This is a genomic window from Galbibacter sp. PAP.153 (assembly GCF_037029175.1).
Lineage (GTDB): Bacteria > Bacteroidota > Bacteroidia > Flavobacteriales > Flavobacteriaceae > Galbibacter > Galbibacter pacificus.
In genome coordinates, this window is sequence record NZ_JAZEUN010000008.1 from 1 (window position 1) to 168802 (window position 168802).

Here is a 168802-nt window from a genome sequence, read left to right on the forward strand (position 1 = left end):
GATTAGTTATCAGTTAATTAAATATACGGCTATTTCTTTTTTTATATGATAAAAATCACCCTGGAATATTAATCGAACTCAGGTTAATAGGCATTAATTTACTTTGTTGGTACATAGTCAATCATAAAAATGCTGTTTTTAAAATCGGACGGGAAAAGCTATTTCAAGTGGATGCAATCAATAAAAAAATTTTATCGACATTATCGGTCAGGCTTAGTAAAATCTAAATAGAACTCTTGGGAATAGCAAAAAAGGCTTAGTATAACGAACTAAAAAATCAATCATATTTCCCTTCTGTTACTATTATTATTTCTCTTTCATTTTGTGAGGGTAACTCCCAATACTCAGAATGCAATTGTTTTTTCCTATATGCCAAAGGAGTGACACCCACATACTTTTTAAAAGCTTTTGAAAAATATGAAGAGTCGGCGAAGCTCAAATGCAAGGAAATTTCCTGGACAGACATAGCTGTCTGTTTAAGCAAGCTCTTGGCCTCTAGAAAAATGAAATCATTTATAATACATTTTACAGACTTTCCAGTTTCAGAAAGAAGAAACTCGCCCAGATATTTAGGGGTAATATTCATCTTATCGGCATAAAAACGCACCTGTTTTTCTACCCTAAAATGTTTGGCTATCAAAGATCTAAATTTCCTCACCTGCTGTTCCTTAATTGATAGATGGCATTTGCTTGCCAATACCTCTGCTTCGGACAGTTTTTTTATATAGACCAACAAAGAAAAAGTAATACCCATGACCACTTCCCTTTCCTTTTCAAAGTCCTGCATTAGTTTAAAAATTGCTTTTATTTTTTGATGCTGATCGTTCGAAATACTGATTACGTGCTGTCCTCCAGGCAGAAAGAATGGTAAAGAAGCAAGAAATTCCGGAGTTACTATCCCTTCCAATAAAGCTTCCCTGAACAATATGGTGTTAGTGGGTGTATTCGAGTCTAATATCCACTCAGAAACAATTCCCTTCCCCAATAAAATGAGCGACTTCTCCTTGGTAAAGTATTCCTCGCTAGAAATTTTAATGTGTACGTTTCCCCCTGAATCTGTCAAGGCTATGCCGTAAAAAATATTTCGTATCGGAAACTTGATATTTGCTTATCTATATACCACCCCAAGAACCAACATATAAGGCTCTTTATTATTTTCAAAAAAAATCTCTTTTAAATATCGGTATACATCAAAAGGTGTCAAGTCCATTCGCTTTTTCATTATATATATTGCGATCTAATTTTTTAAACCAAACATGTCCACCTAATATAGCGGGTAAATATTTAACGACTACAAGTTTATCTGCATCATCTATAAGTATAAATTTGGTATTATGCCTATATTAAAAATCACCACATTAGCGCTTCATGCCATTTGTACTCATCTCTATTTTAAAAATGGCATCGGAGGCGGTTATAAATAATATTGAAAAATCTTTCCCGCCAAAAGTAACATTGGAGGTCCAATCGCTATCTACAGCTATATGCCCGATTAATTTTCCCGTTTTACTTAAAATATGCACGCCATCACCGGTAAGATAAACATTGCCTTTGGTATCCATGGTCATTCCATCAGATCCCATATTGGTAAATAGCTGCTTGTTCTTTAAATCACCATTTTCGGAAATCTGATAGACATATGTTTTTTTGTCACCGATATCAGAGATATACAATATGTTATTTTTATAAGAACCTATAATGCCGTTCGGGTTCACAAATCCATCAGCTACCACTTTTAGTTCTTTTCCATTGGGCGATAGGTAATAAACGCGGCGTTCTTTCATTTCAGGTTCTGTCCGTGTCCAATAAGTACGTTGGTAATAGGGGTCGGTAAAATATACCCCGCCTTTTTCGTCAATCCATAAATCGTTTGGCCCGTTTAAATTTTTGCCTTTGTAATTGTCCAACACGACCGTTATTTCTTTATCGGGACTTATTTTCCATAATTCAAACTTTTCATCAGCACAGGCATAGAGGTTGCCTTCTTTGTCAAAATACAATCCGTTTGCCCTCCCGGCATCATCCATAAAAACGGTTACCGAATCTGTGGCTACAGTCCATTTTAAAATAGTATTATTGGGTTGGTCTGTAAAGTATACGTTCCCTTTCCTATCTGCGGCGGGGCCTTCGGTAAATTTATATCCGTTGGCCACTAATTGTAATTCTGCCCCTTTTTTTATGGTAGGATTTTCCTGTGCTTTTACTAAAAACACATTCAGCAAAAGAAAAGCTGTTCCTATAATTGTTTTTAATATCATATTAAGATTTTCAAACAAGAAAGGTAAGGATTTTATAGCTGAATTATATATGCGAAATAAGTAACTTTCTATTGGCAGTTATACTATAATGGTTCCCGGGGAATGTCTGGGCAAGGAAGCCTTAATTTTTTAATGCTATTTCTGAATGATACATCCAAAAAATCATTCTAATATTTCCAGTAACCATGCGTCCTTAAATTCGGGGTTCTTTCTTAAATCAACATATGTTGGATAACAATCTTCTATGCTTTTTCCCTCGGCCACATAAATATATTCCCAATTCTTTTTGGGGTTTACAAACGATTTTGGCTTAAGTCCCAATGTTTCTACACGCAACTTCCATTTACTGGCCAACTCATCATTAGAAAATACATTGGTAACTAAATAATATCCGGGTGAAATACCTTCAATTCTAAAAGATTCTCTAATTTTCAAACTATCAGTAAGATTAACAACGGTATCCTTTACAGCTATTTGCTTTGCAACAGAAGTTTCATTGGTATGAATTTCCTTGGCCACGCCCATAAAAAAAAGTAAAAATGCATCCCGTACAGAATTGAACTTGATCTCTAATTTTCCGCTTCCACTACTTTTATATTTGGTAATGTCCATGGTGGCCAAATCAAAACCAAGTGTATTTATACTGTTCGGGTTTCTATTGTCCACTATTTCACCAAAATAGGTAATGCTGCTGTTAAAAAAATTGTTTTGTGGCCTTACTTTTGAATATAAAGGTTTTTTTTCGGCATAATCCTGAGCCTTAATGGTTACTTCATCGGTTTTTAAGCGTTCGTCACCTTCCAATACCCCTAAAAACAATTGGACATTGTCGGTTTCTTTATTAAAGTTATCGCCAATGTCTACTTCAACCTCAAAAAAAGATTCGCTTACGGACTTAAATCCTTCATATATGTCTATTTGCCTTAATGGCTCTTCGGGATTTTCATACACCACCATTAACATCCATCCGCCAGAACTTCCGCCCAAAATATGCCCCTCTGATGCTCTCATATTTGCAACGGTATAGCTTCCCGATGTTTTTTTCGATCCATTTAAAACCTCCGTAACGTCTGCATAGCATAAATAAGGCCTTCCAATACTGTCTTTTTGATCTTCCAGTATTTTTCCGGTAATGGTTGTATAAGCGCTATCGGGGGTTTTAAACAAAATAATATTAAAATCGTCTACCCGGTCGGCTTCATTGGTATATATGTATTCATTTTCCTTTTTTTTAATATCGCCTTTGCCGTATTGGTACGTGGCGGCCCAGTATAAGCCCGCCTTAACTATTTTATTGGTCGTTTCGGGCAATTCTAGGCTGGCCGAACTGGAACTAAAGGTATTGGTATTGTCATCAATATCCACATAGACCATTGGCAGCCTGTCGTTCTTTTTTGCATGGTAGCCAATATCGTTATATGCTTCGGTTGCATTTACGCTTACAATATTATTGCCAATTATTTTACAGCCTCCTTTCAACTTATGTATTTGCACTTGACTAAAACCGGTATTTACCTGCCCCCATATAGTTATGCTGGATAAAATGAACGAAATAAAAAATGGCAGTTTCATAGAATGAAGTCTTTTTGAAATAAAATAAAGATAACATTTTTATTGGCAATTCCTTGAGTTCAATCTCCTCTGCCTTGTTTATGTTTACAAAACTTTTCCAGTATGTTTCCTTTCTGTTAAGGAAAAACCATCATGCTACCAAATGGTTAAAGCTAATGTTTTATGAGTTTTTAAATACGTGTACTCTTCTTTTTAAGTGACTTATAAATAATAACACAAAAGAATACTTAATTGAAAAAGGAAGAACTTTGGTTACTTATTGAAAAATATGCCGACGGAAAATGTAATCGGGAGGAAGAAATTTTTGTTGAAACGTATTTTGAAAACTGTCAGGAAAATAACATACAGCTTCCCGAAGAAGCTGCTATAATTAAAAGCAGAATGTATGGCCAAATAAAGAAAACCATACAAAAGAGAGCGCGTAACCTAAAACTACAGAAACAGCGAAAGGTATTTTTGAAAATTGTCGCGGCCCTGCTTTTTATTATCGGGTGCGGAACTGTGTACAAACTCCTTAACAAGCAAGAATTTTATACCGAAACTACTGCTTTGGGCGAAAAGAAAACCATTTCCCTTCCCGACGGGTCGGTGGTCTCTTTAAATTCGGCGACCGTGTTAAGCTATTCTTCTGGTTTTAATGAAAAAAACAGGGAAGTAACCTTGAGCGGGGAAGCGTATTTTGAAGTAACCCACAACAAGGAAAAACCATTTATTGTCCACACAAAACACTTAAATACCAAGGTTTTGGGTACATCCTTTAACATTAATGCCTATAACGGGAACCACAACGCAAAAGTAAGCGTGACTACTGGAAAGGTAAACGTATACAATACAGGGGCCGTTAATGAACTTCTTATAAAAAATGAACAACTGTCTTATAATATCCCCAACCAAAAATACAAAAAAGAACACCGCAATTCTGCAAACGACATTGCCTGGAAAGACAATGTAATTCTCCTGGACGACATCGATTTGGAAACGGCTTCCAAGATTCTTGAAAAATGGTTTAACGTATCTATTGCTATTGAAGGTGAAGGCCTTAAATCGAAACGGATCTTCGGAAAATATAAAAATCCTATACTTGATGATGTCTTGGAAAGCTTAGAGTTTTCCATAGGAATTAAAGCCCTGAGTACCAACAACCAAATAATCATTAAAAAGAAAAATCCCTCATGAAAAAAATCCGGAGCGAATAACAAAAGAAAAGCCTTTCCTGCTGGCACAGAAAAGGCCTAATTAATCTAAAAGTCATTATCAAACTTAATAGAAAAACTATAATGAAATCAAAAATACAAAAAAGTAGAACAGTAGTAACCCACAAATGGCACTTATGCCTTTTTATGATCTTGGCGGTTTCTTTTTTCAAGATTCACGCACACCCAAACCTATCTTTGGAAAAAGAACGGATAACACTAAATACCCAAAACGAAACATTAATTGCCGTGCTTTCGTCCATAGAAAAACAATCGGCAATTTCATTCGTTTACGGAAACGACATAAAAACACTAACCACAAAACGGTCCATTAATTATTACAATGAAGTGCTTGATGTTGTTTTAAACGACATTGCTGCTCAGTTTGATATTTCTTATAAAAAAATAAACAACACGGTGGCCATTAGTCTCAAGAAAGTGGCCGTACAACAATTAAAGGAAGTAAACGGCACCGTGACCGATGATGCCGGAGTACCATTAATGGGTGTAAATGTAATGGAAAAAGGAACCCCAAATGGCGTTACAACCGATTTTGACGGAAATTTTAGTATAAAAGTCCCCATTGGCAGCACCTTGGAATTTACCTATGTTGGAATGCAGACTTTTACCATTCCGGTAAAAGCCAGCACCGGCTCCGTTACCGTAGCCATGCAGTCCGACCAAGAAATGCTGGACGAAGTTGTGGTAATTGGTTACGGGGAAACAAGCCGGGAAACACTGGTCGATGCCGTAAATAAAGTAGACCCAAAATCTATTGAAGAAAGGCCCCTACCAAATGCCGCCAATGCACTGCAAGGGGTTAGCCCAGGGCTAAATGTTACACAGGCCAGCGGAAAACCCGGTAGCGACCCCCGTATAAACATACGTGGTTTTACCTCTATTAATGGTGGTTCCCCGCTTATAATTGTTGATGGGGTTGAAGGCGACATTAACAGTCTTAATCCAAACGATATTGAATCCATAAGTGTTTTAAAAGATGCAGGGGCTTCAGCTATTTATGGAGCCCGTGGTGCTTTTGGAGTGGTTTTGGTAACCACAAAAAGAGCCAAAAAAGGGAATATTACAGTAGATATAAGTAACACCACAGCTTTTAGCTCGCCAACAATAAATACCGATTTTGTAACGGATCCCTATCAGGCAGTCACCCTTGTCGACGAAGCTTTTAGAACAGCTGTTGGAAGGTCATATACCGGATATACTGAAAAAGATTATGCCGCTTTATTGGAAGTTTCTAAAGACCCTACTAAGGCAAGGGTGGTAACCGATATTAGAAATGGGCGCGAACAATATATCCATTATGGGGCAACCGATTGGTGGGACAGTTTTTTTAGAAAAACATACCCGTCAAACATTACCAATGTTTCCATTTCTGGAGGCTCGGAAAAGGTGAAAAGCTATTTTTCTTACAGAAATTACCAGGCAACCGGAATTTTAAAGGTTCAGGACGATCAATACAAACAATACAATTTAAGGGGGAAAATCGACGTAGAAATAAACGACTGGCTTTCTTTTTCCAATAATATGCAATACAACAGTGCCAACGACGTGGAACACGGCGGAAGCCAATATGGATGGAGAGATATCTGGGGAAGCTTAATTTGGGTACACGCATTGCCTTCTTACATACCAACCAATCCCGACGGGTCTGCTTTATGGCGAACAGAACTGAACAATTATACGGTTGGCGATGGCGTATATGCTTCTTTGCTGCACGGAAAATCCAAACAGATAACAGACGATTCGGAATTTTCAAACATTGCCACCGCAAAACTCAATCCAGTTTCCGGGCTCGATATCACGGCCAGTTATGCCATAAGAAAGGTTACTTTTAACCGTTTTCAGCGTTCTACCAGAATTCCTTATTCCATTTTTGTAGGCGAAATAGGTGCTTTGGGCAGCGATAAACTTACCGAATACAACAACCAGTCCAGCTATAATGCTTTCAATATTTTTGGAGAATATAAAAAGCAAGTCGGGCAACATTCCTTTAGTGGAATGATTGGTTTTAACCAAGAAAACTACGAAATCAAGAAAATTGAAGCCAGCAAGCAAAATAGTATTTCAGACGACCTTAATTCGCTTGGGCTGGCAACTTCCAACGCCGAGGCTACCGGAAGCGCTTCAGAATGGGCCCTACAAGGTTTATTTTACAGGTTTTCATACGACTTCATGAAAAAATACCTTATTGAATTCAACGGGCGCTACGATGGTTCTTCCAGATTCCCCGAAGAATATAGATGGGGCTTCTTCCCCTCTGTATCAGCCGGATGGATTGTAAGCAAGGAAGGTTTTTTTGAAGGAATCAACGATACTTTCAGCCTTTTAAAATTACGGGGATCTTATGGTTCCTTAGGAAATCAGAACATTGCCGATTATGCGTACATTCCAACATTGCCAAAAGATATTAATACCGGATATGCCATTGATGGTTCCACATTGGGATATATTGAATCTCCGGGGTTAAATCCAAATGAAATTACTTGGGAAGAAGTAAAAACCCTCAATCTTGGGGTAGATTTGGGCTTCTTCAACAACAGTTTAAATGCCAGCTTTGATTGGTTTCAAAGAAATACGGATGGCATGCTCACGGCAGGTGCAACTTTACCAAGTGTATTGGGGACTTCTTCCCCGCAAGAAAATGCAGCCGATTTAAGGACACGCGGGTTTGAAATATCCCTTGGATACAATAAAACATTTCAGGTAGCTAATTCGCCCTTTAATTTTTCGGTAGTAGGAATGCTCTCTGATTCTGAAACGATTATTACCCGCTTTGACAACCCGAACAATAGTCTGCTGGATTATTATAAAGGGATGACAATTGGAGAATTATGGGGGTACCATGTTGATGGCTTATTTCAAACAGAAGAAGAAATTGCCGGACATGCAGACCAAACCAGGGTTTCCAACCGAATTATGGCTGCCGGGGGGCTACAGCCCGGCGATGTAAAGTATGTAGATTTAAATGGCGATGGAGTTATCAATGAAGGCGAAAACACAGCCGACAACTCTGGGGACAGACGAATTATTGGAAATACGGCCCCACATTATCTGTATAGCTTTAAAGTAAGTACATCTTGGAAGGGGTTCGACCTTTCTGCATTTTTTCAAGGGGTCGGTGAGCAGGACTGGTACCCGAATACAGATTCAAGAACGTTCTGGGCAATGTACAACCGCCCCTACGATTCGTTTATCCGCAAGGATTTAGCAAACAATATATGGAGCCCCGAGAACCCAGATGCCTATTTCCCTAGGATGTTCGGTTACATTGCATTGTCGGACAATGATGCTTTAGGGGCCGTAAACGACCGTTATCTACAGGATATCTCTTATTTAAGGCTAAAAAACCTGACTTTTGGTTATACGTTGCCAGCTTCGGCCATAGAAAAACTTCCGTTTACCAAGTTACGCCTCTATTTCAGTGGAGAAAACCTGTTGACTTTCAGCAAGCTTACCGATTATATCGACCCGGAAGCGGCAAGTAATTCTGTTAACCTAAACTCCCCATCAACTTCAACCAACAGAAGTACCGCACAGACAGTACCATTTTCAGAAATATATTCTTTAGGGGTTTCACTTCAATTCTAAAAAAACAAAGACATGAAACATCGAATTTACATACTAACATTTCTATGCAGCCTTATACTATTTAGTTGCAGCGACGAATATTTAAATAAGGAACCGCTTTCGGACGTGACCGAAGAAAGTTTTTTCCAGAAATCCAGCGATTTAGAACTCTACACCAACGGCTTTTACCGAATGTTCCCGGAAGCCTCTGTCTATAACGGCGATGAAAGAGCAGGCGAAATTATTACCACCAATTTAAGTGAAGAAATGAGAAGCGCCCGCTTGATACCGACCAGTGGCGGCGGATGGAACTGGGATTATTTAAGGGATATTAACTACTTTTTGGAGCATTACGAAAAATGTGACGACGAGAATGCTAAAAAGCATTACAGCGGTGTTGCCCGATTTTTTAGGGCCTATTTTTATTTTGACAAGTTAAAGCGTTTTGGCGACGTTCCGTGGTACGACTATACAATAGATCCAACCGATACCGAAAGCTTGCAAAAACCAAGGGACAGCAGACAGTTTGTAACCGATAAGATTATTGAAGACCTAGATTATGCTATTGCCAATTTAAACGATGAAACCCAAGCTTACCGAATTACCAAATACAGTGCACTGGCATTAAAATCCAGAGTTGGGCTTTATGAAGGTACTTATGAAAAATACAGAAATATTGATGGGTACGAAAAGTTCTTGCAGGCGTCGGCAGATGCTTCATTGATGCTCATGGACGATTCTCCATATACCATATACAGCACTGGTGATACCATGCACGATTACATGAACCTGTTCAATGCACATGATGCCGAAACCAGTGAAATGATCTTGAGCAGGCAATTTACACAAACAGTGGCGGTAGACCATAATGTAAATTATTATACCACAACTTCATCTTATGGGCGTCCGGGAATGCCAAAAGAGTTGGTAAACAGTTATTTAATGAATGATGGTTCCCGTTTTACAGATCAGGCCAATTACAATGCAATTTTCTTTTTAGAAGAAGTAGCAAACAGAGATCCAAGGCTCTCGCAAACCATACGCACGCCCGGTTATACAAGAAAAGGCGAAACCATGGAAATTGCACCAAACCTAGGGGCTACCACAACAGGATACCAATTAACAAAATATGTTACGGAACCTGTTTATGACACCAACGACGAATCTATTACAGATTTGCCCATTTTGCGTTTTGGGGAAGTGCTTTTAAATTATGCCGAAGCAAAAGCAGAACTGGGAACCATTTCACAAACCGACCTAGATAACTCCATTCAGCAGCTAAGAAACCGTGTGGGTATGCCCGGACTTAGCATGGCAGAGGCCAATAGCAATCCCGATCCTTTTATGGCAGAGCAATACCCAACCGTTACGGGGGCAAATAAAGGCTTGATTCTGGAAATTAGACGTGAAAGGCGTATCGAACTGTATATGGAAAACCATCGTTGGGACGATATTGTTCGTTGGAAATCTGGGCAAACCATTACAAATCCACTTCGCGGCATGTATTTCCCCGGCCCAGGAAATTACGATCTTGACGGAGATGACAATACCGATGTGGTTTTATTTGAAGGAGAAGAACCGGGCGGCCAAACAGAAGGCATTCAATATATAGAATTAGGCTCGGACATCTTTTTGGATGAAAACAACCTTGTAGATCCACAACCCGATTTTAACAACAGGACTTTTGACGAGGAACGTGATTATCTATATCCTATTCCAAGAGTTGAGCTTCAATTGAATCCAAATTTAACACAAAACCCTGGTTGGGAATAAATTTTAAAAAGACATGAACAATACACTTTTAAGAACTATCACCTTTATACTATTGATAAATAGTTTTGCCATTCAAAAAACAAAAGCGCAAGAACAAACGCCAGTCAAAATAATGACAACCAATATAAGGTATGAAAACCCCAATGACGGGATTAATATTTGGGACAACAGAAAAGACTGGCTCTGCGATAATATTAACTTTATGGATATCGATATACTGGGCGGTCAAGAAGTAATATATGCACAGCTTCAAGATATGATAGAAAGGTTGCCGGCCTATGACCATATTGGAATTGGTAGAAATGGCGGCAATGAAGGCGAATTTTGCCCGGTTTTTTATAAAAAGGACAAATACGCACTTTTGGACAGCAATACCTTTTGGCTGTCTGAAACACCTGAAAAAGAAAATTCCAAAGGCTGGGATGCCGCTTTGCCACGCATTGTAACGTGGGTAAAACTGAAAGATAAACAAACAGGGAAAGTATTTTTCTTTTTCAACACACATTTTGACCATAAAGGCAAAGAAGCGCGTTTAAAAAGCGCCGAACTTATTACCAAAAAAACAAAGGAGATAGCCGGGGATATTCCATTTTTTGTGACGGGAGATTTTAATCTTCCGCCTTCTGTTAAAGCTTACAGTGTGCTTACCAAGAATAATCCGACAGGTTTTAATCTGGAAGATACCTATACGAGGGCAGAAAAAACATATGGGCCCAAATATACTTTTAACGGCTTTAAGCTAGAACCCGATCAAGACAGGGAACGCATCGACTATATCTTCTTTCATGGAAATGTAGCTGTTTTGAAGCATCAAACCATCGATGGGCAACGGGGTCCTAATTATATCTCAGACCACTTCCCCATTGCAGTGGATGCTATTGTAAAATAACCCATGTATTATCCTTACAAAGAGGATGTTTATAAAAATTTTAAACATCCTCTTTCTTTTAAATATTGAAACCTTTTCATAACATAACCATAAAATAAACTTCTCCAAATTCAGCATTTCAAGTTCTAATTTTATGGTTCGTTAATGACTAACTCGATGGCACCTCCAACAAAAAACTCACTTTTAATTAAAGCGCTCCAAAAAAGGGAACATTGGGCATTAAAACAACTTTATAATACGTATTGGAAAAAAATGTTTGTATATGCTTATAAAATTATTGCAGATCAGGCATTGTGCGAAGACATCGTGCAGGACATATTTGTTAGCATATGGGAAAAAGCACCAAACAGCGACATTCAACATTTAGAATCTTATTTGTTCAAAGCCCTTAAATACAAAATTGCCAACAGCCTTAGAGATGCCAAATACACCCGTATAAACGAAGGAGTTATAGCAAAATTACCATCGGAAAACAATACCAAGACAACCGTTGAGTTTCAAGACCTTGAAAAACAAGTATTGCAAATACTGGATACCCTTCCAAAAAAATGCAGAAATGTTTTTTATTTAAGTAGAATTGAAGATTATAATAACCTTGAAATTGCCCAAGAGCTCAATATTTCGGTAAGGACCGTAGAGACCCATATAAGTAAGGCATTAAAACATTTTAGGTTCCATTTCCCTCATTTACTTACACTTACCTTCATGCTATTAAAAATCTTCTAGAAAAAAGTTAATTATTCCTTTTAAAAACTATTGATATTTGGTTTATCTTTTTATTTTTGCTCTCACAACAAACGGGATGTGGCGCAGTCTGGTAGCGTACACGCATGGGGTGCGTGTGGTCGCTGGTTCGAATCCAGTCATCCCGACCAACCACCGTTTAGGTAAAAATAAAGCACTGTTAATTGTATGATTATCAGTGCTTTTTGTTTTTTATGTATTCATTTGATATCATCTAAATCCAAATTTTCGGTGTGCAATAAGGTGAGCACACCAATGCACAGATTGTTGTAGTTTTAAGTATGGGCAATTGAGGATTAAGGGCAGTCCGACCACTAACATTTGTTCAACTTAAACTATTACAACATGCGGACAGACAGTACTTTAGGAATTAATTTCTTCGTAAGAAAAAAACGCAATGACCCGAACATGTACGATATCTACCTGCGCATTACGGTAAAAAAAGCGCGTGCAGAGGTCAGTTTAAAAAGGTGCATAAAGGTGTGCAATTGGGACAAAAAGCGCGGAAAAGCCTTCCCAAAGAACAAAACCATGGAAGATTTGAACGCCTACCTTGACACCGTATATGGTGAAATCCTCAATGTTCATAGGGACTTGCACATGGAAAGGAAATTGATAACGGCTAAATCTATCAAGGCAAGGTACGTCGGGGAGGATGAATTGAACCATACTATTCTTGAGCTTTTTGAATACCACAATAAAAACATGGTCCATGCCCTTAAACCTGGCACCATGAAAAATTACTATTCCACCGAGAAGTACTTAAAGAGCTACATTACCACAAAACTCAAAACCAACGATGTATCGTTAGGGGAATTGAAGCACAAGTTCATTTTGGACTTTGAAAACTACATCAGGACCTTTAAACCCAAGAAAAACCGCAAGACCTGCTCCAATAACGGGACTATGAAACATCTGGAGCGTTTGATGAAAGTTACCAAACTGGGTGTACGGTTGGAATGGATGGACAAGGACCCCTTTCGTAACTTCAAATTGCGCTTCGATAAATTCGATAGAAAATACCTGACCCAAAGGGAAATCGATTTGATTGAGGATACAACTTTCACAAGTCTGGGTAAGGAACGGGTAAAGGATGTATTTCTTTTCAGTTGTTACACCGGCCTTACCTTTATGGACATCAAGCTACTTACCAGGGACAATGTAAGCAGGGGAATTGACGGAAATTATTGGATTTACACCAAAAGGATAAAGACCGATGAGCCTTTAAAGATTCCAATGTTGCCCAGAGCTGTGGAAATCATAAGGAAATATGAAGAAAGTCCAAAAAACGGTATTGGCTTGTTGCCTGTTTATAGCAATCAAAAGACCAATGCATATTTAAAGGAAATAACCAAGGCATGTGGCATACACAAGAATATTTCCTTCCATACGGCCAGACATACTTTTGCCACTACGGTGACCTTGTCCAACGGTGTTCCCATTGAGACCGTGTCTAAAATGCTGGGCCATACAAAACTTTCCACTACGCAAATCTATGCCAGGGTATTGGAACATAAGATAGGGGAGGACATGCAAGGTCTTATTGAGAAGATGAAATTTAAAGAGTATAGCATGAGTCTTGGTAACTGACTCAATTTTTTTTGATGTAGGGGGCATGCCCCCGCTATTTTCTATTTACACACTTTATGAGATAGTCCTATTTTTAGATTCTTATGATAAAGTCACATAATTTTTTATTTATCAAATTTTTATCCCAAATCTTTTCATTTTTTTTACCGCCTTCTCAACGATCTGCAGTCTTTTTAGGTCAAGGTCCTCTTTTCGTTTTAGGCGTTGTATGACGGTTTTTATGACACTTATTTCATGATAGCTTAGTACTTTTGTCTGTTCTCCCAAGGCGATGGCGTTTTTCCAGGTTTCATCAGGTACTTTGGACAGTCGATTGTAAAGTTTTGAGGGGTCAACGAGGTCTTTGTCGTTGAGTTTGCTGAGTACTTCGATTTTCTCAACCGGAATATTTTTGTTTTGCAAGAGTTGGATGATCTTTATGCCCCCCGCTATCTCCCCTTCGGTCAGTTTTCCGGATTGTTTCAGTTTCTTTCTAATTGCCATGGCCATATTGTCCTGATACTTGCTCAAGATGTTTGTCCTGATATTGTATTTGTATAGACCGTCCCAAAAACGAAGCCCCATGGAAGTGATTTTTTCAAGGTTGGCGTATTTTTCAGCTTCCTTGATGGAATCGATATCTTCCTCATATCGGGCCTTGAAATCCTCCTTGCTCACCAAGTAGGTTTTGATGACGTCCATATCCATGGGATGGTCCTTGGTCTTTTTGAACCCATCCCATGTTTTTTCGGACTTTGCCGCCTCACTGATCAGTGCAGCTCCCATGGTGGTCAAATAATGATAAGTGAACCTCAAGCCTTTTTTCAATTCATATAATAGGTCCTCGGGGATGACCTGTTTTTCCCAGAGCAATCCAAGATCTAATCTGTTCTCCGTAATATGGTGAAGATAGGACAGGGTATAGGTTACCGTATAGGACTTAATGTTCGTGTCACCTATGGGGTCTTGGTTCTTACGCCCGAAAAGTTTATCGACCGCCTTGAAAAGTATCGCGTTGGCAATAATGTCCTGCCAAAATATCCGTCCGGGCTTTTTCTTTTTGCCGAATTCGGATTCCACATCCTTTAAAAAGAAATTGTAGTTTTTTTGTCCTCCTTTCGATACATGGTGCGGGAGTTGCTTCCATATATTGAGGTATTTGGCAATCTGTGATTTCAAGATGACCTGGCTTCTCGGGTATTTCAGTTTAAATGCATTCTGCTTACTTTTTGTTGGCTCTTTGTTCAACGCCTCGCGGTATTGTCCCTTGACCCGCTCAAAGAACCATATGGTCTGTTTGTTGGAGTCCTCCGGGTCGATGGCGTAGGTGGTTCGAGATAGTTCTTCAAGTCGCTGTAAAATTGGATTATTGGATGTAAGATCGAGCTCCGATACCTTGTTCTGGCTATTGGCATAGCGCGATATATATGGCACGGTCTGATTTTTTTTGTCCTCATCCTTGATCACGGTGAGTTTCATTTGTACAAAGACCTGGTTCAGATCGGAATCCTTGAATTTCTTGTTCGTGTGAAAGAGGGATGCCGTGGTCTGCCCACCGTTGACGATCTGAAAGTCGGTCACTCCTGTTATAACCATTTGGCCATTGTCCAAAATGCTCGTTTTTACTTCTTGTGCCGTTGTGGCAAGGCCATTGTTATAGGGAAGGAACATATGGGGCTCGTTGCGGATGGTGTCACGAATGCCTTTGTTCACCTTTCCGGTCTGCTGGAGGAAGGCACGTACATTGCTTTCCAATAAACGAGTACCGTAGTTACGGTACAGTGTGGCCAATAGCTGTCCTGGCACAATGGCAAGATAGCATTCGTAAAGCTCGTTTTTAGATGGCATGGAAAGACATGGGATGGTGGCCCCCAAGGTTTCCTCAAAATCGATTACTATGGGCTCACGGTTGTATTTGGACTGGGAAAGTCGATGCAACCTTTCCGCATCCCAGACATGAAAATTGAAGGTCAGGTCCTCCACGCCTTTTAGCTTATGGTTTTTTGGTGGGTCATGGGGGATGTTTCCATTGGAGAGGATAAAAAGGTTGACACGAATAAAGTTTTTTCTGTTGTCCCTGATGATCCTAGCCAGGCCATAGGCTTCACTGGATGGCTCTATATCGTCCAAATGCCCTTTCAATGCAGCGTTCAAGAATCCCATGGGCCATTTGATCAATTTGTCGAATTCGGGTTTGCCCACGCGATAGAAACCATTGGTATCCCGATAGAAGGAGATGAAGATGTCCAAGGATTCATACCCTTCTTCAATAGCATAGCCATTGATTTTGAACTGGATGTTCTCCCATTTGTTCTCTTTCTCGTAATGACATAAACGGATTCCCTCGGTTTCACCTGCCTCGGCCAAAAGTTCCATGACAAATTCGGTAAACTTGTCCTCCTTACTGCTACCGTCCTCCTCGGCAAAGGCAAGGGAGTTTATTTCATGGTGCAGTTCCCGTAGGTATTGCCCCAGCTCGAAATCTACATTTGTCGCGGTATTGGTGTTGCTCATAATAATATGTCTAAGACGGTTGGTTCTTCTACTTCAAATGTTTTGCATTGCCCGATGTCGATCTGGTATTTGACATTGGAAATCCAATCGTTATCCATGGTTGCTCGTATAATGACTGGAAAACCCTCCCTTACGTGATAAAACCGACAGCTTCTTACCGTATAGCTGATTTCATCATATTGGTCGATGGTGTCCTTGTCCATTCCCGCTAGATCAAGTTTGAGGTGGAATTCATGGAGCAGCACCATATCTTCTTGGAGCAGTGATTGGATATCGTTGATAAGTTCGACCAAGGTTCCTTCATTGCCAGAGGATTCATTTACGAGAACCGTAGTGAGAAAGATGTGGTTCCAATTGGTGAAATCGAGCTGATGCTCATTGGATATGTTCACGGTAGGATTCCCCGCTTTTGAGGTTTTAACCTCCAAGGCATTGTTGTCAAAGGCAAAGTCTTGGTTGGCATTGCTTGAACCCACCCATCCATTGAGGACATAACGCTTGGATTCCATCTGTTCCAATAACAATCTTAGGATGTAAAGTTCTCCGAAAAGGCCCCTCTGCTTTTGCGGGGACAACATTTCCCCTGATGCCCTTGCAAACAGCTTTTTCCAATACCCCACGCGCTGGTTGATACATACCAAAGCATCCTTCTCATTTTCTACTGTATTCAATTTTTCAAGGATATCCTCAATAAACAGTGTAAATATGTCCATAAGGTCCCGATCGTTGAGTATGATTGTAAACTCGTTCACCTGTTCATCTTTTTTAGGGAGCACATGGATGTCGACACCCTTGAAGCGATGCAGGTAATTTTTGTGCACAGGGGTCGAAGCATCCAGCTCCAATTGGAACATTCTGGCTCCCGTAAACCCCACAGTGCCTACAAAACACTGCAATCTTTCTAGCGCATGGATTCTTTCCCGCATGACATGGTTGTCAGCGTAAGATTCTTGATCCCGCCATATTTTTTTTAAATCAATCTTCATTTTCTTCCGGGTCGTCATCTTCTTGGAGGTCTTCTTCAAAACTTATTTGTGGTGGTCTTGCGGCATATTCATAGGTTTCCTCCCCATCGAATTCAGGGAACATCAGGCCGAAACCAATCAAAGGTATATCTGTTTCCAGTTCATCGGATACCCTTGGGTCCAATGGGTATATGACCAATAAAGGTTGTTCTAAGTCTTTACGCTTGTCCTTTATCTCTTGTTCAGAAGGGTTGTGCTTAAAATCAAGATCGATCATTCTTGCCCGTTTGTCAAGGATGGCATTCTTGCTGCCCTTTACCCTGAGTTCATTTATACCGTCAACAAGATTTCTGGCCGGAAGACCACCAATGAAATCGGCATTCTTCCATTTAAAAAGGTGTTTTTTCACTGATTTTCCCTTTAAGTTTCCCTTTGTGGTAATCGCGCCTCCGGAATTTATGACCACAGCAACTGACCAGTGTTTTAATTTACCTTTTTGGTTTTGTCTATCGATGTATGATTTGATTACTTCGCCACGTAGATATTCTGACCTATAAGTGGCTACAAAATCCCCGATGATATCCGCATCGGTATTTTTCCATAATAAAGCATTTACCCCCCTGTTGGACTCCAACATTTCTGGATCTTCCAGTCTTGCCAATAGGTTGGTGAATGAACTGTAATTGTTGTCCACGGTACTTTGATTCTTATTAAAGACATAGGTCTGAACCAATTTTCCTGAAAATCCAACTTGGATTCGTTCATGTTCCTTCATTTTGGTAACCGAGGTGATCATGAGCATTCCCGGGTGTGTACGGACCTTTAGCTGGTAGTCCTTAGGGCTTAGGTTATTGGCTGCCATTTCATCAAAGTCTGCACGCATCTCCTCGGTAGCCATGGTGACGTGTCGGTACCAGTTCACCAATTGTTCAGATGTGTAAAGCCTGCAGAGATCTACATAGCCTGGTCGGTAACCAAACCACCTACCCATTTGCATCAAGGAATCATACATGCGCGTCGTCCTAAGGTAATAGCTGACCGAAAGGCCCTCCAATGTGATTCCCCTTGCCAGTTTGTTTCCTCCTACGGCGATCACAGAAAGACCTTTGTCGTAATCGTCGTATTTAATCTCCTCGATATTGTGATAATCCAACACCCTGGTATTCTTTCTGCCGTGTACTGCGCGCACCTCTATTTTCGTGACGGCTTGCAACAATTCCTTTTTAACCTGTTCCCAAGCATGTATTTTTATTTTTGGGTCCTTATATGGAATATTCTCCACGACCTCTAAGGTAGTAGGGCAATAATCGGTTTCGAACAAGTATTGGAGCTCCCCCAACAAAGGACCCTGCTGATGCTTGATCTGTCTTCTATAGTCCCTAACTATTTCATTTAAATGCCATGCGACACTATCGATCCAGGCCACTCGAAGAGCTACATGGACTAGCATGGAATTGTGTTTGTTACCTTGGCCCCTGAGCTGTCTGATGGCACAGGTCAGAATAAATGACTTTATTGCCTTTTTTAAAGAGGCAGGGACATCCTCAGGAAGGTCGTCCTGGTTGTCACGATTGATCTTTGCCGGTAAATAGGGCTCTCGGTCATTGACCAAACGGATGACATCAAGCCCTTCATAGGACTCACCGGTGTTCTCGTTTTCAAAGCCAAACACCTGTGCTGCCCCAATGTAATTTGAGGGGGGCGGGATATTGACGATAAAGTCCCTTGGGAAAAGGTCCTCTCCGACACGCAATGGAACCCCTTTGACCATGGTCTGTAAATCCTCGCTCCAGCTGGAAGGGATGTATAAATTCGCATAAGGTGTGGCCGTATAGCCAATAAAGGTGTTTTTGCTGAACAGATTCAGCATGGTTCGCAATAGCCTGTTGATGGTACGTACATCAAGTTCCGTTCCTGAATTCACCGAAGCATTGTCAGCCTCATCATCTATGACAAGTACGGGAACATTGTGTATTTTTTTGTTTCCTTCACCATCATCCTCTGCAAATCCGTTCAACCACAGGATAAGGTTCTCGAGTATACTTTTGTTTTTCTTGATGACCAGAACAGTGGGACTATTTCCACCAATGGGGACATTGAGGTTGGAAGCGGTATTGACCTTAAAGTCTCCTTTGCTTCCCGATGAGGTATAGGAATAAATCTCTGTATCAACTTTTATATGGCCCACCCCAATCGGTTTTTTCTTGGGAAGCCTATTGAGCACTTCGGCACTGTTCCTACCCACATAGCCCTCATCAATTCTAACTTGTGTCTGTGAACGTAGTGAATTGTGTATTCCCGCGATTACAATGATCAATTTATAACCTGCATCGGTAGCCTTGTTGATAAGACCGGTATAATTGGCTGTCTTCCCCGACTGTACATTGCCAACCACCATTCCTCTGCGGTCCCAAGCACCGGATGTTTTAGGGTCGATACATTTATCCAATATCTTATCGGTCAAATCATCCAAACTATCTACTGGGAAAGATCCATCTTTCTTTTTTAAGTAGATTTTATATCTGTTCCAAAGATCCCAAGTGATTTTAGCTTTATGTTGAAGCAGCCACGGCTTTACATCTTTTTCCACTAGTTCCTTGGCCTCACCGGAATGGACTTCCATATCCGATTCTAACTGGGATATCAGCTCATCTATGTCCACTTCAGGATACTTCTGAATTATCAAGGGATTGTTCACCACCTCGACAATTTCTTGGCGTGAAATTTTTCTATCTTGTTTTACTTCGTCCAAAAAAATGTGACATATTGTTCGTGCATTATCGAATTGGCTCATCAATCAAAATATTCTTGTAGTTGTGTAAATCTGTGAAACGGGTCTATGGTCAAAATCTGTTTTATGGCAACTTCTTTGGAGACCCCGGTAGTTCTCAACGAGTTGAAAAGTTGTTCCGCAAGTGCTATGGTCGTTTTATCCGGTTCGTTGGAACCGTCCCGAAGTTCATGGCATTCGGGTTCTTCACTATGGTATTGGACAATGGCCTCCACGGGTGTGGTTTCCCCTATGAGTTTCAATATTTTTTTGAACTCGGAACTGTCGAGATTGTCCATTTCCAGATAATGCTTTATCAATGGGTGGTCTCGATTGATAAAATAATGTCTTGCATCGTCCCTTGTCTTTCTTACTTTCCATACGGGTTGAAAGTCAAAGGATTTTATTGAATCGTCCAGTAGGATTTGGTTGCCGCGAAACCTATGGATGGCCCCGGCCGACTTTCGTGTCAATTTTCCCAATCGTACCAAATCCTTCCGTACCTTAATGGAGGGTGTTGCTGTTGCTTTTTTGATGTCTATCTTCCATTCATGGTCCAGCTTGTTGGGGATGTCCACCAGAATTCTTGCATTTTTGACATGCTCATTTTTGGGAAAAAGACCCAACCAATCACCATAGAGCAACAATCTGCTGTTTCGGTAGATATAAAATCCCTGTAGGTTGTACCATTGGTCCGTCTTGCCTTTGATTCGCTCCTCGGGGGAAAGACTTGAAATATGGGGAAGGACATAACATTTGACCTGGACTTGATCATTGTCTAGGCTTTCACTGGCAATTTTCTGTCCAGCATTGGACTCTTTCATAAAGGGATCCCATGCCTCTAGCTTGACCCCGTTGATATGGATGTTCAGTTTTTTTCTGTCCAGGTATCTGTGGAAAACAAGGCTCAAGTGGTCTTCGACCAATTCAAATTCCTCCATAAAAACGGTTCTTGCCGCTACATTCTCCACATTGGCGTTCCCAACCAAACGGTCTAATTTCTCCCAAATTACAGTGGTACCACTATCCAAATCATCCAGTGCTTTCATAAATTTAGGATTGGAGAGATAATCAAGCAGGTTCCATTTGCCCGTTTCATTCACATAATCCAGATCCCAATGTCTTTTGATAGTTTGATGATCCAGTTTTTTAGTGACCACTGTAAGGGCTTTACATTGCGAAAAAGAAGATGTCTTTAGCCCAAGACCAAACCGACCTAGGTCATGTTCTTCCCGATCATCCTTGGGATCTTTGCTTCCAGGGGTCATGGCCTCAATAAGGGTGTCTCTGTCCATTCCGATGCCATCATCCGTAATGTTGACCCAAGAGTCTTTGCCCTGCCATTGGTATTGTATCCATACATTCTCCGCTTTGGCGGAAATACTGTTGTCGATGATATCGGCTATGGCTGTTTGTAGGTTATAACCAAAGGCCCTAAAAGTGTTGATCATGGCACCGGCCTTAGGTGGGGTTTCCTCCGCTGTTAAGTTCTTTAGATGTTCAATCTTCATAGTATATTTTTGGTTATCGTTTCTAGCCATGATTCTTTTATACTATCATTCTCAACAAGCCTTAATTCATAGAGTATGTTCACTAAATCATTTCCAGAGAATAATTTGACGGGGTATCCGTCCTCTAAAACTTCTTTTTGTGTTTGCTTGGTATAATATGAGGTGGTTACAAAAAGACCAAATTGACCACGGTTCAACCGTGCGACCAGCCTCGACACATGTTTGGGTTGGACAGCATTGTTTCGTGCAAATTTTTTTGCCTCACCTAAGAATTCAATTTCATATTTAACTGGATGTGGTATGGTAAATTGACCAAAGAAATCAAACCCTCCATCTGCGGTTGGTCTAGTCCTGACTATTTTGTGATTAACGTGGGGGAGGTTTCTAAAAAGATCAACTACCACGGCTTCAAATTGTGTTGGAGTCAAATTGGTTAGGCGTTCAAGTAAAATAGCTTCTTTACTGGGTTCTGGAGGGAGCTGCTCTTCTTTAGAAGATATACTTTTTGACCAAACATCCAATTTTCGGATATTTCCTTTAACATAATCTATCCATGCCTTTGGAGCATTTGTATTTAATTTGGTAGAATCCGAACACTCCACTCGTTGATGTAACCATTTGACATCAACGGTTTCTGTATCCAGTATGGTCAATTCACATCTATAATTCTTAACGGGATTACCCTTGTCTTCAAACCAAGTTAGTTCGAGCCCAGAAAGTACACAAAGCCCATTGAACTTTACGACACCACTTTTGACTTTTGAGAAATGTAAAATAGGAGGTACTTCGGCCAATCTGTTCTCCAATACTTTGTGATAAACGTTTTTTAAATGTTTGTTGCCCCTGAATTTGTCAAAATCTTTAGTGCTGTCAAACTTGGCATCCCCCCAGTAGTGAATATAACCAGAAGAGTAATCAATAATGTCCTCCCAAGGGTTATACCATCGATGAGAAATATTACGAGTAAGTAAAACGATATAGCTAGGAATTGAGGAGTCCAGATTCAGATATTTGGCTGCTCTTACTCCTCCAGAATTTCCGATACCACTACTTTTATGCGAAAACCATGAAACAAATTGATCTTGGTCTCTGGAAACACTTAAGATGTCCTTATAATGATGTCCTATTTTGTAAATTTTCCTCATTGTTATTCCATATAGGAAATCCCTGGCCGATTTACATGACTAGAAAGATTGGCAATTATATCTAATAGAAGTTCTCTTTTTAGTCTAAACCAAATCTCTCTTTCAGCTTCCACTTCATCTGTCTCTTTTGATTTAAATAAGTGAAAATCAAATATCATATTGTACGGTTTTTCATCAATTATAACTCGGGGACGTACTGGATAAAGGTGGTCGATTTTTGATTTTGCGGTTAATTCACCTGAATATAGGACCCCCGATAACAATCTTGATTTTTTCCATTTTTTCTGTGCATAATCACAAATAGGAGAAACCTCAATCTCAATGAATTGGTACTTGTTTAAATCATTATCTATTCTGTCAAAATAGGTAGGTAAGTACTTTATTTTCTTTTCATCTGAAACGTCAATTTTGTAAACGTTTCCAGGCATTAGTTCATTAGATGGGTTTAATTCAAGATGAAGTTTTGTGTTTATTAAATTTGGAATGTTTATATAAGTATTGATAAGCCCTTCCACGATCGACTTGTCGGGCTGATTAATACCATTAGCCAGCTTATGAAAATTTTTTACACTTAGATTATCTTTTATGCTAGTACCATTTTTTGCAAGTTTAAGTTTGGGTTTTCCATCAGCTCCTTGATACCTCGATATCTCAAATTTCACATCGCCTGAATCATATCCTGAAATGATAAAAGGAGAATCTAATTTTACATAATCGGGAAACACATAATCCCGTATAGATGATTCTAACTCCTCGGAAAAAGAATAGGAGAATGTTCCAAGGGCAGCTTTAAGTGCAAGGTCATCTGAAATATCATTTTGGCCTGTCCTAGCTTTCGCCATTCGTTTTATTACATCCCTCAAGTTCCCTTCCCATAGGTCATTGGTTTCAATGGTATCTGAAATGGCTTGTACTGTACTTGAGCTGGCCTTATTTACTAGGTTTTCCCAAATTACAAAAAGATGAAAAATTCCTGCATCTTTTAATCCTTCTTCAATATGCTTTTCTATTGTTTCTAAGGCATTTTCCCTAGCCACAAATTCAGTGTTATATTCCTCCGAAAGGACATCATTCAACACCTTTTTTAAAGCAGGAATTTCTTCCGTGTCAATAGATCCTTTTATCTTATCCAGCACTTTTTCTATAACATTTTTTTTATCAATTGAAGGAATTATTTTTTCCTCAAGGCAATCACGTTTATTAAACCCGATAACACAACTGGGAAAAAGATGTTCATGTTTTTTAATTTCATCCAAAACCATGCTTTCATATTTTGATCTGTTTTTACTCCAAACGACTAAAATAAATGGCCCATTTGTTGGTGATATCACTTTGTCCAAAAGATTAGCAATGTGCTTTGAAATGTGATGCTCATCACTAGTATCTATTAGTTGTAAATCCAGAAAGATTAAACGAACATTTTGAAATTTATCTTTCGGTAAACTTGTTTTATCGTTGCCTTTATAATAAGTGACCGGAATACCTTTTCTTGCCAAGACCTGTATGATTGGCATAGCTTCTTTAGGTTCATTGTCGATAACGACAACACTTCCGTTTTTAGGTAACATCATAGATTAATTGTTTTCCATTTTAAAGGCAAGTGCAATCAATGCACCTGATTTATATTCTTCTGGGATACTGAATTGATTCGGTGATGGAAAGAGCAATTCGCCTCCATGGCTGTTCATTACTTCGTGTGCTATATGTAATCCAATTCCAATTCCACTTTCTTTATTGGAAATAAATGGTTTTATAACATCTTCAGTGGGAAGAGTAAAACCAGGTCCATTATCAGCAATGATAATCGTGCAATAACCAGGTAGTTCATCAGTGATTTCCATCCATATTTTTCTTTGTTGCACTTTACCGTAATTCAACCACCAAATGGAATTGTCAATTATGTTGATTATAGTTCCGATAATCAGGTTGTCAGAACATTTTACTTTGGTCGAAAAACTCTTTGCTTCATCCCAGGCCCTTATTACTTCTATATCATGCGCGTTCAACCTGAAGTCTATGTTCCAAAGAGCCTGTCTGACCACTTGCTTGAGATCCGATTCCCGCCTAGATCTCCTTCTGATAAGGCCACTGTAACCATCGATTAATTTGCCCATGTGCCAAGTCAAAGACTTGATTTTTTCACCATCTGCATCTGATTTCGAACTGTCTTCAACTATATAAAGCATTTCCTGAATGATCTTCTCTATTTCATGGATTACAATACTTAGGCTTAAGCCTGCACTGGCGCTTCGGATATAGACTTCACTGATGGTTTTGTAATCTTCCGAAATCTCGGAAATCATACCAAGTATATCTGTTTTTACCGCTCCGTCCGGAAGATCGGTTTTTACTTTTTCCTCAAGAATTGCCAGATTGTCTACAACGGGGGTTTTCTTTTTTGATTTACCGTAATGACTACGGATTTTATCCTTATCTATATTACGTTGAGCAACTACTTGACTAATAGTAAATCTGATTGCACTGTAAAATGTATTAAAAGCATCATTCTCAATGAATCCTTCGCGATTGGTCTTTTCAACAAGATCTTTACTTTCTAGCCGGTCAAGAGCAATTGCGCCAATAACAATGTTATTGCTTATTCTTGCTGCTGGCAAATTAACTCTTTCCAAATCCAAGCTGAGCCAATCATTGCCCGGTTCACCATAATCATAGACCCTCACTCCATCTCGATAAACTCGTATACCTCCATTATCCTTTAAGTATGCTTTAAACCCTCTTTTGTCTTGGATACCTCCCAAGGATAGAATATTGGTGTCAAGGTCAAAAATGAGCATTCGGAGTTTTACTTCACCGATATTGTGTTCTGAAAGATCAATGTCCTTCAGCATTTTTCTTTCCTCGGCATCGTCATATTCCTTCTGCATCATTTCGATATCGGTAGCGTTATATTTTCTTTCTTTAAGCCCTTTTAACGTAGCCCACGGATTGAATTCATAATTAAGATTAACGATTTTATTTTCCCTGATAATTGCCTCTGCGGTAAACAACGCACTATCCTTAATATCGTCAAATGATAGTAATCCCTCTAACCAATGAGGTTTATCCGTTTTAAAGACTACACGAAATGAGTTGTTTGATTCAAAGGGAGAATTCAGTGAATTAATTGCTCTATACAAACTACGGATTCCTCCCCTTGTCCATTTATTTCGTAGTCCCCTTATGATTATTTTGGTCCCGGTTTTACCTTCTGAAAATTCTTCAGGGTCTCTTTCAGAGAGTTCAATAGGAACTTTGTGCAACATATCGTCATTGTCAAAATCCTTCCATTTGATTTTAAGATATGCTTCTTTGGCATTTTCTTTTTTTGAAATCATCTCGATTTCTTCCCCAAGTTTGTGGGCCCCAAATCGACCTATTCCTTTTTCACCTAAAGGGACTCGATTACAAGGGTTTATAAAGTTTCCTGATTCAATCTGGTTCTTTTTATGTGTAGTACCGGGCGTTAGCCAAACGTCTTTTATCAAGCCATAATCCATTCCAAGACCATCATCCTCAATGGTAATGACTCCAAAGTTTGGACTGTCCAAGTTTTTCAGTCTTATGGTTACTTTCTTGGCGCAGGCATCATAAGAGTTTTTAATTAACTCCAGTACGGCAATGTTTTCACTGCGGATAAGTTGATCCCCAAGCTGGAGTATGATACGGGCTTTGGGATTAAATGAAATATCCTGTTGTTGACTCATATGTTGTTATATTCCTTTAAAACCTTTAACACGACCTTCGCTATTTGCATGGCCAAATATGGAGGTACAGCATTGCCTACTTGATGGTATTGAGCTGTCCTAGACCCACAAAATAAATAATTGTCAGGAAAGGTTTGTATGCGTGCGGCTTCCCGAACGGTTAAGCTTCTACATTGATCAGAATCATAATGAATAAAATAATGTCCATCTTTTGAAATATGACTTGTAACCGTTGTTGCTGGGATATTTGGCATTTGAACTCTAAACCTGTCAGAGAATTTTCCAGATTTGGCATTCTCATGATCAGGAAGGAGTTCTAAACTATGTTCTTCATATTCATCAAGACGAGGAAACCTCTTATATGTTTGGGCAAACATACTAGAGAACATGTAACGCTTTAAATCTTGGGTAAGATGGGATCTTGATTCATGATTTGGGATACCATCCAAATTTTGATCGTTATACCAATCATAAAGCGGGTTCTCGATTGACGGGGTTTCATATTCGATGTATTCGGAACCAATATTGTTAATGGGTGTATCCACCGTTGTAGAGGAAAAATCCTTGGCAAATCCATTCCATGAAATAATTTCAGACCTAAATGAATTAATAAGTTTTTTCCAGTTCTTATCGGAGTCCTCTTCTTTTTTATATAGTCTCTTTTTTTTCTTTTTACCGTTTTTAATCACAGTTTTACTTCCAATATAAGTACGGTTTAATTCACTTCTAATTTTCGGAAGATCTCCAATAATATCCTCTAGGTTTATCAGCTCGTTCTGCCTTTTAAGGATATCAGGTTCAATGGGGATGTCTTCTCTTATTCCTAACAAAATAACCCTATGTCTTTTTTGAGGCACGCCATATTCTTCAGATTTGATTAAATATTTTGAATCGTTATCGTACAGGGGTTGATCTAATTCATCAAAACCATTTGGAGAAGAGGTCAATGAATAGATTTTATAGGAATAGGGTGAATCCGGAAAAACAATTGATGGGTTCTTTAAATCGCGCTTAATTAAATCAAAAACCTTCTCCCCATCAACCGTTGATGATAGAAGTCCCTTCACATTTTCCATGACAAAAATAGCAGGACTGTGTTTAGCAATGATCCTAAGATATTCCTTGTACAGATGAACACGCTTGTCTGACTTGTCAAGATTGTCTTTCCATTGCCTTCTGGATCTACCTACTAAGGAATAGGCTTGGCATGGAGGCCCACCGATAAGCACCCAGTTTCTATTACCATTCAAGACCCTTCGAATCTTTTGGTCTACATCTTGGGGAGGTACTTCTCCAAGTGTAGCACACCAAGCTTCATGCCTTGCTGCACTGGCCTGTTTAGGATACTTTTGAAATAATTCTCTTTTTAAGGTTTCCCTATCATCAATATTGGAAGTTTTTAAGATATTATAATACTCTAGGGGTACATTTTTTGCTGCAAATTTTCGATAAAAACTACGGAGCTCTAATGTCTTGTGAGCATTTTCATCCATTTCAATGGATAATTTTATCTCAAAAGATCGTCGATTGGCTGAGGGTACATTGGAGAATCCTTCTCCAAGGCCGCCGGGGCCAGCAAATATGTCAATTACCGGAATTTTCACGTTATAGCTCTGTCTGTTTAGTTTTGATTTGGTCGTTTTTTGTTAATCCTTGGATGGGATTATCCGTGCAGTATCATTTTTTTTGGTAGCAATTAATTCGCTAGGGTCAACACCTAAAATACCAGCAATCTGGAATAGGACCTCTAATCTTGGTTGACTTCTGTTTTGAACATAGCCATTAACAATATTGTAGCTCTTTCCGAGCTTTTCTGCCAACCATATTTGCTTTAATCCCTTTTGTTCCAAAACTTCTTTTATTCGATTCATAGGGGAGGGTTAAAAATGTTTAATATAAACTTTCCATCATGAAAATACACTATTTTTCAGTGTGTTTTTATGAGTCATTTTAAGAGTATACAGCCAATTTGGTTGAATATGCCCAATTTAGTATAAAAATATAGTAGTTATTTAATAAATTTCTTGGGGGGATAATTGGCACTAAATGTAAGAATTTTCTAGAAAAGGAAAATGTGGAATTCTGTAATGGACCTAAAATTGGGAAAGGCAAACTGAATATTTAATTCCTAGTTATTTTTAGATTGAGCTGCTTTGATATTTTTATGTTTCTCTTCTATTAGAGGATATTCAGGCCAAAAGTCTTTAGGAGAACACTCCAATGCTATTGCAATTAAATTCAAGTGAATTGTATTGTATTTGGCTTTTTTAGAAGGTGCTTCTATCTGTGAGATAAAACCAATATTTTTTCCAATAGCTAGAGATAATTCTTCCTGCGTCACATCTTTGGCTTCTCGAATTTCTCTAACTCTAGATATTATATAACGTTCTATTTCATCAAGCGATTCGTGCATCCATCAAATTGAAACAAATTCTCAAAGAATTATTATGTACTATAGTACAGATTAAAAAATATTGTTATATTCGTCTAGAATTACATATTTTGCGATTCTTCGTTTAGAACATATTTGAAGCTATCGCTTTGAATCTCGGCTTGAAAACTGGTAATTTTTATGGAAACGAGATGATAAGCAGATTGGCTCACGACCCGGGCGTGAGCTCTCTTATCGTTTCCAAGGTATACCAGAACCTCAAGTCGGTAAGTTGAGTTTTCACGCCCAACTTGTTTCTTAGCGTTTGGTTTTATTTTTTTCTTTTTCGATGTGTCGCTAACCTTTTAAGGTTATGGGAAACATTTGGCAACTTTTTTCTGTAGGGTTCACACCGTGTTTTTGCTCCATTTTTGGAGCCTGTCACTCGGTATTCGATATCCTTTTCATGAAAAAGCCAAAGAATCCCGTATAACCATGGACTATAGTTATGGGTATTACGCTACTAATTTTCGGTTTACGCTACTACTTCAGACCCATAACTGACACATACATTTTTTGGGCAACCGGCCCTATCACGAAATCATAGTCTTGTTCCATTAGGAATCCCATTTCCAAGAGCGTTAAATCCTTGGACAGGATGGCCTATGCCCGAACCTAAATCCCCTAAGGTAAGTTAAGGCTTTGTCGGGACTTCGGGGGCAGTGCAAACAAAAAACCTCCGGACAGGGTAGCAATTGTCCAGAGGCACGATTCAATTAACACTAACGGTTAAAATCAAACGACTCAAAATTATGAAGATAATATGGATAAATGCGAACAGGTTTTCCCTGTTCCTGATCATTAACATGCTGCTGGCCCTTTGGCCATCACAAACCTTGGAGGCTGCCATGGCCCCACCTCCTCAAACTACCATCACCGGCACCGTCACCGACACTAACGGAAACCCTCTCGTTGGGGTAAGCATCCAGGTGGAAGGCACCCAACGGGGCACGATTACCGACCTTGATGGATCCTTTACCATTCAAGCCAATCCAAACGATACACTTTACTTTTCAATCATTGGCTTTGAACCTATGTTTGTTGGGATTAAGGGGAGGCGTGAGGTCAACGTCCAAATGGAAGAAGACATCACGCAATTGGGGGAAGTAGTTCTCAATGCGGGTTACTACAACGTATCCGAAAAGGAACGCACAGGAAATATAGCCACTATCAAGGCTGAGACCATGGAGAAACAGCCCGTGGGCAACCCTTTGGCCGCTATGCAAGGCCAGCTGTCAGGTGTCAACATCGTCCAAAACACAGGGGTTCCCGGTGGGGGATTCGAGGTCGAGGTACGAGGTAGAAACTTCATAAATGGGTTGAGCGACCCGCTCTATATCATCGATGGTGTACCCTTTGGTTCCCAGTCCCTAGGTTCCAGTAGTGTCTCTGGTGGGATTCTGGGGGGCAATATCAGTCCGCTCAATGCCATCGACCCTACGACCATTGAGAGTATCGAGGTATTGAAGGATGCCGATGCCACGGCCATCTATGGCTCGAGGGGTGCTAATGGGGTAGTCCTGATCACCACCAAGCGTGGAAAAGAGGGCAGGACAACCTTCAGCGCCAACCTTAGTACAACCTTGGGCCAGGTTTCCAATTTCTTGGAACTGATGAACAGCCAACAATATTTGGAAATCCGAAGGGAAGGGATTGTCAATGACGGTTTCGGGGACTTTTTGAACGACCCCAATTTTGATCTGTTCTTTCCGGACCTCAAAAGCTGGGACAATTCCCGCTATACCGACTGGCAGAAGGTCCTCATTGGCGGTACTTCCTATCGCAACAATGCCCAGCTTTCGGTATCAGGGGGTAATGAACGGACCAATTTTTTAATCAGTGGTAGCTACTTAAAGGAAACCACGGTATTCCCCGGGGATAGTAACTATAAAAAGGCAACGGTGCAGAGCAAGGTGAACCACCGCTCAGAGAATGACCGCTTCCAAATCGACCTGTCCACCATCTATTCCAATGAACGAAACCAATTGCCACAGCGCGATTTCACAGGATTGGCCTACACCTTGGAGCCCAATGCCCCCGAAATCTATGATGAGGAAGGACGGTTGAACTGGGAAAACAATACCTGGAACAACCCTTTTGCCGCCCTGGAGGAGGACTATGTCTCCAAGGTGAACACCCTTATCGCCAATGCCTTGGTTTCCTATAAGCTATTGCCCAATCTGGAACTAAGGACCAGTCTGGGGTACAACACCTATCGCTTGGATTCCTATAGGACCCTACCCAGCAGTGCCCGTAACCCGAGCTTGGGACTGACCCCAGAGAACTATTCCTCGATTACGACCAACGTTTCCCAACGGGACTCTTGGATCGTGGAGCCCCAATTGCAGTGGAAACAAAAGTGGGGCAGGACCGCCTTGGATGTATTGATAGGGACCACCTTCCAACAACAGACCACCGAGGGTTTTGTGCAACGGGGCAGAGGTTTTCCCAATGAGGATTTGATCTTTAACCTATCCGCTGCCGAGACCTTGGAAGTGCTGACGGATACGGAAAGCGAGTACAACTACAATGCGGTCTTCGGTCGGGTGAACCTCAATGTGAAGGGCCGTTATATTCTCAATCTGACCGGCCGTAGGGACGGTTCCTCCCGTTTTGGTCCCGGCCGGCAGTTTGGGAACTTTGGTGCCGTGGGTTTGGCTTGGCTCTTTAGCGAGGAATCCCTTTTTGGGGACAATGCGATATTGAGCTTTGGAAAATTAAGAGGCAGTTATGGAACCACGGGCAGTGACAATATCGGTGATTACCGTTTTTTGGATACCTATAGCGTAACCGGATTTGATTATGATGGGATTTCCATATTGGAGCCCACGGGCATTTTCAATCCACTTTTTGGATGGGAATCCAACCGAAAGCTGGAAGCAGCTTTGGAGCTCGGTTTTTTCAATGACCGCATATTGCTCAACACCTCATGGTACCGTAATCGCAGTTCAGATCAGTTGGTCGGCATCCCTTTGGCCGCCACCACCGGTTTTTCCGAATTGACGGGCAACTTTGATGCCACCGTGGAGAATTCCGGGGTAGAGGTGGACCTTCGCACCATCAATCTGAGAAATGGCAAATTAAAGTGGTCCACGAGGGTCAACCTTACGGTGCCGAGGAATAAATTGTTGCGCTTCGACGGCCTGGAATCTTCTCCCTTTGCCAATCGCTATGAGATCGGCAAGCCACTGACCATTGTCAAGCTCTACAACGCCCTTGGCGTGGACCCAGAGACGGGCCTCTACACCTTTGAGGACTATAATGGGGATGGCAACATCAGCAGTTTGGAGGACCGACAGTTTATCGAGGACAGGGCCCCGCGCTTCTATGGCGGGTTGGGCAATACCCTTACCTATGGCAAACTATCATTGGATGTATTCTTCCAGTTCAAAAAGCAGAAAGCTTTTGACCAATTGGCCTTTGGGGCCACCCCGGGCTTTCGTGGGAACGCCCCGGTCGAACTACTGGATCGTTGGCAACAAGCAGGGGATTTGGCGCCCATTCAAAGGGCCTCTGGGGGACTCGCCCCGGATGTGGACCGCGGGACCTTCCAGCAATTGAGCAATGCTGCCTTTTCCGATGCCTCCTTCGTCCGTTTGCGGAACATTTCCCTGAACTATGGGCTCGGCCGCCTGGATAATGGCATGCAGGTGAACGTTTACCTACAGGGACAGAACCTATGGACTTGGACAAAATATCGGGGACCGGACCCTGAACAACCTTCCAACGTTAGATTGCCACAATTGCGACAGATTACCCTTGGACTACAAGTAGACTTTTAACCATAAAAAAAATTAGATATGATACAACGAATAAACAAAACCAGGAGCGTAGGGGACCATGGTCTTCCAGCACTCATAAAACATCTCAACCTTCAAATCCTACCATTGCTCATGTGTCTGGGTATGGAAGGCTGTACGGACTTTGTGGAAGTGGCCCCGCCCAAGGACACCTTGGTCGCCGAAACGGTATTCGATGAAGCCTCCACGGTACGCTCGGCCATGGCGAACCTATTTTTCGGGATGCGGGAACAAGGTATGGTATCGGGCAGCTTCGGCCTGACCACGGCTATGGGCATCTATACGGACGAACTGGACTATTATGGATTCGAAGTGCAGAATACGGAATTCTACCAACACAATCTATTGGCCGGCAATGAATTGGTACGGCAATGGTGGGCCAATGGCTATGAGCTGATCTACGGTGCCAACGATATCATTAGAGGTGTGGAAGAATCACAGGCCCTGAGCGAGGAGGAAAAAGCCCTGTTTACCGGCCAGGCCCTATTCGTCCGCTGCTATATCCATAGTCTTTTGGCCCAATTGTTCGGGGATGTACCCTATATCACCACGGTGGACTATCAGGTGAACAATACCGTATCACGGACCCCCGAGGCCGAAGTTTTTGAAGCGATCATTACCGATTTGGAACGGTCCGTGGCCCTCTTGGAAGGTATGGAAAACCCATCGTCGGAACGCACCATACCCGACCAGTATGCAGCCAAGGCCTTATTGGCCCGGATGTACCTGTATGTACAGGATTGGTCGAATGCTGACGCTATGGCTTCTGAACTAATAGTAGCCTTTGATCTGGAAGGCGATTTGGATAGGGTCTTTCTAAAGGATTCGGGCGAGACCATTTGGCAATTGAAGCCGGGCGAGGCGCCTAGGAATACCCAAGAGGCAAACCGATTGATCATACAGGCGGTTCCCGGCCAGACCTATGCGCTGACCGAATCATTCATGGACAGTTTTGAGGAGGGCGATCTACGGGAAGCTTCTTGGACAGAAAGCATATCCAATGCCGACAATACATTGACCCTTTTCTACGCCTATAAATACAAGGCCGATTTTTCCCAGACGGAGTCTATGGAATATTCTATCGTACTTCGTTTGGCGGAACAGTACCTAATCCGGGCCGAGGCGAGGGCACAACTGGGCAATCTGTCCGATGCAGCAAGCGATATTAATGTGCTCCGCAATCGGGCAGGTTTGCCCAATGTCCCCATAGGAACACAAGGGGAGCTATTGGAAGCGGTATTGCAGGAACGACGGATGGAACTCTTCACAGAGCGGGGGCATCGTTGGTTCGATCTGAAACGCTTTGGAGGGGCCAGAGCCGTATTGGAAGGTATCAAGCCAGGATGGCAGGATACCGACCTGTTGTTGCCCATTCCGGAGACCGAGATAGAGATCAACCCCAATCTATTGCCACAGAATGCTGGCTACTGATAAATATGAACAACAAAGGATGCCAGGGCATTTCACTGGAAGCCTTGGTATCCTCAATAAAAATGACATCAATGAAAAAAATCGTAATAATACTATGGCTTTTTATGGCGGTTGGGGGATTTTCCCAAACACCGAAAACCAACGTCGCAAAAGAGGCTGAATCAGTAAATTATACAAGAGGGTCAACATTTCTGACCTCCTTTATGCAGGAGGGGGAGCTCTATCTCAATATTCCGAGAGAGGTGCTGGAGCGTCCTATGCTCTTTATCCGCTATGACTACAGAAAAGCATGTAGATATATGCAGGTGCTTTGGTCACTGGAAGGGGACAAGGTGCTATTAAAGCACCCTAGGGTAAAGTCCACTTCAGGAACCATTTTACCTGTAAAGCATCACAAAGCATTAAAGGATAATGTCTTGGCCATGTTTCCCTTGGAAAAAGATATGGGCAAACAAGGGGAATTGTGCATCAACGTCACTTCCTTGGTAATGGACAATGTCATTGAGTGGACCAAGGGCTTTACGGAAACCTTGATACCACAGATGAGCTTGTTGCAGGGCTCAAAGGATTTTCATAACGAGGTGATCATCAAAACCCGACGTGGTTTGATGTTCGAAGGCTCGAAAGTTTCCTTTCCAGTATTCTTTGGATTAGCGGCCCTTCCCGAGAAACTGATGAAAGGCCGAGACTATGACTACCGCATGGGATTCTTCAATGAGGACCGGAGTGGTATCAATCATGGTGAACCCAAAAACAGTGTGGCCAATATTGCCCGGTGGCGATTGGAGAAAAAACACAAGGACCGAAAACTGAGCGTGCCCGTTAAACCGATCATATTTGTCATACCCCCAGAGGTTCCCGAACAGTGGAGACCTTATGTGAGGGCCGGAATCGAAGAATGGCTGCCTGCCTTTGAGGCAGCAGGGTTCAAGGATGCCATAGTGGTCAAGGAAACGGATAGCCTGTCGGAATGGGAGGCCCATAGTATACATACTTCCTACGTGGACTGGGGCGATTCCAAATATTTGCGCGGCTTTGAAGAATCCGGTGGGACTGTATCACTCATAATCGATGAAAGGACAGGAGAAATCCTCAAATGCGACATTTATCTGGGAGCGTCGGTCGAAAATGTTACGGACCGTTATTTTATCCGTTGCGCGCCCTTGGATAAACGGGCCCAGTCGTTGCCTTTTCCCCAAGAACTCACCGGAAGGCTTTTCCAAGGGGTTGCCGCCCATGAAGCGGGTCACGCCTTTGGTCTTTTTGACAGTAACTATGGCGAGTTCGCCTATCCCGTCGAAAAGATGTCCGATATCCAATGGCTGAAGACCATGGGCCATACCCCTAGTATGATGAGCTATACCAGGGAAAACAATATTGCCCAGCCGGAGGACAATGTGCCCCCTGAACTGTTACTGCAAAAAGTGGGCCCGATGGACCGTCACCAGATCGAGTGGGGTTACACCGAATTTCCAGAGGAAATGTCAGAGCAGCAGGAGGAGGAAGCCCTAGAGCGTATTATAGGGGTGCAGGATTCCGTTCCTTGGTTCAGGTTCAACCAAAGCCAAGTGGAGGTTTTCGGGCCCGCAACGGCAGATGAAGTGGTGGATACCAATGATCCGGTCGAGAGCACCAAATTGGCACTGAAGAACTTGGAACGTGTCATCCAACTGATGCCGGCCGCCGTTAAGGACCAAAAGGACATTAGAAGATTGGAAAATCTATATGGAAGATTACTGGAACAGTGGAAAGATCATATGCTCCATGTGACCTCTTTGCTAGGTGGGTACGATATTCGGTACAAGCCGATCAACACCCCTGGCAAGATGTTCACGCCAATCCCTTTGGCCATGCAGAGGGAGGCCATGGACTTTTTGCATGCCAATGCCCTGAACCCACCGCAATGGTTGGTTACCCCCGAGTTCCTCCCCAAACTGGAATACTCCACCTTTCCGGACAAAATGGTCGAATTCCAACAGCGATCGGTGGACGAACTATTACGCCCCCGACGCTTGAAGCGCTTTGAATATATGGAAACGCTTGAGGGCTTTGAAGGTACGTTTGAATGGTATCTATCGGAATTGCAAGAGGGATTGTTCAGGGAACTGTATGAAGTTCCTGCCAAAGTGGGACGGATACGGCAAGAAATCCAATCCTATTATATCGACAGGGCCATTATGGCGGTACACCAAAAACCGCAACACTTTTATGCAGAAATGAAAGCTTATGATTATACCGCTTACTCCAAAGGGCTGTTGATGGAGCAGTTGGTGAAATTAAGGGGGGATATAAAGAGCAAGTTAAGAAAGGAAAAGGACAGTGATGCCAGAGGACATTGGGAGCACTGCTTGGCCCGATTGGATTCATTGTAAACAAATCAATGGATCAAAAAATCAAATAGCATAATGGAAATGTAATCCCCAATAAGGGATGGTAGTTTTCAACAACTAAAGCGTAATTTTTTGTTTTCATGTATTTTTTGAATTAGTCAAAAAGGTGCCCTGTGAGGGGGCACCTTTTCTACTACGAGTGACAAGGAACTATGGGTTCCTGCCCAATGGTGTGGACAGGGAAGGTTCAGCATATAGTTGATTGCCGAAGTACGTACAACTGATGTCGCCGTTAGGCTCACAGTCGTCCCCTATGGTCACCTCCATGACCCCGCTTGACGTTTGATAGTACGCCACTTGACTGACCGTATTGCTCTCCGTGGCAAAGGCCAGACCGACCGCCAATAGAATGGCAAAGGCCGGTAAAACAAGTTTTAAAAATCTAGTTTTCATAGTATTAAGAATTAATTATTAATGCCTACTCTTTTTCTAAGGTTTTCGGCTTCCCCTTTGACTGCACAGTGTTTTTAGATGTTGATTTTTTTCCTTTGTTTTCCCATAGCATGATACCGATCAATGCCAGTGCAATCCAACAGGCATTGAACACAAGGTGGGTTTCCCAGCCCATGGAGGATATGACACCCCCGCAGGAGCAGGGGATATGGTCGCTGAAACGGAGCATCCAAGCTATATAGCCCGTAAAAAAGGTCATTAATATAAGGGACCCGTATAGGGCAGCCAACCGATACGCTTTAATCAGTAGCAGTATGGCCAGCACAATTTCAAGCAGGGGCACCATCCAGGCAATCCACTCCGCGAAAGGACCCAAGAATTCTGAACGATTCATTTGGAGCTTAAAGTCGGATAGTCCCATGAGTTTACTGCTTGCGGTATACAGGAAAAGTATGCTATAGAGATAGCAAATGGTTTCCACTATGGCCCAACGTTTATATATGAGTATGCCCGTTTTCATTGTAAGAGTTTGATTTACAATGATAAAATTAATGGGGTCTACCGATCTCTAAGGGATTATTTAGGCTCTGAGAAGGATTATTTGGAGCGTTTCCGCAGTTGGGATGGCGTATAACCATACCTTTTTTTGAATTCCCGGGTAAAGTGGTTCCCCTTTTTGAAACCCACGGTTTTGGCTATGGCAAGGATGGTCTTATGAGTGTGTTCTATCAGAATGTGGGCCTTTCTGAGCCGTTCATGTTTTTGATATTGAAAGGCCGTCATGCCGAAAAGCTCCTTGAATCCTTTTTTGAACTTGTACTCGTTGGTATTGCAAAAATGGGCCAGCTCTCTTATGGAGGGCAGTGGCATATCCAGATTGTCCATGATATGCCGTTCGCCTTTTCTTAGGTTCTCCAGATCCACGGCGCGGAGGATATGGGTCTCTGTTTTTTCCGGTCGGGGCAATAGCCCATGGGCCTGTAATTGTTTTTTAAGTTTCTTCTGAAGGAACCCTTGATCCGTCTCCTCTTTCTTGACCAGATCAAAGCTGGTCACCATAAAAGCACCCACTTGGTTCGCGTATTCCGGAAAATAGATAATATGGAAATGGGCGGGAAGCTGGAGTCCCGATCGTTCGGAAAGGGACAACTGTAGGGTCAGTTCCCATATCTTGTCTTTTGGAACTGCCTTCAACAGTTTTTTCCACCCCTTTTGGGAGCTTTTGTCCAACAGTTGAGCAAATAGGCGGCCTTTCAAGGTCCCTTCTTTGTAGTGCAATAGGGTATCGACCGTAGGATTGGTTCTGGTAATTTGACCTAAGCTATCCAGTTCAAAGTACAATTGAACGACCATTTCATAGGAATTGGGCAATTTGATAAAGCCTTGGTGCAGAAAGGCGTCCCTGAGTTCCTCGGTGGTGGAATTGACCAAAAAGGTCAAGGCCTCCAGTGCATCGTTTTTATCCGTTCGTTCGATTTGGTAGGAGAAGTTCCCATTGGCGATATGCACCAATTGATTGTAGATATGCTCCAATCGCTTCTTGTTTTCCAGACTGTCCATAATTGTCCCCGTGTTTTAGATTCATAATCCATTGGAAACGGGACACAACACCTATCTTGGGCGCGATAGGTACCTGCGGGCCGTTTCCATGTCGGGGAACATTTGAATTGGCGCCGAACGCATTCGGGTCGAAATGTATTTGGAGAAGACCTCCTCCAGTGGGGTGACCGCAACCAGTACCAGTTCCTCGACCAGTTCGGCACCTTCTCCAGATAAAAAGTGCCAGGCTTCCTTCTCGATATGCCTGACCCCATTGATGTTGCAAAGGATGCGATAGGGTTTTCCCTGTTGCAGGAGCATGCGACGGGCCACCGTTTTTTTGGCTCCCGAAAGGTCAATGGAGATGCCCTCTTTCCAAATAAAAAAGAGGATTTCATCTTCCAACCACATGGTGGCCAATTCGGTTTCCACAATTCTTTTCATCCGTTGCGATTTCAAAAAGGGCGGTTAAAATAAAAAATTTTTGAAAATATTTTTAACAAGAAAAATCTGCTTTTTTAACAAAATGGGCTCTAAAACGTAAAAAAACTTATCTGTAAGGGATTTTTTTGACCCCATCATGTCCTTGATGCACAAAACATTATGGATTTTATTTAGTTTGAAACCGTGCGATTTGATACCAATTCGTTCAGCAATTCAAATTTGTACAACTGATTTGGTACAAAATGGACCTATTTGAAGGATATCTAGCAGAAAAGTTCCCTGAATACGAATTTGATGTAAAGTGCCCTCCCCTTGATGATATGGCTAAGGGGGGAACACCATACGTTTTTGGAGACTACTAAAGATTACCTATAATGAAATATCAAAAACTGCTATCGGAATTTGAGGGCCAGTTGGAGGCCTTGGAAAGTGGAAATGGCGACATCCTGTACAAAGCGGAGAAGGGAATTGTACTGGTGGAGAGGTGCATCCGAAAACTGCAAAAGCAGATCGTTGGCCAGGATTTTGAGACACAGGCCGACGAAATCTATTTTTTTAAGCACGTAAAGCCCCAGATCTTTAGCAAGCTCATCTATTACATCAGGCTCTTTAGCATTGAGAGCAAACGGCCACGGGGTAAGGATGTGGCCCAAGTAAAATACCTACAGCAACAGATCGATAAACTGCAAACCTTCTTCAACGACAACTTGGAATTCTATAACTATTACCGACGTGGGGCGATGTCCATGGACGAGCAGTATTTTGTCCGGGGCAACCGCGATCTGCGAATGCCCTTGGAATCCTTCCACTTTTTGATCGATGACCAGTTCTCCACCTGTCAGGACGGCACGGTGGCCACCATCATGGCCTATGACATGCTCATCGTGTACCTGAGAAAGGAAGTGGACGACCTCAATAACAATATGGAACCTACAAAGAACACACCCATGGAAAAACCATCAAAACTTTTTTGGACGGGGAGCAAGACCGATCTCATCGAGCTCCTTTATGCCCTACATACCAGCAAATGTATCAACGGCGGTACAGTGGACATCAAGGAAATGGCCTCCCATTTCGAATATTTCTACAACGTTGACCTGGGCAATTACTACCACACTTTTATCGATATCCGTTCCCGTAAGAGCAGCCGGACAAGGTTCCTGGATAGGCTCATCGAGATGCTCAACCAGCGGATGGAATCCCTGGAAGAATAGCCCTTGAATTTTTCCCAAGTTGGTACCAACTTGGGAATTTTGGTTTTCGGGGGTTTTGGCACCCCTTTTTTGCGATTTTGAAGCTTTTTTGGACCTCGCAAAAATCCAAATGGCCCTAAATCGATACAAATCTTATGATAAAAAAATCTTTCCCAAGTTGGTACCAACTTGGGAATTTTTTCCAAAAAGCTTTTTGAGTTTTGTGATCGAACCCGGATAAAAGGCTTAGGGCTGAACAGGTCCATTGTCTATCCCTAAAAACACAAGATTATGGCGGCAACGATCATTACCACGGAAGACCTGATGGAGTTCAAAGAGGAACTCTTGGAGGAGTTCAAGAAATTGATGGTGGAACACACCCATCCAAAACCCAAAAACTGGCTACGATCAAGCGATATCCGAAAACGATTTGAGATAAGTCCCAGTACCCTGCACAGTCTGCGCAGCAAGGATATCATTCCCAGCTACAAAGTAGGGGGACTTGTTTTTTACGACGCAGAGGAGATCGACCAAATTATTCTGGACAACAAGGTGGAACCCATGGACGGTACGGTATGAACTATATCAAGCACCTTAATGCGGCCTTGGTCGAAATTTATGGGGACGAGCGTTTGTGTCCCGGCCATATCAGTTTGTACCTGGCCTTGTTTTTTTATTGGAATATGTTTCGGTTTCCAGAGGAATTTCCAGTCAATCGCAAGGAATTGATGAAGATGGCCAAGATCGGTTCCAAGTCCACCTACCATCGGTTAATGAAACAATTGGATACGATGGGCTATATCGACTATTCCCCATCAAATAGCCCAACACGTTCGAGTAAGGTTGGACTGTCCCAAAATTGGGACAAGAGCGGTACGGTCATGGAACGGAGCCGTTCCATTTTTGGGACCTACTGTCCCAGCAGTGTACCGGACACCTTTTATAAGAAAACAGACCAAACGAACAAACGCTCTTTGGGAGCAAAGCCCAGAAGCCAATTGGAAGTCCTCAATTTTTTTAAGGAAAATGGATATGGCAAAGAAGAGGCCCAGCGATTCTTCAATCATTATCAAGCCATTGGATGGAAGATAGGGGGCAAGATTTCCATTGTGGATTGGAAGGCAGCGGCGCACAATTGGATGATCAAGGCTGATGAAATAAAAAATGCAATGGGCGCTTCCAAAACACAGGAAAGAAACCGCGACCATTTGATGGTCGAAACACAAAAGGACTATGGGCAACCCCTCTAAGATAACGGAAGGAGGCGTGGTCTATTCCCTGGGAGAATTCGACGGGAAGCAGGTCGAATATGACTTTTCCAAGGTACTGACCTATATGGATGCCAAAGGGAAAATGCTGTTCGGAAGAAATTTCAGGCTCTATCCCGAGGATCATGAAGTCCTGTTGAAGCTGTGCAATTACATGGTCCGGGACCAGGACAGTTGTCAAAAACTGGGCATTGATCCCGATAAGGGCATCCTTCTTTCGGGTCCCGTGGGCTGTGGCAAGACCACCCTGATGAAACTGATCAGGCATATCACCCCGCACTATAGGCCCTATGAGGTCATACCGGCCAGGAACATTGTCTTTGGGTTCAACCATGTCGGCCATCGCATCATCGAAGACTATGGCAATGGCCGGTATTTCTGTTTTGATGACATCGGGGTGGAACAGATGGGGCGACATTTCGGGAAGGATTGCAATGTCATCGGGGAAATCTTGCTGTCCCGCCATGAGCTGTTCTTGGAATCGGGCCTTCGAACGCACGCCACCACAAATCTTAACGCCGAGGAACTGGAGGAGCGCTATGGCAAGCGGGTACGGAGCCGTATGCGGGAACTGTTCAATTTGGTGGCCTTTGACCAAAATGCCCAGGACAAACGGGGTACAAAAAACACTGAAAAAAATAAAATCAAAACTCGACAATCATGAGAATAGCAACGATGAACATCCAAAACCTTTTTCACAGGGACCTCTCCTTTTTACGGCAAAATGCTTCCAAGAACCTTCAGGATTGGATGGAGGAATTTCAGTCCCTTTTGAAAAACCCCAACAAACAGCACCAAGAATTGGGGCGGATGCGCGAGTTGGCCTTTTTGATGGGTTTTAGCCCACAGGCCACCGAACCCTTTTTAACCCTACGAAGAAAAGGGGGACACCTTTACGTAAAGCCCTTGGGCGGGGAACGTCAGACCAGGGCCACGGAACGGGTCGGTTGGAACGGTTGGGTGGAGCTCCGCACCTATCCCTTGGATGAGAAACACCGAAGTTCCAAAGTGGAGTGTATTGCTGAGGCCGATCCGGATATTTTGGTATTGCAGGAAGTGGAGGATAGGGCCTCCCTATCGGATTTCAACAGGGATTATTTGGGGCCAAAATTGGGAGGTGCCTTTGAACAGTGGCTGTTCACGGAAGGTAATGACAATAGGGGACTGGGCCATGCCATTTTGACCAGAAACGGCTATCGAATCGTCGGGTTCCAACCCCATGCCCATGAACGTGACCAAGAAGGGAAGGACCTTTTTGAAATGGACTGCCCGGAATATACCGTAGTGACCCCGACCGGGGATGAGCTGACCATCATCAGTACAAGATTCTCGGAGGATAGTAGAGATGTGGACTACAGTGCGAAGCGGAAGGAACAGGCTAGTCGGCTAGACTCTTACTGCAATCGTTTATTCGATCAGGGCAAGGATAGGATTGTCATATGCGGAACCTTAGGTGAGGTTTCGTATGGAAATAGCTTAAGACCATTATTGGCGGACAGGATGGTCAGGGATATTACTGAGCATGTAGCCTTTGAAGTAACCGGTGATAAGGACTCACATAGAATGTCCAACTATGACCCACACTCGGGCTGGTTGGCCAAACATGACTATCTATTGAGCTCTTCAGTATTGTATAACAGCATAAACAACTGTGGGGTTCACTTTCCAAGGGTAGAACAGAAAGCCCATATTTCAAAGTTGGCCCCTTTCAAAATCAATGTAATGAATAAACCCATATTAGCACCTCCGCTGTTATGGGGTGACTATGATTTGGGATGAGCTAAACAGGAAATAGTTGAAAGGTCAACCTTCCCGCCGTGTTGACGAACCCACGGTTTGTATTAATTTCTGATACTAAAAAATGACATAATAGAACTTAACCAGAAAATGTCGCTTATTTACAACAAAAATGATATTATTGTCGTTAATAAGCGACATTATGAATTCTAGAAAAGCAATACTTCTTCCTAAATATAAAAAGATATTTGATGGGATAGGAGAAAATATCAAACTTGCGCGAAAGCGCAGAAAATTGACGGCCAAACAGGTTGCGGAACGCGCCGGGATTCATCGCGCTACCTTGCACCGTGTAGAAAAAGGCGACCCAACTGTGGCCATAGGGATCTATTTCAATATTCTGAAGGTATTAAATCTCGAAAGTGATTTTTCAAAAATAGCAGCGAATGATGCATTCGGTCGTAAACTACAAGATTTAGATTTACTTTAGGCAATGGTCCAGGAAAATTTGATATTTACGTCCATGCCGATCGGATAGGATTAAACTGATTCAGAAATCATTTAAAATGGTGACTTCAAAAAATAGATCATACTGTTCTCTCTATTGAATGGATACTAGAAATTTTTATCGGGAAATCAAATCTTTTCAGATTTTCCAATTTCACGGTGACATTAATTTCTTGCAACCTTTGAAGGTCTTCGGAAAGGGGGTTAATTTCGTCCAAATTGTTCTTCGATGATTGGATGATGCATTCAATTTCTAACCCATCTATCCTTTCTAAAATCACCAATTCGTCCATAAAGAATTCGATATATCTAGCATCCATTTTATGGCTTGAGGGTTGAACTTCTAAAATTACGATTTTATCAATTCCCACCCATCCCTGGGCAACATTTCGAACTGTTCCACTTTCATAAGCTTTAGGATATAGCCAGATGGATATCGATGGCACAAAAATATACAGTCATCGTTGGCCTCAAGGTAGAATCCTTCCATGCTAATGGGGCGCTGTTCCACCTTCATTTGTTCCAAGGCGATTTCATACCGGTACGCCCCGATTTCACGCATCAAAATCTTGATGGCCTTTTTGTCCGAATTCCTGTACTTGATATGCTTCATTGGATATAATCCCAAAATTAGGATTTATTCCAATACATAGTCAATTGTGTTGATAAGTTAAAACAGACTGCCCTGTTCGTTGATTTCCGGATAATCCCTCCTTTCTATAGCCAGCTTATTGTTGGTGTCAATCCCTCTTTTGTATAAATCGCGTGAGACCGGGTAGGCTTCGATCTCTTTGGTGGTAAATGCGGATTTCATAAGTTCCTTGATACCTGGTTCATGAAGATCGGAAAGGAGCCAATCCTCTTCCCAGTGTTCGTCCAAGATCAATGGCTGCCTTTTCTTTTCATTGTGGATATGCTCGAACTGCTCATTGGCCGGCATGGTTATGATGGTACAGCTATAGAGGTCGTCATCCAGCTCGGAGTAGAGTCCTGCAAAGGCAAAAAGGGAATCATCCTTATAGTGGCAAAAATAGGGATAGGATACTTTGTTGACGTGGTGTGGTTCATGGAACCCATCGGCTACGATTAGACAGCGCTTGTCGTGTATGGAGTGCTTGTAGGTATTGCTGGAAAAAACCGTTTCACTTTTGGCGTTGAGGGTATTGTACCTTTTATGGAATGCGTCGGGGTCATCCATCCCAAAGGGGGGAACATAGCCCCACATAGCAGGAAACAGTTCATCGGGGTATTCCATGGGCACGATATACAGGTTACCATGGGTAAAACCGTTCATATGATAGTAAGGGGTATACTCCAGTTCTATTTGAAGTCTTGCCCTGAACCTTTCTTCGACTTCTTCCTTGGTCTTCCGTAATGTGGTAGAGTAGCACATGACATAAAGATAAATTATTTAAGGTCATTTTGATTTTTAAGGGCGGAGAAATTTCACCTCTAAAGAACACCATAAGTTAAATCGCCTATATCCCAAAGCATTTAGTATTCTTTGGATTTTATCCTTTGTTCCGAAATTGGTTCACTTCATTTATAATGAAGTTTATCCATGCGGACAAGAGCTGCCTCAATATTTTGGTCATGGCCAATAACAGTTCAGTCATAATGGAATGTTTTGATCAATGATTCTATAATGGCCAAGGCGATGGCGCACTGATTTTCCGTTCTCTCTGTATATTCAGCTTCCACGGCATTGGAGATAAAACCCGTTTCCAAGAGGAGGGAGGGGCAGTGCCCATGGTTATCACGTAGCACTTGAAAGTTGGCATATTTGATACCACGATCATAGATACCCAATCGATGCTGTAACTGGTCGCCCAAATAGGTGGCCATAAGAGTAGTTTTCGGATTGACCTGCCCATGGAACAAAAAGATTTCAAAGCCTTGGGCTTTCTTATTTGGGGCTTGGTTGCAATGGATGGACACAAAAACATCTGCTCGAAGTGCCTTGGCCAACCGGGCCCGATCACCCAAGGAGACCAAGGTATCGGTATAGCGGGTCAAATAGATTTCCAAACTGTCCTGAAACAGGCCCTGGTTCAATAACAAGCATTGTTTGGCGATTTCCAAGACCACATCCTTTTCCAGAATCCCATTGGTTCCAATGGCTCCGGAATCGGGACCTCCGTGGCCAGGGTCTATTACCACAATGGGCTTTTGGGCCATTGCTGTTGAACAGCAAACGAACATTACTAGGGTGCACAGGTACAATTTCATATCAGAGCATTGTTGTTTGAACAATTTCCAGCGAACTCCTGATTTTGGTGCCAATACTTCAATAATTAACACCTTCAAGTGTTAAAAAATGTGATTTCTAAAGCTTTTTCTTCATATCACTGGAAATTCCACATCGGAAATCCCATTGGGCGATACAACCAGCTCTAGGGTCATTTCAATCAATCATCACAAACAGGTTCCATTCCCATAGTATGGGGTGGGGCCCATCAAAAAACGAACGGTCATGAAAAACTTTAAAAAATCAGTAGTACTTGCTCTTGGACTTCTTATCTCCCAGACCAGCTATCCCCAAATCGGGGGAATCGAAGATTCCGTTGCGGACATCTCGGATACCATCCGGGCCATTTTCCCCATCATCCTGGGTGTCATCTTCCTCATAGGCTTTCTTTTTAATGCGGGCCATTTCTTTGGGGAGAACGCCGACCTCAAAAAGGGGATTACCCGTGTCCTGGTCTTTGTGCTCATTGCCGGGGCGGTCGTTGGGATCTTTACCTATCTCATCGGTATTGTCGTCTAAGCCACAAGCGACTTTTTTAGTCAACAACAAGATGATATGAAACAGTATAGTGTTTATCGAAACATCCGTGTCCGTGCCTTGATCTTTGGATTGCCCGTGGCTTTTTTTGCCCTCCAGATGATGGCCGTTGTGGGCTCCCTCATAGCGGTCATCTTCTCCTTTAATTTAATCCTCCTCATTGTGATGGGCATTGGCAATACAGTGCTCTATGGCATATTGCTCAAATTGGTCCAAGAACCAAGACTGCTACAAATAGAGGTTTCATTTCCCCAGCTTGTCTCCAACAAAAAAATAACTCCTTATGAATACTGCGATGAACTTTCATGAAAGCTATCCCATCGTGGATATCGAACAGAACAGGGTATTGGCCAACAATGGGAATATCGCCTATGCCTACCGAGTGGAACTTCCCGAAATCTATTCATTGTCCGAGGCAGATTTCGAAGAGCTGCACGGCCACTGGTTCCAAGCCTTGAAATCCTTACCTGTGGGTACTATGATCCACAAGCAGGATATTTACCAAAAAGTATCTTATGATGCCGGTCAACTGCCCGGAAGTTCCTTTTTGGCAAAGGCCACAAGGAACCATTTTGAGGGCAGGGAACACCTTTCCCATAAATCCCTGATCTTTTTTATCTGGCCCAAGAACAGGGCCATCAATAGCTCCGGGCTGATCAATCCCTTTGCCAAGGTGCCCAAAAAGTTGCCGCAGACCCTTGGGGAACAAGCGGAAGAGTTCGGCAAAGCGGTCAGGGATGCGGTTGGATATCTCAACAATTCCCCAAAACTAAAACTATTGCCGTTCAACCAGGCCGCTATGATCCAATATACGGATGCCTATTTCAATGGGTTTAACGAAGGATTCGATACGGACATGGTATTGGAAAAGGACAGGGTCCAGGTCGGCGAGCATCGGTTTGGGGCCATGGCCGTGAACAATGAAGCTTGTTTTGGGGATACTGTGCAGACCAGCCGGCCCAACGAACAATATACCGCAGATGGGTTTTTGTTCCACCAAGGTTTTATCGATGGGTTCGGGCTCACCTTTCCTGGAAATCATATCGTCAACCAGATCATCCATTTGGATGATAGGCACAGATGGCGCAAATTGCTTGAAAAACGGTTGGAGGAACTCTCCAAGAGCAGCAATTTCGGTTCCCGGAACAAACTGCTTTACGATAGGGTATCGGATACCCTTTCCAAGCTCAACCAAGATGATTCATCATTGATCATCAGGGGCCAATTGAACGTGCTTTGCTGGGCAAAGAGTGAAAAGGGTTTGGATCGATCATTATCGGAACTCACCGCCCGTTTCAAGGAACTGGATATTCAACCGTACTGTCCGGTGGGCAGGTCACGTATCCATTATGTACTCAACAGCTATCCCTTGTTTTCCTCCAATTTTGCGGATACCGACCTTTATGTCACCGACCTAAAACATGCCCTCTGTTTATGGATTAATGCCACGAATTATCGCTCGGATAAAAAGGGAATCATTTTCAATGACCGTCTGGAAAACATTCCAGTGATCAAGGATGTTTGGGACGAGGGAAAGTTTCGGATCAAGGCCCGCAACTTTGCCATATTCGCCCCCACGGGAGAAGGTAAGTCCTTTTTGGCCAACAACATCCTTAGGCAGTATTATGAGCAGGACGTGCGGCTAGTGATCATTGATCTGGGCGGCAGTTACGCCAAGTTTGCCCAGTTGTATCCAGATGAGCATATCATCTTGAAATACGAACCCGGTAAAAACCTCGGCATCAATCCCTTTTATAAAACCCCAGGCGACGGTGTCGCCGCAGATTGGTTGGAGGACCTGACCAACTTCTTGATGGAACTTTATGCTCCTGATGATACTATGGGCAAGGCACAGCGGGTCGCCCTGAAGAAAATCCTTCGTTCCTACTATGAAAAAATTGAAGAAGGTCATTCCCTGGAAGGGCTGTATACTTACATTCAAAAACACCAAAATACGGTATTGGAAGCCTTGGGCATTGACCCGAGCTATTTCAATCCGACTAATTTTTTGCACATCCTCTCCGAATATGTGGGCGATGGTATTTACAGCTTTCTTTTTAAGGTCGGGGAGGACCGATCCCACCGATTGGAAGACAAGCGGCTGATCATATTCGAGCTGGACGAGGTCAGGGACAACCGTGAGGTCTTGTCCGTGATGCTCAAGCTGATCAAGTCTGCCATCCAACGGACCATTTGGAAAAACCGAAGCGAGCGGGGCATCATCCTCTTCGATGAATTTGCCAAACAGCTCAAGTTTCCCAATGTTCTGGAGAGCGTGGAGTTTTACTATCAAGCCATCAGAAAACAGAACGGCGCCATTGGCATTGTATTGCAGTCCATCAACCAATTGCCAGAGAACCATACCTCTGCCACCATTCTCGAGAACACCCAGGTCATCTATAGCCTGCGGAACGAAAAGGGCTATGATGCGCTCCGGCAACGCCTCAATTTGAGCGCCCACGACCTGAACCAGCTCCGGTCCATCAAGAACGATTTGAAGGGCGAACGCAAGTACACGGAGATCTTTATCAAGATTGGGTCAGAGAGCAATATCTACCGCTTGGAAGTGCCCCCAGAGGCCTATGCCGCCTACCTCACCGACGGTACCGAAAATCAGGCCATTATGGCGCTTTATGAAAAGGTCCATAATATGGAGTTGGCCATCCAAGCATTCATCCATCAGAAAAAACTGCAACATGAAAACAATTAAAAACCAAACGCTAAAGAAAAGGACCTTGCCAATGGTGGTAGCCCTGACCCTCCTGCTTTTATCGCCCGGCCGTGCTACGGCCCAGGGGATGCCGGTGTACGATAATACCAACTTTATATCCTTGGCCAAACAGCTGGTTGAATCCGCAAAGCAGACAACGGAATTATTAAAGATGGTAGAGCAGCTCAATGCGGTCCGGGAGAAGATAGAAAAGGTAAACAATGCGGTGAGGCAGTACCAAGCGGTCCGGGACATTACCCTCAACAACGAACAACTCTTTGAGATGGCCCGGGACGATTTGAGGGAAGTCTTGAACTCCCCTTATATCCATGGCGATGAAGTCGAGATTATATCAAATGCCTTCAACGGTATCATGGAACATTCCCTGGACCAATTGGATTTTATGGGGCAGGTGCTCAGCAATGACTTTTTGAACATGACAGACGCAGAACGGCTGGACATATTGGAGGCCCAACGGGTGGAATCCCGAAAAATGTTGGCCGATATCAAGCATCGGAAAAAACGGTATGACATGATCATTTCCTTTCGGAAGATGCAGGCCTTGATCAAGGACAGGAAACCCAACTATTAAACTAGAGCGATATGGGACTTGAATATGTAGATGCGGTCTTCCAGACCATCAAGGACAGCAGTTTTGCCACCTACACCATTGGTGGGATGAAGGCCTTGGCCATACTGTTCTTTTTGGTCAATATCATCAAAAAGTATTATGAGGGCGGAGCGATGCGCACAGGACTCACTTGGGGACTGACGCCTAGCGATCTGATTCGGAATTTTGCGGTCGTATTGGTGGTGTTGTTCTCAACAGAAGTGTTGGGCGCCTTTGACACCATTTTAGTGGCCATTGAGAGCCAATATAGGGATACGGCACCTGAACTATTGCCACTTGCCCTTCAGGAAGTGGAAGTCGAGGAGGAGACAGGTCTCTTGGATGCGGCCACCAAGGCCATGGGCCTATTGTACGAATGGCTGGCCACACCCTTGATAGGTTTAAGGACCCTGGCTTGGGCCGGGAGTTTGGTGCTTTGGGTGTTGGATCTGTTCATCTATCCGCTCTTTTTGGCCGAACGTTATTTTATCCTTGGGGTGATGCAGGCCTTTTTCCCCTTGGTCATTAGTATGGCGGTCTTTGAGAAGTTCAGGGAAATGGGCTATCGCTTCTTTCGCTTGTATGCGGCGGTGTATATGATCGTTCCCGCCTTCTTTTTGGTCAATGTCTTTGTCAATGCACTGTATCAGGAAATCACGGACAATTTTTGGCCCAATCTGTTCGGTACGGACTTTGGCAGCGAGCTGTTCGCCCCCCTAATCGAACTGGCTGGGATAGGGTTTATCGTACTGCTGAAGTTCAAACTCTATAAACGGGCGACGACCTTCACCTTCCGGCTTTTTGCGGGGGGAGCCTAAGGCACATTCATTTTTAAAATAAACCGATATGAAAAAAGTATATAAAAACATCACTGATGTCCTTCGTTTGAACCGTTTTATTGTTCTGGCAGTGGTCGTTCTCTGTCTATTGACAAGCGGCATTTCGATGGGACTGCTGTACCACTATCAGGAAAAACTTTTGAACACTGCCTTTGCAATTGCTTCAGATGGTACTGTAATGCCATTGCAACTGGTGAGCCAGCAGGAAAAAAGGGAGGTCGAGGCTTTGGCCCATATCGACCTGTTCCATCGGCTTTTTTACGGCATAGATGACAGCAATTATCGTGACCATCTGGATAAGGCCCTATGGTTGGGGGATGCTTCGGTGGATGCCGTCTACCGACAAAAAAAGTCGGATGGGGTCTATAACCGTCTGTTGCAGTTTTCCTTACGGCAAGAGGTTGTCCAAGTGGACATTGAACTGGACTTGGACAATGAGCCTTATCGTTTTAGGGCGAGGACCATATTTGAGGTCCATCGGGGAGCGGTCATGGACCGCTACCAATTGGTTACCTCAGGCGAACTCATTGTAGTGGGCAGGAACTTTCCACACAATCCACACGGACTGTTGATTACCGATTTCTTCGAGGATTCCCTTCGCAAACTGGAACCACAAACCAAATAATATCATTATGAAACTGGATAGAAACAAATTGTTGTTTATAGGTCTGCTTGTTAGCATTTGTGGGTTTATCATGCTCTATGCACTGCAGTTGGGGGAACCTTCAAAAGATGAGGAGATAATACAACCAAGGGTGCCGGAACTGGCAGAGGAACCAGAAGAGTTCAGCTCAAAACTGGAGGCCGTTGACGCCATCAAGGACGAACGCGAACGGACAAAGCCCAGTCTGTACGGGGAAGAGTATATCGATTCCATCGGGGCATATGACCCGGAATTACAGGAGAAACAGCGCCAGCGTATCGTGGACAGCATCTATAGGGAGGGGCGTATTGATTATGAGGCGGGTACCTACCGAAAGCCTAAATCAAAAACCCAACCTATCGTGGAGAATAAAACGGAAAACTCCGACCCAAAACAAGAATCAAAACCCATTGATTTTTCAAAGGTCCATACCGCTTTTTTTGGCTCCAGACCAATACAAAAAGATAGTGTTCATCCTCCCGTTGCCATTAGGGCCGTAGTTAACGGTGAGCAACGGGTAAGGGCCAAAAACCGTCTGGAACTGCGGCTAAAGGAGGACATGGATATCAATGGCAGGCATTTTACACGAAACACCCTGCTCTATGGATTTGTCTCCTTTCGGGCCAATCGGGTGTTTGTCGCCATTGACCATATCGGCCAGTACTCGGTCCGTTTGAAGGCCTACGATATAATGGATGGGGGAGAGGGCATCTATGTGGAGAACAGTTATCGCGAAGAAGCAAAACGTGAGGTGCTGGACGATGCCATTCAGGATATCAGCCTTCCGGGCATGCCCCAATTGGGAGGCATCAAACAGGTATTCCGACGCTCCAATCGTACCGTGCGCGTGACCGTGCATGATGGTTATCAACTCATACTCAAATCAGAAAATCTTACCCTATGAAAATACATCCATATTTATTGATACTTTTTTTGTCCACTAATGCGGCCTATGGGCAATCAGACACGCTATATGTCAATGATACCCATATGTTGTCCCTTATATTCCCAAAGCCGATATCAAGGGCTGTCACTGGGCATTCCAATTATACGCTGGGATATAATCAAGAAACCCCGGAACGGGTAGGACTTTTACAGGGGAACTCAGGTGCTGACAGCAATCTGTTGGTATTGACCCAGGATGGATTGGCGTATTCCTATTATCTGGTCTATCGAAAACAGTTTAAGGAAAGCCATAGAGTCGTAGTCATAAATGAGGCTATTGGGAATGTTCTGCCCAAAAAACATTTGGATGATATGGCCCAAAAGGAAAAAGGAAGGTCTCGAAGCGTCCCACTATCGGACAGTCTTCAATACCGAAAGGCCAGCCGCTATTTTTTGGAACACAACTCCAAGGTACTCAAATCCAAACGTAAGAACGGAATCATTCTTCGACTGTGGGAAATGTGCTATTTTGGAAAGGAAACCTATGTTGTCCTGGAAATCGAAAACAAATCCAAGATTGGTTTTGAAGTTAATTATATACAGATCTTTAAAGAGCAAGGCAGCGGAAGTAAAAAATCTTCCTATCAAAAAATATTGTTGAATACCCTCTATGGGCACCGTATACCTACTATGGTTCCAGCTGCAAAAAAACAAAAGTTTGTATATGTGGTTCCCAAAGTTACCTTGGGCAGCCGTGAAAATTTATTGGTGGAGCTTCGAGAAAAGCGAGGTGATAGAGAAATGGTTGTTCGGTCAAATTAATGTGCCTTTATTCACATGATGATTTTATGAATTTAGCGATGTCCTAAAAGGGGTAAGGCTACAGTTTCGTTGCGTAAAAACCCATTAGGATTTTCCACGAGGAAAGTCAGAAAAAATGAACTATAGCCGGCTTAAGGGTATGTTTTTATTCAAGAAATGATGCAGGAATTAGAGCATTTCCATCGCGGAATTCTTCAACGATATTGATGTTTTTTAACCCTGAAACTGTTTCAACTGGAACATGTTCTAAAACAATCATCTGAAAACTTCCTTCATTCTCCACTCTCGTGGTTATAAAATTGTTTAGCAACTCAAACGCTTTTCTGATTTTGTAATCATCACTTTCAGGAGCATCCGTTTTTCTTTTTCCATTGGTTCCATAATATGGTCTACTCGGCTGATCTATAATTAAGAACGGTGCAACAAATGGTGACCGATTTTGAAATATGACCTCATGCATCGCAAGAGAGAAGAATAAATGAAGAAACATATGATTTGAACTACTTCCTACATTTTCTATGTATGATGTTTTCGGCTTTCGTAATAGTAGGGCTTTGTTTTTATAGTCAAATACAGGTTGATAAGTTGAGTAATTTGCTAACGCTTTATCAGATTCTGCTATATAATCGCTAATAATTTCCTCAACTAGCTTTATTGTTAATTCTCGTTTTTCTTCTGTATTTGTAATTATCAGTTGTTCTATTTCTTCTTTTAAACCTGCAATTTCTTCATCATATGATGTTATCACTGACACAGGGTTAGTTGAAAAGATTTCGAGTTTAGATTTCATTTGGCCTAAGAAGAAATACTTTTCTTTTTCATTTTCAAAACTCTTGTTGTCTTTAGGAAACAGGTCTAATTTCGATTTAATTATTTCAAGTTCAGCCTCTAAGTCCTTAACGTTATCCTTAACCTGTCGGTCTATAGGAGTATTTGTTTGATATATCTGGCGAATAGTTTTTAGGTCTTTCGTATATGAAGTCACAAGTTCTTCAAAAATTGACGTTTTTATAATTTCAGAATCTTTTTCTCTTAGAAACTCAATTGGCTTGAGACTATCATTTAGATTCTTTACAGAATTTTTGTATTTATTGTACTCAGAAGAGAACCGTTTTAGGTTGCGAATTTTTCTTTGTAGAGAATAGAAAGATGATTCTAATTTTTCTCTTTCTGAATTTGTAGTTGGTTCGGTTTCAAACCCCTGAATTGCTTTATCAAGCTCAAAAGTTACTTCTTCAGTTTTAGTCTCATCCGAAACTACGTTATACTCCTTGGCTTTTCGCAAGATTTCAACGCGCTCATTGTTAAAGTCAGTCGTTTTTGATGCTAGCGCCTTATTCTTTCTAATGAGTTTTGCCAGTTGTTTTTCTAAATCAGCTTTTTTCTCACTTTTAAGAATGTTTTCAACGGTTTCTATACCTAATGCAAGGTCGAATATGCGTGGAAGAGCTTCTTTATATCTAATTTCATTTTGTTTATCGAAAAACACACCTTCATCATTTTCGATAATATTCCCTGATATGGTGTTAAACATTAAAAAATATCGAAGTGAAATTTTAGTGCCTGATTTAATGTAGTTACTTCCATAGGTTGTTGGGAACTTTGCATCTCTATCTATTTTAAATTCAGTTTCTAGAATTGCTTTTATGGCGGTTTCAGAATTATTTGACTCTACTACAAGAGGTATCTCACCCAAAGATGAAAAATAGTATTTGTCGGAAACTTTGCCTTCAATAAGAGCTTCCCGCGCAATAGTGTATTTTTTGTCATTAACCGAAATGTTAATGCCGTACCACAAAACATTTTCGTTAATCATGCTCTCTGAAATCCTAGATTTACTTGAGAAAAAACAGTAATCAACTATTTCAAGAATAGCACTTTTCCCTGTGTGACTCCCACCAGTAATAATATTGACTTTATTTGGTTCGAAATCAACCTCTCTTATTTTACCATTCTTGAGCCATAAGACTATCTTATTTATTGTAAAATTCATATTTGAATTCTTAAGTTTAAGTAAAGGGTTCTATCACATCCTTTTAATATTGTTGAAACATTATTGGAAGCTTGGAATATCTTTTTCGCTCTTGTTCCCATTTTTGTATCATATTCAATTGGCATTGTAGTGTATAGAATACCTTTATCCAGCCGTGCATAGCCCATTTCAGTTAAGTATTGAATTGATGAAAATGTTAGTGTTAATGCATCATAATACCTAGCGTTGAAGTTTGAGAAATAACTCGTTTTCTCAGCGATCAATTTTTCAATACTTGGCACTTTAGTAGTTGCCCGAGCCAAGTAATACAAGCTCTCTTTATGAGTAATAAAGGGCATTACTAAAGTTGCCTTGGCTACAGATAATTCTTTGCTAATAGTAAGCACAGCACCTATGGCTATGGCACCCACACCAATGTTGTTATAGTCTATCTTCATTTTTTATGCTTTTCCCAATCCTTTCTCCAACCTATTACTGGTTCGTCTGAGAGTGAATAAAAATTTCCATGGCATAAATCAATATCAAGTTCTTGCTCCGCTAGCTTAAGTCTTTCTTTTAAGACAGATCTTAGAAGTTCAACACCCTTCTTATTGTAGTCTTCTTCATTTATGTTTTCTACATGCTGTATGCGAAATTCCGTGTCCCATAAATTAAAGGCATCCTTTTTAAAGCGCTCTAATTCTAATTCCGTGACATTGCCATCACGTTTCCATTCATCAAGGTTATTTATGAGTTTGAGCTTAAAGAGGGTTAACTTGGTTATATAATCTGAATCACAACTTTTTACAAAACCAATTTCCTCCAGTTGTTTGATGAAGACCTGTTCTTCCAAATTATTTGGAAGAGCTCCTTTATATTCTTGTACATCTAAAGAGCCATTTCGGTAAAGGTCAAATTGACGTCTAAATTTTTTATATAAATCCTCGAACGTGATCTCAATTTTAACACCCTCCTTGACTTGCAAGAAGTTGTCTGACCTAATACTCGAATCTATAGTACTGAAGGCCTTTTCAATTTTTTCCTGAGGAATCATTTTGGATTTAATAGCCTCTTTGCATTTGGTAATGATATCGTCATCATCCAAGTGAAAAAACGTGTTAAGTAAAAATTGTTCCAAAACCAGCTCATCAAGACTTAATACATCCTTGATGTAACCTTTTAAATCTTCGTTCTTGGTGTTTTTTTCAAGAGACAGGAAATGGGTGCGGATTTCATTAATCTTTTTTGTTCCACTCTGAAGATGACTTATTATTTTGACAATTTCGTTTGACTTATTGGATGATTTATTACTTGCCAAAACAAAACTTGTCTTTTCAATAAAGTTAAGCTGGGCTTGTTTTGTACTTCTTGCATCATTTGTATCACAAATTACTTTTGACCAGTTGGAGAACGTTTTCCACATATCTAAATCTGAGGTAGTAAGATTTGCTATATCACCCTTCGAATTTTTCTTTACGGTATGCTTTAACTGATATAGGACTTGAAGATTGTTGCCCAAATCAGTGTGTACATCATCTATAACTTCCAACCCAACAGATTCATTTGGTTTTAATAGGAGAACCTTCCACAGGAAAAAATAATACTGGTAATCAAAACCTATAGATTTTGATTCTGCAGCAGTTTTTTCGATATGTGTTTTATTGTTACTCATATTTCTTTATAGTTACAGATCAATATTATTGAATAAGTCCTAACCGTTTGGCTATGCGTAGTATCCCGAAAGCTATTGCGTATAGGTGTTGTTGGCACAGTATTTTTATATTTTAAATTCATTAATACTTAAATCAATTAATTCTGGAAACACTCTCAAAAATGTATCAGTTTTATAGAAGGTTATTTTAGAAATGTCTCCAATATCAACGAGTTTGTGTTTTAGAAGTACACCAAAAAAGACTTGGTAAAGTGAAAGAGTCATTGGAAAACCAATTTTATTTAAATGATCTAGTTCGTTGTCAATGCACTCGAAAATTGTCTTTAATTCCTTATTCAGTTTTCTTGTTTGCCACGTACTTAACTGATTCTTAATTAAGGCAAATAGGTTGTCTACTACTCGACTGTGATCTTTTGGAGATATCTCTTTTGGAATTTTACCCTTTTCGAAACTGTCTCGAATGAACTCAAGAATTTTGATTTTAATATCTATTTCGGGCCATTTGTAACTCGTAATGTTCTTATTAACATCCTTTGCGCTTAGAGCAATCATATCCAATTGTTCAACTGATGCCTTCAATTGCGATGCAAGTCTTAACACTTTCCAATCAATATTCTTGCTCTTGTAGGCAAGGTCATGAGTTGTCACTGACCAAGCATGCTCAAAGGCACTACGGATTTGTATCTCGAAGCTTATATCGTAAATATCTTGATTTACCTTGCTGTTTGGTGGTTTGAGCTTACCAATAAATCTGGTTGAATCAAATCTGAAAGTGTCAAAATTTTTGAAAGCACTTCCTTTTTTCCGAAGGTTTATTTCGATAAAAGCACTCTTTAAAAATTCGATTACACCTTCTTCATAGCTCAAATTAGGAACTATTACTGTGCACGCGACAAAATCATCAATGTTAACCCATGAAGAATACCTTCCAGTTTCAATTTTTTCACTTATTGAATCTAACTTTTTGATTCTCGATGTATACGCGAACAAATGCTTTTTAGCGTAGTTCATCAAAGTCTGATCAAGGGAATCTTGAATAAACTGAAAATATGGTAGATACAACTTGTATTTTGTAGATATTCTCGAATCTAGTATCATACAGCTAAAATTCAATTTGACCCAGTAGAATCTTAATCAAGATATTTTCCCTTTCCTTCCTTGCAAGCGTTCTATTAGATGCAACTCTAGCATACTCATAGTATGATTGAATATCGTTATTCGACTCCTCTGTAACCTCATGGTTTACAAAGGCAATTAGTCTATCTTTAATGACAGTCAGTTCAGGAAGTTCATCTCTTAGGGTTAAAACGTGAACTGCTCCAACCAGAGAATAAAAATCAGCTTGATTCTTTAATCTTGATCTTGTGAGAATGTTGTCAGGATCATCTGAAACAATGGCATTAACAGTATTAATTATATCTTTAAAGGATTCCGTTATTTTATCTTTTTCTTCCCAATCATCGTCTCGGTTTCCAAAAGCAATATCCAGTTCATTTGTATTAAAGCCTTTTGGTTCTCCTTCAAGCCTTAGCAAGATTTGTGCAGTGAGTTCTACATCCTTCATTTGAGAACGACTTCTCTTGGCAATTTGTGGGAAGTTCACTGGTAGTTTATGATTCAACCATTCAGTTAGTTCTTCTGAAGCAGTAATAAAATCTCCTGAATATTTAGCATGCCTTAATTCCTGTGAAGTAAGCTTTGCTACGTTTCGGTTAATTCTATCGAATATATTATTGATTATACTTTCATTGTTTGTTGGAAGGTATTCTACAGAAAAAGTGTAACTCCAAAATTTATTCTTCAAATCACTAGAAAACTCTTGGAAGTATGAGCCCCTCAAGTCTTCAATAGGACAGTTCTCCGACACAGGAAACTCATTATTAATAAATGAGAATATACAAGTTAAACGTTGCTTGCCATCCACAACATTATATGTTGTTACCCCAGCTGGACTGATTTCCTCATAAAGAAAAATTGTTGGCGCTGGATAGTCTAATAGAAGTGTCTCGATAAAATAGTCTCTGAATGTCTGCGTCCAAACGCTCCTTCTCTGATAAGGAGGGTCAAGGTCAAGCAGTTCTCTATTATATAAATCATTAAACCATGCAATTGTCTGAAAATTTTGTCTTCTATTCATTCAGTGTTTTTTATTGTGCCCAACATAGAAATATAGATCATATGATTTATATTTCTTTTTTTTTGGAACAAAGATGTAATCCAAAGAATTTCGGGTGTTAAATAATTCAACCCCAAGTTTCATCGTTTTTGAACGTTTATAAATGTAGGAATTTTACATTTATGAAAAATAGGGTTATCGGTGAAAGGAGGGAATAGTGGTCAATCTGCCCTGAAAAATCAAACTTCGATATAGTGATAATAAAGGGTCTAAATGTTAAACCAATTACGTGTACTGAAAAAGTAACTTCCTTATTATCGGCGAACTTGTTTTAGAGCAAAAGTTAAATAAAACGATGGGATGTAAGCTACTTTCCAAGCGGAAACGTCTATAGATAACAGAGATGATTAAGACTACTAAAGCTCTTATTTTGTAAACAAACCTTTGACCTCCAAATGTATCCGATGAAAATTGGCAGCTATTTCAGGGCTGTCGGAAGTATAGGTTGGCTCTGGTATATCCCGCTCGGCCTTGGGCACCGGAAACCGCACCTTTCTGTCCTTTCCATCAGAAAATGCGATGAATTCCCCCTGCCGCAACCGAAAGAACTCTTCGGACCGCACCTTGCCCACCTCCCGTTCGATATTGGTAATCCGGGTATCAGAAGCCATAAAATCCGTTTTCTTGCTCACACTGCGAATGGGCTTTTTGACCAATTCGAAAAACCGTTCGTAATAGTAGGCGGTATCCGGATCATTGGCCTTCCCAAAAAACTGATAGGACAGGTTGGAGAGAATGGCCCGACTGGCTTTGTCCCCGTACATCATATCGTTTTGGGCCTTGTCCTGCATTACATATACTGTTGTAATGTCATAGCTACGCAAGGTGGCCGGGATACGGTGCATATTGAGCAACCGAATGGTCGGGGCCTCTTCCATCAATACAAAGGAAGAACGTTGCCCCCGAAGGCTCATCTGTTTGATAACGGTATGGAGAATAGTAGCGATGATGGGGGAGTAGGCGGTTTCAAATTTGGGATGGTTCACAATAGAAAGTATTGCAGGGTTTTTGGGATTATTGATGTCCAGGTCCACTTCATCGGCAGAAAGGGCCATAAATATGCGTTGGGTCGATATTTTCTTAAGAGCATTGGCCAATGTGGAAAGTACCCCGGCGGTCTGCCGTTCGGAAGCCCTACCTGCTATAAAGGCATCGGCCATCGCCTTGGCCACGAGATCTTGGCTCAGCCATTGAATCAAGTGTTCAGGCTCCAACAATTGGTATACGGCAATTAGGTGGGACAGGGTACAGTATTTGGGATGATGCGTGCGAAGCATCCAGATCAAACCTCCGAGCAGCCCCTCGACGGCATCGTTGAAGAACTTTGAGGAGCCTTGGGCAACGAACTCGCGCTGTTCAAGCAGGTTTTCCAGTAGGACCCGGGAGACTTCGTTCACACTTTCCTCATCTGGTAGGTAACGGGGCGCAATGGGATTCACCCGTTTGTGGATAGTATCAAAGGACACAATATGAAAAGGAATGGCTTGGTCACGGAATAGGGGATAGGCCAGTTCGGTAATCTCAAAATGTTTATAGTCGTGGATGACCCCGCAAAAGCTATGCTTCTGAAAATGCCGCAACAAGGCATAGACCACGGATTCGGTTTTCCCACTTCCTGCAGAACCTATAATGGAAATCCCCCGCCGAATATTTTTAAGGGTCAGGGTACCGCTTCGAAGAGGGAGCCGAGCTTGGTATTTCGAGGGTATTGTAGCTTCATCATCATGAATATAAAACAACAATCCAATAAGCATATTTAGAAATACCGAAGGAAGGAGGGCATACAATAATAAGGGTACTATAATGCCCCATCCCAAGAAGTAAACAAACAAGGCCCCTTCCAATAGAAACAGCCCTGATACCATCAGAACACCACATCGGTGGACATATTGAAAGAGTAGCATGCCCAATCCCAAAGGAAGGAAAAGCAGCCACCAATAGCTGGTAAAAAATGCATCTAGATGATTAAGTAATTCCAAAGACATAGGGGTCAGATTTCAATGGAACTGGCCTTTCGGACTAGGGCAGCGGCCTTTTGCAAACGTGCCAGGGTCTTTCGGGCCATGGCCACCTTACTGGTCGGAATGTTGGGCAAGGGTATTTTGGCCCCGGTCTTGGACAGTAATTTGAAGGCAACAGCCCTTTTGGAGGCGGGTAACCCCATCACTTTGGAGAAATAGGCCTTGGGGTCTTTGTCCAAGGTCTTTCGGGCATTGTAGGATTCCACATAGTTCCGGTTGTATTTGAACATCCGGTCAAAGGTCTTTTCAGCCTTCTCGAAAAACTCATCCCTTCGGAATCCCCGTTTCACGGTCTGTCCATGGAGCTTGGCCTCGGATTCCCGATAACTGCTTCCGGGGGACAAACTGTAGGTGTTGGTGACATCCTTGCGGCTCATCACGATGTGTACGTGCGTTTGGGAACCCGGTTTTTGCATCCCCTCTGTGATGGGCTTTCCATCCAATTTATGTGGCATCTGTTTGTAGAGCCGATTGATATCCTGTTGGATGTGCTTGGGATTCCCTTGCAGGGCGCCACGTTTGACCTTGGCTAGGTCGTTTTGGAGTTTTGCGATTTGTGCTTTGTAGGGGCGGTTTTCCCGGATTTCACGGTCCCGTCCGGAATAGGTCCGTTCCTTTTCGATTTTGGCAAAATACTTCAACTGCTCCACTTGAACGGGCTCCTTGCGGTAGAAGGAAGCTGCATAATCCTTCATGACTTCCCGGACATAGGCTTTAAGCTTTTCGGGGTCATTTTGGATGGCGGCGAGTTCCCGCTGACTAGGATTGATGGTCAGAGAGTAGAACTTGGGCTCGCTTTGTTTGAGGCGGTCGGTATTTGCATCGATTTCCTGGACCACGGTCTTGGGATCGATGTGGTCTTGTTGCTGGTTAAAAAAAGGTTCCTGTTGTTCGGGGGCAAGTGCCTTGTTTTCCTTTTCCAGATAGTCCACAAAGTCTGCTGCACTTTGGGAAAAGGTCTCGCCGAGATGTTGTCGTGTGATGGTGATGTACATAGCTATGGTGTTTTAAATTGTTGTTCAACGGCTTTCCATTCGGAAAGGGTCATCTCCAATTGAAGGCGGGGCGAACCGAGTGCCGGTCGTATGACCTTGACCCGATTAAGGAGCTGCTCGTTGATCAGGGTTTTAAGCTGGGCCAGCTCTTGCTCCAATAGTTGGCGTTGTTTGCGTTCTTCGAGCAGGGCAAATTCGGTATCAAGGTCCAGGCCTTGAATCTCGGGAATGATTAATTCAGCCTCAGGAATATCACCAGACTTTTGAGACGAGGAGGTTGGCCCTCCTTCAAAGAGCAGTTCCATCATCGCCTTGGTGGGCATGATACCATGCTTTTCGAGGTCCTTGATGATGGCTATGGTGGCGTTGTTGCGTTTGGCGGTAAAGTCACGGAACTTTTGGAGGAAGTCCATAATCAGCCCCATGCGCTTGCCCAGATTTTCGTGAGGGGAGATTTCATTGTATTTGAAGAAATCGAGCATCCCGGCCAGTGCCAGGGTATGGGTTTTATAGTACATGCGCGAGAAGGACTGGAACCGTTTTGCGGTGTCCTTTTTGAAGCGTATGTTGTTAAAACTTTCAGTTCCCATGGTTGTTTTTGATTTGGATTTGCCGCAAATCCGTGCCTGTTTATAGGGGTTTCGGGGGCATTTGCCGCAAATCGGAGCCTCCAAAGACCTTTGTTTAAAAGCTTTTTGAATAATAAACCACTGTAAAACAGTGGGTTATTTGAAGGTTAATGCATGCAACACCGGCTGGCCGTGTTGCCCTCTTGCTCTTCCTTATTGTGCGCAGCACAAAAATCATCGCCTTAGCTGAAGGTATTTTGGAAGTACCGTTGAAAGAAAAGAACCCAAAACTTTAAGATTTATCGATATCGTGAATTATGGGGTTTGCAGCAATTATTAGGGAAGGTTGGATTTCTTTCAAAGGGTCCAGGAAATTTGAAGGCATGGAAATCACCCTGGAGTGAGGAAAACAGCATCCAAAAAAACATGGACAAGAGTGATACTTATGGACTTTCTATAAATGGGATGGCCATTCAGGGATATAAAAAAAGCCACCCGTACCGAGTGACTTTTTGGAAAAGAAGAAAGGAATCAAAGCAGGCCGTTATCCGCAAAACTGAAGTATTGACCATTGGGCACGATAATGAGGTGGTCGAGCACTTTGATATCGAACAGCTCGGCCGCCCGACGGATCTTTACGGTCAGGAGTTTGTCCTGTTGGCTAGGTTTGAGGTTGCCCGAGGGGTGGTTATGGGCAAGGATGATGCCCACACTCAAGGTCTTGAGTACCACACCAAAAAGAATGCGCAAATCTACAATGGTACCCGTGATGCCCCCATCGGAGACTTGATAGGTGCCCTTGACCCGATTGGAATTATTGAGCAAAAGGATTTTAAAGGACTCTTTGAGCGCAAGGGTATCGGGGTCCCAGTTGGTGTGCAATACATGGGCCACATCCCGGGATGAGGTCAGTTGTGGAGCGTTGGCCACGTCCACATGTTCTCGGTAACTGATTTTTATTTCATTAACTTTAAAAGTCATTTTTCTAGAATTTAAGGGTTAGAAGAATGAAAGAGGGGATGTACTAAGGGTTGTTTGTACATCCCCTCGACCATTTAATACTCGGAGGGTAATAGCAGGGTATTGTCCACAAAAAAGAGGCGGATCTGTTCCAAAGGAAAATCCGTGATATGGTACCGTTGTTCGGTAAATACGGTTCCGTTTCCATCACTATAGGAGATAACGGCATCATAACCGTGCCTTTCCGCTTCCGCTTGGGTATAGCGTTTAAAATCGACGGTAATGAATCTGCTTTTGTACATGAGGCTTTTGCCCATGACGGAGGCATCGGTGAGCAGCCAAAAAGCATTGGCGGATGTGGCAAGGAATTGGACGCCCTCGGTGTAGCGTGTTCGGCATAAGGGCAGTTGATATAGCTGGGCGGAGCCGTGAAACTGCTCCAGCTGTTCTTTGAAGTGTTGGGTGTTTGTTTCCATGTTAGGGATATGTGGATGAAATAAAAGAGAAAAGAAGGGATGCCCGTGAAGGACACCCCTTTGGGGCTAAGCATCCTTTTTGGTGGATGTCCTTTTGGAGCTACTTGGCTTTTGGGCTTCTGCTGTGGCCGTGTCGTTGTTGGGCTTGGAGCCCATCAATAGGACTTCATCGGCCACGACCTCGGTCACATAGCGTTGGTTCCCATTCTCGGTGGTATAGGAGCGGGTCTTGATCTTGCCACGGACACCGATCTCACTGCCCTTGGCGGTGTATTTCTCGAGGATATCGGCCGTCTTGCCCCAGGCCACGATCTGGTGCCAGTCCGTGTTCTGGACCTTTTCCCCTTTGGTGTTGGTGTAATACTCATTGGTGGCCATGGGAAAGTTGGCCACTTTGCGATCTCCATCAAGGAGGGTGATCTTGGGATCTTCCCCCACATTTCCGATTAACTGTACCTGATTTCTGAAATTGCTCATGATTGAAAGGATTTATGCCCAAAACGGGCGGTTAAAAAATAATGGAATGCATCTTGAAAAACCGAGCCACATCCCCGATACCTACAACACAAAGGCCGCAGGCAAATGATTTACTTATGGTATCCGGAGCGTCTTCCTTTTTTTGATTCTTTTGTGCTGCTTCCGATAAATGGGATGTGTACGATTCCATGGTCTGTGTTTTTGATTTACTTCCAGTAGTGCCATCGCTGTCACCTTTTTTTGATGCTGAACCGGGTACAACATGCCTGCTTGTGCAAGCCGTATAAAAAAGAAACCCCACAACAAGTGGGGTCTGGCTTTATGCCGGCTACAAGAAGGGATGTTGTTGTTTTGCTCCCAAAAAAAAGAAGGGCAGTGAGTTCACGTAGGAAAACCAAAAGCGGAACAAGGGAAGTTCACAGCCCCATGGAAGCCGCACAAAGCATAAGGGGAAACAACTTATAGGCTAAGAATTACAGGTATATGGACACCCAATGGTCATTTGGAGGGTGATTGTATTTTTCTATGGAGCTATTGATGCGATAGTCTGGATAGAGCGGTCCATGTACACCATTTGCGGCGGATGAACGTGAGCCGTGCAAATCAAGTGCACGAGATCGACTCATTTTGAGTGCTGAAGTTAATGTTTGGTTTTATTTTTTCCATTTAAGTTTAGACCGGGACCAGTCCACTTGTGGTTGAAGATTTACAGGGAAAATGATTTCTTGAATGTTACTTCTCCAGAAAAGATGGCATTGTTAAAATCCACGGCCAAAAAGCTTCCTGTCGCTTGGGTTCCATTGTTGAGCAGTTCCAAGGTCTTTATGTAAATGGAAACTTTTTGTATGGCAAATACCCCACTGATATTAAAGTCCAGGGTCAAGATCTGCCCATTGGAAATCAGATCCATTCGATCTTTCTTTATAATGATCGAACTGTCCTTGCTTTTTATGTTCAAATGGTATTTTTCAATTTCCAACGGTATTGAAAATGTTTCCTCCTTGTAATGGAACTGCAAATCATATGGTTTTGCTATTTTATCAAGGATACTTGCATAGGGACTTGAAGGGGAGAATTGCAATAGGTCTTTGGTTACAGCACTTTCAACAATTATTCTTTTTTTGTTGAGCTCATAGGCAATGATGGGATTATAGGTTTTAGAGGACACTTCTTCTTCCATTGCCTCTCGGGAAGGAAACTTCTTCAATATCATTTTTCCGGCCATGGGCCTGCCATATTTGTCATATCCCGTGAAGGTCCCGATTAAAAATTCTCTTTCGTGCATGGCCAACTTCCCCACATAGAAAAAAAACTTTGCACCTTCGTATTTTTTTGAGCCATCATAATACTTTGTATCAAAGCACAAAAAATCCTCACTACGAACGATATTTCCAAAAAAGGAATAAATCCCAACTTTCCCGGTAGCATCTTCATAGTAGTATTTCATTTCGATGCTTTTCCATTGTTTGTAAATGATGCCCTGCCCCTTGTTGAGCTTTTTATCCTCACCATAATAATAGCAAACATAGTAATAGTCCTCAATGCTATTTTCCTGCTTCAACAATGCAAGCTGTTCCTTCCTTTCCTTTTTCTTAATGAATTTCTGTTTAAGGAATTCGTAGACATCTTTATACTCCAGATAATTGAATATGATATACTTGTAATCCCTGCTGATTTTTATAAAAGGCTTACCTCCGGCGACCTCCCTGTTCTTATTATATAGGTACTTTCCATTGATGTACCCTTTGGAGAGGGTCTCAAGGTCAGTTTTCAGGCTAGGTCTATTTTCATCAAAATTACCGAACCCGAATAATTGCGTTTCCCTTAATTCTTCAAGATTCAATTGATGCTCATCGGAGAACCGTTCCAAGATTTTTCCTAACAATATGTGAAATATCCTATTGGTTAGAATCAATGTTTCCCTAATATCTTTTTTTTCAGCATTTTCCATTTTATTCCAAATTAAGTAACAGGAATTACGAATTTAATTTAAATAATTTGGAAATAAATAAAAGGAAATCAATTTCATCTACTTTAGGCTTGATAATCAATAAAAAACTTTAATTATGGCTTACAAAATGACCATTATGATGATGTTGATTTCAGGGCTTATGATGTCCCAGGAAATCACCATTAGTGGAACCGTCCGGTCCTCGGACGATGTGCTCCCTGGTGCAAACATCATAGTCAAGGGAACATCCAATGGTACTACTACGAGTTTTGAGGGTGATTACACCATCAAGGCCAAACGAGATGACATACTTGTTTTCACCTATGTAGGTTTTTTGACCAAGGAAGTGCCTGTGGATGGAAGAAGTATCATTGATGTTGTATTGGAGGAGGATGCCGCTAAGTTGGATGAAGTGGTGGTAAAAGGTTTTTCCGATTTAAAAGGTCGGGCGAGAAAGCGTTTGGAATCGATTCAAACGGTACCGGAAAGTATTACCGCGGTCACTTCCCAAGACATGGAACTGACCGGAGTGGAAGATATTGGGGGGCTCTTGACCCAGATACCGGGTGTTTCCTATGGGGAGACCCAAGACCCGGGAACGGTGATCATCAGTGTTAGGGGGATTCCACAGATCCGTTACGGACCTTCTCCCATAGCTACAGTAGTGGACGGTGTTTATATGGCATCCCCAGACCTGAACAACCAGGCCTTGTTCGATATCGATCAAATCGAGGTCATTAAAGGGTCGCAAGGGTTGTTCTATGGTAAAAATGCCATTGGAGGTGCTGTTGTGATAACGACAAAGCAACCGAGCAATTCGACCAGGGGAAGAGTAAAGGTCGGTTATGGAAATGGAAATGCCATTACGGCCAATGCGAATATTGGGGGAGCTATCGTAAAGGATAAGGTCTTCTATCGCTTGGGGGTAAGTTATAGTGATTGGGATGGTCTGATCGAAAACGTGACCTTAAACGAGAATGTCGATTTTAGGAGGGACCTGGGATTACGGGGGCAACTGAAATTCAAGTTGGGCTCCAAAAGTACCCTATCGTTCACTGGACAGCACGGAAACAATAAAGGTGGGTCGATTACCTATGTGAGCAGTGCTTCCGAGAATGGCTTTCCGGATTTCTCGCCCAATGTGTACGAGGGAAATCCAGATGGTGACTATTTAGGGGAGGGAACCGTAAAATCCACCATTGGGACCATGTCCTTTGAAACCAATTTTACCGGGGCAAGATTGTCCTCCCATACATCCTATTCGGATGTTGAACTCTATTATGACGGTGATTATCTTACTTTTGATCCCATTGACAACTATGGTCCCCTTCCCGTGGCTTACCAAACCATGTTAAGGGCATCAAGGACCTTGAACGAGGAATTGCGTTTAGTGTCCACCAAAAACTCCAAATTACGTTGGAATGTGGGGGTATTCCTGCAGCATATCGATTCGGATTGGGACACGAGTGCCTTTTACAACCAGGATCCGGATGACTTTACGTATCAAAACGTGACGGAGGATGTCATTACCAATGATGACAATACCTTGAGCTCCGTGGGATTATTTGGTTTCTTGGAATATGACATTACGGATAAATTGAACCTTTCCGCAGGTTTAAGGAATGAATGGGAGACCTTGGAAAATATGGAGGGGGTGAACGATGTGACCAGTAAGCGGTCGTACAGTGCCTTCCAGCCCAAGGTTTCAGCTTCCTATAAATTTTTGGAAAATAAGATGCTCTATGCCAGCTTTAGCCGAGGATTTAGGAGTGGTGGCTATAATCCGGCCGATGTTCCGGAGAGTGGTATCAGTAAAATCATTGACCCGGAATTCACCAACAGTTGGGAGATCGGCGCCAAAACAAGTTTCTGGAACAATAGGTTCATTCTTAATGCGGCCTATTTCAATACCATTTTCGAGAACCAACAAATCTATCGATTTGCTTTGGATGGCAACCGTAGCATTTTGGGGACCATAAATTATGAAGAATCGAAAGTATCAGGATTTGAACTGGATACGAAGTTAAGAATGTCCAAGAATTTTGATTTTATCGGAGGATTCTCTGTGATATCATCTGAAATTACCAAGGCTTTTGAGGACAGTGCTGTAGGAAACAAAGTGCCATTTGCTCCGCAAAGCAGTTTCAATTTAGGCCTGGTCAGCAATTTTGATTTGGGGGAGAATACCAAATTGACGACCAACTTCAACGTGGAGAACAAAGGGAAGAAATACTGGTTTGCCGATGATCTTTACGGAGTAGATCAAACCGATGTTTTTCAAGACCCGTATACATTGGTCAATGCCAAGGCCATTGTTTCCTTTGATCAATTCAGTGTAGGAGTTTGGGGGAAAAACATTTTTGACACCAAGTACAATGAGGAATGGTGGCCTTTAGGTGTTTCTGACGGTGATGCAAATGGGGGCTCCGTAGGAGATATACGAACACCCAGCAGGCCAGCAACCTACGGTGTGGAGTTGACCTATAAGTTTTAGTTAAATGTTTGAGTTGGTCACTCTATTTGTTTCATGTAAAATCACTGGATAAGCCATCCAGTGATTTTTCCTAAAAAAATTTAATAAAAAATATATTATGAGAGTAGCAACCGATATTGGGGGTACTTTTACAGACCTTGTATGTCTGGAATTTGATGAAAAAACGGGAAAACCGTCCCATGTAAAAGTAGCAAAGTCGGATACCACCCCCTCCAATTTTGAACAAGGTATTTTGGATACCATTGAAAAAGGGGAAGTCGATTTGAACCAAATTGATTTTTTTGCACATGGTACCACTGTGGTGATCAATGCCCTTACGGAACGCAAAGGGGCCAAAACCGCACTGATAACCACAGCGGGATTTCGAGATGTATTGGAAATAGCCAGATGTAACCGACCGGACCTCTTCAACTTCAACTTTGTCAAACAACCGGCATTTGTGCCCCGTTTTTTGAGGTTTGAAGTGGCAGAGCGAATGGACTACAAAGGGGAGATCGTAACAAAGCTCGATATGAGGTCCATGGAGTCTATAATCGAAACCTGTAGGACCGAAAAGGTGGAGGCCATAGCCATTTGCCTAATGCACGCCTATAAAAATCCTGAGCACGAGTTACAATTACTAAAGGAATTATCCGAAAAGTATCCAGAAGTTGAGATCATCGCATCCCATCAAGTGACCCGGGAATGGCGGGAGTATGAACGGACCAGCACTACGACCCTTTCAGGTTATGTACTGCCAACGGCCAAAAAATATTTGAACAATTTAGAAGATAAGCTCCATGAGAAAGGCCTGTCCCATGCACCTTATATCATGCAATCCAATGGGGGTATTACCACGATCAATGATGTGAAGGCCAACCCCATTACCATGGTGGAGTCTGGACCCGCAAGTGGCGTATTTGGGGCTATAGCCCTGGGAAAGGTCATCGATAAAAAGAACTTGATCGTTCTGGATATCGGGGGTACGACCGCAAAATGTGCCCTTGTTGAAAACGGGCAGGTGAAAATCACCACCAATTATAAAATTGAGCATTCTAGGATAGAAGCCGGTTACCCCATTCAGACTCCGGTCATCGATATCGTGGAAATCGGAAATGGCGGGGGAAGTATTGCCTGGATCGATCAAGGAGGGAAAATGCACGTGGGGCCCAAGAGTGCTGGAGCTATGCCCGGTCCTGCAGCTTATGGTCGGGGTGGTAAAAACTTGACCACTACCGATGCCAATGTCATTACGGGACGCATCCATCCAGATTATTTTATTGGAGGGGAAGTCGATCCCGATATGGAAAGTATCAAGGTTGCGGCGAAACCCTTATGCAATGAATTGGAGGGAACCACTGAGGATATCGCCAAGGGAATCATTCGTGTGGCCAATGCCAATATGATCAATGCACTAAAGCTTATTTCCGTGAACAAGGGGCATGATCCCCGTGATTTTACCATGGTTGTAATTGGAGGGGGAGGAGCCATGCACGGAGCGGATTTAGCCAGGGAACTTCAGATATCCGAACTTATCATTCCTCCACATGCAGGTGTCTTTTCTGCCTTTGGCATGCTGATGTCGGATATCAGAAGGGATTATTTGAGGACCAATGTCATTACATTGAAGGAAGAAAGGAAATCGGTCATCAAGGAGACCTTTGAAGAAATGGAAAGGGAGGCTCTGAGCAGCTTTGAACAGGATGGATATGGTCAGGATGATGTAAAATTCACCTACTATGCCGATTTGCGTTATGCAGGACAGGAACACTATGTAAAGGTTTTGCTCCCGGAAATCAATAAAGAGGTCTCTCTTGACACGATAATAGCATTTTTCCACAAGGAGCATAAAAAACAGTATTCTTTTGAACTCGATGCTCCCGTGGAGCTAGTGAACTTTCACTTGGTGGCCGAGGTAGAGGTGGACAAACCCGACTTCCCCAAAATGAAAGTGAGCGGAAAACGTGTCGAGGATGCCGTTTTTGACACCAGGTCCGTGGATTTTGATGATCTGGGGGTCCAACAGACGCAGTTCTATCATCGACATTTACTGGAGCCCGGGATGCATATCGAAGGCCCTGCAATCATTGCTGAAAATGCCACTACAACAGTGGTCACCCCTGTACACAAGGTGGATATCGACAGCTATGGAAACCTAATCATAACCCATATAAACGGATAATAATGGAAAAGTTTACATTAGAAATCATTCAGGATGCCCTGATCGCCGCAGGGGACGAGATGTTCAAGACCTTGGAGCGTACAAGTATGAGTCCCATTATCTATGAATCATTGGATTATGCGGTGGGCATTACAGATACCAAAGGGGAGTTGCTGGCCCAAGGAAACGGGGTCACGGCTTTTTTGGCGGCCATTGATTCGGTGGTAAAGGCAACCCTTGAAAAATTCGATGCACAAAACCCGTTAAAGGAAGGGGACGTGATCATTGCCAATACACCTTATGCTGGAGGAGGAACCCACTTATCCGATGTTTCGGTGATCTATCCCGTATTTTATAAGGGGGAATTAGTGGCCTTTACGGCCAATAAGGCGCATTGGACGGAACTCGGAGGTACATTTCCGGGCTCTGTTTCCACCGTGGCCACTGAAATTTTCCAAGAGGGCCTTCACTTTCCCTTTATCAAGATAAAATCGGAAGGGGTGCTCAACCAATCGATCATAGACCTGATCAAGGGCAATGTTAGATTGCCGGAAAGTACCTTGGGCGATTTGTTTGCCGGGATTGCGGCAGCAGAAGTAGGGGCCAAGCGGGTCATATCCATTATCGAGAAATATGGTCTGGATACTTATATCAAGGCCAAGGACGACTTTTTGGACTATGGGGAACGAATGACCATAGATGCTTTAAAAGCCATACCCAATGGGGTGTACGAAGGAGAGTCGGTGATCGAGGACAATGGTTTTGGAGAGGGCCCTTTTCCCCTTAAGGCCAAGATTACCGTTACGGATAGGGAGTTCATTGCGGATTTCAACGGCTCCCATCCACAGGTGAGGGGTGCTACAAATTTGGCTTTCAGCGGTCTTGTAACCGGTTGTCGTAGTTTGTTCAAGGCGATTACCACGCCCAGATTGGATGCCAATGGAGGGGCCTTTAGACCCATGAAAGTGGTTTGTGAACCAGGCACCATTGTCAGTGCCGTTGCACCTACCGCCGTATCGGTGTATTATGAAGTTCTGATAACGTCCATTGACCTCCTATGGAAGATATTGGCCCCCTTGATTCCGGACAAGTTGCCGGCTGGTCACTTACGATCGGTATGTGCCACTTATATATCGGGGATCCACCCGGATACCAACCAATTCTATATACAGGCCGAACCCCTTGCCGGAGGGTGGGGGGCTTCTGCCACTCACGACGGTAATAGGGGACAGCTTTCCTGTGGTAGTGGGGAATCTTACAATATTCCCATTGAGATCAGGGAAATGCGCTATGGTATCATGGTCGAGCAATATGCCTTTCATAACGAAGGGGGAGGATATGGTGAATTTCAAGGAGGAAATGGCCAATACCTCGATTTCAGGATCATTTCGGATGGAGCCCATTTGACGGCCGCATTCCTCGGTGAAAAGGTGAAAACCTGGGGAATGAACGGGGGACATGATGGATCCTACAACTACTTTAAGGTCATCCGTAAGAACGGAGAGGAAACCAGGTATAGTCTTGCCACCAATGTACCCTTGGAAAAAGGGGATATCGTCCGATGTGTCACCGCTACAGGGGGAGGATATGGTAAACCTGGGGACAGACCCAAAGAAGCAGTGGAGCTTGACCTTAAAAATGGATATATCACACCGGAACAAGCGAAGGAATTTTATAAAGTGTAACGCCTATGGAGTTTAATACCACCACCTATAATGCCAGACGAGGGGAACTCATGAAGAAAGTGGGCCGGGGAATTATATTGTTGCCGGGCAATGGTGAATCACCCAGAAACTTTGAAGGCAACCCCTATTTTTTCACTCAGGATAGTACTTTTTTATACTATACTGGAATCCAAATGCCCGATGTGGTACTGGTATTGGATTGTGACTCGGGGGAAACCATTCTATTTGGCAATGAGGTAACATTGGACCACAAAATTTGGATGGGGGACACCGATTCCCTGGTCGATATGGGGCAAAAGTCCGGTATTTCCAAGATAGTCGCTTTGGATCGTTTACCGAAGTATCTTGCCCAGCACTCTTCCCCCAAGGTGCATTATCCGCCGCCTTATCGTGCGGAACATTTACTCTTATTGTCAACCCTGTTGGGGGTTGATGTCAATGGCGTCCCATCGGGGATGTCCCCGGAATTGGTACATGCCATTGTTTCGCAACGGGAAATCAAGTCTTCGGATGAGGTGGATGGGCTGGAGGAGGCGCTCGGGACCACCAAGAAAATGCATGAAAATGTGATGCGTCAAGCTGCTCCGGGGAAGACAGAAACCTACTTAATGGGCCTTGTCGAACAAACAGCATTGAGCAAGGGGGCCAGAACGGCCTATTCACCCATAGTCTCTGTACGAGGGGAAATCCTGCACAATTTCAACTATGGCAACACCCTAAGGGAAGGGCAGTTGTTACTTGGGGATTTCGGTGCACTGATGCCCAGTGGGTATACAGGGGACATCACCAGGACCATCCCGACATCGGGTACCTTTTCTACCCAACAAAAGGAGGTGTACCAAATTGTATTGAATGCGCAGGAGAGGGCCGTACAAATGCTCCAACCGGGCACTTTGTTCAAAGCCGTTCATTTGGCCGCATGTACTGAAATCGTGGAGGGGCTGACCAACCTGGGATTGATGCGGGGGAATGCCGAGGCTGCCGTGGAGGCAGGGGCCCATACCTTGTTCTATCCCCACGGATTGGGACATATGATAGGTCTGGATGTCCACGATATGGAAAATTTGGGAGAAGAATACGTCGGTTACGATACCACGGTCAAAAAGTCCAAGGAGTTTGGGCTGAAATCCCTAAGGTTGGGTAAAAGCCTAAAACAGGGATTTGTCGTTACGATAGAACCCGGCATATACTTCATCCCGGAACTTTTCCATCATTGGAAGTCCACGAACCACCCGTGTAGCGAGTTTTTGAATTATGACAAAATCTCCTCATATCTTGATTTTGGGGGTATACGTATTGAAGATGAATACCTGGTCCATGAGGATGGGGGGCGACTTTTGGGTGCCCCGATCCCGAAACAGGTTCAAGAGGTTGAGGATATCATGTCCTCATGAGGAAGTTTTGTAAACATTGATGGGAATGGAATTGACAAAACATTTTTATGCTTCAGGCCTGAAGGGAGATTTTCTCAATGAGCTTTTTGCCCACAAGGAAGGAGACTTCGAATTTCAATTTGGTACCGCCCATTTAAAGCGGGGGATGAAAACTCCCGTCGAAGGGGTGTTCACCAAGCATGACCAAAACAAAATAGTATTCATTCTTGAAGGGAAGGCCAAGTTACAGTTCGAGGACAATGCCATGGAGCCCATGGTGTTGCAACAGGGCGATTTTTTTAAAGTGGACAAATTTGAGGGACATGCCAGCACCATTTTGGAAGACATGAAACTGGTATATGTGCTTTTCGGAAAAAAACAAAACAACTAAATGGAATTAAAAGTAAACAAGACACAACAATCAAGATTGAGCAATTTTGATTTTTCAGATATTCCCTTCGGGAAGTATGTTTCGGATCACATGTTGGTGGCTGAATACGAAAATGGGCAATGGCAAAATTGGCGGATAGAGCCATACCAAGCCTTTCCCATGGAACCCAAATGTGCGACTATACAATATGCACAGACCATATTTGAAGGGATGAAGGCGACGGTCAAGAAGGACGGGGTTCCTTACCTGTTGCGACCAGCGCTCAATATCAAAAGGTTTAACCGATCGGCCGAGCGTATGTGTATGCCGACCATAGACGAATCGGATTTCCTCCAAGCCTTAAAGGCTATTGTGGCCTGTGAGAAGGATTGGATACCCCAAGGGGATGGAAATTCCCTTTATGTACGTCCGACCATGTATGCAACCGGAAGTGATTTGGGGGTGAACCCTTCCCGATCATATCGCTTTGTCATCTTTACCATGCCTTCTGGAATGTACTATAGCAAACCGGTAAAATTGGTGACGGAAAGAAAATATATAAGGGCCGTGCCAGGAGGTACAGGAGAAGCGAAAACGGGCGGCAATTATGCGGCATCGCTTTATCCGGCCCAACTGGCCAAACAAAAAGGATACGACCAGGTCATGTGGTTGGAGGGCGACCGCTTCCAAAAGATACAGGAAGTGGGCACCATGAACCTGTTTTTCGTGCTGGGGGACACCGTGGTGACCCCGAAACTCTCCGGGGCCATACTCCGGGGTACCACCCGGATGAACGTTCTGGAAATCCTAAGGGATAAAGGGCACCGTGTGGAAGAGCGTGATATCTACATCAATGAAATCGTAGAAGCGTACAATAAGGGGGAATTAAATGAAGCCTTTGGCGTGGGTACCGCTGCCGTGGTGTCCCATATTTCCGAAATCGCCCATGAAGACCTGAAAATGTCATTGCCCTCTATGGACAATAGACCAGTGGCAAAGATGATATACGAACAGATTGAGGGACTAAGATCAGGTGAGGTAGTGGACACAAAGGGATGGATGGTACCCGTATTGTAGGAAGTGTATGGATAAAATGGATAAAAATAGGGCGTTTGGAGCGGCAATATTGACAGCATTGGCCTATGGGGGAACCTACCCCATAGCAAAATCCATCATGCCGGAACTGATCAAACCTTATGGACTGACCTTGGCCAGGGTATTGGGAGCGACTGCATTGTTTTGGCTCATAAGTCTTTGGAAACCCAAGGAAAAAGTAAAGCTTTCCGACTTTTTTTTGTTGTTCGTGACATCACTCTGTGGAGCGTCGCTCAATATGCTTTTCCTGTTCAAGGGCCTAAGTTATACGAGTTCGATAAACGCATCGATCATTGTATTGTTGGCGCCCCTGTTCGTAAGTATCAACTCCTTCATTTTCCTAAGGGAAAAATTGGGGATTTTTAAGGTGGCCGGATTGATTATCGGTTTGTCCGGGTCTGTTATGATCATATGGATGAGCCGGGATATCGATGGTGTGGTGAACTCGTCCATAAAAGGCGACCTTCTGGTCATGGGAAGTCCCTTCCTGTATTCCATCTATTTGCTCCTTATGGGCAAACTGGTTCAAAGGTATCATTTGTTGACCATTACCAAATGGTCACTTTTGTTCGGCATTTTTATCATTGCCCCTTTTGGGTATCGGGAACTTTTGGATGCGCAGTGGGACAAGTTTTCATTTTCCGAATATGGAGGTCTACTGTATGTCGTGGTGATCACTTCCTTTTTGGTGGTGCTAATGACCCTTTATGCCATTAAATATATAGGTGCCAGTGTTTTCAGTGTTTTTATGTACCTGCAACCTATTTTCACCATTTTCATCGTCTCTTTTATGGATATGGAAGCTCTTGGATTTATAAAAATCACCGGTATGGTACTGGTGTTCATTGGATGCTATTTTGTGACCAATGAAGATACTTTGATTAATAAAACGAAAATGAAATCGATATGTTAGAAAAACAAGATTGGGATTCAATTCCCGAAGAACAGGTAAACCCCTCCATGTCAAGAAAATTACTCTATGGGGAAAAAATCATGATAGCTAAAATGAAGTTCAAGGATGGGTTTGTGGTGCCACAGCACAGCCATGAGAACGAGCAGATCACACAAGTGGAAAAAGGAACAATGCGTTTTTGGTTTGGAGCCAATAAGGAACAAGAGGTTGAGCTTAAGGCGGGGGAATCCATTGTTATTCCTCCGAACGTGCCCCATGAGGCAATGATGATCGGTGATGTAGAGGAAACCGATACATGGGCACCGCCTCGAAAGGATTGGTTGGATGGCACGGACAACTATTTAAGAGAGTAATCATGGAGTTGGGACTTCAGGGTAAAAGCGCCTTGGTCATGGCTTCCAGCAAGGGCTTGGGCAGGGCGGTCGCACTGGAACTTGCCCAGGAGGGCTGTGAGGTTCTCATCTGTGGAAGGGATCTAACCGCCTTGAAAGAAACGGCGGATCATATTGTCAAGTCGACCGGAACCAAAGCCCATTTTGTGGTTGGGGATATTACACAACTGGAAGAACGGGACCATATATGTGAGGAAGCCAAAAACAAATTTGGGACCGTTGATATATTGGTGACCAATACCGGCGGACCACCTCCCGGACCCTTTGAGGTACATGACCGCAAGGCATGGGAGACTGCATATAGGTCATTGGTGGAGAGCGCGGTCGAGATGATTAGATCGGTGGTTCCCGGAATGAAGGCCCAAAACTGGGGCAGGATCATCATGGTCACTTCCCAAGCGGTAAGGCAACCGGTAGAGGGATTGGTGCTATCCAATGCCCTCCGTGGGGCTCTGACGGGACTGATGAAGACCCTTGCCAATGAATTGGGGCCTTATCAAATCACTGTTAACAATGTTTTGCCCGGATATACCCGGACCGAACGCTTGACTAAGTTGATCGAGACCAATCCGAAATATGGTGAGGCCGTGAATGAGATTCCCTTGGGAAGATTTGGGGAGGTTGCGGAGTTTGGTGCTGCAGTGGCATTTTTGGCCAGTCAGAAGGCAGCTTATATCACTGGAATTTCCCTACCGGTCGACGGTGGATGGATTAAAGGAATATAATTTTTTAAAACAATGGTTATGAAAACCGTGGAAATACAATATCCTGGAGAAGGGGATTATTATAACAAGGAACTGCACGTTGGGGAAAATTTGGGGATCCGGACCCTTTTGGGAACGGTGTACTTAAAAAAGGGCGCGCGGATTCCTGAAACCGGCTTTTCCAGACATCCGTTCAATGAAGTTTCCATTATTACGGAAGGCTGTATTGAAATGATCGATGAGGAAAATAAGGTTTTGGGGTATTTACGTGCTGGGACGGCCGTCTATTTCAATGCGGGCGAACCCCAGGCCGGGCATGTAATGGAAGATACCAAATTGATTTATGTGCTCAACCAACCCAATAAACAACCGGAATGAAAATTATCCGATTTCATACAACGGGAGGACCGGAGGTGCTGCAATTTGATGAGGTGGAAGCTTCCAAACCTTTGGGGAACGAGGTGCTCATCAAGGTAAGCGCGTTCGCACTGAACCAAGCGGATATGTTGTTTATCAGGGGACAGCATTATACGGTCCCAAATTTTCCATCCAGGATCGGATCGGAAGCTACAGGTGTGGTTGTGGATATCGGGGAAGGGGTCACTTCGTTTAAGAAGGGGGATTGGGTAACTTCCATTCCCTTTTATACCCAGAAATATGGGGTACAAGGAGAGTATGCCACTATCCCAGAACGTTATCTGACCATGGTGCCGGATAACTTTTCAATAGAAGAGGCCACGTCATTTTGGATGCAATATTTGACGGCATATTATGCCCTCTTTAAATTGGGTGATGTTCAAAAAGGGGATTATGTTTTTATTCCCGCCACTTCTGGGACCGCAGGGCAAGGGGCATTGAAAATGGCAAAGGATGCTGGTGCCATAGTGTTAGGGTCCACCCGTACGGAACATAAAAAAGAATTTATTGCCGATTTGGGCGCTGACCATGTCATTGTTTCAGATAAGGGGAAAGTATTGGAAAGATTAAAGGAATTGACCGGGTCAAGAGGGTTGAAATTTGTTTTTGACCCCATCGGCGGCCCTTTCAATTCCGAATACATGCAGGCCTTGTCCTTTGGGGGGTCCGCGGCTATCTATGGTCTTTTGGGAGGCATGCCGACGGAATTTCCAATTCTTGACCTGGTCCGAAACAATACCCGGTTATATGCATATTCCATGTTCAATTATGTCATGGACGAACTCCTGCTCGAAGAGGGAAAATCCTATGTACTAGATCGTATACGGAAAAATGGTCTGAGGCCTATGGTCGACCGGGTATTTGATTTTAAGGATACAGTAAAGGCATATGAGTATATGCTTTCCAACAAGCAAAAAGGTAAAATCGTAGTAAAAGTTAACGCATGATACATATTGAAGACAAATTCATCAAGGAAAACATTTCATATCCAATGCTCATCGAAGCCTTGAAACTGGGTTTTCGGGAAAGCAAAATCGAGTGCCCTCCCAAACTGGCCTATAACTACAAGAGTTCCGTGAGCGAAAAAAACAATACAATGCTCATGATGCCAGCATGGGACAATGAGCAATATTTCGGTGTTAAATTGATTGCGGCCACCCCGCACAACAAGACTGTGGGAATTCCATATCTCAATGGCTCATATATTTTGTTCAATGCGAAAAATGGACTTCCATTGGCTTCCATGGATGCCAAGTTGATCACCAATATGAGAACGGCCGCTACTTCCGTATTGGCAAGTTCGTATCTGTGCAGGAAAGATGCCTCGGACGTATTGATCTTGGGCAATGGAAGTTTATCGCCCTATTACATTTCGGCTTATGCCTCACTTGGGCATGTAAAGAGCATCTATGTTTGGGGAAGGCAATATGAAAAGTCCCAAAAGGTGGTAGCATCTGTCCAACTTCCCGATCGTGTCCAAGTACAGGCGGTGAAAAATTTTAAGGAATTGATCCCTTCAATGGATATAATTAGTTGTATTACATCTAGTTATGACCCTTTGATCGTACGGGATGATATGGGGGAGGGACAACACTTTGATCTGGCTGGATCCTATACCAGTGAGATGATGGAAGTGGATACCGATGTGGTCAAAAACTGTACAGTCTTTACCGACAACTTCAATATTACCCTTGAGCATGCCGGGGAATTGGTCAATGCATTGAAGGAAGGGAAATTGAACAAGGAGGATATCCAAGGAGACTTTGAAATGCTGTGCAAGGATGATACCTCCAAGCGGAGAACATCAAAGGAGAATACACTTTTTAAATGTACGGGTATGGCCTTGGAGGATCTTGTTATGGCCCAACTGATACACAAGGCTTATGGACAAACAGGAAAGTAGGATTGGAATAGATATTGGCGGTACCTTCACGGATTTGATCTATCAGGACGAGCAGGGCCATACCAAGGCGGTAAAGGTGCCTACAACCCCATCAAGCCCGGACCGGGGATGCATTGCTGCCATAAGGAAAGCAGGGATTCGGAATATTGAAGCGGTATCCTATTTCCTTCATGCGACCACGGTAGGATTGAACGCATTGTTGGAACGAAAGGGAGCCACGGTCGGCCTGCTGACCACGGAGGGATTCAGGGATACCCTTGAGATCGGTCGAGGCGATAGGGCCGAAATGTACAATCTCAAATGGAATCCACCCAAACCCTTGGTACCTCGGAAATTAAGATTGGGCATCAAGGAAAGAATGTTCTATGATGGAAGCGTAAAGGAGCCACTAGATCCGCAGGCCATCAAAAATGCGTTGAACGTTTTTGAAAAGAACCGAGTTGACGCGATTGCCGTGGTATACCTTCATGCCTATGCCAACCCGGAACATGAGTTGGAAACTATGAAATTGTTAAGGGAAGAAGGATTCAAAGGTGAAATTTCACTATCCCATCAGGTAACTGGGGAATATAGGGAGTATGAACGTACAGCGACCACTGTTATAGATGCATTTGTGAGTGGTCGAATGGGGAGTTACCTAGATAAAATTGAAGCGGAACTCAAGGGCATAGGATTTAAAGGACTTCCCTTAATTACGAAATCCGGTGGAGGTGCCATGACATTTAAGGATGCCAATGGGGCCTTGGCTCAAACTGTCATGTCCGGTCCGGTAGCCGGTGCCGAAGGGGCAGCGGAACTTTCCAGGGCTTTGAACCTGGGTAATTTGATCACGGCCGACGTTGGAGGTACCAGTTTTGACACCTGTATTGTTGTTAATGGACGTCCCAAACTGATGTATCAAGGAGAAATCATAGGTCTACCCGTACAAATGCCTTGGGTGGATGTTAGATCTATCGGTGCTGGAGGAGGGTCGGTAGCTTATGTTGACAAGGGAGGATTATTGCGGGTCGGCCCGGAAAGTGCAGGTGCCAATCCAGGTCCCGCATGTTACGGGCGGGGTGGTAAGTTACCGACCATTACAGATGCAGCCTTTGTTTTGGGCATGCTTGGAAAAGGTGAATTGGCATCAGGACTCTTCCTGGACAAGGAAAACGCCATCAAGGCGCTCCAAAGCCTTTCGGAAGCCTTGGGCATTTCCGTAGAAAAAGTCGCAGTGGGCATTTTGAGGATTGCTACTTCCAGTATGGCGGATACGATCAGGGAAATCACAATAGAAAACGGTATCGATCCAAGGGAAATGAGATTGATAGCCTATGGAGGTGCCGGTCCCTTGTTCGCGGACCTTATTGTCAAGGAGCTTCAAATGACTGATATTGTACTCCCTCCTTTTGCAGGGAATTTTTCGGCTTGGGGACTCTTGGGAACGGATATCCTTTATGCCAAGTCCCTGACCTATCGGATGGATTTGGAACCAAGGTATGCGGACATTCTCAATCCAGTGTTGAATGGGATGTTCAAGGAGCTGGAGGAAAGGTTGGATTCGGACGTGCAAGTGGACCATGAAGTCATCTTGGATATCAGGTACAAGGGACAGGAACATTGTTTGCCGGTATCCCTAGAAAACGAGTCGGGTGAAGTGCAGCTGCTTGTCGACCAGATCATTGCCCGGTTTGAAGCGGATTACATGGATATCTATAATACCACCTTGGAGAATCCCTTGGAGGTGGTGGCCATAAGGATCGCATTGAGAAAATCCTTGTCGAAGAGGGTTTATGGGGTGCAATGTAAACCCGGAGCAGGGGAGTCGGAACAAATACAGGCGTATTCCTTTTGCAAGGAACAATTCGAAACTTTTAGGATCGTAAACCGAAACCAACTTACCTTGGGTGTTTCCATACAAGGACCGATAATTTTGACGGAGGATACGACCACTACATATATTGATGTGGATTCATCCATTCGTCTGGATGATTCAGGATGTGTATTGATTACAAAAGTATATTGATATGAAAAACAAGCATGTTTTTACGGCAGTTCAAAAGGAAGGGGCGATGCCAATCAAAGATATTGACCCTATCAAAACGGAAATCATTAGAAATGCATTGAATTCCGCAGCCAATCAAATGAAACAGGCTCTTTGTAGAACGGCTTTTTCACCGATCATCTATGAAGTTTTGGATTTTGCCTCCGCAATCTACGATAAGGATTTGAGACTATTGTCACAAGCCCCCAGTCTCCCCCTCTTTATGGGGACCCTTAATTTTTGTGTGGAAGCGGCCGTTGAAGGAGTAGGGGGCGTTGCCAAGTTGGAGGAAGGGGATGTGATCATATATAATGATCCCTTCGGAACCGGTGCCCATCAACCGGATGTAGCCTTGGTCATGCCCGTTTTCCATAAAGGAAAACTTGTCGGATATACGGCCATCAAGGCGCATTGGCTGGACATCGGGGCAAAGGACCCCTATTGTTCCGATACTATAGATTATTTTCAGGAAGGAGTCATTTTTCCAGGCGTAAAGTTATTCGAAAAGGGCAAGTTGGTCGACAGCATCCACCGTATGATATTGGCAAATTCCCGGCTTCCAAAGGCCATAGATGGTGATATGAGGGCACAATGTGTGGGCCTTAATGCTGGTAGCAAGGCCTTGAGTGCCATTATCGAAAAATATGGAGAGGAAGAGTTCTTCAAATGCGTGGAAGTGATTTTCAACCACGGGGAATCCGTGGTAAAGAACTATTTCAAGGAAATACCCAATGGAAAGTATGTGGGCAGTGGAATGATGGACAATAATGGGATTTCCGACAGTGGTATACCCTTCAACGTGACCATAGTGGTAGCTGAGGATGAGATTACAGTTGATTTTACTGATGTGTCCCCACAACAAGAAGGCCCGGTTAATTGTCCGCTTCCCTCTACGGTCTCTGCGGCCAGAATAGCCATAAGCATGCTTGCGGGCGGCGGCGAATCACCGACTGAAGGCCACTTTAGACCTATCAAGGTCATAACTGAAAAGGGAACTATGTTTCATCCGATACCGCCCGCCCCATGTTTCTTGTACGGTTGGCCGGCCATGCAGTCCATCGAAGTAATATATAGGGCTATAGGAGCAGCGTTTCCAGAGCTGGTTCCTGCTGATTCCGCTGGGGATATTTGTTCCATGGTGTTTTGGGGAAGATCCAGCAAGACCAAAGAAGCATGGGCGGACGGAGCTCCCTATCCATCCGGTCAAGGAGCATCAAATGTAGGGGATGGTTCCAGTGTGCTTCACATCGCGGAATCCGCAACACGTTTTTCGCCTACCGAGGTTAGGGAGACTATGTACCCTTACATTTTGAACAAGGTGGAATTGTCCCAAGATTCCTGTGGTACTGGATGCCACAAAGGAGGCATGGGAATTGACTTTGAGTTTGAATTTTTAGAGGATGCCTATGTAACGGCAACCCTTGAACGAACCAAAACAGCTCCAAAGGGATTGCTTGAAGGTAAAGAGGGCAGGGCCAATAGCTGTACCGTTGTCTTTCCCAATGGTAAAGAAGAGAATATTGGAAAGGTCACCCGTTATTTTCTACCCAAAGCAACCCAATTGTTATTAAAGACTGGCGGGGGAGGGGGATACGGTGCCCCCAATGAAAGGACACTTGACCAAATTCAGGAGGATATTGAAAATGAATTGATCTCCCCAACATATGCAGAAAGGCAATATCCACAATGTAAGACCCCTTAGTTATGGCAGCGAAACAAAGAACGATCCGTATTAAAAATGCGATGATAATTGATGGTACCGGCAAGAGGCCTTATTTGGGATCTGTCGTGGTTAAGCAGGGGAATATCCATCGGATAGACACAAATGGGATTCAGGAAGAACCGGTTGATGAAACGGTAGATGCTAGTGGAATGTATTTATTGCCGGGAATGATTGATTGTCATGTACATGTCATGATCAATAGGTACAATTTTGCGGAACACTTGAACACTCCATTTTCATTAAACTATTACAAATCCATATCCAACATGGAAGCTTTGATCCGCGCAGGGATCACCTCAGCAAGGGATGCAGGAGGTGCGGATTTAGGGGTGAAGAGAGCACAGGAATTGGGCTTGGTTCAAGGCCCTAAACTGAAGGTCAGTATAACCCCGCTCAGCATAACCGGGGGGCATATGGATGGATGGAGATTATCCGGTATGGAAACTTTTATCCTCAACCCTCCTTACCCGGGCAATCCTAAGGGGATTTGTGATGGGATCGAATCAGTGCGAAGAAAGGTACGTGAAGTTTTAAGAGCAGGGGCTGATGTCATAAAGGTGTGTGCCACGGGTGGGGTAATGAGCCCCACAGACCACCCTGATTTCGAGCAATTTTCCATAGAAGAGTTACAGATTATGGTAGAAGAGGCCAATATGCGAAAAGGCGTAAGGGTAATGGCACATGCCCAAGGGCTCGATGGAATCAAAAATGCCATAAAAGCCGGAGTGCATTCCATTGAGCATGGTGTGTCATTGGACGATGAGGCCATTGCACTGATGTTGGAAAACCAAGTATATCTAGTCCCAACGCTATTGGCAGTGGATACAGTACTGAAAGGGACATACCCGGAGTCGATTAAAGAACAGGCCAGGGCAATGAACGATAAACATTTGCGAAGTGTCGAAAAAGCATATAGGGCAGGGGTATCCATAGCTATGGGCACGGACTCGGGCATTGTTGAGCACGGAAGGAATTTGGAGGAACTGGTATTGATGTGCAATGTGGGAATGCAACCATTGGAAGCCATAAAGGCCGCTACCTTGACAGCAGCACAATGTCTTGGGATCCAGAAAACGACCGGTACGGTTGAAGTTGGAAAAGCAGCCGATTTGATATTGATCGATAAGGATCCACTTAAGAATATAGGTTATTTAAGCGATAAAAATAATATAAAGACCATTTGGCAAAAGGGAATTGAAATCACTTAAAAATCGAGGTATGACAAATCAATTTAAGAATAAAACAATTTTGGTGACCGGTGCCGCTTCCGGAATGGGCAAGGCAATGGTGAAGAAGCTTGTTGATAAAGGTGCTCGGGTCTATGCTTGTGATTGGAATGAAAATGGGTTGGCCGAATTTTTGGAAAGTTCAAATATTTCGGTAATAAAATTGGACGTATCTTCTTCTTCGGCCTGCAATGCAGTGGCCGAACAAATTGTAAAGGAACGCGGCAGGTTAGACGGTATGGTCAATTTTGCGGGGGTCATTAAAAGAACGGGAATACTGGACTGCACCGATGAGGATTTCGATTACGTAATGAAAGTCAATGTCTACGGTACCTTTTATCTAACAAGGGCAATAGCACAAGTAATGTTGCGACAGGGGAGTGGGTCAATTGTAAATGTAAGTTCCGTATGGAGCACAATAGGTGCTTCCGGAGTACTGGCATATTGCACTTCGAAAGGAGCTGTTAGTCAATTGACCAGAAGCTCGGCCTTGGATTTGGCGGGGACAGGTGTCAGGATTAATGAGATAAGACCAGGCGAGACAAACACAGCCATGCTGGCATCCGAAAGAAAAGGAACGTTCACCAAGGAAGATATAGCGAAAAAATTAAAGGAAATAGCGGTTTCCATTCCAGAGAAACGGTTGGCAGACCCAGAGGAAATGGCCAATGCCGCCTTATTTTTGTTATCTGACGAATCGTCTTATATACAAGGCAGTTCTATCACAGTGGATGGTGGTTACTCTGCGCAATAAGAATTAAAAACCCAGGCTATGCTGCATTATGAATTTTATAGATCATTAGGAAGAACAGGACTAAAGGTTTCCCCTATTTGTCTGGGAACGGACAATTTTGCAAATCCCACATCGGATAACGAATCCCGGGAGATTCTTAACTATGCCATGGAACAGGGCATTAACCTAATCGATACCTCGAATAGCTATGCGGATGGCAAGGCAGAACAGATCATTGGGAAAACATTGCAGGACAACAATAGAAGAGAGGATATTATTCTTGCGACCAAGTTTTACTATCCTACCAGTGGTAGGAAGGGAGTAAACCATAGAGGTGCTTCGCGTAAGCATATCATCAAGGCATGTGAGGACTCCTTAAAAAGATTGGGTACGGATTACATTGATCTGTATCAAATGCACCGTGTGGCTATGGACATGGAATTGGAAGAGATATTATCTGCCTTGACCTATCTGGTAAGACAAGGAAAGATACGGTATTTTGGGGCGACAACTTCCCCGTCTTGGAAAATTGCTGAGAGCCGTTTGTTGTCTGAGTTTAAAAACATGGCGTATGCCGTATCTGAGCAGTTGCCATATAATCTGCTCGATAGACGGGTTGAGAATGAAATTTTACCGGCATGTGAGTGGGCAAACCTAGCGGTATTTGCATGGTCTCCATTGGCCATGGGAATGCTTGCCGGGCGTTATAATAATTCCGATGCGGCCACATTTGAGACCGCTAGGTTCCAACGAGGAGGTATTTATGCCGATCGAGTCACCCCAAAGGCAGTGACCGTTGCCCAACAATTTGTCGAATTGGCCAAGGAAGTAAAAATGAAACCTGCCCATCTAGCTCTTTTATGGGTTAAAGAGCAACCTGGGATTACAGCACCCTTGTGCGGCCCAAGGACCCTGGAACAGTTAAAGGATATTGTTCCCTTGATGTCCAAGGGATTGAGCAAGGAGCTAATGGAGCGATGTGATCAGATTGTACCACCGGGAAGTGCGGTGGCCAATTTTCTGAATTCGGCTCCTTGGATGAAAGGAAAACTAATTTAAACGAATATTATGGAAGAAAACCAAAGAAATGCAAAATGGTTCAGCCTCGCCAGTATATGGTTCGGGGGGATTGTAAGTGTTCCTTCACTCTTGATAGGAAGTTCACTGATTACCATCCTTCCCTTTAAGTCGACCCTTGTGGCAGGGTTGGTAGGTTTTTCAATTGTGGTTGTACTCATGGCCCTGATCAGTATGGTCGCGGTAGATAGGCAATTTAATTCCGTTCAAATATCAGAGGGGAGCTTTGGTCAATTGGGAAGTAAACTGATCGTAGGGATTGTCATCGCCGTATCCACATTGGGCTGGTTCGGGGTACAGACCAATATAGCAGGGGATTCCTTCTCCAAGATAATGATGGAATCCTTTGGAATACATCTCGTATCTTGGGTCTCCTCCATTTTTTGGGGAGTAATTATGATCATGACGGCCGTATTTGGCTTCAAATACCTGAAATGGTTAAATTATGTTGCAGTGCCCGCGATAATGGCCCTTCTATTATATGCTGCCATCATCACCTTTCAATCACACGGGCTTCAAGAGGTATTGGACTATCGTCCTGAAGAGAGTATTTCAATCATTCAGGGAATAGGCCTGGCCATAGGGTTTATTTCCGTTACGATTGTAATATCTCCCGATTATAACAGGTTTGCGGCTTCTAAAAAGGATGCCGTCCTAGGGTCTTTGATGGGGATTTTACCTTCGGCCCTGCCCCTGATGGCATTGGGGGCCATATTGGCAATAACCCGGGGAACCTATGATGTTGTCGAAATTTTTTCATCATTAGGCTTTCCACTTTTTGCCATGATGATACTGATTTTGGCCACTTGGACTTCCAATGTGGTGAACATCTATTCATCGGGACTCGCTTTCAATACCTTGCTCAATTTGCCTGAAAAGTCAAGGGCAAGAACTACGCTCATTGCAGGTTCTGTTGGGTTGCTGTTGGCCGCCATCGGTATCATAAATTATTTTATGGGATTTATCAGTTTTTTAACGGTGACGGTGACACCGATTGTAGGGGTCATTGTTTCCCATTATTATTTGGGCAGGTCGACCGATACCGCCAACGATAAATCCTTTAACTGGAAGGGGATAGTTTCTTGGTTGATTGGAGTGTTATCAATGCTTTTGATCACCAACGATACCAAATATATTATAGGTATTCTCGTGTCGTCAGTGCTTTTCTTTCTCTTTACGAGGATACCCGACAAAATGAAATCTAATAATTAATTAAAATATATACTTATGGAAACAAAGTTGAAAATCATGTATTTGAATCCGGTAGGATTTAGTGCATACGACTCCTTTTTTGGTAAAATGATAAGGGAGAATAAGTTCCCGAACTCGGAAGTACACGTGGCCTCCTTGACCGCTGATGTCGGTCTTATGGACAATTTGGAATATAGGACCTATAACGGGTTGATAGCCTCTGAGCTGATTAAGGCCACCCGAAAAGCTTCCCAAGAGGGGTTTGATGCCATGGTCATCGGTTGCTTTTATGATCCCTTTTTATTGGATGCACGTGAAATATCAGGGGATATGGTCGTCGTCGGACCTAGCCATTCGTCCGTTGAAATCGCTTTAAAATTGTCCAATAGGTTTTCTGTTGTCATCGGACAAAAAAAGTGGGAGCATGAAATGCATTCGACAATCAAGGAATATGGTTATGGTGAACATTTGGCCTCCTTCAGGGATGTAAACATGAACGTATGCGAGTTCCAAAAGGATCATGATATCACGGCAAGTAAGTTGTTCCAAGCCTCAAAAAGTGCTGTAGAGGAGGATTTTGCAGAGTCCATTATTTTGGGTTGTACCTGTGAATTTGGATTCTACCAAGAGATTCAAAAAAAGCTTGAAGTACCCGTGATCGATCCGTCCCTGGCAGCATTGAAACAGGCAGAGCAAGCGGCGTTCCTTAAGAAAAGCTATGGTTGGAAACCTTCAAGGAAATGGAGTTGTGAACCGCCATCAGAGCAGGACATCAGTCAGTTTAAACTGTTTGACGATGCCTATGAATTTGGTAACAGAATAATAATCGAATAAAAAATATACCTATGGGAAAAGGATTTTTTCAAGTTCCGACCGCATACAACGAGCCTGTTTTGAGCTATGCCCCGGGTTCCCCCGAACGAGAAGAAGTACTCAAACAATACAAAGCATTTTACAATGACAATGTGGACATTCCAATTTACATTGGAAGCGAGGAAATAAAAACGGGCAACACCAGGCTATTGTCCCCTCCACACGACCACAAACATGTGATAGGACAATATCACCTTGCGGAAAAAACGCATGTGGAAAAGGCCATCGCCAATTGTTTGGAAGCAAGGGAGGCCTGGGCCAATCTGACCTGGGAACAGCGTGCCGCCGTATTCTTGAAGGCCGCGGACCTCATCGCCGGGCCCTACCGCCAAAAGATGAACGCCGCCACCATGCTCGCCCAATCCAAGAACATCTATCAGGCCGAGATCGATTCCGCCTGTGAGATCGTGGACTTCCTCCGTTTCAATGTGGAGTACATGTCGCAGATATACAGCGAACAGCCCGAATCCTCGGAAGGGGTCTGGAACCGGGTGGAATACCGCCCACTGGAGGGCTTTGTCTATGCCGTCACCCCCTTCAACTTCACGGCCATCGCAGGGAACCTTCCCACCAGTGCCGCGATGATGGGCAACGTTTCCATCTGGAAGCCCAGTGACAGCCAAGTATATTCCGCCAAGGTGATCGTGGACGTGCTCAAGGAGGCCGGATTGCCCGATGGGGTGATCAATGTGGTCTATGGCGATCCTGTCATGATCTCCGACACGGTATTGGACAGCCCCGATTTCTCGGGAATCCACTTTACGGGCTCCACCACGGTATTCAAGAACCTTTGGAAACAGATCGGGAACAATATCGACAAGTATAGATCATATCCCAGGATCGTTGGCGAAACAGGCGGCAAGGATTTCATCATCGTGCACCCAACGGCCAAACCGCAACAGGTGGCCACGGCGATCAGTCGGGGCGCTTTTGAGTTCCAAGGACAGAAATGCAGTGCGGCATCCAGGGTCTATCTGCCAAAATCCACTGCCGATGAGATTTTGGAACTGGTCAAAAAGGACATTACCTCCTTTAACAAGCCAGGTTCGCCAGAGGACATGGGAAACTTCATCACTGCTGTGATCCACGAAGGCTCTTTTGACAAATTGGCCAAGTACATCGACCAGGCCAAGGCCGATGATAATGCCGAGATCATCGCCGGAGGCAATTATGATAAATCCGAAGGGTACTTTATCGAGCCCACCGTGATCCTGACCACCGACCCACAGTACAAGACCATGTACACCGAGCTTTTCGGTCCCGTGGTCACTGTCTATGTCTACGAGGACAAGGATTGGAGCGAGACCTTGAAATTGGTGGACGGCACCTCCGAATACGGGCTTACGGGCGCCGTGCTTTCCGGGGACCGCTATTCCATCGACGAGGCCACCAAGGCGTTACAGAACGCAGCAGGTAACTTCTACATCAACGATAAGCCAACAGGAGCCGTTGTGGGACAACAACCATTTGGAGGGGCCAGGGCATCGGGTACCAACGACAAGGCAGGTTCCATGCAGAACCTCCTTCGCTGGGTTTCCCCTAGGTTGATCAAGGAGACTTTTGTGACCCCAGAGGATTACAGGTATCCATTTTGTCAAACAGATTAGTGCACGTGTTTTTGCAGGTACATTTTTAGTTAATTTTTAAGTAATGCCATGTACAATCTTAAAAATGATTATTCCAATGGCTGTCACCCCAGTATTCTAAAACGCCTAATCGATACCAATGATACTTCACAAGAAGGATATGGAGTCGATGAATATTCCAAGGAAGCAAAGCAGCTTTTAATGGCAAAGGTAGGTAACCCAAAGGCGAAGGTGTTTTTCGCCTCTGGGGGTACCCAGGCCAATTTACTGGTCATAGCGGCCCTTCTAAAAAGCCATGAAGCCGTGATATCGGTCAAAACGGGGCATATATCATGTCATGAAGCCGGTGCGATCGAGTCCATTGGACATAAAATAATTACAGTTGATTCCGAAGATGGAAAATTGAAGCCTTCAAGTATCGAGGAAGCTTTAAAAAGACATGATTTGAGTCCCCATGTCGTAAAGCCCAAAATGATTTATATTTCCAATGCTACGGAATTGGGCACGTTCTATACCCGAAAGGAATTGCGTCAACTGTCCCAATTTTGTAAAGTACATGAGCTATTTGTCTTTATGGACGGGGCTAGATTGGGAAACGCCCTGCGTGCAAAGGGTAATGATCTTTCTATGAATGATATTTCAACGTGGACGGATGTGTTTTCCATTGGAGGGACAAAGAATGGGGGGTTATTAGGGGAAGCGATTATTTTCAATCAAGCAGGCCTTGCGGTAGATTTTGATATTTTATTGAAGCAAAAAGGCGCTTTATTGTCTAAGTCCCGTGTATTTGGTGTTCAATTCCTTGAACTCTTTAAGGATGATCTGTATTTCAGTCTGGCCGAAAAGGCGAACCATATGGCTATCAAATTGGCAAAAGCCTTACAAAACGAAATAGGTTGTCCTTTTTTAATGGAGCCAACGACCAATCAAATTTTTCCCATTTTACCCAATGAATGGGTCAGGATTTTGGAGCAAAATCAACGTTTTCACGTTTGGAAAACGCTCGATGACCAATACTCGGCCGTACGAATGATGACTTCCTGGAATACACAAGATGGTGAAATCGATTTACTGATCAAGGAGCTCAAAGAATATAATAATGACAATGAATAAAATATTTAACAATACGGAAAGGGCTTTCGCCCTGAAATCGGATTCCCAGTTACAGCGGGCCTATTTCCTATTTAGGATGATAGCTATAGGGCCCTTGGTCAGAACGGGGTCTGCAGTTACCAATTTTGCATTGAGGGCCCATTTGCCAATTGAAGGGATGGTTCGGAGAATCGTATTCGACCATTTTTGTGGTGGGGTGAGTGAAAAGGACTGTTTGCCTGTTATTGGGAAAATGTATGAAAAAGGTGTTAATTCGATTTTGGATTATTCGGCGGAAGGAAAGGAAGCGGAAAATCAGTTTGATGATGCCATGGATAAAATTGTAAAGGTGATCGATTTTGCCAAGGATAGAAAATCCATTCCTTTTGCCGTGTTCAAACCTACAGCACTTGGAAGGTTTGGGCTATATCAAAAGGTTACCGAAAAAAAGGCTTTGGACGAAGGAGAACAATTGGAATGGGAACGTGTTGAAAAAAGATACCATGAAGTCTGTTCAAAGGCTCATAAAAATGGTGTTGCTGTTTTGATAGATGCAGAGGAGAGCTGGATGCAGGATGCGGTAGATGACCTGGTTCTGAAAATGATGCGGACCTATAATCGGGAAAGGGCCATTGTGTTTAACACCTTACAAATGTATAGGTGGGATCGATTGGATTATATGAAGGAGCTTATTGAGATAAGTGATAGGGAGAAAATCAAGGTGGGCATCAAAATCGTGAGGGGAGCCTATATGGAGAAAGAAAACGAAAGGGCCTTAGTCAAAGGATATCCCAGTCCCATTTGTGAATCGAAGGAAGATACCGATCTTAATTTTGATAGGGCAGTGGAACTAATGTCCGATCACCTGGATAAATTTTCTATTTTTTTAGGAACCCACAATGAATATAGTACCTATAGATTAATGGATTTGATGGCGAAATTGAACATTGGTTCCAAGGATCCAAGGGTGTGGTTCGGTCAACTCTATGGGATGAGTGATCACATTACCTACAATTTGGCAGATTCAGGGTATTTGGTGGCAAAATATTTGCCTTATGGCCCCGTAAGGGATGTAATGCCCTATTTAATTCGAAGGGCGGAAGAAAACACATCAGTCTCCGGTCAGACTTCGCGTGAATTGTTTTTAATAAAAAAGGAAAAAGCAAGAAGAAGGTTGAATAGGAAAGCCATAGCGTGATTTTGTTCTCGGTTTAGTGGATGTTCTTAGATTTAAGAAATGTGTATGTGTCCGGTATTTTCTGAAACATTAGTAATTATAAAAGTTGATAGTTACCCTTAAAATGGGGAATTAACATTATAGGTCAATAAACAGGGAAAGTAAACTGCTCCACTTAAAAAAGAGGAGCAGTCCAAGTAATCCAAGACGAATTTTGAATTATCCATCTATTCCACTACGATTAAGTTACCAAATTCATATGGGGTTTGAAAAATATTGAAACTTGCCATTTCAGTTTCGCTTGGGGGCTCCAACCCCCATAATTTACTCGTTTTCCACGATGACTTTAACTTGAGTGAAGCAGCATGTTCAGCAGTTTTTAAGGCACCTATGGATGCATCAATTACTGGTACAAAGGAACCAGTTTGGGCAAGTATTTCATTTTGTACCTGTAAATAGAAGCCTGTCTCCAATGTGCAGCCCAGTATGATGGATTCAGCATGATCTTCATTTACGGCAGCTATAGAAGCATCAATGATTTTTTGTCCAGCATCTGGGTTGGTAATAAACTCGGGGGGTGTCAATCCCACAGCTCTAAAGGACCTTAGGTGATTGCCATATCCGTAACTTTCTATTGACTCTCTCATTTGATCTTCCCATTTCCACCTTCCAATGATTACAGAAAAATTGTTGGCCAATCTTAAGGCAATTTCACAACAATTCTGACATGGTTCATTTATTTTCAAGTTTCTGAACCAAATGGGCGATGTCCATTCTTGAAGTGATTTCCTCCCAAAAAATAAATAGGACAGTAAGTTTAATTGTTAAACTCATTGAATGAATATGACGAAAGAAATTCAACTATACGTTATAGGCAGGATTTAGAAGGGGGTGTACCTTTAGTTGGGTTAAAGAAACCTGTAAGGAAAAAATAAGGAGCTTAGTCAGGCTTATTTAAAGGTCTGGTCTTCGAATTGTTCGATAGGATTCAGTGTTGATTGCTGAGGTATTTTTTTCAAGAATTGAAAATAAGGTTATATCGATATTCGATATCCTTGATTTCATTTTCACCGAGTTGGACAAACTCTTTATTTTTGGCTCTTTTGGAGAAGGAGCCATCGTTTTGTTCCAAAAAGCGGACCAATAATGATACCATATCATCAGGCATCTCGTAGGTATTGTCAATGTAGTATTTAAATTCTTCATATTTGCCTAGATAGTTCACTTCATTAGGAATGATGTTCTCAATGGTATCCTCGACACAAGCGTACAAGAATTCTGCTTGTGGGGTCACATCAAAATAACGATAGTAATCTATTGTTTCGTTTGTGACTTCCACGTTGTGCTCACTTGTTTCTTTCCAATTAATAAAATCCAATAGCGGGATAGAATACTCCTCCAATACTTTTTGATAATCCCCAATATGGTTTAGAATGGATGCGGAAACTGGGAAAATCAAACCCTGTTCCGAAAATTGCTTTTTTGCCAAAACATGATGGATCAAATAACGATGTATTCGCCCATTTCCATCGGCAAATGGATGGATAAATACAAAGCCAAATGCAATACTGGCAGCAGCAAGTACTGCATCCATTTCGCTATCCAATAGTTTTTGGTTGGTTTCCAATAATCCTGTCATAAGTTTTTGGATGTTCTCGTGTTTGGCGGAGATATGGTCCGGAACCGGAGAAAAGGTATCCTTGTCCCGTTCTCCTATAAAACCGCCTTTTCTCCGATACCCCATGTCAACAAAACGTGAGTTTTCTATAACCAGTTGTTGCAGCCGTTCAAATTCATTATGACTTAAATCTTTCATCCCTGCTTGCCCGATAGCTTTTCCCCATCGAGCGGCACGTTTGCTCTTTGGGCTTTCGCCTTCTATGGTAAAGGATGCCTTTGAATCCTTTAACAGTAAAAATGCAGCTGCCCGTTGTAGGATACTTTTCCGTATGCCCTTGAGATAGGTGTTGCTTTTGCTGGAGAGGTTTTCATTAATATATTGCTCCAACAATGCGGTTCTCCGTATCAATGGACAGAAGTCAACGCTTCCGGGCAAATTATTATTGACCATTTGTCTTGGTGATCGAATTCCCTTTATCCCAAATTGCTGTTTTATGTCAAGAACATCCACATAGCTCTTTTTACTTAGGTCTGAAATACCTGAAAGTTCTCTTTGCATCAACCATTCCACTAAAAACCATATCCTTCTTGAATATTGCCCGGTTGGCTCGATACTGATTAATTGAGTCAGTTCTTCTTCACTATAATGCTTTGTAAGAGCGCTGAACGTCAATAGGTTTATGCCTTCATACTTAAGTGCAAAAACAAGATGCCTATATAAAGCCTCTATTTCAGAGAATTCAAGGGAATCATCCACTTCGTAGCTCTTTGGAAGATAGGTAAAGCTTTTGTCCTTGATTCGTTTAGTTTTTAAACTGACGATTGTAAATGGTATTGGCAATGGCACAGGTAGCCCCAGCTTATGTATAATGGCAGCATACCCGGAGATGATACCTTCTTCTGGAAGAACCACACCGTTAAAAACAGGCGCAATAAATGAAAAGTGAGTGCTTTTTATCACTGTTTAAAAAATATAGGCGCAAGTTATATTAAATATAAGTGCAGCACAATAAAAATGAGCGCAAATTTGATAGATTTATAAAAAGTGGGCGCTATAGAAGATGTTTGAACCTACGTCATTTATAAATACTACTGTGAAAAATCAAGAAATAATACGATTGTTCTGTTTTTTTAATTGTCATATTTATAAAAGTTGATTCTAAGCAATAAGCTAAATTTAAAGGGAGTTTAATTCCAATTGAATTGAAATCTGTATTTTTACACTAATGAGGACGTAGTCTTATTCTCATTTTCATATTGAATGTGCAATAAGGTGTGCAGGATTTATAATATCAGTGCTAGTTGTTGATTAACAACAGATTACAATAATATGGATGGTTCAGTCATCCCGACGAACCTAGAAATAGGTCAAAACAAAACACTGTTAATCTATTGATTTTCAGTGTTTTTAATTTTTGTGCATTTATTTGATTTCATTTAAAACCATTAAAAAGGTGTGCAATTAGGTGTGCAATGTTTTATCAAAATTGTACTATCTTTATAGGACTTTCGGGTATGATTTGACTTTCGGAAACAAATCGAGTATTCACCTAAAGCGAGAGTCTATGGACACTTCAAGAACTTTCAGTATTCATTTTTGGCTGAATCTGGCCAAGAAAAAAGACGATTTGGTACCTATTTATGCACGGGTTACCATCGATGGAAAACGAGCTGAAATCAGTTTACAACGACAAACATCGGTTACCTATTGGGACACCAAATCCAAGAAAACGACCTCCAGGACCCCTGAAGGCAAGGCATTGAACACCTATTTGGACCAAGTGTATGCCAAATTGTTAGAATGCCACAAACAATTATCTTCTGATTTTGAGCTTGTTACGGCAAAATCGATAAAGGCTAGGTTCGTTGGGCAGGACGAAAGACATAAATCCCTTCTTGATTTGGTAACATATCACAATCAAAATATGAAGGGAGTTCTAAAGCCTGGCACCCTGAAGAATTACTATACCACAGAAAATTATATCAAAAGGTTTCACATAAACAGGGGCTATATTATTACGTACTCTTTGTTGTTTGAGTACAAAGATGACCCCAAAGGTAACAGCGTTTTGCATAACACTTGCGTTTTCAAATTAGACAAATCGGTTGAAAACGGTTGTCAAATCAGTGTTACGCTCAATTTTATCTTTCAGAAAGTGGTAACCGAATAGGTAACCGAATGGGTATCATTTTCAATGATATTATACCATTTTGTATGATAGCCCAAAAACAACAAAACCTTGATAATCATAAGATTAACAAGGCTTTGATATAATTTAGCTTTCGCTAAGTCGGGGTGGCAGGATTATACCCTTTCCCCATAATATTATATATATCAATCAGTTACAGATTCCGAAACTTTACTGTTAGCCGATTTGTTGACGATATTATAAATGAACTTAAAGTAAAATGCTTTACTTTCTGATGGTGCAAATATATAATTTGTATTATTTCAAACCAACATAAAAAGTCATTTATTTTATGACTCTTAATACTGCTTCAAATTTGGTTCATTATGCCTTATCATTTCTACTAAATATCCTTAAGTTAATAATTCTGGAAACACATTAAATCGAGTAATCAACTATTTCATTATAGGTCTTTTAAGTGATGAACTTCTATAGAAAAATTTGAGGTAGAGAGTATTCATACAATATTACCGAAATATAAACGTCGCAAAATATTTTTCGGAAAAGGGACGGCATAAAGCCAACGCTTCTTCCCTCGCTTATTTATTCCGTTTCCTTTCCACTCTAAAATTTTGTCTTCCGTTTGGGTTTGCTCAAATATTGTTTAATCTAAAATCATTTAATTATGGAAACAAAAGTAAAATCAAACGGAACAGCAAAAAAAGTAAATGCAACCGTTAAAAAGGAAGTTCAAAAAAAGTTGACCGAGGAAGCAGTTGGAAAGACCGTAGTTCCTGAAAAGACCAAAACGGTAGGGAAGCCTACAATCAATTTGGATGACAGAATTCAAAAGTTTGAAAAATTGAGAGGCTTGGCAACGCAACGTGAACGGCTTACAGAAACCTTGAGTGAGCTTACCAAGTTCAACTATAATCAGGATGATTCGAGTAGTTTTCATCTTCGGGATTCCCGAAATTTAGAATTCAAGACCACCAACACGAATTTAATCAAGTTGGTTACTACGCATTTACAATCCACGTTGGAACAACGTAAATCGGAAATTGAAGAACAGATTGTAAAATTTGAACTTTAATGAAGCTAATGTCTTCAAATGTGAAAGCCTGCTCGCAAGAGTAGGCTTTCTTTTTTTAATCATATCTGTCTTCGGACAGGTCTAAAATCAAATATTATGTATTTAAATCGTTTACAACAAGATGAAATTTTCGTTTCAAACGAAATGAAATCGTTAAAAAGTATTACTGATATGGAGTCCCGAAGAGGACTTGAAAATGTCATTATTTCCAATGGAAAGATTGTGAATGTGGTCTCGAACAGTTATGGTCATATTCCAAATGAATTGTTTTTCAAAAAGGCCGAACAGCTATTACTGGATGCCAATCTGAAATATCATAAACGCACGATTAACAGAAATGACAGGTCTTTCATTACCGACTTTATAATCGAGGACGATAATCAGTTTTCGTTGAAGAATGAACAGGATAAGATATTACCGATGTTGCGTTTCAAAAATTCCTATGACGGAAGCGAAAAGACTTCCGGGCATTTTGGATTTTATAGAGAAGTATGCACCAATGGCTTGCACGTTGCACAATCAGAAATAGCATTTTCAATAAAGCACAGCAAGAACAATACGGATTTAATAATGCCAAAACTGAATTTGTTGTTTGAGAAGTTTCTGAATAACGAATACTACGAAATCACAAGAAAATTCAGGGAAATGGAAGAAATTGAACTTATCGACACCAATGCATTCGTAAAGGAAATATTGGAAAAAACGAAACTGCTCCGCTATGAATGTAGCGACAAGAACGATAATCCTTCAAAGAAATCTAGGGAATTATTGGATATGATAGCCGAAGAAGGACACGATTACCATACAACGCCCTCATTATGGGATGGATATAATGCTTTTAATTGGATGCTTCACAATACCTTGAAAAAGACCTTTTCGCAACAGGAAAGGTTGGATAAGATATTGTTTGATGAAATATATGCAATGGTTTAAAAAATTCTAAAAGGTTTATCCAGTACCTAACTAAACTGGATTTTTAATTTTACTTCCGTCATATCATTCCGTTTAGCACATTTCCCTACATTCCGTTGCTCTACATTTCGGAAAAAGAGCTGCACTCAAAAAGGGTCTTGGACACAACTTCAAAGATTCCGATTTCCATTCCACTTGCCCACTCATTCCCGAGAAAATTCGGGAAGTGGTCAAACTCTATTACAATCTACATCTTTAAAGTTAAGTCCGCTTTAAATCCTACTTCAAAAGAATAATCCGTTTTATAAACCGTTCAGCACTTTACCGCTTCATTTCGCGAAAAGCTACATTTCGGGGCAAAGAGCTTCTCTATAAAAAATCTTGGACCCAATCCCCATTTTTGGTTTTCCATTCCGCTTCCCCTTCCCGCTTCGCTGGGAAGGAACGCTACATTCCCAAACCAAAACCGTGAATCCAGTCCGCTTGTAATCGGAAAGTCAAAGCCTCGATTTTCTTAACAAAATTAACGGCAAATCCTTCTTGAGTCTTTGCTCGATAATTCTTAAAAACCGAACCTTTGACTTACACATTTTAAGGGGTTTATAATAGATGAAGCCTTTATTGTTTTTCGGGACAGCGAAAAACAGGTATGGCATAACCAATTCTAAAATAAAGCCATTTGCTATGTTCGCTTAACTGTCGGTACGCTCTCGCCACAAATGGCTTTATAAGAATTGCTAATACCATTATGGAACTTGTCAAGACTATACAAGTTTTAACGAAAAATAAGGTTTCTACTTCCTTGAAAATCCGAGGATTTTACTACGTCGCAGACACTCCTAATTTATTCCCTAAAAGTCTTGACAAAACCCACTTCATCCATTGTGCGGAGCACGAAAGAAATCATACAAACACCCCTTAAAATTTAATTCAGTTTAAATCAAAAAGGGAAATATTAATCTTTTAAATCTTTTATTATGAGTACTATTAAAAATCACGTACAGTTAATTGGAAATGTTGGGCAAGAGCCAACCATTACGAACCTTGAAAGCGGTAAGAAAGTAGCCCGTTTATCATTGGCAACCAATGAATACTACAAAAACGGCAAGGGCGAAAAGCAAACGGACACCAATTGGCACACCGTTGTTGCTTGGGGCAAGACTGCTGAAATTATCGAAAAGTATGCCGAAAAGGGCAAAGAAATCGGAGTTGTTGGAAAACTAAAGACCCGAACCTATACCACGGACGATGGCAACCAACGCTATGTTACCGAAGTGGTAGCCGATGAAATCCTATTGTTAGGTAGTAAGTAAAAAGTAAAGAGGGCACTAATACCAGTTTTCAATTAGTTTGTGCCCTCTTCTTTTCATCATTAAATCTAAAAAAGACATAACAATGAAAGCACAAGTTAACGAAATAAAAGAAGGATTGCAACATTTTCACGGTTCTGAAATGTTATATCAAATCCCATTGATACGCACCCGATTTACGAACGGATTGAAATATTTAGCCAACATTGCGGAATGCTTTTGGTTGATTACCGATACTTCTGTAATTGCCAAAAGTTTATTGAACCGAAGCCATTTTATCACAATAGATTTTAAAAGGCTATCAGAAGAAAAACAGGATTATACAGGCTATGAAGCTGAAATAATTTACAGCGATGGAAATGGAAATATATTGGAAACGCATCGATACAACGTTACCGATTTTCCTTTGGATGAACTGCGATTGTTTTTTGTTGATAATACGCTGATGCTACCAAGCGAATATTAAAATGAAAGGCTATGATTTATCTAAATTATAACAACCTCGATGACGAAACCCAACAGCATCTACTTTCAGTTTCAAAAGAAGATATAGAAAGTAAATTTGGGAACGACCTTAAAGCCTACGCCAATAAACATCATTTAGATTATAATACCATATTGGACGAAGAAGCGATAAAGAATTTATATACATATAAGTACATTTTTAACATCTAAATTGCAACCCAAAAATTTGGACCTTTGAATTTTCAGAGGTCTATTTTTGTGCCTCTATTTTTTAAAATTTTTACGGCAAATATTCTGAAACTCGACGTCTTTAATTTGGGTTTTTAGAAAAATCCTATTTTTTGGTATCAAAACCAACCAATTGGGAACAATCTGTATTTCAATATTATATCTAAATATAATATCTTTAAAAGACTGTTAAGAAGTATCAATTTTAAGTATTGTTATCCCGTTTTGATTTGACTTTCGCCAATAATAATACCCATCAAAAATTAAACATATCGGAATTTTTTATTCCGAAAAAAAGCAACTGACTTTTTAGTCAGGTTGTTTGAAAAATTTTGTCCCTGCGGGACGAATTTGGAGAAGCAAGAGGGTAACACGCCAAGGCGGTGTTAACGATTGGTTTATAGTTGTAACTATTTGATATTCAAATAATTACTGTTTATATAAAATAAAGAAATAATAAAGTTTTACAGTAAATCCTTTTGAAACCCCTATAAAATGGCAATTTTTTACAGTAAATGAACTCAAATCATCAAAAGAAATACAGTTTTTCTGCCATTAGTATTAAACCTAATGTGGCAACTCGTTTTCGGAAATTTTCTAAAAAAATTTCACGTTCGCATACCGATACGCTGGAAACAATGATGAATTTTTTTGATTTGAACGAGCTATCCCCAAATGAATCTTTGGGTGCGAATATGCAGACCTTGGAGAATAGCTTAAAAAAACGAATCAATGCCCTTGTTGCCATTATTAGAGATATTGAAAAAAATCAGACCAAGCCCACCAATGCAATGTTGGAATTGCTTTTCCAAGAAAATCCAAATGAGAAAGAGCCACAAGAAGAACTATTTGAATTTGAACAACAGGAACTGATTACTGAAAACGAGGAATTGAACCATTACCGAAATCGGTACGAAGAAGTTCAGCAACAATTCCATTCGGTAAAATATGATTTGGAAAAAATCATCAGTAAGACCACTTATGTAAAAAGCAGTTTTGGAGGAGGCTATTTAAAATTGGATTTGAGCAAAGATGAATTTGAAAACATTAAACAAAAAACATAAAATGTATATCACAGTAACCAAACAGACATTAGACGGTAATTATGCACAGAGCGTTTCCGATTTTGTGTCGTATCTCGAAAAAGAGAATGACGGAAAATCCATTGATGAAATGGAACATTTTTTTAACCAATATGGCGAAGAAATATCAGGTAAGGAAGTAGTTCAAGAAATTGACGGAAATACCGCTAAACTCAAAAAGACCGAACCCAAGTTTTATTCCATTACTGTCAATCCAAGTGCTTATGAATTGAAGCGATTACAAAATCATTCCGAGGAACTAAAGCAGTACACCCGAGAACTTATGAAAGAATATGCTAAATCTTTCAATCGTGAAATAAACGGACGAGCTGTTACCGTAGATGACATTAAATACTATGCCAAAATTGAGCATCAGCGGACGTATAAGGGAACGGATAGGAAAATTCAAGAGAACCAATCTTATGCCACCAAGATACTTCAAATAAAGAACGATATCCGGAAAATTGAAAGTGGCGAATTGGAAGGGAATATCAAAAAATTACAACAAACGATGTCCCGATTGGAGAAAGAAGCACCACATCAACAAGACGGGAAACGCATTGTTAGAGGGATGCCGAAAGAAGGCTCTCAAAGTCATATTCATATTATTGTGAGCAGAAAGGATATATCCAATAAATATAGTTTGTCCCCAGGGAGCAAGTACAAAGCTTCGGAAACCGTCTTTAATGGAAAACCTGTAAAACGTGGCTTTGATAGGGACAAATTCTTTAAGGCTTCTGAAAAGACCTTTGATTCTTTATTTCAGTACAAAAGAAACCATGTTGAAACCTATAAGGCACGTAAAACATTCCTGAAAAATCCAAAGTTGTATTTCTCAATTCTTTCAGGATTACCAACCAATGAAAAGGCAACGGCATATAAAATACTTGCTAAATCTGGTGTGCCGATAATGAATATTCCAACCAACAAAGTACAGTTGGCATTGAAGATAATCAATAAGTTTAAAAAAGGTATTGACCGAGCCTTACAATCAGGTTCTATCGGGATATGAATACGTCAATGGCACATATCATTCTTTTCATTATTGTACCACTATTGTTTATTGGTACGGTTTTATATGTATTTCTTCATCAAGAGCAGTCTGTTAGTGGAGATAAGAAATATAGGGTACAATTTAAACTTCGCCGTGGAAAATTTCAAATTGAAAATATCAAGAGAGGAGCATCGGTTATTGGGTCTGCCGGAAGTGGTAAAACAGAAAGTGTAATTTATAATTTTTTACAGCATTTTAGTACCCATCAATTCTGTGGTATCATACACGATTACAAAGATTTTGAACTTACTGAAATTGCCTATCCATTATTTAAAGAAAAGGATATAAAATTCTACACCATTGCCTTTGACCAAATCCATTATCGTGTAAATCCCATTGCCCCAAGGTATCTGCCCAATGAAGAAAGTGTGAATGAATTATCCAATGTACTTATTGAAAACCTTTTGGAGTTCAATGAATCCAGTACAAGCAGTACCACAAAATTCTTTAGTGATGCTGTGGAAGGCTTGATGGGCGGGATGATTTGGAAACTAAAAACGTCCTATCCACAATACTGTACCCTACCACATTTGATTGCTATCTTCCAATCGATGAACACCAAACAGTTGGTTACTTTTGTGAGCTCAAACATCACTTCCAGAAGTATGGCAAGTGCTTTTATCAACGGAATGGATTCTGACAAGCAAACGGCAGGTGTAAAAAGCACATTGGCGAATGCCTTTAAAAAGATAGGTTCTCAACAGTTGTTTATGGCTTTGTCAAAAGATGAAGTGCCATTGAATATCAACAGCAAGGATAATCCTGCTGTTATCTGCATCGTGAACCATCCCAAATATGAATCGGCTTACTCGCCTATCATCGCTGCAATTATGCACACAGTCATCAAACAAATGAGCGTAAGAGGACAACAACATTCCTTTTTAGTGATGGAAGAAGCTCCAACCATCAAGCTGCTTAATATGCACCGCATTCCTGCAACTTTAAGAAGCTATGATATTGCCACAATTTACGTGATGCAGGATAAAATTCAGAATGATATGCTATATGGAGACAAAGCTAGTAAGGCTATTTTGAGCAACCTTTCCTATCAGTTTTTTGGTAAAGTTAATGACCCAGATACTGCAAAATATTATGAGCGTTTCTTTGAGATTGTCCGTATGGAAACCACAAGTATCAACCGTGGTCATAACCTGAATTTTGACACGCGAATTACCAAAGGCGAAAAAGAAGTTTCCAAACGCAGGGCAGATGTTTTCTTTCGTTTAAAACAAGGCGAGTTTATAACTTTTGCTGATGGCAAGGATAAAAGAGTTCAATTTAAACTACAAAGAATAATTAAGGAAAAACCAAAAACTTATCTTAACTATTCTCAAGAAGATTTAGAGCTAAACTTTAGACGTATCCATCGAGAAGCTACATCAATTTTAAAAAAGTAGCTAATTAATTATACACTTTCTTAATCATAATAAGACAGTATATATGTGTAATGGAAAAACAAACTTATATCCATTTAGAAACAGAAACTAAATAAATTATGATTTGATGTACTTTCTAACATTTTAAGTTTAACAAGCAATCTCTTTACGATAGAAAATTTAATGTAATGAATGTACTAGAGCATTATTCCGCAATAAATTTTAAAGTCTTAACAATCTTTAATACATTTGTTGCGTTATAGCGCAATTATGCAATTAAAAATAAAAGTAAATAATTATATCAACTTTTTTAAAGCATTTAGTGATGAAACGAGCTTACACAAGTAGTCGATAAAGTTGAAGTATATGGCAAATATCAAAAAAAAGAAGGATTTATATATGAAGCAAAAACCATCAGAAATATTAAAGATATATCAGCCGAATAATGACCAATTGTCTTTAAAAGAAATTTTTGAAGACTTAAAACATATTTCGGAAATCAAGAAATGCTCTTTCTGTGGTTGCAACCAAGACACATTAAAGGAATTTGCGGAACTGGCAGAAGCTAACAATGAAAAGGAACTTGCAGACAAAGCCCTTGAAATTGAAACAAAAGTTGCCAGTCAGAAAAAATATGAGTGCATAGGATGTAACCCTTGCTTTCCTGCTGACATATCTAACCTTTTATTTGAAATGGACGACAATGATGCTACTGAAAAAGAGAATTCTAGCTCATCACAATCTTGCACGTTCGACACTCCAAAGTCTAAAAACAAATGGCCTATTGAAAGAGGTAATTATTTTGTTGGTAATGAAAATGCATCAATCGCTATCAATACATTATCAAATACAGAGCTGCCTAAAGAACTAATAAAAACATTGAAAGACAAAATCGCTATTGTTGGTTACTGTGAAACCGAAAATATTGGTGTAGAAAAAATAGTAAAAAACATTATCTCAAACGCAAACATCAGGACTTTAATTATTTGTGGTAATGAAAGTGGAGAGAATATGATGGGAGGACATTTCTCAGGGCAAGCATTATTTTCTTTGCATACAAATGGTATAACCGAAAAAAAAAGAATCATTGGAGCTAAAGGCAAACGCCCAGTTGTAAAAAACCTAAACAAAGACCAAGTTGAACGTTTTCAATCTCAAATTGAGATTATTGAACTAATTGGAAATAATTCGATAGCCGACATAAATCAAAATGTAGTAGTTGCTCTTTCAAAAGAAAAAGAGGCTTTTAAGGAAAAGGAAATCGAAGCAATTTCGAACAATGAAATTATTGCCCAAAATCCCGAGAAATTGCGTTTAGACAAAAAAGGATATTTTGTGATAATTCCCGATAAATTAGAGCATAAAATATTTGTTGAATATTATGCTAATTCTGGAGAACTGTTGCATACAATTATTGGTAATGATGCTTCGAGTATTTATTACACCATTATCGAAAAAGAGTTTATTTCAAGACTTGACCACTGTGCATATCTAGGAAAGGAATTGACCAAAGCCGAATATTTTATAAAATATGACATTCCATACAGACAAGACAAAGCATTGGGAAAATTATCAGATGAATAAAAAACAAATCTTACAAAACTTGTGAGGATGAGCTCTGTGAGGTGAAATAAACCGAACGCAAAAAGCCAACAGCACTCCTCTATTATATGAATTTAGAAAAAAATGAAAGAACAAAACCATTAAGAGCATTGAGGATACTCCTTTTAATTAGAAATAATACAATGCATTTAAAATATAGTTCGTATATTTGTGAACTCGCATATTAACAAATATAGAAAAACGTATGAACTCAGACAAAATACTATTTAAACTGCACGCTGAACTCTGCAATTCAATGGGGCATCCAATCAGACTGGAAACTGTACACCACTTGAAAGAAGCGGAACTGTCATTTAGCGAAATAGCTGAACTTATTGGTGTTGGAAAATCAACCCTATCAAGGCATTTGTCCATTATGATGAATAATGGTGTGCTAATTCAGCGGAAAGAAGGTGTAAATGTTTACTATAAAATTTCCTCTAACAAAATAACAACTGCTTGTGCCTTAATGCGAGAAATATTAATTGAACGATTAAAAAGTAACATAGACATTATTTCTAATGTCGATTAAAACACAATTATTATGAAAGAATTTATGAAAGAAATGATGGAAAAAATGATGTCAGGAATGATGAAACCTGAAGATATGCCCCCTATGATGGATAAAATGATGGATAAAATGTTCTCTGAAATGTCGGCAGAAGACAGGATGCAGTTTGTAAGCAATATGATGCCTAAATGTATGGGGATGATTTTTGCTGAAATTGATAGTGATGCAAAAACAAAATTGGCTAAAGAAATGATGGAAAAGATGATTGCGACACTCGAAAATATTATAAACGAAGGTAAATAACAATAACTAAATACATATAATTATGAAACAAATGATGAATAAAATGATGCCAATATGTGAAGAAATGATGTCTAATTTTATTGGTAAGAATGAAGAATCAACTGAGAATTCTTGTTCTTCAAACTCACAAGAAAACTCTGAAAAGGAAACAGAATCTTGTTCTTTTGATGGAGGTAATTCCGAAAGTAAGATAGAGAGTAACTCAAATACTTGTGCTTAATAATAATACAGAGAGCAATGGGTTTTCCCACTGCTCTCTTTTAATCTAAATAATATATTATGTGGACAGAACATTGGATGAACGGAATGTGGGTTTTTCCATTCATAATGATAATTGTAATGTTGTTTGTGGTTTTTATGATTTTTGGCAGAGGAGGTTTTAGGCCACCTTGGAGTAATAACGATAATTACTATTCAAACAAACCCAAAGAAACTCCATTGGACGTACTAAAAAAGCGTTATGCAAATGGAGAAATAAGTAAAGAGGAGTTTGATAAAATTAAAAATGACATAATTATGAATGCGGAAAGCTGCGATATCAATGACAAAGGAAACAGTTGTTGCTCTTCTAAACCGGAAGTAAAAGAAGTAAATTTAAAAGAGCATTGGAATAAGGTATTTACCAATAGTCCGGATGAAAAGTTGGGTTGGTACGAAACCGACCTCACCCCGACATTGGGTTTGATTTCCACAACAGGACTAAATAAAAATGCCAGGGTTTTAAATGTTGGGGCAGGAAGCACAACACTTATTGATGAACTATTGACCAAAGGATATTCAAATTTAATAGCCACAGATTTGAGTGAAGTAGCGTTAAAAAGGTTGGCAGATAGAGTTGGAGAGGTAAATGTCGAGTGCATTACAGATGATTTAACCAATCCCTCCAATTTAAAAAACATAGCACCTGTTGATTTGTGGGTTGACAGAGCAGTGCTGCATTTTTTTACAGAGAAAAACGAGCAGGATATTTATTTTGACCTACTAAAGAACAAAGTAAAAAGCAATGGTTTTGTTTTATTGGCAGAATACAATCTCAATGGGGCAACGGTTTGTGCAGGACTTCCTATCCACAGATACAGCAAAGAAATGTTAATTGAAAAATTGGGAAGTGATTTTGAATTGATAGACAATTTTGACCATACCTACCTAATGCCATCAGGGGCTGAGAGACCCTATATTTACGCCTTATTTCAAAAAAAATAATATGAGTATATCAGGAAAATACAATCAATTTCACGCAGCAGTATATGAGGACAACACATTGCTGGACAAAAAAACAAAACACTTAATTTGCCTTGCAGCGTCATTGGGTTCGGGTTGTGGATTTTGTTCAAAATACGCTTTATCAGTACTACAGGAATTAAAAGTTTCTCAAGCAGAATTAGAAGAACTTAGAGCAATTGTAATGACTGTAACTGCTACAAAAATAAAAGCAGATTTAGCTCAAACAGAAGATAATTTGAAAGATAATAGTAATCCAATGTGTTGTGTATTATGAAAAAAGTATTAATGTTTTTAAGTCAAGGAGTAGAAGACCTTGAAGCTGTTACAATCATTGACGTTTTGGGCTGGACTAATGTCAGAGATAACTTAACACCGGTTTATCTTAAAACTTGTGCATTTCACGATAGTGTTAAAGGAAAATTCGGGATTGACTTTAAACCAACTTATAACATCAAAAAAGAAGAACCTGACTACACTCAATTTGATGCCTTTGTATTACCTGGTGGATTTCACAATGCAGGATATGACGAAGCATATTCAGAACACCTGCATAAAATTGCTACAATAATTCATCAAAATGGAGGAATCATAGCAACAATGTGTGTTGGGGTTTTACCAATTTCAGATGCGGGCTTATTAAAAGAAAAGAAAGCGACCACATATAATCTAAGTAGGTTTCACGATAATGTTGGTAGATTAGAGGAATCAGGAGCAACCTACACAGGTAATAAGGTTGAAATTGATAATAACATCATCAGTTGTGCCGGACCTGCATCATCATTAGAGGTTGCTTACCTATTACTTGAAAAATTGACAGGAAAAGAAAACACAGAAAAGGTTAAAGAATTAATGATTTATTGAATATGAAAACAATAAAAAACCTAATCACAATTATGCTATTAGGCATTCTTACTATCTCGTGCAATTTTCAGAATAAAGACAATTCTGAAAAGAAACAGAATACTGAAACAAATACTGCCACTATTAAACCAGCAGAACAAATAAAACCGACAGATATTTGTATGTTCTATAATGTGATATTAGACGCACCAAGCGAGTTTCCAGTAGATATTGACGGAAAAATATACTATGGTTGTTGCGACTATTCTTCATCACAATTAAGAGAAGATAGCACAACTCGATTTTCAATTGACCCTTTTTCGGGAGAAAAAGTTGATAAAATAGATGCTTTAATTTACCCAGACCCAAACATTGACAACGGAGTACTTTATTTTAAGTCAAAAGAGAATTATTTACAATTTATTGAAAAGTTAAACGAATGAAAAAAGCAAATCAATTAAACAAAAAATGGCTTGGAGCAGGAATATTAGCAGCACTTGCCGCATCAGTGTGTTGTATTACTCCAATTTTGGCAATATTAGGCGGTTTAGGCGGTGTTGCTTCTACCTTTTCCTGGTTAGAACCTTTAAGGCCTTATCTCATTGGGCTTACAATTATAGTTTTGGGTATCGCTTGGTATAAAACATTGAAACCCCAAAAAGAAGAAATAGATTGTAACTGCGAGGAAGATGATAAAAAGAGCTATATTAATTCAAAATCTTTTTTACTGATTATCACAGTTGTGTCTGCTTTACTTATAGCCTTTCCTTATTATGCAGGAATTTTTGTACCTAAACAAGAAACCAAAGAAGTGTTAATTGTTAATCAGCAAGACATTGTTAAATTGAAATTTATAATTAACGATATGACTTGTTCAGCTTGTGAAGGACACATTAACCATAATATTTCCGAACTGGAAGGAGTAATAAAGGTAAATACATCATATAAGGTAAAACAAAGCATTGTAGAATTTGACACTACAAAAACGTCTGTTGAAGATATTAAAAAAGCAGTTGATGAAACTGGCTATACAGTTTCAGAATACAAGAAAACGGAATAAGCCCATACTGTAAGTCATACACATTGCCAAGTCGCTCAAAAGCAAACAGAACAAGCCAAAAATTGCCAATAATTATGTCTTTACCAACGCTAAAATAGAATAAAAACGGTGGGTAATAACTAAGTATAAAATAATAGCCGAGACAGTAGTAAATTCAATGGTTATAGCCCGCTTCAGCTTTCTTATAAATTGAAAAATTTGAGTTCCGCAATCCGCTACTATACTCATCGTTACCCACCATTGCAGAAAATGCCCACCGCACATTAGGTTTTTTCCAACACACAAAGCCAACGCTGAAAAACCAAAAGAGCCTAATTTCTCCAACGCTCGACCGTAAATAGAAAATAATTGAAAATAAATTTGGATACCTCCCCTATACCGACCCCATCTTTGTAGTGTAATTAATTTTAATCATTAAAATCTTAAAAAGATGAAACGACAAATTGAAGTATTTACAGCTGGATGTCCAGTATGTGAACCAGTAGTAAAGATGATAAAAGAAATGGCTTGTGACTCTTGTGAAGTTACAGTTTATAATACAGTTGAGCAATGCGACTCTAAAGTATGTATTGACAAAATGAAGGGATATAACATCACTTCTTTGCCTGCTGTAGCCGTAAATGGCAAATTACTTAACTGCTGTAAAGACACAGGAGTAAACAAAAATGAATTAATCGCTGCTGGAATTGGAAAAACAATGTAAAAAAAGTTGCTAAATTTATCATCAACACATTCCAAACGCTGATTTTCGGCGTTTGGAATGTGTTTAATTGAAATTATTATGTTACCAAAAGATTTAACAAAAGACCTTAAAGACCGTTTGAAAAGTATCAATGGACAAGTAGAAGGGATTATAAAAATGCTTGATAAAAGTGATAATCCAGCTCAAATTCTCAATCAGTTTAAAGCGGTTAATAAAGGATTTGAAAAAGCCCAATATCTTCTTTTAGATGAAGTATTCAGAAAAACATTGGCTATTAGAATTGCAGAAGCATTAGAAACTTGCCCAGGCAATTGCGGTCAGGAAGAAAAAATTGCCATTATCAGAAAACAATTTCCTGAATTAGGATTGTATGAGCTGACAGACAAAATGAAAGAAATGAAGACTATTGAAGATTTTTTACAAAAGAGCAAAAACAATAAATAGTATGAAAATAGAAAATGTTCAAATGAAAGTTTCAGGATTGATGTGCTCCTTCTGTACTATGAGTGTAGAAAATGCACTAAAACGTAATCCTGCTATTAAAAGCGTAATGGTAAACCTCGTACATGGTATTGTATTGGTTGAAGCCGACATTAATAAAATAAGCCGTGAGCAATTGGCGGAGGCAGTTGAAAAATTAGGTTATAGTGTTTCATCTACAGAAGTACAACAATACAAAGCCGATGAAGATGTTTTCAATTTAATAAAACAACGTGGCACCATTGGAATGGTGGCTTCTGTAATTGATTTATTGGTTGACCCATTAAACATTTTTGGTTTGCCCCAACAATATCGAGCATGGTTTAGTTTTGTGGTTGCCGTATTTGTATTGTTTTGGGTAGGATACCCGATTTTACGGAAAACTATTATGGCTATAGGTCAAAGGATAATTAATGCCAATGTTTTATTATCTGCCGGTGCCTGGGGTTCATTTATAGTAGGTGTGTTTTCTCTTTTTAATCCTGAACTACCAAACTTTTTACCAGTAGCTGCGTGGTTAATGTCACTTCATCTATTTTTTGCCTACTTTAAATTGGATACCCGTAAAAAAGCTTCTGATGCGGTGCGAAAGTTAATTAACCTGCAACCTGCTAAAGCAAGGGTTATGAGAGGCGAACAATTTGTTGATGTATTAACTACAGACGTGTTGGTTGGTGAAGTTGTAGAAGTTAGGCCGGGTGAACGGATACCTTTAGATGGTGAAGTATTGGATGGTGCAGGAAGTGTTGATGAAGCAAGTTTTACAGGTGAAAGTACACCTGCAAATAAAGAAGTTGGTGCAACTGTAATTGGTGGTACTTTAAATCTGGATGGTGCTTTACAAATTAAAGTTTCCAAAATCGGGGAAGATAGTTTCCTTAACCAGGTAGTTAGTTTAATGAGTCGCATTGCTGAAAAGAAACCACCTGTTGAATTACTGGCCGATAAGCTAATGAACTATTTTGGGCCTGCTGTATTTATCGTTGCTGCCATTGCTTTTGTGGTATGGGGATTAGCAACTGGAAATTATATACAAGCAACGCTTGTAATGCTCACTACCATCATAATGGGTTATCCGTGTGCATTAGGTATAACTACGCCTATGCTTGCTGCGATTGCAGGCGGTAAAGGGATTTCCATTGGACTTTTAGTGAAAGCAAGTGAAGTGTTTTATGGATTATCAAGGATTGATACAATTGTTTTTGATAAAACAGGGACACTTACTTACGGCAAACCTACCGTAACGGATGTTCATGCTCTTAATGGAAATAGCATTGAATTATTATCTATCGCTGAAGCATTGGAAAGTAAATCTGAACACCCTATTGGGCAAGCCATTACCTTTTTTGCACAAAAAGAAGCTGCACCAAGGTTATCTATGGTTGATTTTAAAGCTATTCCAGGTAAGGGTGTTACAGGAAGAATAAATGGCGAAACTGTACTGGCTGGTAAACCTTCTTATATAGAGGAAAGTAGTATTGAAATCACAAACGAAATAAGAACTTCGATAAATGCTTTAGGCAGTGAGGGCAAAACTACCGTACTTATTTGCAAGAATAATAATGTAATAGGTGTTATTGCTTTGCAAGACACACCACGCCCCACAGGTGAGCAGGTAATAACAAAAATGAAGCATAGGAACATACGAACCGTCATGCTTACTGGTGATGCCAAACCAGTAGCAGTACCTATCGCCAAAAAAATGGGATTTGATGAAGTTCATGCTGAATTATTGCCGGGCGAAAAAGCAATTGCCATAGAAGAATTGCAAAAGAAAGGTTACAAGGTTGCAATGGTAGGCGATGGCATTAATGACGCACCAGCTTTGGCACAGGCAGATGTGGGCATTGCAATTGGAGCAGGAACTGATGTTGCTATAGAAGCTGCTGGTGTTATCTTAATTGGTGATAGATTAATAGATGTATTGAATGCAGTTATTTTAGGAAAGGCAAGCTATAAAACGATGACAAGTAATGTGATTATTGCCGTACTGTTCAATTTTGTTGGTATGTTGCTTGCCACACTTGGCTTTATAACTCCTATGCTGGCAATAGTAGTAATGATTGTTAGCATTTTTTCAATTTTAATTAATACGCTTCGTATAAGAACATTGAAACTTGAAAGTATTTCATCAAAAACTGTAGCCACAGTTGCTGAAACTAGTTTTAATGTTTCAAATATGGTATGCGAGGGTTGTGCAGAGAAGATATCGGATATTTTGAAAGAAGTTGAAGGAGTAGAAAAAGTTAAGACGAAAGTAACGGATAAACTGGTTGAAGTAGAATTTAACCCCCAGCAAACAAATGAAGAAAATCTGGAAGCTGCATTAAAAAAATCAGGATATACAACTCTAAAAAAATAAAAAAGAATAATTATGAAACTACAATTCAATCTTTTGCTCCTGCTTTCCCTACTTGTCATAACGCCTATGGTAATCGGTTGCAAACAAAATTCTTCAGATAATGAATCCGCTCAAATGGTAAAAAATGAAATAAAAGTAACCATACCTATTGAAGGGATGTCCTGTATGTCCTGTGTTGCAAATGTTAGGAAAACCTTGTCAAATATGGATGGAGTGACAGAAGTAAAGGTAAGCCTTCAGGATAAAAAAGCAATTATAACTTTTGTGCCAGAAAAGGCGACTACTGAACAACTACGTAAGGCTATCAATCAATTGGGCTATAAAGCAGGAAACCCTCAAGAAATAAAAGAATAATGTTAGAAGATTTTTTAAATGGTTTTACTGTTGCATTTCAAGACGGCTCAATTTTAAGTTTAGGTATTGCTTTTGTGGCAGGTTTGATTTCAAGTGGCGTTTGTCCTTGTACATTACCTGTTGGTCTTGGATTTGCAGGTTATGTTGGAAGTGCTTCTGTTCGGGAATCAAAAACAGGATTTGCAGTAACGTTTTCATTTTTTATTGGTATTGTTTTTTGTTTAACATTATTAGGTGGCATTGCTGGCTATTCTGGCATTTTTCTGACTGAAGTATTTGGAAAATACTGGGCTTTAGGAATGGGAATAATATCGTTAGTGGCAGCAGGAATTGCGTTTTACGGACCCTATTTACGTGTAAGACAACTTGAATCTTTACGAAAACCCGGAATTGGAGGTTCATTTATTTATGGGTTTGTATTTAGTTTAGGCACAGCAGCTGCCCCTTTATTACTTTTATTATCCTTTGCAGTTGCAAAAGCAAGTTTAGTTTATGGTTTACTTCTCGCCTTCTGTTTTGGTATTGGTAGAGGACTTCCTTTTTTGGTTGTTGGTCTATTTTCAAGTTCTGTTTCCAAACTTGCAAAATTATCTTGGTTAAGAAAAAGCATTCAAATATTTAGTGGAATTGCCCTACTTTATTTAAGTTTTTATTTTTTTAGAGTTTTTAGCTTCTACCTATAATTAATCTATAAACACAAATAAAAGCCAACCCTAAAGCCATACACATTTGCAATTCGAACCAGCCAAAGCACCAACCAAAAATAGCAAAAGAGTAAAATTTACCCGACCTAAATAAGATTTGGCAAGAAAATTTTGTTAAACAAACAATTATTAATACATTTGTTGCGTTATAGTGCAACTGTGCAATTATATATTAAGCCTAATGAATACTTATACTGATTTCTTTAAAGCATTAAGTGACGAAACGAGATTAAGAATGATGAATTTATTGATTGTCTCAAAAGTGGAACTTTGTGTTTGTGAATTCACAGATATTTTAGAAACTCCTACATACAATGTTTCAAAACACTTAAAAATATTGAAAAATGCCGGTTTTTTGAATGAGAGAAAAGAAGGACGTTGGGTTTATTATGGGTTATCATCTGAAAAGGGAAAGTTTTTTAATCTTTTATTTGAGGCAGTGAAAGAAATACCAGCAAAACAATTTAAAACTGATTTTAATGAATTGCAAAAAAGATTTGATATAAGAGTCGATGGCAAATGCCTATTAGGGATTCAAAAAGAGCATTTAAAAACCCAATAAGCAAAAATTTGTATTGGCAGATAAAGATTTACAAAACAGTATTTTAGAATTAACTTAAGCTAAAAGTGACACAGAGCTACATATAATTTAATTAGAAAATAAAATAACCTTAAGATTTCACTTACAAAAAGAATTTAATGGGATGCGAAATAGTGCAACTTTAAAAAAATATTATATTTGCTCTTAATGAGATATATAGCCACCATACTATCGTTTTACGTCATTTTCCTTATGGCAATGCCGACTGTACAGGCTTTTTCAAAAACTGATACTGGCGATTCCTGTTGCAGTCGCTGTGCACCAGTCACCTCTACTGACAATCATAACGAGTCCAAAAAATCACAGGATAGTCCCTATTCTTGTAACCCTTTTGAAATTTGCACAGCTTGCATAGGTTTCGTTATGCAAACTTTACCAATAGTTGAATCCCTGACTTTTTCATCAAACAAAGAAGTCCTATCCGTTTATTCAGAACCTTCATCTGAATATATCCCTTCTATTTTCCAACCTCCCAAAATAATCGGTTAATAGCTATTCTTAGGAGTAGTACGTCTTATTGGAAAGGTTCTATGCCTTTCTGTCCATTTTATATTAATCGATAATTCAATTCAAAATGAAATTTTCAAAAATATTCGTGTTGGCTATTACAATAATGGTAGCCTCAACAACAGTTACATTTTCTCAAACAACAAATTCAACAAAATCAATCCAAAAAGCAGATAGCACTAAAACCGTAGCAGTAAAAGTTAAGGGTGTTACTTGCTCAATGGACACAAAAATGATTTCAGCCAACGTAGAAAAATTAAAAGGAGTGTCAGCCTGCAAAACTGAAAAGCAAGGACCAACTACTACTTTTGATGTATTGTACAATCCTACAATGGTTACAGAAAAAGAAATCTACGCAGCAATCGAAAATACTGGTAGCTGTGAAACACCGAACGAAAGACCATACAAGGTAAAGCAGTAATTAATGATAAAGCAAGGTGTATCTTTTGATATGCCTTGCTTATTTCTAAAAAAATAATAACAATGAAAATATACATATTCATTGTTGGATTACTGTTGCCTATTGGTATTTCTGCACAGACCATTTTAGGTAAAGTAACCAACACAAATAATGAACCACTTGATGGAGCAAGTGTCTATTGGCTTGATACAACCATTGGCACTACCACAGGCCAAAAAGGCGAATTTGAAATAACAACGAAAGGTGTATCCAAAAAATTTCTTATTGCCAGTTATGTCGGTTATAAATCCGACACACTTGAAATTAAGGAACAATCCTTTACAACCTTTCAATTAAAAGAAAGCAATGAACTTGATGGTATTGTAATTAAGGGGCAACGCGATGGTGTGATTATCTCTAGTTTCAAACCCATTAAATTTGAGCAGATTACCCAAACCGAATTGGGCAAAGCGGCTTGTTGCGACTTGGCAGGGTGTTTTGAAACACAGACAACGGTTCAACCACAAACCACCAATGTCATTACCAATTCCAAAGAATTACGTATTCTTGGATTATCGGGAGTATATACTCAAATTTTGATTGATGGCTTCCCAATGATTCAAGGGCTTTCCTACACCTACGGCATTAGTAGTATCCCAGGCACTTTGGTGGATAATATTTATGTGTCAAAAGGAGCAAATAGCGTGTTGCAAGGCTTTGAAAGTATCAGCGGTCAAATTAATGTAGAGACAAAAGAACCCGACAATACCGATAAACTCTTGCTTAATGCTTACATCAACAACTTTTCAGAAAAACATTTGAATGCCAACTATGCCTTCAAAAAAGGGAAATGGAGCAACCTAACCGCAGTCCATACGGTTCAACCTGCCAACGAATTTGATAGGGATGATGATGATTTTCTTGACCTCCCAAAGCTCACACGTTATATGATTTCCAACAAATTAAAATATGGAAAAGATGCAGATTGGGGCTGGAACAGTAGAATTGGCTTGCGTTACGTAAACGAACAGCGAATTGGCGGACAAACGTTTTTTAATGCCAATACTGACAAAGGAAGTAACGAAGTCTATGGACAAACCGTAAATATCAATCAGCCCGAAATTTGGACAAAAACAGGGTTTCGCCTTAACGACAATAATAATTTTGTATTCTACGCTTCCAGTTTCTACCAAAATCAAAAGTCGTATTTCGGAACTGTAAAATATGATGCCAACCAAACCAATTTTTATGGAAACATTCAATATGAACTAAACTACAGCAACAACAGTTTAAAAACAGGATTGAGTTTTCGCCATTTGGATTTAGACGAAGACATCAGTTTTACTGACAATCCATTGCAAAGAACATATGCAGGAAATTATTTCCGAAACGAAAATATAACAGGCGTGTTTGCCGAAAACACAATGAAATTTTTTGATGATAAACTCACTTGGATTGCAGGATTGAGAGCAGACTATCATAACCAATTTGGCACAATTATTACACCAAGAACACTTTTGAAATACGATATCACACCAAACACAATTATACGTGCAAACATTGGTACAGGATGGCGAACCGTAAACTTGTTCAGTGAAAATATTGGTTTATTGGTAAGTTCGCGAGACATCGTATTTGCAGAGCAACTCGAACCCGAGAAAGCATTGAATACAGGTGTGAATTTTACGCAGAAATTCAATACCGACAATGTTTCAGGATTTTTTAGTGCCGATTATTACAGGACGGATTTTCAAAACCAGATATTTCCGGATTACGATACCGACCCAACAAAGGCCATCATTGAAAACTTTACAGGAAAGAGTGTGAGCAACATTTTTCAAGCTGAAGTATATCTCAGTTTTTGGGAACAATTTGAATTTAAAACAGGTTATAGCTTTTTGGACGTATATCGTGAAATTGATGGGCAAAAGGAACTATTGCCCTTTAATCCAAGACATAAAGTTGTAACTACATTGGGCTACAAACCGCTGTCTAAAAAATTTCAAATCGATATGAACGCACATTGGTACGGAAAACAAAGATTACCCAACACACAAAGTAATCCCGTCGAATTTCAGCGACCAGATTTTTCTGAGACCTATACAGTTGTAAACGCTCAATTCACATATAATCTTAAGAAGTTTGAGTTATACGCAGGCTGCGAAAACATTTTTGATTTCAGACAAGAACGACCAATCATAAGCTGGCAAGACCCATTCGGGCAATACTTCGACACAAGTTCGGTATGGGGTCCAACTCGTGGAAGAGAATTATATATTGGGGTGAGGTACAGGTTGAAATGAAAATGATATTTGATAAGAATTCAAAAAGAACATTTAAAAAAATCACTAAAAACATATAATTAAAAACATAATATGAAACAAATTAAATCTAAACTCGGTACCGTAGCAAGCCTACTTGCATTAATTACCTGTTATGGCACTATAGGGAGCATTGCTTTGCTTTCGTTTATAGGGATTAGCGTACAGATAGATGAAAAGTTAATGATTACAATTGTCACCATACTATTGGCCATAGCTCTATTAGGAATGCTGTATTCTTTTCGATTGCACAAAAATATTGTCCCCCTGTTACTGGCTTTAATCGCTATCGCCATATTAGTGTGGGTCTTTTATGGAGCTTACTCAAAAGCTTTGGAACTTTCTGGTTTTGCATTATTACTGGTCGCCTCCGTTTTGGACTTTCGCAGTAAAAAAAAGGCGTGCCCAATTGTAAAGAAGAGTAAGAAGGACACGTTGGGGTAAGGTACTAATTGAAATTAAAAAAGTATGATTTTGAAATACTTCTTTGAATACAGTAAAGTAAAATGAATTTTGGTAAAGCTAATTCAGAGTAAAAAGAATTAAATATTAACAACACATACCTGAATATATGGATTCAGAAAAAAATATCGAAAAAGTAACTTTTAAGATTAAGGGGCTATGCTGTGCCGATGAAGAAGTTCTATTAAAGAGAACATTTAAAAAGTTGAAGGGAGTTCAATCATTCGAGGTAAACTTAACTAACCAATTATTGAATATCTCTTTTAATCCAAGTTTGTTAACAAGAGACAAAATAATTGCCTCTATTTCTAAAACGGGTATGACCGCAATTACGGATACGAAATTGAAAAGAACTGTCAACTATTGGAAAGACACAAGAACAATACTTCTATTTATCAGTTTTATTGTTGCCGTTATTGGTTTCGGTGCTGACAAACTTCACATAAATCCATTTTTGGTAAAAATTATTTATGCCATTGCAATTGTTGTTGGAGGTATCATACCTGTAAAAAAGGCAATTGCATCGCTTCGCAAGTTCATACTTACCATTAATACCCTTTTAGTGGTTGCAACAATTGGTGCGGTATCTTTGGGTCTATGGGAAGAAGCGGCCATATTGGTTGTCATATTTTCGCTCGGGGAAGTTCTTGAATCTTATGCCGTAGATAAAGCAAGGGGTTCGATTAAAGCATTGATGGATTTATCACCACAGACTGCACTTGTGAGAAGAAATGGTGAGGAAATAATGATACCTGTAGAACAAATTGAGATTGGAGATTACGTAATCATTAAGCCGGGAGAACGCATACCGATGGATGGTAAAATTTTATCAGGTGCTTCTTCAGTTGACCAATCTCCCATTACCGGTGAATCAATTCCTGTGGCCAAAGAAACCGGTGACACAATTTTTGCCGGGACTATAAACCAACGAGGGTCTCTCGAAATAGAGGTAACCAAACTCGCAAAGGACACGACATTGGCCCGTATTATCCATTCTGTTGAAACTGCCCAATCACATAAATCGACCTATCAGCATTTTGGGGAGCGGTTTGGAAAAATTTATACTCCGGTGATGTTCGTTGTTGCCTTCCTTACAGCTACTGTTCCCACTATATTTTTTAATCAACCGTTTTCAGAATGGTTTTACAAGGGACTGATTTTGCTGGTTGTGTCCTGCTCTTGCGGGTTGGTTCTTTCGGTTCCGGTTGCCGTGATTGCTGCAATAGGAAATGCGGCAAAAAACGGTATTTTAATTAAAGGAGGTGCTTACTTCGAAGCTATGAACGGAGTTAATTGTGTTGCATTTGACAAGACAGGGACCTTAACACTTGGCCAACCTTATGTGACTGATATTATACCTCTTGGTCCTGTAGATGATGATACGCTCCTGGCAATAGCCGCCACCATTGAATCCCGGTCCGAACACCCACTTGCTGATGCAATTTTACGCTATGCCACAACAAAAGACATAAAACCTGATAATGTAATTGAGTTTGAATCTATAACAGGAATGGGTGCAAAAGCCAAGGTAAATGGTCAAACATATTTAATTGGTAACAAACGCTTGTTTGGGCAAACAAATTATTATTTAAAAATAGCAGATGAAAAATTGATTCAGCTTGAAACCGAAGGCAAAACAGCTATGTTGATAGGCAATGAAAAAGATATATTGGGAATAATTGCTGTTGCCGACAAAATCAGGCCTCAGGCGAAAGAAACCATTCAGCTATTGAAATCACTTGGAGTTAAAAAAACTATAATGCTTACTGGCGATAACGAACGTACTGCTTCCTATATAGCTTCTCAGTTAGGTATTGATGAATACAGGGCTCATTTACTTCCCGAAGAAAAAGTGAACGCTATAAAAGAACTCAAAAAAGATTATGGAAAGGTAGCAATGGTCGGTGATGGGGTAAATGATGCACCAGCTATGGCCTTAGCAGATTTGGGTATTGCAATGGGAGGAATTGGGACAGACGTAGCTATGGAGACTGGTGATGTTGTTCTGATGGGAGATGATTTATCAAAACTTCCCATAGCTTTTTCTTTAAGCAATAGGACAATAGCTAATATCAAACAAAATATTTTTATCTCTATAGCACTCGTATTCATTTTGATACTTGCTGCCCTATTTGGCCTTGTTGATTTGGTTTCTGGGTTAATTATTAATGAAGCGAGTGCACTAGTTGTAATCGCTAATGGTCTACGTCTTTATAAACTAAAAATTCTATTGTGAAAAATGTGTTGATGTTTTTAAGTCAAGGGGTAGAAGGCCTTGAAGCAGTAACAATAATAGATGTTTTGGGATGGTCAAACGTGAGAGATAATTTAACACCAGTATATCTTAAAACCTGTGCATTTCACGATACGGTTAGAGGAAAATTTGGTGCTGATTTTACACCTACTTATAACATCAAAAAAGAAGAACCTGATAACGCCTTAATGAAACAGATAGATTCGTTGAGATGTACGTTGCTATGTCGAGATGATATAAACTATGATGATTGTGAACAGGAAATATTCAGTAAGGATGTTCATTTAAATCTCCAGAACGAGCGGCACCTAAAAAAAGTAGCCATAGTAGGATGCCCTAAACAACAAGAAGAATTTACCCGATTTTAAATACCGTTTACAAGGGCTTATATCAAATATTTTGATTCCGAGGATTGTATTTCAGCTAAACCGTGGGTTCAAAATTAAGTAATTAGCAAATAATAAATTTCGTTTAACATTAAAACTATAATTATGAAACAAATTAAAAACATAGGTATTCTAATAATTTTGATGGCTTCGATGATAAGCTTTCAAAGCAATGCACAAGCTAGGAGCAATGAAAACGAAAATAAAGATGAAACGGCAACTATGCCAGATTCTACCCAGGCAGATTTTAACTTTAAACTGATTGATAAGGAGGGTAATACCAAGTCCTTGGCAGATTTTAAAGGTAAGGTCATCTTTATGAATATGTGGGCCACGTGGTGTCCGCATTGTATCGCCGAAATGCCCAGCATCGATAAATTGCACGAAGAAATGGGTGATGAAGTTGCTTTTGTAATGTTATCGCTCGATAAAGATTTTGAAAAAGCAAAGGATTTTGATAAACGTAAAGGATACAACCTGCCCATTTATGAGCCGGGAAGCAATATGCCCACGATGTATCAATCGTCTGCCATTCCAACCACCTTTGTTATCGATGCCAAAGGAAATTTGGCACTGACACATAAAGGGACGGCCGATTATAGTACCCAAGAATTCAAAGAATTCCTGAATAGTTTAAAGTAGTACTTTTTCTGAAATGGATGGAAACGTATGAATTTATCCATCCTTTTCGGTAATACCTAAAATCAATAGCATAGTATGCGACATCTAAAATTAATGTTGGTATTCATCCTTGTATTATTATGCCAAATTGGGCAATCACAAGTGATGGAAGCACCTGAATGGAAAGCGGAAGTCCAAGAAAGCACCGTTGCCAAAGGCGATACGATTACCGTACTTTTTACCGCCGAAATCCCGCAAGATTGGTATATGTACTCCAGCGATTTCGATTCCAATTTGGGGCCGTTGGTCACGGAAATTAAATTTAACGAAAGCGAACAATTCGAACGGTTGGGTGGTTTTGAACCAATCGGACAAAAGAAAAAGTACGATGAACTGTTTGAGGGCGAATACACCTATTTCACAAAAATAGCAAAATTTAAACAGCGTTTTATAGTCAATTCGGAGCATCCCGATATCAATGCAACGGCATCTTACCAAATATGTTCCGATGTCAATGGGCAATGTATTCCTTTTGAAAGTGACATTTCGGTATTTGGAAATGTGCACAAAAAACCTTCGAATGTCGCTACGAGCGATACTGATGCATTGGCACCTCTGGTCTTGGAGGCATTTGATAATGACTTTAAGACAACAGAGACTGAAGGAAAGGGTTTTTCATTTCTATTGACGTTTTTCTTCTTATCATTTGGCGCAGGTCTGGTGGCATTGCTTACGCCCTGTGTATTCCCAATGATACCGATGACCGTTAGTTTCTTTACAAAATCGAATACAAGTCGTAAAAAGGGAATTGCACAGGCCATTTTGTACGGGGTTTTTATTATAGCTATTTATACCATAGTCGGCACCTTGTTTTCAGTATTGTTTGGTGCAGATTTCGCTAACTTTTTAAGCACGCACTGGATACCTAACCTCCTTTTCTTTGCCATATTCGTAATATTTGCGCTTTCCTTTTTTGGCTTGTTTGAAATACGCCTGCCTAATAAATTCGTGAATAAAATGGATTCACAGTCTAACAAAAGTGGTGTACTGGGCATCTTTTTTATGGCCTTTACGCTTGTTTTGGTCAGTTTCAGTTGTACTGGGCCAATTGCCGGAACCATCCTTTTACAGGCCGCTAATGGCGAAACTATTCAACCATTAGTTGGAATGTTTGGGTTTTCGTTAGCGTTTGCACTGCCATTTACCCTATTCGCCATCTTTCCAAATTGGCTAAAGTCTATGCCTAAAAGTGGCGGTTGGCTAAATACAGTTAAGGTTGTACTTGGTTTTGTTGAATTGGCGCTTGCGTTAAAATTCCTGAGTATAGTTGACCAAGTCTATCATTGGAATATTCTGAACCGCGATGTATACCTTGCCCTATGGATTGTTATATTCGCTTTTCTTGGGTTTTACCTCTTGGGGAAAATTACATTCCCTCACGAGCAGAAACCAAAGAGTACATCGGTTGGACGTGTAATGTCAGCCTTATTGGTATTTAGTTTTGTGGTCTATCTAATTCCCGGCTTAGTGGGTGCGCCATTGAAAACATTGGCTGGATATATGCCACCATTGAGTTCGCAGAGTTTTGTAATGAACTCGCCACAAGTATCGTCTGTTTCAAATGGAATAAACAAAATTTCGGAATGCGGTGCTCCAAAATATGGTGATATGCTAGAGCTGCCGTATGGTATTCAGGGCTACTTTGATTACGAACAGGCATTGGCCTGTGCCAAAAAACAGGACAAACCTTTATTTATCGACTTTACTGGACACGGTTGTGTAAACTGTCGAGAAATGGAAGCCGCCGTTTGGTCTGACCCCAAAGTGCTGAAAAGACTTAAGGAAGATTATGTGGTCGTGGCACTCTATGTAGATGAAAAGACCGAACTGCCCGAAAATGAATGGTATGTTTCTGCATACGACGAGCGCGTAAAGAAAACCATAGGTGGCCAAAATCTCGATTTTATGATTCAGAAACTTAACGCCAACGCCCAGCCTTATTATACTTTAATTGACTCTAACGGTTCACTATTAGGTGCTCCGAAAGGCTATGATTTGAACGTGGGTAATTTTGTTGAATTTTTGGACAATGGTCTTAACGAATATAAAACCAGAACCGCAAATGAAATTGTTGTGAACAGTAATTCCAAAAATGCAGAATTTAATTCAATTGTAAATTAATTAGTTAAAAGATAAAATAACTAATCCACTAATAATAAATGATTACAAATTGGGAATGCCCTTATAAAAACTGCGAAATTTAATTTGAATATATCGAATGGTTACAAATTATGACGACATATTAAAAAATTTAGACTATGAATTAAATATTCTTGAAATAGAAGAAGAAGATATTTTAGTGAAAGCCGAAAAAGGGATTAAACTTGCAAAGCAAACCCTTAAGAAAGTTAGAAGTATCATAGTTGACTATGAATTTGAAACCAAGCTAGAGGAGATATCTTTTTTTAAGTGTACTAAACCCAAAATTTATAGCAAACTCATTTATTACGTGAAACTATTTAATATTGAAGGTAAAAGGCCAAGAGGAAGTAATAAATCTCAAGTAAAATATTTGAACAATTACATTGAAAAACTTCAGACTTACTTTAACGATAATCTTGACTTTTACCATTATTTCCGTAGGGAAGCTACCGTATTTGATGAGCAATATTTTTTAAGAGGCAAGGCGGATATTCGGTTATTCCCAGATACATTTCATTTTTTTGTAGATGAACAATTTGCAACAAGCCACGATAGTACTGTAGCCACAATTTTAGCTTACGACCTTTTGATTGTGCACTTAAAACGGGAGATTGATAAATTGGAAAATAATGGAAATTATTCAAGTTTAAGATTGTTACAAAGTAAAACCAAAATTACGTGGACAGCCCACAAAATATATTTAATTGAACTGATTTACGCTTTGCACAGTACAGATGTTATAAACAATGGTACTGTTGACATTAAAGATATTGCCTATTTTGTTGAAAAAACATTTAAAGTGGACTTGGGCGATTATTACAGAGCTTTTCTGGAAATACGTATGCGTAAAAATGGCAGAACCAAATTTTTGGATATACTGAAAAAGCAGTTGACCAAAAGGATGGATGATACTGACAACGTAAAATAAAACACCCAAGATGCTTCAACTTGGGTGTTTCTCATTTTGAGTAAAATCTCATTTTATTTGATGGTTTTTAGATACCGTATTTTTTTGGAAAGTACCAAAACCCTCTATTGTATTACATTGAAAATGAGAGAAAAAAAATACCCAAGTAGGCTTAACTTGTGAATAAAATCCATCAAACTACCTCAATTTTGTAGAACGAAAGTCAAATCAGGTCAGGGGCTATCATTTTAAATGACAGTAAAACGGTAGTCCCTTTCTTTTAATCCGTTCTATTATGCCCACAAGTATTATTACCACAGACGACCTTCGGGAGTTCAAAATGGAACTGCTCGATGATATTAAGGAACTACTCAACAGCCAATCTGGCCATTTTACCAAAAGGTGGCTAAAATCCCCTGAAGTAAAAGAACTTTTGGGAATCTCTTCCGGCACGTTGCAGAATTTAAGAATCAATGGCACATTGCCCTACACCAAAGTTGGCGGTGTACTCTATTACGATTATGAAGAAATTATGAGCGTAATGGAAAATAACAAAATTCATAACAAATTTTAAAATCGTTTTGGAGCAGGTCAATTACATCAAGCACTTGAACGCCGTATTCTTACAATTCTCAAAAGACGGTCGTTTAAATCCCACGCACATCAGTTTGTACGTGGCATTATTCCAGTTGTGGAACAACTATCACTTTCCAATGGAATTCTATATCAACCGAGAAGAAGCGATGCGGTTTTCAAAGATTGGGTCAAAAACTACTTACCATCGTTGCATCAAAGAACTGCACCATTGGAAATACCTATTGTACGAACCCTCACACAATCCCTTTAAAGGTAGCCGAATCAAGATGTTCAATTTTGGGACAAGTGATGGACAAGCTCTGTGCCCAAGTCGTACCAATATCGGGACAAGCAATGGACAAGCGGTGGTATCTATAAACAAACATATACAAACAGGAAAAAACAATACAAATGATACTAAACTTGACAAGCCAAAAAGTGAAAATGAAGTCATTGATTTTTTTGAAAAGGAAAATTGGTCAGAATTGGAAGCCAAAAAATTTTACAACCACTACCAAGGTATCGGTTGGAAAGTAGGTGGAAAAACAAAAATTGTCGATTGGCACGCCACAGCTCGCAACTGGATGATAAAAGCCGAAGAGCTAAAAGAAGAAAAAACAATGGTAGCGGTTAGCCAAAATACGGACAACCTAAAGACAAGTTCCAACAAAAATTATAATGAACCCTTATGAATCCCCTGAAACCACATATCATTACCGAGGGTAGCGTTCAATACTCATTGGGAGAACTGAAAGATAATCAAATGCTTTATGATTTTGATAAAATGCTCATTTACCTCAATGCCAAAGGAAAGCTACTATTTGGCAAAAAATTCAAAATTTTTGAGGAAGACCGCGATATTGTTTACAAACTCTGTAATTATTACATCAAGGATGAAGCAAATTGCAAAAAATTGGACATCGACATCGACAAAGGGATTTTGCTTTCTGGTCCCGTTGGTTGTGGAAAAACCAGTTTAATGAAACTGTTACGTCATATTGTGCCACATCAGAAATCGTATGAGGTTATACCCACACGAAACATTGCCTTTGCATTTAACAATATTGGCTACACCATCATTGAAAATTATGGCGATAAGAGATTTTATTGTTTTGATGATTTGGGCGTAGAACCGACCGGAAGGCATTTTGGTAAGGACTGTAATGTAATGGGCGAAATCATACTTTCTCGCTATGATTTATTTTTAAGCCACAAAATTAAGACCCACGCGACTACAAACCTAAATGCCAAAGAATTGGAGGAACGCTACGGAAATCGGGTACGTTCAAGAATGCGACAATTGTTCAATTTAATTGCCTTTGATAAGAGCAGTCGTGATAAAAGGGATTAAGTCTGGTTTTGGTTTTCTTCCTCTAAATTAAGCAATTCGTGAATCATATCGCTTTCATCCAAATAGTCAGCTAACCAGTCTTGTTGAGATAACCAACTGATATATTCCTTATCAGATTCCCTAATATCTTCGACAAATTCCCCTCTATATTTACCGAAACTAAATTTTGTTCCTGATTCTTGTCCTTCAACTTTAGTTTCAAACAATTTGTTGTAAGTTTCCAATAAACCTTCTTCTCTACATCTATAATACAGCCATTGTTGTTTATAGCCTTTATATTGCCTTCTTTTTTCAAGGTATTTTACCTTGTCAACATCAGATAAAGCCTTGTAAGAATTCCGTTTAGTTTTACGTGGAAACAGCAAACCAAAGGTCATCCCCAAGATATTTTGAAGAACGTTCAAAAAGAAAATTGCAATAGCTCTCATTTTATTGTACTAGAGTTTATACACTCTAATTAGGTCTAATTTACGAAAAAAAGACCAAAATTTTGACTTCCAGAAGTAAAGATATATTCTTAATAAAATTTTAACAATTTGTAGGAAACCGTAAGAATTTAGAAAGACATTTTACTATATTTATAGGCGATTACGCTTAAAATATTAATGTTTAAAAGCTAATGGAAAATCATTGGCTTTTTTATTGTTTCAAAATAATTATTATGCATATAAGTTCACTATCCATTAGGAATTTTAGAAATTTCTATAAATCAAAATTCATTTTTAAAAAAGGTATAAATACTATTTTAGGAGAAAACGGTTCAGGTAAAACCAATCTCTTTTTTGCTTTACGAGTTTTAATCGATGATAAACTTCCAAGATATATAAGGTTTAATGAGTCTGACTTTAACCGAGGTCTGGGTAAATGGGCTGGACATTGGATAATTCTATCGGTTAATTTTGACGAACTGGATGCGAGTGAAGAAGCACAGGTACTGGCAGTACAATCTTCGGGAGATATGGAAGGTAGCAAAAAAACTGGAAGTTATTCGGTGTACTTTAGACCAAAATATCAGTTTAGAAAAGAACTATACGATTATTCACAAACCGCAGGTAAAAGTGTAGCTGGGCTTCAGCTTTTTCTTGATAAACTTACGATTGATGATTATGAAACCTCTTACTTGTGCAGAGGCTCTGGAGATTTCAGTGATGACGATACTTATAAAAAGTATGTTGGCGATTTTGATGCTGTTGAATTCCCAAACCCAGATGATAAAGAAGAATTGATTTTTGGTACATTTTTACCAAGAGAAATAAGTGTCCATAATGAAGTTTCTTGTACGTTCATAAAAGCACTTCGTGATGTCGAAAGCGACTTGCGTTCCTATTCTACTAATCCATTGATTAACTTGTTGCGAGGAAAAGAAAAAACTATCGAAGTTTCAAAACAAACGGACATAATTGATAGCGTTAACAAACTTAACGACCAAATTAGTTCTCTCAAAGAAGTCAAGGAAGTAAAAGATGGAATTGACAAAAGTATTAAGGAAGCTGTGGGTACTACTTATGGTCCCAATATAGATGTAAAATCGGAGCTTCCAAATGATATGGAAAAACTATTGCAATCCCTTAAACTGTGGGTTGGCGACCCAGATGAAGAAGGTTATATGGGTAAAATATGGGAATTGAGTTTGGGGGGTGCAAATATGATTTACCTATCACTAAAGTTATTGGAGTATGAAAAAATCAGAACGGATAGAATTGCAAATTTTCTTCTCATAGAAGAACCGGAAGCACATATTCATACGCATATTCAAAAAACACTATTTGATAATGTGCAAACAAATAAAACACAGGTTATTATTTCGACACACTCTACTCATATTTCATCTGTAAGCCGTATAAGTTCAGTAAATATTTTAAGCCGAGGAAATAAGCAGACTTTAGTATATCAACCAGCTAACAATCTCGACGATGAATATATAACAAGAGCTGAAAGATACTTGGACGCCATAAGAAGCAACTTGCTTTTCGCAAAAGGCGTTGTTTTGGTTGAAGGCGATGCAGAACAAATTTTAATTCCTCAAATGTTCAAAAAAGTCTTTGGAATTTCGCTCGATGAAATTGGCGTAAGTCTCGTAAACATTGGAAGTACAGGCTTTAAAAATGTCGCAAGACTTTTCCATAAAGATAGAATTCAGAAAAACTGTTCCATACTAACGGATTTGGATGCCAGTATTGTTGACTTACCTGCAAATGAGGCTGATGATACTGCTTATCAAAAGCATTGTAGAGCATCACAAATTAGTGGAGCTGAAAGAAAAAAGGAATTGGATAAATTTTGTGATAAAAACGACTTTTTGATTCCTTTTTACTCTGATTACACCTTTGAAGTTGATTTTATTTTGAACGGGAATAGTCACGAATACATTCAATCACTTACTGAAATTTTCAAACAGCAAGCAGCTATTGATGCTTCAAAGAAAAAGTTAGAAGATAAATCAGTTTCGATTGCTGGTGTAGAAGTTTTACGATTGGCTGATAAAAAAGGTAAAGGTTGGCTGGCTTTGGTTGTTGCAGATAATTTAGTTTACAATACTTATATTCCTGAATATATTTTGAAAGCTGTTGCTTTTGCATCTTCCCATCTAAATAATGCGTCTAAAGCTAAAACTGCTAAATACAGGTTGGGTAAAATTTGTAGCAATAAAAAGAATAGATATTATGACGTTGCAACAAAAATTAGTTTTAAGGATAAAGAAGACCAACAGGTTATTGATGACTACATAGCCAACTTTCCTGATGACCAGTTTACTAAATTTTTATCGTTTATATGATTTTAGATACTTTAAGCGACCAACAAAAAGATGCCGTTGTTAAAGACGGAAATGTACTTCTTACTGCTTGCCCTGGAAGTGGAAAAACACGGGTCATAATTCACAAGCTCGCTTATGCTTTAAAAAATATTGATTTGGACAGTAAGCAGAGAATTGTTGCCCTCACTTTTACCGTAAGGGCTTCCGAAGAAATATATCGCAGATTAAACGCAATGGGAATTAATAGTAATCGGGTTTGGTCTGGCACTTTGCATTCATTTTGTCTCGAATGGATTATTAAGCCATATTCCTGTTATTTACCGGAACTTGAAAACGGCTATTTAATTGCCGATGAAACTTATGCCTCGGATATCATAAGCGAACTTAAAGAAAAACATAAATTAAAGCCTATTGACCCTGTTAATTTTAGATTTAATAGGGATGGCACATTTTCTGAATCAAAAACAATTCAAAAAAGAGTCCTTAAGGATTATCACGAAAGACTACAAGCAGAGAAGTTAATTGATTTTGAGCTTCTACTATATTATTCATACAAACTCTTAATCAAGCATCCTAAAATAAAAAAAACGCTATCTAACATTTTTAGCCTTATATGTGTTGATGAATATCAAGACACACAAGATTTGCTTTACGCAATTATTTCGTCCATTGTAACAACTGGGGAAGGTAGCTCAAATCTATTTTTAGTAGGAGATACAGACCAAGCAATTTACGCCTCTTTGGGTGGCATTGCCAAAAGTTTGGAAGAAATACAAGAAGAGTTAAAAACTTTACCTATTGAGCAACTTACGCTTTCTGGAAATTATAGGTCAACACAAAGAATTATTGACTTTTACTCTATATTCCAGACAAACCCAATTAAAATCGAAGCTATAGGTACTAATAAAGACGTTGATAGTATAATAACGTACAATAACACCATTGACAAAGGATATTTAGTAGATGAAATTGGACGACTTATAGAACATAGTTTAGATAATGGAATTCCAGAAGATGAAATATGCGTATTGGTTCCGCAATGGTGGTTAATAACTACTATCACAAAACAGTTAAGGGCGAAACTGCCAGACGTAAATTTTGATGCGTCAGGTTTAGCGCCAATGTCAAAAAACCGAAATAATATTTGGTATAAGTTATCGAGATTGTTCTTAACACAGCCACAACCAAAAATATATTCATTACGATACAAATGGTGTTCTGAAGTAATTGAAAATTTTAAAGAACACACCAATACTGAATTCAGCGAAAAATATCAATCAGAGCGAAATGTATTGAAATTGATTAACTCTATAACATCCAATGAAACCGAAGGCATCGATTATCTAAATGATTGTTTTGACCAGTTTTTAGATGCCGTTGGTATTGACCAAACAATTTACGCACAACTTCTTATAAATAGGAAGACTTTTTTCGATGTAATAAAGAGCCGTCTTGAAGACCCAACGTTTCAAGTTCCAAGTGACATAGCGTCCTTTATGAGTTTTTACAGAGAAATGTCAGGTGTTGTCATTAATACTTGTGTTGGTGTCAAAGGAGAAGAATTTGAAACCGTTATTGCTTATGGTTTGCTAAATGGGTATATCCCACACTGGAATGACATTTTTACCGGAGACCCTGTTGCCGCTTCAAAAAAACTACTTTATGTTATCTGTTCAAGAGCCAAAACGAATTTACACTTGATATCAGAAACTGGCAGACAAACCAAAAAAGGAAACCCGTTAGAGATTACCCCAGAATTACAAAATCTTAATTTTGAATTTGATGAACTATAAAAAATATTGTAATCTATTTTTAATGATTTGAAATTAAAGAAAAGTGTTTTATGATAAAATGAAGAAAATAGATTTAGAACAAAAATCATTAGAAATTCAAAAAATAATCTCTCGTTATACGAAAGAGAGCTTTGTATGTTTTTTTGCTGATTTTATTAGACACCATCCAGAAAGAAGCAATATTGGATTTTCAGAAAAATTCAAGTCAAAATTAAAGGATTCTTTATATCTGATAATGTTAAGACTCTCTACACCATTGGAAGGCAAGGAAGAACTTCATTATTCAGAGAAAAATGATTTAGTACTTCAGCAAGTCGCAGATATTCTTTTAGAGATAGTTAGTTTCTATTTATCAGAAAATTATGATGAAAATGAATTTGATGAGATTTCTGATAAAAGACAAAAATTACTTGTTCACGAATTAGCATTCAAAAATTACTTTCAAAACGGAATATTAAATTATAGAGAGCAAGAGGTAAATAAGGTTATCAGGATGTTTAAACCTTATCAAGATAAAATACAGGAAAGATTAGAAATCGATTTAAAAACCTTAATTGATTTATGCAATCATTCTGAATTAATTTATCGTGCAAAGTCAATAAATTCAAAGTCATTTATTTTAGACAAAGGCTTTGACAAACTGGCTCGGCAATCTGCAAATGGATTATTAGCAGAGAATGAGTTTACAGATAAGCTGATAGAACTTTCGGATGAGACCCAAGAAAGTTTTTTGAATTTTTTTGAGAAACCCCACCAATGTTTACTTTTTGCCAAACAAGATTTTCACTTCTCTTTTGAAGAAAAACATATTGATGTTTTCTGTGGCTTATTTTCAATTGATATTAAAGATAATCATAGTAATTTATTTTATTCCCAACAAAATCCTTTAGAAAATAAACCGATTATAAGAATTAGTGATAATCAGTATTTAAACATATATCAAAAACAATTACCTTCAGCTTTATATGATTTACTTTATACCACGCTTACTCAAACCAAAAAAGAAAAAGAACAAATAAATTATCGTAGAGGAAAAGTTGTTTTGGAAAGCCATACTTTAGAAATATTCAAAAAATTCTTCAAAAAATCAAAAAGGATTAAAATTTTCACCAACTATTATATAAACAACGAGCCAGAAGAAAAAGATATATTAATCCTTGTGGATAATATCGCCTATATAATTGAATGCAAAGCTTCAAGATATAGAGAACCACGAAGGGTTACGGAACAAGCATACCAAAGAATTAAATCTGACTTTAACGACTGTATTCAAAAAGGTTATGACCAATGCTATCAGGTTGAACAGGAATTGTTAAACAATGAAAAGGTTTTTGTCAGCTTGAAAAATAAATCGGAGGTAATTATCACGAATGAAATTCACGAGATTTTTTCCATTGTAGTTACTTCGGAAAGATTTGCTTCCATACAAACCAATTTAGGATTATTGCTTAAAAGGAAAAATAGTGAAGACCCTTACCCTTGGTCAATATATGTCGATGATTTAGAAACTTTTTTGAAAGCGCTTTACAATAGTTTCAGTAATCCGTCCAGAAAGATTTTTGACTTTTTGGAGCATAGAGAATTACTACACGGAAGATTAATAACCAATGATGAATTGGATGTATGTGCTATGTTCTTGAAAAACCCAAAAAAATTTAAAGAAATATGTGAAAGTGAATATGTTGTTTTCACTGACCCAACACTACAAAATTATTTTGACAAGTTATATTTTGACAAAAAACTAAAATTTAGGATTGAGGATTTTTAGTGAGGGTGTAATTTGAACTCTGTCTGAGAATTTTTATATTAATCTCAAACAGAATTAAAATGACACAGGAAGAATTAGACAAGATTGAAAAGAAAGCATTGGAACAACTTACCACTGGCAAAAGCCTCTTCGGCAAAGAGGGGGCCTTTGGTCCCCTTCTCCAGAGTTTTTTGGACAAGGCACTGGAAGCGGAGATGGAAGATCATCTTGACAAGGAAGAGCGCTCCCAAGGAAATAAGCGCAACGGCAAGGGCAGCAAGCAGCTCAAGACCGCAGTGGGCACTTTCGATATACAAACGCCCCAGGATCGCCATAGCAGCTTTGAACCGGAGATCGTAAAGAAACGGCAGACCATCCTGGCGGACAACCTCTCGGAGAAGATCATCGGTCTCTATGGACTGGGGATGAGCTACCGGGACATCTGCGCCCACATCAAAGAGATGTACGGTACGGAGATCTCGCACAACGTGCTCACCGAGATCACCGACCGTATTATACCCGATATCAAGGCCTGGCAAAACCGTCCCCTGGAACCGCTCTATTGCATCGTATGGCTGGACGCCATGCACTACAAGGTCAAAGTGGACGGGAAAATAAAGCATAGGGCACTTTACAACATACTGGGCATCAACAAGGACGGGTATAAGGAAGTCCTGGGGATGTACATCTCCGAGAGCGAGGGCGCCAATTTCTGGCTGCAGGTACTTACCGACCTTCAGAACCGCGGACTGGAGGACATCCTGATCGCCTGTACGGACAACCTCAAGGGCTTTTCCGAGGCCATATTGTCCATATTCCCCAAGACCCAGGTGCAGAAGTGTATCGTACACCAGATACGCAATTCGCTCAAGTACATCGCCTCTAAGGACCAGAAGGAGTTCATTCGGGACCTCAAGCTTGTCTATCGTGCCACGAGTAAGGAAGTGGCAGAGGACGCGCTACTGGACCTGGAAGCGAAATGGGGCAAGAAATACCCCGTGGTCATCGAAAGCTGGCAGAACAACTGGGAGGAACTCTCCCAATACTTCCAGTACACGGAGCCCATCAGAAGGATCATCTATACCACCAATGCCGTGGAGGGGTTCCACCGCCAGGTACGAAAGGTGACCAAGACCAAGGGAGCGTTCCCCAACGATATGGCACTTTTAAAACTGGTCTACCTTGCCACGATGAACATTGGGAAAAAATGGACGTCGCCACTACAGAACTGGAGTTTGACGGTCCAGCAACTTTATATTAAATTTGGCGAACGGATACCGTTGGACCTAGCCGCCGCCCCTTCGGGGGGTACCCCCCGAAGGGGCGGGAAGAAGGACAGAGTTTAGATTACACACCCTTTTTAGTTTTAATTATCTCTTTGAAGATAGTTATAATAATCTTTCTAACGCTCTTTACAATTTCCATAAATATTTCATTCATAATTAAATATTTAAATAGTTATACAATCCCATTAAAATAGCCAAGGCCATTGCTCTTATATTTTTAATCCTTAAAAAATAATCCGCTTCATCGGTGCTCGAAATAAAGCCCATTTCAATGAGTATGGCAGGACGAATTTCGATATTTTCACGTAACACTTGAAAATTTGAAAATCGGACAGCTCGTTTTTTAAAACCCAATTTCTGGGTGCTTTCTTCCAAGATGGACAATCCCATCCCGATAGATTTTTTTATAAGTACTTCTTCATCGTTGGTATTATGCACGTAAACGTCCATTCCTTTTGCAGAATTATTAGAGGCATTACAATGTAACGATACAAATACATCAGCCTTTAAGCTTTCAGCCAATCGGCTTCTATCAGATAAAGAAATCAACGTGTCCTTATATCTGGTCGAATACATATCAAACTCGTTATTTAAGAGGGTTTTATTTAGCCTTATAATCTCTTTGGCAATACTTAACGCTACATCCTTTTCTTGAATAGTATTTGCACCAATTGCACCAGTATCTTTTCCACCGTGTCCAGGGTCGATGATAATGACTTTTTGTTGACCGAAAATCAGACAGAATTGTAGCATCAAAATCACAAAACTGACGTTTTTGGGCTTTACCCACTTCCAAAATTTTAGAGTTATCAACATAGCATTTTCCAATTTTCATAAAATTTGATACCAATTCGCATCAAATAAAAACAATTGATATCAAAACTTATTTTATTCACAATTTACTGATTATCAGTTGTTTGTATTGCAATATACACTATTTTTCAAATATCAAAATTGACGTAAAATCTAAATCACTTTGATTATGAAAAAATCACATTATGTAACCATCCTATCGTTACTTATTTCAAGTACGACTTTTGCACAAATTGGTGGTATCGAAGATTCTGTTAACGATGTTTCCGATACTATCCGAACCATCTTTCCCATTATTTTGGGCGTTATCTTTTTAATTGGCTTCCTATTCAATGCCGGACATTTCTTTGGCGAGAATGCCGATTTAAAAAAAGGCATTACCCGAGTATTGGTCTTTGTATTGATTGCGGGAGCAGTCGTGGGCATCTTTACTTACCTCATTAGCATCGTAGTGTAATGAAGCGGTTCGAGGTCTATAAAAACATACGCAAGCGAGCCGTGATAATGGGTCTGCCAATATCATTATTCGCTTTAATGATGACCGTTGTTATCGGCTCATTACTATTCATCATCTTTTCTTTCAGTTTTGCTGTTATCGTTTCAGTATTCCTATTGAACGGAGTACTGTATATCGCTTTGACCCACATTACCAAGAATCCTGCTTTGATGCATATCAAAAAGGTATTTCCGCAAACTATCAGTAACAAAAAAGGAAGCCGCTTATATTATGAAGAAAATTAACCTATCGGCATATCATCCCATTTTGGATATTCAAGACCATATCGTGTTCGCTAATAACGGCAATTTGGTTTTAGGCTACCAAGTGGAAAATCCTGAAATCTATTCCCTAGCGGAAAAAGATTTTGAGGACATTCACGGAGCGTGGTTTCAAGCGTTTAAATCGTTGCCTATTGCCACGGTTATTCATAAACAGGACATTTATCAGAAAGCAGAATATTTAGCAGAAGAATTGCCAAATAAAAGTTTTCTGCAAAAAGCTACACACGATTATTTTAAAGGTCGAGAATTCATTAAACATTCTTCATACCTTTTCTTTATCCTTCCATCTAACAAGGCATTGAACGCCCCAAAGTTTACCAATCCTTTCCGCAAGGTCGAAAAGGGAATCCATAAGCAAATGGACCATAATGTTCAGGAATTTATTGCATCGGTAAACGATGCAGTTTCCTTTGTCAATAACAGCCGAAAGGTGTCATTGATGCCTTTGGGTATCGATAAAGTTCTGTCATTGACCAATGCCTACTTCAACGGATTCAACGAAGGTTTCGATACCGACATTCAATTGAAAAAATCGAATATTGAAATTGGCGACCATCATTTTGATGTGCTGGCTATCAATAGTGAACTTTGTTATGGCGATGTGGTTCAGAGTAGCAAGACTAATGATAAATTTACTTCGGACGACTTTGTATTCCACCAAGGATTTATTGACGGATTGGGACTGAATCTCAATGAAAATCATATCGTCAACCAAATCATTTATTTGGATGATAAGCACAAATGGCGAAAGCTGTTGGATAAGAAAATTGAGGAACTTAAAAAGAGTTCCAATTTTGGAACACAGAACAAAGTCATCTTAAAGAAGATTGAAGACATTGTTGCCAAAATCAATGAAGATGATAGTTCAAGAATTGTCAGGGGACATTTAAACATTGTATTCTGGGATAAAGATGAAGCACAATTAGAAAGAATTGCTTCAAAAATAAAAACCGAGTTCAAAGAATTGGACATAGTGCCTTATTACCCTAAAGGCGAAGAACGTAAACAATATTTCTTAAACTCGTATTGCTGTTTTACTTCCAACTTTTCAAATGAGGATTTATACGTAACCGATTTAAAACACGCTCTTTGCCTGTATATCAATAATACCAATTATCAGTCAGATGCCACAGGTGTCATATTTAATGACAGACAACATAACATACCTGTACTGAAAGATGTTTGGGATGAAAAGAAGAAACGCATCAAGGCAAGGAACTTTGCCATTTTCGCACCTACTGGAGAGGGAAAATCTTTTTTGGCAAACAATATTCTACGCCAATATTTTGAACAAAATGTTCGATTGGTAATTATTGATTTAGGTGGTTCATATTCAAAATTTGCTAAGCTCTATCCAGACGACCATATCATCCTTCGCTATGAACAGGGAAAAAATTTGGGTATCAATCCATTCTATATTTCTGATGTCAATGATTTGACACCAGAGCGATTGGAAGATTTGGCAATCTTCCTTTTAGAGCTCTTGGCTTCGGGCAAAGCAACGACTAAAGCTGAAGAAGTGGCGGTCAAAAAAGTACTTCGGTACTACTATCTACAAAATGTGGGTGGTACATATTCTTTGGAAAATTTATACCAGTTCGTTGATACAAAAAAAGACACCCTTTTAGAAGAACTACATATTCAAGAGCAACATATCAACATCTACGATTTTCTGCACATTCTCTCTGAATATGTAGATGATGGTTTGTATAGCTTTTTGTTCAACGTGAGTGAAGACCAGACCTATAAAATTGAAGATAAAAGGTTAATCGTTTTTGAGCTGGATGAAGTCAAGGACAATAAGGAAATCCTATCAGTAATGTTGAAATTGATAAAGTCCGCCATACAAAGAACGATTTGGCGGAACAAGGCCGAAAGGGGAATCATCCTATTCGACGAGTTTGCCAAACAGCTCAAATTTGGAAATGTACTCGAAAGTGTGGAATTCTATTATCAAGCCATTAGAAAACAAAATGGGGCAATTGGGATTATCCTGCAATCCATTAACCAATTGCCCAATAATTCCACATCGGCAAGCATTCTGGAAAACACACAAGTCATTTACAGCCTTCGTAATGAAAAGGGCTATGCCGAATTAAAAAACAGGCTCAACCTTTCCAGTCACGATTTGAACCAATTAAAATCCATTCGTAACAATCTTACAGGAGCACGAAAATATACCGAAATGTTCATCAAAATCGGAAAGGAAAGCAACATTTTCCGATTGGAAGTGCCACCAGAAGTCTTTTCTGCTTACCTAACTGACGGACGAGAGAGTGAAGAAATAATGAAGCTCTATGAAAAACATAACAATATGGAGAAAGCCATTAAAATATTTATTAATTCTTAAAAACAAAAATTATGAAACACACTATCAGAAAATTAATTTTATCCGCACTATTTGTAGTGCTAATTGGAAGTAACGCTTCGGCCCAGGGGATGCCAGTTTATGACAACACAAACTTTATCTCTTTTGTAAAATCATTATTGGAATCTGGTAAACAGACCGCCAATTTAATGAAGACGGTAAAATTTCTTAAAACCCAAAAAGAGAATATCGATAAAGTAAACGATGTGATTAAACAACTTCAAGCAGTCAGGGAACTGGCAAGAAACAACCAACGATTGTATGATGTTGTACAAGATGATTTGAGAGAAATCCTCAATTCACCTTTTATTAAACCTGGCGAAGTTACCCGCATTTCAGATTCCTTTGATGCCATTCTTCAAAACTCTATGGCAGGTATGGAATATATCGACCAAATACTGTCCAGCGACAACTTGAAAATGACCGATGCTGAACGTGCCGAAGTTCTAAAAGAAAAGGAACTTGAATCCAAGGAAATGGTAGCGGAAATTGAAGCAAAAACCAGACGTTATCGAGAGATTATTCAATTCCGAGAAATGCAACATAAAATCAATAACCGAGAAACCGATTACTAATGTCAGGTATTTTTTTAGGCATAGGGTTAGAGTTTGTGGACACTATTTTTCAAACGATAAAAAATAGTGAGTTCTCACAATACACTATTGTGGGAATGAAGACACTCGCCCTATTATTTTTTCTCATCAACATCCTAAAAAAGTACAATGAAGGTGTAGCCAATAATGAGGGCTATACGTGGGGACTGACCCCTGCGGAACTGGCCAAAAACTTTGCAATAGTGATTTTGGTCATTTTTTCCACACAGGTATTAAGTGTTTTCGATACCATTTTGGTGGCCATTGAAAACCAATATCGGGACACGGCACCCGCACTTCTTCCTTTACAGATGCAAGATATTGACATCGAACAGGATGTAAGTGCTTGGGATGCCGCCAAAAAAGCAATGGCAATGCTTTATGAAGCTTTGGTTACACCTTTATACGGCTTAAAAATACTATCCTTTATTGCCGGAATATTTCTCTGGCTATTGGATTTGTTCATCTACCCCTTGTTCCTTGCAGAGCGATTCTTTTTGTTGGGCATAATGCAAGCTTTTTTTCCATTGGTCATCAGCTTGGCGGTTTTTGAAAAGTTCAGGTCATTGGCCTACAATTTTTTCAAGTTGTATGCAGGTGTTTATATGTTAGTGCCAGCCTTCTTTCTGGTCAATGTTTTCGTGAATAATCTTTATACCGAAATCAACACCAATTTCTGGAGCGACTTATTTGGAACAGATTGGGGAAGCAATTTTTTCGCACCGCTTTTACAGTTAGGGTCTATCGGATTTATTGTATTGCTGAAATTCAAATTATATAAACGAGCGACCTCGTTCACTTTTAAACTCTTTACAGGCTGATAAGTGCTTAAAGCACATTTGCCAATTATCAATCATAGAAAAAATGAAAACACCATATAAAAATATTTACAACATCTTAAAGCTCAATCGCTTTATAGTATTAACAGTAGTTATTGGAGCTGTACTAACGTGCATTATTTCTGTATTGATGGTCATAAAGCTGCATAAAGAAACGGTTAATAATGCTTTTGTAGTCAATTCGGACGGAAGTGTTATTCCCTTGAAACTGGTATCTCAACAAGAAAATTTAAAAGTAGAAGTCTTGGCACAATTGGAGTTGTTTCACACTTATTTCTATAACATTGATGCCAGCAATTACGAAAAGAACTTGGAGAAAGCCTTGTGGTTGGGTAATAGTTCTGTAGATGCTCTGTATCGACAGAAAAAAGCCGATGGAGTTTATAACCGTTTGTTGCAATACTCGTTGGTTCAAAAAGTATTGAATATCGAATCCAAAGTTGATATTCAAAACGAACCCTACAAGTTTGAAACGAAAACCATTTTTGAAATCAATAGAGGTACTATCACAGATACTTATGAGTTGACCACTACTGGAAATTTGATTCACGTAGATAGAAACTTTCCAAACAATACCCACGGACTGCTAATTACCAACTTTTTTGAAAGCACATTACGAAAATTAGAAAATTATGAAAGTAGAAAAAAATAAAATAGTCTTTGCCATCGTGTTGGTATGCATCCTGCTTTTTATAGGTGGCTATGCAATGCTTGTATTGGGCGAGGACGAAGAACCGACCATTGAGAACAACCAGATTCCTGTACCGGAACTGGAAGACGACCAAAAGGAATACGATTCCAAATTGGATGCCCTAAACGACTTAAAGGAAGTTAGGGAAACCAACGCACCAAGTATTTATGATGAACGGCTGTTGGATTCCACAGGCGTATATGACCCCGATTTATTGGACAAGAAAAAAATGCAGATGGTAGATAGTATTTACCAACAAGGGCAGATTAGATACTCGGAAAGAACTTTTGAAAATATCAATCCCAGATACCATCCACCGAAACCAGCTGTTGAGAAGGAAAAAGACACAACGGATGCTATTGAAGAACAAGAAAAGAATGTCGAAGCCAAAGAACGTGTTTTGGAGCATCAACTCTTTTTTGCTTCCCATCCCATTAAAAATGATGATTTGAATTCAAAAAATACTGATGAGTTTATATATGTGCGGGTAGATGGCACACAGACCGTCAAAACCAATTATCGTTTGCAAATGCGGTTGATAAAAGATGCTACTATTTATGGGCAACGCTATTCCAAGAATACCCCCATTTATGGATTTGTCGATTTTAAACCCAATCGTACAATCATTGACATCGAGAACATCAATCATCAGCCGGTAAAGCTAAAGGCTTATGACTTTCAGGATGGTAGTGAGGGTATTTATGTTGAAAACAGTTTTAGAGCAGAAGTTACCAACGAAATTGTTGGCGATATGGTGGACGACATTAATATTACTGGTGTGCCGCAGGTAAGCGGTTTCAAGAAAATATTCCAACGTAACCATAAAAATGTAAAGGTTACGATAACCGATAATTACAAACTCATTTTAAGACTTCCTAAAACCAAATACCAAGGAAAGCCTTTAATGCTCAACTACTAAACTTAATATTATTATGAAAAGCCCTTAAAGGGCAATTAATTAAAACGTACTCTTATGAAAATTTTAATCACATCTTTATCGTTGATTTTTTCAATATCAATTTCAGCACAGCAACACCTTGACACCATTTACGCCAACGATCAGAAGAACGTTGCCTTGTTTTTTCCCAACCCAATACGACAGGGCATTACCGGTGCTTCCCATTTTGTATTTACGTATAATCGTGAGAAAGAGCAGTATTTCGGTTTGTTACAAGCAAAGCCTGGAATGGAAAGCAACCTATTGACCGTTACAAGTGATGGTAGCGTTTATTCTTATATTTTGAAGTATTCTGAAAAACTTCCAAAACTGAATTATTTTATCAATAAAAATGAAAGTATTGGCAAAGAGTTACCTGAAAAAATAAAACAAAAGCCCACAAATGCACCGTTAAATGATTATGCCAACAGAATAACACATTTTCAAAAATTCAGCGAATACTTATTAAAATCTAACTTTGAACGTCTTGAAACCAAACGCAAAAAAGGCATCAAAGTACAATTGCAAAAAATGGCATACGATGCTTCCGAAGTGTATTTGGTTATAGAGGTAAAGAACAAGTCCGGAATTAATTTTGAAATCGACTACCTTAATGTTTATAGAACCAATGGAAACAAGAAAAGGAAAGCTTCCTATCAAAGATTGCATCAAAAAGTGATTTACAAACACAAAATGCCATATTCCATTATTGATGGGAAAAGCCAATGCTTTGTTTATGTGATTCCAAAATTTGTTTTAGGCAGTAACGAAAAACTGATGCTGGAATTGAAGGAACTGAAAGGGAGTCGAAAGGTAGTTTTAGAAACTAAAATTTAAGAGGTGTTTTTCACCTCTTTTTTTGTTTTTAAAAAAGTATCTTTGTTACAGATATAACAAATTGTATGTAAGTAGAAAAAAATAAAATATGCCAAAAATAATTGATGTTGGAGTTGAACAAGACCATATCGAATCTTTAACCAGAGCGAATGGTATAACTGCTATTTCGGAGCTTATATGGAATTCACTTGATGCTGACTCAACGGAGATTAAAATCGAATACATTAAAAATAAACTTGGTGGATTTGAAAATTTAAGAGTAATTGATAACGGACTTGGCATTGACTACACAAAAGCCCAAGACGTTTTCGGAAGATTGGGTGGCTCTGAAAAAAAAAATACAAATACAAGTCCTGGCGGAAGACACTATCACGGAAAAGAAGGAAAAGGAAGATACAAATCTCTTGCGTTAGGAGACTTGGTAAAATTCACGAGTGTATATAAAAATGGAGAATCATTAAAAGAATTTACCGTAACGTTTGACCGCAATAATTTATCTCATTCAAACTTTAGCGATTTAAAAACAATTCCAAAAGGCAATACAGCAACAGGTTTTACAGTTGAAATTCAAAATATAAACCAAGAAAATGTAAATCAAGCTCTAGATGTAAAATTCAGAAAGGAGATAGAACAAAAATTTGCTTCATACTGGATAAACTATTCAGATTTCAATATATATTTCAATGGTAATAAACTAGAATTTGAGTCTTTAATAAAAAATACGGATGAAACAGATTTTCTCGTAGAGGATGGAGAATTATCATACCGTTTTGTAATTAAAGTAATAGAATGGAGTTTTGATATAAAAAAGAAAACCTATTTATGTAACACCAAAGGTGTGCCATTCAAAGAATTAAACCTTGGTATTCGGTCAACAATTCCTATTTCAATTTTTATACAATCACTTTATGTGGAAAAGCTACATAGAGAAAATCTAATTGATTTAGATAATTTTGATGATATTCTACAAGGTGCATATGGAGAAGCTAAAAAATTCGCTCGTGAATATGTTAGAAAACGACTTCATTTATATTCAGGAGAATTTATTAATGAATTAAAATCAAAAGGTCTTTATCCATACAAAGACAATGCCGATTCACTTGTAGAGGAAAGCAAACGACAAGTATTTGATATAGTAGCTCTTCAAGTCAACGAGTACTTACCAGACTTTGAAAATCAAGATGATAAAAGTAAAAAGTTCACTCTTTCACTAATTAAAGAAGCATTAGAGAAAGATTCTTCTTCTCTTCAAAGAATTTTAACAGAGGTAATTGAATTACCGGATGAAAAAAGGGAAGAACTTGTTGAGATTTTAGAAGAAACCTCATTGTCAAGTATTATAGATACTATGACAGAGATTAAGAACAGGTTACGCTTTATTAATGGTTTGGAAGAATTGATTTATAATAAAGAATTAAACAAAAATGTTTTAGAAAGAAAACATTTGCATAAAATTTTAGTTAACGAAACTTGGTTATTCGGAGACGAATATACTTATGGAGTAGATGATATTACACTCAAAAATGTTTTAAAAGAATACTTGAAACATTTAGGGAGAACAGATTTCGAAGAAATTGTAACGAGCGAACCCAATACTGAATTAAAAATTATTCCAGATGTTTGCCTTTGGAGACAATTCCCGCAAGGACTTCCAGGACACAAAACCAATTTGATAATTGAATTAAAAAAACCTAAAGTTGATGCTGGAGTTGAAGAGCTTATGCAAATAAAACTTTATGCATCTAGAATATGTAATGACAAAAGATTTCCTAAAGAAAAAACTAAATGGAAATTCCTTTTAATAACTAAAGATGTTAAGCCAGACATTGAACCAGAATTAGAACAAACTGATAGAAAATATGGACACGTAGTAGCTACAGATTTTTATGATGTTTACGTTTTAACTTGGGGTCATATTCTTAATGAAGCTCGAACTAGGTATGAATTTATAAAAGATAAGCTGAACCTAAATTTAATGGATAACAAGCAAAATTTGGATTATTTGAAATCAAAATATAGCGAGTATCTGCCAAACCAACTCTAAAAAGCCAGTTATAAAAGAAACCAAAAGAGCTATTTTAGCCAACGCACACATACAAATGAAAAAAAGGAACAAAATATAATATGTCAGAAGACCAAAAAAGGAAACTAGAAACACAACTTTGGGGAATAGCCAACCTACTAAGAGGAAAGATAAGTGCAGACGACTACCGAGACTACATTCTCGGTTTTATCTTTTATAAGTATCTGAGTGAGAAACAATATCTGTATGCCAATAAATTACTTGATGGAGAAGATGTAACGGATTATAAAAAAGTTACCGATACCGAAACGCTTGAAGCCATAAAAGAAGAATCGCTTTTAACGCTAGGTTACTTTTTACAACCAAAGGAATTGTTTTCTGAATTGGCTAAAAAAGGAAATGCAGATACAGAAAGTGAAAGCAATTACATTATCGAGGACTTGCAAGCGGTTATGAACCACATTGAGCAAAGCACAATGGGTACGGAATCTGAAGAAGATTTTAACGCTCTGTTTGAGGACTTGGATTTGACTTCTACAAAAATTGGTAGAACAGTTGGTGCGAGAAACGAAGTAATCGTAAAAATCTTAAATCATCTCGACAAAATCGACTTCAAATTGGAAGATATTGATGCGGACGTTTTGGGAGATGCCTACGAATATCTAATTGCAAAATTTGCAGCAGGAGCAGGAAAATCCGCAGGCGAATTTTATACGCCACAGCAAGTTTCCAAAATATTAGCAAAAATTGTAACCACAGGAAAAACAAAATTAAAGTCAGTATATGACCCAACCTGCGGTTCGGGTTCATTATTGCTTCGTGTTGCACGAGAGGTTGAAGATGTAGGCGAATTTTATGGTCAAGAACTAAACCGTACTACATACAACTTGGCTCGAATGAATATGATATTGCACGACATACATTTTCGTGAATTCAGTATTGAGCAAGAAGATACGTTGGAAAATCCGCAACATCTAGAAAAGCGTTTTGAAGCGGTAGTTGCAAATCCGCCATTTTCGGCACATTGGAAAAGCGATAAAAATCCTTTAAACAGCACGGATGAACGTTTTAGCCAATATGGACGATTAGCACCAAAAACCAAAGCAGATTATGCCTTTATCACGCATATGATACATCAATTGGCAGACAACGGAATTATGGCAACTGTTGTGCCGCACGGAGTTCTTTTTAGAGGTGCTGCCGAAGGTGTAATTCGAAAATATTTAATAAAAGAACTCAATTATTTAGATGCTGTTATTGGTTTGCCAGCAAACATATTCTACGGGACATCTATTCCTACCTGTATTTTAGTGTTTAAAAAATGTAGAGAAGTGGATGATAATATTGTCTTTATTGATGCCAGCGGAGAAGACCACTATTTTAAAAACGGAAACCAAAATGAACTACGTGATGAAGACGTAGAAGAAATTATAAATACGTATCGTACAAGGGAAACTAAAGAAAAGTACTCTTATGTAGCAAACTTAACAGAAATAGCAGAAAATGATTATAACCTGAACATACCTCGTTATGTAGATACTTTTGAGGAAGAAGCAGATATTGTTTTAAACGAGGTAACCGAACGCTTAATTAAATATGATGGCGACCTTGAAGAAGTCAATAGTGAAATTATTAGTTTTTGCAATGATTTAGGCATTTTACCACCATTTAAAGTAGAAGAAGATGGCGAATAATACCATACCAGTATTACGATTTCCCGAGTTCACAGACCAATGGAACTCTGACAAACTTGGCTCAATTGCAACTTTTAGCAAAGGTAAAGGTATTTCAAAGGCAGACATTGAAGTAGATGGTGCAACGGAATGTATCAGATATGGCGAATTATATACTGTTTACTCAGAAGTAATTTCAGAAATAGTTTCTAAAACCAACCTTGATATTGAGAAGCTTGTTTTGAGTGATGCAAATGATGTTATTATACCAGCATCAGGCGAAACTAAAATTGATATAGCAACCGCTTCGTGTGTTTTAAAAGCCGGCGTTGCTTTGAGTGGCGATTTAAACATTATTAAATCTGAAACAGATGGTGTGTTTTTATCGTATTACCTAAATAATGCTAAAAAAAATAAAATAGCAAGACTTGCACAAGGCATTTCTGTAGTGCATTTGTATTCAAGTCAATTATCATCTTTAAATGTCAATATTCCAAGTCCGGACGAACAAACAAAAATTGCCGCATTTTTAATCGCTATTGACAAACGCATTCAAATCTTAGAAAAAAAGAAAACTGAATTAGAACAGTACAAAAAGGGTGTAATACAAAAGTTGTTCAATCGTACTGTTCGCTTTAAAAAAGATGATGGCAGTAATTTTCCTGATTGGACAGAAAAGAAATTAGGAGAAGTTTGCAAAAAAGAATCTTCAAATCTTTCTGCAAACACTTTAGGCGATAGTATTGGCGAATATAAGGTTTATGGAGCAACAGGATATTTACAAAATGTAGATTTTTATAACGAAAAAGAACCATATATCTCAATCGTAAAAGATGGAGCAGGTGTTGGAAGAACTTTACTTTGTGAGGAAAAAACATCGGTTTTAGGAACTTTAGACATCATCAGACCAAAAGCAGAAAATCATCTCTATTTCATATTTACAATTCTAAATCGCATACATTTTGTAAAATATATAACAGGTAGTACTATACCTCATATTTATTTCCGTGATTATTCTAAAGAAAAGGTTTTTATGCCTTGCCCAATAGAACAAGGAAAAATCGCCAACTTTATAATTTCAGTTGACAAATCTATAGAAAAGGTCGGTACTCAAATTGATGATTCAAATGTATTTAAGAAAGGACTTTTGCAAAAAATGTTTGTGTAGTTATGGAAAAAACGAGAGCAGTCATAATAGCAAACAGTAGTTCTTTTAAAGAATTTGAATACTATTTTTCTATAATTGAAATAGCTGAAGAATCGGTAAATAAAAAGCCTGATGTTACGATAGATTGCTGTAAATCATTAATTGAAGGGATTTCTAAAACAATATTGATTACGCTTGATAGTAACTATAACAAAAACAACAAGTTGGTTGATGGCGTAAAGGCATTAAAACTGTTTGACAAAGCTATAAAGCTAATTTCAAAATATGACCAATCATTGATTGGCAAGGAAACCGAATTTCTATCTAAATCAAGAGAATTGGTGGACACCATCATTAATATAAGGAATGATAGAGGCGAAATATCACACGGTAAATTCATTCCAAAGCCAAATGAAATAATTAGTACTTCTGAATTTGCCTTGTTCGTCATCAATTTAACGGATAGCATAGTTTCCTTTATGCTCAAAATTCTCTTTCAAATCGACATTCCAAAAACAGGAAGAATCGCTTATGATGACAAAAAAATGGAAGAATACAACATTTGGCTTGATGACAGTACGGAATTTCCAATTAAGAAAGCAAAATATAGCCAGCTTCTTTACGAAAATGATTATGACGAATATGAAAGTAGATATTCAGACGAGTTTTTGAAAACAGATGAAACAGAAGGAGAAGTTGAAGAAGAACCAATAGAAACTGAAATACCTGAAAAAGTAGTAGTTGAAGTCGAAAAGCCAAAAGATGAAATAAAAAAATTAGTAAATACTTTTGATGAAGCTTCTTTTTGGATTGAACCAACCACAGAAAAAGTCGCAACTTTTGCAGCAACTGAAAATCTGATAACGGAAGAACTAAGAAAGCTGATAACCGATTATTTGTTTAGCGACAAAAAACCTTTGAGAGATGCTGTTTCAAGGGCAATGAATGAAAAACCAGCATTAAAGGATAAAGCAAAGATAATTGTTCCATTGACTGATAAAATTACCGCTTTTGCTGACCAATTAAAAAATACAACAGAGAAAGAAGAATGACCACACAACCAGAACAAATATTAGAAAACAACTTGGTTGCCCAATTAGAAAAATTGGGTTATAAAAAGGTGGTTATAAAAGAAGAAAAAGACTTATTGGCTAACCTTAAAAGCCAATTAGAGATTCATAATAAAACTACCCTTTCCGATAGTGATTTTAAACAAATTCTAAATTTCATAAATAAGGGCAATGTATTTGAACGTGCAAAGATTTTGCGAGACCGTGTTCCATATACAAATGATAAAGGCGAACATAAAACGGTTGAACTAATCAATCAAATTCATTGGTGTCAAAACGAATTTCAAGTTACCCAACAGGTAACTATGGAAGGAAAATACAAAAACCGTTATGATGTTACCATTTTAATAAACGGCTTGCCTTTGGTTCAAATTGAACTGAAAAGAAGAGGTTTAGAATTAAAAGAAGCATTTAACCAAACCAACAGATATGAACGTCATTCATATTGGGCAGGACACGGCTTATTTCAGTTTATTCAAATTTTTGTAATCAGCAATGGTGTTAACTCAAAATATTACGCTAACAGTCCAATAAAAGCACGTTCTTTTAAACAAACATTTTATTGGAGTGATGTAGAAAATAAACTGAATACACAACTCGCCACTTTTACCGATATTTTTTTAGAGCCTTGCCACATTTCAAAAATGATTTGCAAATATGTGGTGCTTAACGAATCACAAAAAATATTGATGGTGCTTCGTCCTTACCAATTTTATGCTGTAGAAGCAATTATTGAGCGAGTAAAAAGCACAACAAAATACGGTTACATTTGGCATACCACAGGTTCAGGAAAAACATTAACTTCCTTTAAAACAGCTCAAATTTTAACCAATTTACCAAATGTCCATAAAGTTGTTTTTGTAGTTGACCGACGGGATTTAGATTACCAAACCACCAAAGAATTTAATAGTTTTAGCAAAGGTAGTATTGACGGAACAAATAACACCAATACACTTGTAAAACAAATGGTTGGAGACAATAAACTGATTGTTACAACCATACAAAAATTAAATACCGCAATTAGCAAAAAAAGATATTTGAGCAGAATGGAAACGCTCAATGACAAACGCATTGTATTTATTTTTGATGAATGCCACCGTTCTCAATTCGGCAAAACACACGAAGTCATCAAAAACTTCTTTACTAATTGCCAAATGTTCGGTTTTACGGGAACACCAATTTTTGAAAAAAATGCGGGAACTAATGAATTTGGAAAGCGAACAACTTCAATGCTTTTCGATAAAATTCTTCATAAATATGTAATTACAGATGCGATAAGAGATGAAAATGTTTTAAAATTCTCAATCGAATATATAAGCACTTTTAAGAAGAAAGACCATATTTTAGATATTGACGTAGAGGCTATTGATGAAGCAGAAGTAATGAACGCACCAGAGCGTTTAAACAACATTACCGACTACATTATTACCAATCATAATCGTAAAACGCATAGTAGAGAATTTACAAGCATTTTTGCTGTTTCCAGTATTGACACATTAATCGAATACTACAAATTATTTCATCAGAAAAAGGAAGATGGAAACCATAATTTACGTTTAGCAACCATATTTTCATATCAAGCAAACGAAGACGATAAAGACGCAGTTGGCAATTTTATTGATGATGAATTTTTAATAGCTGCCGAACCGCAAACAGAATATGGCAACCAACATTCAAGAGATTATCTCGAAGACTTTATTGGTCATTACAACAAACAGTTTAGCACAAATTTTACGACAAAAGACAGCAAGAGTTTTTACAACTATTACAATGATGTAGCAAAGCGAGTTAAGCACAAACAAATTGACGTTTTGTTAGTCGTTAATATGTTTCTAACAGGATTTGACAGTAAATCATTGAACACGCTTTATGTTGACAAAAACCTTAAATATCACGGATTAATTCAAGCATATTCTCGAACAAATAGAATTCTGAACGAATTAAAATCACAAGGAAATATTGTTTGTTTTAGAAACTTAAAGGGTGCAACAGACGAAGCCATTTCACTTTTTTCAAACATCAATGCGAAAGATGAAATAATAATGCAACCTTATGAAGAATACGTTGCAAAATTTAATCAGGCATTTATAGCATTATTGCAAATTGCACCAACAGTAAACAGCGTAAACGACCTGCCAAGCGAAGAAGAAGAATTAGAATTCATAAAAGCTTTTAGAGAGTTAATGCGTTTAAAAAATGTATTGGCAACCTTTACCGAATTTGATTTTGTTGACCTGTCAATGGACGAGCAAAACTTTGAAGATTACAAGTCCAAATATCTTGACCTTTATGACAAGGCAAAATCGGCACACTTGAAAGAGAAAGTGTCTATTCTGCAAGATGTGGACTTTGAATTGGAATTAATACATAGAGACGAAATTAATGTAACCTACATTTTAAAGTTGTTAGCAAAACTGAAAGATGCAGATGTAGAAGAACAAGACAAACAGAAAAAAGCGATTTTGGAATTATTGGCAGGAGATGCACAAATGCGTAGTAAGCGTGAATTAATTGAGCGATTTATTCAAGAAAACTTACCAAATATAGAAGATTCGGACAATGTGCCAGACGAGTTTGCCAACTATTGGAGTATAGAAAGAATGGCAGCGATTGAAAATTTAAGTATAGAAGAAAACTTGAATTCCGAAAAGCTGCAAGAAGTTATCGGAAATTATTTGTTTACCGAAAAAGCACCGTTGCGAGACGAAATTATCGGAATGTTGAATGAAAAACCAAGCTTAAAGGAACGGAAAACAATTGCGGAACGAGTAACGGAAAAAATAATAGGTTTTGTAGAAACTTTTATTAGTGGAATAACCAGACCATAAAGAAATGCCAACGCTCACTTCCGAACTAAATAACAAACATCGGAAACCAAGCAGAATTTTAAAATCCCTAATGTACCCAGAACTGAACTAAAAATATCACAATGAGTTTGACACTTTGATGAACTTATCTTTAATAATCTTTTCTGCCTGTTTTAAAACCAATCCGTTCCCTGTTCAGCTGTTCAATCTGCACTTTATCCTTTTGTAGCAAATAATTCATTGCCTGATGAATATCATTAAACTTTACGTTCATTTCTTTTTCGAGTTGGGCAATATGTTCTTTAAGGTTGCTATAATCTGTAAGATGCTGTCTTAAAGCTACAAAAGCACGCATAATGGATATATTTACATCAATAGCTTTGTCGCTGTTTAATACGCTAGAAAGCATTGCAACGCCCTGCTCGGTAAAGGCAAAAGGAGTGGCGGGACTAAATTTGATGTTCTCTGGAAGGTTATCACAATTTGTGATAACCTCTTTCCATTCGTCCTTAGAAAGCTGAAACATAAAATCATCCGGAAAACGTTTAAGGTTACGTCTAACAGCTTGTTTCAGAACTCTGGTTTCTACTTCATATAGTTCGGCGAGGTCAAAATCAAGGATTACTTTATTGCCTTGAATATTGTGGATTTTATTTTTTATTATCGATAGTTCCATTGTCTTTTTATTTAGGATATTATGAATTTTGTGATGCTAATTTTGAGATAGGTTCGTTTTCTATCTCGTTGAATTGGGCCCTTAATTTTTGCATATCATCACTCACTTTACGTTCAATAACCTTTGCATAAATTTGGGTAGTAGATATTCGGGAATGGCCCAATAATTTTGAAACCGTCTCGATAGGCATTCCATTACTTAATGTAACAGTAGTAGCAAAGGTATGTCTTGCGATATGGAATGTAAGGTTCTTTTTAATACCGCAGACATCGGCAATTTCCTTTAGATAAGAGTTCAGTTTTTGATTTGATATTTTAGGAAATATACTTCCTTGGGAAATGGATTTACGGTTGCTCTTATATTTTTCAATAATTTGTAATGCTTTTGGCAACAAGGGTATTCGGATGGGTTTTGTTGTTTTTTCACGTTTGTAATAAATCCAAAGTTCGCCATCGATTCCTATACATATATTATCCGCAGTTAAATGAATGACATCGATATAACTTAAACTTGTATAGCAACTAAAAACAAACAAATCCTTAACCAATTCCAATCTATGAATGCTAAATTGTTTATTTTCTATCTCTTGAAGCTCTTCGAGGCTTAAAAAGCCTCTTTCATTTTTAATGAATTTAGCTTTAAAATTGATAAAGGGATCTCGTTCTATCCAGCCCAACTTATGTGATAGATTTATCAGCTTCCTAAACCGTTCAATGTGCTTCATTACGGTATTATTGCCCATTGGTTTTTGATGGTCTTCGGGTACATAACCTCTAAGATATTTCTCAAATTTTATGATAAAGTGATAATCAAGTTCCCGTAAATAGAGGTCAGAGGTCTTATAGGACTTTAGCAAAAATTTGGAAACATACTTTTGTGTAGTAAAATAATTCTTCTGTGTTCCCCATTTTAATTTGTTTACCATATCCTCATTATGGTAATTGACAATATCCATAATGGAATGATTATTTTCGTCTTGACCAAAATATCTTGCTTTGATGGATTGTGAAGTAATCAACTTATGTTCGGCCATTAAATCCCGATAACATTTAAAAAGATGATTATAAGTTTCATCCAAATAATTGTTAAGAATCCTTGATTTTTGGTTAGTTCCACGAGCCCTGTTTTTATGGACATCCCAATCAGAAACTAAAACTTTTCGTTTTAAACTGATAGTTGCTCGTTTGCCATTTACCGTAATTCTTGCGTAAATTGATGCTTGGTCATTTTTTGCCCTGGAGAAGTCAGCCCAGAACAAAATACTGAAGGTGGAAGATGTTTTCATTATTTCGTCTTTTAATTAACAATAATTCGTTGTTATCAGACGAAAGTCAAATCACTTATAAAGATACATTTATTTATTGATTCATAAACCGTTGGCTATAAATCTGGTCAACACTTTTTGATTTTTTAATTTGTTATCCGATTTGTTGACGTTTTTAATCAAAACATATCAATTCTTATGATATTCTTAAAAACCGAAAAACCTGTAAATCATACGATTAACAGGTTTTTGGTATAGATTGATACTATAATTGGTCGGGGTGGCAGGATTCGAACCTGCGACCTCCGCGTCCCAAACGCGGCGCGATAACCGGGCTACGCTACACCCCGTGAGTAAAGTTCAAAAAAATACTTTGTAGAAATTATATTTCTGATGCCTACAAAGCGGGCACAAAAGTATTATTCTTTTTTCAAATTAACATGTAAATTTAATTTTTTTTCAAAAAAATGTTTTTTAACGATTATTTATGATTGAAATTCAGTTAATTATGCTTTTTTGTGTAACTGTTACACAACCAAAAGAAGATTGCTATGAAACATAAAATTCTTTTAATCCTGATAGTTATAATTCAGTTTTCCTGTGCTCAGGACGATAAAACTATTACAGTTCCCGAAGAAATCACTTATACCCTTGAAACTGTTGTAAGCGATATAAACATACCATGGGGCATGGCCTTTCTGCCAGACGGGAAATTACTTGTTACCGAAAAATCAGGAAAACTATATTTAGTAGAAAACGGCAATAAAACTGAAATTTCTCATAATCTTACTGTTTACGATAGGGGACAGGGCGGACTTATGGACGTGAAGTTGCATCCCGACTACAAAAACAACGGCTGGATTTATTTTTCTTATGCAAGCGATGAAGGCGATGGCAGTGGAGGCAATACCGCCATTGCACGTGCTAAATTAAATGGAAATGCTTTAACTGGCACAGAAATGCTTTACAAGGCAGAACCAAATACCACCAAGGGACAGCATTTTGGTTCGAGAATGGAATTTGATGATAATGGCTACCTTTATTTTTCCATTGGAGAGCGTGGCGAACGAGACATGAACCCGCAGGACATTACCCGTGATGGAGGAAAAATTTACCGCTTGTACGATGATGGAAGAATACCTGAAGATAATCCGTTTATGGATTCCACAAATGCCAAAAAAGCAATTTATAGTTATGGGCACCGTAATCCACAAGGAATGCTTAAACACTGCCAAACAGGAGATATTTGGGTGCATGAACACGGTCCGCAGGGTGGCGATGAAATCAATGTAATTAAAAAAGGTGCCAATTATGGCTGGCCAGTAATTAGCTATGGAGAGAATTACAATGGCACTTCTTTTACCGATATTACCGAAAAAGAAGGCATGGAACAGCCACTCTATTACTGGGTGCCTTCCATAGCACCAAGCGGGATGGCTTTTGTTACTTCTGATGTCTACCCGGGCTGGAAGGGCAGTTTAATGGTCGGCTCTCTTAAATTTGGCTATTTAGAACGCATGGTCATAGAAGGGAATGCCGTTACAAAACGCGAAAAACTGGTTGAAGGAGAAGGCCGTATGCGTAATGTAAAACAAGGTCCGGATGGTTATTTGTATTTGGGCATAGAGGGAAGCGGTATCGTAAAGATTGTTCCCGAAAAAAAATAATGTAATTTTATGGGTTTTTATCGTACTAAGTTGTCTGTGCCATTTGGTATGGACGTTAAAATGCTATTTATTTACATAAACTTGATAATGTAGCACAGTATATAGATTGATAACTATAGTACTTTTGTAATATAAACTTAGGGCAATTTCTTAGTAAGATATAATAAAGACCAGAAAATGAAAGAAATAACAAACAAAAAGGCATTATTGGCGCTTGCAATCGGTGGATTTGGTATTGGAATGACCGAGTTTGTTATCATGGGGATATTACCCGATGTGGCTACCGCATTGAACATTTCCATTCCACAAGCGGGCCATTTTATATCGGCATATGCACTTGGCGTTGTGGTTGGGGCACCCCTATTAACAAGTATCGGCAATAAATGGGCTCCTCATAAAATGTTATTGTACCTCATGGTGTGGTTTACGGTATTTAACACATTATCTGCGTTTGCAGATAGTTATTACCTGCTGTTGGTTTCCCGGTTTCTGTCAGGTTTGCCGCACGGTGCTTTCTTTGGTATTGGCGCTGTGGTGGCTGGAAAATTGGCTCAGGAAGGAAAATCGGCAAAAGCCATTGCTACCATGTTTTCCGGGTTAACGGTAGCCAATGTAATTGGTGTTCCGCTGGGGACATATGTTGGGCATCACTTTCACTGGAGTATTTCTTTTATGATCGTGGGTGTAATAGGGATATTGACCATGCTCAGCATCTATTTTTGGATGCCAGAAATTGAAAAAACTCCCAATAAGGGAATGAAAAACGAATTTAAACTATTTAAAAGAATAGATTTTTTAGGGCTCATATTGCTTACTACCATCGGGACCGGAGGCTTTTTTGCATGGTACAGTTACATTGCTCCCCTTATCACCGATGTTGCTGGATTAAGCGATAACATTGTTAGTTATGCCATGATTATTGCTGGTTTGGGCATGGTTGTGGGGAATTTTCTGGGAGCAAAGTTGGCCGAAATCTATTCGCCGCTCAAAGCGGTAATTATAAGCTTGGCAGTAATGGTCACGGTATTGCTTATCAATAGCTTTGTTGCTTCAAGCGGATATGTGGTTTTGGTTATGACCTTTATTATCGGGATGATTGCCTTTACTGTGTCTACGCCTATCCAAATGGCAGTTATCAATAGTGCCAAGGGTTCCGAAATGTTGGGGTCTTCGGCCAACCAAAGTGCGTTCAATATGGGAAATGCATCCGGGGCCTATTTGGCAGGGCTGCCAATTGCATATGGTTTTGGGTTCACTTCGGCAAGCGTTGTTGGGGCCGCAATGGCATGTAGCGGTGTGGCATTGGCTATTGCTATTTACATGTTTAAAAAACAAAAACAGGCAAAAAGGCAAATGGCCTTCCAACATTAAAAGCGGCATACTTCTTTTTTTAAGTTGAATATCAATTATGTTTGATAAAGAGCAGTAAGTTTAAACTTCCTACATTATCCTTGTTTTCTTTTCTTTTGAAGACGGTATTACTTCAATAACCTAAAAAATCTTCAATGTAGTATTGTATTTCCGTCTTAACTAATTATAAAAAAAAGCTTCATTTTTTTGCAAATTCTGTAAATTGCAGGCGTAAATAACACACCTCATTAATGATGAAGCAAGTAAATCAGTATAAACCTAAGAATAAAGTAAGAATAGTAACCGCCGCTTCCCTTTTCGATGGACATGATGCGGCCATCAATGTAATGAGGCGCATTATCCAGTCCACAGGGGTAGAGGTTATTCATTTAGGGCACGACAGGAGCGTTGAAGAAGTGGTAAACACAGCCATTCAGGAAGATGTAAATGCCATTGCGCTTACTTCGTACCAAGGGGGACATAACGAGTATTTTAAATACATGCACGATTTACTTGAAGAACGGGGTGCTTCTCATATTAAAATTTTCGGTGGTGGCGGCGGCGTTATTCTTCCGCAGGAAATAAAAGAGTTGATGGATTATGGAATTTCCCGAATTTATTCACCAGACGATGGCCGTGAAATGGGCTTGCAGGGAATGATTAATGATTTGGTTGAAAGTGCCGATTTTCCTATTACCACTTTAAAAAAGCAAAAAAACATACAGCGGGATCTTTCAGAAAAAAATAGCAATACCATTGCCCGTTTGATTTCTTTGGCTGAAAATAACCATGACGAATTTTTAAAACTTTTTGCTGAAGTAAATTCAGAAAACAGCAACATCCCGGTCTTGGGAATTACAGGAACCGGTGGATCTGGAAAAAGTAGTTTGGTCGATGAAGTGGTACGTCGTTTTTTAAACGATTTTGAAGATAAAACCATTGGCATTATTTCCGTAGACCCTTCCAAACGAAAAACCGGCGGTGCATTGTTGGGAGACCGTATTAGGATGAATGCTATCAATAATTCGCGGGTGTATATGCGCAGTCTGGCCACAAGGCAATCCAATTTGGCCTTGTCCAAACACGTGGCAGAGGCCGTAGAGGTACTAAAGGCCGCCAAATACGACTTGATTATCCTGGAAACTTCGGGGATTGGGCAAAGCGATACAGAGATTTTGGACCACTCAGATGTTTCCTTGTATGTAATGACGCCCGAATTTGGTGCCGCAACCCAACTGGAAAAAATCGATATGCTCGATTTTGCCGACTTGGTTGCCATAAATAAATTTGATAAACGTGGAGCCCTGGATGCATTGCGGGATGTAAAAAAACAATACCAGCGCAATCACGGTATGTGGGACGCCAAACCAGATAATCTTCCCGTGTTTGGTACCATTGCCGCACAGTTTAACGATCCGGGAATGAATACGCTATACAGGAGCATAATGGACACAATTGCCCAAAAAACGGCTGCCAACCTTGCTTCTAGTTTCGAAATTTCTTCTGAAATGAGCGAGAAGGTATTTGTAATCCCACCAAATAGAACACGGTACTTATCTGAAATTGCAGAGAACAATCGTGCCTATGATAAAAAAGCAGAAGAACAGGCCGGGGTTGCCCAAAAACTGTATGGGGTTTATCAAACTATTTGCAGTGTTGCCGATGCAGAAATTAAACTATCAAAATATGGGCTTGATGTAGACGATATAAGTTTAACTTCAGCAAAAAACAAAGATTTCCTAAAACTGTTACTGGCCGAGTTCGACCGTGTTAAATTAAATTTGGATCCGCACCATTGGGAGACCATCACGAATTGGAACGAAATGGTATCTAAATATAAAGAGCCTATTTATAGTTTTAAGGTACGCGATAAAGAAATTAAGATTGAAACCCATACCGAGTCCCTTTCGCACACACAAATCCCAAAAGTGGCATTGCCTAAATACAAGGCTTGGGGCGATATTTTACGTTGGGTGTTGCAGGAAAACGTTCCCGGGGCATTTCCTTACGCTTCGGGGCTGTATCCGTTTAAGAGAACCGGCGAAGACCCAACCCGGATGTTTGCGGGAGAAGGCGGCCCGGAGCGTACCAACAGACGTTTTCATTATGTAAGTTTGGGCATGCCGGCCAAACGTTTATCAACAGCCTTTGATTCGGTTACCCTTTACGGTAACGATCCTGGTCACCGCCCCGATATTTACGGGAAAATAGGTAATGCAGGGGTTTCTATCTGCTGTTTGGATGATGCCAAAAAATTGTATTCCGGTTTTAATTTAGCCGACCCGATGACCTCGGTGAGTATGACCATTAATGGCCCCGCACCAATGCTCCTTGGTTTTTTTATGAATGCCGCAATCGATCAGCAATGCGAAATCTATATCAAGGAAAAGGGGCTGGAAAAAGAAGTAGAAGCAAAAATTGAGTCTATTTATAAAGAAAAGGGAACCGAACGGCCTAAATATCATAGCTTTTCACGTGCCGAAGGTGCCAAGGAAGAAGGACTTCCGGAAGGGAACAATGGCCTCGGACTTATGCTTTTGGGCGTAACCGGAGATATGGTCCTGCCAAAAGAGACCTATAAAGAAATTAAACAAAAAACAATCGCACAAGTACGCGGAACCGTACAAGCAGATATTTTAAAAGAAGACCAGGCGCAAAACACCTGTATTTTTTCAACCGAATTTGCCTTGAGGCTCATGGGCGATGTTCAGGAATATTTTATCAAAGAGAACGTTCGTAATTTTTATTCGGTTTCCATATCCGGCTATCATATTGCAGAAGCCGGCGCAAACCCCATTACACAATTGGCATTTACCCTGGCAAACGGCTTTACGTATGTGGAGTATTATTTAAGCAGGGGGATGGATATTAATAAATTCGGTCCAAACCTTTCTTTCTTTTTCTCCAATGGTGTCGATCCCGAATATGCCGTTATTGGTCGTGTGGCAAGAAAAATATGGGCCAAGGCACTTAAAGAAAAGTACGGTGCCAATGCCCGTTCGCAAATGTTAAAGTACCATATTCAAACCTCGGGCCGTTCCCTGCATGCACAGGAAATAGATTTTAACGATATCCGTACAACATTACAGGCATTGTATGCCATTTACGATAATTGTAACTCGTTGCATACCAATGCTTACGACGAGGCCATTACAACCCCCACAGAAGATTCCGTGCGCCGTGCCATGGCAATTCAGCTTATCATTAACAAAGAACTGGGGTTGGCAAAGAACGAAAACCCCATTCAAGGAAGTTTTATTATTGAAGAATTAACCGATTTGGTCGAGGAGGCCGTATTGGCAGAATTCGACAGGATAACAGAACGTGGCGGGGTCCTGGGCGCTATGGAAACCATGTACCAACGCTCCAAAATTCAAGAAGAAAGCCTGTATTACGAAACCTTAAAACATACAGGCGAGTATCCAATAATTGGGGTAAATACCTTTTTAAGTAGTAAAGGCTCTCCCACAATTATTCCTTCGGAAGTAATCCGCGCTACCGAAACAGAAAAACAACTACAAATAGGCACGCTGGAAAAATTGCACAAAACATACAAAACTGAAGCAAATGAAGCTATCGGAAAGGTAAAAGAAGCTGCAATCCATAATAAAAACATATTCGAAGCATTAATGAATGCCACCAAGGTTTGTTCATTAGGGCAGATTACCCAGGCCTTGTTTGAAGTTGGCGGACAGTACCGGAGAAATATGTAACCGTATAGCGTAGGCTTGCCAAAATATATGGAATGCTTTTCAATTATAAAATTTTAACCAAAAAGTTGGCTGTTTCTTCTTCAAAGCTCGAAATTTGTAGGGAAAAATAGTAGCAATGATAAAATCGGCAGTTGCAAAACCAATAACCGTGCACAATATGTGCCTTTCGGTAAAAGGGCACATCCTTCTGGAATACATAAACCTTAAAATAAATGCGGGTGGGGCCTTGGCCATTACCGGAGGATCGGGGAGTGGAAAAACCTCGCTGGCAAAACTAATATCGGGAAAGATAAAACCCTCAAAAGGTGTTTTGGAAAATACCAATAAAACGGTATTTGTTACCCAGCAAGATCAGTTTAGCCAACTTTCGGGTATGGCCAGTACCTATTACAGTAAAAGGTACGAGTTTCATGAATACGAAAAACAATTGGGCGTCAAGGCCTATTTAGAGCAGCTAAACAAAACATTTAACTATACCAGTGCCCCTATAGAAGATATCCCGTTGCTTAAAACATTTAATGTTGCCCATTTGCTGGACAGGAACCTCATGCAGTTAAGCAATGGCGAACGTAAAAGGCTTCAATTGGTATCGGCATTTTTTCAACGTCCGGAAGTATTGTTAATGGATCAGCCCTTTACGGGTTTGGACGTAGCCTCAAGAACACATTTATCGGCATACTTAGAGACCATTTCCAAAAGCGGTATAAGCATCATAATTATTTGTGGGGTTCAAGAGGTTCCCGACTTTTTTACACAGGTTCTGGTCCTTGAAAACGGTAAGGCAATAAAGACCGGGATCCCTTCAGAAATAAAAAAAATAAAACTTCCTTCAAAAAAAATAAATAGCACGATAGAGGTAGACAATTTGCTAAAAACACATGCCGAAACATACCAGACCATTATTAAAATGAAAGATGTTTGCGTAAGCATGAAAGGAAAAGGCATCTTGGAAAACATCAACTGGGAAGTCAAACCGGGCGATTGCTGGGCTTTATTGGGGCATAATGGTGCTGGGAAATCCACATTGCTAAGTTTGGTAACGGCCGATAACCCACAGGGGTACAATAACGATCTGGTATTGTTTGACAAGCAACGGGGCAGCGGGGAAAGTATTTGGGACATTAAAAAGAGCATAGGTTTTCTCTCTCCAGAACTGCACCTGTATTTCATGCGGGGCAAAGGCGTATTAAACAGCGTCCCCGGAATCTCAACACAGGCCGAAACATACAGTACGCTTACCTGTATGGATGCCATTATATCCGGGTTCAACGATGAGGTCGGCACGGTTTCCGTTCCAACCGGGCACCAAAAGGAGCTTGCCCTGCAATGGCTTACATTGGTAGGCCTGTTACATTTAAAAGAGGTTTTGTTTATCCATGCTTCATTAGGAGAGCAAAGGGTACTGTTGTTGTTAAGGGCATTAATTAAAAGCCCGGCTCTGTTAATTCTGGACGAACCCTGCCAGGGAATGGATGCCAGTCAAATTTTATATTTTAAACAGTTGCTGGACCACATATGCACTTCAAAGCACATTACTTTGGTATACGTTTCGCACAAAAAAGAAGAAATACCCAATTGTGTTACGAAGGTATTAACGTTAAGCAAGGGGCGGGTAATTTAAAATAAAACAGGGAGAAGCGTTTATTTTTAAGTAGTAATGGGCAAAAAGCGTGAAGTCTAGGAATAGGGGAACCTTAATTCTTATTACTAATACTTAATGCCCATTTATTTTGTAAATGTCCAAATTTGGTAACTTCTTTGCGCAATGTAGACAAAAATTCTTTACCATGGGCATGATTAGCTTCCAATTTTTCACAATAATGCAATAAAGCATTGGTTGTTCTCTTTATGGAAGATAGGGATTCTAGCTTTACATTGGGGTCTGGTGTGGCTTCTGCCATTGCAATTTTTGGGGCCAGGCCAAGCGAGGCCATTACCAGTTTGTCCGAAAACTGATCGGCAATATATTTAGAACGGTGCAAATCCAGTACCGATTTGTCGCCTCTCAGGTATTCAACAATCTGCCTGCTGAGCTTAAAAATATAAAGCGCTTTTTTGTACACCGGTAATTTGGTTACATTGCGCCTCCTGTAATGGTAGCGTTGGTAATGTTTTTTCATCATAGCTTCTTTTGTTCAAATTTACTACGGAAAACAAAAACATTAATTTCGGTTTTAAAGTATAAATTGTATTTTGCATTATAAATTAAAGTATTAATAGTTAATTTATTTAAAATGAAAATAGACGAGCTTAACTGGGCGATTTTAAGGCTTTTACAGCAAAATGCACGCTTCACCAATGCCGAAATCGGTAGGAAAATAGGCCTCTCGTCCCCTGCGGTTGCAGAGCGTATAAAAAAGTTGGAAGACGTAGGCGTTATCAGTGGTTATAAGGCAGAGGTAAACCACATACAAACCGGTTATCAGTTAAAGGCATTTGTAACCTTAAAGGCCTTTATGGGCAAATTAAAGCCCTTTCTCGATAAGGTTAAAGAATACAAAGAGGTACTTAACTGTTACCGCATTACCGGAAACGAAAACCTCGTAATGGAAGTTGTACTGTACGATCAATTTCATTTAGAGGAGTTTATAGATAGGCTCATAACCTATGGAGAAGTCCGCACGTCCATTGTTTTGTCCAACGTAATAGAAAACAACCCCATAGGAAAAAACCGTTAGGTCAAACAATACCATCTCCATTTAAATTTCCCTAAAAGCTACAGCTTGCTTATTTTTAAATACCCAATATGCAAAACATCTTCCTTGGCATGGTCTGTTTTGGTGTATTTTAGGCTAAAATTCTTTTTAAAAGCCTCCGGTAGCATGTCCTCGATATTATAAATATCGTCAATATCAACGCCATATTTATCGTCAACATGAGAAACGGCCCCTTCAAAACCACAATGCTTATAAAAAGTAGTGTTTTTGGCCTGTTTAATAGCTGCTGCCTTTGTGGGGGTTACCGCTAGGGTTTTATAATGGTATTCTTCAAATTCGTTTTCCTTATATCCGCCAAGGTTAATAAAAAACAACTGTTCTTCTGCGGTTGCCTTTTCTTCTCTTTTTTCAATCTCGATCAGGTAATTGTCAACAAGATTTACTTCCCTCCAGGCATCAATATGCATATGCCCTTTTGCCTCTGGCCAAAAAGCGTTCATGTGCGGCACCAGCTCTTTTAAAGAAGTGCCAATGCCAAAAAAAATATCATGTTGCTCGGTAAACCTTCCCTCGGGCTTACAGCCAAGCATGATCATGTACAATTTATATGTAGGTCTATCCATATACGTTTGTTTAAGGCTTCAAAGATATTGTATTTTTAAACTAATAAAAGAATTAAAGGCACGTACATATACAGTTGATGCCTTATTTTTTAGGCTTTGACAAAAAGTTTAGATAGGTTCGTTGTTAAATAACCTTTTTTATCAATAAATTTAGGGACATATTTTGGCTAGATTATTGATGGCAATACAGTTATGAAAAAAACACTTTTACTCCTTTTTATAAGCACCATAGCATTTTCACAAACAAGAGAGCCCAAGGCGGGCGAGCTTATAGATTTTGTTCCCATTACTGCTTCGTTAGACACCTATGCTGTTTACCTTCCCGTTAATTATACCCCAGAAAAGCAATGGCCGGTAATAATGGTTTTCGATGCTTCCGGCAGGGGCAAACTGGCCGTTTCCCGTTTCCGGGAAGCCGCCAATAAGTACGGTTATATAATTGCAGGTTCAAACGGAATAAAAAACGGCACCTATCAAGAAAACCTAAACATTGCCCGTTCTTTTTACAGCCAAGTTTTAAACAATTACAGTGTGGACCAAGATGCCATTTACCTTGCCGGGTTTTCCGGCGGCGCGCGTTTGGCAACAACCATAGCCGTTATATCCAAGCACGTAAAGGGCGTTATTACCTGTGGTGCGGCATTTGCCAATAACGATGCCTACATACCTAAAAAGAACAGTTTTTTGTTTGTGGGCATTGTGGGCGACGAAGATTTTAATTATCGGGAAATGACCAACTCTAAAGGTTACCTCGACAAATTAAAGTTCGATGCAGACCTGCTAGTATTTTCCGGCGGTCATGTTTGGCCTCCAGAAAACTACATTACCAAAGCCGTCCGTGTCATGTCGTTAAAGTCCATGACCCGCAATATTATCCCTAAAGACGAAAGCGCAATTTCCAAGTACTTTTCAGAAGATATGCAGTTCAACAAAGAATTAATAAACAAAGGTGCCATGTTGGTAGCATACAACGATATACAGGATATCATGAAAAACTACAGGTTTTATGTAGAAAAAGATACTATGAAAGACAGGCAGAAGGAAATAAAAAGAAGCAAGCTTTTTAGGTCCCAAAGAAACGATCAGTATTACATAAACGATGTCGAGTCTGCTTTTTACATGGATTATATGACCTACCTGCCCAGCGATATCAATTCGGGCGAGCTCGAATCCCTGGCCTATTGGGAAGACGAAATTAACACACTCAATAAAGAGTATGTCAATTCGGCCAACCTGCAAAAACAAAAAATGGGCAAAAGGGTACTAAGCTTTTTAAACGTTCTCCCTACCGAACTTGAAGAAAAATACAACGAAAACGATGGCCTGGACAACCTATTGTACATCAATATTTTTAAAACACTGGCCAACCCAAAAGATTATAGCGCTTACATAACCGTAATGCGTTATACGGTAACAAAAGGGGAGTATGGCATGGCACTTTATTACCTGGAAAAAATGCTGGACAATGGCTTTAAAGATACCGAAAGGCTTAACAACGAAGATGGCATAGCCCTTTTGCGCATCCAGCCCGAGTACAACGAGCTCTTGGATTCTTATGGGCTCAAAACCATGTACTAATTGTTTTATAATTAAATAGTTAAACAGCCAAACCAAAGCCATGAAAAAGAAAATCGACCGTTTTTCTACAGCTGCCAATTTATATCTTAAATACCGCCCGGTCTTTCCCAAAAAATTCCTTACAGAAATCTGTAACCTTGCAAACGGGTATGGCAATGCACTGGATGTAGGTGCCGGGAACGGTCAAGTGGCCATGGTTTTAAGCACATTCTTTAAAAATGTAGAAGCCATAGACATCAGTAAAGAACAATTAAACAATGCCGTTAAAAAAAGCAACATCCATTACCGTGTCTCACGGGCAGAACAAACACCTTTTTCAAGCCATCAGTTTAATATAATTACAGTGGGGCAGGCCTTTCATTGGTTCGATTTTAATGCCTTTTATAAAGAAGCGGCACGTATTATAAAACCAGGTGGCATATTGGCAATATTTGGCTATGGTTTAATAGAGGGTACCCCGTTTTTCAATCAAAAAATAAAAGCGTTCTACCAAAAAACAGAACCCTATTGGGATCCCGAGCGTACCTATATCGATGACCATTATAAAAATATAGATTTCCCGTTTACAGATATAGCACTTTCAAAACCATATTATATAGAAGTAAACTGGACGGCCGCTCAATTAAAAGGATATTTAAATAGCTGGTCGGCAATCAAGAAAATAAAGAAAGACAATCCGGTAGATGCCTTTATCAAAGAGATAACAACTGCACCTACCGAAAAGCTTACTTTAAAATTCCCGGTTTTTTATAGAATAGCCCGTATTGGCCAACAATAGGCACGGGTTGGCATACAAGCTATTGGCCAACAATGGCATTTTTTTCTTCAACAGACCTGGTAACGGTCTTTCTAAGGTACACAACCAACAAAGATCCAAGTACACCAAGAAAAATCATAACATACCATGTAAACTCAAATCCCAGCGCATCTATTAATTGCAGTCCCGAGTTGTGCCCAAAAATATGCGAAACAGAAAAGGCAATACTATACAAGGCCAGATATTCCCCTTGGTTGCCCCTCTTGGCCCTATTTAGCGCAAAGGCATTAGAAAACGGGAATACCAGCATTTCGCCAAAGCTCATTAAAGCCATCCCTATAATTAAAATACCTATCCAAGAAGTCATGTTTAAAACCACAAAGCTTATTATGGTAAGCAAAAAGCCTATCAACACGCTCGAAAGGGGCGTTAAAAACTTTTCTTCAAAATACTTGACCAACGGCATTTCAAAAACAAAGATCAAAAGACCATTAAGCCCGAGCAAAATACCAATTTCACTTTCGGTCAACCTAAATAGCTCCTTATAAAAAATCGGGATCGTAGAAAAGTATTGTAAAAATATAAACCCAAACAATACCATTGCAACAAAAAACACCCAATAAGGAATATCGCTGTAAACAGATTCTGGCGAATCGTTCTTTGCCGCGTCCAAAACCCGTGCTTTCTTGGGGTTTAAAACATTTAGCAACAACACACCGGCCAAAAGGCAGGTAATGCCATCTACCCAAAACAAACCATTATAGCCAAGCTTTGTAATTATAAGCCCACCTATGGCCGGGCCTGCCGAAAAACCAAGGTTAATGGCCAAACGTATAAGCGTAACAGACCGTGTTTTGTTCTGTGGCTTGCTGTAAGCACTCAAAGCAACAAATACGGCCGGCCTAAACATATCGGCCGCAAGCATAACCAAAAAAATACCAAAGCAAATGCCCCAAAAAGACTGCAAAAACTGTAGGCCAATAAAACAAAAGGCCGAGAGGACAAGGCTTAGCGCCATAACCCTGTAATACCCTATCTTATCCGTAAACTTTCCGCCCAGCCAAGAACCCACAACAGACCCCAGCCCGAACGAAGACATTATCCAACCCACGTCGCTCAACGTAAAGTGAAGCTTTTGGGTCAAGTACAAAGACAAAAAGGGAATCACCATCGTGCCCGCCCGGTTTATCAATGTTATTAAAGAGAGCCACCAAACTTCTCTGGAAAGCCCTTGAAAAGACGAAATATACCCTAAGTATAATTTTCTCATTACTGAATTGTTTTTTGATTGATGAATAATTAAATAAAAAAGCCCGACGTTTTTGGCGTCGGGCTTTTATATATGTTTATGTATGTAACATACTACGTCATATAAAAGCACCAACAGCTATACAGTTGCTTCACCATATTGGTTTTGTTACATGAAATAATACGTTCCATCATTTTTTCTTTGATTTATACCAACAAAGCTAAATAAAAAATCTATAAGTTGTATTTTTGAATCAATAAAATTCTGGCATTTTTATTTGTGCAAAAAGAAAACGGCCGTAAAACATTGGTATATGCAAAACATCTATAAAACTTTATTAATCTTCATTATCTTGTTCAGTGCTTGCAAAAGCGATAAACGCTATCACGATAACAATACAGATAAAAAAGCCCTTGCCGATAAAAAAACAGAAAATACGGTAAGCGGAATAAAAAAATTTCAAAAAGAATTAAATGAAGAATATGCCAACCCCGAAGAGTCCCCACTTACGCAAGAAGACCGGGAATCCTTCAACGGACTCGATTTTTTCCCAATAGATACCACATACCACGTAGTGGCACGGTTCGAGCGCACCCCCGACCAAGAACCCTTTTTAATGCCCACCACCACCAGCAGAACCTCAGAAGAGGTATTGTACGGTATCGTGCATTTCACGCTTCACCAAAAAGAATTTAAGCTAAACGTTTACCAAAGTACCCAGTTAAGAGAGACCCAGGAATATAAAGACTATCTTTTCTTGCCGTTTTCAGACAAAACCAATGGAGAAGAAACCTATGGCGGCGGTAGGTACATGGACCTTCGCATTCCCGAGGGCAATACCATTGTATTAGACTTTAACAAAGCATACAACCCCTATTGTGCCTACAATAAAAAGTATTCATGCCCAATCGTGCCCAAAGAAAACACCTTAAACTATGCCGTAAGGGCAGGAGTTAAAAAGTTTAAAAAGCCATAAAAAATGGCAAATGTTCTTTAATACAAGGCCATCTATATATATAATTATAAAATAGGTACAAACATTTTTTAAACACAGCTCCCAATAGCCATTTCAAGCAATAGGGTTAAAAAAAGCTTGTGGAAATTATTTAAGTTGAAGAAAACCTTGGTATCTTCATTTTCAAAAAATTAAAAACCTTAAACAGATGAAACATAATCTAAACAAGATGATGAGCCTGGATTTTTATGTATCATCTTTAAATGAAGAAGAATACAAAAAAATACATCCATCACTAAGGCAAACAAGCAACACATCAAAACTACCATTGGTAAGCTGGGACCTTCAAAATGAATACAATAACAATGAAGCGTCCATAATCCAGCAAGAAGAAGATATAAAGCAATTACGGCAACTGGCAAAAAAATTTAACTGGAAAAACAATCTCGAAGCAATCCTGCAAAACAACATATATGAAGCTTTGGTAGTAACTACGCTCCAAAAGGAAATAATATGGCTTAACAAAGGTTTTTTTTCCATGACTGGCTATAGCCAAAAAGAAGCCATAAATAAAACCCCCGCTTTTTTACAAGGACCAAAAACGCTAACAACAACAAAAAACAGGATACATAAAAAGCTTCAAGAACAAAAACCCTTTAAGGCCGTTATAACAAACTATAAAAAAGACAAAACAACCTATAAATGCCAATTGCATATATTCCCATTGCATGCCCATAAAGTAACACACTTTTTAGCACTGGAAAAACAGGTAATATAACCATAGGCAAACCTATAAAAACAATTAAGGTTACCATTTTTAAAGTCACCTCCCTTATTACCATTACCCAAAACAACAAAATGCACAAACCCAGAGGCATTCACAATAACAGCGTTCCACACTCCTGCAAGGTTTCCAAAACCTTGTAGGTATTTTTAAATCAAAATAAAACACAAATAAATCAATACAAATTCAGCGTTCGATATTCCTATAAAATTTCCAAAACCTTGTAGGTATCAAGTAGCAGAAGAAACCACACCTACAAGGTCAAAAAAAGATCTTGCAGGAGTTTCGGTTATTATAATAATAAAAAGGAAAATCCTATAAGCATCTATTATATCAGCGTTATACAATCCTGCAAGGTTTCCAAAACCTTGTAGGTATTTTTAAATAAGAGGAAAACCTCAATAAGCAAATACAAATTCAGTATTATCTATTCCTATAAAATTTCCAAAACCTTATAGGTATTATGTAATAGAAGAAACCACACCTACAAGGTCAAAAAAAGGCCTTGCAGGAATTTCGGTTATTATAATAATAGAAAGGAAATCCCTTTATCTTTTTAATGAAGTCTCTGCAACCCTTCCCTTTAGTTTATGCCTGTTAAAATCAAGGTTTTTGCCAGAATTGTTTCTTTTTGCAAACCATAGATAAATACCGGTAGACAATATAGACAACCCAACAGCACCAGCAAAACCAGATAAATAATAACCAAAAATGGCACTTACAATAAAAAGAACGGCAAAAATAACCATACGGTTAATAATAATTTCTGCAAAAGAATAATCAACAGCCCTTATCTTATCTACATGATATTCGGTATCCTTATGGCAAGCACTGCATGTTAAGGTAAACGTATCGCCAAACTGTTTGGCATAATCAATTCGGTTATCACTATGGTTAGGAGCATTCATTTCATTTTTGCACAGTGGGCATCTTACAATAAGTTTCATAATAATAGATTTTTAGGTTGGGTATAAAAATAGGGTTTTTAATGTAAAAATATTCGTTATACAACAATTAATTGCTATATGGAATAACTTATAAACCTATAAAAAAGAATAGCTCATACAATATTTTATAGTGTATTTTCATTTATTTTTAAAACCTAAACCCTTTTATATATAACAAATACAAAGTATTTTACTGTTTTATATGAATTTATTTTATATAATATACACCATATTAATAGAAAATAAGTATATTGCCAGTCTATAAATATTAAAACAGATAAAAAAATGAGTACCACTTACGAAACAGGACACGCAAAAAGACTAGCCATGTTCAACGAGTTAATAATA

151 protein-coding genes and 2 tRNA genes are annotated in these 168802 nt (G+C 39.8%); 108 read left to right on the forward strand and 45 right to left on the reverse strand.

Translation table 11 applies throughout. The features are described 5' to 3' along the window. Positions 1-277 precede the first annotated feature (277 nt). From UXI14_RS06370 to UXI14_RS06380, 3 genes are all read right to left on the reverse strand, one after another. Positions 278-1063 carry a helix-turn-helix domain-containing protein gene (locus UXI14_RS06370; protein WP_335965406.1) on the reverse strand — a complete coding sequence of 262 codons (786 nt, stop codon included), beginning with the start codon at positions 1061-1063 and terminating at the stop codon, positions 278-280. A gap of 295 nt (positions 1064-1358) precedes the next feature. Then, positions 1359-2258, reverse strand: coding sequence for an SMP-30/gluconolactonase/LRE family protein (locus UXI14_RS06375; RefSeq protein ID WP_335965407.1), 900 nt, complete (start codon positions 2256-2258; stop codon positions 1359-1361). Between the two features lie 162 nt (positions 2259-2420). Next, complete coding sequence (locus tag UXI14_RS06380) at positions 2421-3830, reverse strand: hypothetical protein (protein ID WP_335965408.1); 1410 nt, start codon at positions 3828-3830, stop codon at positions 2421-2423. A gap of 231 nt (positions 3831-4061) precedes the next feature. Here UXI14_RS06380 and UXI14_RS06385 point away from each other — a divergent pair, with 231 nt between their 5' ends. From UXI14_RS06385 to UXI14_RS06415, 7 genes are all read left to right on the forward strand, one after another. Then, the gene (locus UXI14_RS06385) at positions 4062-5006 is read left to right on the forward strand and encodes a FecR family protein (RefSeq protein ID WP_335965409.1); all 945 of its coding nucleotides are present in this window, start codon (positions 4062-4064) and stop codon (positions 5004-5006) included. A gap of 101 nt (positions 5007-5107) precedes the next feature. Continuing rightward, positions 5108-8629, forward strand: a complete 3522-nt coding sequence (locus tag UXI14_RS06390; RefSeq protein WP_335965410.1) for a TonB-dependent receptor — start codon at positions 5108-5110, stop codon at positions 8627-8629. A gap of 12 nt (positions 8630-8641) precedes the next feature. Continuing rightward, positions 8642-10381 (forward strand): RagB/SusD family nutrient uptake outer membrane protein, encoded by a 1740-nt coding sequence (locus UXI14_RS06395; RefSeq protein ID WP_335965411.1) that lies wholly within the window; start codon positions 8642-8644, stop codon positions 10379-10381. A 13-nt stretch (positions 10382-10394) separates the two neighbouring features. Beyond that, positions 10395-11270, forward strand: a complete 876-nt coding sequence (locus UXI14_RS06400) for an endonuclease/exonuclease/phosphatase family protein (RefSeq protein ID WP_335965412.1) — start codon at positions 10395-10397, stop codon at positions 11268-11270. Between the two features lie 156 nt (positions 11271-11426). Continuing rightward, on the forward strand, positions 11427-11996 hold the full coding sequence (locus UXI14_RS06405; RefSeq protein WP_335965413.1) for an RNA polymerase sigma-70 factor: 570 nt from the start codon (positions 11427-11429) through the stop codon (positions 11994-11996). A gap of 72 nt (positions 11997-12068) precedes the next feature. Further along, positions 12069-12145: transfer RNA gene (locus tag UXI14_RS06410), tRNA-Pro, on the forward strand. A 214-nt stretch (positions 12146-12359) separates the two neighbouring features. Next, positions 12360-13604, forward strand: a complete 1245-nt coding sequence (locus UXI14_RS06415; RefSeq protein ID WP_335965414.1) for a site-specific integrase — start codon at positions 12360-12362, stop codon at positions 13602-13604. Positions 13605-13715: 111 nt separating this feature from the next. Here the strand turns inward: UXI14_RS06415 and UXI14_RS06420 are convergent, their stop codons facing one another. The 10 genes from UXI14_RS06420 to UXI14_RS06465 all read right to left on the reverse strand — a co-directional run bounded on the left by UXI14_RS06420 (position 13716) and on the right by UXI14_RS06465 (position 28605). Continuing rightward, positions 13716-16097, reverse strand: a complete 2382-nt coding sequence (locus UXI14_RS06420) for an AIPR family protein (protein ID WP_335965415.1) — start codon at positions 16095-16097, stop codon at positions 13716-13718. Continuing rightward, positions 16094-17101, reverse strand: a complete 1008-nt coding sequence (locus UXI14_RS06425) for a PD-(D/E)XK motif protein (RefSeq protein WP_335965416.1) — start codon at positions 17099-17101, stop codon at positions 16094-16096. Before UXI14_RS06425 ends, UXI14_RS06420 begins: the two co-directional genes overlap by 4 nt. Beyond that, entirely contained in the window at positions 17073-19814 is a 2742-nt protein-coding gene (locus UXI14_RS06430) for a Z1 domain-containing protein (protein WP_335965417.1), read from the reverse strand. Before UXI14_RS06430 ends, UXI14_RS06425 begins: the two co-directional genes overlap by 29 nt. 41 nt (positions 19815-19855) lie before the next feature. Then, entirely contained in the window at positions 19856-21343 is a 1488-nt protein-coding gene (locus UXI14_RS06435; RefSeq protein WP_335965418.1) for an ATP-binding protein, read from the reverse strand. Continuing rightward, a complete protein-coding gene (locus UXI14_RS06440) occupies positions 21340-22488 on the reverse strand; it encodes a restriction endonuclease (RefSeq protein WP_335965419.1) in 1149 nt (382 codons plus the stop codon). The genes UXI14_RS06435 and UXI14_RS06440 overlap by 4 nt, the downstream gene beginning before the upstream one ends. 2 nt (positions 22489-22490) lie before the next feature. Next, positions 22491-24059: a hypothetical protein gene (locus tag UXI14_RS06445; protein WP_335965420.1), complete on the reverse strand. Its 1569-nt coding sequence runs from the start codon at positions 24057-24059 to the stop codon at positions 22491-22493. A 3-nt stretch (positions 24060-24062) separates the two neighbouring features. Beyond that, the gene (locus tag UXI14_RS06450; protein WP_335965421.1) at positions 24063-26192 is read right to left on the reverse strand and encodes an ATP-binding protein; all 2130 of its coding nucleotides are present in this window, start codon (positions 26190-26192) and stop codon (positions 24063-24065) included. Continuing rightward, positions 26189-27796: a DNA cytosine methyltransferase gene (locus UXI14_RS06455; protein ID WP_335965422.1), complete on the reverse strand. Its 1608-nt coding sequence runs from the start codon at positions 27794-27796 to the stop codon at positions 26189-26191. The genes UXI14_RS06450 and UXI14_RS06455 overlap by 4 nt, the downstream gene beginning before the upstream one ends. A gap of 42 nt (positions 27797-27838) precedes the next feature. Beyond that, the gene (locus UXI14_RS06460; RefSeq protein WP_335965423.1) at positions 27839-28063 is read right to left on the reverse strand and encodes a helix-turn-helix transcriptional regulator; all 225 of its coding nucleotides are present in this window, start codon (positions 28061-28063) and stop codon (positions 27839-27841) included. Between the two features lie 257 nt (positions 28064-28320). After that, a complete protein-coding gene (locus UXI14_RS06465) occupies positions 28321-28605 on the reverse strand; it encodes a helix-turn-helix transcriptional regulator (protein WP_335965424.1) in 285 nt (94 codons plus the stop codon). A gap of 866 nt (positions 28606-29471) precedes the next feature. Here UXI14_RS06465 and UXI14_RS06470 point away from each other — a divergent pair. Continuing rightward, positions 29472-32405 carry a SusC/RagA family TonB-linked outer membrane protein gene (locus UXI14_RS06470; protein WP_335965549.1) on the forward strand — a complete coding sequence of 978 codons (2934 nt, stop codon included), beginning with the start codon at positions 29472-29474 and terminating at the stop codon, positions 32403-32405. Positions 32406-32497: 92 nt separating this feature from the next. Here UXI14_RS06470 and UXI14_RS06475 read toward each other — a convergent pair whose 3' ends face one another. Next, positions 32498-32626 carry a hypothetical protein gene (locus UXI14_RS06475; protein ID WP_335965552.1) on the reverse strand — a complete coding sequence of 43 codons (129 nt, stop codon included), beginning with the start codon at positions 32624-32626 and terminating at the stop codon, positions 32498-32500. Here UXI14_RS06475 and UXI14_RS06480 point away from each other — a divergent pair. The 3 genes from UXI14_RS06480 to UXI14_RS06490 all read left to right on the forward strand — a co-directional run bounded on the left by UXI14_RS06480 (position 32577) and on the right by UXI14_RS06490 (position 36226). Next, positions 32577-33854: a RagB/SusD family nutrient uptake outer membrane protein gene (locus tag UXI14_RS06480; protein ID WP_335965550.1), complete on the forward strand. Its 1278-nt coding sequence runs from the start codon at positions 32577-32579 to the stop codon at positions 33852-33854. The genes UXI14_RS06475 and UXI14_RS06480 overlap by 50 nt on opposite strands. 690 nt (positions 33855-34544) lie before the next feature. Further along, a complete protein-coding gene (locus tag UXI14_RS06485) occupies positions 34545-34667 on the forward strand; it encodes a hypothetical protein (RefSeq protein WP_335965425.1) in 123 nt (40 codons plus the stop codon). 2 nt (positions 34668-34669) lie between these two features. Then, a complete protein-coding gene (locus UXI14_RS06490) occupies positions 34670-36226 on the forward strand; it encodes a zinc-dependent metalloprotease (RefSeq protein WP_335965426.1) in 1557 nt (518 codons plus the stop codon). Positions 36227-36662: 436 nt separating this feature from the next. Here the strand turns inward: UXI14_RS06490 and UXI14_RS06495 are convergent, their stop codons facing one another. The 3 genes from UXI14_RS06495 to UXI14_RS06505 all read right to left on the reverse strand — a co-directional run bounded on the left by UXI14_RS06495 (position 36663) and on the right by UXI14_RS06505 (position 38620). Next, positions 36663-37157: a MauE/DoxX family redox-associated membrane protein gene (locus UXI14_RS06495; protein WP_335965427.1), complete on the reverse strand. Its 495-nt coding sequence runs from the start codon at positions 37155-37157 to the stop codon at positions 36663-36665. Positions 37158-37234: 77 nt separating this feature from the next. Then, the gene (locus UXI14_RS06500) at positions 37235-38197 is read right to left on the reverse strand and encodes an AraC family transcriptional regulator (RefSeq protein WP_335965428.1); all 963 of its coding nucleotides are present in this window, start codon (positions 38195-38197) and stop codon (positions 37235-37237) included. Positions 38198-38248: 51 nt separating this feature from the next. Beyond that, positions 38249-38620, reverse strand: coding sequence for a hypothetical protein (locus UXI14_RS06505; RefSeq protein WP_335965429.1), 372 nt, complete (start codon positions 38618-38620; stop codon positions 38249-38251). Between the two features lie 374 nt (positions 38621-38994). Between UXI14_RS06505 and UXI14_RS06510 the strand changes: the two genes are divergently transcribed. From UXI14_RS06510 to UXI14_RS06535, 6 genes are all read left to right on the forward strand, one after another. Beyond that, positions 38995-39834: an RteC domain-containing protein gene (locus UXI14_RS06510; RefSeq protein WP_335965430.1), complete on the forward strand. Its 840-nt coding sequence runs from the start codon at positions 38995-38997 to the stop codon at positions 39832-39834. A 303-nt stretch (positions 39835-40137) separates the two neighbouring features. After that, positions 40138-40392 carry a helix-turn-helix domain-containing protein gene (locus UXI14_RS06515; RefSeq protein WP_335965431.1) on the forward strand — a complete coding sequence of 85 codons (255 nt, stop codon included), beginning with the start codon at positions 40138-40140 and terminating at the stop codon, positions 40390-40392. After that, on the forward strand, positions 40389-41063 hold the full coding sequence (locus UXI14_RS06520; RefSeq protein WP_335965432.1) for a hypothetical protein: 675 nt from the start codon (positions 40389-40391) through the stop codon (positions 41061-41063). The genes UXI14_RS06515 and UXI14_RS06520 overlap by 4 nt, the downstream gene beginning before the upstream one ends. Then, on the forward strand, positions 41047-41745 hold the full coding sequence (locus tag UXI14_RS06525; protein ID WP_335965433.1) for an ATPase: 699 nt from the start codon (positions 41047-41049) through the stop codon (positions 41743-41745). Before UXI14_RS06520 ends, UXI14_RS06525 begins: the two co-directional genes overlap by 17 nt. Then, positions 41742-42860, forward strand: a complete 1119-nt coding sequence (locus tag UXI14_RS06530) for a hypothetical protein (protein ID WP_335965434.1) — start codon at positions 41742-41744, stop codon at positions 42858-42860. The genes UXI14_RS06525 and UXI14_RS06530 overlap by 4 nt, the downstream gene beginning before the upstream one ends. A gap of 160 nt (positions 42861-43020) precedes the next feature. Then, positions 43021-43308, forward strand: coding sequence for a helix-turn-helix transcriptional regulator (locus UXI14_RS06535; protein ID WP_335965435.1), 288 nt, complete (start codon positions 43021-43023; stop codon positions 43306-43308). Positions 43309-43674: 366 nt separating this feature from the next. Here the strand turns inward: UXI14_RS06535 and UXI14_RS06540 are convergent, their stop codons facing one another. The 3 genes from UXI14_RS06540 to UXI14_RS06550 form a co-directional block, all read right to left on the reverse strand. Further along, complete coding sequence (locus UXI14_RS06540; protein ID WP_335965436.1) at positions 43675-43938, reverse strand: hypothetical protein; 264 nt, start codon at positions 43936-43938, stop codon at positions 43675-43677. A gap of 57 nt (positions 43939-43995) precedes the next feature. After that, positions 43996-44718 (reverse strand): SOS response-associated peptidase, encoded by a 723-nt coding sequence (locus UXI14_RS06545; RefSeq protein ID WP_335965437.1) that lies wholly within the window; start codon positions 44716-44718, stop codon positions 43996-43998. Positions 44719-44933: 215 nt separating this feature from the next. Next, on the reverse strand, positions 44934-45626 hold the full coding sequence (locus UXI14_RS06550) for an N-acetylmuramoyl-L-alanine amidase (protein ID WP_335965438.1): 693 nt from the start codon (positions 45624-45626) through the stop codon (positions 44934-44936). 172 nt (positions 45627-45798) lie between these two features. On the opposite strand from UXI14_RS06550, the gene UXI14_RS06555 reads away from it, so the two are divergent. Genes UXI14_RS06555 through UXI14_RS06590 form a run of 8 tightly spaced genes read left to right on the forward strand, consistent with a single transcriptional unit; the run spans position 45799 to position 52619 of the window. Continuing rightward, on the forward strand, positions 45799-46092 hold the full coding sequence (locus tag UXI14_RS06555; protein WP_225605852.1) for a hypothetical protein: 294 nt from the start codon (positions 45799-45801) through the stop codon (positions 46090-46092). Positions 46093-46128: 36 nt separating this feature from the next. After that, entirely contained in the window at positions 46129-46419 is a 291-nt protein-coding gene (locus UXI14_RS06560) for a hypothetical protein (RefSeq protein WP_335965439.1), read from the forward strand. After that, a complete protein-coding gene (locus UXI14_RS06565; RefSeq protein WP_335965440.1) occupies positions 46394-48820 on the forward strand; it encodes a TraG family conjugative transposon ATPase in 2427 nt (808 codons plus the stop codon). The genes UXI14_RS06560 and UXI14_RS06565 overlap by 26 nt, the downstream gene beginning before the upstream one ends. Next, a complete protein-coding gene (locus UXI14_RS06570; RefSeq protein ID WP_335965441.1) occupies positions 48807-49412 on the forward strand; it encodes a conjugal transfer protein in 606 nt (201 codons plus the stop codon). The genes UXI14_RS06565 and UXI14_RS06570 overlap by 14 nt, the downstream gene beginning before the upstream one ends. A gap of 11 nt (positions 49413-49423) precedes the next feature. Next, a complete protein-coding gene (locus UXI14_RS06575) occupies positions 49424-50248 on the forward strand; it encodes a hypothetical protein (protein WP_335965442.1) in 825 nt (274 codons plus the stop codon). Positions 50249-50276: 28 nt separating this feature from the next. Beyond that, the gene (locus UXI14_RS06580) at positions 50277-50894 is read left to right on the forward strand and encodes a conjugal transfer protein TraK (protein ID WP_335965443.1); all 618 of its coding nucleotides are present in this window, start codon (positions 50277-50279) and stop codon (positions 50892-50894) included. Between the two features lie 7 nt (positions 50895-50901). Next, positions 50902-51816, forward strand: coding sequence for a conjugative transposon protein TraM (gene traM / locus UXI14_RS06585; RefSeq protein ID WP_335965444.1), 915 nt, complete (start codon positions 50902-50904; stop codon positions 51814-51816). Next, positions 51813-52619 (forward strand): DUF4138 domain-containing protein, encoded by an 807-nt coding sequence (locus UXI14_RS06590; protein ID WP_335965445.1) that lies wholly within the window; start codon positions 51813-51815, stop codon positions 52617-52619. Before traM (UXI14_RS06585) ends, UXI14_RS06590 begins: the two co-directional genes overlap by 4 nt. Before the next feature lie 145 nt (positions 52620-52764). On the opposite strand, the gene UXI14_RS06595 is transcribed toward UXI14_RS06590, so the two are convergent. The 12 genes from UXI14_RS06595 to UXI14_RS06650 all read right to left on the reverse strand — a co-directional run bounded on the left by UXI14_RS06595 (position 52765) and on the right by UXI14_RS06650 (position 64127). Next, the gene (locus UXI14_RS06595; RefSeq protein ID WP_335965446.1) at positions 52765-54612 is read right to left on the reverse strand and encodes a DUF3732 domain-containing protein; all 1848 of its coding nucleotides are present in this window, start codon (positions 54610-54612) and stop codon (positions 52765-52767) included. After that, positions 54609-55049, reverse strand: coding sequence for a three component ABC system middle component (locus UXI14_RS06600; protein ID WP_335965447.1), 441 nt, complete (start codon positions 55047-55049; stop codon positions 54609-54611). The genes UXI14_RS06595 and UXI14_RS06600 overlap by 4 nt, the downstream gene beginning before the upstream one ends. Continuing rightward, positions 55046-56263, reverse strand: coding sequence for an ABC-three component system protein (locus tag UXI14_RS06605; RefSeq protein ID WP_335965448.1), 1218 nt, complete (start codon positions 56261-56263; stop codon positions 55046-55048). The genes UXI14_RS06600 and UXI14_RS06605 overlap by 4 nt, the downstream gene beginning before the upstream one ends. A gap of 105 nt (positions 56264-56368) precedes the next feature. After that, the gene (locus UXI14_RS06610) at positions 56369-57361 is read right to left on the reverse strand and encodes a hypothetical protein (RefSeq protein WP_335965449.1); all 993 of its coding nucleotides are present in this window, start codon (positions 57359-57361) and stop codon (positions 56369-56371) included. A 4-nt stretch (positions 57362-57365) separates the two neighbouring features. Next, the gene (locus UXI14_RS06615; RefSeq protein ID WP_335965450.1) at positions 57366-58400 is read right to left on the reverse strand and encodes a DUF262 domain-containing protein; all 1035 of its coding nucleotides are present in this window, start codon (positions 58398-58400) and stop codon (positions 57366-57368) included. Between the two features lie 404 nt (positions 58401-58804). Continuing rightward, complete coding sequence (locus UXI14_RS06620) at positions 58805-60424, reverse strand: type IV secretion system DNA-binding domain-containing protein (protein WP_335965451.1); 1620 nt, start codon at positions 60422-60424, stop codon at positions 58805-58807. A 5-nt stretch (positions 60425-60429) separates the two neighbouring features. Beyond that, positions 60430-61455, reverse strand: coding sequence for a MobB family relaxase (mobB, locus tag UXI14_RS06625; protein WP_335965452.1), 1026 nt, complete (start codon positions 61453-61455; stop codon positions 60430-60432). A 2-nt stretch (positions 61456-61457) separates the two neighbouring features. Beyond that, a complete protein-coding gene (locus UXI14_RS06630) occupies positions 61458-62129 on the reverse strand; it encodes a BfmA/BtgA family mobilization protein (RefSeq protein ID WP_335965453.1) in 672 nt (223 codons plus the stop codon). 426 nt (positions 62130-62555) lie between these two features. Beyond that, positions 62556-63005, reverse strand: a complete 450-nt coding sequence (locus UXI14_RS06635; protein ID WP_335965454.1) for a JAB domain-containing protein — start codon at positions 63003-63005, stop codon at positions 62556-62558. Between the two features lie 74 nt (positions 63006-63079). After that, complete coding sequence (locus tag UXI14_RS06640; RefSeq protein WP_335965455.1) at positions 63080-63460, reverse strand: DUF6876 family protein; 381 nt, start codon at positions 63458-63460, stop codon at positions 63080-63082. Between the two features lie 66 nt (positions 63461-63526). Beyond that, positions 63527-63937, reverse strand: coding sequence for a single-stranded DNA-binding protein (gene ssb, locus UXI14_RS06645; RefSeq protein ID WP_335965456.1), 411 nt, complete (start codon positions 63935-63937; stop codon positions 63527-63529). Positions 63938-63968: 31 nt separating this feature from the next. Beyond that, the gene (locus UXI14_RS06650) at positions 63969-64127 is read right to left on the reverse strand and encodes a hypothetical protein (RefSeq protein WP_335965457.1); all 159 of its coding nucleotides are present in this window, start codon (positions 64125-64127) and stop codon (positions 63969-63971) included. Between the two features lie 80 nt (positions 64128-64207). Between UXI14_RS06650 and UXI14_RS06655 the strand changes: the two genes are divergently transcribed. After that, a complete protein-coding gene (locus tag UXI14_RS06655; protein WP_335965458.1) occupies positions 64208-64402 on the forward strand; it encodes a hypothetical protein in 195 nt (64 codons plus the stop codon). An 8-nt stretch (positions 64403-64410) separates the two neighbouring features. On the opposite strand, the gene UXI14_RS06660 is transcribed toward UXI14_RS06655, so the two are convergent. Both UXI14_RS06660 and UXI14_RS06665 read right to left on the reverse strand, forming a co-directional pair. Next, a complete protein-coding gene (locus tag UXI14_RS06660; protein WP_335965459.1) occupies positions 64411-64563 on the reverse strand; it encodes a hypothetical protein in 153 nt (50 codons plus the stop codon). A gap of 80 nt (positions 64564-64643) precedes the next feature. Beyond that, positions 64644-65888 carry a hypothetical protein gene (locus tag UXI14_RS06665; protein ID WP_335965460.1) on the reverse strand — a complete coding sequence of 415 codons (1245 nt, stop codon included), beginning with the start codon at positions 65886-65888 and terminating at the stop codon, positions 64644-64646. 115 nt (positions 65889-66003) lie between these two features. Here UXI14_RS06665 and UXI14_RS06670 point away from each other — a divergent pair, with 115 nt between their 5' ends. The 22 genes from UXI14_RS06670 (at position 66004) to UXI14_RS06775 (ending at position 92096) form a co-directional block, all read left to right on the forward strand. Continuing rightward, on the forward strand, positions 66004-68382 hold the full coding sequence (locus UXI14_RS06670; protein WP_335965461.1) for a TonB-dependent receptor: 2379 nt from the start codon (positions 66004-66006) through the stop codon (positions 68380-68382). A 97-nt stretch (positions 68383-68479) separates the two neighbouring features. After that, positions 68480-70543, forward strand: a complete 2064-nt coding sequence (locus UXI14_RS06675) for a hydantoinase/oxoprolinase family protein (protein ID WP_335965462.1) — start codon at positions 68480-68482, stop codon at positions 70541-70543. A gap of 2 nt (positions 70544-70545) precedes the next feature. Next, on the forward strand, positions 70546-72207 hold the full coding sequence (locus tag UXI14_RS06680; RefSeq protein WP_335965463.1) for a hydantoinase B/oxoprolinase family protein: 1662 nt from the start codon (positions 70546-70548) through the stop codon (positions 72205-72207). 410 nt (positions 72208-72617) lie between these two features. Continuing rightward, positions 72618-73601, forward strand: a complete 984-nt coding sequence (locus UXI14_RS06685) for a M24 family metallopeptidase (protein ID WP_335965464.1) — start codon at positions 72618-72620, stop codon at positions 73599-73601. A gap of 25 nt (positions 73602-73626) precedes the next feature. Beyond that, positions 73627-73971, forward strand: a complete 345-nt coding sequence (locus UXI14_RS06690) for a hypothetical protein (protein WP_335965465.1) — start codon at positions 73627-73629, stop codon at positions 73969-73971. Then, positions 73972-75027 carry a branched-chain amino acid aminotransferase gene (locus tag UXI14_RS06695; protein WP_335965466.1) on the forward strand — a complete coding sequence of 352 codons (1056 nt, stop codon included), beginning with the start codon at positions 73972-73974 and terminating at the stop codon, positions 75025-75027. It begins immediately after the preceding gene. Between the two features lie 16 nt (positions 75028-75043). Then, entirely contained in the window at positions 75044-75958 is a 915-nt protein-coding gene (locus UXI14_RS06700; RefSeq protein ID WP_335965467.1) for a DMT family transporter, read from the forward strand. Further along, positions 75952-76311, forward strand: coding sequence for a cupin domain-containing protein (locus UXI14_RS06705; protein WP_335965468.1), 360 nt, complete (start codon positions 75952-75954; stop codon positions 76309-76311). Before UXI14_RS06700 ends, UXI14_RS06705 begins: the two co-directional genes overlap by 7 nt. A 2-nt stretch (positions 76312-76313) precedes the next feature. After that, on the forward strand, positions 76314-77075 hold the full coding sequence (locus tag UXI14_RS06710) for an SDR family oxidoreductase (RefSeq protein ID WP_335965469.1): 762 nt from the start codon (positions 76314-76316) through the stop codon (positions 77073-77075). 18 nt (positions 77076-77093) lie between these two features. Continuing rightward, positions 77094-77432, forward strand: a complete 339-nt coding sequence (locus tag UXI14_RS06715) for a hypothetical protein (protein ID WP_335965470.1) — start codon at positions 77094-77096, stop codon at positions 77430-77432. After that, complete coding sequence (locus UXI14_RS06720) at positions 77429-78418, forward strand: zinc-dependent alcohol dehydrogenase family protein (protein ID WP_335965471.1); 990 nt, start codon at positions 77429-77431, stop codon at positions 78416-78418. Before UXI14_RS06715 ends, UXI14_RS06720 begins: the two co-directional genes overlap by 4 nt. Continuing rightward, positions 78415-79374 (forward strand): hypothetical protein, encoded by a 960-nt coding sequence (locus UXI14_RS06725; RefSeq protein ID WP_335965472.1) that lies wholly within the window; start codon positions 78415-78417, stop codon positions 79372-79374. The genes UXI14_RS06720 and UXI14_RS06725 overlap by 4 nt, the downstream gene beginning before the upstream one ends. Next, positions 79355-81379, forward strand: coding sequence for a hydantoinase/oxoprolinase family protein (locus UXI14_RS06730; protein ID WP_335965473.1), 2025 nt, complete (start codon positions 79355-79357; stop codon positions 81377-81379). Before UXI14_RS06725 ends, UXI14_RS06730 begins: the two co-directional genes overlap by 20 nt. Before the next feature lies 1 nt (position 81380). Next, complete coding sequence (locus tag UXI14_RS06735) at positions 81381-83099, forward strand: hydantoinase B/oxoprolinase family protein (protein WP_335965474.1); 1719 nt, start codon at positions 81381-81383, stop codon at positions 83097-83099. A gap of 2 nt (positions 83100-83101) precedes the next feature. Beyond that, a complete protein-coding gene (locus UXI14_RS06740; RefSeq protein WP_335965475.1) occupies positions 83102-84328 on the forward strand; it encodes an amidohydrolase family protein in 1227 nt (408 codons plus the stop codon). 10 nt (positions 84329-84338) lie between these two features. Continuing rightward, positions 84339-85100: an SDR family oxidoreductase gene (locus UXI14_RS06745; RefSeq protein ID WP_335965476.1), complete on the forward strand. Its 762-nt coding sequence runs from the start codon at positions 84339-84341 to the stop codon at positions 85098-85100. Between the two features lie 18 nt (positions 85101-85118). After that, the gene (locus UXI14_RS06750) at positions 85119-86138 is read left to right on the forward strand and encodes an aldo/keto reductase (RefSeq protein WP_335965477.1); all 1020 of its coding nucleotides are present in this window, start codon (positions 85119-85121) and stop codon (positions 86136-86138) included. A 9-nt stretch (positions 86139-86147) separates the two neighbouring features. Then, complete coding sequence (locus UXI14_RS06755; RefSeq protein ID WP_335965478.1) at positions 86148-87368, forward strand: cytosine permease; 1221 nt, start codon at positions 86148-86150, stop codon at positions 87366-87368. 15 nt (positions 87369-87383) lie between these two features. Then, entirely contained in the window at positions 87384-88181 is a 798-nt protein-coding gene (locus UXI14_RS06760) for an aspartate/glutamate racemase family protein (protein ID WP_335965479.1), read from the forward strand. Between the two features lie 11 nt (positions 88182-88192). Then, positions 88193-89827, forward strand: coding sequence for an L-glutamate gamma-semialdehyde dehydrogenase (gene pruA, locus UXI14_RS06765; RefSeq protein ID WP_335965480.1), 1635 nt, complete (start codon positions 88193-88195; stop codon positions 89825-89827). Positions 89828-89875: 48 nt separating this feature from the next. After that, the gene (locus UXI14_RS06770; protein ID WP_335965481.1) at positions 89876-90919 is read left to right on the forward strand and encodes an aminotransferase class I/II-fold pyridoxal phosphate-dependent enzyme; all 1044 of its coding nucleotides are present in this window, start codon (positions 89876-89878) and stop codon (positions 90917-90919) included. Then, complete coding sequence (locus UXI14_RS06775; RefSeq protein WP_335965482.1) at positions 90912-92096, forward strand: proline dehydrogenase family protein; 1185 nt, start codon at positions 90912-90914, stop codon at positions 92094-92096. The genes UXI14_RS06770 and UXI14_RS06775 overlap by 8 nt, the downstream gene beginning before the upstream one ends. Before the next feature lie 206 nt (positions 92097-92302). On the opposite strand, the gene UXI14_RS06780 is transcribed toward UXI14_RS06775, so the two are convergent. After that, complete coding sequence (locus UXI14_RS06780; protein ID WP_335965483.1) at positions 92303-92821, reverse strand: aspartate/glutamate racemase family protein; 519 nt, start codon at positions 92819-92821, stop codon at positions 92303-92305. Positions 92822-93090: 269 nt separating this feature from the next. After that, complete coding sequence (locus tag UXI14_RS06785) at positions 93091-94656, reverse strand: Fic family protein (protein WP_335965484.1); 1566 nt, start codon at positions 94654-94656, stop codon at positions 93091-93093. 604 nt (positions 94657-95260) lie between these two features. On the opposite strand from UXI14_RS06785, the gene UXI14_RS06790 reads away from it, so the two are divergent. The 35 genes from UXI14_RS06790 (at position 95261) to UXI14_RS06960 (ending at position 126075) form a co-directional block, all read left to right on the forward strand. Beyond that, positions 95261-95866 (forward strand): hypothetical protein, encoded by a 606-nt coding sequence (locus tag UXI14_RS06790; RefSeq protein ID WP_335965485.1) that lies wholly within the window; start codon positions 95261-95263, stop codon positions 95864-95866. A gap of 643 nt (positions 95867-96509) precedes the next feature. Continuing rightward, positions 96510-96917: a hypothetical protein gene (locus tag UXI14_RS06795; RefSeq protein WP_335965486.1), complete on the forward strand. Its 408-nt coding sequence runs from the start codon at positions 96510-96512 to the stop codon at positions 96915-96917. 96 nt (positions 96918-97013) lie between these two features. After that, on the forward strand, positions 97014-97850 hold the full coding sequence (locus UXI14_RS06800; RefSeq protein ID WP_335965487.1) for a DUF932 domain-containing protein: 837 nt from the start codon (positions 97014-97016) through the stop codon (positions 97848-97850). Between the two features lie 956 nt (positions 97851-98806). Then, positions 98807-99142: a single-stranded DNA-binding protein gene (gene ssb, locus UXI14_RS06805; RefSeq protein ID WP_145002314.1), complete on the forward strand. Its 336-nt coding sequence runs from the start codon at positions 98807-98809 to the stop codon at positions 99140-99142. 82 nt (positions 99143-99224) lie between these two features. After that, positions 99225-99605 (forward strand): DUF6876 family protein, encoded by a 381-nt coding sequence (locus tag UXI14_RS06810; RefSeq protein WP_335965488.1) that lies wholly within the window; start codon positions 99225-99227, stop codon positions 99603-99605. A gap of 11 nt (positions 99606-99616) precedes the next feature. Continuing rightward, positions 99617-99814 (forward strand): hypothetical protein, encoded by a 198-nt coding sequence (locus UXI14_RS06815; RefSeq protein ID WP_335965489.1) that lies wholly within the window; start codon positions 99617-99619, stop codon positions 99812-99814. 533 nt (positions 99815-100347) lie between these two features. After that, positions 100348-100896: a BfmA/BtgA family mobilization protein gene (locus UXI14_RS06820; protein ID WP_335965490.1), complete on the forward strand. Its 549-nt coding sequence runs from the start codon at positions 100348-100350 to the stop codon at positions 100894-100896. Between the two features lies 1 nt (position 100897). Continuing rightward, positions 100898-101926: a MobB family relaxase gene (mobB, locus tag UXI14_RS06825; RefSeq protein ID WP_335965491.1), complete on the forward strand. Its 1029-nt coding sequence runs from the start codon at positions 100898-100900 to the stop codon at positions 101924-101926. Beyond that, positions 101923-103365: a type IV secretion system DNA-binding domain-containing protein gene (locus UXI14_RS06830; RefSeq protein WP_335965492.1), complete on the forward strand. Its 1443-nt coding sequence runs from the start codon at positions 101923-101925 to the stop codon at positions 103363-103365. Before mobB (UXI14_RS06825) ends, UXI14_RS06830 begins: the two co-directional genes overlap by 4 nt. A gap of 345 nt (positions 103366-103710) precedes the next feature. Further along, on the forward strand, positions 103711-104928 hold the full coding sequence (locus UXI14_RS06835) for a hypothetical protein (protein WP_335965493.1): 1218 nt from the start codon (positions 103711-103713) through the stop codon (positions 104926-104928). 223 nt (positions 104929-105151) lie between these two features. Further along, entirely contained in the window at positions 105152-105478 is a 327-nt protein-coding gene (locus UXI14_RS06840; RefSeq protein WP_335965494.1) for a metalloregulator ArsR/SmtB family transcription factor, read from the forward strand. Between the two features lie 12 nt (positions 105479-105490). Then, entirely contained in the window at positions 105491-105760 is a 270-nt protein-coding gene (locus tag UXI14_RS06845) for a hypothetical protein (RefSeq protein ID WP_335965495.1), read from the forward strand. A gap of 22 nt (positions 105761-105782) precedes the next feature. After that, entirely contained in the window at positions 105783-105980 is a 198-nt protein-coding gene (locus UXI14_RS06850; protein WP_335965496.1) for a hypothetical protein, read from the forward strand. A gap of 59 nt (positions 105981-106039) precedes the next feature. After that, on the forward strand, positions 106040-106963 hold the full coding sequence (locus tag UXI14_RS06855; protein ID WP_335965497.1) for an SHOCT domain-containing protein: 924 nt from the start codon (positions 106040-106042) through the stop codon (positions 106961-106963). A 1-nt stretch (position 106964) separates the two neighbouring features. Beyond that, positions 106965-107258: a carboxymuconolactone decarboxylase family protein gene (locus UXI14_RS06860; RefSeq protein ID WP_335965498.1), complete on the forward strand. Its 294-nt coding sequence runs from the start codon at positions 106965-106967 to the stop codon at positions 107256-107258. Continuing rightward, positions 107255-107845 (forward strand): DJ-1/PfpI family protein, encoded by a 591-nt coding sequence (locus tag UXI14_RS06865; RefSeq protein WP_335965499.1) that lies wholly within the window; start codon positions 107255-107257, stop codon positions 107843-107845. Before UXI14_RS06860 ends, UXI14_RS06865 begins: the two co-directional genes overlap by 4 nt. Positions 107846-107877: 32 nt before the next feature. Next, the gene (locus UXI14_RS06870) at positions 107878-108267 is read left to right on the forward strand and encodes a hypothetical protein (protein ID WP_335965500.1); all 390 of its coding nucleotides are present in this window, start codon (positions 107878-107880) and stop codon (positions 108265-108267) included. Further along, entirely contained in the window at positions 108264-108884 is a 621-nt protein-coding gene (gene merTP, locus UXI14_RS06875; protein ID WP_335965501.1) for a mercuric transport protein MerTP, read from the forward strand. The genes UXI14_RS06870 and merTP overlap by 4 nt, the downstream gene beginning before the upstream one ends. 430 nt (positions 108885-109314) lie before the next feature. Further along, the gene (locus UXI14_RS06880; protein ID WP_335965502.1) at positions 109315-109587 is read left to right on the forward strand and encodes a thioredoxin family protein; all 273 of its coding nucleotides are present in this window, start codon (positions 109315-109317) and stop codon (positions 109585-109587) included. Positions 109588-109665: 78 nt separating this feature from the next. Further along, complete coding sequence (locus UXI14_RS06885) at positions 109666-110031, forward strand: metal-sensing transcriptional repressor (RefSeq protein WP_335965503.1); 366 nt, start codon at positions 109666-109668, stop codon at positions 110029-110031. A gap of 1 nt (position 110032) precedes the next feature. After that, positions 110033-112429, forward strand: a complete 2397-nt coding sequence (locus UXI14_RS06890) for a heavy metal translocating P-type ATPase (protein ID WP_335965504.1) — start codon at positions 110033-110035, stop codon at positions 112427-112429. Positions 112430-112441: 12 nt separating this feature from the next. Further along, positions 112442-112783, forward strand: coding sequence for a heavy metal-associated domain-containing protein (locus tag UXI14_RS06895; RefSeq protein ID WP_335965505.1), 342 nt, complete (start codon positions 112442-112444; stop codon positions 112781-112783). Then, positions 112783-113466 (forward strand): cytochrome c biogenesis protein CcdA, encoded by a 684-nt coding sequence (locus UXI14_RS06900; RefSeq protein ID WP_335965506.1) that lies wholly within the window; start codon positions 112783-112785, stop codon positions 113464-113466. Before UXI14_RS06895 ends, UXI14_RS06900 begins: the two co-directional genes overlap by 1 nt. A 202-nt stretch (positions 113467-113668) precedes the next feature. Then, positions 113669-114049, forward strand: a complete 381-nt coding sequence (locus UXI14_RS06905; RefSeq protein WP_335965507.1) for a metalloregulator ArsR/SmtB family transcription factor — start codon at positions 113669-113671, stop codon at positions 114047-114049. 613 nt (positions 114050-114662) lie between these two features. Then, on the forward strand, positions 114663-115016 hold the full coding sequence (locus UXI14_RS06910; RefSeq protein ID WP_335965508.1) for a hypothetical protein: 354 nt from the start codon (positions 114663-114665) through the stop codon (positions 115014-115016). A gap of 62 nt (positions 115017-115078) precedes the next feature. Next, the gene (locus UXI14_RS06915; RefSeq protein ID WP_335965509.1) at positions 115079-117298 is read left to right on the forward strand and encodes a TonB-dependent receptor; all 2220 of its coding nucleotides are present in this window, start codon (positions 115079-115081) and stop codon (positions 117296-117298) included. A 72-nt stretch (positions 117299-117370) separates the two neighbouring features. Further along, positions 117371-117760 carry a MerC family mercury resistance protein gene (locus UXI14_RS06920; protein WP_335965510.1) on the forward strand — a complete coding sequence of 130 codons (390 nt, stop codon included), beginning with the start codon at positions 117371-117373 and terminating at the stop codon, positions 117758-117760. Positions 117761-117887: 127 nt separating this feature from the next. Continuing rightward, a complete protein-coding gene (locus tag UXI14_RS06925) occupies positions 117888-120014 on the forward strand; it encodes a cation-translocating P-type ATPase (RefSeq protein ID WP_335965511.1) in 2127 nt (708 codons plus the stop codon). Further along, complete coding sequence (locus UXI14_RS06930; protein WP_335965512.1) at positions 120011-120400, forward strand: hypothetical protein; 390 nt, start codon at positions 120011-120013, stop codon at positions 120398-120400. The genes UXI14_RS06925 and UXI14_RS06930 overlap by 4 nt, the downstream gene beginning before the upstream one ends. Before the next feature lie 123 nt (positions 120401-120523). Then, a complete protein-coding gene (locus UXI14_RS06935) occupies positions 120524-121060 on the forward strand; it encodes a TlpA disulfide reductase family protein (protein WP_335965513.1) in 537 nt (178 codons plus the stop codon). Positions 121061-121135: 75 nt separating this feature from the next. Further along, positions 121136-123220: a cytochrome c biogenesis protein CcdA gene (locus tag UXI14_RS06940; RefSeq protein ID WP_335965514.1), complete on the forward strand. Its 2085-nt coding sequence runs from the start codon at positions 121136-121138 to the stop codon at positions 123218-123220. 97 nt (positions 123221-123317) lie between these two features. Next, positions 123318-124169, forward strand: coding sequence for an RteC domain-containing protein (locus UXI14_RS06945; protein WP_335965515.1), 852 nt, complete (start codon positions 123318-123320; stop codon positions 124167-124169). A 274-nt stretch (positions 124170-124443) separates the two neighbouring features. Then, entirely contained in the window at positions 124444-124722 is a 279-nt protein-coding gene (locus tag UXI14_RS06950; protein ID WP_335965516.1) for a helix-turn-helix domain-containing protein, read from the forward strand. A 34-nt stretch (positions 124723-124756) separates the two neighbouring features. Beyond that, positions 124757-125416, forward strand: a complete 660-nt coding sequence (locus UXI14_RS06955) for a hypothetical protein (RefSeq protein WP_335965517.1) — start codon at positions 124757-124759, stop codon at positions 125414-125416. Next, the gene (locus tag UXI14_RS06960) at positions 125413-126075 is read left to right on the forward strand and encodes an ATPase (protein ID WP_335965518.1); all 663 of its coding nucleotides are present in this window, start codon (positions 125413-125415) and stop codon (positions 126073-126075) included. Before UXI14_RS06955 ends, UXI14_RS06960 begins: the two co-directional genes overlap by 4 nt. Here the strand turns inward: UXI14_RS06960 and UXI14_RS06965 are convergent. After that, positions 126072-126503, reverse strand: coding sequence for a hypothetical protein (locus UXI14_RS06965; RefSeq protein ID WP_335965519.1), 432 nt, complete (start codon positions 126501-126503; stop codon positions 126072-126074). The genes UXI14_RS06960 and UXI14_RS06965 overlap by 4 nt on opposite strands. A gap of 233 nt (positions 126504-126736) precedes the next feature. Here UXI14_RS06965 and UXI14_RS06970 point away from each other — a divergent pair, with 233 nt between their 5' ends. The 4 genes from UXI14_RS06970 to UXI14_RS06985 are packed head-to-tail and all read left to right on the forward strand — an operon-like array spanning position 126737 to position 133716. After that, entirely contained in the window at positions 126737-128851 is a 2115-nt protein-coding gene (locus tag UXI14_RS06970) for an AAA family ATPase (RefSeq protein ID WP_335965520.1), read from the forward strand. Then, positions 128848-130623 carry an ATP-dependent helicase gene (locus tag UXI14_RS06975; RefSeq protein WP_335965521.1) on the forward strand — a complete coding sequence of 592 codons (1776 nt, stop codon included), beginning with the start codon at positions 128848-128850 and terminating at the stop codon, positions 130621-130623. The genes UXI14_RS06970 and UXI14_RS06975 overlap by 4 nt, the downstream gene beginning before the upstream one ends. A 58-nt stretch (positions 130624-130681) precedes the next feature. Continuing rightward, positions 130682-132391 carry a hypothetical protein gene (locus UXI14_RS06980; RefSeq protein ID WP_335965522.1) on the forward strand — a complete coding sequence of 570 codons (1710 nt, stop codon included), beginning with the start codon at positions 130682-130684 and terminating at the stop codon, positions 132389-132391. Positions 132392-132450: 59 nt separating this feature from the next. Beyond that, positions 132451-133716: an IS256 family transposase gene (locus tag UXI14_RS06985; protein WP_335965523.1), complete on the forward strand. Its 1266-nt coding sequence runs from the start codon at positions 132451-132453 to the stop codon at positions 133714-133716. A 96-nt stretch (positions 133717-133812) separates the two neighbouring features. Here the strand turns inward: UXI14_RS06985 and UXI14_RS06990 are convergent, their stop codons facing one another. Beyond that, positions 133813-134484 (reverse strand): N-acetylmuramoyl-L-alanine amidase, encoded by a 672-nt coding sequence (locus UXI14_RS06990; protein ID WP_335965524.1) that lies wholly within the window; start codon positions 134482-134484, stop codon positions 133813-133815. Positions 134485-134638: 154 nt separating this feature from the next. On the opposite strand from UXI14_RS06990, the gene UXI14_RS06995 reads away from it, so the two are divergent. The 12 genes from UXI14_RS06995 to UXI14_RS07050 all read left to right on the forward strand — a co-directional run bounded on the left by UXI14_RS06995 (position 134639) and on the right by UXI14_RS07050 (position 150255). Next, positions 134639-134926, forward strand: coding sequence for a hypothetical protein (locus UXI14_RS06995; RefSeq protein ID WP_025743366.1), 288 nt, complete (start codon positions 134639-134641; stop codon positions 134924-134926). 270 nt (positions 134927-135196) lie between these two features. Beyond that, positions 135197-137599: a TraG family conjugative transposon ATPase gene (locus UXI14_RS07000; RefSeq protein ID WP_335965525.1), complete on the forward strand. Its 2403-nt coding sequence runs from the start codon at positions 135197-135199 to the stop codon at positions 137597-137599. A gap of 11 nt (positions 137600-137610) precedes the next feature. Beyond that, positions 137611-138192: a conjugal transfer protein gene (locus UXI14_RS07005; protein WP_335965526.1), complete on the forward strand. Its 582-nt coding sequence runs from the start codon at positions 137611-137613 to the stop codon at positions 138190-138192. Continuing rightward, positions 138192-139031 (forward strand): hypothetical protein, encoded by an 840-nt coding sequence (locus UXI14_RS07010; protein WP_335965527.1) that lies wholly within the window; start codon positions 138192-138194, stop codon positions 139029-139031. The genes UXI14_RS07005 and UXI14_RS07010 overlap by 1 nt, the downstream gene beginning before the upstream one ends. Before the next feature lie 43 nt (positions 139032-139074). After that, positions 139075-139701, forward strand: a complete 627-nt coding sequence (locus UXI14_RS07015) for a conjugal transfer protein TraK (protein ID WP_293285876.1) — start codon at positions 139075-139077, stop codon at positions 139699-139701. Further along, entirely contained in the window at positions 139682-140659 is a 978-nt protein-coding gene (traM, locus tag UXI14_RS07020) for a conjugative transposon protein TraM (RefSeq protein WP_335965528.1), read from the forward strand. Before UXI14_RS07015 ends, traM (UXI14_RS07020) begins: the two co-directional genes overlap by 20 nt. Positions 140660-140713: 54 nt before the next feature. Continuing rightward, on the forward strand, positions 140714-141514 hold the full coding sequence (locus tag UXI14_RS07025; protein ID WP_335965529.1) for a DUF4138 domain-containing protein: 801 nt from the start codon (positions 140714-140716) through the stop codon (positions 141512-141514). Positions 141515-141602: 88 nt separating this feature from the next. Then, positions 141603-143558, forward strand: coding sequence for an ATP-binding protein (locus tag UXI14_RS07030; RefSeq protein ID WP_335965530.1), 1956 nt, complete (start codon positions 141603-141605; stop codon positions 143556-143558). 80 nt (positions 143559-143638) lie between these two features. After that, entirely contained in the window at positions 143639-145231 is a 1593-nt protein-coding gene (locus tag UXI14_RS07035; RefSeq protein WP_335965531.1) for a type I restriction-modification system subunit M, read from the forward strand. Beyond that, a complete protein-coding gene (locus UXI14_RS07040) occupies positions 145221-146378 on the forward strand; it encodes a restriction endonuclease subunit S (protein ID WP_335965532.1) in 1158 nt (385 codons plus the stop codon). Before UXI14_RS07035 ends, UXI14_RS07040 begins: the two co-directional genes overlap by 11 nt. A gap of 2 nt (positions 146379-146380) precedes the next feature. Continuing rightward, entirely contained in the window at positions 146381-147409 is a 1029-nt protein-coding gene (locus tag UXI14_RS07045) for an abortive infection family protein (RefSeq protein ID WP_335965533.1), read from the forward strand. Then, a complete protein-coding gene (locus UXI14_RS07050; protein ID WP_335965534.1) occupies positions 147406-150255 on the forward strand; it encodes a type I restriction endonuclease subunit R in 2850 nt (949 codons plus the stop codon). The genes UXI14_RS07045 and UXI14_RS07050 overlap by 4 nt, the downstream gene beginning before the upstream one ends. Before the next feature lie 130 nt (positions 150256-150385). Here the strand turns inward: UXI14_RS07050 and UXI14_RS07055 are convergent, their stop codons facing one another. The 3 genes from UXI14_RS07055 to UXI14_RS07065 all read right to left on the reverse strand — a co-directional run bounded on the left by UXI14_RS07055 (position 150386) and on the right by UXI14_RS07065 (position 152524). Beyond that, the gene (locus UXI14_RS07055; protein ID WP_335965535.1) at positions 150386-150910 is read right to left on the reverse strand and encodes an ORF6N domain-containing protein; all 525 of its coding nucleotides are present in this window, start codon (positions 150908-150910) and stop codon (positions 150386-150388) included. A 19-nt stretch (positions 150911-150929) separates the two neighbouring features. Further along, entirely contained in the window at positions 150930-152195 is a 1266-nt protein-coding gene (locus tag UXI14_RS07060; protein WP_335965536.1) for a site-specific integrase, read from the reverse strand. 251 nt (positions 152196-152446) lie between these two features. After that, positions 152447-152524: transfer RNA gene (locus UXI14_RS07065), tRNA-Pro, on the reverse strand. A gap of 201 nt (positions 152525-152725) precedes the next feature. On the opposite strand from UXI14_RS07065, the gene UXI14_RS07070 reads away from it, so the two are divergent. From UXI14_RS07070 to UXI14_RS07085, 4 genes are all read left to right on the forward strand, one after another. Next, entirely contained in the window at positions 152726-153841 is a 1116-nt protein-coding gene (locus tag UXI14_RS07070) for a PQQ-dependent sugar dehydrogenase (protein WP_335965537.1), read from the forward strand. A 177-nt stretch (positions 153842-154018) separates the two neighbouring features. Further along, positions 154019-155212, forward strand: a complete 1194-nt coding sequence (locus tag UXI14_RS07075) for an MFS transporter (RefSeq protein ID WP_335965538.1) — start codon at positions 154019-154021, stop codon at positions 155210-155212. 233 nt (positions 155213-155445) lie between these two features. Further along, a complete protein-coding gene (locus UXI14_RS07080; protein ID WP_335965551.1) occupies positions 155446-158904 on the forward strand; it encodes a methylmalonyl-CoA mutase family protein in 3459 nt (1152 codons plus the stop codon). Positions 158905-159019: 115 nt separating this feature from the next. Continuing rightward, positions 159020-160525, forward strand: a complete 1506-nt coding sequence (locus UXI14_RS07085; RefSeq protein WP_335965539.1) for an ATP-binding cassette domain-containing protein — start codon at positions 159020-159022, stop codon at positions 160523-160525. A 73-nt stretch (positions 160526-160598) separates the two neighbouring features. Here UXI14_RS07085 and UXI14_RS07090 read toward each other — a convergent pair whose 3' ends face one another. After that, positions 160599-161027, reverse strand: coding sequence for a hypothetical protein (locus tag UXI14_RS07090; protein ID WP_335965540.1), 429 nt, complete (start codon positions 161025-161027; stop codon positions 160599-160601). 111 nt (positions 161028-161138) lie between these two features. Between UXI14_RS07090 and UXI14_RS07095 the strand changes: the two genes are divergently transcribed. Further along, positions 161139-161582, forward strand: coding sequence for an Lrp/AsnC family transcriptional regulator (locus UXI14_RS07095; protein ID WP_335965541.1), 444 nt, complete (start codon positions 161139-161141; stop codon positions 161580-161582). Positions 161583-161620: 38 nt separating this feature from the next. Here UXI14_RS07095 and UXI14_RS07100 read toward each other — a convergent pair whose 3' ends face one another. Further along, positions 161621-162184, reverse strand: a complete 564-nt coding sequence (locus UXI14_RS07100) for a DUF1543 domain-containing protein (RefSeq protein WP_335965542.1) — start codon at positions 162182-162184, stop codon at positions 161621-161623. Positions 162185-162376: 192 nt separating this feature from the next. Between UXI14_RS07100 and UXI14_RS07105 the strand changes: the two genes are divergently transcribed. Together UXI14_RS07105 and UXI14_RS07110 are read left to right on the forward strand one after the other, a co-directional pair. Beyond that, a complete protein-coding gene (locus tag UXI14_RS07105) occupies positions 162377-163762 on the forward strand; it encodes an alpha/beta hydrolase (protein ID WP_335965543.1) in 1386 nt (461 codons plus the stop codon). A gap of 40 nt (positions 163763-163802) precedes the next feature. Then, the gene (locus UXI14_RS07110; RefSeq protein ID WP_335965544.1) at positions 163803-164540 is read left to right on the forward strand and encodes a class I SAM-dependent methyltransferase; all 738 of its coding nucleotides are present in this window, start codon (positions 163803-163805) and stop codon (positions 164538-164540) included. A gap of 19 nt (positions 164541-164559) precedes the next feature. On the opposite strand, the gene UXI14_RS07115 is transcribed toward UXI14_RS07110, so the two are convergent. Beyond that, complete coding sequence (locus UXI14_RS07115) at positions 164560-165789, reverse strand: MFS transporter (protein WP_335965545.1); 1230 nt, start codon at positions 165787-165789, stop codon at positions 164560-164562. 292 nt (positions 165790-166081) lie between these two features. Between UXI14_RS07115 and UXI14_RS07120 the strand changes: the two genes are divergently transcribed. Further along, on the forward strand, positions 166082-166744 hold the full coding sequence (locus UXI14_RS07120; RefSeq protein ID WP_335965546.1) for a DUF1684 domain-containing protein: 663 nt from the start codon (positions 166082-166084) through the stop codon (positions 166742-166744). Between the two features lie 187 nt (positions 166745-166931). Continuing rightward, positions 166932-167501 (forward strand): PAS domain-containing protein, encoded by a 570-nt coding sequence (locus tag UXI14_RS07125; protein ID WP_335965547.1) that lies wholly within the window; start codon positions 166932-166934, stop codon positions 167499-167501. 554 nt (positions 167502-168055) lie between these two features. Here UXI14_RS07125 and UXI14_RS07130 read toward each other — a convergent pair. Then, complete coding sequence (locus tag UXI14_RS07130) at positions 168056-168454, reverse strand: hypothetical protein (RefSeq protein ID WP_335965548.1); 399 nt, start codon at positions 168452-168454, stop codon at positions 168056-168058. Positions 168455-168802 lie beyond the last annotated feature (348 nt).

Coding starts and splice junctions, on each gene's coding strand:
- UXI14_RS07080 (WP_335965551.1), top strand. CDS start 155,446: ATGAAGCAAGTAAATCAGTATAAACCTAAGAATAAAGTAAGAATAGTA.
- UXI14_RS06555 (WP_225605852.1), top strand. CDS start 45,799: ATGAAAAACTTTAAAAAATCAGTAGTACTTGCTCTTGGACTTCTTATC.
- UXI14_RS06445 (WP_335965420.1), bottom strand. CDS start 24,059: ATGATGTTACCTAAAAACGGAAGTGTTGTCGTTATCGACAATGAACCT.
- UXI14_RS06975 (WP_335965521.1), top strand. CDS start 128,848: ATGATTTTAGATACTTTAAGCGACCAACAAAAAGATGCCGTTGTTAAA.
- UXI14_RS06675 (WP_335965462.1), top strand. CDS start 68,480: ATGAGAGTAGCAACCGATATTGGGGGTACTTTTACAGACCTTGTATGT.
- UXI14_RS06460 (WP_335965423.1), bottom strand. CDS start 28,063: ATGAATCGAATAAAAGAAGTTTTGGAACAAAAGGGATTAAAGCAAATA.
- UXI14_RS07120 (WP_335965546.1), top strand. CDS start 166,082: ATGCAAAACATCTATAAAACTTTATTAATCTTCATTATCTTGTTCAGT.
- ssb (WP_335965456.1), bottom strand. CDS start 63,937: ATGAGCAATTTCAGAAATCAGGTACAGTTAATCGGAAATGTGGGGGAA.
- UXI14_RS07030 (WP_335965530.1), top strand. CDS start 141,603: ATGCCAAAAATAATTGATGTTGGAGTTGAACAAGACCATATCGAATCT.
- UXI14_RS07040 (WP_335965532.1), top strand. CDS start 145,221: ATGGCGAATAATACCATACCAGTATTACGATTTCCCGAGTTCACAGAC.
- UXI14_RS06915 (WP_335965509.1), top strand. CDS start 115,079: ATGAAAATATACATATTCATTGTTGGATTACTGTTGCCTATTGGTATT.
- UXI14_RS06905 (WP_335965507.1), top strand. CDS start 113,669: ATGAATACTTATACTGATTTCTTTAAAGCATTAAGTGACGAAACGAGA.
- UXI14_RS06515 (WP_335965431.1), top strand. CDS start 40,138: ATGGAGTTCAAAGAGGAACTCTTGGAGGAGTTCAAGAAATTGATGGTG.
- UXI14_RS06945 (WP_335965515.1), top strand. CDS start 123,318: ATGGTTACAAATTATGACGACATATTAAAAAATTTAGACTATGAATTA.
- pruA (WP_335965480.1), top strand. CDS start 88,193: ATGGGAAAAGGATTTTTTCAAGTTCCGACCGCATACAACGAGCCTGTT.
- UXI14_RS06750 (WP_335965477.1), top strand. CDS start 85,119: ATGCTGCATTATGAATTTTATAGATCATTAGGAAGAACAGGACTAAAG.
- UXI14_RS06980 (WP_335965522.1), top strand. CDS start 130,682: ATGAAGAAAATAGATTTAGAACAAAAATCATTAGAAATTCAAAAAATA.
- UXI14_RS07125 (WP_335965547.1), top strand. CDS start 166,932: ATGAAACATAATCTAAACAAGATGATGAGCCTGGATTTTTATGTATCA.
- UXI14_RS06465 (WP_335965424.1), bottom strand. CDS start 28,605: ATGCACGAATCGCTTGATGAAATAGAACGTTATATAATATCTAGAGTT.
- UXI14_RS06840 (WP_335965494.1), top strand. CDS start 105,152: ATGAACTCAGACAAAATACTATTTAAACTGCACGCTGAACTCTGCAAT.
- UXI14_RS06665 (WP_335965460.1), bottom strand. CDS start 65,888: ATGGAAAATGCTGAAAAAAAAGATATTAGGGAAACATTGATTCTAACC.
- UXI14_RS06605 (WP_335965448.1), bottom strand. CDS start 56,263: ATGAGTAACAATAAAACACATATCGAAAAAACTGCTGCAGAATCAAAA.
- UXI14_RS06475 (WP_335965552.1), bottom strand. CDS start 32,626: ATGGCCGAGCGTACCGTGGAGGCTTCATCGAATACCGTTTCGGCGACC.
- UXI14_RS06795 (WP_335965486.1), top strand. CDS start 96,510: ATGGAAACAAAAGTAAAATCAAACGGAACAGCAAAAAAAGTAAATGCA.
- UXI14_RS06730 (WP_335965473.1), top strand. CDS start 79,355: ATGGACAAACAGGAAAGTAGGATTGGAATAGATATTGGCGGTACCTTC.
- UXI14_RS07085 (WP_335965539.1), top strand. CDS start 159,020: ATGATAAAATCGGCAGTTGCAAAACCAATAACCGTGCACAATATGTGC.
- UXI14_RS06950 (WP_335965516.1), top strand. CDS start 124,444: ATGCCCACAAGTATTATTACCACAGACGACCTTCGGGAGTTCAAAATG.
- UXI14_RS06395 (WP_335965411.1), top strand. CDS start 8,642: ATGAAACATCGAATTTACATACTAACATTTCTATGCAGCCTTATACTA.
- UXI14_RS06705 (WP_335965468.1), top strand. CDS start 75,952: ATGTTAGAAAAACAAGATTGGGATTCAATTCCCGAAGAACAGGTAAAC.
- UXI14_RS06890 (WP_335965504.1), top strand. CDS start 110,033: ATGAAAATAGAAAATGTTCAAATGAAAGTTTCAGGATTGATGTGCTCC.
- UXI14_RS06735 (WP_335965474.1), top strand. CDS start 81,381: ATGAAAAACAAGCATGTTTTTACGGCAGTTCAAAAGGAAGGGGCGATG.
- UXI14_RS06545 (WP_335965437.1), bottom strand. CDS start 44,718: ATGTGCTACTCTACCACATTACGGAAGACCAAGGAAGAAGTCGAAGAA.
- UXI14_RS07050 (WP_335965534.1), top strand. CDS start 147,406: ATGACCACACAACCAGAACAAATATTAGAAAACAACTTGGTTGCCCAA.
- UXI14_RS06910 (WP_335965508.1), top strand. CDS start 114,663: ATGAAATTTTCAAAAATATTCGTGTTGGCTATTACAATAATGGTAGCC.
- UXI14_RS06610 (WP_335965449.1), bottom strand. CDS start 57,361: ATGATACTAGATTCGAGAATATCTACAAAATACAAGTTGTATCTACCA.
- UXI14_RS07060 (WP_335965536.1), bottom strand. CDS start 152,195: ATGAAAACATCTTCCACCTTCAGTATTTTGTTCTGGGCTGACTTCTCC.
- UXI14_RS06650 (WP_335965457.1), bottom strand. CDS start 64,127: ATGGAATCGTACACATCCCATTTATCGGAAGCAGCACAAAAGAATCAA.
- UXI14_RS06495 (WP_335965427.1), bottom strand. CDS start 37,157: ATGAAAACGGGCATACTCATATATAAACGTTGGGCCATAGTGGAAACC.
- UXI14_RS06865 (WP_335965499.1), top strand. CDS start 107,255: ATGAAAAAAGTATTAATGTTTTTAAGTCAAGGAGTAGAAGACCTTGAA.
- UXI14_RS06835 (WP_335965493.1), top strand. CDS start 103,711: ATGGCAAATATCAAAAAAAAGAAGGATTTATATATGAAGCAAAAACCA.
- UXI14_RS06530 (WP_335965434.1), top strand. CDS start 41,742: ATGAGAATAGCAACGATGAACATCCAAAACCTTTTTCACAGGGACCTC.
- UXI14_RS07110 (WP_335965544.1), top strand. CDS start 163,803: ATGAAAAAGAAAATCGACCGTTTTTCTACAGCTGCCAATTTATATCTT.
- UXI14_RS06510 (WP_335965430.1), top strand. CDS start 38,995: ATGAAATATCAAAAACTGCTATCGGAATTTGAGGGCCAGTTGGAGGCC.
- UXI14_RS06960 (WP_335965518.1), top strand. CDS start 125,413: ATGAATCCCCTGAAACCACATATCATTACCGAGGGTAGCGTTCAATAC.
- mobB (WP_335965491.1), top strand. CDS start 100,898: ATGTATATCACAGTAACCAAACAGACATTAGACGGTAATTATGCACAG.
- UXI14_RS06870 (WP_335965500.1), top strand. CDS start 107,878: ATGCTATTAGGCATTCTTACTATCTCGTGCAATTTTCAGAATAAAGAC.
- UXI14_RS06850 (WP_335965496.1), top strand. CDS start 105,783: ATGAAACAAATGATGAATAAAATGATGCCAATATGTGAAGAAATGATG.
- UXI14_RS06815 (WP_335965489.1), top strand. CDS start 99,617: ATGATTTATCTAAATTATAACAACCTCGATGACGAAACCCAACAGCAT.
- UXI14_RS06935 (WP_335965513.1), top strand. CDS start 120,524: ATGAAACAAATTAAAAACATAGGTATTCTAATAATTTTGATGGCTTCG.
- UXI14_RS06845 (WP_335965495.1), top strand. CDS start 105,491: ATGAAAGAATTTATGAAAGAAATGATGGAAAAAATGATGTCAGGAATG.
- UXI14_RS06390 (WP_335965410.1), top strand. CDS start 5,108: ATGAAATCAAAAATACAAAAAAGTAGAACAGTAGTAACCCACAAATGG.
- UXI14_RS07010 (WP_335965527.1), top strand. CDS start 138,192: ATGTCAGGTATTTTTTTAGGCATAGGGTTAGAGTTTGTGGACACTATT.
- UXI14_RS06895 (WP_335965505.1), top strand. CDS start 112,442: ATGAAACTACAATTCAATCTTTTGCTCCTGCTTTCCCTACTTGTCATA.
- UXI14_RS06640 (WP_335965455.1), bottom strand. CDS start 63,460: ATGGAAACAAACACCCAACACTTCAAAGAACAGCTGGAGCAGTTTCAC.
- UXI14_RS07015 (WP_293285876.1), top strand. CDS start 139,075: ATGAAAACACCATATAAAAATATTTACAACATCTTAAAGCTCAATCGC.
- UXI14_RS06670 (WP_335965461.1), top strand. CDS start 66,004: ATGGCTTACAAAATGACCATTATGATGATGTTGATTTCAGGGCTTATG.
- UXI14_RS06995 (WP_025743366.1), top strand. CDS start 134,639: ATGAAAAAATCACATTATGTAACCATCCTATCGTTACTTATTTCAAGT.
- UXI14_RS07005 (WP_335965526.1), top strand. CDS start 137,611: ATGAAACACACTATCAGAAAATTAATTTTATCCGCACTATTTGTAGTG.
- UXI14_RS07095 (WP_335965541.1), top strand. CDS start 161,139: ATGAAAATAGACGAGCTTAACTGGGCGATTTTAAGGCTTTTACAGCAA.
- UXI14_RS07000 (WP_335965525.1), top strand. CDS start 135,197: ATGAAGAAAATTAACCTATCGGCATATCATCCCATTTTGGATATTCAA.
- UXI14_RS06965 (WP_335965519.1), bottom strand. CDS start 126,503: ATGAGAGCTATTGCAATTTTCTTTTTGAACGTTCTTCAAAATATCTTG.
- UXI14_RS06620 (WP_335965451.1), bottom strand. CDS start 60,424: ATGTCTTTGGAATTACTTAATCATCTAGATGCATTTTTTACCAGCTAT.
- UXI14_RS07115 (WP_335965545.1), bottom strand. CDS start 165,789: ATGAGAAAATTATACTTAGGGTATATTTCGTCTTTTCAAGGGCTTTCC.
- UXI14_RS06450 (WP_335965421.1), bottom strand. CDS start 26,192: ATGAGTCAACAACAGGATATTTCATTTAATCCCAAAGCCCGTATCATA.
- UXI14_RS07100 (WP_335965542.1), bottom strand. CDS start 162,184: ATGGATAGACCTACATATAAATTGTACATGATCATGCTTGGCTGTAAG.
- UXI14_RS06595 (WP_335965446.1), bottom strand. CDS start 54,612: ATGAATTTTACAATAAATAAGATAGTCTTATGGCTCAAGAATGGTAAA.
- UXI14_RS06500 (WP_335965428.1), bottom strand. CDS start 38,197: ATGGACAGTCTGGAAAACAAGAAGCGATTGGAGCATATCTACAATCAA.
- UXI14_RS06525 (WP_335965433.1), top strand. CDS start 41,047: ATGGGCAACCCCTCTAAGATAACGGAAGGAGGCGTGGTCTATTCCCTG.
- UXI14_RS07090 (WP_335965540.1), bottom strand. CDS start 161,027: ATGATGAAAAAACATTACCAACGCTACCATTACAGGAGGCGCAATGTA.
- UXI14_RS07055 (WP_335965535.1), bottom strand. CDS start 150,910: ATGGAACTATCGATAATAAAAAATAAAATCCACAATATTCAAGGCAAT.
- UXI14_RS06380 (WP_335965408.1), bottom strand. CDS start 3,830: ATGAAACTGCCATTTTTTATTTCGTTCATTTTATCCAGCATAACTATA.
- UXI14_RS06680 (WP_335965463.1), top strand. CDS start 70,546: ATGGAAAAGTTTACATTAGAAATCATTCAGGATGCCCTGATCGCCGCA.
- traM (WP_335965528.1), top strand. CDS start 139,682: ATGAAAGTAGAAAAAAATAAAATAGTCTTTGCCATCGTGTTGGTATGC.
- UXI14_RS06830 (WP_335965492.1), top strand. CDS start 101,923: ATGAATACGTCAATGGCACATATCATTCTTTTCATTATTGTACCACTA.
- UXI14_RS06440 (WP_335965419.1), bottom strand. CDS start 22,488: ATGAGGAAAATTTACAAAATAGGACATCATTATAAGGACATCTTAAGT.
- UXI14_RS06540 (WP_335965436.1), bottom strand. CDS start 43,938: ATGAAGCATATCAAGTACAGGAATTCGGACAAAAAGGCCATCAAGATT.
- UXI14_RS06520 (WP_335965432.1), top strand. CDS start 40,389: ATGAACTATATCAAGCACCTTAATGCGGCCTTGGTCGAAATTTATGGG.
- mobB (WP_335965452.1), bottom strand. CDS start 61,455: ATGTACATCACCATCACACGACAACATCTCGGCGAGACCTTTTCCCAA.
- UXI14_RS07070 (WP_335965537.1), top strand. CDS start 152,726: ATGAAACATAAAATTCTTTTAATCCTGATAGTTATAATTCAGTTTTCC.
- UXI14_RS06420 (WP_335965415.1), bottom strand. CDS start 16,097: ATGAGCAACACCAATACCGCGACAAATGTAGATTTCGAGCTGGGGCAA.
- UXI14_RS06560 (WP_335965439.1), top strand. CDS start 46,129: ATGAAACAGTATAGTGTTTATCGAAACATCCGTGTCCGTGCCTTGATC.
- UXI14_RS06970 (WP_335965520.1), top strand. CDS start 126,737: ATGCATATAAGTTCACTATCCATTAGGAATTTTAGAAATTTCTATAAA.
- UXI14_RS06710 (WP_335965469.1), top strand. CDS start 76,314: ATGGAGTTGGGACTTCAGGGTAAAAGCGCCTTGGTCATGGCTTCCAGC.
- UXI14_RS06505 (WP_335965429.1), bottom strand. CDS start 38,620: ATGAAAAGAATTGTGGAAACCGAATTGGCCACCATGTGGTTGGAAGAT.
- UXI14_RS06720 (WP_335965471.1), top strand. CDS start 77,429: ATGAAAATTATCCGATTTCATACAACGGGAGGACCGGAGGTGCTGCAA.
- UXI14_RS06485 (WP_335965425.1), top strand. CDS start 34,545: ATGACTACCGCATGGGATTCTTCAATGAGGACCGGAGTGGTATCAATC.
- UXI14_RS06580 (WP_335965443.1), top strand. CDS start 50,277: ATGAAAAAAGTATATAAAAACATCACTGATGTCCTTCGTTTGAACCGT.
- UXI14_RS06885 (WP_335965503.1), top strand. CDS start 109,666: ATGTTACCAAAAGATTTAACAAAAGACCTTAAAGACCGTTTGAAAAGT.
- UXI14_RS06820 (WP_335965490.1), top strand. CDS start 100,348: ATGAACTCAAATCATCAAAAGAAATACAGTTTTTCTGCCATTAGTATT.
- UXI14_RS06880 (WP_335965502.1), top strand. CDS start 109,315: ATGAAACGACAAATTGAAGTATTTACAGCTGGATGTCCAGTATGTGAA.
- UXI14_RS06575 (WP_335965442.1), top strand. CDS start 49,424: ATGGGACTTGAATATGTAGATGCGGTCTTCCAGACCATCAAGGACAGC.
- UXI14_RS06760 (WP_335965479.1), top strand. CDS start 87,384: ATGGAAACAAAGTTGAAAATCATGTATTTGAATCCGGTAGGATTTAGT.
- UXI14_RS06715 (WP_335965470.1), top strand. CDS start 77,094: ATGAAAACCGTGGAAATACAATATCCTGGAGAAGGGGATTATTATAAC.
- UXI14_RS06810 (WP_335965488.1), top strand. CDS start 99,225: ATGAAAGCACAAGTTAACGAAATAAAAGAAGGATTGCAACATTTTCAC.
- UXI14_RS06600 (WP_335965447.1), bottom strand. CDS start 55,049: ATGAAGATAGACTATAACAACATTGGTGTGGGTGCCATAGCCATAGGT.
- UXI14_RS07075 (WP_335965538.1), top strand. CDS start 154,019: ATGAAAGAAATAACAAACAAAAAGGCATTATTGGCGCTTGCAATCGGT.
- UXI14_RS06470 (WP_335965549.1), top strand. CDS start 29,472: ATGGCCCCACCTCCTCAAACTACCATCACCGGCACCGTCACCGACACT.
- ssb (WP_145002314.1), top strand. CDS start 98,807: ATGAGTACTATTAAAAATCACGTACAGTTAATTGGAAATGTTGGGCAA.
- UXI14_RS07105 (WP_335965543.1), top strand. CDS start 162,377: ATGAAAAAAACACTTTTACTCCTTTTTATAAGCACCATAGCATTTTCA.
- UXI14_RS06770 (WP_335965481.1), top strand. CDS start 89,876: ATGTACAATCTTAAAAATGATTATTCCAATGGCTGTCACCCCAGTATT.
- UXI14_RS06690 (WP_335965465.1), top strand. CDS start 73,627: ATGGAATTGACAAAACATTTTTATGCTTCAGGCCTGAAGGGAGATTTT.
- UXI14_RS06615 (WP_335965450.1), bottom strand. CDS start 58,400: ATGAATAGAAGACAAAATTTTCAGACAATTGCATGGTTTAATGATTTA.
- traM (WP_335965444.1), top strand. CDS start 50,902: ATGAAACTGGATAGAAACAAATTGTTGTTTATAGGTCTGCTTGTTAGC.
- UXI14_RS06405 (WP_335965413.1), top strand. CDS start 11,427: ATGGCACCTCCAACAAAAAACTCACTTTTAATTAAAGCGCTCCAAAAA.
- UXI14_RS06375 (WP_335965407.1), bottom strand. CDS start 2,258: ATGATATTAAAAACAATTATAGGAACAGCTTTTCTTTTGCTGAATGTG.
- UXI14_RS07035 (WP_335965531.1), top strand. CDS start 143,639: ATGTCAGAAGACCAAAAAAGGAAACTAGAAACACAACTTTGGGGAATA.
- UXI14_RS06590 (WP_335965445.1), top strand. CDS start 51,813: ATGAAAATACATCCATATTTATTGATACTTTTTTTGTCCACTAATGCG.
- UXI14_RS06985 (WP_335965523.1), top strand. CDS start 132,451: ATGACACAGGAAGAATTAGACAAGATTGAAAAGAAAGCATTGGAACAA.
- UXI14_RS06860 (WP_335965498.1), top strand. CDS start 106,965: ATGAGTATATCAGGAAAATACAATCAATTTCACGCAGCAGTATATGAG.
- UXI14_RS07045 (WP_335965533.1), top strand. CDS start 146,381: ATGGAAAAAACGAGAGCAGTCATAATAGCAAACAGTAGTTCTTTTAAA.
- UXI14_RS06855 (WP_335965497.1), top strand. CDS start 106,040: ATGTGGACAGAACATTGGATGAACGGAATGTGGGTTTTTCCATTCATA.
- UXI14_RS06695 (WP_335965466.1), top strand. CDS start 73,972: ATGGAATTAAAAGTAAACAAGACACAACAATCAAGATTGAGCAATTTT.
- UXI14_RS06570 (WP_335965441.1), top strand. CDS start 48,807: ATGAAAACAATTAAAAACCAAACGCTAAAGAAAAGGACCTTGCCAATG.
- UXI14_RS06725 (WP_335965472.1), top strand. CDS start 78,415: ATGATACATATTGAAGACAAATTCATCAAGGAAAACATTTCATATCCA.
- UXI14_RS06535 (WP_335965435.1), top strand. CDS start 43,021: ATGAATTCTAGAAAAGCAATACTTCTTCCTAAATATAAAAAGATATTT.
- UXI14_RS06920 (WP_335965510.1), top strand. CDS start 117,371: ATGAAACAAATTAAATCTAAACTCGGTACCGTAGCAAGCCTACTTGCA.
- UXI14_RS06700 (WP_335965467.1), top strand. CDS start 75,044: ATGGATAAAAATAGGGCGTTTGGAGCGGCAATATTGACAGCATTGGCC.
- UXI14_RS06740 (WP_335965475.1), top strand. CDS start 83,102: ATGGCAGCGAAACAAAGAACGATCCGTATTAAAAATGCGATGATAATT.
- UXI14_RS06745 (WP_335965476.1), top strand. CDS start 84,339: ATGACAAATCAATTTAAGAATAAAACAATTTTGGTGACCGGTGCCGCT.
- UXI14_RS07025 (WP_335965529.1), top strand. CDS start 140,714: ATGAAAATTTTAATCACATCTTTATCGTTGATTTTTTCAATATCAATT.
- UXI14_RS06435 (WP_335965418.1), bottom strand. CDS start 21,343: ATGAAGATTGAACATCTAAAGAACTTAACAGCGGAGGAAACCCCACCT.
- UXI14_RS06790 (WP_335965485.1), top strand. CDS start 95,261: ATGGACACTTCAAGAACTTTCAGTATTCATTTTTGGCTGAATCTGGCC.
- UXI14_RS06925 (WP_335965511.1), top strand. CDS start 117,888: ATGGATTCAGAAAAAAATATCGAAAAAGTAACTTTTAAGATTAAGGGG.
- UXI14_RS06660 (WP_335965459.1), bottom strand. CDS start 64,563: ATGAGTCGATCTCGTGCACTTGATTTGCACGGCTCACGTTCATCCGCC.
- UXI14_RS06755 (WP_335965478.1), top strand. CDS start 86,148: ATGGAAGAAAACCAAAGAAATGCAAAATGGTTCAGCCTCGCCAGTATA.
- UXI14_RS06635 (WP_335965454.1), bottom strand. CDS start 63,005: ATGACTTTTAAAGTTAATGAAATAAAAATCAGTTACCGAGAACATGTG.
- UXI14_RS06940 (WP_335965514.1), top strand. CDS start 121,136: ATGCGACATCTAAAATTAATGTTGGTATTCATCCTTGTATTATTATGC.
- UXI14_RS06900 (WP_335965506.1), top strand. CDS start 112,783: ATGTTAGAAGATTTTTTAAATGGTTTTACTGTTGCATTTCAAGACGGC.
- UXI14_RS06400 (WP_335965412.1), top strand. CDS start 10,395: ATGAACAATACACTTTTAAGAACTATCACCTTTATACTATTGATAAAT.
- UXI14_RS06565 (WP_335965440.1), top strand. CDS start 46,394: ATGAATACTGCGATGAACTTTCATGAAAGCTATCCCATCGTGGATATC.
- UXI14_RS06800 (WP_335965487.1), top strand. CDS start 97,014: ATGTATTTAAATCGTTTACAACAAGATGAAATTTTCGTTTCAAACGAA.
- merTP (WP_335965501.1), top strand. CDS start 108,264: ATGAAAAAAGCAAATCAATTAAACAAAAAATGGCTTGGAGCAGGAATA.
- UXI14_RS06775 (WP_335965482.1), top strand. CDS start 90,912: ATGAATAAAATATTTAACAATACGGAAAGGGCTTTCGCCCTGAAATCG.
- UXI14_RS07130 (WP_335965548.1), bottom strand. CDS start 168,454: ATGAAACTTATTGTAAGATGCCCACTGTGCAAAAATGAAATGAATGCT.
- UXI14_RS06425 (WP_335965416.1), bottom strand. CDS start 17,101: ATGACGACCCGGAAGAAAATGAAGATTGATTTAAAAAAAATATGGCGG.
- UXI14_RS06415 (WP_335965414.1), top strand. CDS start 12,360: ATGCGGACAGACAGTACTTTAGGAATTAATTTCTTCGTAAGAAAAAAA.